Source organism: Promicromonospora sp. NPDC023805 (assembly GCF_040639635.1).
Classification (GTDB): Bacteria; Actinomycetota; Actinomycetes; order Actinomycetales; family Cellulomonadaceae; genus Promicromonospora.
The window spans coordinates 399,140-629,825 of record NZ_JBFAAH010000001.1 but is presented as its reverse complement, the minus strand read 5'-3'; the positions used below and the strand labels follow the sequence as shown (position 1 = coordinate 629,825).

Below are 230,686 nucleotides of genomic sequence, written 5' to 3'. Positions count from 1 at the left end.
GGCACGGACCGGGCTCCTGCCCCGCTGGGTGCTCGTCGGCAGCGTCGTGCTCGCTCTCGTCAACCTGGCCCTGCTGCCGTCGATCTTCTTCGGGATGAACGCCGCGGAGTTCTACGCGGCGAACGGCTGGGGCGCCGTCGCCAGCATCGGCGCGATCAACGTCATCTGGCTCGCGATCCTCGGCGGTGCCCTGCTGGTTCCGCGCCGGGGCTGAGGGCGGCCCTGACTCCCGTTCAACACGCCACAGGGGACCGTGACCCGCCGGGTTACGGTCCCCTGTGGCGTGCTGAACAACCTGTTGAACTGGTTGCCCGATCAGTCGATCAGGTGGTCGCCGGCCACGTGCGCTTGGCCTCCATGACCCAGAAGGCGCAGAAACATGCGATCTCCCACGCCTCGAGGACAAGCGCTGTGTAGTCGGATTGCAGACGCCAGAGCACGAGGGCGATCAGGAGCCCGGCCAGCATCAGGAAGAAGATCGTCCGATAGGCCTTGACGCCAGACCCCTTTCCGCCGAAAGTCCCCGGCCAGGCGTGGCTGGCCACGGCGCCCGCCAGGCTCAGGAACAGCAGAACCGCCGCGGCAAGATGGATGCCCTGGAAACTGTCGTCCGCAAATCCGCGGACGATAACGAGAGCGAGAAATGCCAGACCCAGCACGTTCGTGACGACGAATACCCATCTGGTCGCCTGTCGCTCCAGCAGATCAGGGATTGACCACTGGCCGAACCGCCGTTCAAGAACTACAAAAACTATGGTGACCGCGATGACGGCACCGATGGTGATACGAAGTGCGTTCACCGCCTCCTGGCGCTCCTCGGCACCGAGGGAGGCAAGATTCTCCGCGAGGCCGGTCGGCACGAAGGCAACGAAGATCGCGTAGAAGCCTGCGACGTTGAGGGTGTAGTCCTCGAACGCCGGGGAGCCTCGATAGACGATGAGGCACACGGCCGTGCCCACCATCGCGCCAACGAATACATCTCGGATCGGCCCCAGGTAGTACGCGCTGATGGACCCCTCGACCTGTCCGGTGAAGGCGAGGATCAAGATCGCGAGAAACATCAGCGCCGGTAGCGTCACGAGCATGAGCCGCAGATGGCGGTATGTCTCGCGGGCCAATATGCCGGCTCCGGAACCCGGTGCGGGCGGGGTTACCTCTGCCACAGCTTCATCACTGTTGCTCATCTATTGATGCTCAGCCTGCACTCAGCATTTGTCCAGGTGGTTTGGATTAATCACCCCCGGACCCCGTGGTGATCTTTGAGATGAAGCCGCCCCGGCCGGGCCGGGGCGGCTTCATCTCAGAGCTGTATGACCTATCGGTTCAGCGAGTAGGAGTTCACTCGGAAGTCGCGGCCGCCCGAGGACGAGGTGATCTCCCAGCCGAACTGGATCTGGTCGATCCGCACCCGCGGCATGTGGTTCTGGCCGACCAGCCACTGGCAGTGGGCGGTGATGTCGACCGACATGTTGGTGCTCTGGGACTCCGCGAGGAAGCTGTAGACGTGGTTCCCGCCGTTGTGTCCCTTGTAGTACCTCCAGCGGCGCCCGCCGAGAGTGACGGTGGAGACGTAGCTGCCGATCGGGCCGACGTTGGACGTCCACTGCGTCCAGATCATGATCTCGTGGTCGTGCCCGTTGCCCCACACGTCGTAGGCGGTGTTGTACGCCAGCCCGGAACCCGAGGGCACCGTGACGTTGGCGGTGCTGTTGACGTTGCCCATGTTCCAGACGTCCCGGCCGAGGTTGTAGGACACGTTTGGGTAGGACTTGATGCCGCCGGTGTTCGGGTGGTTGGCCCACACTCCCCAGTTGTTGTAGGAGTTGGCCCAGATCGTCTGTGGCCCGTAGCCCCCGCCCCAGACGTTGTTGTAGAGCGTGTACCCGCCGTTGTTCCAGCTGCCCCACCGGTCGGAGGACGTCCAGGTGGCGGCCTGGGCTGGGGCCGGGGGAGCGAACGTGGCGCCGGCGACGGCGAGCGGAGCCGCGAGGGCGGCCAAGAGGAGTGATCGACGCTTCATCGGTTCTACCCTTCTGTCGCTGACAGCACTGTCAGCGTTTGGTAAAAGGATGGATATGCATTGATATGGCGCGCCGAGCGTAACCGCTTCGACGCGCCATAGGCAATGAGTTCGGAACGGGTGATTCTTGATACCGGCTCAGCGGTTCCTGGCCGTGAGGAACTGGTCCGGCCGCAGGGCGCGCGAGACGATCCTCGTGTCCCCGATCCAGCCGTAGAAGCCCTGCTCGTACTTCTCGTCGAACTGGGTGCCGCCGATGGCGAACGGCTTCCCGAGTGTGGAGATGCCGCGTGACTCCTCGGCGGCGTTGCGCACGATCTTCGACCCGTCGACGTACATCACCGTGTGCCGGCCGTCGTTGACGAGCGCGACGTGCATCCAGCGGCCGACCGGGATGGCGTGGCTCCAGGAGGTGGGGTCGGCGTCGCCCGGAACGGGGTAGACGACGAACTGCAGGAACCGCTCGCCAGAGAGGTTCAGGCTGCACGTCGGCTCGTCGTCGGACCAGCCGCTGTGCTTGCCGGCGTCGCCCGCGCGGCCCTCCCAGCTCAGGATGCCCATCCAGGAGTGGTCGCCCTCGAAGGGCTCGGGCAGCTTGAGGAACGTCTCGATCGTGTAGCCGGACTCGAACTTCGCGCTGTTCACCGGAGCATCGGGGCCGGTCCGCAGCACCGCGCCGCGGTCGGGCCCCTTGCCGCCGTCGAAGCGCAGGCTCGCGTGGGCCGGCTGGGCGTCGTGGTGCTCTGCCGACCAGGTCAGCGTCTCCGGGCCGCTGGCGTGCAGCAGCGAGGAGGTGAGGTCGTTGCCGTTCCCGGTGAGGTCGCGTGCGACGGTGCCCGGTGCGACCGGGGCGCCGTCGGCCACCGCGGTGGCGAGCCCGGCCTCGTCGAACCGCCAGTACGCGACGGTGCCCCGCGGCATGACGGCCGACGGCGGGAGCGGCACGGGCAGCACCGGCGGCGCGAAGGCGGCGAACCGCTCGTCGAAGTCGATCTCGACGGTGAACCGGTCGACGTCGCCGCTGAGCTCCACGTGCTCCGACTCCAGGGGCGTGGGGTCCTGCTTCGCCCGCAGCCAGGGTGAGAACGTCTCGACGTCGATCACGCCGCGGTCCAGGTCGAACGAGTAGTACCGCACCATGCCCGCGCCGCCGTAGTAGCGGTCCTGGTAGTTGGTGATGTGCAGGTGGACCGGGTTGCCGGCGTCGTTCGTCATGGTCGTGCGGCCGGACGGCCAGTAGTGCCCGCCCAGCGCGAGGAAGATCTGGTCGTTGCCCCGGATCAGGCGCTCCCAGAGGCGCTGTCCGTTGTCGGAGAGCTGGGCGGCGCCGTCGTCCTCGGCCCAGACGAGGTCGTGGGTGGTCAGGATCGTGGGCAGCTCGGCGTGCTCGCCCAGCACACCCTGCGCCCAGGCAAGCCCGGCGTCGGACGCGCGCCAGTCCAGCGCCAGGACCAGCCAGTCCCGGCCGCCGCCGCGGACCACGTGGTAGCTGTTGTATCCGTCGGGGGAGGAGCCGCCGTAGGTCTTCATCCGGGAGAACCGCCGCGGCCCGAAGGTGCGCAGGTACGGCGTGTCACCCCGCTGGTCGTCGCCGCTGACGTCGTGGTTGCCGGCCAGCACGCTGTAGGACAGGCGGCCGGCGGCGTCGAACGCGCGGCTCGCCGCCCGCATCTCGGACACCGTGCCGTGCTCGGTGACGTCGCCGAGGTGGGCCATGAAGACGATGTTGTCCCGCGCCTGCTCGCGCACGAGGTGGCGCAGCGTCGCGGCGACCGGTTCGGCGTCGGAGCCGCCGTCGTCCAGGAGGTACTGGGTGTCGGGCAGGACGGCGATCGTGAACCGCGGGTCGGCCGTGTCGGGGCGGCCGCCGTTCTGCGCGGCGGGTGCGGCGGGTGCCGGCGCGGCGGCTGCCGCCGTCGGTGCTGCGGACGCCGCGGCTGCTGACAGGATCGGGACGGCTGCTGCTGCCTGGAGCAGGGACCGGCGGGAGAGCTTGTTTTCCACGGTCGCATCGTGGCGGCGGCTGCTGTCGTCGGGGTGACGCGGAGCCGAACAGGCGTTGACCATCAGGCTCGGGTGCCGCCGGTGCCGAACCGCAAGGTGGTCGCGACCTGCGGTTCGGCACCGCCCGGGGTCAGCGCACCAGGCTGTTGTTGTGCACCGCCGCCAGGCGCGACTTCACGCTGAGCAGGGTCTCGATGATGAGGTCCTCGCGCCCGTTGCCGAGCCGGCTGATCGGCACCGCGACGCTCATGGCGTCGACGGCGAGATGGCCGAAGGGGAGCGCGACACCGAAGCAGCGCACACCCAGGCACGACTCCTCGCTCTCGGTGGCGTAGCCCTGGTAGGCCGCGCGGTCGATGATCTCGAGCACGGCGTCCTTGTCGGTTGTGGTCTTCGGCGTGATCGCGGCGATCGACTCCGGCACGAGATCGCCCCGCGACTCGGCAGGCATCTCGGCGAGCAGGGCGCGCCCCAGCGAGGTGGCGTACGCCGGGAGGCGGCGTCCGACGGCGGAGTGCATGCGCAGCGGGTGCACCGACTCGCGCTTGGCGGTGTAGATGACGTCGGAGCCGTCGAGGCGGCCGAGGTGCACGGTCTCCTCGGTCGCGGCGGCGACCTCGTCGAGCACTGACGTGGCGCGGGCCAGCACCGGGTCGCCGTCGAGGTAGGCCGAGCTCACCACGAGCGAGTGGATGCCGAGCTGGTAGACGCTCCCGGTGGGGTCGGTCTGCAGCCAGCCGCGGTCGACCATCGTCCGCAGCAGCGCGTGGAGGCTGCTCTTGGGGATGTTGAGGCGGGTCGAGAGCTGCAGCTGGGTTCCGGGGCCGCTGGCCGCGATGTCGTCCAGCAGGTCCAGGGCACGGGCCGCGGACTTGACCGGTCCGGCGTCGCCGGCGAGCTCCTTGCGGAGTTCCTTCTGAAGCTGCATGAACGCTCTCCTCTGTCCTCTGCCCACCACCGTGGCGGTCAGCGGGGTGAAACAACACTACCGCTAGTTCGCATACATGGACAGGCTTCCGCCCCTTGACCCGTGAGCCGGGTCACGTCTATCGTCGGCCAAGTTCACATAGACGAACGCAGTTCACAGATCGAAGGGCGACTTAGTGATCCAGGTTCGATATTCGACATCTCCGTCCACTGCGGAGACTGCTACTACTGCGGACCTGCGCGAGAACTTCCTCGTCGGAGACCTCTTCGTGAGCGGCGAGGTCCGGGGCACGTACACCCACGACGACCGGATGGTGATCGGCGGGGCCGTTCCCGGGGCCGGCCAGGTCGGCCTGCCCGCCTGGTCCGACGTGCTCGGCACCGAGACCCACCTCGAGCGTCGCGAGCTCGGCGTCATCAACGTGGGCGCCGCCGGACACGTGGTCGTCGACGACGAGAAGTTCGAGCTCGACCACCTCGACGGGCTCTTCGTCGGACGGGGGAGCGAGGTGTCGTTCGTCGGCGCCGACGCGGCCTTCTACTTCGTGTCCGCTCCCGCCCACGCGACGTACCCGACCACCGCGCTCAGCCACAGCGAGGTGGAGCCGGTAGCACTCGGCTCGGCCGAGGCCGCCAACGAGCGCAACCTCTTCCGTTACGCGTGGGGTCAGGAGCTGGAGACCTCGGTCCTCCAGTTCGGCGTGACGGTCGTCGCCAGCGGCTCCGTCTGGAACACCTTCCCGCCGCACCTGCACGCCCGCCGCACCGAGATCTACTGCTACGTGGACCTCGACGAGCAGGACCGCGTCTTCCACTTCATGGGCGAGCCCGGCGCGACCCGCCACCTCGTGCTCCGCAACCGTGAGGCAGTCATCTCCCCGCCGTGGTCGATCCACTCCGGTGCCGGTACCGGGTCGTACGCCTTCATCTGGGCGATGGCAGGCGAGAACAACGCCTACACCGACCTGAGACCCGTGGCGGTGGAGGACCTGTGACCACCGACGCGGCTGCCGGGACGGCCACCCCGGCACGCTCGCCCTTCGACCTGCACGGCAGGTGCGCCGCGGTGACTGGCGCGGGGCGTGGCCTCGGTCAGGCCATCGCGCTGGGCCTCGCACGAGCGGGGGCGGACGTCGTGCTGCTCGGCCGCAAGGGCAACCAGGACGCCACTCGCGACCTGGTCACGGCGCTCGGCGTGCAGGCAGACGTCGTCGACCTCGACGTGAGCGACCTCGACGCGGTCGAGCGGGTCAGCGCCGAGCTGAACGACTCGCGCCAGGTCGACATAGTGATCAACAACGCCGGGATCATCGACCGCGCGGACTCCGTCGCCGTCGGCCGCGACTCCTGGCAGCGCGTGCTCGACGTGAACCTCAACGGGCTGTTCTTCCTCACCCAGCAGCTCGGCCGGCCGATGGTCGAACGGGGCCACGGCAAGATCGTCAGCATCGCGAGCCTGCTGTCCTTCCAGGGCGGCCTGCGCGTGGTGTCGTACGCCGCCAGCAAGCACGGCGTGGCCGGGGTGACCAAGGCGCTGGCCAACGAGTGGGGGCCGCACGGCGTCCAGGTCAACGCCATCGCGCCGGGCTACATCGCCACCGACAACACCACGGCGCTCCGCGAGGACGCGGACCGCTCACGCTCCATCCTCGAACGCATCCCGGCCGGCCGCTGGGGCACCGCCGAGGACATCGCCGGGGCCGCGGTATTCCTCAGCTCCTCGGCAGCCGACTACGTCAACGGCCACGTCCTGGCCGTCGACGGCGGCTGGATGGCCCGCTGATCCACCCCCCTCCCATCAGTCCCACCGCCGGATACCGGCATCGAACGAGACAAGAGGATCGACAATGAAGTTCACCTCTCGACACACAGCCGCCGTCATCGGCGTCACCCTGGCGGCCGCCACTCTCACGGGCTGCACCGAAGAGGCCGGCGGTGGCGCTGCCGCCGCCGCTGGCGGCGCGTGCGAACCCGCTGACGTGACCCTGGTCGGCCAGGTCCGCAACGAGTCCAACCCCTACGAGGCCGCCTGGCTGGACGGCGGCGACGCCTTCGCCGAGCAGGTCGGCCTCACCCAGGAGCGCCTCACCTACGACGGCGACTCGACGCGCCAGCAGGAGCAGATCAGCCAGCTGCTCGCGGGCGACACCGAGTGCCTCGTCATGAACATCCTGCCCAACGGCGACTCCGACACCCCGCCCATCGTGGAGGGGGCCGATGAGGCGGGCGCCTACCTCGTCACCCAGTGGAACAAGCCGGCCGACCTGAACGTCACCGACTACGACCAGTGGCTGTCCCACATCACCTACGACGGCGTGGAGTCGGGCAAGCAGATCGGCGACGCGCTGGCCGAGGCCATCGGCGGCTCGGGCGGCATCATCGCGCTGCAGGGCATCCTGGACACCGGCGCAGCGAAGGACCGGTTCGCCGGGCTCGAGGAGTCGCTCGCGGCCAACACGGACGTCGAGCTGCTCGACGACCAGACCGCCAACTTCTCCCGCGCGGAGGCGCTGGAGGTCACCAAGACGCTGCTCACCAAGCACGGCGACGACGTCAAGGGCATCTGGGCCGCGAACGACGACATGGCGCTCGGCGCGCTCGAGGCGCTGCAGCAGGCAGGTCGGGACGACGTGGCAGTGGTCGGCATCGACGCCGTGCCGGACGCGCTCACCGCGATCCAGGACGGCACCATGACGGCTACCGTCTCCAGTGACGGCCCCTGGCAGGGCGGTATCGGCCTCGCCATCGGCTACTGCGTGGCGACCGGTGAGCTCGCCGCCGAGGACATCGCCGACGATGACCGCGCCTGGTTCGCCGAGCAGTTCCTCATCGAGCAGGACAACGTCGCCGACTTCGTCTCCCCTGAGGTCAGCGAGGACGACTTCGCCTGCGACAACCTCTTCAGCCGTTCGCAGGGCGCGATCTCGTGACCATGGCACCCCCCACCGAGACCGGCCCAGGGGCCGGCACAGAAGCCGGCACCGACGTCGTGCCTGTGCAGCGCCCCCGGCCTCGGCGGGGGGTGTCGCTCCGGGATGCCGGTCCGCCGATCGCCCTGGTCGTCATCTTCGGCGTCTTCGCAGTCCTCAGTCCCGACTTCCGGACCGTCTCGAACGTGCAGAACGTCCTGGACGCCGCGGCGGTCCTGGCGGTCGTGACCTGCGGCATCAGCTTCGTGCTGATGATGGGGTCGATCGACCTGTCAGCTCCAGGGATCATGGGGGCGGCTGCGATCACTGTCGCCCTCCTGGCCGCCAACAACCGCAACGACAACGACCTGGGGCTCCTCGCGGTCGCGGTCGCCGTCCTTCTCGCGGCGGCGCTGGGTTGCCTCAGCGGGCTCGCGCTGGTCGTGCTGAAGGTGCCGTCGTTCATGACCACCCTCGGCATCTCGGCGGTGGGTCTCGGCCTGGCGACGCTCATGTTCGCGGGGGTGCAGCCCAACGTCTCCGACCCGATGCTGGAGGGCTGGGCGGTCGAGCGGTTCCTCGGCCTGGCCCGCCTGACCTGGATAGCCCTCGCCTGCGTGCTCGTGGGCTGGCTCGTGCAGCGCTACACGCGCCTGGGCCGGTACGCGTTCGCGATCGGCGGCGCCGAGGAGGTGCTCGCGCTCTCCGGGGTGCGGGTCGCGCCCTACAAGGTGGCGGTCTTCACGATGGCCGGCGCGTTCTACGGGCTGGCCGGCGTGCTGGTCACGAGCCAGCTCGGCGTGGGGCTGGTCCAGGCGGGCAGGGGTTACGACTTCTCCGCCATCACCGCCGCCGTCGTCGGTGGCACGCTGCTCACGGGCGGCCGCGGCGGCATCCTGCACTCCACCGTCGGGGTGCTGCTGGTGACCGTCCTGACGAACGGCCTCGTGCAGGTCGGGGTGAGCCCCTACTGGCAGGGCGGGGTACAGGGCCTCATCGTCGTCGCGGCCGTAGCCGCCGCCGTCATCCCACAGCGTCGTAGGAACCAGGTGACCAAATGAGCACCAACCTCCAGACCCAGCCCGAGTCGAGGACGCCGGCACCCGTGCCCGCACTCGAGGTGCGTGGCCTGGTCAAGCACTACCCGGGCGTCAAGGCGCTCGACGGCGTCGACCTGGTCGTGCGTCAGCACGAGGTGCTCGGCCTGGCCGGCGAGAACGGCGCGGGCAAGTCCACGCTGCTCAAGGCCCTGGTCGGCCTGGTGCGGCCGGACGGCGGCGAGATCTGGGTGCGCGGCGAGAAGGTGCGGCTGCGGAGCATCGTCGACGCCGCCGACCATGGCATCGGCATGGTGTTCCAGGAGCAGTCGCTCGTACCCAACCTGACCGCCGCCGAGAACATAGTGCTCGGCAGCGAGGGCCCGGGCGTGCGCCGCGGCGTCTACCGCTGGAACACGATGCGCAGGCTCGCGCAGGAGCAGCTCGACAAGATCGGGTCGCACATCGACCCCCTCGCGCGCACCGACACCCTGAGCTTCGCCGACCGGCAGATGGTCGAGATCGCCAAGGTGCTCCGCATCGAGGAGCGCACGTCCCACCCGCCGGTGATCATCCTCGACGAGCCCACCTCGGTGCTCGAGTCCAAGGAGATCGAGACCCTGTTCACCCAGGTGCGCAGGCTGCGCGAGTTCGCGTCGGTCGTCTTCGTCTCGCACCGGCTCGACGAGGTGCTCGACGTCTGCGACCGGGTAGCCGTGCTGCGCGGTGGCAAGTCGGTGGGGGAGCTGCCCGCGGCGGACGCCGCCCCGGCCGAGCTGCACCGGATGATGATCGGCTCCACCGGGTCCGACGACCACTACCACGGTGGCGCCGCCGCCGAGGGGGGCGCCGAGGGGGCCGACGAGCGGTCCGACGAGCGGTCCGAGGAGCAGTCCGGCGAACCCCGCCGGCCCCGCCTCGAAGTGCGTGGCCTCTCGGGCAAGACCTTCCGCGACGTCAACCTCGACGTGCAGGCGGGCGAGATCGTCGGCATCGTCGGCGTCCACGGCTCCGGCCGCGAGGACGTGTGCCGGGCGCTGTTCGGCGCCGAGCCCACCACCGCGGGCGAGGTGGTGCTCGACGGCGAGAAGCTCGACCTGTCCGGCACCCGCGCGGCCTGCGCCGCCGGCGTCGGCTACGTGCCCGCCGAGCGCAAGACCGAGGGCATGGTCGGCCCGATGTCGGTGGCCGACAACATGACGCTCACCAAGCAGCACGCCCGCTGCACCGGCCCCGTGGTCCGGCCGCGCAAGCAGGCCACGCTGGTGGACAGGTGGATCGAGCGGCTCTCGATCCGCACCCCGCACCGGGGCACCGCGATCCAGCGACTGTCGGGCGGCAACCAGCAGAAGGTGGTGCTGGCCCGCTGGCTGGTGGCGGGCGACGTCCGGCTGCTGCTGCTCGACCACCCGACCCGCGGCCTCGACATCGGGGCCCGCTCGGAGGTGTACCGCCTGATGCGGGAGCTCGCGGCCGGCGGCGTGGCCACCGTGCTGCTGGCCGACAGCCTGGAGGAGGCGATAGGCATGTCCGACCGGATCATCGTGATGAGCGACGGCCGCGCCACCGCCGAGGTCGCCGCCCCCGCGGGCGGCAAGCCGACCCCGCTCGATCTCGTCAAGGAGATGGTCTGACCATGTCCGCACCCGTCCTCACGACGCCGGCCCCCGACGCCGCCGTCTCGGCGCGCCCCACGGTGGGCCAGCGCCTCACGTCGTTCATGCCGGTCATCGCGCTCGTCGTGCTGCTGACAGCGCTGACGATCGCCGACCCCAGCTTCCTGACCCTGAACAGCCTCACGGCAGCGGTCCGGACGTCGGCGCCGCTCGTCATCCTCGCGGCGGGCGCCACCCTGGTGGTCCTGTGCGGCGGCATCGACCTGTCGATCGCCGCGCTCTGCTCGCTCGCGACGGTGTTCTTCGCGCTGTGGCTGCCCGACCTCGGCGGGCTCACCACCGTCGCGATCATCGCGGCCACCGCCGCGATCGGGGCGCTGCAGGGCGTCGCCCACGTGCTGCTCCGCATCCCGTCCTTCATCGTCACCCTGGGCGGCATGAGCATCTTCGCCGCGATCGCCCTGGTGATCTCCGACGCCGGGCCGATCCGGGTGGTCGACCGGGACGCCACCAACTGGCTCACGCTCTACGTGGGCGGCGTGGTGCCGATGGCGTTCGTGGTCGCCCTGGTGGTCGTCGCGGTCATCTCCCTCGTGCTCCGGCTCACCCCGCTCGAGACCTGGGTCCGTGCCACCGGGTACTCCGAGTCGGCGGCCCGGCTGGCCGGCACCCCTGTCGACCTGGTCAAGGTCGCTGCCTTCACCGTCTCTGGTGCGTGCGCGGGCCTGGCCGCCGTCATGCTGGTGTCCCGGAACTTCAGCGGCAGCCCGTCGATGGCCGACAACCTGCTGCTGCCCGCGGTCGCGGCCATCGTGGTGGGCGGCACCGCCATCACCGGCGGTCACGGCTCGCTGTGGCGGAGCCTCGCCGGAGCGCTCGTGGTGACGCTGCTCCGCGTCGGGCTGCCGATCGTCGGCGTCCCGTCGGCGTGGGAACAGATCCTCTACGGCGCGATCATCGTCGCCGCCGTCGCGCTCACCCTCGACCGATCGAAGGTCCTGATCATCAAGTAGCCGCGACCCCCTGCCTCGGTCCCACGAACGACCCCGAACCCCGAACCGCCAAAATCCGCCAGAATCCGCCAGAACCACGGAAGGCTCTCATGTCCGAGAATCCCCAGCTCCTGCCCGCCGTCTCCTCGTTCCTCTCCTCGCCCAGGCAGCTGCTGATCGACGGCGAGTTCGTGGACGCCAAGGACGGCCAGACCTTTGCGACGGTCAACCCCGCGACCGAGGACGTGCTCGTCCAGGTCGCCCAGGCCTCCGCGGTCGACGCCGACCGTGCGGTCACGGCCGCCCGCAACGCCTTCGAGCACGGCTCCCCGTGGTCGAAGATGACGCCGCGCGACCGCTCCCACCTGCTGTGGCGCATCGGCGACATGATCGACGAGCGCACCGAGGAGTTCGCGCAGCTCGAGTCCCTCGACAACGGCAAGAGCCTCGCGTCCGCCCGGGGCGACGTCGGTGTGGCCGCCGAGCTGTTCCGCTACTTCGCGGGCTGGGCCACCAAGATGGAGGGCACGACGATCCCGATGTCGGTGCCCGGCCGCGACTTCCACGCCTACACCCGCCGCGAGGCGATCGGCGTCGTCGCGGGCATCGTGCCCTGGAACTTCCCGCTCACCATGGCGGCCTTCAAGATCGTCCCGTCCATCACGGCCGGCAACACCGTGGTGCTCAAGCCCGCCGAGCAGACGCCGCTCACCGCGCTCCGGCTCGGCGAGCTGCTGCTGGAGGCCGGTGTCCCGGCCGGCGTCGTCAACATCCTGCCCGGGTTCGGGGATGCGGGCGCTGCCCTGGTCGACCACCCCGGCGTCGACAAGGTCGCCTTCACCGGCAGCACCGAGGTGGGCAAGAAGATCGCCGCAGGCGCCTCGAAGAACCTCAAGAAGGTGTCGCTGGAGCTCGGTGGCAAGGCGCCCAACATCATCTTCGCGGACGCCGACCTGGACGCCGCGATCGCCGGCGCCGCGCTCGCGGGCTACTTCAACGAGGGCCAGTGCTGCGTCAACGGCTCGCGCCTGTACGTCCAGCGCGAGGTGTTCGACCAGGTGATCGAGGGCGTCGCCGCTGCGGCCAAGGCCATCAAGGTCGGCGACGCGTTCGACCCGGCCACCACCATGGGGCCGCTGGTCTCGCAGGAGCAGCACGAGAAGGTCATCGGCTACGTCCGAGGGGCGGTCGCCGACGGCGCGACGCTCGCCGCGGGCAGCGCCGACGCGGCCGCCGACCGCGGCTACTTCTTCTCGCCGACGCTCATCACCGACGTCACCGAGCAGATGGCCATCCAGACCGACGAGATCTTCGGCCCGGTCATCACCGCCATCCCGTTCGACTCCGAGGACGAGGTGGTCGCGGCGGCCAACAACACGGTCTACGGCCTGGCGGCGGGCGTGTGGTCGAAGGACATCGGCACCGCCCACCGGGTCGGCGGCAGGCTGCGCGCCGGCACGGTCTGGCTCAACACCTGGCACGCGGACGACGTCACCCTCCCGCGGGGCGGCTTCAAGCAGTCCGGCTGGGGCCGCGAGCTGGGGTCGTTCGGCCTGGACGACTACACGGAGCTCAAGACGGTCATCGCCGAGCTGCGCTGACCGTGCGCCCGCGGTCCGGGCGGCAGGCCCTGCACGGGCCGGCCGCCCGGGTCGCCGTCATGCCCCACACAACCACGTGCGAAAAGGGATTCAACGATGAACCTGCTACGCAGACCTGACCTGCGGCGCCCCGCGCGCCGCCCCCGCCGGGCGCCCGCGCGCCTGGCGGCCATGCTGGCCGCCCTCGCGGTGGCCCTACCTCTCGCGAGCGGCGTCGCGCAGGCCGCCCCTGGCTCAGCGGCGCAGGCCGCCGTCGGCTCTGTCGACGATGGAGTCCTGCGGGTCCTGCTGTTCTACAAGCCCAACTTCCACGCCTCCCACGTCCAGGCCCGCCAGGCCGTGCGCGACCTCGCCACGCAGCTGGGCACCGAGTACAACCAGCCGGTCGAGATCCAGGAGACCGAGGACCCCGCCGCCTTCACCACGGAGAACCTCGCGACCAAGGACTCCGTGGTCTTCGCGCAGACGGGCGGCGTGCTGTTCAACGTGGCCCAGCGTGCGGCGCTCGAGGCCTACATCCGCGGTGGTGGCGGGTTCATGGGCCTGCACTACACCGGCTGGTCGGTGGGGCAGAGCGAGCACGACGTGAACCCGTTCTACGCCCGGCTCGTGGGCGCGATGTCGGAGGGTCACCCGGAGAACCCAGCGGTGCGCCCGGGCCGGGTAGTGGTCAAGGACGCCGCGCACCCGCTGACCCAGGGGCTGCCCGCCGACTTCACGCGCAGCGACGAGTGGTACGACTGGCTGGTCAACCCGGCCCCCAACGTACGCACCCTGCTCAACGCCGACGAGTCGTCGTACGGCGGGGGCAACAACGGCACGAACCACCCGATCACCTGGTGCCAGGAGATCGACGCCGGCCGGTCCTGGTACTCCGGGATGGGGCACGAGGGCACGGCCTACGCCGAGGCCCCGATCCGGACGCAGATGAAGAACGGCCTGGCGTACTCCACGGGCCTTCTCCCCGCCGACTGCTCGCCGCCGGACAAGGCGGAGCAGGGCTCCTGGAGCGGCGTCACGCCCTGGCCGCTGGTCCCGATCAACGCGGCGCTGACGTCCGACGGCAAGGTTCAGTCGTTCGGCAGCGTCTCGTCGGGCTGTACCGACAACACGCCCTACGACTTCGGCGGCAACTCGTGCGTCACGCAGGGCGGCCAGATGGAGATCGACGTCTGGGACCCCGCGGAGCCGCGCACTACCGCCAACGTGAGCGACAACGTCGTCACGAACACTACGTACACCGACCTGTTCTGCTCGATGCAGGTCCAGATGCCGCACCGGCGAGCCACGATGACGGTCGGCGGTGACGACAGCCTGGGCGGTAACGCGCCCAACGACGGGTCGCTCGGCGTCACGAGCTACACGACGAACCAGGGCCTGCGCACCGAGGCCCCGATGAACTTCCCGCGCTGGTACCCCACGGGGACCACGCTGCCCGACGGCTCCGTCGTCGTGCAGGGCGGCAGCCTCAAGGGCGGCCCGGGCGGCCCCGGCGTCCTGACCCCGGAGATCTATACGCCCGACGAGGGCAGCTCCTGGAAGCTGCTGGACGGCGCCACCAGCGCAGCGGCGTACGGCGACGGCGGGAACGGCAACGGGCCCGACGAGAACCGCTGGTGGTACCCGCGCGCGTTCGTCGCGCCGGGCAGCGGCAACGTCTTCAACATCACAGGCACGCAGATGTACGAGCTCGACCCCTCGGGCGACGGCGAGATCGCCCTCCGGGGCACCCTGCCCGCGGACGTCGCCAACCAGGGCGGCCTCGGCAACCCGGTCGGCGCCACGTCGACGGCGACCATGTACCGCCCCGGCAAGATCCTGCAGGTCGGCGGCGGCTGGTGGGCCAACGGCGGGGGACCGGCCGGCGCTCGCGCAGGCTTCACCGTCGACATCACCGGCGGCACCGACGCGCCGGTGGTCGAGGCGACCGAGCCGATGAAGCACCAGCGGCACTGGGCCACCTCCACGGTGCTGCCCGACGGCAACGTGATAGTCACCGGCGGCTCACGGGACAACAACGGCAACGGCGGCTACGTCACCACCGCCGAGATCTGGAACCCCGACACCGGTGAGTGGACAGTGGTGGACGTGCCCTACGAGCACGCCCGCCTCTACCACTCGACCGCGCTGCTCCTGCCCGACGGCCGCCTGATGGTCGGCGGCGGCGGTACGCCGGGTCCGCGCAACTACACGGACGTGGAGTTCTACTCCCCGGCCTACCTGTTCGACGGCGACCAGCCGGCGGCGCGTCCGGAGGTCACGGGCGTCCCGAAGAAGGTGGGCTACGACGGCACCTTCGACGTGCAGGCCGACGCCGGGGTCTCCCGGGTCACGCTGGTCCGCAACGGGTCGGTGACGCACGGGTTCAACAACGACCAGAACTTCCAGGACCTGGCGTTCGCCCAGGAGGGCGGCAACCTCACGATCGAGACGCCGGTCGACGGCACGTACGCCCCGCCCGGTGCCTACATGCTGTTCGTCTTCGATGAGGACGGCACGCCGTCCGTCGCCGACATCGTCCAGATCGACCCCACCGTCGAGATGGATGCCCGGGCCCCGCACCTGGTCGACCAGCTCGAGTACCCGCGGATCCCGGCCGAGTGGCGTTCCGCCAACCCGCCGGCAGTGGTCGACGTCGCGCCCGGCAACGGCCGCATGTCCCCGTGGGAGGTCGACAGCGAGGTCCAGCTCGTCCGCGCCGCCGCGGCCAGCCAGGGCGGCCTCGGCGGGACGGGCTATCACCTCGGTGTGGGCAGCGAGGGCAGTTTGACGCGTACGGTCAAGGGTCTCGACCCGGGCCGTGAGTACCGGCTCTCGTTGCGCTACGCCCGCGACAGCCGGTCCGCCGGCACCGCACCCGGCACGGCAGACCTCACTATCGGTGACCTGTCGACGACCCTGTCGGCGGCGCCGGCTCTGTCGTCGCAGAACAAGTTCGGCAAGTACGTCGGCACCTTCACCGCGGGGGCCCGGTCGCAGGACCTGACCATCGCCGCCGGGGACTCCGGCGCGGGCGTCATGATCGACGACCTGGTGATCGTGGGCTCCGACCCCGGCGCCTCCGACGTCCCAGTGCACTACGAGTTCGAGGAGGGCTCCGGCACGAAGGCGGCCAACACGGGGACGGACGCGGCAGTAGGCGCGGCGACCCTCACGGGCGCGACCGGGTGGAGCGAGAACGGCGTGTTCGGCGACGCGCTCGACCTCACCGGTGGCGCCAACACCAACGCGGCCGACCTGCCCGACAACCTGCTCCAGGGCGAGGAAGACTTCACCACCTCGTTCTGGGTGCGACCCGACACCAAGGCGAGCTGGATAGGTCTGTTCCACCTCGGGGACGGGCTCGCGGACGCGGGCAGCTTCTTCCAGATCCAGATGCAGACCAACGCCGCCGGCGCGACCGGGCTCGCGGCCACGTTCAAGGCCAAGGGCGCCGCGCTGCAGGAGCGGGTCTACGCCACGCCGACCCGTGACGTCGTGGCCGGCGAGTGGAACCACGTCGCGTTCACCCGGCAGGGTGCGACCGGCACGCTCTACCTCAACGGCGATCCCGTCGCGTCCCGCTCCGACCTGACGATCGACATGACCGACGTCGGGCCGACGGCCAACAACTGGCTGGGCCGCAACGGGTTCCCGGACCCGGCGTACGACGGGCTCATGGACGACGTCCGCGTCTACTCCTCGACGCTCGGCGACACCGAGATCGCCGCCCTGTACGACGACGGCACCGCGCTCGCCACGACCACCACGGTCACGGTCGAGCCGGTCTCCCCGTCGCCGTTCGCCGAGCCGGTCACCGTCTCTGGTGCCTTCACGGCCGCGAGCGGCGGAGCCCCAGCGGGCGTCGCCGAGCTCTGGGTCGACGGGTCCCGCCTCGGCGGGCAGGCCGATGTGGCCGACGGCGCGGTGTCGTTCACCGACGTCGCGCTCTCGCCGGGTGAGCACGACGTGCAGATCCGCTTCCTCGCCGACGACGGGTGGCGCGACTCCGCGCAGACCGTCAAGCACACGGTCGAGCGGCCGCCGCCCGGCGAGGGGACGCCTGTCCACTACCGCTTCGACGAGGGCCAGGGCACGACGGCGGCCAATACCGGCCTGGACAGCTCGGTGGGCGCGGCGACGCTCACCGGGTCGGCCGGCTGGACGCCTGGCGGGCAGTTCGGTGCGGGGGTCAACCTGCCCGGCGGCGCCGCGTCGACGGGTAACCAGGTAGAGCTGCCCGACAACATCGACGCGGGGATGGACGACCAGTTCAGCGTCTCCGTCTGGGCCCGCCCGGACGCCCTGCCCACCTGGGTGCCGCTGCTGCAGATCGGCAGCAGCACCGACACGTTCTTCCTGCTGCAGTCCAACACCCAGACCAGCGGGGCCACCGGCTTCGCCGCGACGTTCAAGGCACCCGGCACTCCGGGCAGCGCCCAGGAGCGTCTGGTGCTGGGTCAGGGCAACGACCTGCCGCTCAACGAGTGGACGCACGTGGTGTTCACCCAGAGCGGCTCGGTCGGGAAGATCTACTTCGACGGCGAGCTCCAGGCCACGCGCAACGACTTCACCCTCAGCATCGGTGACATCGGAGTGGGCGGGCAGACGACGACCAACCTCCTCGGCGGCACCAGCTGGCCCGACGCCCGCTGGGACGGGCTGGTCGACGACTTCCGGATGTTCGGTTACGAGCTGACCGCCGAGCAGGTGGGCGACCTGCACGCCGGCCCGGCCTCCAACACGGCACCGGTGGGCGCCGCGGACGCCTACGGCACCGTCGAGGACGAGTCGCTGACGGTGGAGGCGCCGGGTCTCCTGGCGAACGACACCGACGTCGAGGGCGACGACCTCACCGCGACCGGGCTCACGCAGCCGGCCAACGGCGACGTCGTCCTGGAAGCGAATGGGTCCTTCACCTACACGCCCGACAGCGGGTACTTCGGGACGGACACCTTCACCTACAAGGCGTCCGACGGCGCGGCGACGTCGGCGGCGACGACCGTGACCATCGCTGTCGAGGAGGGTGAGCAGCCGCCGGTCAACACAGCACCGGTGGCGGGTGCCGACGCGTACTCGGCAGTGGGCGGGGAACCGCTGACGCTCCCGGCCCCGGGCGTGCTGGCCAACGACACGGACGCCGACGGCAACGTGCTGACCGCGGGCGGGGTCACCCAGCCCGCCAACGGCAAGGTCACGCTGGCGGCGGACGGGTCCTTCACCTACGCCTCCGACGCCGGGTTCTCCGGCAAGGACGTCTTCACCTACCGGGCCGACGACGGGGAAGACCTCTCCGCGGCGGCCACGGTGACCATCACGGTGAGGTCGCCCGCGGTGACGGCGGTGGCCGGGGTCGCCCTGCCCGTCACGTACGGCACGGCGGGCACGGTCTCGGTGGCGGTCTCACCTGCCACGGCCACGGGCGCGGTCGAGCTGTTCGACGGCGAGACCGAGCTCGCGCAGGCCACGATCGCGGACGGACGAGGAACCCTCGTCCTGCCGGCCACCTCGCTCCGGCCCGGCGTCTACGACCTCACCCTGCGGTACGGGGGCGACACCGATCACCGGGCGTCGTCGTCGAGGGTCCGGGTAGTGGTGGAGAAGGTGATGCCGACCATGGAGATCACGGCGGCGAAGGCCGCCGGGAACAAGGCGGTGGTCACCGTGTCGCTCACCGCACCGTACGACGTCCGGGTGACCGGCCAGGTGCGGCTGGCCGTCCAGGGTGGGCAGACGCTCCTCGGGGCCATCGCGAACGGTCGGGCCCGGTTCGAGGTGCCCCGGCCACGGAACGGTGACCTGACGGTGACGGCGACCTACCTCGGCAGCGAGCTCGCGCTCGCGGCGGAGACCAAGGTGACGCTCAGGCTGCGGTAGCGAAGGTGTGGGCCCGGAGGACGGATCCTCCGGGCCCACGCTGCCTCAGTTCTCTTCGAGGTCTAGGTTGCTTCGTTCTGAACCGTTTCAGAGCGGAGCAACCTAGACCTCGAAGGGGAGTCGGGCGTCAGTCGTCCGCCAGGGCGGCGACCACCGCGGCGCGGCTCTCGTCCTCGCTGGCGAGCACGCCGCCGTTGGCGACGATGTCGGGGGTGATCTCGCTGAAGACCATGCGGACGTCCTGGCGGCGGGCGCCCAGGATCTCGACGGCGCTCTCGGCGACGGCCTTGGCGAACTCACGACGCTGCTCGATGGTGCGGCCGGCCAGCAGCTCGACGGTGATGTTGGGCATTTCTTCCCTCCGGTGGCGGCCGCTCCGCACACTGCGGCGTGTTCACGGAGGCGACCTTGGTTCGGTGACATGAACCACCGTACGTGTGCTGGAACGCATCGTCTACGTTTTCGCCCATCGAGTTCACACTCTTGACAGCGGTTCGACCCGCTGGTTTGGTGTGCGAACCATCTCCACCAGGAGTCAGCATGAATCTCAGGACCGCTGTCCGGCGCGCGACCCTGACCGGACTCGCCGCCGCAGGCATCGTGGCCCTCGGGGCGACGTCGGCGATGGCGCACGTGACCATCACCCCGTCCACCACGGCGGCGGGCGCGACGGCCGAGCTCCGGGTCGAGATCCCGCACGGCTGCGTGGGGTCGGCGACGACCGCGATCTCCATCCGGATGCCGGAGGGCGTCTCGGACGTGACCGCCTCCGGTACCGACCGCTGGGCCGTCAAGGAGACCGCGGACGCGCTGACCTGGACGACCGGCGAGCCGCTCCCGGACACCGAGCACGCAGTGGTCGAGTTCTCCGTGCGCCTGCCCGACGACGACGGCGCGACGCTCGTCTTCCCCGTCATCCAGCAGTGCGAACAGGGCGAGGCCGCCTGGACCGAGGTCGCCGAGCACGGGGAGGGCCACGACGGGCTCGAGCGGCCGGCGCCCGTCCTCGTCGTGACGCCCGGCGAACCGGAGGCCGGGAGCGCGACCGCCGACGCCGAGGCGCGGAGCCCTCTGGTCACCTACGGTGCGGCCGGTGTCCTGGCCGCGGGCGTCCTGGCGGGCGGTGCGGTCCTGCTGCGCCGACGGCGACGCCCATGAGGCTCCTCGTCGCGCGGCGGCCAGGTTCAGGTTCAGCGGGCGGCTGGCTGCTCCTGCTCGCCGTCGTCTGCGCGCTCGTGCTCGGCCCGGCGGGCAGTGCCGCCGCCCATGCGACCCTCGTACGCACCGACCCGGCGCACGGCGCGGTGCTGGAGACCGCCCCCGAGCGGATCACGTTCGGCTTCAACGAGTCCGTGATCGGCGTCCCGACCGGGATCAAGGTGTTCGACGCGACCGGGGAGGAGGTCGCCTCCTCGGCCTCGGTGCGCGGGTCGGAGCTCCTCGTGGACCTCGACGAGGAGGTCGGCGACGGCACGTTGGTGGTCGTCTGGCGCCTCGTGTCGGAGGACGGGCACCCGATCGGCGGCTCGCTGAGCTTCTCCGTCGGTGCCCCCAGCGACGTGGTGGACGTGCCGTCGGCGGGCGCGGACGCCGGTACCGACGCACCCTTCGCGCTCGGCCTGGTCCGCGGCCTGGGCTACGTGGGCCTCCTCGTGGCCGCCGGGGTGGCGGCCTTCACGGTCCTGTTCCTGCCGCGCGACGGCGGCGCCGACCGCTCGCGTGCCCGGCTCCGGCGGGTCGCGCGGGTGGCGGCCGGCGTCGCGGCGCTCGGCTGGGGGCTGGCCGTGCCGCTGGTCGCGCTGTACCAGCTCGGCGTGCCGCTCTCGGCGATCACCGAGGGATCCACCTGGTCGGCGCTCGCGCCGGCCGAGTACGTCGTCCCCGCGGTGGTCGTCGCGGGTCTCGGCCTGGCCGTCGGAGCGCTCCCGGCGTCCGCCGGCCCCGGCCGGACCCGGGCCGTGCTGGTCCTGGCAGGCAGTGTCCTCGCGGTCACCGCGCCCGCGTTCACCGGGCACACGCGAGCCGCTACGCCCGAGGCGCTGGTGATCGGCGTCGACGTGCTGCACCTGGCCGCGGGAAGCCTGTGGCTCGGCGGCCTGGTCGCGATCGCCCTCGTGCTCGGGGATCTCGCGCGCGGCGACTCCGGCGCCGTCGTGCTCGGCAGGTTCTCGACCTGGGCCGCCGGGCTGCTCGCGGTGCTCGTGGTCGCAGGGACGTTCCTGGCCTGGCGGATCGCCGGGTCCTGGGACGCGCTCCTCGACTCCGGCTATGGAGCCCTCCTCCTCGTCAAGGTCCTCGCCGCGCTGGTCGCCGTCGCCATCGCCGCGTGGAACCGGTACGCCCTGCTGCCGCGCGTCCGGACGCGCGCCACGCCGCTCGTCCGGACGGCGCTCGCGGAGGCGGGCGTGCTGGTCGTCGTCCTGCTGGTCACCGGCTTCCTGGTGGACCGCAGCCCCGAGACCGACACGGCCGCCGCCTCCGTCGAGGAATCGGCCGCGGGCGCCGGGGAGCCGGTGGTGCTGGGCCAGATCTCCGCGCGGATCGCCCTGGATCCGCCGGCCGTCGGACCGGCCACCCTCACCATCACCATGACCGACGCCCTCGGGGAGCCCGCCGAGGGCTACGAGGCGCCTCGGCTCAGCCTGACGTCTGACGAGGTGGATCTCGGAGAGGTCGAGGTCGCTTCGCTCGGTCCGGGTGTCTACGCCGGCGAGGTGGTGCTCCCGACCGGGGGCGAGTGGGAGGTGCAGGTGTCCCTGCGCACGACCGAGTTCGACAACCCGGTGCGGACGGTGACGTTCCGCGTGCCGTGACGCCGCCGGCGCCACGTGCCCAGCTAGAACCACAGCTAGACGATGCGGTTGTAAGCCTGGAGGGTCTTCAGCCGCATCAGGGTCAGATAGCCACCCCATTCGTGCGCGACCACCGGGGTCCACATCTCGAAGTTGGGCCTCCAGCTGCCGTCCTCCTGCTGTGCGTCGATGAGGGCATCCAGGTGCAGGTCGATCACGTCGTCGTTGAACATCCCGCAGGCCATCGCCTCCGGATTCGGCGCGAAGTCGAGCGGGGAGTGGACGTGGCCCCCGGTGTGGGGGTCGAGGGCGACGGACGCGAGCAGCGGCTCGGTCAAGCGCTCGAACTCGGCCTGGGCGCGGGCGCGATCGGGAGCCCGCTCCAGGAACGCCAGGATGCACAGCGCGTCGTAGGCCCCGACTTCTTCGACGGAGGCGATCGTCTCCCAGCAGAACGTGGTGGCCCGGTCCAGCCAGGGATGCTGAACACCGTGGGCATGGAGCAGTCCGGCGATCGGGGCGGTCGGGTTGAGCGCGGCCGGTGCCGGGTCGCCCTGCGGCTGCCACCAGGGGCCGCGCTCGTCCTCGAGCACGCTCGGCAGCACCCACGGCACCCCGCCTTCGCTGGTGGCGTGAGCCTGGAGCCACTTGCACGCCCTGATGACCGCCGGGTCGTCGAAGGCATGGATCTCGTCGAGGACCCAGAGAGCCATCTCGACGCCTTGCGGCTGGCTGCCCGCGCCACGTAGGTCCGGCTCGATGGCATTGCCGAAGCCGCCGTCGGCGTTCTGGTAGGCGCGCACCGCCTCCCGGGTCGGCGCCGCGGGTCCGCCGCCGAACAGGCGAGCGAAGCGGAGCCGGTCGATGAGCCTGGCGTTGAGCGTCATGTACCGGCTGGCGGCCGCGAAGGCCTCTTCGGTCAATGTCTTCACGCGGGTTCCCCCTGGTCTCAGTGAATGCCGACCCTAGCGCTGGGGTCAGACACTCCGGCCGACCGCAGCGACAAGGAATATCGCCCCGCAGGTCAGAGCCACGATCTACGGCTGTAGTACTGGGCCGCTTGACCTTATGGCTGCTGCAACCTCGATCCTGGGGTCATGCTCACCATCAGCGACTTCAGCGAGATGTGCTACCTGTCGCCCCAGACCCTGCGCTACTACCACTCGGAGGGCCTGCTGGTCCCGGCCGACGTCGATCCGCAGACCGGCTACCGCTCGTACACGTTCGACCAGGTCGAACAGGCGATGCTGGTCACGGTCCTGCGCGGCACGGGGATGAGCGTCAAGCTCGTGCGGCGTGCCCTCGACGAGCCCGGCGCGGCGCCTGCGCTGCTGCGGGAGCATGCCGCCGAGGTGGCGGCCCAGCGGCAGCTCCAGGACGAGGCGATCAGCGACGCGCGCATGCTCATCGGCTCGCGGCCGGAGGCGCGTCTGCGGCAGGTTCCCGAGGCCACGGTGGTGTCGCGGCTGGTGACCGTCGAGCTCGCCGGACTCGACCGGTACGACTGGACGGCGGCCGAGGCCACGCTCGCCGCCGCCGTCGACGACCTGGTCGCGACCGTCGGGTCGTGCGGCGCCGTCGTCTCCGGAACGCCCTGGCGCGGCTGGACGCGCGGGACCGAGGAGCAGCGCCAGGGCCCCGACGGGCCGCCCTGGCTGGTGACCGTGCCTGTCGAGGCGGACGCGAGGGCGCTGGCAGCGCTGCCCGACGACGTGGAGGTGCACACCTTCGAGGCCCGCGAGGAGCTGTCGATATTCCTTCCGGGCAAGAGCTCGATGGCCAAGTTCGCCACCGCGATGTCCCGCCTGACGACGTATCCCCTCGACGCCGCCTACGTCGATTTCTCCCGGATGCGCCAGGTGCCGCACGACGACGGCGTGGAGACGGCGATGGCCGTGCGGCAGCTCGAGGACGCCGACCTGGCCGGCTGACTCTTCGTTGAACGAGGTCGGCGCCTGTGCGAGGGTGAAATCGGTACCCACGCGAAAGGATCTGGACATGGACCGGCTCGGCGACGACTCCTGGGAGCTGCCCGAAGTATTCGAGTATGAGGGCCAGCCCGTTCGCTGGCATGCGATCGGTACGGGCGAACCGCTGGTGCTGCTGCATGGCACCCCGTTCTCCTCCGTCGTGTGGCGACGCATAGCTCCGCTCCTCGCGCGACGGCGCCGGGTGTACTACTACGACCTCCTCGGATACGGACGCTCGCACAAGGAGGACGGCCAGGACGTCTCCCTCGGCGTGCAGAACCGGCTCTTCGACCAGTTGCTGGCGCACTGGGAGCTGGAGCGCCCCGACGTCGTCGCACACGACTTCGGCGGGGCGACCGCACTGCGCACCCATCTGCTGGACGGGCGCGACTACCGGACGCTCACCCTGATCGATCCCGTGGCGCTCAGTCCCCACGGATCGCCCCTGGTGCAGACCGCCCGCCGGCACGAGCAGGCGTTCGTCGAGCTGCCTGCCTACATCCACGACGCGGTGCTGCGCGCGTACGTCGCGGGCGCCGTACACCGCACGCTGTCCGACGCGGAGATGCTGCGCTACACCGAGCCGTGGACGGGGGAGGTCGGCCAGGCGGCGTTCTACCGCCAGATCGCTCAGATGCGGGACGAGTACACCGACGAGATCCAGGACCGCCTCGGCGAGATCCGCTGCCCCGTCACGGTTCTGTGGGGCGAGCAGGACGCCTGGTTGCCGCTGGACCGCGGGCGAGAGGTGGCGCGGCGCATCGCGGGTGCGGACCTCCGCACCGTGGCGTACGCCGGACACCTCGTCCCGGAGGACGCGCCCGAGGCGGTCGTCGCGACGGTGCTCGAGGCGCTGGGCGAGGACTCCTCGGCGAACCTTGGCTGAACGGCCCTTACCCTGGCGCAGCGGCTATCTATCGTTATACGATAGGTTTCTGCTGACAATCGATAGGGGTGGTGGCCGTGAACGTTCTTGCGACAGGCCTGCTGAGAGTGGTCCTCGTCTTCATGTTCCTGGGTGTCCTGCTGGCCCAGCTGTGGGTGCTCCCCGATATCTCGGGGTCCCTCGCGGCCCAGTACCCGGAAGCGGCGCACATCGCCTCGCCGACCCTGGTGACCGCGATCCTCGCTCTGGTGGCCGCTCAGCTGGTCCTCGCCTGCGTGTGGCGGCTGCTCACGCTGGTGCGCCGCGACACCGTCTTCTCGACCGAGGCCTTCCGCTGGGTCGACGTGATCATCGGTGCCGCGGGCGGCAGCGGCGTGCTGGCGCTCGGCCTCCTGCTCTGGCTGTCCGTGCAGACCACGGAGACCGGCCTGCAGCCGGGCGTCGCCCTCCTGCTGCTCGGAGGCGCGGTGCTCGCTGGCGGCATCGCACTCCTCGTCGGCGTCCTGCGTTCCCTCCTGGCGAAAGCCGTGGGGCTGAAGGGCGAGGCGACCACCCTGCGAGCCGAGCTCGACGAAGTGGTCTGATGCCGATCATCATCGAGATCGACGTCATGCTCGCGCGCCGCAAGATGTCGGTGGGGGAGCTCGCCGAGCGGATAGGGATCACGCCGGCCAACCTCGCCGTCCTGAAGAACGGCCGCGCCAAGGCGGTGCGCTTCACAACGCTCGACGCGCTGTGCACGGTCCTCGACTGCCAACCGGGCGACCTGATCCGTCAGGTGCCGGACGGCGCCACGAACGCAGAGGCCTGACGCGTGAGGATCCCGCCCGAGCGGGATCCCCACGTGGACCTGGCTGACGATCGGCCGGAGATCAGCCGGAGACGTTGCCCTGCACGCGGTAGCCGGCACCGTCGCCGGAGATCAGGACGTCGATCGGCTGCGGCCGGTACGGTCCCACGTTCAGCTGGGCGCTGGACATGGCCGGAAGCAGCTGGCCGAGCGAGTCGTCGACCCCCGCGAACACGTGCGCGTGGAACCCGATGATGTCGTCGGGGTCCGTGAAGGACTGGAGCCAGATGCTCAAGCCCTCCCACACCGAGACCTTGAGCGCACTGATGACGTTCTGCACGGCTGTCCCGAGGTTTGCCCGGACCTCGTTCGCGATCACGTCGGGTTCGGCGAGGAGGTTGGAAACGAGCTCACCGCCCTCGACGAGCCGGGTGAGCTCGTTGTGCAGCGCGTCCTTGAGCTTGTCGATCTGGTCCCGGATCTCGCCGAACGGCGTGGCGTCGCTCTCCAGCGCGATGACGAACGCGCCGAACACCTCTGGGAAGGTGCCGGCCATCAGCGCGTCCCGCGACACGATCTGGATGCCGGGGAAGAAGAGCTCTCCCATCGACGCCGGGACGCCGACGGAGTCGCCGGCGTCGTCGAGGTCGTCGAGCTCGTGCAGGTCCCTGCCCCAGAACACCTGGGTGCTGCCGGCCGTCCGGAACCGCGAGCGGAAACCGACGGTCACGAGGTACGGCTCGTCGCCGTCGCTGAGGAAACCGTCCTCCTGGACGTCGTCCGCGACGATCCGGTCGACGCGGAAGCGCACACCGGGCGGGACGGTGATGGGGAACCAGTTGTCGGCGACGCCGGACCACGGCTGTCCGTCGTGCCACCACGACGAGTAGACGCGCCCGTCGTTGCCGGTGATGAACAGGTCGAGGTGGTTGGGGAACCGGGCGACGGCGGCGATGGGTGCGCCGACCGGGAAGAACCCGCCGATGGCTCCCCAGTTGTCGGCGGCGCCGGACCAGTTGTGGCCCTCGTGCCACCAGGAGGTGTAGACCCGTCCGTCGTTACCGGTGATGAACAGGTCGAGGTGGTCCGGCGTCCGGGAGATGGCGGCGACGGGTGCGCCTGCCGGGAAGAACCCGCCGATGGATGCCCAGCTGTCGGCGGCGCCGGACCAGTTGTGGCCCTCGTGCCACCAGGACGTGTACACGCGCCCGTCGTTCCCCGTGACGAAGACGTCGAGGTGCTCGGGCACCCGGGCGAGCGCGGTCAGCGGCGCGCCGGGCGGGAAGAACCCGCCGATGGATGCCCAGTTGTCGGCAGCGCCGGACCAGTTGTGGCCCTCGTGCCACCAGGAGGTGTACACCCGGCCGTCGTTACCGGTGATGAAGAGGTCGAGGTGGTTGGGGAACCGGGCGACGGCGGCGATGGGTGCGCCCGCCGGGAAGAACCCGCCGATCGGCGTCCAGCTGTCGGCGGCGCCCGACCAGGCGTGGCCCTCGTGCCACCAGGAGGTGTAGACCCGCCCGTCGTTGCCGGTGACGAACAGGTCCAGGTGGTCGGGCGTGCGGGAGATGACTGTGATGGGCGCACCGGGCGGGAAGAATCCGCCGATCGGCGCCCAGTTGTCGGCGGCTCCCGACCACGGCTGGCCGTCGTGCCACCAGGAGGTGTAGACCCGCCCGTCGTTCCCGGTGACGAACAGGTCCAGGTGGTTCGGCATGCGGCTGACCGACGCGACGTGCGCGCCGGCCGGGAAGAACCCGCCGAGCGAGAACTTCCCCGACCAGGGCAGGCCGTCGTGCCACCAGCTTGAGGTGACGCGCCCGTCGTTCTCGACCCAGAACACGTCGAGGTGCTCCGGGACTCGGGCGAGCGCGCTGATTCCGTTGGCCATCATTGGCTCCTTGTACGGATGGTGCACGTGACATCGGACAGGGGGCGATCGACGCTTGCGGGCCCGTCCGGCGCCAGTTGCTCCACCACGTAGGGAGTGCTTCCGATGGCGTTTGTGCCTGTGCAGGTCAGGGGCCGAGCCCCGCTGACCGGCGTCGGCCCGCCGTCTGCTGAGGGGGGAAGATGCTCTGACCTTGCCTTCGAGCGTGCTCAAAGGCCTAGCGTCCCCGGCATGACGAACAGCAAGAAGACCAGCGAGAAGACCAGCGAGAAGACATGGCTCATCACCGGCTCCAGCTCGGGCCTCGGCCTTGCCCTTGCCGAGACCGCGCTGCGCGCCGGTGAGCGGGTGGTCGGGACCGCCCGGCGGACCGGCCGGTTCGACGCTCTCCAGGCCCGGTACGGCGACCGGCTGCTCGCCGTGGAGCACGACGTGCGCGACACGGACGCCGCGGCCGCCGTCGTGCAGCGGGCGCTCGACGAGTTCGGGCGGGTCGACGTGCTCGTCAACAACGCAGGCGCCGGACAGATCGGAGCGGCCGAGGAGATCAGCGACCAGCAGCTGCGCGACATGCTCGACCAGCACCTGTTCGGTCCGGCGGCCTACGTGCGCGCCATCCTGCCGCACCTGCGGGAGCGCGGTTCGGGCGCGATCGTGCAGATGAGCAGCCAGGGCGGGCGCATGTCGTTCCCGGCGGTCGGCAGCTACTCGGCCGGCAAGTTCGCGCTGGAGGGCTGGTCCGAGGCGCTCGCGGGCGAGGTAGCCCCGTTCGGGATCAAGGTGCTGATCGTGGAGCCCAGCCGGTTCCGCACGGCTTTCAACGCGCCGGAGGTGCTCGTGACGGCGGCCCAGGACCCGTCCTACGCGGCCGTGACCGGGGCGGTTCGCGCCAACATGGCCGACGCCGACGGCATCCAGGAGGGTGACCCGGAGCGTGGCGCCGCCGTCATCCGCGACGTGCTCGGCGCCTTCGACGCGCCGCTGCGGCTGCCGCTCGGCGCCGAGGCGGTCCGCAACCTCACGCGCGTCTACACGGAGGCGCTCGACGACGTCGAGAAGTGGGCCGGTGCCAGCGAGTCGGCGGACTTCCCGGGCGTGCCCGCGGCCGTGCGCGCGTTCTGACCGGGCCGATCTAGGGTGGCTGGCATGGCCATGGACGAGCTGATGTCACGGGCGCTGGCGGCGCTGGGGGAGGACGGTGCGCCTTCGGTCGAGGTGATCCACGCCCTGGCCGACCTCGACGCGTCGACCGAGCCGATGACCATCGCCGAGGCCGCCGCCCACCTCGACGTCTCGCCGCACACGCTGCGCTACTACGAGCGGGCAGGGCTGGTCGAGGTCGGCCGCGACTCCGCGGGCCACCGTGTGTACGACGACGCCGCGATCCGGCGCCTGGTGTTCCTCACGCGGATGCGGCTCTCGGGTATGCCGATGCGGGACCTGCAGCACTACGTCGCGCTGGTCGACGCCGGGAAGCAGACCGAGCCCGAGCGCCTCGACATCCTGCTGGAGCACCGGGACACCATCCGGCGGCGGATCCGGGAGCTGACGCTCTCGCTGGCTGCCACGGAGTACAAGATCGCGACCTACGGCGGGGCGGCTGGGCCTGACGTCCACGTCGCCGACACACGGCGGTAGCTGGTCTCGGTCTTCCCCCGATGAGCCTTGACTTGCGCGATATCATTGACTCGATATCGTTTGGAGGTGGTCATCCTGGAACAGATCCTCATTCGGAATCTTCCCGCCGGAACCAAGGCGGTCCTGGCCGAGCGCGCCGCCCGGCACCACCGGTCGATGGAGGCTGAGGCCCGCGCGATCGTGGAGGAGGCGCTCGTCGCTGAACCGACGAGCATCGTCGACTACCTCGCCATGCCGGAGAGCGACGACATCGACTTCGAGCCCGGGCGTCTGGGTCTGACCGCCCGCACCCCCGAGCTCTGATGTACGTCCTGGACACCAACGTCGTCTCCGCACTGCGCAGGCCCGACCGCGAACCTTTGGTCGCGGACTGGGCGCGCACCGTCCCGCTGGTCGACCAGTACGTCACGGCCCTGACCGTCGCGGAGATCGAGCGCGGCGTCCTCCGCAAGGAGCAGACAGACCCGGCCCAGGGGGCGATCCTGCGGCGATGGCTCGCGGAGCACGTCCTGCCGGGCTTCGCCGGCCGTGTCCTCCCGTTCGACCTGCCTGCCGCGCGGATCCTCGCCCGCTACCCTGTCCCGGAGCACGCTCCGTACGACGACGCCCAGATCGCGGCTGTCGCCGAGGCGCACGGGATGACCGTGGTCACCCGTAACCTCCGCCACTTCACGCCCCCGGGCGTTCGCGTGTTTTCCCCGTGGGAGCAGCCACCCAGAACGTAGACGTGCTCCGAGGGACACACCTTCGACCACCTACTCGGCGTGGCGGCTGAGGATCCGTCGGAAGCCAGCTTCGCTGACCACGGGGATGCCGTAGGACTCGGCCTTGCGCGCCTTGCCCGACATCGAGTCCGGGTCGGCCACATCCCGTCGTGACAAGGTCTACCGGGCTTCGTGGGCGCCGCGGCCCTGCGAGAGCTCTCCGAACGAGCCCAGGATTTCCTGCGGAGTGCCGGACAGGTTGCTGAGACCGATGCACACGGGCGTGCCGACGAGCTTGACGTTGCCGCGGCCGAACAGCCGGGTGACCGGTCCCATCCTGTCCAGGACCGCCTGGACGTCGGTCACGGCGACGCACAGGATTCGCTGGCCCTGCATCTCGTTGATGTGCCAGCCGGTCACCTCGTCCCATCGCACCCGTCCGGCCGCGGTGAAGCTGGACGAGTCGGTGAAGCCGTCGGCGTCTATCACCAGGCCCACGTCGGACCGGAGAGCCATCAGTATTCCGGCCACGGTGAACAGTCCGAACACCAGTGATCCGGCGATACCGATGATCGCGCACAAAGCTCGGTACAGGATCGACTGCGGAAGGAAACCGCTCAGGATCGACGGGTCAACGGCGAACAGGCCGAGCACCACGGCAGCGCCGGTCATCAGCGGGCAGAGAAGGAACGCGATGACGACCAACCGCACCCGCCGGGCCTTGTACAGCACTCGATCTGCCACGGTATGACCGTATCCGGAGAAAGCGCGTCCGAGACGAACGGCGGGGGTGATTCTGCCCGGCGTGATTCGGGACGATCGCAAGGTGGTTCACGGCAGCGCGCGATACGTTGGCGCCATGGCGGTCGTCCTTCATCGTGCTCCGCGCACGGACCTGCTCGCGCGGGCACTGGGGGACCTGCTCTCCGCACCCCTGGATGACCCGTTCGCGACCGAGGTCGTCGTGGTGCCCGCCCGCGGCGTCGAGCGCTGGCTCGCGCAGCGGCTCAGTCACCGCCTCGGTGCCGCGGGCGGGCAGGACGACGGCGTGTGCGCCGGCGTCGACCTGCGCTCGCCGCACTCGCTGTTCGCCGAGGTCACGGACACGCGCGACGACGACCCGTGGGCGCCCGACGCACTGACCTGGCCGCTGCTGGCGGCGATCGACGAGAGCCTCGACGAGCCGTGGGCCGCGCTGCTCGCCCAGCATCTCGGGCACGGGATACCGGGGGAGGAGGGGGACCTGCGGCGGGGTCGCCGGCTCTCCGTCGCTCGCCGCCTCGCGCGGCTGATGGCGGGCTACGCGACCCAGCGCCCGGCGCTGGTCGCCGACTGGGCCGCGGGCCGCGACACCGACGGCTGCGGACGGCCGGTTCCCGCTGACCTCGCGTGGCAGCCGCCGCTCTGGCGCGCGCTGGCCGAGCGGGTAGACGCCGAACCGCCGCACGTGCGGCACGCCGCCGTCGTCGAGCGGCTGCGGGCTGAACCCAGCGCCTTTGACCTGCCGGAGCGCCTGTCACTGTTCGGCCACACCCGCCTGGCCGCGAGCGAGGTCGAGCTGGTGGGCGCGCTCGGCACGCACCGCGACGTGCACCTGTGGCTGCCGCACCCCTCTGCGCCGCTGTGGTCGGCGCTCAAGGACCTCGGCGGGCCCGTCGACCGGGCCGCGGACCGCTCCCACGAGCGCGTCGGGCACCGGCTCCTGGCCACGCTCGGCCGCGACACGCGCGAGCTGCAGCGCACCCTGTCGGCGATCGAGCTGCGGGACGAGCCTGTCGCGGTTGGCGACGACGGCGACGACGGACCGCCGTCGACCCTGCTCGGAATGCTGCAGCACGACCTGCGCGCCGACGCCGTGGGCGACGCGAACGCACGCCCGCTCGACCCCACCGACCGCTCGGTCCAGGTGCACGCCTGCCACGGCCCGGCCCGGCAGGTCGAGGTGCTGCGCGACGTGCTGCTCGGCCTGCTCACCGACGACCCGACGCTCGAACCCCGCGACGTGCTCGTCATGTGTCCCGACATCGAGACGTACGCGCCCCTGGTCACGGCCGCGTTCGGCCTGGCCGACGTCGTGGGGCCGCAGGGCCATCCCGCGCACGGCCTGCGCGTGCGCCTCGCCGACCGGGCGCTCGACCGGACCAACCCGCTGCTCGCCGTGGTGATGCGCCTGCTGGACCTGGCCGGCGGCCGGGCGGGGGTGGGCGACGTCGTGGACCTCGCCCACGCCGAGCCCGTGCGCCGCCGCTTCGGGTTCCGCGACGACGACCTGGAACAGCTCGCGGGGTGGGCGCGCGAGACCGGCGTGCGCTGGGGGTTCGACGCCGCGCACCGCGCCGACTTCGGCCTGGCCGACTACGGGTCCGGCACCTGGCAGGAGGGCGTGGACCGGCTGCTCGCGGGGGTCGCGATGTCGGACGACACGGGCACCTGGCTCGAACGCACCCTGCCCCTGGACGACGTCGGCAGCGGGCAGGTCGAGCTCGTCGGCCGGTTGACCGAGCTCGTGGAGCGCCTCCGCGACGTCACCGACGCGCTCGTCGGCGGACATCCGCTCGACCACTGGCTCTCCGCGCTCGAGGACGGCGTCGCGGCACTCACCACCGTGTCGACGTCCGACGCGTGGCAGCTCGCGCAGGTGCGCCGCGAGCTCGCCCGCGTGCGAGACGACGCGGCGGACCTCGCTGTGTCCCTGCGGCTGACCGACGTGCGGGCGCTGCTCGCCGACCGGGTGGCCGGGCGCCCCACCCGGTCGAACTTCCGCACCGGGACGCTGACGGTGGCCACGCTCGTGCCGATGCGGTCCGTGCCGCACCGCGTCATCGCCCTGCTGGGGCTCGACGACGGCGTCTTCCCGCGCGTCGGCATCACCGACGGCGACGACGTGCTGGCCCGCGAGCCGAGGACCGGTGAACGCGACCCCCGCAGCGAGGACCGGCAGCTGTTCCTCGACGCGATCCTCGCCGCGACCGAGACGCTCGTGGTGACGTACAGCGGCGCCGACGAGTTCTCGGGCCAGGAGCGTCCGCCCGCGGTGCCGCTGGGCGAGCTGCTCGACGCCCTCGACGAGACGGCGCGCACGCCGGACGGGCGTCCGGTGTCCCAGGCGGTGACCGTCCGGCACCCGCTGCAGCCCTTCGACCGGCGCAACGTCGAACCCGGGGCGCTCGTGCCCGGCACTGCCTTCACGTTCGACCGCGCGGCCCTCGCCGGAGCCCGCGCCGCGGCCGGCCAGCGCACCCCGGCGGGCCCGTTCCTGGCTGCGCCGCTCGAACCGCTGGCACCGGCGGCGGGGGCGGACGACGGCGTCGTCCCCCTCGACGACCTCCTCGCGTTCTACCGCTCGCCCGCGCGCGGGTTCCTCGTCCAGCGCCTCGACGTCGGCCGGTCCTGGGACGAGGAACCGCTCGACGACGGGCTGCCCGTCGAGCTCGACGGGCTCGGCCGCTGGGCAGTGGGGGAACGCGTGCTGCGGGACGTGCTGTCCGGCGTCACCCCCGCTGACGCAGTCCAGAAGGAGTGGCGCCGCGGACAGCTCCCGCCCGGACGCCTGGGCTGGCGCCCCCTGACCGGCATCGCCGCGGAGGTTGGCCCGCTCGCCGACGCCGCCGCAGGCGTGCGGGCGAGCCCCGCGCGAGTCGTGGACATCGACGTCGACCTGGGCGGCGGCCGCAGCCTGCGCGGCTCGGTGCCCGGCGTGCACGGCGACCGTCTCGTGGCGGTGTCGTACGCCCGGCTCGGCGGCCGGCAGCGTCTGCAGACGTGGCTCCGGCTGCTGGCGCTCGCGGCGTCCGACGACGACAGGCCCTGGGTCGGTTTCACGTTCGGCCGGCCGACCAACCCGCGGTCACGCAAGACCTGGCAGGGGTCCAAGCAGGGCCCGCTGGACCATACGGCCGTCGACCTGCTGCGCGACCTCGTCGCGCTGCGTGACCGCGGGCTCACCGAGCCGCTGCCGTTGCCGATCAGGGCGTCGGCGGTCTACGCCGACGAGCGCAGGAGCCGCGCCGACCCTGCGGACGCGCAGTTCCGGGGCGGGCAGACCTGGACCGGACAGCTGGGGCCCGGCGGACGCCTCGACGGGGAGTGCGCCGAACCCGAGCATGTGCGGGTCTACGGCCCCAGGGCAGCGCTGCCCGGGACCGGCGCGGAGCCGCGGCCCGGCGAGGAGCATCCGGGGGAGACGTCCCGCTTCGGCGCGCTGGCGATGCGCGTCTGGAGCCCGCTGCTGGAGAACGAGAGGTTCAGCGACTGATGGACGTCTTCGACCTGGCCGGGCCGCTGCCGCGCGGCACCGCGCTGTTGGAGGCGAGCGCGGGCACCGGCAAGACCTTCGCGATCGGCGCGCTCGTGACCCGGTATGTCGCCGAGGGCGTCGTACCGCTCGACCAGATGCTGGTGGTGACCTTCGGCCGCGCCGCGACCCAGGAGCTGCGCGACCGGGTGCGCGGCGCGCTGCTGCGGGCCGAGCGCACCTTCGCCGCCGCCCTCGCCGGCAACGACACCGGCCCGGTCGATGAAGTCCTGGCGGCGCTGCTCGACGTCGACGACGCCGAGCGGGCCGTCCGGCACCGGCGGCTCGCGGACGCCCTGGCCGCGTTCGACCACGCCACCATCGCGACGATCCACCAGTTCTGCCAGCTCGTGCTGCGCTCGCTCGGTGTCGCCGGGGACACCGAACCCGGCGCAGAGCTGGTCGAGTCCCTGACCGAGCTCACCGTCGAGGTCGTCGACGACCGCTACCTCCAGCGCTATGGCAGCGCCCCCGAACCGCCGCCCTTCGACCGGGCCTGCGCCCTCAAGGTCGCCGTCGCCGCCGTCGAGGACCCGCGCGCGGTGCTCGCCGACGCCGACCCGGCCGACGCCGTCGGCTCGGCACGCGTGTCCTTCGCCCGCGAGGTGCGCGCCGAGATGGAGCGGCGCAAGCGGCGTCTCGGGATCCTGTCGTACGACGACCTGCTCGGGCGGCTGGCCGACGCCCTGGACCCGACGACTGCAGACGGCGGGGTCGCCGTGGGCGCGCGCATGCGCGAACGCTGGAAGGTGGTGCTGGTCGACGAGTTCCAGGACACCGACCCGGTGCAGTGGCAGGTGCTGGAGCGGGCCTTCGGCGCGGGGCTCGCACGGGAGGACGCACAGGCGCAGACGCAGGCGATGGTCCTGGTCGGTGACCCCAAGCAGGCCATCTACGCCTTCCGCGGCGGCGACGTCGTCGCGTACCTCGACGCCGCCCGGGGCGCCGCCACCCGGGCGACGCTGGGCAGCAACTGGCGTTCGGACGCGCCGCTGGTCAAGACCCTGGGGGTGCTGCTGGGCAACGCGGCGCTCGGCCACGCGGAGATCGTGGTGCATCCCGTGACGGCCGAGGGCGGGGACAGCCGGCTGGCCGGAGCGCCGAACCCGGCGCCGTTCCGGCTGCGGCAGGTGCTGCGCGAGGGGCTGCCCAAGGTCCGGAGCAGCGCGATCCAGGTCGGGGCCGCGCGGCAGCACGTCGCGAAGGACCTCGCCGCCGACGTCGCTGGGTTGCTCGCCTCGGGCGCGATGTGGGACGGGCGCCCGCTGGTGCCGGGCGACGTCGCCGTCCTCGTCTCGGCGCGCGTGCACGGCCGGCTCGTCCAGGACGCGCTCGCGGAACGCGGCGTCGCGGCAGTGATGCCCGGTGGCGACGTGTTCGAGACGCCCGCCGCCGATGAGTGGCTGACGCTGCTGGAGGCGCTGGAGTCCCCGCACCGTTCGGGCCTGGTGCGCGCGGCAGCCCTCACGTCGTTCCTCGGCCGCACTGCCGCCGACCTCGACGAGGGGGGCGAGGCCCTGACCGCCCACGACGCCGACACCCTGCGTGGCTGGGCGATCCTGCTCCGGCACCGGGGTGTGGCCGCCCTGTTGGAGGCCGCCGAGGAGCGCGGGCTGAGCGGCCGGGTGCTGGCTCAGGCCGAGGGCGAGCGGCTGCTGACCGACGTCCGCCACCTGGGGCAGCTCCTGCACGAGGTGAGCGTCACCGAATCGCTCGGCCTGACGGCCCTGCTCGCCTGGTTCCGCGACGAGCGGCGCCGCACGGGCACCGCCGAGCGGCCGCGGCGCCTGGACTCCGACGCCGCGGCCGTGCAGATCGTCACGGTGCACGGCAGCAAGGGCCTGCAATATCCGGTCGTCTACCTGCCGTTCGGCTACGACAACTACTCGCGGCCGGTCGAGATCGCGCTCTATCACGACGACCGCGGCGCACGCACGATCGACGTCTCCGGCTCCGGCGCGCACTGGGACGCTCACTGCGCCGCGCACCGCGCGGAGGAGGACGGCGAGGAACTCCGCAAGCTCTATGTGGCACTGACCCGCGCGCAGTCGCAGGTCGTGGCGTGGTGGGCGCCGACGTCGAGCACCCCGACCAGCGGGCTGCACCGCCTCCTGTTCGGCCGCACCCCTGGCACGCGCGAGGTGCCGGGCACACAGCCGATCAAGGACGACGACTACGCCACGCGCGTCCTGGGGCTGCTCGAGGAGCTGGGCGGGCCTGCTGCCGAGGTCGCGGAACCCGCAGAGGCGTCGGCACCCGCGCCGGCGGACGGGCACCCGCCGTTCGAGGCGCGCGCCTTCGACCGTGCCGTCGACACCGAGTGGCGGCGCACCTCCTACAGCGGCCTCATCGCGGCCGGTGACGACGCACCCCACGTGGGCAGCGAGCCCGAGGCCGCGGGCAAGGACGACGAGTCGGCCGCCCTGGAGCCCGACGTCTCCGAGGTCGAGGAGCCGCCAGTGCCCGACGGCGGGACGTCGCCGATGGCCGACCTGCCCATGGGCGCCGCGTTCGGGTCGCTGGTGCACGCCGTGCTGGAGGACGCCGACCCGTTCGCGCCGGACCTGCGCGCCGAGCTGCTGGAGCACGTCACGGAGCAGCTGCGCTGGTGGCCCGTGCAGGCTGACCCCGCCGCGATCGCCGAGGGTCTCCTGCCGCTGCACCGCACGCCGCTCGGCCCGCTGGGCGGCGGCCTGACGCTGGGCGAGATCGGCCTGCCGGACCGGCTGCGGGAGCTGACGTTCGAGCTGCCGCTGAACGGCGGCGACCTCGGTGCCGACCTGGGCGGCCGAGGCCGGGCCGAGGCAAGACTGGGCGACCTCGCCCCGCTGCTGCGCACCCACCTGCCGGCCGACGACCCGCTCGCCGCCTACGCCGACCGGCTCGCACAGCCCGCACTCGGGGACCAGACGCTGCGCGGCTACCTCACCGGCTCGATCGACGTAGTCCTGCGGCTGCCGTCCGGGCGGTTCGTCGTCGTCGACTACAAGACCAACTTCCTCGGCCCCGCCGTCGCCGACTACTCACGGGACCGGATGGCCGAGGCCATGCTGCACTCGCACTACCCGCTGCAGGCCCTGCTGTACGGCGCGGTGCTGCACCGCTACCTGCGCTGGCGGCTGCCCGCCTACGACCCGGACACCCACCTGGGCGGGGCGCTCTACCTCTTCGTGCGCGGGATGGCGGGGCCGGACACCCCCGACTCGGGCGGCGGCTCCGCTGCGAACGGCAGCCCCGCGGGCGTCTTCTCGTGGCAGCCGCCGACGGCGCTCCTGGTCGCGCTCTCCGACCTGCTCGCCGGAGCCGCAGGGGAGCAGGCCGCATGACGCCCGCCATCGAGCGCTGGACCAGCGACGACCCCCACGACGCCCGCCGGGCACTCGGCGCGACCGGGCTCCTGCGCACCTTCAATGACGCCGGCGTGCTCACCGCCGCCGACGTGCACGTCGCACGCCGCACGGCCGACGTCGTCGGCGAGGACGACGAGACCGTGCGCCTCGCCGTGGCGCTCGCGGTGCGGGCGGTGCGGCAGGGGTCGGTCTGCGTGGACCTGGGTGGGTTCGACGGCGACGGCGACGGACCGGACGGCGGCGACGGCGTGGGCGCGGCCGGGGCCCCGGCCGACGCGCCGCCCCTGCCCTGGCCCGCCGCCGACGGCTGGCTCGACCGCGTAGCGGCCAGCCCGCTCGCCGAGCGGTCGGTCGTTCGGGCCGACCTCGGCCTGCTCTACCTCGACCGGTACTGGCGCGAGGAGCGGCAGGTGCGCGACGACGTCGTCGCCCGGCTGGCGGCACCCGCTCCGGCGGTCGACGACGCACTCCTCGAGGACAGCGCCGCGCGGCTGTTCCCGGGCGACGCCTACGCCGAACAACGCGTGGCGGCGCTGTCCACTGCCCGCCGTCTGACCACCGTGCTCACCGGCGGCCCCGGCCGCGGCAAGACGACGACCGTGGCGGGCCTGCTCGCGCTGCTCGCGGAGCAGGCCGAGCACGCGGGCGGACGTCGCCTGCGCATCGCGCTCGCCGCGCCGACCGGCAAGGCCGCCGCGCGCCTGCAGGAGGCGGTGGCCGACTCGCTCGACGCGCCCCCGGAGGCCGGGCGGCCCGAGTTCATCAACGACGACCGGCGCCGGCTCGCCGGGCTCCAGGCGGGCACGCTGCACCGGCTGCTCGGCCGGCGGCCCGGGTCGAGCACCCGGTTCCGGCACGACCGCTCCAACCGCCTGCCCCACGACGTCGTGGTGGTCGACGAGACGTCGATGGTCTCGCTCACGCTCATGGCCCGGCTGCTGGAGGCGGTTCGCCCCGACGCGCGGCTCGTGCTCGTGGGCGACCCCGACCAGCTCGCGTCCGTCGAGGCCGGTGCGGTGCTCGCCGACCTCGTCGCCGGGCTGGGCGAGCGCGACGGCGGCGTCGTATCGGCCCTGGTCACCGACCACCGTTCGGAGAGCAGGGCGATCACGCGGCTGGCCGCCGCGATCCAGGACGGCGACCCGGACGCGGTGCTCGCCGAGCTGACCGCGGGCGACGACGCCGTGGAGCTCGTCCACCCCGACGACGCGGCCGGGCTCGCGGCCCTCCAGGACGAGCTGACGCGGCACGCCGTCGACGTCCGCGGCCTGGCGCTGGCGGGCGACGCGGACGGGGCGCTCCAGCTGGCCGAACGGCACCGCTTGCTGTGCGCCCACCGCGAGGGCCCGTGGGGTGTGGCGCACTGGAATCGGCTGGTCGAGCGCCGGCTCGGCGAAGCCTCCGGCGCCTACCTCGGCGCCGCGGTAGGCACGGAGTGGTACGCGGGGCGGCCGGTGCTGATCACCGCCAACGACTACAGCCTTGGCCTGTTCAACGGCGACACCGGGGTGGTGGTGGCTGACGGCGAGACCCTGCGCGCCCATATCGGCGGCGACGTGTCGTTCGCGGTCTCCCGCCTGGGCGACGTCGAGACGCTGCACGCCATGACGGTGCACAAGAGCCAGGGCAGTCAGGCCGAGGAGGTGACGGTGCTGCTGCCGGACGAGACGTCGCCGCTGCTCACGCGCGAGCTGTTCTACACGGCGGTGACGCGGGCGCGGCGACGGGTCCGGGTCGTCGGGACGCCGGAGGCGGTGCGGGCGGCCGTGCTGCGGCGGGCGCGCCGCGCGAGCGGGCTGGCGGAGCGGCTGCGGGGTGACGTTCCGACGGAGTAGGCCCGAACGGAGTAGGCCAACAGGGGGAGAGGCAGTGGAATATCAGCCTCCGGGGGGAGGACGTAGGTACCACCACCTGCCTACGTTAGGGGCATGGCAAACACCGCACCGGACGATCAGAGCGGCAACCGCACCGCGTCGCCCGCCGGCCGGAACTGGGGCGCCGGCATCGCGCTCGGTATGAGCATCGGGATAGCCCTCGGCCTGGCGCTGGACAACCTCGCTGTCGGCATCGCGCTCGGTGCGGCGTTCTTCCCGGTGTTCGCGATGGTGCGGGCCACTCCCGCGCCCGAGGACGACGTCACCGGCGACGGCACGAGGCCGCCCGGCGGCGACACCTGACGGGACGGGCGACGGCGCGGTCGAGCCTTCAGCGCTGAAACGCCCAGGCGACCATCAGCGGGAACTCGGCCTGCCAGAACGGGTCGCCGTGGTCCCCGGGCCACTCGGTCATGACGACGTCCGCGCCGGCGTCGAGCAGTGCATCCGCCCACCACGACGCCGCCGCACCGGCCCCACGATGTCCGTCAGGACGTCAGGGAGGTCGACCAGTAGTACCAGGTGGAATCTTCCTGCAGCCGGTCGCTGTAGACGGCCCGACCTGCCCCCGGCGACGTTCGGAGGCTCGTACCCAGGCCGTTCTTGAAATTCCCGAAGGCCTCGAATTCGTCGCCGTAGTCGAAGCTCCAGCGCTGTCCCGGGGCGCCGGAGTCACAGGTGAAGCTCGTCCACACCGCGTTCGCGTGCGTGGTGCCGGACTCGATGTCCGTCATCAGGCAGCGGCCGCTGATACGGCTGGCCAGCATCCGGCGACCGCCGGAGTCGGCAGTCCCGATCCAATACCAGTCCTGTGACGGGTCGCCGCTCACACAGGCGGTTTCGAAGACCGAGCCGGACGCCGTCGACTCGAGGCAGCCACGGACCGCGTTGTCGAACGTCCAGTACGTCGTCGCCGCCGTGGCCGTGGGGGTCAGGGGCGAGAGGCCGAGAGCGACCACAAGCCCGGCGCCGAGAGTCGCCGCGGTACTCGCGCGCAGGGCCTTGCGTAGATTCATCGTGACGTGCATCGAAGGTGCCTTTCGGTTCGTGACCAGGTGCGATGCAACGTAGCGTACGGACCCGCGAGGGCCGCGCGTTACAGCCAGCGGAGCAGTCGGTGTCGAGGACGACAAGCCTTCGGGGGCGGCACGAACGCGCCGCCCCCGAAGGTGTGTGCGGGTCAGGCAGCGCCGGTGACGGCGCTGCCGTTACGGGTGACCGTGTACTCCAGGGTCTGGCCGCTCCGGAAGTGGAACGTCAGGGACACGGGCTCGCCGTCCTTGAGGCTGTCCAGGTAGCGCTTGGTCAGCGTGATGGTCCCGGCCTCGTAGTCGGGCCGGAAGTCGTCCCAGAACTCCGGGAACGTGGTCCAGTTGTGGTGCCCGGCCCCGGTGCCGTCGTCGTACACCGACTCCATCGTGGCGAGCTGGTTGCCGTTGAACGTAGCCGGGATCACCAGCGACTCGTTGGTGCCGGCGGCGCCCTCAATGGCCGGGTCCTCTGAGGTGATCACGTGCAGCTTCCACGGCATGCCGCCGGAGAAGACGACCTGCAGCTCCGCGCTCGACCCGATCTCCCGGTCGCCGAGGACGCTTTTCAGCAGCTTCGCCTTGAGCGTGAGCTTGTTGCCGTACCGGGTGTAGTCGCTGCCGGACCGCAGCGTGGTGTTCCCGAACTTCAGCTTCTTGAACTTGAGGCCGTTGAGGTTCAGAGTGACCGAGCGGTCTTTGATCTTGCCGGACGAGTCGACGAACACGAGGTCGGACGACGCGGTGCCCGAGCGACCGGTCCAGCCCCTGGTGATGTAGCCGAACTGCTCCTCGTCGCGCCACTCGCGCATGAAGCGGTCGAAGTGCGTGCCGTTGTCCCACCACATGGTCGTGATGCCAGAGGTGCGGGCCAGGTGGCCGAAGTGCTCGAAGAACTTCAGGTACTCGCCGCGCTCGACCTTGTTGTCGTAGTTGTCGAGCAGGCCGTACTCGCCGATGATGACCGGGATGCCCTTCGAGACGAAGGTGTCGACCTGGCTCTGGAAGCTCTCCTCCAGCAGGCCCTGCACCTCCTCGTTATAGGTGGTGTAGCCGGCGACGTTGACGCTGAACGGCCAGAACCCGTAGTTGTGGGTGGTGGCGGCCAGCATCGGGTCGTCGAGCGCCTCGATCTCGGCGGCGAGAGCGTCCATGTGGACCTGGTCGGCTCCGGTGTTGATCGTCGGCAGGACCAGCAGGCGATCGGCGTTCTCGCCTCCCGAGGAGCGCACGATCTCGTGGAACGAGCTGTTCAGCTCGGCGATGTGACGGTGGCTCTCCTCGTTGCCCGAGGTGCCGGTGAAGCTCACCTCGTTGACCGACTCGAACATCAGCTCACGCGGGTAGTCCTTGAAGGCGTCCGCGATCTGGGTCCAGGTGGCGTCGTACTGGGCCATCACCTCGTCGTGCTTCGTGGGCATGTGGGTGAGCCACTGCCATGAGTCGTGGTGCGTGTTGATCATGACGTAGAGGTCCTCAGCCAGGGCGAGGTCCACGATCTCCTGCACGCGCTCCATGGTCTTGGGCTCGACCGTGTAGTCGGGCGCGGGACCGGTGTGGTTGCCCCAGCTCACCGGGATGCGGACCGAGTTGAAGCCTTCGGCCTTGATGTCCCTGAAGAAGGTGTCGTCGACGCGCGGGTTGCCCCATGCGGTCTCGTCGGCGCCCTCGCTGCAGCACTGGGCGTCAAGGGAGTTGCCGAGGTTCCAGCCCGGCTGCATGGCGGCGACGATCTCCGCGGCCGACGTCGGCGCGTCGGACTGGCTCCGCTCGGCCGTCTGCGCACCGGCAGGGACGGCGACGCTGGCCGACAGTGCCAGCCCGGCCGCCAGAGCGACGAGCCTCTTCCACGGGGGTCTCTTCACGGGTATGCCCTTCTTCGCGCATGGGTGGCTCGATGAGGGCGGTTGGCTCCCCGTCGAGCAGTCTGAGTGATCAGCGGCGATCGCTCGCCAGGTCGTGCCGGCCCAGCATCCGCTTCGGCGGGACCATTCCCTCGAAGCGCTTCAACAAAGTAGGGCGTGGATCGGAGCCTGCGCAAGCACCAGTTTCAAGGTGAATCCATGCAAGGCGGGTGATGTCGACGGTCGAAACCGATGTCGGCGCGTCGAAGCGCTTCGAGGCGAAGGCTGACGCGGCATGCGCCGACGCGGGCACGGCCGTCACCCCCGTCTGTCAGGGCCTGACAGACGGGCCGTCAGCCGAGCAGTGCCCGCCGCGAGGCTCGTGCCCTACCGCTTGCCCTTGTCCGCTGCCAGCTTGCGGAGACGTTCCCGTGCGATGAGGAATTCGACGGCGAAGGCCGCAGGTGCAAGGGCTGCCGCCGGCCGGGTGCCGAGTGTCATGCCGACGATTCCCTGCAGCACGATCGCGGCTCCGAAGGCGAAGCCCAGTGTGACCAAGCGGGGTCGCAGGTTGTCCCCGATGGCAGCTAGACGGCGTGCCCAGCGTCGGCCGGTGAGCCAGACGGTGAACGCCGAAATACCTGAGATCGCCGAAAGCGCGGTGACGACCACGACCCACCACCAGGGCGCGCCCACGATCGCGTGGAACAGGACGATCGCGACCGCGACCACGAACGTGCCCTGGGGCCGCAGTCGTCTCCAGTAGGCCGCGCTTTCCGCCGGGCTCTCGGTGGGGTAGCGGAACGTCATCGAGACCATCCGGTGCCTTGCGTTGGCGCGCCCTCACGGCCTGCCACTTCTGCCATAGCGGGAGGTTAGCGGACCGGGCCGGTAGACCGTCAGGGGTGCGGGGCGGGGTGCGCAGACCGAGCGTCGGCGAGTGGAGCGCGGGTCCCCGGGTTCCTGTTGTACCGCTCCAGCGACGCGTCGTCGGTCGCGACGTCCATCAGGTCCAGCGCCCAGGGTCCGGAGTCGACGTTGAGCTCCTTGTCGAAGCCCACCCACTTGCCGACCATGGTGCGGCCTGTTGGATCAACGACGAGCTGCAACGCTCCGTGGTAGACCGCTCCCTGGTAGTAGCCGTCAACGGCTGTGTGCTCCGCCCAGGTGCCCGTTGCGATCGGTCCGCGCAAGGTCAGCGACAGGGACAAGGGGGAGTCGTTGGAGTCCGGAAGGCTCTCCACGGTGAGCCGATCGCCCTCCTGCCGGACGACCACATAGTGGTGCCGCGTGATCGGACCGCGGCCCGTGCTCTCGTAGGTGTAGTGGCTGTGCCAGACGCCGCCCACGGCGAGTCGTTCCGGACTGCCCTGGCCAGACTGCTCCTCGTTCGCCATCCGGCAAGTCTGACGCAGATCGGCTCCGCCGTCAGTGGGCGTTGTGGAGTCGCGGTCGGCTGTCTGACGTCGGCTGCGTGCAACACTGCCGACATGCCGGTACCTGGGTTGCTGCTCCCTTCGCCGGTCGAGGTGCTCGACGACGAACGCCTCGATGCAGCCGGCGTGCGGCTTCTGCTCAAGCGGGACGATCTGATCCACCCCTACCTTCCCGGCAACAAGTGGCGGAAGCTGAAGTACAACCTCGAAGCCGCGCAAGCCGCTGGTGCTTCGCGGCTGCTGACGTTCGGCGGCGCGTACTCCAACCACATCCGGGCGGTGGCGGCTGCGGGGGCGCTGTACGGGTTCGACACCGTTGGTGTGATCCGGGGCGAGGCGTATGACCCTCTCAATCCGTCGCTGCAGTTGGCAGTCGATCACGGCATGCGTCTGTCGTATCTGGACCGCCAGACCTACCGTCGAAAGCGCGACCCGGACGTGATCGCAGATCTCCGTACGGAGTTCGGGGATTTCTATCTCGTCCCCGAGGGCGGCAGCAACGCCCTGGCCGTGCGCGGGTGCGCCGAGCTGGTCGACGAGATCACCGAAGAGTTCGACGTCATCTGCTGCGGTGTCGGCACCGGTGGCACGCTGGCTGGGATCGCAGCGGGGCTCGAGCCCGGGCGACGAGCGATCGGCTTCTCCTCGCTGAAGGGCGGTGAATTCCTGTCCGACGACGTTGCCGCGCTCCAGCATGAGGCGCTCGGAGAAGTGACCGCGAACTGGGAGATCAAGACCGGTTACCACTTCGGCGGATACGCGAAGTCCACGCCTGAGCTGAATGCCTTCATCGACGACTTCGAGGCGCGTCACGGGCTGCGCCTTGACTGGGTGTATGTGGCCAAGATGATGTACGGAGTCTTTGACCTGGCGGCCCAGGGCGGGTTCGCCACAGGGACAACGATCGTCGCGGTGGTCACCGGTCCTGATTTCGAAGCTTCGAGTCGTTCGTAGTACTCGCGCGCTGATGCTGGTGCACACATGGCGACTCTGAAAGCCTGGCCTGGTCCGTTGCGTCGAGGTGAGGATTCGCGATGTCTTCTGAGTTTGTGGTCCGGTTCCGTTCTCTCGATGGGCTCGACCTTGTCGGCGACCTGACGGTCCCGGACGGGTCACCGTCGATCGGCGTCGTGCAGGTTCATGGACGCGGGGTCACTCGGCACGAGGCGGGATTCTTCGACCGGATGGCAGCTGGCCTCGCTGACGCCGGGGCGGCCGCTCTCCGGTTCGACGTGCGGGGGCACGGAGAGTCGGGCGGCACACAGGAGGACCTCACCGTCGCGGGAGTTCTCAACGATATTCGTGCTGCGTTCGCCTACCTGCGGCAGGAGACCGGCGTGGAGCGCACTGCGCTGATCGGCCAGAGCTTCGCCGGGGGCATCAGCGCCTACTACGCGGCCAAGCGCCCGGACGAGGTTGCCCGCCTGGTCATGCTGTGTCCTCGAATCGACTACAAGACGCGGACGATCGACAGCCGGCCCTACTGGTCGGACGACTATCTCGACGAGGCTCACGCCGATGCTCTCACCGAGCAGGGCTTCCTCCAGTACGCCCCGACCTTCCGCCATGGGCGGGCCTTCCTCAACGAAGTGTTCTGGCTACAGCCGCACACAGTGCTGGGGGACATCCAGGCACCGACGCTCGTGGTGCACGGCACGGCTGACACGCTCGTACCGATCGACACCTCGATTGCGGCCATGCCACTGCTGAACGCGGAATCGCAGCTGCTCAAGATCGAGGGGGCGCAGCACGGTTTCGCCGTCGACGACGACCCGACCTACCTGGATCCGCAAAGTCGCGTGTGGCAGGCGCAGGTCATCCAGGCGGTCACCGAGTGGGTGACCGCGGAGGCCTGAGAGAAGGCGGTGTTGCACTTTCGTCACCAGGAACCATGTAGGGGCATGAGACAAAGGAAAACTCTGTGGTGAGACCGAGGCCGGACGCCGTGTTCAGCGAGGTGTTCCGCGCGTCCTACCCGGATGTCCTCGCCTTCATCCGCCGTCGCACCGATCCCGCGCTGGCGGAAGACCTCGCCGCTGAGGTGTTCGCGATCGCCTGGGACCGGTGGGCGGAAGTCCCCCGAGAGGTGCGGCCATGGCTCTTCGGTGTGGCGCGCAACCTGGTTGCGAACGATCATCGCACCCAGGCCCGCCGTCGCCGCCTGGAGCTGCGGCTGGGCAGCGAGCGGGACCCGGACCCGGACGACACGTCGTTCAGCGCCGCTGCCCTGGACCTCCGGTTGGCCTGGGCACGGCTGGACGACGCCGACCGTGAGGCGATCGCGCTGGTCGCCTGGGACGGGCTCACCGGTCGTGAGGCGGCTGCCGTGCTGGGTTGCACCAGAGCCGCGTTCTCCGTCCGGCTGAGCAGGGCACGCCGACGGCTCAAGCGCACGATGGGCGACTCCGTCGAAGAACCGGTCCGTCCTCTGATCACCCCCAGCCTGACCGCTGCCTTCAAGGGAGAGCTGCCATGAACCACCTCATGAGCGATCGAACGCTCCGCCTGGTCACCGAGGCGAACCCTGTCCCGACCAGCAGGCTGAACGCGGAGGAGAGCGCTCGCGCCGAGCAGCTGCTGCAGAACCTCACTGCCGCTTCGCGGACAGCCCTCCCGGAAGCACCGAGGCGCTGGGGCACCAGGTCTCGTGCGGTGGTGGGCGGCGTGGTCGCGCTGTTGGCTGCCGTCGGTGGCGGATTCCTGGTCACCGCGCCGGCGTCGGCCGAGCAGGTCCTTCTCGAGGCGGCGAGCAACTCCGACCATCAGATGGCGGAAGGAGCAATGTGCACCAGTACCGATATGGAAACTGGGGTGAGCGAGACCTACCTGTGCGAGCGGGATGCATGGCTTGAGGTGCAGGGCCACGTCACGTTGGAGAAGCTGCCCTCGGACCGCGATGTGGTGACCCTGGAGAAGCTGCCCACCGACCCCGAGGCCCTCAGCGAAGCTCTCACGGAGCAGGGCAAGGTCACGCTGACGCCCATCGGCAAGCCGCACAGGCTGTGGACGGCCGCGACCGGCCTCTTGTCCAACAGCGCGGCCGGGCCCGAGCTGCGCGGTGCACTGTGGGAGACCATCGCCACGGTCCCAGGACTCACCCTGGACGGCGAGACGACGGATGCCATCGGCCGCGAAGGCACCGCGGTGAGCGTCGATTTCGGTAGCCAGGACCTCGGCGGCAGCGTCGTCGTGCTCGACCCGAGCGACGGCAGGCTGCTGGAGCTCCGTCAGCTCGACGACGACGGAGCAGTGCTCCGGACCGAGACCGTCGTCGAGCGGGCGGACGGCGGCTCCGCGCCGAAACCGTAGCCGCTGGTCCGCGGTCCAGGATCAGAGCCCCGAGCGGCTCTGCTGAGAAGTACTGCCAGTGCTGTTGCCCGCATCCGGTGCGGGTGGCAGCACTGGCTTTCCTCGTTCCCGCCGTCGTCGAACCGAGCTGGGGCGTCCGGCGGTAGACTCCTGGTTCTCCGGCAATCAAGCCGGACGACGACCGTGCCCGCGATGGTTCGCGGAGACGACCGGCAGCGTGTCACCATCGGCGTGAGCACGGGCCGCAGGCGGAGACGCTACGCGGTGAACCGGCGGCCGATCGGAGCGCCCTGGCCCGGGCTACCTGCCTCACGGGCCGGCTGTCCGACGTCCGACCAGTCCTCGGCACAGCCCGTACCGCCGCAGTCGCGTACGGATGCAGCGAAGGAGTAGATGTGGCACCACCAGGCCAACGCCGGTCCGGTCGCACGCGAACCGGATCTGGCGGCCAGCGGACCGGTTCCGGCGGCCAGCGCCGCCGCGCCCAGCGGCCCGCCGAGCAGGGGATGATTCCTGTACTCGCTGAGGTCGCCCGCGAGGTCGACGGCGCAGTGCGGAGACCGCCGACGCGCCCGGCGGTCCGCACGAAGTTCCAGGTCGTCGCGCTGCTCATGCGTGAGGAACGGGCCCGGCTCAAGACCGACGGCGCCCTGACCGACTCCAAGCGGAACCAGCAGCTCAAGCGGCTCGACGAGGTCGCGACACTGCTGGCGAGGATCGCTGCCCGGGACACCTCGCTGCTCGAGCTGCTCGCCGAGGACGCCAAGGTCTCCGACACTGCACGCGCCTACAAGGCGACCATGATGCGCGCCGGCGGCCTGGAGCCGCCGGAAGAGCCGCCGCCCGCCCCGCCGGCCGCGCCGGCGCCCGGTGCCGAGAAGCGCGTGGTGCCCCGCTCGGTGATCTCCCGTCAGCTCGCGAACCCGTTCCTCGCCCCGGACTTCGAGGCCGCGGCCGAGCGGGTGGCTCCGAAGGTCCGCCGGCTGGCCGGCTGGGAGCTGCTCGAGCCGCTGTTCCGTTCCTTCGAGTACGCCGGCGCCGGCGCACCCGCCTGCATGCCGCTGCCCGAGCCCCGCTCGCTGTCCGCCCGCCACGGCCGCGAGCTGATGCGGCACCAGGCCGAGGTCGTCGAGGCCACGGCGCGCGGGCACCGCACCTTCCTGCTCGCCGACGAGCCCGGGCTCGGCAAGACCGCCCAGGCACTGCTCGCCGCCCAGGCGGCGGACGCCTTCCCGCTGCTGGTCGTGGCGCCCAACGTGGTGAAGACGAACTGGGCGCACGAGGTCGGGATGTGGACGCCGCAGCGCCGGGCGACCGTGGTCCACGGCGACGGCGAGCGGATCGACGGGTTCGCGGACGTCGTGATCGTGAACTACGAGCTCCTGGACCGGCACGTCGGCTGGCTCGGTGACCTCGGGTTCCGCGGCATGGTCGTCGACGAGGCGCACTTCATCAAGAACAAGGGCTCCCAGCGCTCCCAGCACGTGCTCGCCGTCTCGGAGCGGATCCGCGCCCGGACCGCACGGCCGCTCCTGATGGCGCTCACCGGAACCCCGCTGATCAACGACATCGAGGACTTCCGGGCGATCTGGCAGTTCCTCGGCTGGATCGACGACACGAAGCCGCTCGCCTCGCTGCTCGGTGCCCTCGAGGGCACCGAGCTCACCCCTGCCGACCCCGGGTTCTACGCCGCGGCCAGGACCAGCGTCATCGACATGGGCATCGTGCGCCGCCGCAAGGCCGACGTCGTCGCCGACATCCCCGCCCGCCGGGTGGCGGACCTGCCGGTCGAGCTCGACGGCGCGGCGGGCCGCTCCATCCGTGCCGCCGAGGCCGCGCTCGCCGAGCGCCTGGTGAGCCGCTACCGGTCCGCCGTGCAGGCGCGCGCCGAGAGCTCCGTCGGGGGCGACGGCGTCGAGGGCGAGATCGACCTGGACCTCGCGCGCCGGGTCGCGGCGGCCGAGCTGAAGGACTCGAGCTCGCGGGCCGACGGCGAGAACGTGTTCAGCATGGTCCGCCGGATCGGCCAGGCCAAGGCCGGGCTGGCCGCGGACTACGCCGCGCAGCTCGCCCGCAACGTCGGCAAGGTGGTGTTCTTCGCCAAGCACGTCGACGTCATGGACCAGGCCGAGCAGACCTTCGCCGACCGCGGCATCGGCTACGCCTCGATCCGCGGCGACCAGACGCCCAAGACGCGCGAGAAGAACATCACCGCGTTCACGACCGACCCCGACGTGTCGATAGCGGTCTGCTCCTTGACGGCCGCCGGAGTGGGGCTGAACCTCCAGGTCGCCTCCAACCTGGTGCTGGCCGAGCTGTCCTGGACCTACGCCGAGCAGACCCAGGCCATCGACCGGATCCACCGGATCGGCCAGGCCGAGCCCGTCACCGCCTGGCGGATCATCGCCGCCCAGACGATCGACTCCACCATCGCGGAGCTGATCGACAGCAAGTCCGGGCTGGCCGCCAGGGCACTGGACGGGGCGGGTGACGAGGACGTCGCGTCATCGACCGACGTCCAGCTCGAGGCTCTCGTCACGCTCCTCACCGACGCGCTCGGCGCCGAAGGCACCGCCTGAACCAACACCGTCCGAACGAACAACGAGAGCCCGGCCAGTGGCCGGGCTCTCGTCGTTAGTTGCGTCCTGCGTCTTGCGTCCTGTGCCCTGTGTCAGGGAAGGTTCGGGTCGAACGGGATGCCGCCCGGCTTGGCCCGGCTCAGCTCGGTCGGGAACCTGTCATTCTTCAGCGGGAAGTTGGCGTCGCCCCACGAGGAGCCGTTCAGCCTGTCGCGGAGACCGGCATCCAGCCTGTCCCAGCCAACCAGTGCGGGCTCGTCCCAGGCACCGTTGCCCCAGGCCTCCGGCCGCTCACCGGACTTGGCGAACCGCATGATGTGCGTGCTGCCGCCGTCCTTGTGGTAGACCGCCTTGACGCGGGTGCCGTTCTTCTCGGAGATGTCGCTCCACCGCTTGGTCTCGTACTGGCCGTGGCGGGACACGGAGACGTAGCCCGGGGTTCCCTGTCCCTGCTGTACCCAGACCACTACGCCCTCCCAGTCGTGGCGGTGCGACGTCGGTGTGCAGTTGGCGCAGCTCATGTCCTTCTCGAAGTACAGGGAGTAGACGATCGCGCACCAGCCGTTGTTGCACTTCACCCGGGAGAGGGTGTTGGCCCTGCCGAGGTGGCCGCTGCGGCACTGGCCGGTGACGGGGCCGCTGTCGTCGAGGCCGCCGTTCAGCCTGCCGCTGCTGTCGATGGCCGCCGCGGGAAAGCAGCTGTCGCTGTCGTAGTCGAAGAGCGGCAGGTAGTTCCACTCGAACTGCGAGGCGTTCGGGGAAAGCGGGTTCAGCACGGCGGCTGAGGCGACGTTCGGCAGGCTGAGGGTCAGCGCTACTGCGCCGATCATGGCCAGGAAGACCCTGGCCAGGCGGGACGTTCTTGAGCTCACTGCAGCAAACATGATGGGTTCTCCGATTCAGTTGCACTGCGTCCGAGACTTCTTAGCGGGCCTGCCAACACTGGCAGTCGATGCTGTCCAACGGTTTACCAGGACATGACGTCCTAATGTCAAGACAAGGTACACGGGGTGAAAGTCCGTGTCACCCCCCAACTTTTTGTCACATGTGGGCGCGCAGCACGTCGATCTCGCAACCCGGCGCGGCCGGGTCGAAGCCGTGCTCGACCAGCCAGCGGATGGCCACCAGGCTGCGCAGCGACCACCACGCGCGGATCACATCGAGGTCGACGTCGGTGCCGTAGCCGGCAACGACGTCGTCGAGGCGGTCCTCGTTCCCGAGCGTCAGGATGGCGAGGTCGAACAAGGCGTCGCCCTGGCTCGCCTCGGTCCAGTCGATCACGCCGGTGACTTCGTCACCTTCGACGAAGACGTGGGCGAGCTGCAGGTCGCCGTGGACGAACACCGGTGTCCACGGCCGGAGCGCCGCCTCGGCGACCTCGCGGTTACGCGTGACCAGGTCCGCGGGAAGGGTGCCGCTGGTGACGAGCCACTCGCACTCGGCGTCCAGCTCCGAGGCGAGCTCGTCGACGCTCCGGCCGGGCCACGGGGGCAGGGGAGTGTCGTGCAGCTTCCGCACGGCGGCACCCGCTGCGACCCAGGCCGACGGCGGCGCGGGCGACGGTTCGCCGAGGCGGCCGAGCGCGGTCCCGGGCAGAGCGGCGAGGGCGAGCACTGGCGGCTCGCGCCAGAGGATCTCCGGGGTCGGGACCGGCACCATGGCCATCGCCTGGACCTCGACGTCGGTGCGCGTCTGGTCGCCGTCGATCTTCAGGAACACGTCGCCGACGCGTAGGGTCGCGCACGCCTGATGGGCGACGACGACTTTCACCTCTTCCATGCCGGTCATGATCGCGTGGAGCGGCGGCCCGAGTCACCGGTTTTGTTCACGAGCGGCCGCGCGGCGGGCCGTGTCGCTCCGAACCAGGCACCGAAGCGCTTCGATGGCGTATTCGACGATCGCTCGCGCCCGGGCCTGTCAGGGAGACCCGACTGGCAGACTTCAGGGGTTGCGCACTTTCAGACAAAAGCCATATCGTGTTGAAGCGCTTCGAGGGAGTGGCCCCGTCGAAGCGGATGCACCCGTGCGCAACGAAGAGCACACCGTGAACTGGCCCCCTTGGAAGAAGCTCGTCGCACCAGCGGCGAGGCCGGCACTGTCGCCGAGCCTCACCGCCCTTGCAGGTGAGTCCAACAAGCAGCTCTTTCGAGGCCGCTGCGGCCCGATCGAGTGTCGATCAAAGGAGCAACGATGCCTCTAGTGAGACGAGCACCTCTCAGACTGCTGACCACGTGCCTTGTCGCCGCGATGCTGGCGGTCGGCCTGTCCGCTACCGGCTGGGCGACACGGGCCTCGGCCGACACCGTGACACCGCTGAACGCCTCCCAGATCGTCGCCGACATGGGCGCCGGCTGGAACCTCGGAAACAGCCTGGAGGCCAGCTCCAACGGGTACCCGAGCGAGACCGCATGGAACAACCCGACAGTGACCCAGGCTCAGATCGACAGGGTGCGCGCGGCAGGGTTCAAGACGATCCGGATCCCCGTCTCCTACCTGAACGCCATAGGTTCCGCCCCGAACTACACGATCGACGCCGCGTGGCTGAACAGGGTCCAGCAGGTCGTCGACTACGCCTACAACCGGGGCATGTACGTGGTGATCAACATGCACGGCGACGGCTACAAGAGTGTCGGCGGCTCCTGGCTCATCTGTGACGCGGCTGATCAGACGACGATCAAGGCCAAGTACCAGAAGGCATGGCAGCAGATCGCCACCCGCTTCCAGGCCTACGACCAGCGCCTGATCCTCGAGTCGATGAACGAGGAGTTCGACGGGCAGTACGGCAACCCGACCCAGCCCTGCTACTCGAACATCAACAGCTACAACCAGATCTTCGTCGACACCGTGCGGCAGGCCGGGGGAAACAACAACCTGAGATGGCTGCTCGTCCCGGGGTGGAACACGAACATCGACTACACCGCTGGGGACTACGGCTTCGTGATCCCGACGGACAACCACCGGTCCTCGTCGATTCCCAGCAACGAGCAGCGGCTGATGATCTCCGTTCACTACTACTCCCCGTGGGACTTTGCCGGAGAGGAGAACGGCACCATCACCCAGTGGGGTGCGGGCGCGACCAATGCGTCGAAGAAGTCCACCTGGGGGCAGGAGGACTACATGGACTCGCAGCTGAAGAAGACCTACGACAAGTTCGTCACGCGCGGGTACCCGGTCGTCGTCGGCGAGTACGGCGCGATCGACAAGTCCTCGCACGACTCGGCGAACACCCGGTACCGGCAGGACTTCGCACGCACGCTGGTCGCCACCGCGAAGAAGTACGGCGCCAGCACCATCTACTGGGACAACGGCGCCAACGGCCAGTACGGGTTCGGGCTGTTCAACCGGTCCGCCAGCTCCGTGACCCAGCAGGGCATCATCGACGCCATCATGGCCGGCCTCGGCGGCACGGGCCAGTCCGGCTCGACGGCGATCGTCGGTGCGGCGTCGAACCGCTGCGTCGACATCCCGAACGCCTCGACGACGAACGGGACGCAGGCGCAGCTGTGGGACTGCGTGCAGCGTCCCAGCCAGGCGTTCACCCGCACCGCCGCCGGTGAGCTGAAGGTCAACGGCAAGTGCCTCGAGGCCGCGGGCTGGGGCACGGCCAACGGCACCAAGGCGACGATCTGGGACTGCACGGGCGGCGCGAACCAGCGCTGGACCGTGAACACGAACGGCACCATCACCAACGCTCACAACGCGCTGTGCCTCGACGCCAACGGCAGGGCCACCGCCAACGGCACCCAGATCATTCTCTGGGCCTGCAGCGGCGGCACCAACCAGCGCTGGACCCTCCGCACGACCTGACCGCACGGGCATCGACGGCAGCAATCTCTGGCCTGGGGCGGCACCGCGACGCGGTGCCGCCCTTCGTCGTGCACCTCGCCGCCTCGGGTCCGGCGTGTCGTAAGGGTGGAAGATGACCATGCACCTGCTGCCACGCCCGAGGGGTTCTTGGCAGCAATCGCATGGTCATCGTCCGCCAACCTGCCAGCCGGCGGGGGGCGGTCAGCTCAGGGTCAGCGAGTCACGGAACGGCTCCCCAGTTTTGTGCTGCCCTGGTGGGGCAGGTTAGAGGCCAGTGACTGTCCTCAACCGTCTTTATGTTTCGACGCATGGACACATCAACCAGTTCGCCGGCATCTCCGGAATACAACACCGTCAACGGATTCATCGTCGTGACAGGCGCGGCCCGATTCATCGAATTCCTGACCGAGGTATTCGACGGCACCGAGAACGGCGAAGCGCACACGCCCGACTGGTACGCCGGCGACGGGACGCTCATCCATGCCGAGGTGCACACCGGCAACTCGGTGATCATGGTCGCGGACCGAAAGGCGGACTGGCCGTTCACCCCGGCGCTGACCCAGGTCTACGTCATCGATGCCGCGGAGACCATGCGCCGCGCCGTCGGTCGCGGTGCCACCGTCATCACCGAAGTCTCTCCGTTCTACGGTGGCTTCGACATCTCTCGGTTCATCGACCCATGGGGCAACTTGTGGTGGCTGTTCGCACCGGCAGCAGCCGGGCTCGCTCACGACGAATCCTCGCCGGACTGGGACGATCCGCAGCCTGGCCCGGTATACACGACGTTGCTTGACGCGATGCGACAGCTCACCGACCCCAGCTGAGCCAGACGCCGGCTAGGTCCGTGCAGGACGTGAGGACGGCGGCATCCCGCTGAAGCGCTCGACCTCGGCTATCACCTCGTCGGGAGGGGCGTCGAGCCCGTCGACGCCGAAGCGAATCGGCGACCTGGGCTCGATCGGCCGGCCGTGCTCGTCGTTGAGCTCGGAGTCGAGGTAGGCCTCCCGCACGTCGGGATCGAGTCTCCGGAGGAGCGCTTCTGGGTGCTGCACTGTGACGAACACGAGAAGCTCGTCGACCTCGTCGTGGCTGTCGTCGGGTTCGTCCGGGTCGCGCTCCTCCTCGGTGAGCTCGTAGAGGCCGTGGTGGCGGTAGACCTCCCAGGAGACGACGTCGGTCCAGCGGACCCGGAGCCCGCCCCAGGCGGTGAAACCGCCGTCGTCCAGCAGGAGTGCTGCCTCGGGTGCCGGCTGTCGGCGTCGTCGGACGGCCTGGACGATGACGCTGACCAGCGCGGCGACGCCGAAAAGGGTCAGGCCGCCGCCGGCGACGTAACCGGGAACGTCGTCGCCGACGGACTCGCCCGGGTTGAGGATGATCCAGACGAGTAGGAGCGGGCCGGCCAGCAGGATGCCCGCTGCCAGGAGCAGCGCTCGTGCGAGACGCACCGGCTCGGGCCGGGCCAGATAGAACTCTCGAGACGACATGCGGGGAATCTACCTGGCCGTGGAACGGCGTCGGGCCTTGGATGGGACCGACGCCGTTCCACGACTCAGGTCAGGCGGTGGCGCGCAGCCACTGCTGGTTGTTGCCGCCGTTGCAGGGGTAGATCTTCAGGATCGTGCCGTTCGCCGTCGACTGTCCGGGGACGTCGAGGCACTTGCCGCTGCGCCGGTCGACGATCTCGACGTAGCCGTTGCTCGTGTTCCGCAGCGTGAACTGCTGGTTGGTCCCGTTGTAGCAGTCGTACTGCTGGACCTCGGAGCCGTCCGCGGTGCCGGAGACGTCGAGACACTTGTTGGAGTGGACGGAGCGGATCCGGAGGTAGCCGGAACCGGCGTCCTCGAAGGCCCAGCGCTGCCAGTTCTCCCCGTTCCACGCGTACTGGCCGACGCGGGCGTTGTTGTTCAGGTTGGGGTTCTGGACGTCCATGACCAGGCCGCTGTGCCGGTTGGTGACGCGTTCACCGGATGCCCCGGCGTAGGTGGTGTCGAGGATGACGGTCCCGTGCCGGCAGCCGTCGCAGCCGACCTGGGACAGGCCGCTCCAGGAGGTGAGGTCGGAGCTCGTGGAGGTCCACATGCCGCCGCTGGGGTACCGGTCGATGTAGGCGCGGTACGTGCCGTTCTCCAGCTGCACGACCGACGGGCCCTCGTGGTACTGCTGCCACTGGTTTCCCTGGTTGGTCCAGGTCGTGAAGTTGGTCGAGGTCCACCGCTCGATCCACTTGGACGTCTCGTTCTTCACGAACGCGTGGTAGGTCGAGCCGCGCTTCACGATGTACGTGTCGATGTGGTTGGCGGGGATGCCGAGCCGGGTCGGGCCGCTCCACGAGGTCAGGCCGCTGTTCTGGGCGGTGTACACGTACGGCACGAACTGGTGGTCCGAGGTGCCGAGGCTGATGACCACGCGGACCGTGCCGCCCTCGACGTAGAACTCGGGAGCCCAGGTGTAGGCGGTGCCGCTGACGCCGGCCGGGACGGAGGCCACGTGCGTCCAGTTCCGCAGGTCCGTGCTGCGCGCGATGTTGAAGTGCGTGGACTGCGTGGTCCAGGACTGGACCGTGTACGCGATGTAGTAGGTGCCGCCCGACTTGATGATGCTCGGGTCGCGCAGTGCGCCCGTCGGGCCCCGGAAGTTGGTGTCCGCGAGGGTGCTGAAGCTTGTCGCGTTCGAGGAGGTGTAGACCCACAGCTCCTGGTCGGCGGCGGCGTCGCCCTTGAACGTGGTGTAGATGTACGCGGTCGCCGCCTGGGCCGGGGGCGCGTTCACTACCTGGGCCACGGACAGGGCGATGGCGAGCACCGCGAGGAATGCGAGCAGCCTGTGGCGTGCCTGGAGGGTGGGGACGGCGTGTGTCATGTGGACTCCTTCGTCTTGTGCCTGGCGGGGCCAGGCGCCGTCGGTCTGGTGGTCTGCCGGGGAAGGTCAGTCGACGAGCCGGAACGTGGCGTCCTGGCGGGCGGCGTCCGTGCCGATGGTGTCGATCCGGAGCGCGTAGGCGGAGTGGCGCACGTACCGGTCGGGGAAGTTGTAGGACTGGAACGAGGACCATCCGGAGCCGGCCAGCCCGGCGACCTGCCTGAACGTCGCATCACTCCGGAACGTCGAGGACCCGTCGTTCGGGGCGAGCCGCAGCACGTAGTTGTCGTGCCGCAGGTAGTGGCCGGGGTAGTTCTCCGACTCGAACGAGACGTACCCCGAGCCGCTGCTCGCCAGGCCGGTGACGACGCGGAACCTGCCGTCGAGCGCCGGGCTGACGTTCGGGTCGATCCGCACGGAGAAGTCGGAGTGGCGGACGTAGCGGTCCTGGAAGTTGTAGGACTGCAGGCGGCGCACCGGGACGGCGCCCGGGTTGCTGTTCTCGCCGGACGGGCCGGCCAGGGTCGTCGCGGTCGAGACCGGGACACCGAGGTTCGGGGTGCCGTCCGGGTTCCAGGAGATCCGCTGGGCCCGGCTGGTGCGGGTGGTGCCGCAGCCCTGGGAGGACGAGGAGTTCGCGTGGTAGACGATCCAGTCCTCGGTGCCGTCGGGTGACTTGAAGAAGGTGTGGTGGGCGGGCCCGTAGACCCCGTTGGCGTCGCTGCGCTGGAACAGCGGTGTGCTGTTCTTGGTCCACGAGCTTCTGCTGAGCGGGTCCGATCCGGTCAGCTCCAGCATGCCGATCTTGTAGTCCGGGGTGGCGCAGAAGCTTGCCGAGTAGGTGAGGAACGTGCGGCCGCCGCGCTGCAGCACGGTCGGACCCTCGTTGACCGGGTTGCCCTGCGTCTCCCACGCGTGCGTGGGCTGGGAGATCAGCGTGCCGGGGGCTGCGACCGTCCACGGGTTCGTCATCCGGGAGATGTACAGGTTCTGGGTGGCCCCCGACTCGAAGCTGCCGTTGTTCGTGAACGCCGAGAACACGAAGTAGTTCGCGCCGCCCACGGTCATGACGCTGCCGTCGATCGCCCAGCCGTCGTTCGGCATGAGGTTGAGCTTGCCCTTGTAGGTGTAAGGGCCCATCGGGTCCGACCCCGCGCTCTCGAGCACGTGCTGGCGCTGTCCGCCGCAGCACGAGCTGGGGCCGGCCGAGTAGTACAGGTACCACTTGCCGTTCAGCTGGTGCAGGCTCGGGGCCCACATGTTCGACGTCGCGTTGGGTTGCGACATCTGGAACACCCGGGTCTCGGCGGCGGTCTTCAGGCCGGCCAGGGTGGGCGACCTACGGATGTAGATGTCGCCGGTCCACGTCGTGGCCGCGTAGTAGTAGTTGCCGTTGTGGTAGCCCAGCCACGGGTCGGCGCTGTTCGGCGTGCCGACCAGGGGGTTCTGGAACGTCGAGCCGGGGGCGGCCGCGGCGACCGTGCCCGACACGGCGAGGGGGAGCACTACCGCCAGCGCCGCGAGAGCGGCGAAGAACAGGGTCGCGCCACGACGTCGACGGCGTGGCTGATGCACAGGTGCGTTCATGTCTCTCCTCCTTGAGAGCGAATGTGAGCGTTAACATCCGGGTGAAGTCTCCCGGGCCTGCGACGGCGTGTCAATGGGCTCGTTGCGGGGCGCCGCGACATGCGATGGCCCCGGTCGATACCGACCGGGGCCATCGCATTCATCGGTATCCGTCAGCTCACGGTCAACGGCCCGAACGGCACCTCCAGCACGGAGTCCCTGAGGTTCACGAGCGAGGACGCGTTGCCGAGCACGTTCCAGATCTCGACCTTGATCGTGCCGTCGGTGAGGACGCCAAGAGTGCCCGCGGAGCTCTCCATCGCCTGGTTCACCGAGGTGTAGCGCTCGAAGCCGGGAACCGGGTCCGTGGCGAAGTACCTGTAGGTCTCCACGCGGTCGAAGGAACCGTCGCCGCTGAGGTCGTAGGAGACGCGCAGTCGCGTGCCGTTACCGACATTCGCTCCTGCGTCCACGCCGAGATCGAAGGTGGTGCGCAGGCCGCCGAAGTCGCCCGTGACGTGGTCCAGCGTGGCGGTGAGCCCGGTACCCGGATCGCCTACCGCATCCGGTCCCGAGCGTGCGCCGAGCACGGCCGTGGCAGCAGAGCCGGGTGCGGTGACCAGGGCGCCGCCTGCGGTCAGGTAGAACGTCGTCGCGGCACGGACGGGCGGATCCGTCGGATCCGTGGGGTCCGTCGGGTCGGTGCCGCCCGGGGCACCGCCCCCGCTCCACGTATGAGCACCCGAGGTGACGGTCTTCCCGACCGGCACCGCGAGCGACGTCCCGTCCGAGAATCTGACCGTGCTGGGCGACTGCGTGATGTTCGAGGCCACGTAGGTGCGCGCCCCGTGCCTGGTGAAGACGACCGCCAACGGAGAGTTGGCGGTCACCGTCGAGTCGACAGTGCCCAGCTCGGCGACGTTGGCGATCCAGTGGTACGTGTGCGCGCGGCTCTCGCCCTCCTCGACCGGGTACTCGCGGTCCCCGTCGAGTGCGGCGAGCGCTCGCTGACCGTCCCCGAGCGCGAGATACGACCACAAGAGGTCCTGCCAGACCGTCGGGTTGCCGTTGTTGGCCGCGACCATCTCGTCGTAGTTGTCGACGACGTCGTCGGGGCGCAGGCCCAGGTAGAGATGGCCGCCCGTGATCGGCAGCGTGTTGATGCCCTGGATCATCTCGGCCTCGCCGCTGAACCAGGTCGCGTACGCGCCGCCGCTGCCCCAGATCATGCCCACCGTGGAGTGCCCGAAGGCGTCGGGCATCGCACCGGACCCGTCGAACCAGTACTGCTGGATCGCCGCCGTCTGCGTGGCGTAGAGGTAGATACCGGCATCGCGGGCGGCGTCGTCGCCGGTAGCGGTGCCCCACTGGATGAGACCGTTCGCGAAGTTCTGGCCCTCCGAGCTCGACTCCTGGTTGTTGCCGTTGACGAAAGCGCCGTGGCCCGCCGCCCAGTCGTGGCCCGCGTAGATGTCGAAGTCCCGGAGGTACGGGTACCGCAGGTCGGTTCGGTCGAAGTTGTTGGCATCCGCGATCAGCTCGTCGACCATGCCGCCGAACTGCTGGTCGGTCGCCCATGCCGGATCGAACCGGGCCAGCGTGGCGGCCGCGACGATGAAGTACCCGTAGTGGAAGTGATGGTCGTTCAGCTCTTTGTCCGACCCGTACCCGGCGGGGAAGCCCACCAGGGTGCCCCAGTTCTGGTTGTACGCGAACAGCTGCTCCGTCTCGCCGGCGCTCGCCGTGAACCAGTCCGTGAGCGTGGCCTCGATCTGTGCGAGCGCCGCATCGCGCACGCTCGTGCGGTCGAGCTGGTCGGCGATCTCCGCGATCCGCACGGCGCGGCCGAGCGCCTTGCCGGTCCAGTACGTGTCGCCACCGTCGATGCTCATCGGGTCGCCCGCCTCGGCGTCCAGCAGGGCGTCGAGCCGCGCGTTCGCGTCACCCGCTGCGGTCGCGACCGCGGGGACCTCCGGCAGGACACCGGTGAACGGGGTCTCCGTCGTGAACGACGTCGCTCCGACCAGCGTGTTCATCTTGCCGCGCGCCGACTCGTAGTCGCGGCCGGATGCCGCGCCGCCACCCGGCCCGTCGCCGGTAGAACCCTCGAGGTACACGTTCTGATGCGGGTAGAGGGCCGCGATCGTGCCCTCGTTGGTGCCCTCGTGCGCCTCGGTCTCGAAGGAGTAGGTGGTACGCACGATGCTCGTGGCTTCGTCGTAGTCGTAGTCGGCGCGGGTTCCGGTCACCTCGACATAGGCGTACGGGGCGTACGAGCTCGCCTGGGCGGTCCGCGCCGCGTCGCTGTCACCGGGTGTCGTCGGAAGCGCGGCGACAGAGAGGTAGCCCTTGCCGGAGAGGTTGCTGCTCAGCACGCTGCCGGACGTCGTCCAGGACGATCCGGTCGGCGCGAACGCGACGTAGTCGGCGCCGCCCGTGCTGAACCCGATGCGGGCGCCGTCGCGGAGCCACACCCGGAGGTCCGACGCGCCGGTGAGGCGCGCGTCGCCGCCAGTCATCTCGAACCAGGTGAGGGGGAGACCGTGCCCGATCGTCGCCTTCATGGAACGCGCTCCGTCGCTCCACGAAGGGGTGACGGTCCAGTCGCTCCAGTCGGCGACCTCGGCGACGGCCGCGTTGAGTCCCGCGACGCCGACGACGAGGTCCTGGCTGTACGGGTAGTGGAACTCGCCGATCCCACCGGGGGTCCCGTAGAGGGTGGGCTGCTGGGTGTACGAGAGCCCGAGGCCTCCCGGCGACGGCTTGTACGACACGGGGTGCGCGTGCAGTGGTTCGCTCATCGAACAGTCGAACTTCTTGAAGCTGAGGGAGGACCACCAGTCGTTCGTCGGCACTGCCCCTTCAGGGGCCGAGTCGGTGATGAACGCACGTGCGTCGGTCGCGAGCGGGGCGCACCCCTCGGGTGCGGGACCGACCTGGTCGGTCGTGTAGCTCCCCGCACCGACGGGCGTCGGTTCGGCCGCCACGGCCGGGACGATGCTGCTCGTGGAGAGCGCGACCACTACCGCTGTGAGGACAGCCATGCGTGAGCGCCATCCTCGCCGTCGGGGCCCAGACCTGAGCCGGGCATCGCGGTGCGGTCGCGCTGTTCTGTCGGAGTGGGCCGTCGAATCCGGGCTGGCAGAAGGATCGAACATCGTTGTCCTCTCGGAGCCGCCCCCGTCGTCGGATGCTCGGCTCATCTCGTTCCCGCGTCATTGAGGGTGATGTAAGGACTTGCGAAACTGCTTAGCGCATCGCTTCTGGCGAGCAAAAATCGTGGAAGCGCTCTCACACATTGCAGGGTGAAACCATGGTCGTCAACCAATTGTGGTGAGACATCGTTTTCGTGAGGATTTGTATAGGTTCATGATGATGGATGGGATGACGTGCTCGGCGCCCCTGGGCCGGCGCGCGGTCAGAGTCCGCCCGCGGCCCTGGTGCGCGGGATCAACACTGAGCGGCCCGGGCCCGAGTGCGGGCCGGTCAGCGAGCCGTCCGGGCGGGGCCGCCATCCGGCGGACGGGTCAGCGAGTTCCGTCGAACGAGGCGGACATCGTGAGCGAGGCGTGCGACCACTGCAGCCCGAGGTGTCGCCCCGAGGGCATCCAGCCGAGCTGCGACTCCCGTGCCGCCACGTCCACCTCGACACGGGCGATGCGCGCGGATCCTGAGATCGTCGCGCGGTGGCGGCTGATGGTCCGGTCGGGGCGTACCTGGACGCCCTGCATCGTCGCTCGCATCGGCAGCCGAGGTCCGTGCGCGCGTGCCCGGGCGTCCACCGACCACCCGTCGGCAGCGGCTCCCCAGACGCCGGATCGGCCGAGGCCGTCCTCGAACTCGGCCAGCGTCTTGGGCAGCGCCCAGTTCGCGCGCCCCGCGCGGAGGCTGGGCAGGGAGTCCACGGCCATGAAGGGCGTGTGCAGGGAGAGCCGCGACCTCTCGCGCACCAGCACGGCGGCGAGCAGTTCCGAATAGGGCCCGACGGGGGAGTCCTCGTAGTGCACGAACGCGGCCACCAACCAGCGGCCCAGCGCACCGCGCCGAAACGGCGCAGGGAGTACCGCGCGGACGGCCGGGCCGGAACGCTGGACCCAGGCAAACCCGCTGAAGGTGCACCGCCACGGGGCCAGGGGCGCACTCGCTGGCAGACGTCGCGCCAGGGCGGGGGTCAGCACCGACTCGGGCGCTGACTGCAGCCGTACCAGCTCGTCGGACGTCAGGAGAGGTAGCCGCGTCGACACGTGAGCCTCCGTCCTGTTCCTGCACGCCGTGCGCCGTCCGTCCCGACTCTAGGCACTGGTGATGCGCCTGCGCACGTCGGCCCCTAGCCGGCACCGGCCTGGTCGCGATCTGCTTGACACGTCATCTATCCGGGCCTAGGTTAGTTGACATGTCACGCAGCGCTCGGCGCTGATAAGTGATGCATCAACCAACTGGTCGCGGGGCGCGACCAGATCAGAGGAGAAGACCATGTCTGAGCAGAAGATCATCGCCGTCGTCGGTGCTACGGGTGCCCAGGGCGGCGGGCTCGCCCACGCGATCCTCGCGGACGCCGGCTCCGGGTTCACCGTCCGTGCGCTGACCCGCAACCCCGACTCCGACAAGGCCCAGGAGCTCGCCAAGCTCGGCGCCGAGGTGGTCGCGGCAGACCTCGACGACGAGGCAAGCGTGGTCGCGGCCCTGGAAGGCGCCTACGGGGCGTACTTCGTCACCGACTACTGGGCGCACGGCTCGCCCGAGCGCGAGTACGCACAGGCCCGCAACCTCGCCCAGGCGGCGAAGGCCACGGGCATCGAGCACGCGATCTGGTCGACGCTGGAGGACACACGCAAGTCCGTGCCGCTCGACGACGACCGGATGCCCACCCTGATGGGCGGGTACAAGGTCCCCCACTTCGACGTCAAGGGTGAGGCCAACGCCCTGTTCGGCGAGGCCGGCGTCCCGACCACGTACCTGCAGACCACGTTCTACTGGGACGGTTTCCTCGGCTACTTCCCGCCCAAGCGCCAGGAGGACGGCAGCCTCGTGCTCGCCCTCGCGATGGCCGACAGCAAGCTCGCCGGGATCGCGGCCGAGGACATCGGCCGCACGGCCTACGGCATCTTCAAGCGCGGTACGGCGCTCGTCGGCGAGACCGTGAGCATCGCGGGCGAGCACCTGACGGGCGCCGAGTACGCGGCGGCGTTCGCCGAGCTCCTCGGCGAGCCGGTCCACTACTACCCGGTCCCGTTCGAGGGCCTTCGTTCGGCCGGGTTCCCCGGGGCCGACGACCTCGGGAACATGTTCCAGTTCTACGCCGAGTTCGCCGACGAGTTCACCGGCCGCCGGGACCTGGCCAAGGTCCGCGAGCTCAACCCGCAGCTCAAGACGTTCTCCGAGTGGCTCGCCGAGCACAAGGACGCCTTCGCCGAGCTGCGGGCGACGGCGTGAGCGCCCGCGTCGCGATAGTCACCGGCGGTTCGCGCGGCATCGGTCGCGGGATCGTGCGGCGGCTCGCCGCACAGGGTTACGCGGTGGTCGTCGGCTACGCCTCCAACGCCGACGAAGCCGCCGCGACGGTCAAGGATGCGGTCGAGGCAGGGGCGGAGGCGACGGCGTTCCGGGCTGACGTCGCCGACGACGTCGCGGTCGCCGAGATGTTCGCCGAGGCCGCGTCGCGGTTCGGGGGCGTCGACGTGGTCGTGCACGCCGCGGCCCGGATGATCACGGGGACGATCGAGGAGACCGACCTGGACGAGCTGGACGCCCTGTACCGCACCAACGTCCGCGGCTCGTTCGTCGTCGCACAACAGGCGGCCCGCCATGTGCGCGACGGCGGATCGATCCAGATGTTCTCGTCATCGGTGACCAAGGCCCTCCTGCCGGGCTATGGCGCGTACACCGCCACCAAGGCCGCGGTGGAGGCGATGACCCTGATCCTGGCCCGCGAGCTGCGCGGCAGGAACGTCACGGTCAACACCATCGCTCCGGGCGTGACGGCCACCGACATGCTCTTCGAGAACCAGGCCGAGGAGTCCCTGGCGGGGATGATCGCGGCCACACCGCTCGAACGCCTCGGCGAGGTGGTGGACATCGCCGAGGTGGCGGCATTCCTCGCCTCGCCCGAGGGCCACTGGGTCAACGGCCAGACCGTGCACGCGAACGGCGGTCTATGACATCCCTCGAGAGGTGGTCCCGGTGAGCAATGTGGAGGTCCTGCCCTGGCGCGACGTGCCCATCGGAGGCGTCCGGGCGATGCAGGTGCGGCGGACTCTGCCGCAGAAGGCGCGGACGCTGATCGGCGCCTGGTGCTTCGCCGACCACTACGGTCCCGTGGCTGTCCCGGCGTCGGGCGGCATGGACCTGCCCACGCATCCGCACACGGGTCTGCAGACGGTGAGCTGGCTGTTCAGCGGGGAGGTCGAGCACCGCGACAGCCTCGGCAGCCACGCGCTCATCAGGCCCGGCGAGCTGAACCTCATGACCGGCGGGTTCGGCATCTGCCACTCGGAGGTGTCCACCCCGGAGACCGCCGTCCTGCACGGCGTGCAGCTGTGGGTGGCGCTGCCCGAGGAGCACCGGAACGCCGCACGCGGCTTCCAGCATCATGCGCCCGAACCGGTGCGGATCGACGGGGCAGAGATCAAGGTCTTCCTGGGCTCACTTGCCGGGGACGCGTCGCCGGTTGAGACGTTCACGCCCTTGCTGGGTGCCCAGGTCGACCTCGACCCGCACGCGGTGATCACCCTCGCCGTGGACCCCGCCTTCGAGCACGGCCTGCTCGTCGACAGCGGGGACGTCCGCCTGGCCGACGCCCGGTTGGGTCCGGCCGAGCTCGGCTACGCGCCGCGGGGGAGAGGTGTCCTGACCCTCACGAACGAGTCGGACGTCCCGGCGCGCGCGATCCTGCTCGGTGGTCCACCGTTCGAGGAGGAGATCGTCATGTGGTGGAACTTCATCGGACGCAGCCACGAGGACATCGTCCGGGCCCGGGCGGACTGGGAGGCCGCCTCCGAGCGCTTCGGTGATGTCGACGGATACCCAGGCGGCCGCCTGCGGGCGCCGGAGCTGCCCAACGCCGTCATCACGCCGCGCGGGAACCCCCGCCATCGTGCAGATCAGCCAGAAGATGATGCATCAACTATGCGGTAGCCTGAGTGCCATGAGCGACAAGGTGCCCTGGCTGAGCGCGGACGAATCGCAGTCCTGGCGCACCTTCATCCGGCTGCACCAGAAGCTTTCCAGGCGTCTGGCCGCGGACCTCCAGGCGCAGTCGGGCCTGTCCGGCGCCGACTTCGAGATCCTCGTCGCGCTCACCGACGTCACCGACGGGCGCGTGCGGTTCCAGGACCTGGCCGAGGAGATCGACTGGGAGCGGAGCCGCCTCTCGCACCAGGTGGCCAGGATGATCAAGCGCGGACTCGTAGCGCGCGAGGAGTGCGCAGAGGACGGCCGCGGTGCGTTCGTGCTGATCACCGCGCAGGGTCGCGAGGTCATCGAAGCCGCAGCACCCAAGCACGTGGTCACGGTCCGGAGGCTGGTCATCGACGCGCTCAGCCCCGACGACCTCGCTGCGCTCGGGCGGATCTCGGGCCGCGTCCTCGAACAGATCGACGCCGAGCCGAGCTGATCGGAGTTCGTCACCAGATGGCCGCTACCGACCGAGGTCGAGCGGCCGCGCGAGGTCATCAGTAGGCGTGCTCAGTCCTCGATGACCAAGGCGCGAGCCTGCGTGAAGGACTGGCGGAACGTGCGCAGCGGTGCGTACTCCGGCGAGTCGAAGTACGCCTGGACGGCCTGCTTGTCCGGGAACTTGATGATGACGCCGATCGCGGGCCGATCGTCGCGCTCGATCGGGAGCGTGTCGGTGTCGCGGGCCAGCGGCTCGCCGCCGTACTTGATCACCAGCGGGAGGCTCTGTCGCTCGTACTCGCCGAACCGTTCGGCGTCGGCCGGGGTTGCTTCGATCACCAGGTACGCGCTCATGACTTCTCCTTCGTCGATCTTCGCGCCGCTCAGTGCGACTGTACGCAAACTATCGTACAGTTGAACGGTGCGAACACTCACCCATCCGGACCGCGCCCAGCTGCGACTGGAAGGAGTCCTCGACGCCCTGGCGAACCCGGTGCGGCTGCGGATCGTCCAGCGCCTCGCCGAGGGAGAGGAGCTGACGTGCGGCACGGTGCTGCCGGACATCCCCGCGTCCTCAGCGACCCATCACTGGCGCGTCCTGCGCGAGAGTGGAGTGCTGTTCGCCCGCAGGCAGGGCCGAGTGATCGTGCACTCGCTGCGGCGCGACGACCTGGACGCAAGGTTCCCCGGCCTGCTTGACGCCGTCCTCGCTGCGATGGCGAGCGAGAGCCGCTCACGCAACCTCGGCTGAGGCGGCGCGAGCAGTCTTGGACGCCCTCTACGGCCGCTGGTCGCGCGGGACGTTGTCCAGGACGTCGTCGTAGGAGAGGTTGACGAGCTCCCGCACCAGCTCGGCAGTGATCTCCGGGCCAGGTCCGACGCTTATCCAGTGTCGCTTGTCGAGGTACCGGCCGGGTGTGATCGTGGGGTGCGCGCGCCGCAGGGCATCTCCACGGTCGGGGTCGGCCTTCACGGTGATGATGGGTTCGTCCGGGTCGTCGGTGACGATGAGGAAGACCTTGCCGGCGACCTTGTACACGTTGAGCTTCTCGACGAAGGGCCGTCCGCTGGTCGTGCCGCGGAGGTCCTCGGCCGCCTCGCGGGCGGTCTGCTGGAGGTCAGGTCCGGTGCTGGTCACGAGTTCTCCCGGTCGACGAGCGGTCGCAGGTAGCGGCCGGTGGCGCTGGCCTCGGAGCGGGCGATCTGCTCAGGCGTGCCGGCGGCGACGATGCGGCCGCCCGCTGCCCCGCCGCCGGGACCGAGATCGATGACATGGTCGGCACTCGTGATGACGTCGAGGTCGTGCTCGATGACCAGGACGGTCGCACCGTTGTCGACGAGTCGCTGCAGCACGCCGAGCAGGACACGTACGTCCAGTGGGTGCAGGCCGACCGTCGGCTCGTCGAAGACGAAGATCGCGTCGTCCTGGTCGCGGTCGAGCTCCGCGGCGAGCTTGAGCCGCTGCGCCTCGCCGCCGGAGAGCGCGGGTGTGGACTCACCGAGAGTGAGGTAGCCCAGGCCGAGGTCGGTGAGGGTCTGGAGCCGGGCCTGGACCTTCTTGAGGCCGCCGGTGTGCTCGAGCGCCTGGTCGACCGTGAGCGCGAGCAGCTCCGGCAGGGTGAGCCCGTCGCCGTCACCGCCGCGCCCGGGGGAGCGCCGGACCTGGTCGGCGTCGCTCGAGTAGCGGCTCCCGCCGCAGTCGGTGCAGACGATGTCGACGTCGGGAAGGAACTGCACGTCGAGGGAGATCTGGCCGGTGCCCTGGCACGTGGGGCAGCGCAGCGAACCGGTGTTGTAGGAGAAGGCGCCCGCCTTCAGGCCCAGCCGGCCGGCATCGGGCGTGGCGGCGTAGGCGCGGCGCAGGTCGTCCAGGACGCCGCTGTAGGTGGCGACGGTCGAACGCACGTTGATGCCGATCGGCGAGGCGTCGATCAGGTTGACCCTCGTGACGCCGGCCGCGTCGACCTTCCGTACGTGCGCAGGCAGCGCCTCGTCCGCGGCCTGCGCTCGGAGCGCGGGCACGAGGCTCTCGAGGACCAGGGTCGTCTTGCCGGACCCGGACACCCCGGTGACCGCCGTCAGCCGGCCTCGGGGCACGTCGAGCTCCAGCGCATGGACCGTGTGCACTGGATCCGTCTCGAGGTGCAGGCGTCCGAGCGCGAACATCTGGCCGGCCTCCGCACGCTCGCGCCCGCGCACCTGTTCGACGCCGGTCAGGAAGCCCCCGATGAGCGAGGCGGGGTTCCTACCCAGATCGGCCACCGTGCCGGTGGCGAGCAGGGTGCCGCCCTCCGCACCGGAGCCCGGGCCGATCTCGATGAGCCAGTCGGCCTCGCGCAGCACCTGCACGTCGTGATCGACGACCACCACGGAGTTGCCGTCCGCCAGCAGGCTGCCGATGACGCCGAGCAGGCCGTCCACGTTCGTCGGATGCAGGCCGATGGAAGGCTCGTCGAGGACGTACAGGACTCCGGTGGTGCGGTTGCGTACCGCACGCGCGAGCTGCACGCGCTGCCGCTCACCCGTCGAGAGCGTCGAGCCGGCGCGGTCCAGCGTGAGGTAGCCGAGGCCGAGCTCCACCAGCCGCTGCGCGGTGTCCACCATCTGCGACACGATGCTGTCGGCCATGGACGCCATGCTGTCCGGAACGGTCGCGGCGATGGTGGGCACCCAGGCGATGATCTCGTCCAGGGTCTTTGCGGTGGCCTCGGCGAGGTTGATGCCGTCCACGAGCGTCGAGCGCGCCAGGGCGCTCAGCCGGGTGCCGCCGCAGTCCGAGCACACCTGCACGCTGAGGAACCGGTCGACCCGGCCGAGGCCCTTCTCGGTCGAGGCGTTCTTCAGGGCGACCTGCACCGACTCCCGCGCGTTGCGGTAGCTGGCGTTGAGCTCGAACAGCTTCCCGTTCTTGGCCGGGAACAGGATCATCCGCTTGGTCTCGGGTCCGTCGAGGACGACCTCCCGCTCCTTCTCGGACAGGTCCTCGAACGGCACGTCGACCCGCACGCCCAGCTCCGCCACGACCTTGGGCATGGCCACGAGCCCGAACATCTTCCACGGTTCCACCGCACCCTGCTCGATGCTCAGCGTCGGATCGGGGACGAACGTCGACTCGTCGACCTCGCGCACCGTGCCGGTCCCCGCGCAGCGCGGGCAGGCGCCGTCGCTGTTGAACGCGTACGACTCGGCGCCCGGCGGGCCGAACTGGACGCCGCACTCCGGGCAGGTCAGCGGCAGGTCGAGCGCGACGTCCAGCGTGGGCTCGAGCCGGTGGCCGTTGGGGCACTGGTGATGGCCGAGCCGGGAGAAGATCAGCCGCAGGCTGTTGAGCAGCTCTGTGGAGGTGCCGAAGGTGCTGCGCACGCCCGGGACGGCGGGACGCTGGTGCAGCGCGAGCGCGGCGGGTACGTGCTCGACGCTGTCGACGGCCGCCCTGGCGGCCTGGGTCAGACGGCGGCGCGTGTACGTCGAGAGCGCCTCGAGGTAGCGGCGCGATCCTTCGGCGTAGAGCACCCCGAGTGCCAGGGAGGACTTGCCCGAACCGGAGACGCCGGCGATCGCGACGAGCTCGCCGAGCGGCACCGAGACGTCCACGTCCTTGAGGTTGTGGACCCGCGCGCCACGCACCTCGATCGCGGTGGGCGCCTGCTGCTTCGGACTGGCATGGGTCACGGTCTGGTCCTTTGGTTCGTGGCGCCGGAGAAGCCCCGGTGGTGGTCAGTCATCGAGCAGCACGACGGGCTTGCCGGGAGTCGTTCCGGCCTCGACGTCGGCCTGGGCGGCACCTACCTGCTCCAGGCCGCGGTAGACGTGCCCGACCGGGGCCGTGATCCGTCCGTCCGCGATGGCCTGCAGCTGCTGCTGGAAGACCGGCGCGGGCAGATCGGTGGCCGCACCCCCGTAGGCGGTCAGCCGCACCCCGTTGGGGATCATGAACGGGCTGAAGTCGGGGATCGTCCACTGGCCGGCCAGCGCGCCGGTGAAGCAGACGGTGCCGTGGCGGCGAACGGTGCGCAGGGTGTCGGCGAGCACTGAGCCGCCGACCAGCTCCAGCGCGGCGTCGACGCCGTCCGGCGCCAGCTCGCGCACCTGGTCCGCGACGGCGCCGTCGTCGACCACGGGATGGTCGACGCCCACGGCCCGTAGGTCGCTCACCCGGTCCGGGCTGCGCGTGGTCGAGATGACTGTCGCGCCGAGCTCCTTGGCGATCGCCGCCGCGCTCAGCCCGACCGTGGAGGTGCCGCCGCGGATCAGCAGCGTCTGCCCCGTCAGGAGGCCAAGGCCCGTGGTGAGCGACCCGTAGGCGGTCTGGAACATCTCCGGCAGCGCGCCGACGACGCTCCACGGCAGCTCGGTCTCGAACGGGATGACCTGCGCCGCGGGGACGGCCACGTACTGCGCGTATGCGCCGTCGAAGGACCGGCCCATCCCGCCCATCATGGTCGCGACCTGCTGCCCAGGGCGCAGCCCGGTCTTTTGCTCGGCCTGGTCGACGATGCCGACGCCCTCGATGCCGGGGACGCGCGGGTAGGTCACGTCGGCGTCCGACTCGCCCTTGCGGGTGGTGACCTCGGACTCGTTCACGCCGAACGCCTTCACCCTGATCCGTACCCATCCGGGGCGTGGCTCGGGGACAGGCACCGTGGTGACCTGGAGGGCATCCAGGCCGCCGGGCCGGGTGACGACGACCGCTCGCATCGTCGCAGAGGCGGCACCTCCGGTTGCTGTGCGCTTGTCCATGCCAGCTCCCTTCCGTACGGCCCCGCAGTGGAGCGTCCGGCCGCGACGAGGGTCCCGCGGCCACCTCGATCTTGGACCGGGATCCCGCTTGTTGCTCGCTCAGAGGCGGACACTTGATGGTCAATGTGGGACACGCCGTACGGCCGGTCCTTCCGGTACGCGTTCCCCGACCGCGGCCATCGTGAGGTCCGCCACCTCGCGGCACTCCCGTTCGTCCTTGCTATCTTTACCGTACGTACGGTAAACATAGGCCATGAGGCCGAGTTCCCGCACCGAGATCCTTAGTGCCGCGATGCGCGTGGTCGACGCCGTGGGCGGTGCCGACATCACCTACGAGTCGGTAGCCCGCGAGGCGGGCCTGACCAAGGCCGGGCTGATGTACCACTTCCCGTCCAAGGACGCGCTGATGACCGGCGTGATCGAGCACGTCATCGACCTGTGGCAGACCGAGCTGTGCGAGGTGCTCGCCGTGCCCCTGGCGGACTCGACGCTGGAACAGCGCGTGGACGCCTTCGTGAGGTTCGCGGGGACGGGTGGGGTGACGCAGGGCGAGTTCGTCGTCTTCACCGAGGCGGTCCGGCGTCCGCAGCTCTCTGCCCCATGGCTGGCCTGGCTGCGGACCTGGTTCGGGTTCGGCGAGGGCGCTGATACGACGCCGCTGATGCTGGCGTGGCTCGCCGCGAACGGCCTGTGGATCGCGGAGTCGACGAACATCCTGACCGTCACGCCCACGCAGCGCACGGCGCTGCTGGGCCGGATGGCCGAGCTGGTCAAGGAGGCTTCCGCATGAACAGGAAGCAGTGGCTCGTCCTGGCCGGCGCCATCGCCCTGGAGGTCACCGCGACGCTCGCGCTGCGCGCGGCGATCGACGATCCCTGGTGGGCGGTCCTCGCGGTCGCCGGTTATGCGGGCGCCTTCGTGGGGCTCTCGGTACTGCTGCGGCTCGGCGCTCCGATCGGTGTCGTCTACGGCATCTGGGCCGCTGCCGGGGTCGCCCTGACCGCGGTCATCGCGTCGGCGATCTTCGGGGAGCCGTTCACGTTCACTATCGGGTTCGGGATCGCGCTGGTGATCGCGGGCGTCGTCCTGGTCGAGACCGGGCACGAGAAACCCGCCGTCGGACCCGCCGTCGAGCTGGCCGACCAGCACGCCGACCAGTCCAAGCAGACCGTCGAGGAGATCCGATGACGTGGCTCATCCTGGCCGGGGCGATCCTCACCGAGGTCGCCGCGACCCTGTCCCTGCGCGCCTCCGAAGGCCTGCGCAAGAAGGTGTGGATCGCCCCGGTCGCCGTCTTCTACCTCACCGCGTTCTCGCTCCTGACCCTTGCCCTCGCGAACGGGATGCCGGTCGGTATCGCGTACGGGATCTGGGCCGCCAGCGGGGTGGCCCTGACCGCGGTCGGAGCGCGTGTCTTCTTCCAGGAGAGGCTCACCTGGCGGATGACCGCAGGCATCGTCCTGATCGCCATAGGGGTCTTCGTGATCGAGCTCGGCTCCCCGGCCCACTGACCCGCGTCAGGGGTTCGCGGCCCCGACGGCCGGGAGTATCACCTGGTCGACGATCGCCTTCTGGCGTTCGTCCCGCTGCTCATCACGATCTCGATCCTTCCGTTCATGATCGGCAGCTGGGCGGCGTGCCGCCAGCTGCTGGAGAACCCCGGCGAGCACCTCGCCCTGCTCCGCAGGGTGGCCTACTGCGGCATCGGGCTCGGTGTGCTCGGCGGGGTTCCGGCCGCACTGATCGACGTCGAGGTCTGGCAGCCGGGCCAGACCGTCGACCTGGGCGTCTCGTGGCTGCACCTCGTGACCGGCTACGCCGGCGGGTTCGGCTATGCGGCAGCGATCGCCCTGATCAGCCGGCGGTTCGGCGAACGGTCCGGCAGCCGGTTCGTCAGCCTGTTCCCGGTGGTCATCGGCGGCCACGTCCACGGGTGGCGGCGGCCGTTCAGCCACCCGCCGATCCAGGTCGAGCGGACCAGGACGTGGTAGTCGTTCACCCGTCGGCCATGGACCGGTCACGCACGTCTCGTAGCCTCGCGCCGCACCGCATTCCGAGCCTGGGAGCACACACCGATGCCGTTCGTACCAGCCCGTATCCGCCGAGGCCTCCTCGCGACCGCCGGTATCGGCGGAGTCCTCGCCGGGCTCGCCGTCGTACCGCTGGCCTCCGCGGCCGAGCCCGCCCGCACCGTCGACGCCGGCGGGACCGTGCCGCCAGCGGAGCCGAAGCCCGAGGTCGACGGCGTCAGCGAGCTCAACGTGCTCGCCTTCAACGTGTGGCACGGCGGCACGCAGATCGACGACGGCGCGCGAGAGATCGCCGACGTCATCCGCGAGACCGACGTCGACGTGACGTTCCTGCCCGAGGTGGGCGACGCCCCGGCGCAGGTCGCCGCGCTGCTCGGGTACGACCACCTCAACGCCACCGACACCGGCATCGTGTCGCGCTACCCGATCCTCGAGTCCAGCACAGTGGACGGGTGGTGGACCAAGGCGGTACTCGACGTCAACGGGACCGAGGTCGTCGCCTACGGCGGACACCTGGAGTACCGCTGGTACGCCACCTATCTGCCGCGCGGGTACGGAGGCGCGATCGGGGGCGACTGGCCGGACGGCTGGGACACCTGGAACAGGCTGCCCGCGCCGGTCACGGACGTGGACGACATCCTGGAGGCCAACCGGCAGTCGGGCCGTCCGGCGACCGCCGCGGCCCTGGTGGACGACATCGCGGCAGAGCGAGCCGCGGGCCGGATCGCCGTCGTCGGCGGTGACTTCAACGAACCGTCGGTGCAGGACTGGACCGAGGCGACCGCCGACCTCCAGGACCACAACGGCGTCGTCATCCCGTGGCAGACGACGCAGACGCTGCTCGACGGGGGACTGGTCGACGCCTTCCGTGAGGTCTACCCCGACCCCGTCGCCAACCCCGGCAGCACGTGGCCGTCGGACAACCCGCTCTTCCCGACGTCGGACCTCACCTGGGCGCCGGAGGCCGACGAGCGCGACCGCATCGACTACGTCTTCGTCACGCCCGACGAGCGCGTGACCATCGACGACGCTGCCGTCGTCGGCCCGCAGTCGACGATCGTGCGCAACGAGCGGGTCGAGGACGACAGCGCCGACTTGATCCTCACGCCGGACGCGGTCTGGCCGTCTGACCACAAGGCCGTGCTGGCGTCGTTCAGCATCTGCGACGACGGCTGCGCGCCGGCCGCTCCCGCCTGGGACAGGTCGGCGGTCTACACGGCGGGCGACGAGGTCTCGTACTCGGGCTCGACCTGGCGGTCGGCCTGGTGGGCCAGCGGCACGGAACCCGGCGCGCCGTACGGCCCGTGGCAGGAGATCGTCGAGCGCGACGGCGTCGCGCAGTGGACGGCTTCCCGCATCTTCGAGGCCGGCGCGGTGGCCTCCCATGACGGTCGCACCTACGCGGCGAAGTGGTGGACCCGCAACCAGCAGCCCGGTGACCGTCACGGACCGTGGCGGCTGATGGACGCCGCGCGTCCCTGACCAGGCCGAGCCGGCCGGCTGGGACAGGTCTGGCCGCCCGTCCTCGGCTTTCTCGCGCGGCACCATCCAGCGCGGTGGGCCGCGTCGAGCTGAGGGCCGCACGGCGCTTGGCGCGACCACGAGAGGTGGCCGCGCCAAGCTGGCAGTCCGGTCACTCCCAGAGAGTGACCGACAGCTCAACGCTGTAGGGATAGTCCTCACTGTTCACATCGGTCACCACGAGTCTGGCGACAGCCCCCGCCGTGGTCTGTGTGCAGATCACATCGTCGACCTGGAGCTCGTTGGGCACGTAGAGCTCGTCGTACTCGCTCGCCCTGGCGTCGGCGAGGCAGGCGGCGGGGTCATCGGACGCCGGGGCCGCGTCGTGGCTGCTGTGCCCGATCGTCCTGGCGAAGACCAGGTAGTCGTCCTCTTCGATCGCCATGTCAGCGGAATCCGGGTCCGGCCCGTCTGCATCCTGGATGTCGTCCCACTCGCTGTCCTGGAGGGCGAAGTACCCCTTGCTGTCGAAGTCGACGACGGAGGTACGTCCGAACTGCTCGGACCCGACGATCGTGAACTTGCGATCCTGATAGATGAGCTTGGAGGGAACGGCCGTGGGTTCGGTAGGCGGGGGGCTGGTGGTGGGACTGGGACTGGGAGTCGGAGTGGGCGGCTCTTCGCGAAGGCGCTCGTTCTCTGCGGTGAGGTCGTCGACCTCCGACTGGAGTCCTTGACTCTGCTCCTGGATCACGTTGATCGTGACAAGGCCGTCGTCCGTAGGTACGGGCACCTGGTTCGCCGCGACGGCGACCCAGGTGCCGAACGCCCCGACGGCAACCGAGACGATCGAGGCGAGGCCCGTGATGACGGCGGCCTTGACCGTCGGGTTGGCCGGTCTGCGACGGCGTGTGGAGCGCGGCCCTCGAGCGGACTTGGGCGGGTTCTTCGGCGGATCTTTCGGCGGTTGCGGTTCCTTCGAGGTCGTTCCGGACATGAGGCTCCGATCGGAAATGTCGGGCACGCGGTGGGGGACATTGAACTGGAAGTTTCCTGGACGCGCACTCCCGTAGCGCGGACTTCATCCGCCGCTCACCCGATGCACGCGCGGGCCGTTGACCAGGCCCGTAGGCGGTAACGTGCGCTTGTTTGTCCGCAGCGTTCGAAGCGCTCGCACCGAGGGTGCTGAGAAAGGTGCGTCCATGATGACCAGATCCGTCGGAGCAGTCCTCTGGGTGGTCGTCGGCGCGGTCCTGATCCTCGATGCTCTGGTCGTGCTGTTCGTGAGCAGCATGCACACCGGCATCGTCGCGACGTTCGTGATCGGCGTCCTGTACGTGTTCTACGGGCTCTCCCTACCCAGAACCCGGCTCGGAGCCCGGCCCGGAGCCCGGCAGGGGCCGCCCCGGTGGCTCCGGATCCTCGTCCCGAGCCTCACCGCGCTGATGCTTCTCGTCTTCGCCTGCCTTGCGCTCTTCGGCAGGATGGACACGGCCACGCAGGAGGAGGACGCCGTCGTCGTCCTCGGGACGGCGGTGAAGGACGGCGAGGTGACACCGGCGCTCCGCTCCCGGCTCGACGTGACCGTCGACCACGCGAACGCGAACGCGGACGCCGTCATCGTGGTCGCCGGAGGTCTGCCACCCGGGGAAACCGTCACCGAGGCGCTCGCGATGGAGCGGTACCTGGTCACCCGCGGGGTCGCGGAGCGCCGGATCATCCAGGAGGGGCGGTCGACCAGCACCTTCGAGAACTTCGTCCACGCGAAGGGCCTGCTCGACGCGCGCCTCGGCACGGAGTACACGACGGCCTTCGTCACGAGCGACTACCACGTGCTCCGGGCGGCCGGGATCGCCGAGACAGCAGGGGTGCGTGCCACCCATGTGCACGCGGACACGCCGTGGTACGAGGTCCCCGTCGACTACGTGCGGGAAGTTCTGGCCATCACGAAGTTCGCCGTGACGGGGCGGTGACTGCCCGAGCGAGGCGGAGGACGGCGCCAGGGACCCGCCCCGGCGCAGTCCTGACCGCTCAGCTCTTGGAGGTCAGTCGCGGTAGTAGGGCTGTACCTCTCGCTTGCTGGCGCCGATCCGCACGTTCCGGAAGTCGGACTGGAACGTCGCGCCCGGCTGATAGTCCTTGTACATGCCGTACTTGATCCTGAACCTTTCCTCGAAGGTGTCGTTGTCGCACCCCTCCGGGCCGAAGCCGAAGTACGTCTCCCGCGTGAAGAGCTTCGTCTCGGTGTAGGTCGCTCCGACCTTCCTGTGCCAGACCTCGATCAGTCCCTTGGGCGCGCCGGGGCGGTAGTGCTCCACGTGGTACTTGATGACGAAGGAGTGCCACGCGTCGGGGACGAGGGGCTTGGTCGCCATCGACTTGTTGTACTCGTCGTCCATGCCCGGTTCGTCGCCCCGGCGCACGAACTGGAGGTTGTGCCCGTTGCCGGCACCCGACTGGATGCGGACGCCGGCGATCGGGCCCGCGTGGCACTGCCACAGCTGCATCACGAACGCCCCGCTGCCGGTCACGTCATCGGCGGCCTCGGGGATACGGATGTCGAATCCGACCCACACGTTGGTGTGGAACGGCAGTCCTCCCTTCGGCGTCGCCAGCTCCGTGCGGTCGCGGGCGCCGTCGTGCTCGATGTCCTTGTCCGTGCGGAACGTCAGCGCCCGCTCGAAAGTCGCACGGAGAGGTACGTGGCCTCCGGGGGTGTCCGGCAACACCCTCACGATGACACCCGGCTCGTATGAACCACGTCACCGCCAGGAGGCGTCATGCTCCCCGCGCAGGTGGACATTGAACGTCTTGTGACTCTCAACCGAAACTCATCAGCTCCGTCCAGCCGTTCCAACCCGACCCGGCGCCCCCGTACGGTCTGGAGCGCCGCCTCGCGGGGCGTCGCCGCCGCGGGCAGCGCGCTCGCCGTCGTGCTGCTGGCCACGGCATGCACGACGGCCAGCGCGGCGGTGCCGGACCAGCCGTCGGCGGCGCCGTCGACTTCCTCGCAGGACACGCACGTGCCGTCGGTTCCGACCGACACCGCTTCCAAGCCCGCGGCTCCCGCGGAGGCGTCGCCGGTTCCGACGGACGCCGGGACCGAGCCGAGCACCGCTCCGTCGTTGGCACCTTCCCCGGCCGATCGCGGCGACTCGAAGCCGGCGCCCACCGACCAGACGGAGCCGCGTCCGGTGCCGACGGTTGCCGGGGAGTCGTCGCCGCAGCTGGCCGTCACCGGCTGAGCGACCCTGGAGGACGAGCGGCTCCCAGCTTTCGGCGGCTGGGAGCCGCTCGTGCGTACCCGGGACGAGCCGGCGTCGGCGTCCTCGCCGACCCGGAAGGCAATGAGTTCTGCGTTCTCCAAGGTGCGGCCGAGCGCGCAGCGATGTCTTCCTGAGAGCGCTGTTCAGCGGTCAGGCGGGCGGTCACCAGTCAGGCGTGCGTCCGAACGGCCAGTCGGTGTACCCGCCGAGCTTCGACGACGACGGGCGTCGCATCGCACGCCTCCGCGAGGACGGCAGCGCGCGCTGCTTCGTCTGTCGCTTCCTGGGCGTCACCCAGTTGAAGGCGCGCACTCGCCAGGTGGGCACGTGTCCGGGCCTCCCACGACCGGTAGCCGTGAGCGGCCGCGAGTGCTGCCGCGTCGGTCAGGATGGCTGCAGCCTCGGCGGTGTGCCCGCTCGCCAGGAGGCTCACGCCCAGCCCGTCACCGGTCATGACCTGTGCCCGGGGGTCATTGAGCTGGACGGCAGCAACGTGTGCCTCGCGGGCAGCCTCGACTGCTTCGGTCAGTCGGCCGGTCTGGGCGAGCAGCCTGCCGAGCTCATCCAGCGTGGAGAGTTCCCCGCGGGTATGGCCGCGTTGGCGGAAACCGTCGAGGACGTCGTGGAGCTGGGCTTCCGCGGTCTCGGTGTCACCGAGGAGTCGGAGAGCACTGGCGAGGTTGCCGCGGATCGTCAGGCCGGCCATCTCGCGCTTGTTGCCCTCGCTGATGCGCAGCGCGGCACGGAACGAGTCCGCGGAGCGGACGAGCTCACCCTGTTCCAGGAAGGTCATGCCGAGCCCGTTCAGGGCAAGGGCGCGGGTCTGGTTCTCGGGTTCGGTCTGGGACAACGTCTGCTCGAAGCAGGCCGCGGCCTCGACGAGCCGACCGGCCTCGTAGTGCTCCCAGCCCACGTTGTGTGCCAGGTAGGTGACGGCGTCGGTCCAGCCGCAGGACTCGGCGAGGCGGATCGCGTGGACGGTGTCCGCGTGCGACTCGTCGATGCGGCCGTGGGCCCAGTGGGAGTAGCTGCGGGAGATGTACATCGCCGCGCGTGCCTGGTCGTCGCCGGTACGAACGGCTGCCCCGAGACCGGCTTCGGCCAGGTGCTGCCAGCTGTCGAACCGTCGGAGCAGGAGGTATCCGCGCAGCTGGTCGACGAGCCGCCAGACGTCGGGTCCGCGATCGGGGTCATCGGTCGACGAGGTCGCCAGGGCCAGCATCGACTGGTACTCCAGGTCCATCCATCGCAGTGCGGCCTCCTCGTCGCCGAACACCGCAGCGCGGTCCGGGTGGCCGGTCAGCCGGAGCAGATGCGGGTGGATCCAGTCGATGGCTGCGGTCGCCCGGTCGAGGTACCAGAGCCGGAGGCGACTCTCGGCGTCGGGAACCAGGTCGCTCGTGGTGAGCTTGCGCCGTGCGAACAGCCGCAACAGGTCGTGGCTGCGGAACCGGTCGGCGGCGTGCTCGGTCAGCATGTTCGCGTCGAGGAGCTCGTCCAGCGCACGGGCGACCGTTCCGTCGCCCACCAGCACCTCCGTCGCCTCTGTGCCGAAGTCGATGCCGGGGTGGAGCGACGACATCCGGAACACGCGTTGCGCCGTGCGTGAGAGCTCCGTGTAGCTGAGCTCGAAACTGTTCCAGATGCTCGACTTTCCCACGGTGAGGTGGTCCAGACGGTTCTGCCCGTCCTGGAGCCGGTGGACCAGGTCCGCCGGCAGGAGCCGACGGCGGCTGCGCAGCTGCGCGGCCGTGATCCGCAGGGCGAGCGGGAGGTCGCAGCACAGGCGTGCCAGCTCGTCGAGAACCGCTGCGTCGTCCCCGTCGGAAGTCGTTGTCGCGGCCCCCAGGAGACGGACCGAGTCAGTGCGGTCGAGCACGTCCAGGCGGACCAGGACAGCGCTGTCGAGCTCGGGCAGGAGACTCTTGCTGGTCACGAGCACGCCACTGCCGCCGAGGCCGGGAAGGAGATGGCGTACCTGGGCGGCGTCCCTGGCGTTGTCGAGCACGATCAGCATCTTCCGGTCCGCGAGCCGGCTGCGGAACAGCGACGCCGCCTCGGGCAGGTCCGCGGGTGGCGTCCCGGGGCCCGTGGCACGCAGGAAGCGCTGCAGGATCTCCAAGGGCGGGACGGGAACGCCCGCGGCGTCCTGCAGGTCGGCAAACAGCTGACCGTCGGGAAACCGGTCGTGCATCTCGTGTGCGACGGACAGGCACAAGGTGGTCTTCCCGACGCCTGCGGGGCCGCTGACCACGACGGGCGCGTTTCCGCCTGCAGGGCCGCGGTCGAGTGCCGCGGTGATGCTGGAACGCTCGTCCGTGCGTCCCACCAGGTGCGGTGGAGCCGCAGGAACCTGCCAGGGGACAGTAGCCGCGGCGGCGGACTCGTCCGTCCAGCGCTGCTGCAGCGCGTCCAGGTACGCGGTGCGCAGCCGTTCCCCAGGGTCGACGCCGAGCTCGGCGGCGAGTGCCTGCCGGGTGGACTCGTATCGGCTGAAGGCTTCCGCCTGGCGTCCCGCCGCGGCGAGCGTCTGGATCAGCGACGCCTGGACCACCTCGTCGAGCGGGCGACGGCCCGCCATGGTCGCGAGCGGGACGACGGCGTCCTCCGGCACCCCGAGCTCACGGGTGATCCTCGCGTACGACAGCAGCGCCGCGACGTACTCCTCCTCGACCGCCGCGATCCGTTCGGGTGCCGTCACGAGGTCCGGGTCCGGACCACCGCGCCACAGCGAGACGGCAGCAGCGAGGGCATCCTTCGCGGCGCTCGTCGCCCCTGAGCGTTGCGCGTGCCGAACGAGGTCGCGGAACCTGAGCAGGTCAAGCTGGTCAGCAGGGACGAGGAGTCGGATGCCGGCGCTGCCCTGCTCCACCACGGGCCGGCGGTCATCGGAATCCTCCAGCAGGCGACGTAAGCGTGTGAGGTGGATGTTCAGGGCCGCTGTCGTGGTCGTGGTCTCGCCCGGCCAGAGCGCTGCAGCCAGCACCTCGCGAGGTACGGGCGTCCCCGCGGCGACTGCCAGCTCCGCGAGCAGCACCTGCTGCATCCGGGACCGCAGGGGGATCGGTACGTCACCCCGCCGCAGCAGCAACGGCCCGAGAACACCGATCCGTACCGTTCCTGGACTCGCCGTCGTGCCACCGGATCGGTGCCGCACGACCGCCGGGTCGAACCGTTCGCGAAGTCGGTCAGCCTCCGGGCCGGCGAGCCCAAGGGCAGCGATCAGGGCGGTGACGGACTCCCGTCGGGGACGGCGGCTGCGCCCCTGCTCGATGTCTCGGACCGCGGCGAGGCTCACCCCGGAGGCCTCGGCGAGCTCGCGCTGGGTCAGCCCGCCCGCCTCTCGAAGCCGACGGAGCAGATCACCTGCTGAGCCCTGGACGCTCTCGACATCGGACGACGGCACGCCGTGATCATAGGTGACGGCGGCTCGATGGTGGCCGCCGACCGCACGAGCGGGCGGGGCCCGCCGCCCCTAGGCGGCGGGCCCCGCGGCGGCTCAGGCGGCCCACTCCACGGCACCGAGGATGCGGTATGCGCCCACGCGGGAGTTCACCCAGTCGGCATGGAAACCGACAGGTGTGCCCAGCTCGTGGGCGTCGAAGACGTTCCCGTTGCCGGCGTAGAACGCGACATGCGTGATGTTGCCGAAGGTTCCGCCGTCGGTGTCGTAGAAGATCAGGTCACCCACCTTGAGCTCGGAGTACGGCACCTTCTGGGCGTACATCCTGTCCTGGCTGGTGTGCGTCCGGGCCCAGTCATACATCGCCTGCGACGAGCGCACCGGCCACCCGGGGAAGTTGGCCACCTCGCCGTAGGACGCGTACACGAGTCCCGAGCAGTCGTAGGCCGGGCCGGTCCCGGCGTCGTCGGAGTACGGCGCACCTTCCTTCTCGAACGCGTTCTCGAGCCCGAGGCGGGCCCAGTTGTACAGGTTCGCGTACTTCGTGCACAGGGTGCCTTCGGCGGTCGTGCCGTTGGAGACCTTGATGTTCAGGTGGTTGATGGAACCGATGGTCCCCGGGTTCCAGCCGTTCTCGCCGTACGAGGGACCGAGTCCCTCGCCGGCGGTGCGGGCGTAGGTGACTGTGCCGTTGTCGAAGACGTAGTTGGAAGTCCCGCCGTTACCGGTCACCGCGGCGATCTGCAGGACCGGGCTCCGGCCGTCCGAGGCGGTGTCGTTCAACCGGTACCGGAGTGTCACGCTGTCCACGCCCCAGTTGACCTGGATCCTCGCCTCGGCGTTCCCGCAGTCGACCACGAGCTCCTGAGCAGGGTCCGACAGAGGTACGAGTTCGGCCGCGTGCGCGGCCGGCACGCTGACCGCCAGGCCACCGACAGCGGCCGCCAAGGCCACGATTCCGCTCACAATTCTGCGCATTGTTCCGTTCCCGTTCTCGAGTGGGTTCCTCTGACATCGATGAAGGTAGGAACCTGGCTCGACAACTGGCTTTCCGTACCCCGCCCGTATATTTGTGTCGATTCGTCACGTCTCGTGCGACACTGCCCCGCCACGATGTCGACGTCCCCGGACGACCCACGGACACCTCTTTGCCGCCCGGTCCGGGGGCTGCGGCCCGATCAGTTCCTCACGGGGCGAAGCCGCTGAGTCGGGCGATCGGCCGCCAGCCCTCTCAGGTCAGCGCGTCGGAGCGGCCGGCTTCGATACGGGACCACTGGGCGATGGGTCGTCCGTTCGTCACCCAGTGGTGCCGGCCGGGTTCTTCGCTCCAGGGCTGGGGCCAGCCCTCGGGCGAGTCCTCCCACGTCTCCTGGCGTCCGTAGACGGTCATGTCCAGCAATCCGTGGGTGGGAGTCATGACCTCGACACCGCGACCGCCGGTGTAGTAGGTCTCGAACACCCGATCACCGTCGCGGACGTAGCAGACGAGGTGGTGGACCTGCCAGTCGCGACCCTCCAGGAGCTGCGCCGCAGTCTTCTCCGCCGAGTACCACGGCATGTCCAGACCCATGAAGTCGCGGTAGCGGACGCTCTCCCCGTACGGGCCCTTGCAGAGGGTGGCGTACGTGATGTCGCGGGAATGGAGATAGGACAGCTCACGTACCTGGCAGTTGAAGAACGTGCAGCCCTCGCACTGCTCCGCGGCGGGCCGGCCCGGCCACCAGGCGTGGAAGTATGCGATGAGCTGCTTGCGGCCCTCGAAGACGTCGAGGATCGTGACCGGCCCGTCCGGACCGATCACCTCGATGCCGGCGTCGACCTCCACCATCGGCAGCCGCCGCCGCGCCGCCGCGATCGCGTCCCCTTCGCGGGTGTGCGCCTTCTCGCGTGCGAACAGCGCGTCCCGCGCCTCCTGCCAGGTCTTTCTGTCGACCACGGGCGGCAGGGCCGGGTCGGGTGCTTGGTCGTTCATGATCGGCCTCCGAACAGATCAGCCAGTGAGGTCCACCGGTCACGGGTACCTACGGCGTGCTGCGTCGTCATCGTCTCCCGTCGCCCCCAGGGCGCGTCTCCCGAACGTCGCACACCAGCTCACGGCCACACATCCGCCCGATGACGTACCCCCGCCTACGCCCCTCGCCGTACACACTCACCTCCGCCGTATCGAGCCCGCCCAGTGGCCGGTGTGCGACCACCAAGCGGGAACCAAGACCGAGTCTCGCTTACCGAAAAATCACCCCCATCAGGGGGTGATTTGGCCAATTTTCCAGTGATTCGTTCGCTAGGTTCACATCGTCCTGTTCGGCGTGGGTGGAGGGTGGCGGTGACGGTGCGCGGGGTTTCAGACGCCAGGATGCGTCGATTCGTACGAGGTCTGACCGGTGGGTTCGGTGCGTGCGCGCTCGTTCTCAGCAGCTCGAGCGTGGCTCTGGCTGACGACGGTCCTGCTTCGCAACCGGCCGTTCCTTCGTTCTCGATCGAGGACACCCAACAGGACGCAGAGCGTTCGTCGTTGGACCGGGCGCTTGACGAAGCGGCCCAGACGGGGCAACGGGTGGAGCTGCTGGCGCAGCGCGGCGAGAGCCGTGAGGTCTTCGCTCTGCCCGACGGCACGTTGGAGGAGGTGTCCTACGCCGTGCCGCGCTGGGCGCGCTCACAGGGCGGATGGGCACGGGTCGACACCGAGCTTGCCGTCGAGAACGGGACCGTTCGTCCTGTCGCGTCGACGGTCGGATTGGAGCTGTCCGCCGGTGGGAGTGATCCCTTGGTGCGGATGTCCCGGCACGGTCGCGTGGTAGAGCTCACATGGCCGGGTGGTGATCTTCCAAGACCGGTCCTGGACGGTTCCACCGCGGTGTACCCGGAGGTCATCGACGGGGTCGATCTACAGATGCTGGCGACGGAGGACGGCTTTGCGTCGCACCTGATCGTCAAGACACCTGAGGCCGCCAGCTCTCCGGCGCTGGACGAGATCACCTTCGGCCTGGCCGGCGAGGGCCTTGAGGTGACCGTCGCGTCCGGGGGCGGCCTGGAGGCGGTGGACCCCATCACGGGTTCAGCGGTCTTCGTGGCGCCGCCGCCATCGATGTGGGAGGCAGGGCCTACCGAGAGCGGTCCTGAACCGGCCACCGGGAGCTCTGTTCGTGCCGGCCGGGAGGCAACCACCGCCGCGGCAGCAGCCGAGCCGCAGAGTGATCCGGGGGACGACGGTTCGGGTCAGGGGCGTGTGGCGCCGGTCGAGGTGGAGGTATCGGCGTCGGGTGACGAACTGAGTCTCGTACCTGATCAAGAGCTGCTGGAGGATCCCGAGGCCACCTTCCCGATCATCGTCGATCCTCAGTGGCTGACGAAGAAGCCAACTGCATGGACCGGCCCGAACGAGGCGTACCCGACTCAGTCGTACTGGCAGTTCAAGGGCAACTCGACCGAAGGACTGGGGACGTGCCAGGGATGGACGGGATGTGCTGACGGGTCGACGTATCGCCTGTACTGGCAGTTCGATATCTCGGCCTATCGAGGCAAGAGCATTCTGAGTGCGTCCTTCAATGTTCCGAATACTCATTCGGCGGTGTGTTCGGACCGTCCAGTGCATCTCTATCACACCAACGCGATCAATCAGAATACGACGTGGAACACAGTGACGGCCTCGGGCTTCAATATCGCGCGGGTCGGTACGGAGAGCTTCAGCTACGGGGGCAGCCAGGCGGGCTGCGCGCCGTCGGCCACAGCAGAATTCCCCATCCGAGGGCTGATGCAGGATCGCGCCGATGCGAACGGCAGTCAGCTCACTCTTGGTCTGCGTGCGGACAGTGAGTCGGACAAGAACCATTGGAAGAAGTTCTCGAAGAACGCCAGCCTCCGGGTCCAGTACAACGTACCCCCTGACATGGTCTCCACCAGAATGATGAGCCTGGAGTACGGCGGGATGTGCGCCCCGCATTCCGACCCGGCGATCTTCCGTACCAGGGGAAACATGACTGTCGCGCGCGCCAGCGATGACGACGGCGACAGTGTCAGGGTCGAGTTCCGGTTGCAGGCCTGGAACGGATCGGCATGGGCCCAGTACTGGACCTCGGGACTCGTGCCCTCGACGGGCAAGGCGTCGGGTTCGGCGTTCTCGGTCTCGATGCCGTCGAGCGTGCCGCAAAACGGTGGCTCATCTGCGTGGACGGTGCGTGTGTATGACGGCAGGGCGTACAGCCCATGGTCGGACGCGTGCTTCTTCAAGTACGACCCGAACCGGCCCGCCGCGCCAAAGATATCGTCGACGACGTATCCGGAGTCGAATACGGAGGACCCGCAAGACCCGTGGCACCGCGGGGTGGGGCACAGTGGCCTCTTTACCTTCTCGAGCTCGAGCTCCGACGTGGTCAAGTTCCGTTACGGGATCAACGGGAACCCGCGGCAAGATCAGGAACGGCCGGCTTCCAGCCCGACGATCTGGGTGAACCCGCAGAACACTGGAGTTCACCGTGTCACGGTGCAGGCGTTCGACGCGGCCGGTAATCCGTCCGACATCCGGACGTACTTGTTCCGGGTTGGCGCTGGCGCCGTGCCGGTCGGAGCGTGGACGTTCGACGAGGGTGGTACTGAGTACACGCCGGCCGGGGGCGCGCATCTCACCGAGGCGGACTCATTCTCTGGGTCGGGGCTGGCCCTGGACGGAGCCGGTGACTACGTGACTTCGACCGTGGGGCGGGTGAACACGGAACACACCTTCTCGGTCGAGGCCTGGGTGAAGCTGGACACGCTGCCGCATCCGGGGTCGATCGTGGTCTCGCAGGCTGCGACGCACAAGCAAGGCTTCAAGCTGTACTACCAGGCGACCCAAGGCCGTTGGATGTTCGGCATGTACGACGGTGACACGCCGGACGCGAGGCCGATAGTCGCAGTCTCGGACGTCCCGGTCAGGGCAGACGAATGGACACACCTGGTCGGTGTGCACAACAACATCACCCGCACGGTCCAGCTGTACGTCAACGGCGTCGGAAGTGAACCCCGCGCGGCGAACGGATTCGCCTCGACCGGACCGATCATGATCGGCGGTGCGAAGTACGGCTCGGCTGCGCCGGACTCGTTCGTGGACGGAGTGGTCGACCATGTGCGGACCTACGCGCGGGCAGTGACCGAGTATGAAGCAGCGCAGCTGGCTTCGGCCGCCGCACCCGAAGTAGCTTCCCGGTGGACTTTCTCGCAGCTGGACGGCGCTTCGACACCCCTGCGCATCGGGAACGAGGTACCGGCTGGACCGGATCTGGTCCTGGCAGGCGGCGCTCGGGTCGAGGCCGACTTCGGGATCGTCGGTGAGCACAATCTGCTCCTCTCCTCGGACGGCAGCACGCCTGGCGCTGCTTCCACGTCGGGAGGCGGGTTGCCACTGGACTGGGGCAAGTCGTTTACCGTCACGGGCTACGGAGGCATCCCGTCCGAGCCCGTGCCGGCCGGTGGCGCCATGACTTTCTTGTCCCTGACGGGCGTCAACGAGGAACTGATCCAGGTGCAGGCGGTTCCCTACGAGGATCCTGCGACGAGTCAGGGTGTCGTGCGTTGGGAGCTCAAGGCCCGGGCGGCCGACAGCTCGAGCGCCACCGTGCGGACGGCGGTGAACGGCTCGAACCCGTACGCCTACAGCCAGTTCCATATCGCGGTGACGTGGGATGCCCCGTCCAAGCGGCTGCGGCTGTATGTCAACGGCGAGAGCCCCAGTGGTGCGAGCCCCGACGGCACAGGCCCTGTCGACGGTGTCGTGTTCTCCGACCCCCCGGACCGGTTGTACCTCGGCCGAACCATGAATGCCGGCTCTCCGGTCGGCGTGTGGCCTGGCGCGATCGATGACGTGTGGCTGTTCAACGGAGCCCTGCAGCAGTGGCAGATCGACCAGCTCGCTGACACGAACGACCGCGACACCGTGGTTCCCGGGGAGGAGCAGTGATGAGGACCAAGAGCTTCCCGGACCGCATGAGCTCGTCGGAGGGATCCCGATCGGTGCGGTCACTGTTGCAAGGTGTTGCTTTCACGACTGCCGGTGCGTTGATGGCCTGCTTGTTCGTCGCCGTCCCGCAGGTAGCGGCTGAGCCGGCGAACGACAGCGTGGGGCCGGGATCACGTGGTATCGACGTGGCCGGTACCGATTTCGTCAAGCCGTCGACGAAGGCTCTGCCCGACGCGGCAGCGCCACACGAACGGCGGGCCGAGCTGCCGGTCGGTGGCCATGGTGCGGTCGAGACGCAGTCGGCGGGGCGCAAGTCATCGAGCACGGACATGACGGTCGTTGGAGGACTGCCACTGTCCGTGACAGACCAGACCGACGACAGCCCGGCCGGCCGGGTAGACGTCGATGTGATCACGTCCGAGCCCGACCGCCCCCGTGAGGGCGGTGACCGGGTGATCGTCGCGTTGTCCGTCCCGCAGGCAGACCAGGCTGATGGCTCGAAGTCACCAGAGCGGGCCGCAGCTGCCGATTCCCGGGCCGAGACATCCAAGATCAGGAACCGCGCCCAGGGCGTGGACGTCGCAGTCGACTACTCCGCGTTCGCGGGTCTGCACGGTGGGTCGTGGGACGACCGCCTCACCCTTGTCCAGCTCCCTGGATGCGCTGCGGACACGCCGGACAAGGCCGAGTGCGCCGCCGGGCGGACCGTCGGGGCGACCAACCGCACCGGTGACGACGTGTTGACGGCCAAGGGCATCAAGGTTCCCGCAGACGGCTCGCCGGTGGTGCTGGCCGTGGCTGCGAGCGTATCCGGAGGCTCGGGCACGTTCGGGGCGACACCACTGTCGCCGTCCAACACCTGGTCGACAGATCTGCGGTCCGGTTCGTTCTCGTGGAACTATCCGATCACCGTCCCCGACGTGCCGGGTTCCTTTGTCCCCACGCTCGGGCTGTCCTACTCCTCCGGAGGGGTGGACGGGCGCACCTCCAGCACGAACAACCAGTCCTCGTTGGTCGGGGACGGATTCGACCTGTGGCCGGGGTTCATCGAGCGCAAGTACAAGTCGTGCGCTCTGGACGACGTCAAGAACGCTGACGGAAACGCCATCGGCGACCTGTGCTGGGACTACGACAACGCGTTCATCAGCTTCAACGGTGCCGCTGGTGAGCTGGTCCCGACGGGGACGGCGAACACCTGGAAGCTGCAGGCCGACGACGGCACGAAGATCGAGCGACTGACCGATTCCGCACGCGGCAACGGTGACAACGACAACGAGTACTGGAAGGTCACCACTCCGAACGGGACCGAGTACTTCTTCGGATATCACCGGCTGCCGGGTTGGGCCTCCGGCGACGCGGTGACGAACTCCGCCTGGACCGTGCCGGTCGTGGGTGACAACTCCGGCGAGCCGTGCAACACCGCCACGGGGAAGATCTGCACCCAGGTATGGCGATGGAACCTGGACTACGCGGTGGACGCGGCCGGGAACAAGATCACCTACCACTACGCCAAGGAGACGAACCACTACGGCAAGCTCGGTGACCCGGCGGCAAGCACCGCATATACCCGTGGCGGGACTCTCGCGCGGATCGATTACGGCATCCGGGGCACCGACCTGGTGGGCGCCGACGCGGTGCAGCCGTTGGGACGGGTGAGCTTTGGTTACGCGGAGCGCTGCCTGAACGACGGGTCCGGCCAGTGCACGAACATCGCCACCGAGCCGAACGGGTGGCACGACGTGCCGTGGGACCTGAACTGTTCCTCTGGTGGTACGTGCGACAACGGCCGCACGTCCCCGTCCTTCTGGACGCGCAACCGGATGACCGAGGTCAAGGCACAGGTCTATGTCTCGGGGTGGAAGGACGTGGACTCCTGGGCACTCACCCATGAATGGGGAACCGCGGACACGGACTACCAGCTGCTCCTGTCCTCGATACGCCGGACCGGTCACACCGGCCCTACCGGGGCTGTGACGACATTGATGGACCCGGTCAGGCTGGGATACAAGCAGCTCGTGAACCGGCTCGACCGCACCGGCGACTCCCAGGACCCGTTCATCAAGTCACGTCTGTCGACGGTTCAGGACGAGGTCGGCGGACAGGTCGACGTGGGCTACTCCGCCCCGACCTGCGACGAAGGGAACCTTCCCGTACCGCACGACAACTCTTCACGGTGCTTCCCGCAGATTCGTTCGCAGGGTGAGGTGCGGCCGGCTATCACGGACTGGTTCAACAAGTACGTCGTGACCGGTGTCACCACCACCGACCGGACCGGAGGTGGCGAAGACATGCTGACCACCTACGAATATCTCGGCGGGGGCGCATGGCACTGGGACGAGTCCACCGGCCTGATCCCGGTCGAGGAGAAGACATGGTCTGACTGGCGCGGTTACGGCCATGTCAGGGTCAAGACCGGCAGCGTGGAACAGCGGCTGTCCCAGACCGATCAATGGTTCCTGCGAGGGATGAACGGTGACCGCGCGACTCCTGACGGTGGCAGCAAGGCGGTGACGATCCCCCTGGAGTCGGGTGAGGGCAGCGCGATCACCGACCAGCCCTATTGGGCAGGCTTCTCGTACAAGACCGCGTCCTTCACCGGACCGGGTGGAGCCGTGGTCTCCAAGTCTGTCAACCGGCCGTGGTGGCACCAGACCGGGATCAGCACGCGGGACTGGGGCACGATCCGGTCCGGGTTCTCACGTACCGCGCAGACTCAGGGCTTCACCAGCTTGGATACCGGTGGAGCTCCGTGGCGAACCACGTCGACCCAGACGTCGTACGACCAGGTAGCTGGCCGTGTCACGCAGGTTGCCGACCAGGGCGACACCAGTATCACCAGTGACGACAGGTGCTCGACGGTCACCTACGCGACCAACACGACCAAGAACATCCTCGGTCTGCACGAACGCAAGCAGACCTGGGCTGCGGGATGCGGTGCGACGCCTACCGCGGCGCAGATCATCAACGACACGCGATACGCCTATGACGGTCAGGACTACAAGGTCGATCCCGTGCGTGGACGCGTCACTCGCACTGCGGACCTTGCCAAGGTCGAGGGCACGACGCGGAACTATGTCGAAGCGTCTGCTGCCTACGACAGCTATGGGCGTGCTACCTCGGTCACCGACGTCTCCGCGGGCCTGAGCGTGACCTCGAACGGTGACGGGGCGATCACTCGTACCGCTCGCACCGACGGGCATATCTCGACCACTGAGTACACGCCTGCGACCGGTTTCGCGACGCAGATGACCGAGACCACTCCGCCAGCGGATCCGAGCAATGCAGCTACGGCCATGAGCACGACCACGCAGCTCGACCCGGTACGCGGTGCGCCGACACTGGTGACGGACACAAACTCCAAGTCGACCGTCGTGGAGTACGACGCCCTGGGGCGTACGAGCAAGGTGTGGCTGGCGGATCGCACGTCGAACCTGTCTCCGTCGGTGGCGTTCACCTACCAGGTCCAGGCCTCCCGGCCGGTCGCGGTGGGGACGACGACGCTGGACGACGACGGAGACCCGCGCACCTCGTGGGCTCTGTACGACGGGCTGCTGCGACCTCGTCAGACCCAGGACCCCGGCCTTGACGGCGGGAAGATCCTGAGCGACACGAAGTACGACGCCCGGGGGCTGGTCAAGCTCACGTACGCCGACTACTACACGACCAGTGCCACCGGTGGGCGCCTGTTCGACGCGTACGCGAAGTCGGTCGTCGAGACCCAGACCCGAAACTCTTATGACGGACTGGGGCGTAATACTCAGACCCGGGTCATGTCGACCGACAGCGACGGTGGTGAGGTGCTGGCTACGACGCGCAGCATCTACCGCGGCGATCGCACCACGGTGATACCTCCGACCGGGGGCACGGCCACGACCACGCTCACCGATGCCCGAGGGCAGGTGGCCCAGCTGCGGCAGCACCACGACGTGACGACCGCGACCCCGGGGGCGACCACCGGGTTCGACACCACGAAGTACACCTACACCGGCCGCGACCAGCTCGCGACGGTGACCGACCCCGCCAACAACGTCTGGCAGTACACCTACGACCAGCGTGGACGCCAGATCCGCACGGTCGATCCCGACGCAGGGGCGACGACCACCCAGTACGACGACTTCGGTCGGGTGGTCTCGACGACCAACGCGGCGTCGGAGAAGCTCGTCAACGTGTACGACGGGCTTGGTCGCCAGATCGAGCTGCGTCAGAACACTGCCACGGGAACGCTGCGGTCCTCGTGGATCTACGACACCGTCACCGGTGCCAAGGGCCAGCTCGCCCAGTCCATCCGGCACGAGAACGGGGAGCAGTACGTCACCCGGACCGTCAGCTACGACCGGCTGTACCGGCCCACTCGCACCGTCGTCCAGATCCCGCCGAGCGAGGGAAAGCTGGCTGGTAGCTACATCACCAACACCACCTACACGGCCGCCGGGAACGTGGAGTCCATGGGACTCCCTGCCGCGGGAGCCCGCCCTGCCGAATCGGTGTCGTTCGTCCAGGACAAGGCGACTGGCTGGGTCACCGGGGTCCAGGGCCAGTGGGGGCTGACAGCGAGCACCGACTACGACTGGGTCGGTAAGCCGCTGCAGCACACGATGTCCGCCAACGCCGGGGCCGAGGTCCAGGCGACCAACACCTACGAGTACGGTACCCAGCGACTGTCGAACTACCGGGTCGACCGGTTCGGACACCCTGGTGTGGATCGCTCGGAGACCTACTCCTACGACGACGCCGGCAACATCACGTCGCTGGCGGATGTCAGCCGGACCGGTACGGACGTGCAGTGCTTCGAGCTGGACTACCTGGCACGGATCACGGAAGCCTGGACACAGAAGACCGCCGGCGTCGACTGTGCCGCCACGGGGAAGGCTGCCGCTGATGCGAGCCTGATCGGTGGGCCTGCGCAGTACTGGCACGAGTACACCTACGACGCTGTCGGATCCCGCAAGACCGAGGCGTTGCACTCGGCGCCAGGGCAACGCCAGACATCCCGTACCTACAACTACGACCCTGCCCAGCCGCACACCGTCACCAGCGTCAACCAGACCCAGCCTGCAGCGGGCAGCCTGCCGCGGGTCGACTCGGTCGAGCAATACACCTACGACGCCGCAGGGCGCACTACCTCCCGGCAGATCGACGGTGACACGCAGACACTGACCTGGACCCCGGAATCCCGGGTGGCCGCGGTGGACAACGCCGACAACAGTGGGGCGCAGTACACGTACGACGCCGACGGCAACCGGCTGCTGTCGAAGAACACGAACGCGGACGGGTCCACAGAGTCAACGCTCTACCTTGGCCACACCGAGATCACGGTGACCAGCGCGGCTCCGACCGTGGCCAAGGCGACGCGGTACCTCGATATCGGTGGCGGGCACACCGCGGTAGTGGACGATACCGGCGCGGTCACGTTCATGCTCGCCGACCATCACGGCACGGGGCAGCTCGCCATCACGGCGGCTACCCTGGCGGTCACGCAGCGTCGAACGACACCGTTCGGGTTGGAGCGCGGTAGCGCCTCACCAGGTCCGGAGGCGTGGGGCAGCTCGCGTGGGTTCGTCGGTGGATATGACGACCGTGCCTCCACGGGGCTGGTCTCGTTGGGAGCAAGGGAGTACGACCCGGGGCTGGGCAGGTTCATCAGTCTGGACCCGATCATGGACCTGTCTGATCCGCAGCAGATCCACGGCTACAGCTACGCGAACAACAACCCGATCACTCTCTCGGACCCTTCCGGGCTGTGCCCGGGTGGTGGGGTCATGCTGGAGGGCGCGTTCTGCGACTTCGGTGACGGGTGGCAGCAGGTCAAGGCGATCGATACAGGTGGCGCGACGACCGAGACCGTCTTCACCCAGGGGCAGTCCACGGCCCAGGCCGCGGCGCAGGCGTCGGCCGCCGCGCTGCGTTCCCCCGGCCCTGGCACAAGCCGAGCTGGCACTGGTGGCCCGGCGACCAGCGGTCCCACCGAGGAGGAGCTCGCGAAGGCCCGCGCGGTGATGAACAAGTCCGTCACGGACGTCGCCCTCGAGCTCGGTTTCGATGCCCTGAAGGAGTTCGTCGGCTGGAACGACCTCGTGGGCTGCCTCGGCAAGGACATCGGGTCCTGCGCGATGCTCGCCATCGGCATCCTGCCGATCGGCAAGGGCGCGAAGGCGATCAAGTCGCTCTACAAGATCATCGAAGGCGCCATCAGTTTCTACAAGCAACAAAAGGCCGCCCGGAAAATCCTGATTCAAGCCGGTGCTGCATGCAGCGGCAATTCCTTCGTGGCGGGCACGCTCGTTCTGCTTGCAGACGGGACGAGGAAACAGATCGAGGAGATCGAGCTCGGCGACGAAGTCCTTGCTGCGGATGAGGAGACCGGCAAGGTGGCAGAAGGTCGCGCCGTCACCGCTTTGATCCGAGGAGAGGGCGACAAGGCGCTCGTCACGATCACAGTGACCGACGCCAACGGTGACACTCAGCGGATTGTTGCGACGAGCGAGCATCCCTTCTGGGCGCCTGACGACCAGGTATGGATCGACGCGATCGACCTAACCGCAGGAGACTGGCTCCAGACGGTAGAGAGCCCCTGGGCAAAGGTCGTCGCGATCGACGTCCGCCAGGGGCAGGCCGTGGTCCACAATCTCACCGTCTCTGCAGATCACACTTACTATGTAGCCGCAGACCAACATGCCGAGGCGGTTCTCGCTCACAACAAGAACTACGGCCCAACTGAGGGCTGTGCGCTTCCGACCCAGGGCAAGCCAAATGGTAGTCAGAAGGATCTGACGAAACTGACGAACTCCCAGGCGACCGATCTTGCGGAACACCTCGGTTACACTCGCGCGCGAAATGAGTCGTCTCACGGCCAACTCGTGTTCGAAGATCCGAAGGGAAGGTGGTTCATTTCGCAAGACACGGAAGCTCATAGCGGAGGGACATGGAAAATCGCTAAATCCGTCGCGAAGCTTGCCCGCAAAGATACCCGGACCGCTACGACCGATGCGCTACTGACGATTGTCGGTGAATGACCTTGTCGTGGGATGATGACCCGTACTTGCGGTCGGCCTTCGGCTGGACGGTTGATGTGCCAGGACTCGATCGCGAAGCGGCCGAGCGGCTGGCTCACGAAATTGACCGGCGATTTCCCGAGGTCACGGGCGGACGGATGCCTCGCGTCAGTGATCCTCGCTCGTCCTGCCACACCTTTCTGCATCGCCGTGCGGTGGCCTGCGTGGCCGAAGGTCTGAGGCGTGCCGGAGACCGCCACAGTGAAAGCCTTGTTGCGGACATTGAGGCATGGATCGACAAAGTGGCGGTCGAGGCCCCGAAACTAGATCAACCAGAGTTTCGGATTGGCTTGCGGTACTGGTCGGTGACGGTTCCTGGGGATGACAGCCTGGCTGCGGCCCACTGCTTGGCGTCAGTCGCTGATGTGGAGCTGTCTAACCTCCGTCCACGACTTATTGATCCGACCGAGTGGTTCATGATCTGGGGTGACGCCTCGACGATGACGTTGATCCGACGTGGGCTCGAGGAGCTTTCCACGAGCGGGCTCGCGTCGGCCATGCTCAGCGAAATTCGAGCCTGGGATGAGTGGGTGGGCGCGGGCGGTGCGAGTTGACGTTGGAATCCGCGCAGCTCGGGGGCATCCGGCATCGAAGCGAGTCGTATGTCGAGGGCACGATGAAGTGCTCGGCCGCCGTCGTCTCACGCCGCCCCCTCACGCCGCCCCCTCACGCGGCGGCACAGCTCCACGTGCGTCCCGCTGCCGTCGCGTACTTAGGCGAGGCGCACTCGTCGGCGTCCATCTAGCGCAGCACGCGGCCCGCGTTGGCGCGGGAACGTTTGATCAGGCAGCCGAGGTCTTCGCGGTCGTCGGAGAGGCTCGCCGAGCGGACATAGTTCTGCGGTAGGTCGCTGGTGCTGTGGCGATTGTCGGTGCGACGAGGGGTATCGATCGTGCTGTCCCCAGCAGTGCGCCTGGATGAGCCCACCGACGGCGGCGTGTTGGATCTGTATGTCGTCCGGAACGGTCGGCCGTGGTCACACAGAGAAATACTTAGCCTCCGGGTGGTGGAACACAAACGCATCCGTCGACTGCTCCGGATGCAGCTGCAGCTCCTCGGAGAGCGTCACCCCGACCCGCTCCGGCCGCAGCAGCTCCACGACCTTGTGCCGGTCCTCCATCTCCGGACACGCGGGATACCCCAGCGAGAACCGCGCCCCGCGGTACTCCAGCTTGAACATCCCCTCCACGCCGGCAGGCTCCTCGGCAGCGAACCCGAGCTCAGCCCGCACCCGCGCATGCCAGAACTCGGCAAGCGCCTCGGTCAGCTGCACAGAAAGCCCGTGCAGCTCCATGTACTCGCGATACTTGTTGGCTTCGAAGAGCCGACCGGTGTGCGCAGAAACAGAGTCCCCAACGGTCACCAGCTGCACCGGCAGCACATCGAACCGCCCGGTCTCCTCAACCCACTCCCGCGGCCGAACGAAGTCAGCAAGACACAGGTGCCGGTCCCGCCGCTGCCGCGGGAAGTGGAACCGCAGCCGCTCAGACCCAACGGAACCACCGGACCCGCCGTCAGGCGCCCCGATCCCGGAGAGCTCCCCGTGGTGCGCCACCACGACGTCGTTCCCCTCCGACCACACGGGGAAATACCCGTAGACGACAGTCGGGTCCATGATCTGGTCCGTCAGGATCCGGTCCATCCACTCCGCGAGCCGCGGCCGCCCCTCGGTCTCGACCAGTTCCTCGTAGGACGCGCCATCCGAAGAGCGCCCCGGCTTGAGTCCCCACTGGCCCATGAACGTCGCTCGCTCGTCCAGGAACGCCGCGTACTCGGAGAGCTGCACGCCCTTTACGATCCGCGTGCCCCAGAACGGCGGGTCGTGCACAGGGTTGTCGGCCGCGACGTCAGACCGAGAAGGCAGGTCCTCGACAGCCGTCTGCGTCACCGTCACCACCGCGTGCCGCCGCTTCTTCAGCGCCGGCAGCCCGACGTCGTCGGGCGCGGCCCCGCGCGCAACGCGCACCAAGGGCTCCATGAGCCGCAGCCCCTCGAAAGCGTCCTTCGCATACCGCACCACGCCAGGGAACTGACCGGCCAGGTCGTCCTCGACATAGGTCCGCGTCAGCGCGGCCCCGCCCAGCAGCACCGGCCACCGCTTGTCGTACCCCCGGGAGGCCAGCTCCTCCAGGTTCTCCTTCATCACCACCGTCGACTTCACGAGCAGCCCCGACATGCCGATGACGTCGGCGTCGTGCTCGATCGCGGCGTCGATCATGGCGCTCACCGGCTGCTTGATGCCGATGTTCACCACCTTGTAGCCGTTGTTGGTCAGGATGATGTCCACGAGGTTCTTGCCGATGTCGTGCACGTCGCCGCGCACCGTCGCCAGCACGATCGTGCCCTTGGTCTGGTCGCCCTCGACCTTCTCCATGTGCGGCTCCAGCAGCGCGACGGCGGCCTTCATCACCTCCGCCGACTGCAGCACGAACGGCAGCTGCATCTCGCCCTTGCCGAACAGCTCGCCCACGACCTTCATGCCTTCCAGCAGGTGGTCGTTGACGATGTCGAGCGCCTTCATGCCCGCGCCGAGCGCCTCTTCGAGGTCGGGTTCCAGGCCCTTGCGGGCGCCGTCGATGATGCGCCGCGCCAGGCGCTCACCCACGGGCAGCCCCGCCAGCTCCGCCGCGCGCGCATCCCGGATCGCTCCCGCGTCGACACCCTCGAACAGGTCGAGCAGCTTGGAGAGGGGGTCGTACGTCAGGTTGCCCTCGGCGTCCCAGACCCGCTTGTCCCACACCAGGTCCAGCGCCGTCTGCCGCTGCTCGTCGGGAATCGAGGACAGCGGTAGGATCTTCGCCGCGTGCACGATCGCCGAGTCCAGCCCGGCCGCCGTCGCCTCGTTCAGGAACACCGAGTTCAGCACCGCGCGCGCCGCCGGGTTGAGGCCGAAGGACACGTTCGAGACGCCGAGCGTGGTGTGCACGCCGGGGTACTTCTGCGTGATCTGGCGGATCGCCTCGATGGTCTCGATCCCGTCGCGCCGGGTCTCCTCCTGGCCCGTGGCGATGGGGAAGGTCAGGGCGTCGACGATGATGTCGTCCACGCGCATGCCCCACTCGCCCACGAGGGTGTCGATCAGCCGCGAGGCGATGGCGACCTTGTGGTCGGCGGTACGGGCCTGGCCCTCCTCGTCGATCGTCAGCGCGACGACGGCGGCGCCGTGCTCCATGACCGCCGGCATGATCCGGCCGAACCGCGACGTCGGGCCCTCGCCGTCCTCGAAGTTCACCGAGTTCACGACGCCGCGCCCGCCCAGCAGCTCCAGGCCCGCACGGATCACCGCGGGCTCTGTGGAGTCGATGACCAGCGGCAGTGTCGAGGCCGACGCCAGGCGCGAGACCACCGCGCGCACGTCCTCCACGCCGTCGCGCCCCACGTAGTCCACGCACACGTCCAGCAGGTGTGCACCGTCGCGCGTCTGCGCGCGGGCGATGTCGACGACGTCGTCCCACCGGCTCTCCAGCATCGCCTCGCGGAACGCCTTGGAGCCGTTGGCGTTGGTGCGCTCGCCGATCGCGAGGAAGCTCGTCTCCTGGCGCAGGTCCGTCGCGGAGTACAACGAGGCGACGGCGTTCTCGCGCACCGGCGCGCGCTCCGCCACGGGACGCCCGCCCACGGCCTCGACCACGAGCCGCATGTGCTCCGGCGTCGTACCGCAGCAGCCGCCCACCAGGCCCAGGCCGAACTCGCGCGCGAACTGCGTGTGCGCGGCGGCCAGCTCCTCCGGAGTGAGCGGGTAGGAGGCGCCGTTCGGCCCCAGCACCGGCAGGCCCGCGTTGGGCATGCAGGCCACCGGGATCTCCGCGTGCTGCGACAGGTGCCGCAGGTGCTCGCTCATCTGCTCCGGGCCGGTAGCGCAGTTCATGCCTATCGAGTCGATGCCCAGCGCCTGCAGCGCCACGAGCGCCGCGCCGATCTCCGAGCCCATGAGCATGGTCCCGGTGGTCTCCACGGTCACCGACACGATGATCGCGACCCGCTGCCCGACGTCGGCCATCGCCTGCCGGCAACCCGTCACCGCGGCCTTGGCCTGCAGCAGGTCCTGGCTGGTCTCGATCATCAGCGCGTCCGCGCCGCCCTCGATGAGGCCCGCCGCCTGCTCGGCGAACGTGTCGCGCAGGTGCGCGTACGTGGTGTGCCCCAGCGACGGCAGCTTGGTGCCCGGACCCATCGAGCCCAGCACCCAGCGCGGCTTGTCCGGCGTCGCGTGCGCGTCGGCTCGCTCGCGGGCGATCGCCGCGCCCTTGCGGGCCAGCTCGCGGATCCGGTCGTCGATGCCGTAGTCGGAGAGGTTCGACCAGTTGGCGCCGAACGTGTTCGACTCGATGGCGTCCACGCCGACCTCGAGGAACGCGTCGTGCACGCCCGCGATGATGTCCGGCCGCGAGACCGTCAGGATCTCGTTGCAGCCCTCCAGGCCCTCGTAGTCCTCCAGCGTCGGGTTCGCCGCCTGGATCATCGTGCCCATGGCGCCGTCGGCCACGACCACGCGCGTGCGCATGGCGTCCAGCAGCGCGGCGGAACGCTCGGTGAGAGCAGGCAGTTCGGCGGGCACAGCGGCGGGGAGAGCGGTCACCTCGGCAGCGTAAGCCTTGGCCCGACGGCGGTGCCCAGCGTGCCCGGCTGGCGGTATGGCGCGGGTATCGTCCCGGCCATGACGACGCACGACTACCTCGCCTCCCTGTTCTCCCTGGAGGGCCGCACCGCCGTCGTGACTGGCGGCAGCTCCGGCATCGGGCGGGCCATCGCCGAGGCCCTGGCGCAGGCCGGGGCACGCACCGTACTCGTGGCCCGCGGCGCCGAGCGGCTCGACGACGTCGCCGCCGACCTGCGGGAGCGCGGCTGCGCCGTGGAGACCGTCATCGCCGACCTCTCCACGCGCGACGGCATCCACGCCGCCGCCGACGGCATCGCCGCTGCCGCTGGGGAGCCCGACATCATCGTCAACAGCGCGGGCATCAACCTGCGCCCGCACCTGGGCGAGGTTGACCAGGCGACCTGGGACGTCACCATGACCGTCAACCTCGAAGCGCCGTTCCTGCTTGGCCAGCGGTTCGCGCCCGGTATGGCGGAGCGCGGCTTCGGCCGGCTCATCCACATCTCCTCGCAGCAGGCGCACCGCTCGTTCGTCGACAGCGGCGCCTACGGCGTCTCCAAGGGCGGCCTCGAATCCCTCGCCCGCTCCCAGTCCGAGGCGTGGTCGTCGCGCGGCGTCACCGCCAACACGCTCGTGCCCGGGTTTGTGCTCACGCCTCTGAACCAGCGCTTGCAGGACGACGCCGAACGGGTCGGGGCGCTCGCCGCCCGCACCACTGTGGGCCGCAACGGCGTGCCCGAGGACCTCGCCGGCGCTGCCGTCTTCCTCGCGAGCGGTGCGTCGGGCTACGTCACGGGCCACTCGCTGTTCGTCGACGGCGGCTTCTCGGTCCACTGACCCCCAGCGTGTACGTTCTCCCCGGCCCTCCTCATGCGCAGGCCGCGGATGGCCGCAGGCGCCCGTGGGCGGCACGGCTTTCAGTGCGCCGAGTGCCCCCGCCCAGAACAATGGCGGTCGTGACGACGACGCGCGGCGACCAGGCAAGACCTGCAGCACACGGACGGCGGCTCGCACGCGGCCTGGTGGTGCTTACGCTCGCGGTTGCCGCCGGGTGCGGTGGCCCCGGCAGCCCCGGCAGCCCCGGCAGCCCCGGCGACGCCGAGTCGACCGGATCGGCAGAGCCGACGGAGTCAACCGGGCCGACCGAGCCGGTGGAGTCGACGGAGTCGATCCTGGGCGACGCCCTCCCGTCCGGCTCCAGCGGCGCGCTCGTCGCGGGGCGGGGTACGACGATGGACCTGTGCCAGGGCTGGGGCGCCCCCGACCCCGACCCGGGCTCCGGGGACGCCCCGGGCTGCGACACCGTCTTCGACATCGGGTCGATGACCAAGCAGTTCACCGCCGCGGCGATCGTGCGGCTGGACATGGACGGCCTGCTCGAGTTCTCCGACCCGCTCGCGGACCACCTCCCTGACGTCCCGGCGGACAAGCGGTCAGTCACCATCGAGCAGCTGCTGACCCACTCCTCGGGTTTCCTGGACTCGCTCGGGTCCGACGACGAGCCGCTGACCCGCGACGCCTTCCTGCGCGAGGCGCTGGGCTCCGAGCTGCTGTCCAAGCCCGGGACGACGTACCTGTACTCGAACGTCGGCTACAGCCTGCTGACCGCCGTCGTCGAGGAGGCGTCCGGCCAGGACTACGAGGCCTACCTCGCCGAGCACCTGTTCGTGCCGGCCGGCATGAGGGCCACGGGCTATCGACTGCCGGACTGGTCGAAGGAACAGGTGGCCGCGCAGTACGACGCCGAAGGGAGATCCCACGGCACACCGCTCGACCAGCCGTGGGCCGACGACGGTCCGTACTGGAACCTCCGCGGCAACGGCGGCCTGCTCTCGACACCCCGGGACATGTTCCGCTGGCACGTCGCGCTGCTCGGCGACGTCGTCCTCGACGAGGACGCCAAGCGCGAGCTGTTCGAGCCGCGGGTGCGTGAGGAGCCCGACGAGACGTACTACGCCTACGGCTGGGTGGTCGACGACCCGGAGGACCCGAGCATCCTGTGGCACAACGGGGGCAACGGCTGGTCCTACGGGGAGATCGCCCGCGACCCGGCGGGCGACATGTTCGTGTTCTGGGTGGTGAACCGGTCCGCGGGGGACGGCTGGGACCTGGGCGAGGACGGCGGCGGCTTCACCTCCGCGCTCTTCGAGCGGCTGGCGAAGACGGGGGACACACCAGCCGACGGTTAGGCTCGCGCGGTGGACGTCGACCTCCCCGGCCTGGGCACGCTGATCAATGTCGGGGCGATTGTCGTCGGGTCGCTGCTGGGCATGGCCGTGGGGCACCGGCTGCCCCAGCGCACCCATGCGGTGGTGACCGACATCCTCGGCCTCGTGACCCTGCTCGTCGCCGCGCTGTCGGCGATGGCGGTCACCGACTCCGCCTTCGTCGCGGCCACGGGCAGCGGCGCCCCCGTGCTGATCGTGCTCGGCTCGCTGCTGATCGGCGGCATCGCGGGCTCGCTGCTGCGGATCGAGACCCGCCTCGAAGCGCTGGCGGGCATCATCCAGGGCTGGCTGGCCCGGCGCTCCCGAAGCACGCGCGGCTCCCGACGTCCGGCGCCCGACGCGGACACCGGGAACGACGCTGACACCGGGAACGACGCTGACACCGGGAACGACGACGACCACACGGCGCGCGAGCGGTTCATCGAGGGCTGGCTCACCGCGTCGCTGCTGTTCTGCGTCGGGCCGCTCGCCATCCTCGGATCGCTGTCCGACGGCCTCGGCCGCGGCATCGACCAGCTCCTGCTGAAGTCTGTCCTCGACGGCTTCGCGGCGCTCGCGTTCGCGTCCTCGTTCGGTATCGGCGTGCTGCTGTCCGCGGTGTCGGTAGGCGTCGTCCAGGGGCTGGTGACGCTGGCCGGTGTGCTGCTCGGGTCGGTGCTGCCCGACGCCCACATCGCCGCCCTGACGGCGACGGGCGGCCTCATGCTGGTGGGCATCGGCCTGCGGCTGCTGCACATCAAGCAGATCCCGGTGGGCGACCTGCTGCCGGCCTTGATCGTGGCACCGTTGCTGACCCAGCTGGTGATCGTGCTGCGCTGACCGCGACGCGGCCAGAGAGGGCGACCGGCGATCAGCCCCGTACCGGCACCGCCAGCCGCTCGTGGCGGCCCGGCTCGTCCTCCCGGTCCAGGAGCCGGGCCAGCAGGTCTATCGCGGTGCGGCCCAGCTTGTCGACGTCGACGTCGATCGCCGGCGTGTGCTCTAGCCCGAGGGCCTTGATGATCGTCGGCTCGGTGCTCACGACCAGGTCGCGCGGCACGTCCGGCGCCGCGCGTGCCCAGCGCGAGCAGCAGTCCCAGGCCGATGGAGGTCGCGTACTGCACGACGGCGGTGGCGCCGGTGTCCAGGACGGCGGACGTCACCTCGACGCTGGCGGCGAACGCCGCCGGGCACGGACCCGACCTCGTCGGACGCCGCGGCAACGTCGTCGACCTGCCCCCCAACACCTGACATGTGGTGCCGGTTCCCACTGAGTGCCTTACCTGAGTTTGGTCATCGCGACCGCTCCCGTTTCCGTCTCGACGCAGTCAAGGAAAACCAGAAAGAAGCCGGGTGAAAAATTCCTGGGAGCGGATCTTCGAGCATTCTTGAAAGATCGCAAAATCGGTTGATTCCCGACATGCCTGGCTGTGGATTTCATGTGACTCGGAAAGGGAGGTCTCATGAGGAAATTCCTCGGCTTGCTTATCGTCGCTGTCTTCAGCGTCTCAGCAACGACGACGGTAGCTCAGGCACTAACGAGCTCAACCGAAGGTGGCTACGCCTACGACTCGAGCACCCAGAGCATGTACTCGTGTGACACGCTGGACGACGGAGCTGCGTTCGAGAACCAGAGTTGGAATGCCGATAACCAGAGGTCAAGCATCACGAGCGGGCATGATGCTTTCGTCATAAGAGACGCCGTGATCGAGGCGCATCCTGCAGTGCGTGAGTTCCCCTGATGAACTCTCAGCAAGTTCAGGAGGCGATATGGTAGTAGGGTGCCCGTCAGAGAATTGACCACTTCCGCGCATTCAGCGCGAGTCGGTTGGGCCGCCATCGGCACCTGGCGACATTTTAATGTCGACGAAGTGAACATGAGGAGAACATGCGAATTCCATTGGTCGCAGACGGGGTAGTCGTCAAGTTTGCCGATCATGTTCTTCTCCGGGATTTCGCGCTCCAGGTTGATCCTGGGGAGTCCGTTGCGCTCATGGGCCCGAGCGGTTCGGGCAAGACCAGTCTGTTGAAGTGCTTGGTCGGACTGGCCGTTCCGTCCGCTGGCAGTATCGAGGTGGCCGGGTCGGCGATGACAGGTATTTCGGCCGCGAAGCGCGCCGATATGCGGCGTGAGCTCATTGGTACGGCTTACCAGACGCCGGATCTCCTGACCGAGATCAGCGTCCAGGAGAATGTGGCGATCACGCTGCTGTTCGAAGGTGTCGGCCGTGACAAGGCGCTGTCGGACGCGCGCCGGTCGCTGGCGTCCGTGGGGATCGAGCACCTGGCCGAGCGCGGCGTGGAAAACCTGTCAGGCGGTGAGGCGCAGCGGGTGTCGTTAGCACGCGCTCTAGTGCGAGAGTCGATGAGTTTGCTGGTCGCGGACGAGCCGACCGCGAGTCTCGACGGCGCGAACGCGGTCCGGCTCGCCGAACTGATGACCGGCATGGTGCATGAGCGCGGTATCGGGGCCGTGATCGCCACCCACGATCAGCGCGTGGCAGATCGCTGCGACCGTGTTGTTGAGCTGCAGATGGCGATGGCGCAGTGAATAGAGCGGTCTGGACAGTTGCCCGCCGTCTGGCTCTGTCCACGGATCGTCGTCAGCGGTGGCGCCAGATCAGCGTCGTTGCAGGTGCCATGCTTGCCACATCCGCGGCGCTGACCGGAATCAGCATCATCCACCTCGGCGTGCAAGTCACCGAGCACACCAACGCGCGGCACCCCGTCGTCGCCGAGGCAACGGCCGAGGGCAAGATGGCGGTCGACGTCACCGGGCCTGTCCAGCCTGACCTGAACCAGTTCCCCGTGGTCTGGCTCGATCCAGAGCCCGGGTTCGAGGACGATCAAGCCCTGGTTCCTCCAGGACTGTCCGCGTTGCCTAGGCCCGGGGAGGCTGTGCTCTCGCCCGGCCTCATCGCGCTCGGCTACACCTCATCGGATTTCGGGTTCGACGCAAGTGACGCAGGCACCGGTCACGACGGCGCGATCGGCGACGCCGGGTTGGCCTCCCGCTCTGAAGGCTTCATCTACGCACGCGTAGCTGAAGGGCGCTCCCTGGGCGACAGCGCGACGTTCAGCTCCGGATTTGGCGGACCAGGGTCCCAGTATCCGGTCGAGACCACGCTCGATGTGCCGTCGGCCGGCGCTGCGATTCTCGGAGCCGTCTGGCTGCTGATACTGCCTGCGCTACTGCTCATGACAAGTGCGGCCCGGGCGGAGTCACAGATTCGTACCGAGCGGGCAGACATACTCTGGCGACTAGGCATCGCCCGCCGCAGCATCGCCAGCTTGCTAGCCCTGGAGACGTTGGCCTTGGCAGCGATGGGTGCCGTGCTCGGGGTCGTGGCCTGGGCAGTAGCAGTGGCTCCCCGAACGTCATTGTCCGGAATCGGCGCAACCCTGTTACCGCAGTCGTTCGAGCTGCCTGTATATGTCATCGTCGCGGCGGTGGTGCTGATCCTGCTCAACGGAATGCTTGCCGCCTTGTGGGTCAGGCGTGAGCGGAGCCAGCCACGCATCGGTAGGTCGATCCTGTGGGTGCTCCCGTTCACACTGTGCGTGGGCTTGATGACCGTCGCTGGCTGGGCACCGCAGATCCTGGGGTACGACTCGTTCTACGACGTCGGCGTTGCCATGCTGATCTGCGCGGGTGTCGGAGCGACTATCACGCTGCCCATGGCCATACCAGCACTCCTCGGGGGTATGGGCGCGGTAGGGAAACTGGTACGGAGACCAACGGTATGGCTAGCCAGCCGCCTGGTCGTGACCCGCCGGTCGACACTGGCCCGCCCGGCCGTGATGGCCGCCGTCCTGGTATACCTGGCCGGAGCCACCACAGCGATGATCGCAGCACTAACCACCAATCCTCCGGTACCAGTGCTAGCAAGTCCGGACCGAGCAGTGTGGTCCGTCAGCTGGGTTGACTCCCGCGACAGCGACATCGAGATGGTCACCGAACGGGCGACAGAGGCAGGCGCAGAAACCCTGGCGGTCACGCCGCTGCCGCCCCCCGATCCCGAGGACCTGTTTAACGGGCCCGTGCCCCTGGCCGAAGTCACCCTCCCGGACTGTCATGCGGCACAGCAGTTCTTCGGCCTGGACGAGCAAGCCGTGGCGTGCACGGCCGGCGACGCGATCGTGTCCGATCTGCCATACCTCGTGAAGTTCGGTTCCCAGGGGAACCGAGACGGTGATCCAGCCCAGCCCACTTCCGAGATGCTTCTCAGCGTTCCGACAACGTGGACCGAAGCGGACGCCATCACCCTGTTCTCCGGCCTGCCGGCGGTCAACGCGTGGAAACTCGTGGGTCACGACGACTTCGGCACCGCGACCTACGACTGGCTTGCCGGAGGGATGATCGCCGCCACTGGCCTCTTGGCGATCGGCCTGATCCGCGAGATCGGCGACCGTGTACTGGTCGTCGTGAGCGAGCGATCACACCTGCTGCGCGCTGGACTGCGAAGCGAAGAAGCCGACTGGGTGTACGGGCTGGCGACCATGCTGCCCATGTTCGTCGCCCTGCCGCTGGGCTATCTCGCGGCCAGGGTGTTCGCCGCGAACGGTGTGAGCTACCTCGTCACCGCCGACAGCATCGACGTGGTCGCGATCGTCGCGCTGCTGGTGGCAGGCCTCACTACTGTGGTCATCGCCCTGACCCTGTGGTGGCAGCAGCGCATCGACACCCCGTGATCCCGCCTTGGGGGCTGAGCGCGGCGAGTGTGGTCGCTTGCCGGCCCGGTCCCTTGCACTGAGATCGGACGGTTGAACGTCCGATCTCAGTGCAAGGGACCGATCTAGGGTTCGGGGTGGTGCAAGGGACCGAACTCGCGCACGCTCGTCGGCGCCGAACCGGCATGCGGCAGCGCCGGCCCCTGCCGGTCGCCCGCAAAATCCCGTGCCCGGCGCGGTTCATCCACTTAGCGTTGCCGCATGTCCACGTCTTCGTCCGGCCTCGCCGGCACGCCGTCCGCCCTGCCCCTCCCCGCGTCGGGCGGGCTGACCTGGCGCCCCTGGACTCGCGAGGACGCGCCAGCTCTCGCAGGGCTCATGCGCACGATCGAGCAGGCCGACGGCCGCGACTGGTTCACCTCGGCGGACGAGATCGACGACCTCTTCGACGCCCCGGTCTTCGAGCCCGCCGCGGACACCCAGGTCGGCCTGGGCGCGGACGGCGCGATGCTCGCCTACGCGCGGATCGAGCGGTTCCCGACCGACGGCGTCGACCTCGTGCGGGTCTTCCTGTCGGGCGGCGTGCACCCGACCCGCCGCGGCGAGGGCATCGGTACCGACCTGCTCGGCTGGGCGACCGCCCGCGCGCGGCAGACGCTCGCGGAGGTGCGCTCCGAGCCGCTGCTCCGGGACCTGCCCGCGCGGATCTCCGCGCACATCGAGGACAGCGACCCCGCCGAACGCCGCGAGCTGCTCCTGGCGGGCGGGCTCGAGCCCGCCCGGTACTTCGCCAACCTGCGTCGCGACCTGAGCGCGCCGCTGCCCGCCGTCGGGCTGGAGCCGCCCCTGCGGCTCGTCCCGTGGTCCGAGGACCTGGACGACGCCGCGCGGCTGGCTCGCAACGACTCCTTCCGCGACCTGTGGGGCAGCCAGCCCCGCACCGCCGAGTCGTGGCGGGCGTACCGCAGCGCGTTCGCCCCGGAGTGGTCGTTCCTCGTGGTCGACGACTCGGTGCACTACGAGGGTTCGGACCTGGAACGGCCCGGGGACGAGAGCGTCCCGCCCGGCACGCCGTACGTCGTCGGGCTGCACATGGCCGGACGGTACGAGCACGACTGGGAGTCGCAGGGTTTCCGGGCCGGGGACACCGACCTGCTGGGCGTGCGCCGCGCGTACCGCGGCCGGCGCATCGGCGCCGCGCTCCTGGCCCATGCGATGCGTCGCTTCGCGGACGACGGGATGGAGGTCGCGGTGCTCGACGTCGACACCGACAACCCGACCGGTGCGCCCGCCCTGTACGCGGGGCTCGGCTACACCAAGAACGACGGCTCCACCATGTACGCCGTGGAGATCTGACGTCCGGCCAAGTACGTCGTCGCGCCTCACTCGCAAAATCCCGTGCCGGGTGCGGGGCGTTCGCCTAGCGTGGCCGTATGTCCACGCACTCGTCCGGCCTGTCCGCCGTGCCTGACCCCGGGTCCGACCCGGCGCCCGCCTCGATCGCCGAACGTGCCGCCGCACCGCGCACCCTGTCCGTTCCGACGGCGGGCGGTCTGACCTGGCGGCCCTGGACACGTGCGGACGCACCCGCGCTCACGGAGCTCATGAACGCCGTCGAGAAGGCCGACGGCCGCGACTGGTTCACCTCGCCCGACGAGGTGGACGAGATGTTCGACGCCCCCGAGTTCGACGCCGCCACGGACACCCTCGTGGGCCTGGACGCCGACGGCACGCTGCTCGCCCACGCGTTGGTCGAGCGGTACCCCACCACCGGCGTCAGCCTCCTGCGCGCCGGCGTCGCCGGGGGAGTGCACCCCACCCGCCGCGGCGAGGGCATCGGCACCGAGCTGCTCGCCTGGGCTACCGGACGCGCGCGGCAGGCGCTCGCGGCGTCGGGCACAGACCCGGAGGTGGCCGGCCTGCCCGGCCGGATCTCCGCGCACATCGACGACGACGACCCGGCCGAGCGCCACGACCTGCTGCGCCTCGCCGGGTACCAGCCCATCCGGTACTACGCGAACCTGCGGCGGGACCTGAGCCTGCCGGTGCCCGCGATCGGGCTCGATCCGCCGCTGCGGCTGGTCCCGTGGACCGACGCCCTGGAGGACGCGACGCGGCTGGCCCGCAACGACGCCTTCCGGGACCACTGGGGCAGCCAGCCGACCACCACCGAGTCGTGGCGGGTGTTCCGCAGCGCGTTCGAACCCCGGTGGTCGTTCGTGGTGATCGACGAGTCGGTGCACTACGAGGGGTCCGAGCAGGAACAGCCTGGGGACACGACGGTGGCGCCCGGCACGCCGTACGTCGTCGGGCTGCACCGGGGCGAGCGGTACGAGCACGACTGGGAGACGCAGGGCTACACCGCCGGCTACACGGGCCTGCTCGGCGTGCGCCGCGGGTACCGCGGACGCCGCATAGCGGTCGCCCTGCTGACGCACGCGATGCACGTCTACGCCGCCGAAGGCCTGCAGTACGCCGAGCTCGACGTCGACAACGACAACCCGTCGGGGGCGTCCGCCCTGTATGCGCGACTCGGCTACACGAAGAACGACGGATCCACGCAGTACACGATCGAGCTCTAGGACCGGCCATGACCATCGAGACCCCCGCACTGTCCCCGATCGCCGAGCGCGCCGCGGCGCCGGCGACCCTGACGATCCCCACGGCCGGCGGCCTGACCTGGCGCGCCGCCACCCGCGAGGACGCGCCCACCTGGCTCGCGCTGCGCAACCTCATCTCCCGCGCCGACACCGAGCCCTACGTCGAGACCCTGGAGGAGATCGAGGAGATCTTCGAGGGCGCCTGGCGCGACATGGCGGCGGACTCCCTGCTCGGGTTCGACCCCTCGACAGGATCAGGGCCCGACGGCGCCCTCGTCGCCTGGGCCCAGGTCGACAGCCCGCCCGGCGACGTGACGACGGTCCGCGCGTTCTGCTGGGGCGGCGTGCACCCCGACCGCCGCGGCGAGGGCATCGGCCGCGAGCTGCTGGCCTGGGGGACGGGCCGCGCCAGGCAGCTGCTCGCGGCGTCGGGCAAGGACGTGCCCGGCCGCATCGGCGTGTTCGCCGAGGACGACGCACCGGCGTCCAAGCACCGGCTCTACGAGCGGGCCGGGTTCGGCGTGCGCCGCTACTACTCCGACCTGGCGCGACCGCTGACCGGGCCGGACGCCGCACCCGTGCCCGACGTCGTCCTGACCGGCTCGCTGCGGCTCGTGCCGTGGTCGGAGGACCTCGCCGAGGCTACCCGCCTGGCGCACAACGACGCGTTCCGCGACCACTGGGGCAGCCAGCCGCAGACCCGCGAGCAGTGGAAGCAGCGCGCCGGCTTCGCGCCGGAGTGGTCCTTCCTGGTCGTCGACGACGCGCCCGACGTCGACGCGCTGCTCGCCCACCCCGACACCGACGCGGACACCGCCGCGGCGCTCCGGGCCGGCGAGCCGCTCGTGGTGGGTTACGAGATCGCCGCCCGGTACACCGAGGACTTCGAGGTGCGCGGGTACTCCTTCGGGTACACGGACATGCTCGGCGCGCGGCGCGCCTACCGGGGCCGCAAGATCGCCCTCGCGACGCTTGCCGCGGGCATGCGGGCGTTCGCCGCCGAGGGTATGCAGTACGCGGCGCTCGACGTCGACACGGCCAACCCGAGCGGGGCCCACGGGCTGTACGCGAGCCTCGGCTACGTCAAGACGACGGGCTCCCGCATGTACTCGATAGAGCTCTAGCCTCGATAGAGCTCTGACCCGCGGTTACTTCGCCAGGCGCTGGCGGCGGGTCTCGTAGAGCACGACCGTCGCCGCGTTCGCCGCGTTGAGCGAGCTCGCCGAGCCCGTCATCGGGATGCTCAGGGTCACGTCCGCGGCGTCGAGCCACGCGCGGGTCAGGCCGTCGTTCTCGCTGCCGACCAGCAGCAGGACCGGCTGGGTGAGGTCGTACGCGGACACGTCGGCGTCGCCGTGCTCGTCGGTGGCGACGACCACCAGGGGCAGGCCGGCGGCGCGCCGCGCGGTCACCCACTCCATGACCTCGGCGGACGACGGCGCCCGCACCACCGGAGTCGCGAAGAACGAGCCGGTCGTGGCCCGCACCGACTTGGGGTCGTAGGCGTCGGCGGCGTGCCCGGTGGTGATCACGCAGTCGGCCCCGAACGCGTCCGCCGAGCGGATCACCGCGCCGATGTTGCCCGGCTGGGTGGGGCGGTCGAACACGACCCCGAGGAAGTCGGGGCCGGTCACTATCCGGTCCAGGTCGTCGGGTCGCATCGCGACGACGGCGAGCAGTTCGGCGTCGTCCTTCTCGGCGAGCTCGGCGAGCAGGTCGGGCGACATCTTGACGTGCTCGACGTGGGGGTGGGCCGCGAGCACGCCCCTGGCCCACTGCGAGAGGTGGCGCTCGGCGTCGTACAGGAGCGAGCGGACCTCCCAGCCGTGCTCCACTGCCATGGTGATGGGCCGCACGCCCTGCACGATGAACTCGGCGGCGCGGTGCCGCTTGTTGCGGTTGGTGAGCAGCGTCTGGAGCTGCTGGAAGCGTGCGTTGCGCGAGGAGATCCGTATGGCCACGCCCCCATCCAACACTGTTTCCCGGTCAGCGCCGCAGCAGCCGCCCCATCGCGGCCCGCCCGCGCTCGGAGCTGAACAGCTGCGCGGACGTCGTCACTGCCCGGTCCACGTTCGCGTCGAACCGGGTGAGCACGTCCGCGTTGAGCAGCTCCTTGGTGGCGGTGAGCCCCTGCGGGTCGGCGGCCGCGAGCTCGGCGAGCACCGTGTCGACCTCCTGGTCGAGCGTGTCCAGCGGGACGGACTGGGTCACCAGGCCCCAGGCGGCGGCCTCCGCCGCGGTGAACGGCGCGCCGGTCAGGAACGTGCGCGACGCCGCCCGCGGCGCCATCCGCGGGAGCACCGCGAGCGAGATGACGGCGGGCGCCAGCGCGAGGCGGGCCTCGGTGAAGGCGTAGGTGATGTGGTCGGCGCTGATCGCGACGTCGCACGCGGCGACCAGCCCGATCCCGCCCGCCCGTACGGGCCCGTGCACGCGCGCCACCACGGGTTTCGGCAGCGCGAGGATCGTGCGCAGCAGCTCGGCGAGCCGCCGCGCCGAGTCGGTCATGCCGTCGCGCAGCGCCTCGGTGAGGTCGGCGCCCGAGCAGAACGCCGGGCCCTCGGCGGCCAGGACCACCGCGTGGACGTCGTCGTACGCTGCGCGGTTCAGCGCGGCCCGGAGCTGGTCGAGCAGGGCGCGCGAGAGGGCGTTGCGGCGCTCCTGGCTGTCGAGCGTGATCCGGGCGTAGGACGCGGTCCGGTCGTCCGGCAGGTCGAGCGCTACGACGTCGTAGGTGACCTGGCTCTGGTCGGGCATAGGAAGTCCTCCGGTGGGCCTGGCGCGATGAGGTTAATGGTGGTTAACCTCTGTGGCATGCCTAACATGCATACCTCACCAGAGAACCCGGGGCACACCAAGCTCCGGGACGCGGTACGGGAGTTCGCCGACCGCGAGATCGCGCCCCACATCGGCCGATGGGACAGGGAGAGTCGCCTGCCCGTCGAGCTGGTGCACCAGATGGGAGAGCTGGGCCTGTTCGGCCTGACCGCCCCTGAGGAATACGGCGGGTCCGACCTCGGGCTCACCGGGCTCAGCATCGCCGTCGAGGAGATCGGCCGCGTGGACCAGTCGGTAGGCATCACGCTCGGGGCCGGCGTCGGCCTCGGGGTGGGATCACTGCTGGCCTACGGCACCGACGAGCAGAAGAACCGCTGGCTGCCGGATCTCGTGGCCGGCCGCACGCTCGGCGCCTTCGGCCTCACGGAACCCGGCGCGGGCAGCGACGCCAACGCCATGTCCACCACCGCCGAGCTCACGGACGGCGAGTGGGTCATCAACGGCGCCAAGCAGTTCATCACCAACTCCGGCACCCCGATCACCAGCCTCTGCACCGTCGCGGCGCGCACGGGCACCCTGCCCGACGGCCGGCCGGAGCTCAGCGCCGTCATCGTCCCGACCGACACCCCGGGGTTCGTCGTCGAACCCCTGCACGACAAGATGAGCTGGCGCGCCGTCGACACCCACGCCCTGCGGTTCGAGGACGTGCGCGTCCCGGAGGCCTACCTGCTGGGCGAGCGGGGCAACGGCTTCAAGCAGCTCATGATCTGCCTCAACACGGGCCGGGTCGCGGTCGCGGCCCTGGCCACCGGCTGCATCCAGGCCATGCTGGACCTCACGGTGGCGCACGCCGGTGTGCGCCCCACGTTCGGCGGCCCGATCGGCCGCAAGCAGGGCGTCGCCTTCCAGATCGCGGACATCGAGGTGATGCTCCAGGCGAGCCGGGCGCTCACGTACCGGGCCGCAGCGCTCAAGGACGAGGGTGCGCCGCTCGACGAGTTCCGGCGGGCGTCGTCCGTCGCCAAGCTGTACGCCACGGAGTCAGCAGTGACGGCCACGCGCATCGCGGCGCAGGTGTTCGGCGGCTACGGCGTCATGGAGGACGGCCCGATCGCCCGCTTCTACCGCGACGCAAAGGTCCTGGAGATCGGCGAAGGCACCTCGGAACTCCAACGCATGCTGATCGCGAGGGGCCTAGGCCTCCCGGTCGAGTAACCCGTTGAGTGCTGGATATTTGTCCTCTCGAACCGTTTCGAGAGGACAAATATCCAGCACTCAACGGTCTCGGGGGAGGAGGGCTGAGCGGGCCATGCTCGTCAGGAGATCCCGCATCGTCGCGCGGCCGATGCGCGCGCTGTGCGGGGTCGAGTTCAGGAGGCCGAACGCGGCCTGCACGGCAGCCCGGGCCTCGGTCGCGGCGAGGTCGGGGCGCAGAGGGCGCAGCGCGTCGGTCCAGACGTCGATATAGGCGAGCTGATGCTTGCGCACCTGCGTCCGGGTCTCGGCGCCCAGCGCGCCCCACTCACGCTCCTGGATCACGATGAGCGCGGGGTTGTCGAGGGCGAAGTCGGCGTGCCGGGCGATCAGGGCGACCAGCGGCGCGTCCGCCCCGTCGGGCGAAGGCTGTCCGACGGCGGAGCGCGCCCCGCCATCGGACAGCAGCTCACGCGCCCCCGCGAGGAGCTGGTCGGAAGCGTGCAGCAGGCACTGCCCGAGGATGTCCTCCTTGCCCGCGAAGTGCTTGTAGAGGGCGGGCCCGGAGACGCCGACGGCCGCCCCGATGTCTCCCATGGAGACGCCGTGGAAGCCACGGGCGGCGAACAGGTCGGCTGCCGTGCTCAGGATCTGCTGCCTGCGCGGGGTCACGCGAGCAGTCTATGAGCGGGCCACCACCAGCTGTTCCGTCAGGGCGGCCGGCAGCAGCGCGGCGTGCGCGGCGAGCAGCTCGTCGGTCATCGCGCGGATCTGCTCCAGCGTGCAGTGCGCGGAGGTGAGCGGGTCCAGCGCGACGGCGTGGTGCACGTGCTCGACGTCGCCCGTCAGCGCCGCGCGGACCGCGAGCGTCTGCACGTTGGTGTTCGTGCGGTTGATCGCAGCGAGCTGGGGCGGCAGGTCGCCGAACGACGTCGGCTGCACGCCGTTGGCGTCGACCAGGCAGGCGACCTCGACGCATGCGTCGTCAGGCAGGTTGGTGATGACCCGGCCCGCGTTGGGCACGTTGCCGTACACGACCGCCGGCACCCCCGTGACCACGGCGTTCACTATGGAGGCCCCGTACTCGACGGACGGGCTCAGGTCCGCCTTGAGGCGTTCGAGCTGCTCGTCGACGTCACCCTGCTCGTCGTGCGCGGAGCAGATCTCGTAGTAGTCCCAGCGCTCCGGGATGTACTCCTCGGTAGTGACGGCGTCCTTGCGGAAGTACGGCACGTACTCCGACGCGTGGTGGCTGGACTCCGTCTCGAAGTAGCCGAAGTGGTTCATCAGCGAGGTGCGTACCTGCTCGTTGCCGCCCTCGTAGTTGCTGGCGGCGAGCGCCTCCTCGGAGTGGTCGCCGTCGTCGGACAGCAGGTCGGACGCCGCGCGGCCGATCTGGTGGCGCTCCTTCATCACCTCGCGCAGGCGCGGGTAGAGGTCCTCGGTGCCGTGCCGGAAGTCGAGGACCCAGGCCTGGTGGTTGATGCCGGCGCAGCGGTAGGACACCTCGTCGTAGGGCACGCCCAGCGTGCGGGCGAGCATCCGGGTGGTGCCCTGCACGCTGTGGCACAGCCCCACGGTGCGCAGTCCGAGCGCGTTGAGGTACGCGGTGGCCATGGCCATCGGGTTGGCGTAGTTGATGAACTGGGCGTCCGGACACACGTCGAGGGCATCGGCGGCGATGGCCTGGTAGGCGGGCACGGAACGCAGGAAGCGGAAGACGCCGCCCGGGCCGACGGTGTCCCCGACGGTCTGGTCGACGCCGTAGCGCCGCGGGATCTCGACGTCGTGCCGGTAGGACTCCACGCCGCCCACCTGGAACGTGATGATGACGAAGTCGGCGTCGCGCAGTGCCTCGCGCCGGTCGGTGGTCTGCTCGACCACCGTGGGCAGGCCGTGGTGGGCGACGAGCTTCCGGGTAGCGGTCGCCACCCGGTCGACGCGTCCGGCGTCGACGTCCATGAGAGACAGGGTGGCGCCCTGCAGCGCCGGGAAGCTGAGCAGGTCGCCGATGAGGCGGAGCGGGAAGACGAAGCCGCCGGCGCCGATGATGGTGATCTTCGGGGAATGAGCCATACGGCGACGCTAGGTCAGAGAATGGCGGTCACACCTCCGGCTGCGTGGCCCGGCTCTCCGGGATCCTCCGGTCGGTGCCCGGCCCGTGCGGGCCCTATGCTCCCGCTCATGGCGCTCGCGGACACAGAGGTTGAGCTGAACGAACCCGCCCTGTGGGTGCAGCGGGGCGCGCCGCCGGTGATGATGCGGCCGCACCGGCACGACGACCTGGAGCTCAACCTGGTGCACGCGGGGCGGCTGGAGTACCTCTTCGGCGGCTCGTTCCTGCGGGTCGAGTCGGGCGAGGTGGCGCTGTTCTGGGGCGGGACCCCGCACCAGCTCGTGGAGCCCGGCGTGACGCCGACCGACGTGTCGTGGGTGCACATCCCGCTCGCCGAGGTGCTGAGCTGGGCGCTGCCCACGGAGCAGATGGCGGTCCTGCTGCGGGCGCGGCCCGTCGTCGTGCCGACGTCTGCCCTGGTGCGGGACGTCGGCGTCCTCTTCGAGAGCTGGCGCCACGACGTCCAGGACGGCGGGTACGGCACCGTCGTCATGCTGGAGGCCCAGGCGTTCGTGCGGCGGGTCCTGACTCGTGCGGCGCAGGACGACGCGGAGGTTCGGACGACGCCGTACGCGCCGGACCCGCGGGCCGGGGCCGCCGGGCGCGCCGCCGCGATGGCCCAGTTCGTGGCCGAGCACTACCGGTCGCCGATCACCGCCGCCGACGTCGCCCGCGCCGTCCACCTGAGCCCCAGCCACGCGATGACGCTCTTCAAGCGGGTAGTCGGGACGACGGTGGGTACGTACATCGCGCGGTGCCGCGTCGCGGAGGCGCAGCGGCTGCTCATCACGTCGGACCGCACCACCGCAGAGATCGGGCACGCGTCCGGGTTCACCGCGCAGAGCAGCTTCTACGACACCTTCCGGCAGGTGTGCGGCACGGCTCCGGGCGACTACCGCCGCACCTTTCGCTGAGGCCTTCGCCCAGCCTGTAGTCGGCCGGAACCGCGCGCCAGGGGTTAACGATCATTAACCAGCGGACTATGCTGCGACACGTGGCCATCAACACCGCCGTTGGAACGGACCTCCGCACCCTCACCGCGCAGCTGCGCGACCGCCTCGCGCGCGTGCGCGAGGGCGGCTCGGCCGCGGCGCGCGAGAAGCACACGGCCCGCGGCAAGCTGCTCGCGCGCGACCGGGTCGACCGGCTGCTCGACCCCGGGTCCGCGTTCCTCGAGATCGGGGCGCTGGCCGCCTACGACATGTACGGGGGCGAGTGGGTGGTGCCGAGCGCGGGCATCGTCACCGGGATCGGGCGAGTGGCGGGGCGCGAGTGCGTGATCGTCGCCAACGACGCCACCGTCAAGGGCGGCACGTACTACCCGGTGACCGTCAAGAAGCACCTGCGCGCGCAGCAGGTCGCCGCCGAGAACCACCTGCCGTGCATCTATCTGGTGGACTCCGGTGGCGCGTACCTGCCGATGCAGGACGAGGTGTTCCCCGACCGGGAGCACTTCGGCCGCATCTTCTACAACCAGGCGAACCTGTCCGCCCGGGGGATCCCGCAGGTCGCGGCGGTCATGGGGTCGTGCACAGCGGGCGGCGCGTACGTGCCCGCGATGAGCGACGAGGCGGTCATCGTCCGCGACGAGGGCACCATCTTCCTCGGCGGCCCGCCCCTGGTGCAGGCCGCGACGGGCGAGGTGGTCACGGCAGAGGAGCTCGGCGGCGGGCTGGTGCACACCACGACGTCGGGCGTCGCGGACCACCTGGCCGACGACGACGCGCACGCCCTGCGCATCGTCCGCGAGATCATCGGCACCACCACCGGCGCGGCCCGAGTCCCGAGCCTGGAGCGGGTGGTGCCCGAGGAGCCGGAGCTGGACCCCGCCGGCCTCTACGACGTCCCCGCCGATCCTCGAACGCCCTACGACGTGCGCGACGTGATCCGCCGCATCGTCGACGGCTCCCAGCTCACCGAGTTCAAGGCCCGGTACGGCGAGACGCTGGTCTGCGCCTTCGCCCGCATCGACGGGTACCAGGTCGGGATCATCGCCAACAACGGCATCCTGTTCTCCGAGTCGGCGCTCAAGGGCGCGCACTTCGTGCAGCTCTGCGACCAGCGGCGCATCCCGCTCGTGTTCCTGCAGAACATCGCCGGGTTCATGGTCGGCAAGGAGTACGAGCACCGCGGCATCGCCAAGGACGGCGCCAAGCTGGTCACCGCAGTGGCCTGCACCTCGGTGCCGCGGTTCACGGTGGTGCTCGGCGGCTCGTTCGGCGCCGGGAACTACGGCATGAGCGGCAGGGCCTACGACCCCCGGTTCCTCTGGATGTGGCCCGGCGCCCGCATCTCCGTCATGGGCGGCGAGCAGGCGGCGTCGGTCCTCGCGACCGTGCAGCGCGACCTCGCCGACGCACCGCCCGAGCAGGTCGAGGCCTTCAAGGACCCGATCCGCGCCCAGTACGAGACCCAGGGCAACCCCTACTACGCCACCGCCCGGCTCTGGGACGACGGCGTGATCGACCCCGCCGACACCCGCCGCGTCCTCGCGCTCGGCCTGGCCGCCGCCGCGAACGCCCCGATCGCCGAGCCGTCCTACGGCATCTTCCGGATGTGACCGACATGCCCAACACCCTCCTGATCGCCAACCGCGGCGAGATCGCCCTGCGGATCATCCGCACCGCACGCCGCCTCGGCCTGCGCACGGTCGCCGTCTACTCCGACGCCGACGCCGCCGCGCCGCACACCCGCGCGGCCGACGTCGCCGTCCGCATCGGCCCGACGCCCGCCGCCGAGTCCTACCTGTCGATCCCCGCGCTGCTCGCGGCAGCGAAGGAGACCGGCGCCGACGCCGTCCACCCCGGTTACGGGTTCCTGTCCGAGCAGGCCGACTTCGCGCGCGCCGTCATCGGCGCCGGGCTGACCTGGGTGGGGCCGCCACCCGACGCGATGGACGCGATGGGGCGCAAGGACACGGCACGCAGGATCGCGGAGAAGGCCGGGGTGCCGGTCCTGCGCGGGGTCTCGGTCTTCTCGCTCGGGGACGACGGGTTCGCCGTCCCGGGGAACGTCACCTACCCCCTCCTGGTCAAGGCCGCCGCCGGCGGCGGAGGCAAGGGCATGCGCATCGTGCGCGGCAAGGACGAGCTCACCTCGTCGATCGCCGCCGCCCGACGCGAGGCCGCCGCCGCGTTCGGCGACGACACAGTGCTCCTGGAGCCGTACGTCGAGCGCGGGAGGCACGTCGAGGTGCAGGTCCTCGCCGACCAGCACGGCAACGTGCTGCACCTGCACGAGCGCGACTGCTCCGCGCAGCGTCGGCACCAGAAGGTGCTGGAGGAGGCCCCGGCGCCCGACCTGGACCCGGCCCTGCGCGACCAGCTGCACGGCTGGGCAGTGGATCTGGCGCGGGAGGTCGGCTACACCGGAGTGGGGACGGCGGAGTTCCTGGTGGACGTCGGGGTCCAGACAGATTCGGTCGGAGGCGCAGGCGCCTGGTTCCTCGAGATGAACACCCGCCTCCAGGTCGAGCATCCAGTCACCGAGGAGGTCGTCACGGTGCGCGGCGAACGCCTCGACCTGGTCGAGCAGCAGCTTCGGGTCGCGGCCGGCGAGGAGCTGGGCTTCGCCCAGGACGACGTCGCCGTCGTCGGCCACGCGATCGAGGCGCGGATCTACGCCGAGGACGCGTTCGGCGGGTTCCTGCCGCAGGCGGGGACCGCGACGCGGGTGCGGTGGCCGCTGGGCTCGGCCGGCGTTCGGGTCGAGGCCGGCATCGAGGACGGCACCGTCGTCCCCGCCGCCTACGACCCCATGGTCGGCAAGGTCATCGCCCGCGGCGCCGACCGCGAGGCCGCCCGGCGCGGCCTCGTCGCGGCCCTCGACGCGACCGCGATCGGCGGCCTGGTCACCAACACCGGATTCGTGCGGGCGCTCGCCGACTCCGACGCGTTCCGCGACGGCGACGTGCACACCGCGTGGCTGGACACCCACCCGCTGCCCGCCCCGGACCCGGCGTCCGCCATGGTCGCGGCGGCCTGGACCGTCGCTGCCTCCGCTGCAGCGGACGGCGGCGACGGGTGGCGCCTCGGCGGTCTGCCTGCCGACACCTGGGTCGAGCTGGACCACGTCGTGCTCCGCGTGAGCACCGCCCGGGGTGAGGTGCGCCGCGCGGGCGAGCCGCCGACGTCCTGCCGAGCGGTGGGCGGGTCCTTGGGCGGGACGGTGGGCGACGGGCTGCTCGCGCTGGACGGCGTGACCGCGCGGTTCACGGTGGACGTGGGCCCGCGCTCGGTCGAGGTGAGCACGCGCGGGCACACGTTCCGGTTCGTCCGGCCGAGCGCCTCGAGCGTCGCGGCGGCCGAGCTGTCCGACGGCGTGGTGCTCGCCGCGATGCCCGGCACGCTGGCCCGCGTCGAGGTGCGGGACGGCGACCTCGTGGCCGCCGGACAGCCGCTCGGCGTGCTGGAGGCGATGAAGATGGAGGTGGCGCTCCTGGCCCCGGCGGACGGCGTGGTGCGGGTCCGGGCGGCGGCCGGCGACCAGGTGGCGGCGCGGCAGGTGCTGTTCGAGATGGAGGCAACCGATGCCTGAGCAGCTCCGACGCCCCCAGGTGGTGCCCGACCCGAGCCTGCCCGACCGCGTGACCATCTACGAGGTGGGCCCGCGCGACGGCCTGCAGAACGAGAAGGCGGTGGTCCCGGCGGTGGTGAAGGTGGGCCTGGTCGAGCGCCTGCTCGACGCCGGCCTGCCGTACGTCGAGGCCACGAGCCTCGTGCACCCGCGCTGGGTGCCCCAGCTGGCCGACGCCGAAGAGGTGCTCGCCGCGCTGGTGGACCGGCTCGGCGACCGCGCCCGCGACCTGCCCGTGCTGGTGCCCAACGAACGCGGCCTGGAGCGGGCGTACGACCTCGGGCTGCGGCACATAGCGGTCTTCGCCAGCGCGACCGACACCTTCGCGCGGCGGAACCTGAACCGGTCCCTGGACGAGCAGTGGGCGATGTTCGAGCCGGTCATGACGCGGGCGCGCGCGGCGGGGATGCGGGTGCGTGCCTACGTGTCGATGTGCTTCGGCGACCCGTGGGAGGGCGACGTGCCGCTGGACCAGGTGGTCACGGCGGGCAAGCGGCTCATGGACCTCGGGGCGGAGCAGCTCTCGCTCGGCGACACGATCGGCGTCGGTACGCCGGGGCACGTCGTCGCGCTCCTGGACGCCCTGAACGCCGCGGGTCTGCCCGACGACGTGCTGGCGCTGCACGCCCACGACACCTACGGCCAGGCGCTCGGCAACGTCGCCGCGGCGCTGCGGCACGGCGTGACGACGTTCGACACGTCGGCGGGCGGGCTCGGCGGGTGCCCGTACGCGGAGTCGGCCACGGGGAACCTCGCCACGGAGGACCTGCTCTGGATGCTGGACGGGCTCGGGATCAGCACCGGCGTCTCCATGCCGCGGCTGGTCGAGACCGGAACCTGGCTGGAGGGGCACCTGGGGCGCCCGTCGCCGAGCCGGGTGCTGCAGGCGTTGCGGGGTTAGTCCTGCTCAGCCGTCTCGACCCGTCCGGTCGAGACGGCGCGGCGCGGAGTAGACCCTGGTGGCGGGTGCCAGGTCTGCTGGATTTCGTTCACCTCAGCCATGCCTAGTTCGCCCTGGCTGAATAGTCCAGCTGGGCCCGCATCCTCGGGGCCGAGCTGTACGCAGTACGGCCCAGCCGACACCCGCGAGATGGGTATGCGTTGCTCCGGAGGCTCTGACGCCGCAGGCCTGATCGCGCCCTTCATCGAGCGCCTGAGCAGGTCGGATGTGATCTGCGCGACGACGGGCCTCGTACGTCGGCGATCGAGCGTAGGGTCTTAGACGTGACTCTGAAGATTGGGTACAAGGCGTCCGCCGAGCAGTTCGGGCCGCGCGAGCTGGTTGAGCTCGCAGTACGCGCCGAGGAGGTGGGACTGGACAGCGCGATGGTCTCCGACCACTTCCTGCCGTGGCGGCACGAGGGCGGCCATGCGCCGTCGGCCCTCGCCTGGCTCGCCGCCGCGGGGGAGCGCACCTCGCGCATCCAGCTCGGCACGAGCGTGCTGACCCCGACGTTCCGCTACAACCCCGCCGTGATCGCGCAGACGTTCGCGAGCCTGGCGCTGCTGACCGAGAACCGCGTGATCCTCGGCGTCGGCACGGGCGAGGCCCTGAACGAGATCGCCGTCTCGGGCCGCGAGTGGCCCGAGTTCAAGGAGCGGTTCGCGCGGCTGCGCGAGGCCGTGCAGCTCATGCGGGCCCTCTGGACCGAGGACAGCGTGGACTTCAAGGGCGACTACTACGAGCTGGTCGGCGCCCAGATCTACGACCGGCCAGAGAACCCGGTGCCCGTCTACGTCGCGGCGGGCGGCCCGCTCGTGGCCAAGTACGCCGGGCGCGCGGGCGACGGCTTCATCTGCACCTCCGGCAAGGGCATGGACCTGTACACGGAGAAGCTGCTGCCCGCGGTCGCCGAGGGCGCGGCCAAGGCGGAGCGCGACGTCGCGCAGGTCGACAAGATGATCGAGATCAAGATCTCGTACGACCGCGACCCGGCCACCGCGCTGGAGAACACCCGGTTCTGGGCGCCGCTGTCGCTCACGCCCGAGCAGAAGCACAGCGTCACCTCGGCCACCGAGATGGAACAGCTGGCGGACGAGCTGCCGATCGAGCAGGTGGCGAAGCGCTGGATCGTCGCGTCCGACCCGGAGCAGGCAGTCGAGCAGATCAAGCCCTACGTCGACGCCGGCCTGAACCACCTAGTGGTGCACGGCCCCGGCCAGGACCAGGAGCGGTTCCTCACCCAGTTCAGCGAGGACGTGCTGCCGCGCCTCAAGGCGCTCTGATCCCGGCACTCTGAGCCGCGGGGCTCGTGCGGCTCACGGCCGCACGAGCCCCGTCTCGTAGGCGAGGATCACCAGCGCCGCGCGGTCCCGGGCGCCGAGCTTGGCGAGGAGCCGGCTCACGTAGGTGCGTGCGGTGGCGGGGCTGAGGTAGAGCTCGCGGGCGATCTCGTCGTTCGTCAGCCCGCGGCCCAGCTGCTGCAGCACCTCGCGCTCGCGTTCGGTGAGCCCGGCGAGCCGGTCGACGCCGGACCGGGGTACCGGGCCCGCCGCTACCGCGCGCAGCACGGTGGCCGTCACGCCCGGGTCGAGCAGCGACTCGCCCGCCGCGACCACGCGGACGGCGCGGCGCAGCTCGGCCGGGGCGACGTCCTTGAGCAGGTAGCCGGCGGCGCCGGAGCGGATGGCCTCGAAGACGTGCTCGTCCTCGTCGAACGTGGTGAGGATCAGCACGCGCACGTCCGTCAACGCGGGATCACTCACGATCTCCCGGGTCGCGGCCAGGCCGTCCAGGCGCGGCATCCGGATGTCCATGAGCACGACGTCGGGCCGCAGCTCCCGCACGCGGGACACCCCGGCCTGCCCGTCGGCGGCCTCCCCGACGACGGTGATGTCGCCCTCGCTCTCCGCCAGGGCGCGCAGCCCGGCGCGTACGAGCTCCTGGTCGTCCACCAGCACTACGCGGATCATGCTTCTCCCGTCTCCAGCCGGAGGGGCAGGTCGGCGGCCACGACGAACCCGCCGCCGCCTGCGTCGCCCGCGGTGAGCGTGCCGCCGAGCAGGACAACGCGTTCGCGCATCCCCGAGATCCCGGTGCCGGGCACGAGGCCCGAGCCGGCACCGCTGCCGTCGTCGGACACCCGGAGGGCCAGGCGGCCGCCGGCTGCCTTCGCGGAGACCACGACGCGGCCGGCCGCGGCGTGCCGCAGCACGTTGGTGAGCGACTCCTGGACCACCCGGTAGGCGGCGGCGTCGATGGCCCCGTCGAGGATTCCGGCGGGTACGTCGAGCTCGACGTCGACGACGAGCCCGGCCGCACGCGCCGAGGCGGCAAGGGTTTCGACGCCGGCCAGGCCGGTCGGCGCGGAGTCGGGCCCGCCCACCGGACCGCGCAGGAGCCGGACCGTCGACCGCAGCTCGTGCAGCGTGCCCGACGTCGCCTCGCGCACGTGCCCGAGCGCGCGCCGGGCCGCGTCGTCGTCCCGGCCGAGGGCCTCGGCGGCCACGCCGGAGTGCAGGGCGATCACCGACAGGTTGTGCCCGACGACGTCGTGCAGGTCCCGGGCGATGCGTAGGCGTTCCGCCTGCAGCCGCTGCTCGGCAGCGCGCGCCTCGTGCCCGCGCGCCTCGCGCGAGAGGCGCACGGCCACGCCGAGCGCGATCGCCGCCGCGACCAGCGCGACGTCGGAGACGAGCTCGTACGGCGTCAGAGCCTCCTCTGGGGTGTTGCCCACCGTCCGGTAGTAGGTCGAGACGGCGATCAGCGCGGTGCCCGCACCGATGGCCCAGCCGGTACGCCGCATCTCCGCCGCCGAGTACAGCGCCGCGACCGCGGGCAGCGCCATGCCGATGGGCGCGAACTGGAGCGTGTAGTAGACGAACACGGCGAGCACCGTGATCACGAGCATCGTGCGCGGCGTCCTGCGCCGTAGCAGGACCAGCGCCCCGAAACCCACCGCGAACAGATACGCCCCCGGGCCGGCGTGCCGCACGGCGGCGGGGTCCGCGGCGATGACCACGGCGACCACCAGGGCGATGGCGAGCGCCAGGACGACGTCGGTGACGCGCGGGTCGACAGCTCGCGGGGCGGCGCTCGGTTCGGACACACCGTCACCCTACGGACGGGTCGGCCCTGAGGCATCGCCCCGGAGCCCTCCGGTCGCAAAGTCAGGGTTTGTGTCGCCTCCGGGCGACACCGGTAGACGATTCAGGGCCGATGTGGGACGGGTGCCCCGGCGGGCACTGTCGAGGCATGACATCTCAGCAGCTTCCCCCTCAGCCCTCGTCCCGGCCGCAGCCCACGCCGAAGACGCCCGCCGTCCCGTGGGCAGTGGTCGCCGGTCTCTCCGCGCTGGCCCTGCTCTGGCCGCTGACCGGCCTCACCGGCGTGCTCGGCACGGGCGCGCCCCGGGCGTTCGTGATCCTCGGCATCACGGCCGCCGTCTGGATCGGCGTCGTCGGCCTGGGCCGTGTGCCCCGGCCCGTGCTCACCCTCACGCTGACCGGCCTGGCCTACGGGGTGGTCGGCGTCGCGCTGAGCCAGCTCGTCCCGGTGCTCGCCGGCTTCGGCGGACCGGGCGGCTCGGGCGTCGAGCCCGCGTGGACGATCATCCCGGCGCTGCTCGTCGACACTCTCGTGGGGCTGCTCGCGGGTCTGGTCGCGGCCGGCGTGCAGCGTCTGCTCGGGGCCGTCCGATGAGGCGGGTCGGCGCCCTGATGACAGGCCCCGCTGCGCTCGTCCTCGCTCTCGCGCTCGCCGGCTGCGGCGCGATCCCCGGCTCGGTCACCCCCGTGGACGAGCCGGAGTTCACGAACGAGCTCGCCATCCCGCCGCTGGCGCCGTCCCGGGTGCTGGACGGCACGCGCGTCTTCGAGCTCACCGCGCAGGAGGGCACTACGGAGTTCCGGCCGGGCGTCGAGACCGAGACGTGGGGCTTCAACGGCTCCTATCTCGGGCCGACGCTGCGTGCCGAACGCGGTGAGCGGGTCGCCGTCGAGTTCACGAACGAGCTCGGTGAGCGGACCAGCGTGCACTGGCACGGCATGCACCTGCCCGCCGCGATGGACGGCGGGCCGCACCAGGAGGTGGAACCGGGCGCCATCTGGCGCCCCACCTGGCAGATCGACCAGCCCGCGGCCAGCCTCTGGTACCACCCGCACCCGCACGGCGTCACGGAGGAGCATGTGTACCGCGGCCTCGCCGGCATGTTCCTCTTGGACGACGACGCCTCGCGCACCGCCGCCCTGCCGCAGGAGTACGGCGTCGACGACGTCCCGGTGATCGTGCAGGACAAGGTGTTCGACGACGACGGCCAGCTCGAGCTCTCGGACGACGGCAGCGAGCCCGGCACGCTCGGCGGGACCGTCCTGGCCAACGGCACGGTGGGCGCGTACCACGAGATCACGACCGAACGGGTGCGGCTGCGCCTGCTCAACGGGTCGACCGCCCGGACCTACCAGCTCGGTTTCCAGGACCGGGACATGCAGCTCGTCGCGTCCGACGGCGGGCTGCTCGACGCGCCGGTGACCCTCGACCGGGTGCGGCTCGCCCCCGGGGAGCGCGCCGAGGTCGTCGTCGAGGTCGAGCCGGGGGAGACCACGCGCCTGCACTCGTTCGAGGCCGACCTGGGCGGCGTCGTCGTCCCGTTCGCGATGGGCGGCAACGACGCGTTCGATGTCCTGGAGCTCCGGGCCGCCGACGAGCTCACGCCGTCACCGGAGCCTGCCTGGGAGCCGTCGGTGCACGCCGCGCAGGACGCGCTGCACGAGGACTCCGCTGCGGTGACGCGCACGTTCGAGCTCGACGACCGCCAGATCAACGGGCGCCGGATGGACATGGGCCGTATCGACGAGGTCGTCACCGAGGGCGACACGGAGATCTGGGAGGTGCGCAGCATCGTGCCGATGCCCCACAGCTTCCACGTGCATGACGTGCAGTTCCGCGTCCTGACGATCGACGGCGACGCGCCACCGCCCGAGCTGGCAGGCCCCAAGGACACCGTCTATCTCGAACCGAACCGTACCTACCGGCTGCTCATGCGGTTCGACGACTACGTGGACCCCGACGTGCCGTACATGTTCCACTGCCACATGCTGCTGCACGAGGACGAGGGGATGATGGGGCAGTTCGTCGTGGTCGGGCCGGGGCAGGAGGCGGGAACCCCGCCCGGCGGGCACGGGGACAGCGGCGACGCGGACACCCACGCGGGCCACCACTGAACCTGTGGCACGCTCGGGAGGTGACCCTCTCCCTTCCTCGCCGCATCACGCACGTCCTGCTCGACCTCGACGGCACCCTCACCGACTCGGCCCCCGGCATCATCGCGTCCCTGCGCGTCGGGTTCGCCGACGCCGGCTTCGACGTCCCCACCGACGCCGTCCTGCAGACCTTCGTCGGCCCGCCGCTGGCAGCGAGCATGACGGCCATCGGCCTGTCCCACACCGACGCCGACGCCGCGATCACCGCCTACCGCCGCGACTACGAGAAGCACGGACTGTTCGACAACTCGGTGGTCCCCGGCTTCGCGGAGGCGCTCGCGGAGCTGCGCGCGGCCGGGGTGACCCTCCTGGTCGCCACGGCCAAGCCGGAGCACTACGCGCGGCAGATCGTGGAGCACTTCGGGCTCGACCGCTACCTGGAGGGCGGCCTCGACGGCGTCCATGGCGCGTCCGGGGAGGCAGCAGGCCTGGTGGAGGGCAAGGAGGTGGTCGTGGAGCGCGCGCTGGCCCACGTGGTGGCCCTCGGCGCCGAGGTCGGGCAGACGGTGATGGTGGGCGACCGCGAGCACGACGTGCACGCCGCCGCCCACCACGAGGTCCCGACCGTCGGCGTCACCTGGGGCTACGCGGCTCCCGGCGAGCTGGAGGCCGCCGGCGCCGCGGCGCTCGCGGCGACGCCGGCGGAGCTGGCCAAGCTGCTCACGAGCTGACTCACCCACTGCCCTGCAGCGCCGCGTAGAAGAGCGACCATGACCACCACGCACGACACCTGGACCGTCGCCCCCGAGCCGTTCGACTCGCCCGACGCCGTCGCCCTCTGGCGCGAGTGCTACACGCACATGAGCGACAGCTGGTACCTGCTCAAGGAGAACCGCCGCACCGACCCGGAGGAGCTGGAGCGAGAGATCGCCGCCGACCCCGGCACCGAGTTCGCGCCGCCCCGAGGCGCGCTGGTCGTGGCCCGCCGCGACGGCGCGGCGGCGGGCATGGCCGGAGTCCGCCTGCTCGACGGCGAACGAGCCGAGCTGAAGCGCGTCTTCCTGCGCCCCGAGTTCCGGGGCACGGGCGCGGCCGCGCGAATCGTCGGCGCGGCCGAGGACCAGGCCCGACGGCTCGGGGCGACCCGCGTGGTCCTGGACGCCCGTACCGACTTCGTCGCGGCACGAGCGCTGTACCAGCGGCTCGGCTACACCGAGATCGAGCCGTACACGTTCGGCCCGTACGCGGAGCACTGGTTCGGCAAGGCGCTCTGACCAGCGGTTCCCGAGTGCGTCAGGCCGTCGTCATGCCGGGCCGAGCGCCTCGTCGAACACGTCCCGCAAGCGCTCGTCGAGCACCACGAACCGCACGTCCTGGGGACTGGCGTCCGGATGCTCGGCGAGCCAGCCGCGACAGGTCATGACGGCGATGCGTGCGACGTCGGTGACGGGCCAGCCGTAGGCACCCGCGCTCACCGCCGGGAAGGCGATCGACCGCACGTCCAGCTCGGCGGCGACGTCGAGCGACCGGGCGAAGCACGACGCGAGCCGGGCCGGATCGTCCTGGCCGCGGTGCAGGTTCGGGCCGACGGTGTGGATCACCCACGAGGCCGGCAGGTCGAACGCCGGGGTGGCGACGGCGTCGCCCACGTCCAGACCGTCCCGGTGGGTGGTGTTCCGCAGTCGCCGGCACGCCTCGAGCAGGCGCGGGCCGGCAGCGGCGTGGATGGCGCCGTCGACCCCGCCGCCACCCAGGAGCATGGAGTTCGCGGCGTTGACGATCGCGTCCGCCTCCACGCGGGTCAGATCACCGATCTCGACGGACAGTGTCATGCGCCTGCCTCCTTGGTGCCGACCCCTGGGCCACGGCGTTCCATCCACTTGTACCCGTCGTCGACCGGTGCCCAGCCGAACTGCTCGTAGAGGCCGTGCGCGTCGGCGGTCGCGAGGAGCGTACGGCGCAGCCCGAGCGGCTCGATGTCGTCGACGACCCCCGCGACCAGACGCTTGCCGATGCCCTGCCCGCGCCGCGCCGGGTCGACGATGACGTCGGCGAGCCAGGCGAACGTCACGCCGTCCGTCACGACGCGCGCGAACGCGACCTGCTCGCCCGTATCGCGGCGGAAGACCCCGTAGGGCCGGGAGCCCGCTATGGCGGCGTCCATCACCTCGCGCGGGCGGCCCTTGGCCCAGTAGGTGTGCTCGGACACGAGCTCGTGCACACGAGCGGCGTCGATGCGGTCGGGGTCGGTGGAGAACTCGTAGGGCGAGTCGTCGTTCATGGAACGGAGTCAACCACCGGTCACCGACAGTGTCCGAGGGAATTGCGGGCAGCGGCCTTGCCGAGCGCCCCGCGTAGGACCGGTGCAACGGACCGAACTCGTCCTGCAGCAGCAAGCGACGCGGGCACCTATCCGGCATGCCTGCGGCAGAACTCGCGCAGCGGGCCGGCCGGGATCACGTCCAGCAGCTCGCGGTAACGAGCGGCCGCCTCGTCGCTCCGGCCGGAGTGGCGGGCGAGGTCCGCGAGAGCGAGGCTCGCATCCCGGGCGGCGTACGGCGGCCCGTCGGCGACCAGCTCCTCGAGCTCGCGCTCGATCGCGCCGACACCAGCACCAGCACCAGCACCAGCACCAGCACCAGCACCAGCGTCGCTCCCAGCGCCACCGTCGCGCAGAGCGACCCTGCCGAGCACCACGAGGCGTCCGACGCGTGCTGCCGGCGACGGCCAGACCTGGAGCAACGCGTCGTAGAGCTGAACCAGCCGGACCCAGTCGGTGTCCGCCGCAGTACGCGCCGCGGCGTGCACCCCCGAGATCGCTGCCTCCAGCGCGAAGCGGCCCGGATGCCCGGGACCTGCTCCGCCGGCGGTGATCGCCGCCGTGGCGTCGTCCAGGCCCGCCGACAGGAGCCGCTGGTCCCACGCCGAGCGGTCCACCTCGTCGAGGGGGAGCGCGACGCCGTCGCGCACACGGCCCGGGCGCCGGGCCAGGCCGAGGCGGCACACGGCGCGCAGGCCGAGCACCTCGGGATCGTCCGGGTACTCCGCGACGAGCGCCTCGGCGAGCGTCAGCGCGTCGCGGGCCGGGTCCTGCGTGGCGTCTGCGGGCTCGATCCCATCCCGTTGCCCCACGGTGAACAGGCCCGCCACGCACGCGAGCACGACGGGCAGCCGCGCGGCTCGTGCGGCGCCGTCGGGCACGGCGAACTCGCCGCGCGCCCTGGCCAGCGCCGACTTGGCGCGGGTGAGCCGTGCGGCCGCTGTCGCCTCCGCGATGCCGAGGTGGGCAGCGATCTGCCGGATGGTGAGGCCGCAGACCACCCGCATCGCCAGGACGAGCTGCGCGCCGGAGGCGAGCGCGTCGTCGCACGCGACGAAGAGCAGCGCGAGCCGGTCGTCGAGGTTGCCTCCGGGCGCGCCCGGGCCGGTCGGCAGGTCCACGGCGGCCACCTCCGGGCGAGCGATCTGGGGCTGGAGCCGCGTGAACACCGCCTGGTGGCGCACCGCGTCGAGCCACGTCCGGCGCCCGACCTGGACGCACCAGGCGACCAGGTCGTCGATGGCGCCGTCGGGCTGGGCCGCGGCCCGCGCGAACGCCTCCGCGGCGTACTCCTCACCGGAGTCCAGGCTGCGCGTCGTCACGGCGAGCGTCCGCACCACCTGAGGCCAGGCGGTGCGGAACGCCGCGGGGTCGATCGGCACGCAGAGGTCCCTCCTAGGAACCGAGGTCCATGACCTTGCGCCACTCGATCACGTTGCCGGTGGGCACGAGGGCCGCGATCTTGCGCGCCGTGGCCTCGTCGCACTCGAACTGGTAGAAGCCGGTGATGACCTCGTTGGTGTCGGTGAACGGGGCGTCGGTGTAGACCGGCTCAGCGCCGTCCTTGCCGGGCGCGACCCACCCGCCGTACCCGGCGTTCTGCAGTGCGGCGGCGGCGACCATCTTGACGCCGAGCTCCTCGACGGCCTGCATGAAGCGCCCGTGCGCCGCCATGTCCGGGTCCTCGGAGGGGTCGCGCCCCTTCAGGTTCTCCGGAAGGTAGGCGTCCGAGTCCCAGTCGTTCTCGCGGATCAGGAAAACCCAGCTGTCAGTCATGTCGAGCTCCTCGTTACTGGAATGTTGACACGCCTTGGACGGGCGAGCGACGCCAGAATCGACAGCCTCGACAAAACTGGTTCCGCCGGGTCAGCCGATCACCGCGATCGGAACCGCGACCGGGGTCCCGGACCCGTCGCGCCGCTCGTCCATCTCGGGCAGCTCGACCGGCTGACCGCCGGCCCCGAGCGCTCGCGGGGGAGTGGCGCCCACCCACGCCAGGATGAGCCCGTCCTCGCCCTTGAGCAGCCGCTGCGACCGCACACCGCCGGTCGCGCGCCCCTTGCCCGGGTACACCGAGAACGGCGTCACCTTGCCCGCGCCCGCCTCGATCCCCGGCAGCGCGTCGCCCGCTCCGGCGATGGTCACCACCGTTGCGTCGACCCCGGCCGGGACCGCGCCGAAGAACACCACCTTCCGGTCCGCGGCGAGCTTGATACCCGCCATACCGCCCGCCGCCCGCCCCTGCGGCCGCACGGACGAGGCAGCGAAGTGCAGCAGCGACGAGTCGTCGGCCACGAAGACCAGCTCGTCGTCGTCGGACACGACGGCGGCGCCCACCACGGTGTCGCCCTCCTTGAGCGCGATCACCGGCCACTCGTCGCCCTTCGCAGGGGCGTCCGACGGCGCGATCCGCTTCACGATGCCCTGCGCGGTGCCGACGGCGATGGTCGGCGCGTCCGGGCCGAGCGCGGTCACGGCCCGCACGGTCTCGCCGGGCTGCAGCTCCACGAGCTCGCTGACCGGGATACCGCCGGACAGCGACGGCGCGCCGTCGGTCGGCGGCAGCGAGGGCAGGTCGAGCACGGAGATGCGCAGCATGCGGCCGGCCGAGGTCACCAGACCGACCTGACCGCGGGTCGTCGCTGCGGTGTCACCCCGCAGGGCGTCGTGCGCCGCACGGTTGCCCTCGCGCGACACCGGGACGTCGTCCGGGAGCCGGGCCAGCAGGCCCGTCGCGGACAGCACCACGCGGGTCGGGAGGTCCTTGATCTGCAGGTCGATGGGCTCGACGGCCTTCTTGCGCCCGTTCGCCGGGGCCTCGGCCACCGAGCCGACGGACCCGCCGGCGGAGTCGAGCAGCACGGTGCGGCGCGGCGTGCCGTACGTCTTGGCCACCTCGCTCATCTCGGTGCTGACGACGCGGCGCAGGAGCTTCTCGTCGCCGAGGATCTGCTCCAGCTCGGCGATCTCGCGGCGCAGCTCCTCGGCCTCCTTCTCCAGCTCGACGCGGGAGAACTTGGTGAGGCGGCGCAGCTGGAGGTCCAGGATGTACGACGCCTGGGGTTCGGACAGGTCGAAGACCTCGCGCAGGCGGTCGCGGGCGATGCCGGCGTCGTCGGACGACCGGATCACCTGGATGACCTCGTCGATGTCGACGATCGCGACGAGCAGGCCGTCCACCAGGTGCAGCCGCTCGAGACGCTTGTCCAGGCGGTACTGCGACCGGCGCCGGACCACCGAGATGCGGTGCGCCACCCAGACCCGCAGCATCTCGACCAGGCCGAGCGTGCGCGGCTGGCCGTCGACGAGGGCCACGTTGTTGATGCCGAACGAGTCCTCGAGCGGCGTGACGCGGTACAGCTGCTCCAGGACGGCGTCGGGGTCGAAGCCGGTCTTGACCTCGATGACCAGGCGCAGCCCGTGCGTGCGGTCGGTGAGGTCCTGCACGTTGGAGACGCCCTGGATGCGCTTGGCCTTGACGCCGTCGGCGATCTTCTCGACGACCTTCTCCGGGCCCACCAGGTAGGGCAGCTCGGTGATGACGATGCCCTTGCGGCGCGGGGTCACGCTCTCGATCCGCGCGGTGGCCCGGGTGCGGAAGCTGCCGCGGCCGGTGCGGTACGCGTCACGCACACCCTCGAGGCCGACGATCTTGCCGCCCGTCGGCAGGTCCGGACCCGGGACGAACCGCTGCAGGTCCTCGAGCGTGGCCTCGGGGTTCTTGATCAGGTGCTGCGCCGCCGCCACGACCTCGACGAGGTTGTGCGGAGCCATGTTCGTGGCCATGCCGACCGCGATGCCGGACGCGCCGTTGACCAGCAGGTTCGGGATAGCGGCCGGGAGCACCTCCGGCTGCATGAGCTTGTTGTCGTAGTTCGGCACGAAGTCCACGACGTTCTCGTCGAGCCCCGTTGTCATCGCCATCGACGACGCCGCCAGGCGTGCCTCCGTATACCGGGGCGCCGCGGGACCGTCGTCGAGCGAGCCGAAGTTGCCGTGCCCGTCCACGAGCGGGAGCCGCAGCGAGAAGCTCTGCGCGAGCCGCACGAGGGCGTCGTAGATGGGGGCGTCACCGTGCGGGTGGAGCTTTCCCATCACCTCACCCACCACACGCGACGACTTCACGTGCGCGCGGTCGGGGCGCAGCCCCATGTCCGACATCATGTAGAGGATGCGGCGCTGTACCGGCTTGAGGCCGTCGCGCGCATCAGGGAGGGCCCGCGAGTAGATGACGGAGTACGCGTACTCGAGGAACGAGGCCTCCATCTCCGAGGCGACGTCGATGTCCACGACCTTCTCGTGGATCTCGCTCTCGTCGAGCGGCTGCGACGGCTTGCGCGCCATGGTTCGTGGGGCTCCTGGAATCTGGGGGTGGATCGAACGAGCAAACGGTACCCCGCGCCACCGACACTCCGGCCGCTCACACTCCGGCGAGCGACGGCTAGCACGCCGGCAAGCACCGTTCCATGTCCAGCCAGGTCATGCGCTGAGCATGTGCACATTCCTCGCTTCACCTGGCACTATTCAGCCATGCCCGAAATGCCGCTGCTCAGCAGGTCGACCACCCTGCCGGGCTGGCTGGTCCGCATCGGGCTCGCCTACGGCGTCGCCGGGCTCAGCGTGGTGCCCGTCATGGTGCTCGGCGCCCTGGTGACCTGGTGGATGCAGTCCTGGACGTGCGCGGAGCAGGAGTGGGGCTGCCTCGAGGAGGGCATCACCATGTGGGCGGGTCTCGCGGTGGTCGCCGCCGTGCTGCACGTGGTCATCTCGATGCGGGTGGGGCTCGGCGTGGTGCACGGCCTGGTGGTCGTCGCGGTGGCCGCGGTGTCGGCGAACATCGCCCCGGCGCCCGGCGCGTGGCTGATGCTCGCGACAGGACCTGCCGTCGCCGCGATCCTTACCGCCTCGGGCCCGAACCGCAGGCAGCGCCTGGTGCTCGTCGGCTTCGCCGTGATGCTGCTCGTGGGTATGGTCCTGATCCGCTGACCGTCCGCTAGCCCGGCAGCGCCCGCCGCGGCGCGTCCGTCCGGCGCTCCGCCGGCCGCAGCCGGATCGTCGCGTGCAGCACCGCGGCCCCGCGCTCCGCGACCGCGACGGGGTACAGCTCCAGGGACGCGAGCTCCGGCAGGTCCTCCGCCATGACGGAGACCCGCGCCAGCACGTCCTCCAGCGCCGCGACGTCGGCGGCGGGGGCACCCTGGTAGCCGAAGAGCCGCGGGGCCGCGCGGACGCCGCGCACCATGCGCGCCACGTCGACGTCGGTCAGGGGCGGCACGCCGTGCGTCACGTCGTCGAGCAGGTCGACGGCGTCGCCCGCCAGGCCGAAGGACACGACCGGGCCGAACAGCTCGTCCTCGACCGAGCGCACCACGCAGGCCACGCCGGTGGGCGCCATCGCCTGCACCTCCAGCACCGGGTCGGGCGCCGGGAGCAGGGACGCCGCCGCCGCGAGCATCCGCTCGGCGTCCTCCCGCAGGTCCTCGGCGTCGGCGATGTCGAGGCGCACGCCGCCCAGGTCCGCGCGGTGCCGCAGCGCGGGCGCCGCGATCTTGAGCGCCACCGGCCAGCCCAGCTCCTCGGCGGCGTCCACCGCTTCGTCCGCCGTGCGGACGCTCCGGGAGCCCCACAGGGTCAGGCCGTAGCAGGCCAGCAGCTCGGTTGCGGTCGCCTGGTCCAGGACCGCGCCGGCGGGCTCCCGGACCAGCTCCTGGGTCAGCAGGGTCTCCACGAGCGTGCGCGCCTGGGCCCGCGCGGCGCCGTCGGACATGCCCTCCCGCAGCGCCGGACGCACCGGCGTGCCGTGGTCCTGGGTGCGCCACTGCGCGTAGCGCACCACGGCGCCGAGCGCCCAGACGGCGTCCTCGGGCGTCGAGAACGCGGGGATGCGGACGTCGCCGGACGCGAGCTCGTCGGGCATGCCGTGCAGGCCGAGCGCGCTGACGACGGTGGTGCGACCCGTGCGCGCCGCGGCCTCGGCGACGGCCCGCGCTATCGCGTCGGTGCGCGGCAGCACCACGGGCACGGACACCACGACCACGGCGTCGCACGCGCCCGGTGCGTAGAGGGCGTCGACGGCGGCGGCGATCTCGTCGTCGGGCGCCCCGGCGGACAGCGGGTCCGGCGGTCCGACGACGGTGAGGCCCGCCGCGGCGACGGCGTCGGCCACGAGCGCCGCAAGCGACGGCGAGCTCGCAAGGACGCCTACCCGGCCGCCGGTCGGGAGCGGCTGGTGCGCCAGCACCTGGGCGACGTCCATGAGCTGGTGCGTGTTCTCCGCCCGGATCACGCCGGACTGCCGCAGCACCTCGTCGAGCATCCGCCGCGGCGCACGCGTGGCGCGCACGGTGTGCCCGGGCGGCACGACGCTCCCGTGGCGGCCCGCCACGACCACGATCACGGGCTTCACCTGCGCCAGGCGCCTGGCGATCCGCGAGAACTTGCGGGGGTTGCCGAGCGTCTCGAGGTACAGGCAGGCGACGTCGGTGTGCGGGTCGTCCTGCCAGTACTGCATGACGTCGTTGCCCGAAACGTCGGCCCGGTGCCCCGCCGAGACGAGCGTGGAGAGCCCGAGGCCGCGGCGTTTGACCGTCTCGGCGGCCGTGACGGCGACGGGCGAGCTCTGGCTGAACAGGCCCACGCGACCGGGCTTGGGGGCCGTGAGCGCGAGGCTCGCGCGCAGGCTCGCGCCGGGCACGTTCGTGAGCAGGCCGTAGCTCGCCGGGCCCACCACCCGCATGCCCTCGACGTGTGCGGTGCGCAGCAGCTCGCGGCGGCGGGCGACGCCGTCCGGCCCCGTCTCGGCCCAGCCTGCCGACAGGACGACGACGCCGCGCGCACCAGTGCCGCGCAGGCGCCGGACCGTGTCGATCACCTCGTCCGGGGGTGCGGCGACGATGGCGAGGTCGACCGGGGCGTTCTCGCTAGATCCGTCCCCGCGCGGCCCGCCGTTGCCGAGGTCTGCCCAGGTCACGTCGTCGCCCAGCACCAGGAGCTCCGTGTCGCCGGGATCGGCGGCGTGCGCCTCGCGGACGCGCGCGGCGAGCAGCTCGTCCACGGTGCCGCCCTCCGCCGGGCCGACCAGGAGCACCCGCCGGGCCGAGAGCAGGGCCTGCATGGAGCGCGCCTCGGTGCGGTGCTCGCGGTCCGCCATGACCTCGCGGGACCGGTCGGTCGGGTCGAGGTCCACGGAGACGGTGACGACACCGTCGTCCAGGTGCTGCTCGACGGCGTAGCCGGCCTCTCGGAAGACGCCGAGCATCGCCCGGTTCTGGGGCAGCACCTCGGCGATGAACCGGTGCACGCCCCGCTCGCGCGCCGCTGCGGCGATGTGCTCCAGCAGCACCGAGCCGAGGCCCTGCCCCTGGAGGGCGTCCGCGATGTTGAACGCGACCTCGGCGGTCCGGCGCCCGGGCCGGTCGTCGATCACGTCGTAGCGCGCCACGCCGACGATGTCCTCGGCCTGTCCTGCGCCGTCTGCGTCGTCGGTCTCCTGTGTCGAACCCGGGCGGACGGCGACCAGCGCCGTCCTGCTCACGTGGTCCACGGTGACGAGCTGGGTGAGCATGCGGTCGGGGATGCGCTGCAGCGCGGCGAAGAACCGGAGGTACGTCGAGCGCTCCGACTGTGCCATCTGGAAGCGCTGGAGCGCGTCGGAGTCCTCGGGACGGATGGGCCGTACGTGCGTGGTGGAGCCGTCGCGCAGCACCACGTCGGCCTCCCACTCGACCGGGTACTCCGTCGAGTACGGCAGGCGCACAGTGCCCACTCGTCGGTCGGCCCGTTCTGGCTGGTCCACGGGACCAAGGCTAACCAGTGGGCGAGTGAGGGCCGAGCGGGGCGGCGGTGGGGCGACCACCGGCATGTAGACGTGGACGTGGAGCGGGCCCTAGGTTTCGCTCGGCCGTCTGGTCGGCCCTTGCCTCGACGAACGAAGGTCATCCGTGGAATTCGAGCTCATGGTCCATGTCGACGCCGGCCTGTTGGCCGGCGACAAGGACGTTCGCGATCTCGCACAGCGAATCTCCTATGAGATGTTCGATGACACCTCCGAGCTGGATGCCAGGTGGCGCCGAGATGGAGACGCCGATGCCCGCCTCTTTGTGCGGGACGAGTTCTGGTCCGGGAACCTCCTTTTGTGCGGTGAGGTATGGCCGCATGCCGATCCGGAGTCCCTGCCCTTTCTCGGCGGTCGATTCATCGAGATCGATGAAGGCTTTGGCGCGATGGCCATGGAACCGGACCTGGTGCGAGTGACGTCCGAGTACCTGAGCTCCCTGGACATAGATGAGCTCAGGACACGGAACGCTCAGCACTTCAACCATGACGGCCTCCTGTCGGTCGCCGAGCAGCTCGCGCTCGGGACGACGACGATCGAGAGTCTGCGCGACTTCTACGCGCTGGCCGTCCGGGACGGCAAGGCTGTGCTCAAGGCGGCTGCCGCCGTGTGAGCCCCCACCGCCCGCGTGTGGACCTGACCGCGACCCGGATGGGATGATGCCAACCGTGCCCCATGCCCCTACCGATGCCCGTGACGACCTGACCGCCCATCTGCACCGGGCCGGCTACTACCCGGAGCTCGTCGCGGACGTGCTCGATGTGGCGCTGGCCGACGAGGAAGTCGTGTCCCACCTCGTGCAGGCAGAGACCACCTTCGACTCGGAGGTGCGCAGGCATCTCACCGTCCTGGTGCTGACGCCGACCCGCCTGGTCACCGCGCACGTGGACGACCACGCGGGGGAGGACCCGGAGCGGCCCGGATCGGCGTCGGCCACCACGGAGGTCGTGCCGGTGCGCGAGATCCGCTCGGTGGCGCTCACGCACGTGATCGCGGACCCGGAGCGGTACCCGAAGCGCGCGTCGACGCGTGAGGTCACCCTCGCGATCGGCTGGGGCGCCGTCTCGCGCGTCGACCTCGAGCCCGCCACGTGCGTGGACCCGAACTGCACCGCCGATCACGGCCTGACCGGCCAGGTCACGCCCGACGACGTAGTGGTTCGCGTCTCCAGCGAGGCCGAGGGGGACGCCGCGGTCCGCGCCGCCGTCGGCTTCGCGCGCGCCCTGTCCCGGGCGACGTCCGCGCCGAAGTGACCGTACTGAACCTCCCCGACGGCCTGGTCGCGCCGTCCTACGACACCACGAGCCTCGCAGCGGTCATGCCGGCCGTGGCAGGCGCCATGGGCCACGACCTCACCACTGCCACCGGCCTCGCCTCGGCCGGCTGCCGCACGGCCCTCGGCCTGCCCGACGCCGACCGCGTGGTCGTCGTCCTGGTCGACGGGCTCGGCATCCGCAACCTCGCCGAACGCGGCGGGCACGCGCCTTTCCTGCGCGGCCTCCTGCGCGAGCGGGACGAGCAGGCCGCGACGCTCACGTCGAGCTTTCCCTCCACGACGGCGGCGGGCCTGAGCACCTTCGGCACGGGCACCGCCCCGGGCCGCACCGGCATGCTCGGCTACACGCAGCGCAACCCGGCGACGGGCCGCCTGGCGTCCCTGGTGCAGTGGAAGGAGCTCGGCGACCCGGCCGACCTGCAGCGTGAGCCCACAGTCTTCGAGACGCTCGCCGCGGCGGGCACACGGGTCACGGCGCCCGGCCCGGGCAAGTTCGCCGGGTCCGGCATGACACAGGCCGCGCTGCGCGGCCCGGCCTACGTCGCCGCCGAGACCTTCGAGCAGCGGGTCGACGCCACGGTCACGGCGCTGCGGCAGCCCGGCGAGGCCCAGCGCCTCGTCTACCTGTACCAGGGCGACGTCGACAAGACGGGGCACGGCCACGGCTGGGACTCGTGGCAGTGGGGCGACGCGCTGGAGTCCACGGACCGCGAGCTGAGCCGGCTGATGCGCAGCGTCCCGCGCGGCACCCTGGTGGTGGTCACCGCTGACCACGGCCAGATCAAGGCCGACCTGACCACCCAGTGGGACGTCGACTCCGACCCGGCGCTGAAGCCCGGCGTCGCGCTGGTCGGGGGAGAGCCGCGCGCCCTGCACGTCTATGCCGACCAGGGCACCGACCCGGCCGACGTCGCGCGGCGGTGGGCCGAGCGGCTGGGCGAGCACGCGGTCGTCCTGCTGCGGGACGACGCTGTCGCGGGCGGCTGGTTCGGGCCGGTCGCCGAGCACGTGCTGCCGGCGATCGGGGACGTGGTGGTCGCGATGACCGGAGCCGCCACCGTCGTCGACTCGCGCGTGCACTCCGCGAACGCGCGTGCCCTGCCCGGCGTGCACGGCTCGCTGACGCCGCACGAGATGCTCGTACCGCTGCTCACTGCAGTCGCCTGAGCCGAGACCTGAGGTAAGAACACAGTGGCAGAGCTCGTCTTCTTCTCCGGGACCATGGACTCCGGGAAGTCCACCCTCGCCCTCCAGACGGACCACAACTATCGCGCCCGCGGGCGCGAGGGGCTGATCTTCAGCCGTGGTGACCGGGCGGGGGAGGCCAGGGTCTCCAGCCGGCTGGGCCTGGAGGTCGCTGCCCACGAGGTGACCGACGACACCGACTTCTGGGTGGAGATCAGCGGCCGGCGCGCCGGCGGCGAGGCGGTCGACTACCTCGTGTGCGACGAGGCGCAGTTCTACTCGCCCGAGCAGGTGGAGCAGCTCGCCCGCCTCGTCGACGAGATGGAGATCGACATCTTCGCGTTCGGCATCACCACCGACTTCCGCACCCGGCTGTTCCCCGGCTCCGCCCGCCTCATCGAGCTCGCCGACCGGATCGACGTGCTCCAGGTGCAGTCGCTGTGCTGGTGCGGCGCGCGCGCCACGCACAACGCGCGCACGGTCGACGGCGCCATGGTCACCGAGGGCGAGCAGGTGGTGATCGGCGATGTCGGCCCGTTCGAGTCCGCCGACGTCGCCTACGAGGTGCTGTGCCGCCGCCACCACATGCGCCGCATGACGGCGCTCACCGCGCGGCGGCGGTCGGCCGACGAGTCGCTCTGGGGCTGACCGGGCGACCCTTGAGGCACCCGTTCGTCGCCCGCACAAATCACTTCGATGATGGGGCGCAAAACACCCAAATGATAGTTTGTCGCACATGGCGACGGCCGGCAGGCGAGCCCTCATCGCATTCACGTGTGTGGCGACGCTCGTCGTGGCGAGCGGGTGCGGCCCGGACGCCGAGTCCGAGACGCACGAGGAGTGCGCATCGCTCCTCGGCGTGCAGGGACGAGTCGTCGTCGGGATGCACAGCGACCAGCCCGGGCTGAACTTCCAGCAGACGGACTCCACGCGCGGCGGGTTCGACTACGACCTCGCCCAGTGGCTGGGCAGCTACTGCGGGCTGAACGTCGTCGAGCAGAACCTCGGCACCACGCAGCGCGAGGGCGAGCTGCAGGACGAGGACGGCGCGGACATCGTCATCGGCAGCTACTCGATCACCGACGAGCGCAAGGAGGACATCTCCTTCGCCGGCCCGTACATGAAGACGAAGCAGGGCGTGATGGTCCGCTCGGACTCCGGTATCGAGTCCGCCGCCGACCTCGCGGGCAAGAAGGTCTGCGCGGCCCGGAGCAGCACGTCGTGGAGCCAGATGAAGGAGAACCTTCCGGGCATCGTCGCGGTCCAGGAGGAGGGGTTCGGGGTCTGCACCCAGAAGCTCCTGGACCGCACCGTCGACGCGGTCTCGACCGACCAGCTCCTCCTCTACGGCTACGCCGAGGAGTTCGGCCGCCTGCGGGTGCTGCCCGACGAGCAGTTCGGCAACGCCGAGCTCTACGGCATCGGGATCGACCACGGCGACGCCGAGCTGTGCGCGTTCCTGAACGACGCCATCCTCGAGGCGCTGATCAGCGGCTGGTGGGTACAGACCTTCGACAACAACTTCCCCGACCACCTCGACCCGGCGGACTTCAAGCCCGACGACGGGGACCTCACCGAGTGCCCCGACCCGGACGCCGAACCGTGACCGGATCTGGCGATCCGGCGCTCGCGGCCGAACGGTCCGCGAAGCCGCGCAGCCGGCGCGGAGACCTCACCATCTTCGTCGCCGGCGGCGTGGTCTGCGTCATCGCGTTCGTCCTGGAACCGTCGGACGGCCGGTCGTCGATCGACGCCGCGGCGATGCTCCTGAGCTACGTCGGCATCTGTCTCGCCGTGCGGCAGGGAGTCCAGGAGATCCAGACCCACCGCGACGGCGACGACGGACCCGGCTGGGGGAGCCGGTTCGTCGCCGTCCTCACCGCGCGGCCGAGGTCCACCGTCGCCGGGCTGGTCATCATTCTCGCCGCCGCGACGTACCTGACGTGGTACTACACGTCGGCGTCCTCGATCCCCGTCACGGGCGACATCAGGGTGACCGCAGTGTCCGAGGAGCCCGCCGACGACGGCAAGCCCGCCGGCCTCACCGACTGCTACGTCGACGGTGAGCGCCGCACCGAGGAGGGCACCGGCGCCCCGGCCGCTGACTGCACCCAGCTCCGGATCAGCCTGCCGGGAGAGCCGCCGCAGCGGGGTCACGTCACGTTCCTGCCCGTGCTGCACAACCCGGCGGCTACCGGGTCCTGCGTCGCCGGGGCCGAGATCGTCCTCACGCCGGTCGTCGACAACGTCCCGCGCGTCGCGGTCAGGGGCTCGTCGGGCAAGCCTGTCGACGTCCCGATCGGCGGCGGCACCAGCGCCGTGCACGTCCTGGCTGAGGTCGACCAGCGGCACGACGACCTGGCGTGCAGCGTGTCGCTGACCGTGACGCGGGCAGTGCTGCACGACTGAGGCTGAAACGACCGAGGCCGCTACACCTCCGGACGCGACCCGAACACGATCTCGTCCCAGCTCGGCACCTGCGCGCGCGACTTGCGGCCGCGCTTCGCCGTAGGGCGTTTGGACTGCGCGGCCTCGGCCGGCGGCTTCTCCGGGACCTGCTCCGGCTCGGCCTGGGGCGCTGGGTTGTCGGCGGGCGGGGCCTCCGCCGTCGGACCGGCGTCCGACTCCTGCCCCGAACCGGGCGTCGGCGCCTCGATCTCCCACTGGCTCGGCCCGTCCCACTCGAGGTCGGCGGGGGAGTCCGGCACCTTGACCGAAGGCATGCGCGCGCGGGACCCGCCGCGCCGCGCACCGATGTCCACGACGGCGGCCGAGGGCTCCGGGTCCGGCTCGGGCTCCTCGGCCGGCGGCCCGTCGGGGCCGGCCTGGCCGTCGAAGTCGAGCTCCATCATGTCCGGCAGGTCGTTGTCCGGGGTCAGCCTGCGGGCAGGCCGCTGCCCCCGCCGCTCCGACAGGTTGTCGAGCAGCAGGTCGGTGTCGTCCTGCTCGGGCGGCGCGGACCGGGACGACGGGCCGTGGTTGCTCCGGTGCGGCGGCAGGGCCGACACCCCGGCGATGGCCGGGCCACCGTCGTCGTCCGGAAGGCCGAGCCAGCGCGCCTCGTCGTCGAGCGCCGTCACGAAGCCGCCGCGCGGCTCCAGCGACCAGCGGGCCAGGCGGGGGCGGTCGCCGGCCTCGAACTCGACCTGCACGATCCACGGGTGGGTGCCCTCGCGGGTAGCGGTCCACCGGGCGTCGGCGGGCCGGACGCCGCGTGAGCGGAGCCGGTCGTCGGCGATCTCGCCCAGGGTGGTGGCGGCGTCGTCGTCCGTCCGGACGGACTTGGCCCGGACCCGCGCGATCGAGTGCTCCCGCTCCGAGAGGACGGCGTACTCGAAACGCCGCACGTGCTCGATCGGCAGGCCAGACGCCTCGGCGAGCTTCTCGCACGTCTCGCCCGCGCGCAGGCGCTCCTGGATCTCCCGGGGACGCAGCGCCGACGCCTCCTGGGCGCGGATCGACTCGGTACGCGGGCGGTCTCCGCGGATCGCGGCACGCAGGGCATCGGTGATGGGCAGGGTGCTCTGGGCGCCGTCGCGCGCAGCAAGGACGAGTCGTTCACCGTCCTCGTGCAGCCGTACCAGCTCCAGCTCGTCCATGCCAGTCCTCCCGGGGTAGTCCTGTGGGCCGAGCCTGCCACCGCAGGGCGGCCCAGCGGCGCAGGCGCGTCGGTGCGCCGCCGGATAGTCGGCCGCTGGATAGTCGGCTGCCGGGCAGGTGCGGCAGGATGGGTTCGTGATCTCACCCGCACTGCCCGAGCTGCCCGACGGCGTCACCGTCACCGACCTCCGCGACCTCGCCGTCCGCCTCGCGACAGCCGCCGGTGTCCTGGTCCGTGAGGGTAGACCGGATCGGGTGGTGGTCGCGGCCACCAAGTCGAGCGACGTCGACCCGGTGACCGTCATGGACCGCGCCTCGGAGGACCTGCTGCGCGAGATGATCGCCGCCGAGCGGCCCGACGACGCGATCCTGGGCGAGGAGGGCGACGACGTGGCGGGCACGAGCGGCCTCACGTGGGTGCTCGACCCGATCGACGGCACGGTGAACTACCTCTACGGGGTGGCGTCCTGGGCCGTGTCGGTGGCCGTGGTGGCGGGCCCGCCGGAACCCGCCTCGTGGACGGTCCTGGCCGGCTGCGTGCACAGCGTGGCCGACGGCCGCACCTGGTCGGCGGGGCTCGGCGAGGGCGCGACCCGCGACGGCGTGCCCGTCCGCGTGGGCACCCCAACGTCCCTCGGCAGCTGCCTGGTCGGCACGGGTTTCGGGTACGACGCCGCCCGCCGCGCCCACCAGGCGCAGGTGCTGACCCAGGTGCTGCCGAAGATCCGGGACATCCGCCGGCTCGGCTCGGCCGCCATCGACCTCTGCCTCCTGGCGGACGGCTCGCTCGACCTGTACTACGAGCGCGGGCTCAACCCGTGGGACATGGCGGCCGGTGCGGTCGTGGCCAGCGAGGCGGGCGCGGTCGTGACGGGACTGCGCGGCGGGCCGGCCACCCACGCCATGACGGTGGCGGGTCCGGCCGAGCTCGTCGCACAGCTGGCCGAGATTCTCGAGGCGGCCGACGCAGATGGTGCGAGCTCGCCCGAGATCGGGTGATCCTTTTTCTGACACGGTATCGCGGGAGATGTCACCGCTGAACCGGCTCCAAAGGCAAATATCGGTATATCGACGCAGGTCAGAGCATACGTGACCTGGGTTACACCGGCAGATGTAGCGCGCCTGACAGAAATGGTGCACAATCCGTGGGCCGACTCGGGAACAAAACCGGGGCCGTGTGCATTATCAGCGCGTACACCCGCAACGGACGCCGTTCGACGGCGCTTGCGGTGACCCGGCCGGGGCGGCGTCGAATCCCCGGATGACCCGAAACCTTCCGGCGCGACCACTACCGACGGAGAACACCACATGGCAACTGACTACGACGCCCCGCGTAAGACCGATGAGGATGTCGAGCAGGATTCGATCCAGGAGCTGCAGGCTCGTCGCTCCGACAAGTCCTCGGGCGTTGTGGACGAGGACGAGACCGAGGCTGCCGAGGGCTTCGAGCTCCCGGGGGCCGACCTGTCCGGCGAGGAGCTCGCCGTTCGCGTGCTGCCGCGACAGGCGGACGAGTTCACGTGCTCCAGCTGCTTCCTCGTGCACCACCGCAGTCAGCTGGCCTACGAGAAGGCCGGCCAGATGATCTGCACGGAGTGCGCCGCCTGATTCCACCAGGTGTTCGGCACTGACGACACGACCGGGCTGTCATGCGGTGCATGGCAGCCTTCGTCGTGTCCGGGCTCAGGCGGCTCCCAGCGCCTCCACCAGCAGCTGCGGCCGGCGCGTGGAGATGAGCCAGTAGGGGGTGGGGTCCGCCGGGTCGTCGACTGCGACCCGCACCCCGGTCCGGGCCCACGCACGCAGGCAGACGTACGCGCGTCCGTCGAGGCCGACCCCGAGCTCGTGCCGCATCGAGGCGACGTCGAGGGCCTCGGCGGAGCCGAGCAGAGCGACCGGGATCCGGGCGCCGCCGGCCCGCAGGACGCCCTCGGACACCTCCACGACGGGCGACGTGGCCGCCAGTGCGGTCGCGGATCCCAGGCACACCAGCAGCCCGACGACGATCGCCGCCGTCGTGTGCACCGGCCACAGCGCTATCGCCGCGATGGCGCCCAGACCGACCGTGCCGAGCCAGCCACCGGGACCGGGCAGAAGACGCTCGTGGAAGGTGAGGGTGGTCGCCGTCATGAGGACATCATCCCAGCCCCGAGCACTGCCCGAGCACTGCCGGGGCACCAGTTGGCCCCTCTTGCGGCGGTGCGCGCCGAGGTGGCGTACTCTTCCGGCGTGCCCACCCCTGTGCCAAGTGACGACGGCAGCACCGTAGACGTGCTCATCCGCCTGCTCGACGACGTTCCGGTCCCCTCCTACGCGCACCCCGGCGACGCCGGCGCGGACCTGGTGACCACCATCGACGTCGAGATCCCGCCGCAGGGCCGGGTGCTGGTGCCGACGGGCGTCTCGATAGCCCTGCCGGACGGTTACGCGGCGTTCGTGCACCCCCGGTCGGGTCTGGCCACGAAGCACGGTCTCACCATCGTGAACGCCCCCGGGACCGTCGACGCGGGCTACCGCGGCGAGATCAAGGTGACGCTGCTCAACACCGACGTCACCGAGGCCGTGAAGCTGGTGCGTGGCGACCGCGTGGCGCAGCTCGTGATCCAGAAGGTCGAGCGGGCGCGTTTCCTGCCCGCCGAGACGCTTCCCGGCTCGCACCGGGGCGAGGGCGGCTTCGGCTCCAGCGGTGGTTTCGCGGGGCGCTGAACGCCGGCTCCCGAGCCGTCCCGACTTACGTACCGGTACCGCCCCGGACGGGTCTAGTCTGTAAGTAACGAGCGGATAACGCTGCTGTGCGCCGCAACGGTGTGCGCACGCAGGACGACGAACTACGAAGGAGCGTGGCTGTGGGTCTGTTCAGCCGACGAGGCACGGCGAATGAGCCCGCACCGGTCGAGTGGGCGTCGGTGGAGGCCGAGCAGCAGAAGCGGCCGCACGGACCCTTCGACCGGTCGCAGGTGGGGGAGATGGGTCCCCGCGTCGACCTCGGCGCCATCTGGCTGCCGGTGATGCCGGGTCTCGAGCTCCGCATGGAGATCGACAAGAAGACCCAGAAGGTGACGGGGGTGACGGCCGCGCTGGAGGGGTCGAACCTCCAGATCCAGGCCTTCGCCGCGCCCCGCACCGAGGGCATCTGGGACGAGATCCGGCACGAGATCGCGCAGTCCGTGAGCGGGCAGGGCGGGATCGTCGACGACGTGCCCGGCGTGTTCGGCCGCGAGCTGCTGGTCCGGATGCCCGTGAAGGGCCCGGAGGGTCAGGCCGGGCAGCGGCCCGCGCGGTTCATCGGGGTGGACGGCCCGCGCTGGTTCATCCGCGGTGTGCTCGCGGGCAAGGCGGCCCTGGACGCCGAGGCGGCCAAGGCCCTCGAGTCGGTGTTCGCGAACATCGTCGTGGTGCGCGACCAGAGCCCGCGACCACCTCGTGACCTGCTGCCCCTGGCGCTGCCGAAGTCGGCGCGCAAGGATGGTGCGGAGCAGGCAGCACCCGCTGCCGAGCCGGAGGGCGCGGTACCGCAGATGTCTGACTTCGACCCCCTGCGCCGCGGCCCCGAGATCACGCAGATCGGCTGACGAGGTGAACCACTGATGTCGCTGCGCTCGAGCCTCGCGTCCCGTATCGCGGAGTCGCTGGCTTCCAACGAGCAGGTCCGCGACACCGAGGAGCGTGCCGACGCCTCCCGGAACGTGGGCTGCGCGGCGGTCGCGTCCGTGCCGGTCCGGTCCCGCGGCAAGGTGGCCGGCGTGCTGCGCTCGGTGGTCCTGCGCCCGCGGGAGGGCGTGCCCACCGTGGAGGCCGAGCTGTTCGACGGCTCCGGCGCGCTGGACCTCGTCTGGCTCGGCCGGCGGACCATCGACGGCATAGAGCCGGGCCGGCGGATCCGCGTCGAGGGCATGGTGTGCGACGTCGACGGGCGGCGCACCATGTTCAACCCGCGCTACGAGCTGCGGCCCCGGCCCGGCGAATGAGACGCCGCGTGACCGGGTGGATCAGCACCCGTCAGAGCACGGCAGAATGAGCCCCATGAGCGAACCCGCACGTCCCGACGTGCCCCAGCAGTCCGAGCAGCAGCACGAGCAGCAGCCCGACCAGGCGCCCGCGCGCGGCATGCGCGCCCTCACCGGCGAGGAGTTCTCGGCGGCACAGGCGATCGGCGGCGTGCGCGGCCTCGTGGAGGCGGTGCTGCCCGGCCTGGTGTTCGTGATCGCGTTCGTGATCTTCACGCCCAACCTGGTGATCCCGCTCGTCGCGTCGGTCGTGTCCGCGCTGGTGCTCGTCGTCGCGCGGCTGGTGCAGCGCACACCCGTCACGCAGGCGCTGGGCGGCCTGCTCGGTATCGCCGTCGGTGTGGTGTGGGCCTGGACGTCCGGCGAGGCGGAGAACTACTACGCCGGGGGCCTGCTGGTCAATGCCGCGTACCTCGTGGTGCTGCTCGGCAGCATCCTGATCCGGCGCCCCGCCGTCGGCTACGTGGTGGAGGCGCTGCGCGCAGGCCTGACGCCGGAGCGGGTCAAGGCAGAGGCGGAGGCAGGCACCTCGCCGTTCGCCGCCCTGACGGCGTGGCGCGACGACCCGGCCAAGATGCGCACCTACGCGATCGCCACCTGGCTGTGGGTGGGCCTGTTCGCTCTGCGCCTGGCCGTCAAGACGCCGCTGTACTTCGCGGGCGACATCGCGTGGCTCGGCACGTTCCACCTGCTGCTCGGTGTGCCGCTCTGGGCGCTGGTGCTGTACCTGACCTGGTACGTCGTGCGCGGGACTCCGCGCACGCCCGTCACGGACTAACCCTTCGGTACCAGCAGCTCCTGGAGGGCGTCCGTGTCGGCCTCCGCGCCGGCGACCAGCAGCAGCTCGTCGCCGGCCTCCAGGGTGTCGTCCTGGCTCGGCACCAGCGGCCGGCCGTCGCGCACGATGGTCGCGAGCGTGACGTCGGCCGGCCACACCACGCGGCCCAGCCGGGTCCCCGCGACGCGGGAGTCGGCGGGCAGCGTCAGCTCGAGCAGGTCGGCGCGCGACTGGCGGAAGCTGAAGATGCGCACCAGGTCGCCCACGGCGACCGCCTCCTCGACCATCGCGGTCATGATGCGCGGCGTCGACACCGCTACGTCCACGCCCCACGACTGGTCGAACATCCACTCGTTCTTCGGGTTGTTCACGCGCGCGACGGTGCGCGGCACCCCGAACTCGGTCTTGCCCAGCAGCGAGAAGACGAGGTTGACCTTGTCGTCGCCGGTGGCACCCACTACGACGTCCGCCTGCTCCAGCTCGGAGGCCTCGAGCGCCGGGAGCTCGCACGCGTCCGCCAGCACCCATTCCGCCTCGGGCACCTGCGAGACCCGCATGGCCGAGGCGTTCTTGTCGATGAGGGTCACCTCGTGGTCGTGGCTCAGCAGCTCACGGGCGATCGACCGGCCAACGGACCCGGCACCTGCGATGACTACGCGCATCAGTCCTCCTCGGCGGGCGGGGCGGCGGTCAGGATCCGCTCGACGTGGGCGGCGGTATCCACTGTCATGAGCAGGTGCAGCACGTCGTTCTCCTGGAGCACGACGTCGGCGGTGGGGAGCACCGCCGTGGTGTAGCGCGTCACGAACGCGACGCGCGCGCCCGTGGCGGCCTCGATGGTGAGGACCGGCCGGCCGACCCAGCGGCGGTGGTAGTCGATCTGCGCGAGGCGGACGGTGCCCGACGGGTCGAGGTACTCGTGGGTGGCGCCCATGGGCAGCATCCGGCGCAGCACCTGCTCGGCGGTCCAGCGCACGGTGGCCACCGTGGGGATGCCCAGGCGCTGGTAGATCTCCGCGCGGTGCGGGTCGTAGATACGGGCCACGACGTTGTCGACGCCGTAGGTCTCGCGCACCACCCGGGCGGACAGGATGTTCGAGTTGTCGCCGTCGGACACCGCGGCGAACGCGTACGTGTCCTCGATGCCCGCCTGGACGAGCGTGTCCCGGTCGAAGCCCACGCCGGTCACCTTCTTGCCCGAGAAGTCCGAGGGCAGTCGCCGGAACGCATCGGGGTTCTGATCGATGACGGCCACGGAGTGCCCGCGGCCCTCGATCTCCTGGGCGAGGCTGGAGCCCACACGGCCGCAGCCCATGATCACGAAGTGCACGAACGGAACGCTACCGCGCCGTCCGGGCTTTGGTGCGCCACCGGCTACCGGCAGGCATAGAGTCTTCCAACGTGTCGGACATCGTCGATGCGGCCAAACGACTACTGGTCGGCCGCCCCATGCGCAGCGAGAGCCTCGGGCACACGCTGCTGCCCAAGCGGATCGCCCTCCCGGTGTTCGCCTCGGACGCCCTCTCGTCGGTCGCGTACGCGCCCGACGAGATCCTCCTGACCCTCTCCCTGGCCGGTATCGCCGCAGTCGCGCTCTCGCCATGGGTGGGTCTCGTGGTGGTCGTCGTGCTGCTCATCGTCGTCGCGTCCTACCGGCAGAACGTCCGCGCGTACCCGTCCGGCGGTGGCGACTACGAGGTCGCCACCGTCAACCTCGGCCCGACGGCGGGTGTCGGCGTGGCGTCGGCGCTGCTCGTCGACTACGTGCTCACCGTCGCGGTGTCCATCTCTTCCGCGGCCCAGTACGCGTCCGCGGCGATCCCCGGCCTGCGCGGGCACGAGGCGATCGCGGCGGTGATCGCCGTCGTGCTGCTCACCCTGATCAACCTGCGCGGGGTCAAGGAGTCGGGCACCGCGTTCGCGATCCCCGTCTACTGCTACATGGCGATCATCGGGGCCCTGGTCGTCACCGGCGCGTACCGCTTCTTCGCCGGGGACCTGCCGAAGGCCCAGAGCGCCGAGTTCGAGCTCACCGCCGAGGCCGCGTTCGACCAGGGCCTCGTCGGCGTCGCGGGCGCGTTCCTCCTCGCCCGCGCGTTCGCGTCCGGCTGCGCCGCCCTGACCGGCGTCGAGGCCATCAGCAACGGGGTGCCCTCGTTCCGCGAGCCCAAGTCGCGCAACGCCGCCACCACGCTGCTGCTGCTCGGCACCATCTCGTCGACGATGATCATCTCGATCCTGGTGCTCGCCCAGGCGACCGGGGTCAAGTTCGCGGAGGACCCGCACGAGCAGCTCAAGCTGAACGGCGAGGCCGTCTCGTCGGACTACGTGCAGATCCCCGTGATCGGGCAGCTCGCCGAGGCAGTGTTCTCCGGCTTCTCGCCGGCCTTCTACGCGGTCTCCGCGGTCACTGGCCTGATCCTCGTGCTCGCGGCGAACACCGCCTTCAACGGGTTCCCCGTGCTCGGCTCGATCCTGGCGCGCGACGGCTACCTGCCGCGCCAGCTGCACACCCGCGGCGACCGCCTCGCGTTCTCGAACGGCATAGTGGCGCTCGCGGTCGCCGCGATCATCCTGATCGTCGTGTTCGACGCCGAGTCGACGCGCCTCATCCAGCTCTACATCGTCGGCGTGTTCGTGTCGTTCACGCTGTCCCAGCTCGGCATGCTGCGGCACTGGACGCGGGAGCTGCGCACCGAGCCGAACCCCGTGGTGCGCAGCCGGATGAAGCGCTCGCGGCTGGTCAACGGCGTGGGCTTCGGGCTCACCGGGACGGTGCTGATCATCGTGCTGGTGACCAAGTTCACCCATGGCGCCTGGATCACACTCCTGGCGATGGGCGTCCTGTTCGTCCTCATGCGCGGGATCCGCAAGCACTACGACCGCGTGCGCGACGAGCTCGCGCTCGACGACGTCTCGGCCGCCCGCGCGCTGCCCAGCCGGGTGCACGCGGTGGTGCTGGTCTCCAAGGTGCACAAGCCGACCATGCGGGCGCTGGCTTACGCGCGCGCCGCGCGGCCCAACGTGATCGAGGCGGTCACCGTGGGCGTCGACCGGGAGGACATCGACGGGCTCGTCGCCGAGTGGGAGGCCCTTGACCTGCCGGTTCCGCTGCGGATCCTCGACTCGCCGTACCGCGAGATCACCAGGCCCGTGCTCAAGTACGTGCGGTCCGTGCGCCGCGAGTCGCCGCGCGACCTCGTGATCGTCTACATCCCCGAGTACGTGGTGGGCCACTGGTGGGAGCAGCTGCTGCACAACCAGTCGGCGCTGCGGCTCAAGGGCAGCCTGCTGTTCACGCCGGGCGTCGTCGTGGCGTCGGTGCCGTGGCAGCTCGCCTCGTCGCGCGGCCACACCGGCCTCGAGGACGACACCTTCCTGCACGGCAGGCGGATGTAACCAGGGGATACTGGGGGCATGCCCCGCAACCCCGACCGTCGTTCCGCGCCCGCCAACCCCGATTCGGGCGGACGCCCGCGTCGTCGTCCGCAGCGCTCCCCGCGGCCGGACCGCGGACGCCGCGTGAGCGACGTCCCCGCCCCCGAGGTGGGGACCGAGGTCGAGCTGGAGGTCGGCTCCGTCGCGCACGGCGGTCACTGCGTGGCCCGCCTGGACGGTCGCGTCGTCTTCGTGCGGCACACCCTGCCCGGGGAGCGCGTCCGCGCCCGCGTCACCGAGGGCGGCCCGAGCTTCTGGCGCGCCGACGCCATCGAGGTGCTGCAGGCGTCGCCCGACCGGGTGGAGCCCGCCTGGCCCGCCGCGGGTCCCGACGGCGTGGGCGGTGGTGAGCTCTCGCACGTCTCGCTCCCCGCGCAGCGCCGCTGGAAGACCGACGTGCTCGTCGAGCAGCTGCAGCGACTGGCCCGCATCGACCCGGAGTGGCTGGCCCGTGAGGTCACCGTCGAGGGCGCGCCCAGCGACGACGAGCGCCGCGGCCTGCACTACCGCACCCGGATCGACCTGGTCGCCGGCGCCGACGGGCGCGTGGGCATGCGCAAGCACCGCTCGCACGACGTCGTGGCGCTCAAGAAGATGCCGCTCGGCACCGCGGAGATCGCAGCGTTCGCCGTCGCCGAGGACGTGTTCACCCGCACCTGGACGCCCGGCGCGCAGCTGACCCTGGTGGCGCCGTCCGAGGGTGAGCCGGTGCTGCTGGTCGACGGCGAGCCGTGGCGCCGCGGCAAGGCCGACACCCGGCCCAACGCCCGCCGCTCCGTGAGCGAGTTCGTGGCCGGGCCCTGGGGCACGCACCGCTTCCGGGTGGCGGCCGGCGGGTTCTGGCAGGTGCACCGCGAGGCGCCGTCCGTGCTGACGCGGGCCGTGCTGGACGCGTCCGGCGCGACGGCCGGCGAGCTCGTCGGGGCCACCGTCCTCGACCTGTACTCCGGCGCCGGGCTGTTCACGCTGCCGCTCGCGGACGCCGTCGGGCCAGAGGGCCGGGTGGTGGCCGTCGAGGGCGACGAGCAGGCGGCGAAGGACGCCCGCCGCAACGCGCACGCGTACGAGCAGGTGTCGCTCGAGGTGGGCGCCGTCGAGCAGGTGCTCGGGTCGGAGACCGTGCCGACGGCCGACGTCGTCGTGCTGGACCCGCCACGGTCGGGCGCCGGACGAGCGGTGGTCGACGCGATCGCCGCCCGCGCCCCGCGCCGCATCGTGTACGTGGCGTGCGACCCGGCGGCGCTCGCGCGTGACGTCGGCTATCTCGCCGCACACGGCTACACGCTCTCTGGCGTTCGCGGGTTCGACCTGTTCCCGCACACGCACCACGTCGAGGCGGTGGCGGTGCTGGACCGGAAGGCCTGACCGACGCGCATAGGATGCGCCTCGTGAAGCGGTGGCTGGTGGGCGGCGGGATCGTTGCGATAGTGGTGGTGGCGTGCGTGGTGGCCGTCGCCATGAGCATGGGCTACGGAGGCCGGGCGGGAGAGCCCGCCGCCGGCGGCGCGGCGGTGACGCCGTCCCCGACGCCTACGCCGTCGTCCACGCCGTCCGCGGACGAGACCGGACGCCCGGCCGGGCGGACCGCCGACCGGAAGGACGGGGCGACGCCGCCCGTCGCGCTGTTCGTGGGCGACTCGTACACGGTGGGCCAGCGGTCGTCGGCGCCGGAGAAGCGGTGGAGCACCATCGTCGCCGACGACATGGGCTGGACGGAACGCAACGTCGCCGACGGCGGCACCGGGTTCGTGAGCCGCCATCCGGACCAGGGCCGGCTGTCCTACGTGGAGCAGCTGCGGTCGGTGCACCCCCGGGGCGTGGACATCGTGGTGATCGCCGGAGGGCAGAACGACTTCCCCGAGCTGAGCACGACGCCCGCCGCGGTCTTCAGCGCCGTCGCGAGCACCTACGAGGTGGCCGCGCGCCGGTTCCCGGACGCGGAGATCATCGCCGTCGGCCCCTCCACGCCGTGGGACATCGGGCTGGAGGCGCGCGCCCTGGACAGCGCGGTACGCGCCGCAGCGGACAAGCACGGTGCGACCTACGTCTCGCTGCTCGACCCCGACGTGGTGCGGGACCAGTACGTCGACGCCGACGGGACGCACGTCAACGACGAGGGCTACGCAGCGATCGCGCGCCGGGTGGTCTCGCAGATATCTTGACGTCAAGATATATGCGTTATGCTGGCCTGAGCAGCCCGGCCTAGGCTGGGTGAAGCCCCCTGGAACCCATGCGAAGGCTCCTTCGCGCGATGACCGCGCCTGTGAGAGCCGACGCACCGTCAGCCCCGCAGAAGGAGCCACAGTGAGCACCGTGGACACGTTCGGATCGAAGGGAACGCTGGAGGTCTCCGGCAAGTCCTACGAGATCTTCCGGCTCAACGCGGTCGAGGGGGTCGAGCGCCTCCCGTACTCCCTGAAGATCCTCGCCGAGAACCTCCTGCGCACCGAGGACGGCGCGAACATCACCGCCGACCACGTGCGCGCCATCGCGTCCTGGGACCCGGACGCACAGCCCGACACCGAGATCCAGTTCACGCCGGCGCGCGTGATCATGCAGGACTTCACCGGTGTGCCCTGCATCGTGGACCTCGCCACCATGCGTGAGGCAGTCGCCACGCTCGGCGGCGACGCCACGAAGATCAACCCGCTGGCCCCCGCCGAGATGGTCATCGACCACTCCGTGCAGATCGACGTCGCCGGCCGCGCGGACGCGTTCCAGCGCAACGTCGAGTTCGAGTACCAGCGCAACCACGAGCGCTACCAGTTCCTGCGCTGGGGCCAGACGGCCTTCGACGACTTCAAGGTCGTCCCGCCGGGCACCGGCATCGTGCACCAGGTCAACATCGAGTACCTGGCCCGCACCGTCATGACCCGGGAGGTCGACGGCGCCCTGCGGGCGTACCCCGACACCTGCGTCGGCACCGACTCGCACACCACCATGGTCAACGGCCTGGGCGTGCTGGGCTGGGGCGTCGGCGGCATCGAGGCAGAGGCCGCGATGCTCGGCCAGCCCGTCTCGATGCTCATCCCGCGCGTCGTCGGCTTCAAGCTGAGCGGCTCGATCCCGGCGGCCGTGACGGCCACCGACGTCGTGCTCACGATCACGCAGATGCTGCGCCAGCACGGCGTCGTCGGCAAGTTCGTCGAGTTCTACGGCGACGGCGTGGCCCAGGTGCCGCTCGCGAACCGCGCGACCATCGGCAACATGTCGCCGGAGTTCGGCTCCACTGCCGCGATGTTCCCGATCGACTCCGTCACCGTCGACTACCTGCGCCTGACCGGCCGCTCCGAGGAGTCGATCGCGCTCGTCGAGGCGTACGCCAAGGAGCAGGGCCTCTGGCTCGACGCCGATTCGCCGGAGCCGGTGTTCTCCGAGTACCTCGAGCTCGACCTGTCGACCGTCGTGCCCTCGATCGCCGGGCCCAAGCGCCCGCAGGACCGCATCGAGCTGACGAACGCCAAGAACGCGTTCCTGCGCGACCTGCCCAACTACGCCCCCGAGGTCGGTGCGGGTGCGGACGAGACCGGCCGCGAGTCGTTCCCCGCCTCCGACTCGCCGGCGCCGTCCGCGAACGGTCGCAAGCACGTGCACGTCACGAACAGCGAGGGCAAGGAGTTCGAGCTGTTCCACGGTGCCGTCGCGATCGCCTCGATCACGTCGTGCACCAACACCTCGAACCCGTCGGTCATGATCGCCGCGGCGCTGCTCGCGAAGAACGCCGTCGAGAAGGGCCTCGTGTCCAAGCCGTGGGTCAAGACCTCCATGGCGCCCGGCTCGCAGGTCGTGACCAACTACTACGAGAAGGCCGGCCTGTGGCCGTACCTCGAGAAGCTGGGCTTCCACCTGGTCGGCTACGGCTGCGCCACCTGCATCGGCAACTCGGGCCCGCTCGACGAGAAGGTCTCCGAGGCCGTCAACGAGCACGACCTGTCGGTCGTCTCGGTGCTCTCGGGCAACCGTAACTTCGAGGGCCGCATCAACCCGGACGTCAAGATGAACTATCTGGCGTCGCCGCCCCTGGTCATCGCGTACGCCCTGGCCGGCACCATGGAGTTCGACTTCGAGCACGACCCGCTGGGTCGCGACGAGGCCGGCAACCCGGTGTTCCTCCGCGACCTGTGGCCCACGCCGGACGAGGTCGAGAAGACCATCGCGTCCTCCATCGACCGCAAGATGTTCGAGTCCGACTACGCCGACGTGTTCAAGGGTGACGAGCGCTGGGCCGCGCTGGAGACACCCGAGGGCGACACGTTCGCCTGGGACCCCGAGTCGACGTACGTGCGCAAGCCCCCGTACTTCGATGGTATGGGCATGACGCCGGAGCCTGTCACCGACTTCTCGGGCGCTCGCGTGCTCGCCAAGCTCGGCGACTCGGTCACCACCGACCACATCAGCCCGGCCGGCTCCATCAAGGCCGACAGCCCGGCGGGCATCTACCTCGCCGAGCACGGTGTGGGACGTCGCGACTTCAACTCCTACGGCTCGCGCCGTGGCAACCACGAGGTCATGATCCGCGGCACGTTCGCGAACATCCGCCTGCGCAACCAGCTCCTGGCCTCGGAGTACAACGGTGCGGGCGTCGAGGGTGGCTTCACCTTCAACTTCGTGAAGGACGCGCAGGACACGATCTACGACGCCGCGCAGGACTACGCCGCTGCCGGCACGCCGCTCGTGGTGCTCGGCGGCAAGGAGTACGGCTCCGGCTCGTCGCGTGACTGGGCCGCCAAGGGCACCGCGCTCCTGGGCGTCAAGGCAGTCATCACCGAGAGCTTCGAGCGGATCCACCGCTCGAACCTCATCGGCATGGGTGTGCTGCCGCTGCAGTTCCCGGCCGGTCAGAACGCCGAGTCGCTGGGCCTGGACGGCACCGAGGTCTTCGACGTCACCGGCGTCACGGCGCTGAACGAGGGCGTCACGCCCGAGACGGTCAAGGTCACCGCGACCAAGGCCGACGGCGCCAAGGTCGAGTTCGACGCCGTCGTCCGCATCGACACCCCGGGCGAGGCGGACTACTACCGCAACGGCGGCATCCTGCAGTACGTGCTGCGCCAGCTCGTCGCGTAGCGCTTAGCGCGCTGAGCGCGCTGTCGCGTGGTCGGCAGAATGTCAGGAGGTCGGTAACCCGGGTTGCCGACCTCCTGACATTCTGCCGACCACGCGCATTCGGCGCTGAATCGTCGGATGGGGTCGACAGCCAGCTGGGCAGTTGTTGGTGTGCCGTCCAGTGCCGCCACGTCCCCGCGGCGGTGCGCATCCCGGTCGACGAGGTGCTCGCAGATCCGGAGGAGGCCGCGCGCCGCGCCCTGGCCGATACCAGGACGACAGGCTCGGCCACCGATCGGTGGCCGAGCCTGTCGTCTCGCTGTTCGAGCCTGTCGAGACCTACCGCCCGACGTCGGACTGCCTGGCGGCCGTCACCAGCCTGGCGCCCTGCTTCGTGGTGATGACGCCGTCGTTGCTGAGGCGTCCCGTGACCTGGCGGACGTGGCTCACGAAGGCGCTGTGGCTCACCCATGCGCCGTCGGCGTCGATGAGGTCCGCGATCGTGCACCCGTTGCCGGTGTCGACGTTGGCCACCTTGCTGTCGACGTTCCCCATGATCACCGTGGGGCGTTCGTCGGAGACCGGGCAGGCGTCGATGCCTTCACGGGCGATCGAGAACCTGAGCGTGCCCGTCCGGGTGACGTTCCCGGCGTTGTCGGTGGCCCGGTACCCGAGCTCGTGCGCTCCGCCCTCCGCGACCACTATCGGCCCCGTGTACTCCCGGAAGATGAAGTCGTCGAGCGCGTACTCGATGAACGCCACCCCGGACTCGCCATCCCTGGCGTTGATGGTGATGGTCGCCGAGTCGATGTAGACGCCGTCGTCGTCCTGCTCGCCGTCGACCTGCGCCGACGCGATCGGCTGCGTCGTGTCCGGCGGGTCCGCGCCACCGACGACCACCAGGTCGACCTTGCCGGGCTGCGAGACGTTCCCGGAGTTGTCGGTGGCCCGGTAGGACAGCGTGTGCGGACCGGTCACGTCGACGACCACGGGGGCCGTGTAGGCCTTGTAGCCGGCGCCGTCCAGGTTGTACTCCACGCTCTTGACGCCCGTTCTGGCGTCCTCGGCCAGGAGACTCACCGTCGCGGAGCCGACGTAGGCGCCGGCGGCGTCCCGCTCGCCCGTGACCTCAGCGGTGACGGACGGCGGGGTGGTGTCCTCCTGGGAAGGTTCCACGACGGTGAACGTCGCAGAACCGGGTGCGGAGACGTTGCCGGCGTTGTCCGTGGCCCGGTAGGTCACGGTGTGCTCACCGACCGTGTCGACGACCACGGGGTCGGTGTAGGGCGCGTACCCGGCGCCGTCGAGCGCGTACTCGACGCTCGCCACACCCGAGCCGGCGTCCACCGCCGTGAGGTTCACGGTGGCGGTGCCGACGTAGGCGCCGTTGTCGTCGAGCTCGCCCGTCACCTGCGGGGTGACGGTGGGTGCCGTCGAGTCCTCCCCGTCGGAGGGCACCACCGTCACGTGCACCATCTCGGGTTCCGAGACGTTGCCGGCGTTGTCGGTGGCGCGGTGCTCGAGCATGTACATGCCCGGCTCGTCGAGCACGACGGGTTCGCCGTACGGGACGTACGCGCCGCCGTCGAGCGAGTACTCGACGGAGGCGACGCCGGAGCTGTCGTCCTCGGCCGCGAGACTCACGGTGGCCGAGCCGATGTAGGCGCCGTCGGCGTCCTGCTGGCCCGCGACGTCGGCGGTCACCACCGGTGCGGTGGTGTCCTCGCCCGGGTCCTCGGTGACCACGAGCTCGCCCACCATGGTGCTGTGCCCGGGGATCGCGCAGAAGAACCGGTACTTGCCCGGGGTGAAGACCGCCTCGGCCTCGTAGCGGCCGCCGTTGGCGTCGAACGGGTTGGCCAGGATGTCCAGCGTGACGTCGTGGTTGTACCCCGGCGTGCTGGTGTCGAACGTCAGCGTGTGCGACATGCCGATGTTGTTGCCGGTCGCGGCGCTGTTCTCGAACACCACCGTCGCGGCCCCCGCGGTCGCCGTGGCGGGTGCCGAGGCGTACTCCGAGACGCTGGCGTCAGCGGTCCAGGTCAGTACCTGGTCCGCCGCCTGGTCCGCCGCCTGGTCTGCTGCCTGGCCTGCTGCCTGGTCGGTCGCCTCCGCGGCCGCCAGGGTGGCGGACCGCGCGGACGAGATGTCGCCGCGGTACTCCGCGGCGGTGGCCGCCGGGGCCAGCGGCAGCACCACGAGGGCGCTGACCGCTGCCCCGGCGAGGAGCCGGACCACTCTCTGTCGAGACAATCTGTGTCGGGACAGTCTGTGTCGGAACATGAGGACGCCTCTCTCTTCGACGGGGGCGGTCACAGGTCGCGCACCCGGATGTTGCGGAACTCCATCGCGTCGGCGTCGCTGTGGTTCTGCAGGCCGATGAAGCCGCTGAGGAACTGCCGCAGGTCGGTCGGCGGGTCGCCGGCACGCGAGGACTTCTTGCCCGGCGAGTTCTCGAACTCGTTGATCACCACGCCGTTACGGATGATCGTGTACTGCTGGCCGACCACCTGGATCTCGTACTCGTTCCACTCGCCCTTCGGGGTCACTCCGGCCTGGGGCAGGCCGTTCGTGTCGAAGTTGTACACCGAACCCGTCTTCTGCGGCTCGCCGGTCGGTCCGTCGTAGAGCTGGATCTCGTGGCCGCAGTAGATGGCCACCCAGGCTTCGGCGTCGGTCAGCTGACCGCACTCGGGGCGCTCGTCCCGCGGTACGCGCGGGTCGGGGAACCGGGTGAAGACACCGCTGTTGGCGTAGCCGGTGCCCGGCGCGACGTCCTTGAACTCGAGCTTGAGGGAGAAGTCCTCGAGCTCCTCGCCCGGGTGCCAGAGCATGCCGAGCCCGCCCTGGGCCCGGATGGACCCGTCGTCCCGGAGGTCGAAGTTGCCGCCGGGAGCCTGCCGCCAGCCGGCAAGCGTCTCCGCCGTGCCGTCGAAGAGCCACCGGTACCCGGAGTGGGCGTTCGTCCCGATGCCTGACGCCTTCGCGGCCTGGACCAGCTTCGTCTGCGCCGCCTTCGTGATGACCTTGTCCGCCACGAGCTGGTTGGTCACCGCGGTCACGTGGTTCACGAACCGGCCGTTGGTGTCCCACTCACGCTCGTCGTTGATCAGGTCGTTGATGGTGCAGCCGCCCAGGTCGACGCTCGCGACGCTGGTCTTGGCGGCACCGATCCAGACGTTCTTGCGGTCGTCCGGGATGGTGCACGTGGTCTCGACCGGGACGTCGAGAGTCGTCTTGTCGCCGTCGGCGTAGGTCACCGTGAGCGTCGCGTCGTAGCTGCCGACGCGGACGTAGGTGTGCCGCGGGTTCGCCTCGGTCGAGGTGCTCCCGTCCCCGAAGTCCCAGGCGTAGGAGACGCCGCCCGAGTCGCCGCCCGTGAAGGCGACGGTGAGCGGGCTGCTCTGCACGCTGGCCCCGGAACCGGCAGGTACCGGCGTCGGCGCGCCGCCCGTGTAGGCGATCCGGGTGAGCTTCTGCCGGTCGGTGAGGGAGAAGAAGCCGCCGCCGTAGTCGAGCAGGTACAGCGCCCCGTCCGGGCCGAACTTGGCGTCCATCCACTGGTCGACGTCGTCGTTGCCGTTGCCGCCCTGGATGATCTGGCGCAGGTCCTCGGCGAACACCGGGGGAGCGGCCTCGTCGACCGTGTCCGGGTTCACCGTGACGGCGATCCGGTTGTTCGAGTTGGACTGGTCACCGATGAACCACTTGTTGTCCCAGTACGCGGGCCAGGCGACGCCGCTGGTGGTGTCCACCTCGGACCGGTGATAGGTCGGGCCGTTCATGATGGCCTGGCCGCCGCCCCGCAGGTACGGCTGGGTGTAGGTCGCCTCGGCGTCCTTGTACGACGGGATGCCGTTCTCGCCCTCGGGGAAGACCGGTCCGCCGCCGCTCGGCGAGTACCAGATCATGTTGTCGCGCACCGGCGGCAGGTCCACCAGGCCCGTGTTGCGCGGCGAGGTGTTCTTCGGGTTGTCGCAGTCGTACCAGCCGGTCAGGACCGTCGCGTCGTCGTTGCTGCGGTCGCGGTAGGGCTGCCCGCTACCCATGCAGTAGGGCCAGCCCTGGTTGCCCGCCGAGGTGATGATCGTGGCGGTCTCGTACTTGGCCGGCCCGAGCTCCGGGTCCGGCAGGCCCGCGTCCGGCCCCACCCACGCCGCCGTTAGCCAGTCGTTCTCCTTGTCGTAGGCCAGGCGGGAGATGTTGCGCACGCCCATCACGTAGATCTCCGGGCGCGTCTTGTCGCCCGGGTCGTCGACCTCGGGGAACAGGTTCCCCTCGGGGATCGTGGCCGTGCCGTCCGGCTCCGGGTGGATCCGCAGGATCTTGCCGTTCAGGTCGTTCGTGTTGCCGGCAGTGCGCCGCGCGTCCTGGAACGAGATGCCCGCGAACTCCTGGGTCCAGTTGTTGCCGGAGTAGCCACCGGAACCGCCGGAGGAGTTGGCGTCGCCCGAACCGATGTACAGGTTGCCGTCGTTGTCGAAGTCCATGCCGCCGCCCGCGTGGCAGCAGCTGTGGATCTGCGTCTCCCACTCCAGCAGGTCCTTGCGCGTGGACTGGTCGATGGTGTTCGCCTCGGCGTCGTACGTGAAGCGCGACACCGTCCGCTGGCCGACGCGACGCTCGACGTCTATCGAGTCGTGCGGCATCCAGTAGAGGTAGATCCACTGGTTCTCGTCGAAGTTCGGGTCGAGGGTCAGCCCCAGCAGACCCTCCTCGTTCTTGACCAGCTCGCTGCCGCTGCCGCGGTTACCCATGACCTCGAGGGTGGTCAGCAGCTTCGTGGTTCCAGAGTCCGGGTCCCAGCGGTGGACCGTGCCACAGCCGAGCCCCACCTTCGGGTCCTCCCACGACACCACCGGACCGGACGGGCAGGCGGCCTTGCCGATGTAGAAGACGCCGCCGTCGGACGCCACGGTCAGCCCGTGCGGCTCACCGACCTGGTCCAGCTTGCCGGCCGCGTTCTTCGTGGTCAGCCGCTTCGCCTCGTAGTTGGCGGCGATGGTCGCCTGGCAGTCGCCACGCACCATGCCCGTCGACCAGAGCAGGCCGCCCAGCAGGTGGTCGCGGAACTCGTCCTCCGCGTAGGTCGCGGCGGTGCCGCCCATGCCGGTGTAGAACGACCGGCCGCCGTCGTAGTCACGGCACCACGAGATCGGGTGGAACGGGCCGTTGGCGCTCTCGCCCGGCTCGTAGTCCCACTCCTGCACCTGCGCGATCGTGTGCACCTCGCCGATCGGGTTCGGCGCCCAGTTCAGCCAGCGGTCCGAACGGGTCCAGTTCAGCGGCAGCCCGTCGTTGGCCGGGTGCGCGCGGTCGACGACGTTGACCGTCGCCTCCTGCACCGGGACCTCGGGGGCGGGCTCCTCCTCGCCCGTGCCGTCGAAGAGCTGGATCTCGGCGAGCTGGGTCAGGTCGTCACCCGCGTTCGCCGTGATGTCGAGCCGGTAGTGCTGGTAGGCCGTCTCGTTCTCGAACCGGTAGTCCATCGGGGTGAACCGGTCGGGGAACTCCTGGTCCGACTGCGTGTCCAGGTCGGTCCACGTCTCACCGTCGGTGGAACCCTGCAGCGTCCAGCTCTTCGGGTCGCGGCCGGCGAAGTCGTTCGCCGAGGTCAGCGCGTACCGCGTGGCGACGACTGCCTCCTCCATCTCGAGGTCGATGGCCGCCGTCGGCTCGAAGGCGAGCCACTTGGTGTTCGAGTCGCCGTCGATCAGGTTCTCGGCGTCCTCGTTCGGCGGGTTCTCGGCGTTCGCGCTGACGCTCGCGACGGCCAGCGGGTCCGGCAGGTTGCCGGCCGGGCGGGTGCCGATCAGGCCCGTGAACCACTGCGAGCGGTCCTGCGCGCGTGCGGCGTCGCGGATGCCGAGGAAGCCTCCGCCGTCCTGCACGTAGGCCTTGAGTGCGTCCTCCTGCGCAGTGCTGAGCTCGATGCCCTCGGCGGACAGGAAGACGACGCCGCGGAACGCCGCGAGGTTCTGCGCGGTGAAGGCCCTCGGGTCGCTGGCCGTGCGCACGGTGAACCCGTGCTCCGCGCCCAGCTCCTTGATGGTTCTGGTCGCGGCCGCCACGGGGTCGGCCTGCTTGTCCGGCGCGCCGTGGAACACGAGCACGTTGATGTCTGCCGCGTCCTCGGCGAGCGCCGCCGGTGCGGCCGCCACCGGGGCGGCGTCGGCCGTCGTCGTCCGCTGGGCCTGGGCTGGGACCGTCGCCAGCCCCATGACGAGTGCGGCGCCGGCTGCCGCGGCGAGTGCGCCGCGTACCGACCTGCGCGGGGCTGCCGCCCCGAGGATCGTGCGTCTTCCTGTCCGTTCCATCACTGCTCCTTTGCGCGTGATCAATGCGTGCGGTCAGTGGCCGGAGTGGGCCGTGCTTGTCTCTGTACTGGACCGGGTAGTGCTGGACTGGGTGGCGCCGCCGGCCAGGTGGCCGCCGTGCTCGTGGAACCGGTCGATGGCGTCCTGCGCGCCGGGCGGCATGGAGCCGTCCGCGTTGCGGACCAGGAAGACCCCGGCCATGCCGCCGTCCGAGTGGAACTGGACGTGGCAGTGGTACATCCACGCGCCCGCGCCGACCTTCTGGCCGGCCTTCACCTGGAACCCGAACGAGTCGCCCGGATTGAGGTCGCGGGTGTCGATCACCTGGCTGGGGTCGTCGGGTCCGGTCAGGTAGCCGGTCCGGTTGTTCGCCCAGCGGTGGGCGTGCAGGTGGAAGGTGTGGAGCTGGTCCCCGTGCCCGATCGCGACGAACTCGACGGTCTCCCCGAGGTTCGCCTCGAACATCGGCGTGTTGGGGGCCGACTTGTTGTTGATCGTCATGTCGTTGAACACGACCGTGTACGTGCGGTCGGGCACGATGTCGCCCTTGCGCCGCACGATGAGCCCGCCGTACAGACCGGCGCGCAGGCCCGCCGTGCCGTGCTCACCGCCCAGCGCGTGGTCGTGGTAGTGCCAGTAGCCGGCGCTGCCGGGCAGCCAGTGGCCGTCGTCCAGCTGGGTCTGCACGTGGCTGCCCCAGGTGTACGTGCGGGTCTCGCCGGGCTCGTTGAACGAGTCGTTGAACGGGCTGCCGTCCGACTCGGTCTTGTAGTCGACGCCGTGCGGGTGGATGGACAGGCGCTTGTCGGTGTTGTTGACGAGCTCGATCTGGAGGGTGTCGCCCTCCCACATCTCCAGCAGGGGACCGGGGATGGTGGCCTTGCCGGGGGTGAGCCCGTAGCCGTAGAGGCCGCCGGGCAGGGGCTCCGCGTAGACGGTGATGTGCCGGGTGGTGCCCAGCGGGCGGATGATCCCGGGCCCCGCCGCGGCGGCGGTGTCGGCGCCGAGCGCCAGCGCCGCGGTCGGCGCCATCAGCCCGGCGAGCGTGCCGGTCAGGATCGAGCGCCGGGATACGGCGCTCTGCGGGGTTCGGGTTTCAGCGTTGTTCTCAGGCATGCGTCTCCGTTCGACACCGCCGGGCATGCGGATGCGGGCCCGGCGAGACAGGGATCAGGAGGTATAGGGGCTCAGGCGCGCGAGGCCGTCGGCGGCGACGCCGTGGGTGACAGCGTTGTCACGAAGGTGGACCACATCGTCGTTCCCTCCAAGGACGTTGGCTCGTGACCGTCAGCGGCGGCGGTCACGCCCTCATGACCCATGCGGCCGCCCTGTCGGAAGACGTGAGATGGCTCGCATGCGTTTTGTGCACCACAAGGTGGCTTTGCGAACCTATGGCGACTTCTGCCGAGTGTCAAGCAAAAGTTGAAAGAACAACGTCAGACTTATGCGCGGAGGCTACGGGGGCGGTAGCAGCACCCACACGGCGGTCACCACCAGGATCGTCCCGGTGAGGAGCCCGGTCAGGGGATGGGCGAGCGCCGCCGTCGAACGGGGGCCCCGCGGCCTGGTGGCGGTGCGCAGCACCCAGCCGAGCGGCCAGGCCGCCAGGGCGGCGAGGAGCCCGGCGGCGGCGCCCAGGTACAGGAAGGGCACGTCGAGGGTGTTGGCGACGATCGCCACCTGGATCGCCGTGGACAGCGCGACGACCGTCGGGATCAGGTGGAGCCGCGGCTTGCCCATGGTGACGCCGGCCTTGTCCTCGTCCTTGGCGGCCGCCACCGCCCGCCGGTACTTGCTCGCTATGAACCCGGTGCACAGCCGGGTCAGGCCGCCGTGGGCCAGGAGCGCCGCGACGTAGATGGCCACGACCCGCCCCGTCACCACCGTGCCGTCGGGCCAGGTGCGCACGGCTGCGACGACGGCGATCACCACGACACCGCAGGCGACCACGACGCCGGCGATGGGAAGGAGCCGTGTCCAGGGCCCGGAGTGCCGGACGGTCCAGGCGAACCACAGCGCCGCCAGGGCGCCGGCCGCGGTCGCCGCCAGGGCGTGGTCGCTCGCGTACTGCATGGTGATCCCCTTCGCAGAACCGGTGCGGACCGGGCATCAGCGTAGGGTGTTTTCCCAGGTCAGGGAAGTATTTGTGCGTTCGGATGGGGTTGTGCTCCCGGGTGGGCGGACGCCGGGGCCGCCAGGTGGTCGAGAATCCTGGACCGGACCTCCGGGTCGCCGAGGATCTTGTTGTGCCCCAGCCCCGTGGTCGTGAACAGCTCGCTCGACGAGGCGTGGGCATCGTGGAGCTGCTCGGACAGGACGTGGGGGTTCATGCGGTCCCCGGCGTCGTGTATCCAGAGCGCGGGGACCGACGCCGGCACGGTGTGCGCCAGCAGGTCGAAGCGTTCGTAGACGTCGGGGTGGCCGGGCAGCCCGTAGCGCTGGACGGCGGTCGCGAAGCGGTCCCGCAGCGCCCAGGGGAGTCCCGACACCCGCACGAACCAGTCGGTGGCGGAGCGGACCGACGTGAGGGCGGAGATGCCGGTGAACCGCTCGGCCCGGACGCCCTCGTGCAGCGCGATCCCGGCCGCGAGCACGCCGAGCGAGTGCCCGACCACTGCCGCCCAGGGTGCGTTCTCGGCGTCGGACAGCCGGCGGATGATGTCGAGGTCGTCGAGCCCGGTGCGGCCGCGCCCGCCGGAGTCGCCGTGGGCGGGGGCGTCGTAGGTGACTACCCGGAGCCCGGCGGCGGTCAGGTCCTCGACGATCCGGCCGAACGCCGAGGCCCGGGAACGCCAGCCGTGGACGAGCAGGACGCCGGGCGCACCCGGCTCGCCCCACGAGTAGGTGGCGACCTGGGTGGTTCGCCGCGCGCCGCCGCGGAACGTGGGGCGGTGCACGAGCGAGCCGCGGCGTGCGGAGTCGTGGACCGGCCGGTCGGCGAGCCGGACCGGCACGGGTGGGCCGGGCCGCCAGTAGGTGACCGCGCCGAGCGCCAGGGCGAGCGGCGGCGCGGTGCGGCCGAGGGTGCGGAACGTGGCGCGGGTGAAGCGCTGGGTCTGGGGCACGGAAGACCTCCGGGGGCTGGCTGAGGCTGTCTGGTGTTGCCTGGCACTGCCTGAACAATCTGTACGATCGTTCGCACACTATCGGATGTGCGAACGGTCGTACACTCTCTTTTATGGATGCCCCTACCGACCTGCGGCGTGCCCGGGGCGACCGCACGCGCCGCGCCGTGCTGGACCACGCGGTGCAGGAAGCGTCCGTGAGCGGGCTCGACGCGCTGTCCTTCGGCACGCTCGCCACCTCCGCGCCCGTGAACAAGAGCGCCATCGCAGGTCTGTTCGGGTCCAAGGAGAAGCTCCAGCTGGCCGCCGTGGAGCGGGCCATGGAGATCTACCGCGACCACGTGATCGTCCCGGCGCGCTCCGCTCCGCGGGGCCTGCCGCGGCTGTGGGCGCTGGTGCTGGCCTGGACCGCGTACTCCCGCACGCGCGTGTTCCGCGGGGGATGCTTCTTCCGCACGGTCGAGGTGGAGTTCGACATGCGGGAGGGTGCCGTGCGGGACGCGGTGGCGGCGGCGCAGCAATCCTGGGAGTCGTACGTCGCGCATCAGGTGCTGACGGCGGCCGACGCCGGCGAGCTGTCCCCGGGGACCGACCCCGACCAGGTCGAGTTCGAGATCAACGCCCTGCTGAACGCCGCCAACGACCGCTCGCTCCTGTACGGCGACGACGCCGTGTACGGGCGCGCCGAAGCGGCGGTCCGGGCGCTCCTGGTGGCGCACGGGGCGGACCCGGCAGCGCTGCGCTGAACCGAGCTGTGGACGTCGAGGGACGTCGAGGGGTGTCCGAATGTTTCAGACCCGTATACATGTGCTCGTTACCCTCTGTTCATGGTGATGCGGCACGAGGGTCCTGACGACGCGTCCGTACCACGTGCGGCAGTCCGGCTCGCCACCACCCGCTGGGGCGCCGGACCCGGGAGGGCGCTCCTGCTGCACGGCACGGTGTCGGCCGGCGCCACGTGGTGGCAGCTCGCGGAGACCCTCGCCGCGGACGGCTACGAGCCCACCCGCGCTCGCCCCAGGCGGTGCAGGCGGCGCACCCGGCCTGGGACCGGCGCGACGTCACGGCGGTCGCGGCCGCCGCGAAGGCCGCCGACAACACGGCGGTCGCGCGCACCCTGCGGGACAACACGCCGTGGCGGTACACCGGCGTCATCAGCCGTCTCATGGTCCCCACGCTCGTGCTGAGCGCCGACCCCGCCCAGGGCGCCCTGTTCCCGCCCCGCACCGGCGTCGAGCTCATGATCCGCAACCCGAGCGTGCGGGTGCGGATGGTGGTGGGCGCCGGGCACGCGGTGCACCGCGACCGGGCCGCTGCCGTGTCGGCGGCTGTCCGGTCGTTCCTCTGGTGAACGCTCCCGGTGCACATCCTCCCGGTGCGGGAGCCTCCGGAACCGGAGTTAAGGTCGGGCAGTGAGCTCCTCCGCATCCGCACGCAAGCAGCTGGTCGCGCTCGCCGAACAGGGCTTCGAGGGGCCGTGGCGGCACGCGCGCGGTGACTTCACGAGCGACGCCCGCCCCGCCTCGGTCCTCGTGCTGTTCGGCGTCCTGGACGACTTGGCCGCCGACCGCGACGACCACGACCTCGCGGTGCCCGCCGACCTCGACGTGCTGCTGCTCGCGCGAGCCGCGACGCTGCGCAGCCACGCCGGCCAGGTCGCCTTCCCGGGCGGACGCGCCGACGACGGGGAGGATGCCGTGGCCGCCGCCCTGCGCGAGGCCGTCGAGGAGACCGGGCTGGACCCGGCAGGCGTCGAGGTGCTCGGCGCGTTCGACGAGCTGCCCATGCCGGTCAGCAACCACGTGGTCACCCCGGTGCTCGGCTGGTGGGCCCGGCCCACGCCCGTCGGCGTCGTCGACGTCGCAGAGTCCGCGCACGTCTTCCGTGCGCCCGTCGCCGACCTCCTGGATCCCGCCAACCGGTTCACGGTCGTTGCCCGCCGCGGCAACCAGACCTGGCGCGGCCCGGGCTTCCACGTGCACGACGGCGACCTCACCCACCTCGTGTGGGGGTTCACCGCCGGGATCCTGGACGCCATGTTCGACCAGCTCGGCTGGACCGAGGACTGGGACCGCACGAAGGAGCTCGGCATCTCGTGACCCGCACCGCCGACGCACCAAGGAGCACCCGATGACCGACGTCACCCGCGACGCCATCCGCGCCGCCGAGGCCCTGATCCGCCCGCACGTGCGCCACACCCCCGTCCTGGACGTCGACCTGGCGGACTTCGGCCGCCCCGCGCACCCCCTCTCGCTCAAGCTCGAGTGCCTGCAGCACTCCGGCTCGTTCAAGGCGCGCGGCGCGTTCACGAGCCTGCTCACCCGCGAGGTGCCCGACGCGGGCGTGGTGGCCGCCTCGGGCGGCAACCACGGAGCGGCAGTCGCCTACGCGGCCGCCAGGCTCGGGATCCCCGCCACGATCTTCGTGCCCAGCGTGACCTCGCCGGCCAAGGCCGACCGCATCCGCGGCTACGGCGCGAAGCTCGTCGTGGGCGGCGACCGGTACGCCGACGCGCTCGCCGCGAGCGAGGAGTTCGTCGCCGGTACCGGCGCCATGACGGTGCACGCCTACGACCAGCCCGAGACGCTCATCGGACAGGGCACGCTCGGCCTGGAGATCGCCAAGGACCTGCCCGACGTCGACACGCTGCTCGTCGCGGTGGGCGGTGGCGGGCTCATCGGCGGCATCTCCGCCTGGTTCCGCGGCGATGTGAAGGTCGTCGCGGTCGAGCCAGAGGGTTCGCCGACGCTGCACCGCGCGCTCGCCGCCGGCGAGCCGGTCGACGCGCCCACCGAGGGCATCGCCGCCGACTCGCTGGCACCCAAGCAGGTGGGCCGGCTCATGTTCCCGCTGGCCCAGCAGTTCGTCGCCGAGTCGGTCCTGGTCACCGACGACGCCATCGCGTCCGCTCAGCTCTCCCTCTGGGACACGGCCCGCGTCGTGGCCGAGCCGGGCGGCGCGGCGGCGCTCGCCGCTGTCCTGTCCGGGAGCTTCGTGCCGGAGCCGGGGGAGCGGGTAGCGGTGCTGGTGTGCGGGGCCAACACGACTGCCGTGCGGTTCTGACCCGAGCCGCTACAGCTCACACGCCGACGGCGACCACGGCCTCCTCGGCGTCCTCGTCCTCGTCGTCCTCCGGTTCCTCCGGACCGGCGACCAGGAGGTCGATGTGCAGACCGAGCAGCGTCCCGTCGGCGCCGTGGGTGCTGACCACCGGGTAGAAGCCGTCGCCCCAGCCGGAGTGGCTGAGCACTATGTTCTCGCCAGCCGTGGCCAGGGGCAGGGTGATGTTGGCGCAGCCGTTCCGGTAGTGCTCCGGGTCGTCCTGGAGCGCGAACCAGGAGCGTTCGGTGCCGTTGTCGAAGAGGTCCTCGTACCAGTCCTCGTCCCGGGGCGGCATGCAGGCGGTGACCGCCCCGGCGTCGGCGAAGGCCACCGTGCCCGCGTCGACGCCGACGCCGTAGAACTCGTCACCGGTCGGCGGCTCCGCGCCGTCCGGCGAGACGAGCCGCACCTCCGCGACGGGGGCGGCGTCGGAGATCACGAGGGACAGGTAGGCCTCACGTGGGTGGCTGCCGTCCCGGGCCTCCGAGACGTCGGCGACGGTGACGCGCACCGGATAGGATCCCGGCGGCACGGTGGCCACCAGGCCGTCGCCCAGGGCGACGTACGGGTCGGACACCTCGACCCGCCCCGACGGCACGTGCAGGACACCGAGGTCGTGCACCGTCTGGGGGTGGGGCGTGCCGGGCAGGAGGGCGAAGAGGGGCCTGAAGTAGGACATGCGAGGAAGGTAGCCGGAGCCACCGACACTCAGCCGAAGAGCTGCACTATCGCGTGCTCGCCCACGCCGACCATGATCGGGTGCGTGTCCGGGTAGGAGAAGCAGATGGCCGTGTACAGCAGGGCCCAGCCCTGCGCGCGGCGCCACATCCCGGCGTCCCAGCCGCGGCCGTCCCGCGCCTGGGCGTCGACCACCCGGCGGAAGCGGTCCCGGCCCTCGGCGTCGAAGGTCAGCCACATCGCGCCGAGATCCGACGCCGGGTCGCCGCTGGTCACGTCGCCGAAGTCGATCACGGCGGAGAGCCGGTCGCCGTCGGCCACCAGGTTGGCCGGGTGCGGGTCGCCGTGCAGCCACACGGGGACGCCGTCGTAGCCGGGGGCGTCGGCGGCGTCGGCCCACAGCTCGTTCGCCCGGTCCTGGAACCGCTCGGGGAGCAGCGTGACGCGGTCCTCGAAGGTCGCGGTCCGCTCCGCGACGGGGATCCCGCGGAACCTGTTCCCGGGGGCGTCCTCGGGTGCCGGCTGGTGCAGCGCGACGAAGACCCGCGCCAGGTGCTCGGCCCACGGGGTGCGCTCCGCCGCCGGGACGGTGGCCGCGGGGACGCCGTCGGCCCACCGCACTATGCCCCAGGGCCACGGGTAGCCGAGCGCCGTGCTGGGCGCGCCGGTGCGGACCGGGACGGGGACCGGTACGGGCAGCCGTGGGGCGAGCAGCGGGAGCACCCGGTGCTCGTTGCGCATGAGCTGCGCCCCGAGCTCGCGCCGGGGGAGGCGCAGCGCGAGGTCGTCACCCAGGCGGATCATCACGTTGTCCCAGCCGTTCGCCACCAGCTCCAGCGGCAGCTCGGCAAGGTCCGGGTGCTGCTCCTCGAGGAGCTCTCGGCTGAGGTCGACTGTGACGTCGAGGTCGGCGGCGACCACGGCGGCTCCTTCGTCTGGTGTCGTGCGCGGGAGGCCCTGGCACTGCGTGCTGAGCGAGCGGTCAACGGTACCGGTATGCCCATACTGGAACCATGGCGACCACCTGGACCGACGAAGACCCCGCCGCCCACGTCGACGCCGTGCCCTCCACCGTCCGGCGGCGCGACGCGCAGACCCTGCGGGACCTCATGGAGCGCGTCACGGGTGCGCCGCCACGTATGTTCGGCACCTCGATCATCGGGTTCGGCGAGTACCGGTACGAGTACCCGAGCGGCCGCTCCGGGCACGCGCCCGCCGCGGGGTTCGCGCCTCGCAAGGCGGCCACCACGGTGTACCTGGCGGACGGCGTCGGCGCCCACGAGGAGCTGCTGGCCGGGCTCGGCCCGCACACCACCGGCGTCGGCTGCCTCTACCTGAAGGACCTCGAACGGGTCGATCTCGCGGTGCTCGAGGAGATCGTGCGCCGCTCCTGGGCGACCGTCACCGACGGGACGTTCGGGCAGCGGGCAGCGGATTCCTGAGGCGCGCGGCACGCCCGAGCGCGGTGCAACCCGGGGAACGTTCTGCGAACGGTCCGCGTTGACCCCCAGGCCAACACGAAGGAGACCCGGTGCAGCAACGCCAGATCGAGCAGTCCGCCGAGCAGGATCACGTCGATGCCATGTACGCCAGGCTGGACGGTGAGGTGGCCCGCGTCAGCGCGGACCTCGACGACGCCGTACGCGCTTCGTCGACAGACCCGGAGGAGGCGTTCACCCGTGAGGTGCGTGTCCGCATGCTCAACCGCCGGGCGCGCACGCTGGGCTCAGCCGAGCACCACCTCTGCTTCGGCCGGATCGACCACGCCGACGGCCGCACCCTGCACATCGGGCGCACCGGCCTGAGCGACGGCGACGACCAGCTGCTCGTCGACTGGCGCGCCGACGCCGCCCGTCCCTTCTACGCCGCGACCGCCGCGCACACCATGGGGCTGCACCGGCGCAGGCACCTGCGCCTGGAGGGCCGCAAGGTCACCCGCGTGAGCGACGAGCTCCTGGACGGTGCGGAGCCCGGCCCGGAGGATCTCGTCGGGGACGGGCCGCTGCTCGAGGCGATCGGCGCCCGGCGCACCGGCCGCATGCGCGACGTCGTGTCCACGCTGCAGTCCGAGCAGGACGCGATCATCCGTTCCGCGCACCGCGGCGTCACCGTCGTGGAGGGCGGTCCGGGCACGGGCAAGACCGTGGTCGCCCTGCACCGCGCCGCGTACGTCCTCGCCGGCTTCGACGAAGCGCGGGCCGACGGTGTGCTCGTGCTGGGCCCGAACTCGCGCTTCCTCGACTACATCGCCGAGGTGCTGCCGTCGCTCGGCGAGAACGACGTGGCGATGACCACCGCCGACCGCCTCGTCGCCGACGCCCTCGGTCTCGACGTCGATGCGGGCCCCGCGGTGGGTCACGAGCTGCGCCGCGCCGCCGGTGACGTGCGGCTGGCCGACGAGCTCGCCGAGACGGTCCGCGGGTACCAGGCCCCCGCGGGCACGCTGTCCGTGCTGGTCGACGGCGACGCGATCACCATGGACACCCGCGCGCTGGCCGAGGCGCGGGCGACCGCCGGCGGCGCCGGCCTGCCGCACAACCAGGCCCGGTCGCTGTTCAAGGACCTCGTCGTGGACTTCGTGTCAGACGAGGTGCAGGGCCGCGCCCGGGTCATGCTCGCCAAGCTGGACGAGGACATCGAGGTGCTGACGGGCGGCGTGAACGTCGACAAGGCAGCCGCGAAAGATCTCGAGCGGCTCGGGTTCGGCCCGGACGAGGGTGGCGCCTTCGGGCACGCCGCCGCGGTGGCGGAGCTCGACCCCGGCGCCCTGCGGGCCGAGCTCGCCGACGACCTCGCGCTCGAGCGGGCGGTCGAGGCCGCGTGGCCGCGGCTCGAGGCGGCGGACGTCGTCCTCGACGTGCTGGACCAGCGCCCGGAGCTCACGGTCGAAGGCGCTCCGGAAGGAGCCTGGACCGCGGCTCACCTGCCGCTGCTCGACGAGGCGGAGCACCTGCTGAACGGCCCGCCCGCCCGGACGTACGGGCATGTGGTGGTGGACGAGGCGCAGGAGCTGACGCCCATGCAGTGGCGTTCGGTGCTGCGCCGCTGCCCGGGCCGGTCCATGACGGTGGTCGGCGACCTCGCCCAGGCGGGTCCGGCGACCGGCGCGGCGTCCTGGGCCGACGCGCTGGGCAGCGACCTGGCCAGGCGTGCGGACGTGCGCACCCTCACCGTCTGCTACCGCACCACCGCCGAGGTGCTGGCCGCGGCTGCGCCGCTGCTCGCGCAGATCGCCCCGCACCAGGCTCCCGCAGTGGCGGTGCGCAACGGTGACGAGCCCCGGCGGGTGACGGCGGACGGCGACCTGGTGTCCGCCGTCGTCGCGGAGGCGCGGGCCGAGACGGAGGCCGACCCGGAGGCGCTCGTCGCCGTCGTGGCCGCCGACGCCGCGGTCGCCGGGATAGCGACGGAGCTGGACGGCACGGGCGTCCGCGTGGTGCCCGTCTCCCAGGTGCGCGGTCTCGAGTTCGACACCGTGGTGGTGGCCGACCCGGAGGGTATCCGGAACGCCAGGCCGGGCGGCGAACGCGACCTCTACGTCGCGCTCACCCGCCCGACCCGGCGGTTGGTCATCGTCGGGTGACCGCCGCGTTGGCCCAGTAGGGCACAACTGATGCTTGGTGACGAGCGTGTTGCAAGGCGTGCTCGTTCGGTGGGTGCCGGGAGGAGTGAACTGCGTTCGCCTGTGGACCGGATTTGCGGGCTGTCCCGAATAGTTCAGCGTGGCTGAACTTGACGGGTCTGACGCGAACGTTCTTCAGCACTCCTGGCACCCACCTCGTGACCCGGCTCGAGTCTCTCGGCAATCAGCTGAGGATGCCTCATTCCCGATCCCTCGGAGACGGTCTCTACGAGCTGCGGTTCACCTGTGAGAACGTTGCCCGTCGGATCACCTACGTGTTCGAACCTCAGCGTCGTGCCGTCACTCTGACCACCTTTCGCAAACAGAAGCAGAACGAGCGCGGAGAAGTCCTCCGCGCTCGGCGAGCGCAAGCTGCCCGCGCAGAGGAACTCAGGAGGGGCGGGGACGTGGAGAAGGCAGACAAGAAGAAGGGACGTGCTAGCTCATGAGGACGACGTCCTGGCGTGAGCTGCAGGCGGAGTCGCTTGCGGCAATGACGCCCGATGAACGTGCCGAGTACGACCTTGCCGGGCAGGAGGCCGAACTCAAGCTCCGGCTGGCGGAACTCGTGTACAACGCGCGTACCGGCGCCGGGCTGTCCCAGACGGAACTGGCCCGACGCGTTGGTACGAGCCAGTCCGTGATATCCAGCATCGAGAACGGGGCCCAGGTGCCGACGGTGCCCACGCTCTTCCGCATCGCTCGAGCGCTGGACCAAGACCTGCGGGTGGAGATCAGCGCGGCCTGACGGGGCTCACCAGCTCGTCGGGACCGGGAGGCCCTCCTGGTACCCGGCGGCCGACTGGATGCCCACCACCGCGCGCTCGGAGAACTCGGCGAGGGAGCGCGCGCCCGCGTACGTGCACGAGGACCGCAGGCCCGACGTGATCTCGTCCAGCAGGTCCTCGACGCCCGGTCGGGCCGGGTCGAGGTACATCTTGCCGGTCGAGATGCCCTCCTCGTAGAGCGCCTTGCGGGCGCGCGCGAACGCGGTCCCCGCACCTGAGTTGCGGGCCGCGACCGCGCGCGCCGAGGCCATGCCGAACGAGTCCTTGTAGAGCCGGCCCGCGCCGTCGGACTTCAGGTCGCCGGGCGACTCGTACGTCCCGGCGAACCAGGAGCCGACCATCACCTGCGACGCGCCGGCGGCCAGCGCCAGGGCGACGTCGCGGGGGTGGCGCACGCCGCCGTCGGCCCAGACGTGCTTGCCGAGCTCGCGCGCGGCGGCCGCGCACTCCAGGACCGCGGAGAACTGCGGGCGCCCGACGCCGGTCTGCATGCGCGTGGTGCACATCGCGCCCGGGCCCACGCCGACCTTGAGGATGTCGGCGCCGGCGGCCACGAGGTCGCGCACACCCTCGGCGGTGACGACGTTGCCCGCCACCACCGGCACCCTCGGGTCGACGGACCGGACCGCCTCCAGGGCGGCGAGCATCTTGGTCTGGTGGCCGTGCGCCGTGTCGACGACCAGCACGTCCACGCCCGCCGCGAGCAGGTCCTTGGCCTTCGCGGCGACGTCGCCGTTGATGCCCACTGCGGCCCCGATGCGCAGGGCGCCCGACGCGTCGAGGGCGGGGGAGTAGATGGACGAGCGCAGCGCGCCCTTGCGGGCGAGGATCCCGGCGAGGCGCCCGTCGCGCACCACCGGCGCCAGGTCGAGGCGTGCGGCATGCAGCACGTCGAACGCGGCCTCCAGCCCGCTCGGGGTGTCCAGCAGGGCGGCGTCCAGCAGACGGGGTTCGGCGGACATGACCTCCGAGACGCGGGTGAACCGGTCGACGTCCGTGCAGTCCGACTCGGTCACGACGCCGACGGGCCGGTCGTCCTCGACGACGACGGCGGCGCCGTGCGACCGCTTGCCGAGCAGGTTCAGCACGCTGTGCACGGTGTCGTGCGGGGAGACGACCACCGGCGTCTCGATGACGGGGTCCTTGCCCTTCACATCGGCGACCACGCTCGCCACGATGTCGGCGGGGACGTCCTGCGGGATGATCGCGATCCCGCCGCGCCGGGCGACGGTCTCCGCCATGCGGCGGCCCGCCACCGCGGTCATGTTCGCGACGACGACGGGGATCGTCGTGCCGGTGCCGTCGTCGGACGCGAGGTCGACGTCGAACCGCGACGTGACGTCCGAGCGGGACGGGACGAGGAAGACATCGCCGTAGGTGAGGTCGGTGGCCGGGCTCTGCTCGGGGAGGAATCGCACGTTCACCAACACTAAGGACTTCTGCCCACCCTGCCTATGAGTCGGGACACATCGTTGTGGAGGTATCGGAGACAGGCAGGAGACAGGCACAGGAGGCAGCGGTCCCGTGGCACAGTGGAGTGGTCGGCGACCCTTAGAGTGGGGCCCCGATTCCCCTGCTGAGGGGCACGACGAAAGGACGAGCATGGGCCTGCTGAGCGACATACGTTCGCCCGAGGACGTCCGGGCGATGACGCCCGGTCAGATGCCGGAGCTCGCGGAGGAGATCCGTCGATTCCTCGTCGAGAGCGTCTCGCGGACGGGCGGTCACCTCGGCCCGAACCTGGGCGTCGTCGAGCTGACCATCGCCATGCACCGGGTCTTCGACTCGCCGCGTGACTCGATAGTCTTCGACACCGGCCACCAGGCCTACGTGCACAAGCTGCTGACGGGCCGCCAGGACTTCTCCGAGCTGCGCAAGCGCGGCGGCATGTCGGGCTACCCGAGCCGCGCCGAGTCGCCCCACGACATCGTCGAGAACTCCCACGCCTCCACCGCGCTCTCCTGGGCGGACGGCATCGCCAAGGCCAACCAGGTACGCGGCAAGGACGACCACGTGGTGGCGGTCATCGGTGACGGCGCCCTGACGGGCGGCATGGCCTGGGAGGCGCTGAACAACATCGCCGAGAGCCGGGACCGCAAGCTCGTGATCGTCGTCAACGACAACGGCCGGTCCTACTCGCCGACCATCGGCGGGCTCGCGAACCACCTCGACACGCTGCGCACCTCCGGCGGCTACGAGGCAGTCCTCAGCTGGGGCACCCGGGCGCTGCACCGCTCCGGCGCGCCCGGACGCTTCGCCTGGCGCTGGCTGCACGGCCTGAAGAAGGGCCTCAAGGACGTCGTCGCGCCGCAGGGCCTGTTCGAGGACCTCGGCATCAAGTACATCGGCCCCGTCGACGGCCACGACGAGGAGGCCCTGGAGCGGGCGCTCGGCCGCGCCAAGGCGTACGGCCGCCCCGTGATCGTGCACGCCATCACCGAGAAGGGCCGCGGGTACAAGCCCGCCGAGGAGGACATCGCCGACCGGTTCCACGCCGTCGGCGTCATCCACCCCGAGACCGGGCTGCCCGTCGCGGCCAGCCGGTTCGGCTGGACCAAGGTCTTCGCGGACGAGATCGTGAAGATCGGCCGCCGCCGGCCCGACGTCGTCGCGATCACCGCCGCCATGCTGCACCCCGTCGGGCTCGCGCCGTTCCAGGAGCAGTTCCCGGAGCGCACCTTCGACGTCGGCATCGCCGAGCAGCACGCAGTGACGTCGGCCGCCGGCATGGCCTTCGCCGGCCTGCACCCCGTGGTCGCCGTGTACGCGACGTTCCTGAACCGGGCGTTCGACCAGGTGCTCATGGACGTCGCCCTGCACAAGGCGGGCGTCACCTTCGTCCTGGACCGGGCCGGCATCACCGGCGAGGACGGCGCCAGCCACAACGGCATGTGGGACATGGCGATGCTGCGCATCGTGCCCGGCCTGCGGCTCGCCGCGCCCCGCGACGAGACGACCCTGCGCGGCGCGCTGCGCAGCGCCGTCGACGTCGACGACGCACCCACCGTGGTCCGGTACCCCAAGGGCGCCGTCGGCGACGACATCCCGGCCCTCGAGGAGCTCGACGGCGTGGATGTCGTGGGGCGGTTCTCTCCGGTGGGCGGGGTCTCGACAGGCTCCACCAGCGCGGAGGCGCGGCGGGTGCTCGTGGTCGGCGTCGGCTCGATGGCCGGCTGTGCCATGGAGACCGGCGAGGCGCTCGCGGCGCACGGCCTGGCGGTCACCGTCGCGTCCCCGACGTGGGTGCTGCCCGTCCCGGAGAACCTGGTCAAGCTGTGCGGCGAGCACGACCTCGTCGTCACGCTGGAGGACGGCGTGGTCGACGGCGGCGTGGGCGACATGCTCGCGCAGCGCGCCGGCGAGCAGGGCATCGGGACACCGCAGGTGCACGTGGGCCTGCCGGTGGCATTCCTCGATCACGCGAGCCGTGACCACATCGTCAAGGCACAGCGCATGACCGCCGCCGACGCCACGCGCGACGCGCTCGCGGCGCTCGCGCTGGTGTGAGGGACGAGCTGCTCAGGAGACATGTGAGACTTCCCTGGTGAACGGCACATCCTCGTTGGACGACAGGAGAACAGTGACCAAACGGACCGTCGGCGTCGAAGAGGAACTGATGCTGGTCGCGCACGACGGGGCGCCGATCGCGCGAGCGCAGGAGGTGCTCGGCAGCGCGGAGCCGGCTGACGGGCCGCTCGAGCACGAGTTCATGGAAGAGCAGATCGAGACGGCCACGCCGCCGCGCACGACGCTCGAGGAGATCGCCGCCGCGATCCGGGAGGGCCGGGCCGGCGCCCAGACGGCGGCCGAGCGCCACGACGCACGCATCGCGGCGCTCGGCACCTCGCCCCTGGCGTTCGCCGGCACGACGGTCAGCAAGCTCCGGTACCTCACGGCGCGCGCCGCGTTCGGGCTGACCGCGCGGGAGCAGCTCACGAGCGGCTGCCACGTGCACGTGGGCGTGGCCAGCGACGTCGAGGGCGTCGCGGTGCTCGACCGCATAGGGCCCTGGCTGGCTCCGCTGCTGGCGCTGTCCGCGAACTCGCCGTACTGGATGGGCGACGACTCCGGGTACGCGAGCTTCCGTTCGCAGGTCTGGTCCCGCTGGCCCACGGCCGGCCCGACGCGGGTGTTCGGCACGCCGGAGGCGTATCACTCGGCAGTGCAGGGCCTGGTCGCGACGGGCACGATCCTGGACCAGGGAATGGTCTACTTCGACGCCCGCCTGTCGGCGCGCTACCCGACCGTGGAGATCCGGGTGGCCGACGTGTGCCTGTCCGCGGACACGGCGACGCTGCTGGCCGCGCTGGCCCGCGGGCTAGTGGAGACGGCGGCGCGCGCGGCGGACTCGCCCGCACCCGACGTCCCGGTCGAGATCTTGCGCACCGCGCTCTGGCGGGCGGGGCGGTCCGGCCTGTCCGGCGAGCTCGTCGACCCGCGGACCTGGCGGCCGGCCCCCGCGCACGATGTCGTCGGCGCACTGGTGGACCATGTCCGCGACGCCCTGGTGGACATGGGTGATCTCGACACCGTCACCGAGCTGCTGGGCGCCCTCTGGTCAGGTGGTGACGGCGCCTCGCGTCAGCGCGCCTGGGCGGCGCAGGCCGACGGCGACCTCGGCGTGGTCGCCCAACGCGCGGCGGACGCGACGCTGGAGTGAGCCGGCCCGGCCCGGTGGTCGAACCCGTCGGGACTCGTGCTCACCAGTAGTTCCCCGCGACGTCCCGCGCGGGCCTGCGCGGCTCGTTGACCAGGACGGCGACGTCGCAGCCGAAGAGCTGGGCGATCACGCCGACCTGGTCCAGGGTCCAGGCGGTCTTGCCGCGGAACCGGTCCGAGACGGCCGCGCGGGAGAGCCCGACCTCAGCGGCGATCTGCATCTGGCTCAGGCCGCGCCGAGCGGCCTCGAACCGGATCGCCGCCGCACACACCAGGGCCAGCCCGTCGTGGTAGAGGTTTGGGGCGGGCCGCGGCCGGAGGGCGGGAGCCGCCTCGTCGTCGAGATCGGGGTCGAGGGTGCCGTCGAAGTACGGGTGCTTCTCCAGCGGGTCGTAGTTGGTGCGCGCCATGGGACCAGGGTGCCGTGTGCACCGGCCTGGCGTCGGGGGTCATCCACAGGGCTGGAGGTCAGGCGGCTCCGCGGGCCGCCGGGCGAGGTACACCCCTGTGGCAGGTGCCAGGTCCGCTGAACTGCGTTCGCCTCGGCCACGGAGAGTTCAGCGCTGCCGAATAGTTCAGCCACGGTGAACTTGGCGGGGCTGAGCCGAACGAAAATCAGCAGACCTGGCACCTGCCACAGGGGTGTGCCTCGCCTCCCGGGTCGTGCGTCGGGGAATTCAGTTTGCCCGCCTCGGACGGGACCTGGAACCGTCTGCGCATGGACCTCGCCAGTGCCTTCCCGCCCTTCGGCCTCCGGGTCGCCTGCGGCGACCTCGAGCTGCGCCTTCCCGACGACGCCGAGCTGTTCCGCCTGGCCGACGTCGCGGTGGCCGGCGTCCACCCGCCCGAGCGGAGCCCGTTCCTCTTCCCGTGGAACGTCGGAGAGCCGGACGAGGTGCGCCGGAATCTCCTGCAGTACCACTGGTCGTCGCGCGGCAAGATGTCGCCGGACGCGTGGGCGCTGGAGCTCGCGGTCTTCCGCGACGGCGAGCCGATCGGCGTCCAGAGCGTGGGCGCCAAGGCGTTCGGCGTGACCCGGTCGGCGGGGACCGGTTCGTGGCTCGGCCTCGTGCACCACGGCCAGGGCATCGGCAAGCGGATGCGGCTGATGGCGCTGCACCTGCTGTTCGAAGGGTTCGACGCAGCCGACGCGCGGACCGAGGCCTTCGACGACAACCCGGAGTCCAACGGGGTGACCCGGTCGCTGGGCTACGCGCCGAACGGCGTCGGCGTGGTCGACAGGAAGGGCGAGGCCGCCACGGAGAACCGGTACCGGATGACCCGCGAGATGTGGGACGCGCGCCCGGAGGTGCACCGGCCGGACGTCACGCTGGAGGGCGTGGCGCCGGTGCGGGCGATGCTGAAGATGGACCCCGAGCCGTAGCTCAGCCGTAGATCGTCTCCGTGTACTGGGGGCCGTAGTGCGCCTCGACCTGGGCGAGGGTTTCTTCCGGGCGCTCCAGGGTGTGCGCGATGACGGCGCGGCGGGGCACCATCTCCAGGTCCCAGGCTTCGGGGTCCCACGTCTTGGAGCGCAGGAACGCCTTGGAGCAGTGGTGGAAGACCTCGTCGATGTCGACCTCGAGCGCGAGCACCGGGAGGTTGTGGCGCACCTGGAGGCCGGCGAGGTACGGCGCGTCGCGCACGATGCGGGCCGAGCCGTTGACCCGCAGCGTGTCACCACGGCCGGGGATCACGAAGATGAGGCCGACGTGCGGGTTGGCCAGCACGTTGAGGAACCCGTCGGTGCGCCGGTTGCCCGGACGCTCCGGGATGGCGATCGTGCGCTCGTCCAGGATGCGCACCAGCGAGCCCACCGGGTCACCCTTGGGGGAGACGTCCAGGTTGCCGTCGGCGTCCGACGTCGCGACCAGGCACAGGGGCGAGGCCTCGAGCCACTGCCGGTCCAGGTCGTGCAGGGAGCTGCGCACCTTGCCCGCGGCCGGGCCGAGGGGCGGCGGGATGATCTCGCGGAGCTCCTCGACGGTGGTGACGGTGGTCCCACCGAACCTGTTCTGCTCGTTGGTCATGCTCCCAAGATTAGACCCGGTGTAAATGGGGCATGTCAGACCATCCGGGTACGCTCGCAGCGCCATGACCGAGCAGACGACCCTCCCCAGCCCACCAGCTGCCCCCGCCGGACCGCCCCGACAGTGGAAGGTGCGAGCGGCCCGCCGCATCGTGGACCAGGCGCACGGCCTGCTCGACGACTCCCGGCTGCTCACCACCGCCGACGTCGGCCTGCGCGAACGGGTCCGCGACGCCTACACGGCGACCCGTGAGGTGCGCGTCCATGCAGTCCTGCGCACGGTCGGCGTCGCGGCCCTGGAGGACCGGCGCAAGAAGCTGCGGGTCGCGGTCCTGGAGAAGGCAGGCTTCACGCACGTCACCCAGGTGCTCGTCGCGGGGACCGCCCGGCTCGTCGAGGCAGGTATCGGCGCCGGAACCGCGAAGCTCGCCACGTCAGCGGCCCGCGAGCTGGCCGAGGAGGTCGACGCCGACCTGCGGTTCCGCATCGACGTCGACCCCGACGACCCGTACGCGACGGTCCTCGTCCAGACCCTGTACGCGTTCGGGCTGGCCACCGACGCCCGTCACCGGCACCTGGACGAGGCACGCCGCGTGACCGCCGTCGTGCCGGGACAGCTGGAGCCCGCAAGCCTCGCCACGAGCCTCTGGCGGCGCCTCGTGGCGCCCGCCGACCGCAAGGCCGCAGCCTTCGCGGCGGTCTCCGCGCTCGCGGACCAGGTAGCGCTCGCGCGGCTGACGGACGACGCGCGGGCGGTGCGCGCCGCCGTCGGGCAGCCGCCGGAGGGTGCGGAGGTGTGGGCGGACTTCGAGGCCCGGTCGGCCGAGTACTACGGGCTGCTGTCGCAGGTCGTGGACCTGGGCGACGACCACGAGGCGGCCGAGGGCGGGCTGCCCGCCGACGTCGTGCGGCGGGTCGAGGCGCAGCCGCTGGACCGCACGCTGCTGCGTGCCAACCTGCGTGGCTACCAGCTGTTCGGCGCCAAGTACGCGCTGGTGCAGCGCCGCACGATCCTGGGCGACGAGATGGGCCTCGGCAAGACCATGCAGTCGATAGCCGTGGCCGCGCACCTCGTGGCCACCGGCGGCACGCACGTGCTGGTGGTCTGCCCGGCGAGCGTCGTCACCAACTGGAAGCGCGAGGTGGAGCAGCACTCCGACCTGACGGCGGTGGTGATGCACGGCAACGACCGGGAGCAGACCGCCGCCGGCTGGCTGGAGAGCGGCGGCGTCGCGATCACGACGTTCGAGGTGCTCGGCAGGCTCGACCTGCCGTACGACCTGAGACCCGCGCTCCTGGTCGTGGACGAGGCGCACTACGTGAAGAACCCAGAGACCATCCGCGGCCGCGAGGTGCGGCGCTGGGCCGACCGCTCCGACCGCGTCCTGTTCCTGTCCGGCACGCCGATGGAGAACAAGGTCGCCGAGTTCAAGAACATGGTCGGCTACCTGCAGCCCGAGGTCGCCGGACAGCTCGACCCCAACGCCGACCTGTCCGGCGCCAGGGCCTTCCGCCGGATCGTCGCCCCCGCCTACCTGCGCCGCAACCAGGAGGACGTGCTCACCGAGCTGCCCGAGATGGTGCAGGTCGAGGAGTGGGAGCAGTTCGGCCCGGTCGACGGCGCCGCCTACCGCGACGCCGTGCTCGCCGGCAACTTCATGGCGATGCGGCAGGCCGCGTTCACGGTGTCCGACGCCGCCGAGTCCGCGAAGCTCGTCCGCCTGCGCGAGCTCGTCACCGAGGCCGTCGAAGGCGGCCGCCGCGTCATCGTCTTCTCGTACTTCCTGTCGGTCCTGGAACAGGTCATGGACCTGCTCGGCGACCTGGCGGTCGGTCCGCTGAACGGATCGGTGCCCGTGCACGAGCGGCAGGCCATGGTGGACGCGCTGTCCGAACCCGGCGGACCGTCGGTCCTGGTCAGCCAGATCACCGCCGGGGGAGTAGGGCTGAACGTGCAGGCCGCGAGCGTGGTCATCTTCTGCGAGCCGCAGGTCAAGCCCACGATCGAGGCGCAGGCAGTCGCCCGCGCGCACCGCATGGGCCAGACCCGCACCGTGCAGGTGCACAGGCTCCTGGTCGAGCAGTCCGTGGACCAGCGGATGATGGAGATCCTCGGTTCCAAGTCCGCACTGTTCGAGGAGTTCGCCCGCCAGTCCGAGATCACCGACGCCTCGCCGTCGGCAGTGGACGTCGCAGCACCGACCGAGACCTCGCTGTCGCGGACCATCCTCGCCGAGGAGCAGGAGCGACTGAGCCGCACACCATGAGCGAGCCTCGGCCACCTATTTGGGTGTGATATCCGGTCCCAACGGGATTGGGGTTCACTGACGTCGTGTCCATGCTGACGTCACCACCAGGCGCGACGGTCACGTATCCCCTGTCGCCCGGGAGGCTGCTCGCCCCGGCACTACGCATAGTGCCGTTCGTGGGGCGGACCGCCGAGCTCGCGGCACTCCTCGACTGGTGCACGGGCCCGGAGGCGGTAGCGGTCCAGCTGGTCACCGGCCCGCGCGGCGTCGGAAAGACCCGCCTCGCCCGCGAGGCCGCACACGAGATGGCGCACGCCGGCTGGACCTGCCTCGACGTGCCGGACGGCGCAGAACCCGCTGCCCTGCCCGCCGTCCCCGACGGTGCCCCCGCACTCCTGGTGCTCGACGACGCCGAGACGCGCGGGCCGGCGCTCGCGGAGCTCCTGCGGACCGCCGCGCGGGGCCGCAACGGCGTGCTCCGGATCCTGCTGGTCGCGCGCGGCGTCGGCCCGTGGTTCAACCGGCTGACCGCGACGGACCTGGCGGTCCGGGCGCTGCTCGAACCGGCGCGGGCCGGTGCCGACCTGAGCGCCGGGGTGCTTCCCGGACAGGTGGACGCGCGGCTCGTCACGGCGTTCGTGGAGCCGTACGCGCGGGCCCTCGGGATCCCCGTGCCCCGGGTCGCCGTCGGGTCGGTGCCCGGTGGTGCCCGCATGCTCGACCTGCACGCTGCGGCGCTCTGTGCCGTCATGCGGACGCAGGTGCGCGGGCCGCTGAGCGTGCTGCCGGTCGACGTGTCGGACGCCCTCGACGAGCTGCTCGAGCACGAGCGCTGGACCTGGTTCCGCTCGGCCGAGGAAGCTGGGCTGCTGGGCGAGGCCGGATTCCTGCCCGAGGCCATCGACTCCCTGGTCGCCGCCGCGACGCTCACCGGCGTGCGCACCGCGGACGCCGCGGAGAGCCTCGTGCGGCGCGTCGCGGACGTCGTGCCAGGGGTGCGGCCGGGCGCGGAGGCCGACATCGGGCGGTGGCTGGTGCGGCTGGACCCGCACCGGGCACTGCCCCGCCGGCTGGTCGACCCGCACCTGCTGGCCGAGCTCACCGACACGCCGCAGCTGCTCGGGGTGTGCCTGGCGGGAGCGGCGGCGCCGTCGGCCCGGCGGGCCGCACTGCGCACCGCGGGCATGGTCGTGGAGCGGCTCGACAGGCGGTCCGCGGGCCTGAGCGACGCGCTCGACCAGCTCGGGGCCGCCGTCGCCGCACTCCCGGAGGACGGTGACGTGCTGCGTACCGTCTCCGGAGCGCTCCCGCACCCGTCGCTCGCGCTGGGCGAGCTGCGCGCCGAGCTCACGCTGCGCACGCTCGCCGCCACCCCCGACGGCGACCGCGCGCGCCGGGCCGAGGTACTGCGCGACGTCGGGGTGGCGCTCGGTGAGGTGGGCCGGTCCGCCGACGCGGAGCGGTACGAGCGGCAGGCCGTTGCCCTGTTCCGTGGTCTCGTGGAGCAGGACCCGCACCGGTTCCGGCCGCGCCTGGCCGCGGTGCTCGCGAACCTGGGTGCGACGCTGTCCGACCAGGGGCGGCCGCAGGACGCGCTGCGGTGCGAGGAGGAGGCGGTCGGCCTCCTCCGGCTCGTCGACGCCGACCACCCCGGCGTCGTCACGCTCGACCTGACGACGGCGGTGTCGAACCTCGCCGTCACGCTGGCCGAGCTGGGGAAGCCGTTGTCCGCGCTCGCGCCGAGCCGCGAGGTGGTGGAGCTCTGGCGCGGGCTCGCGGGCCGCAACCCCGACCGGTTCACACGGGCGCTGGCCCTGTCCCTGATGAACGTGGCCCGTCGGTTGCTGGAGCTCGACAGGGGTGCGGAGGCGCTGCCGGCCGCCGAGGAGTCCCTGGAGATCCGCCGGCGACTGGCCCACGCCGATCCCGACGAGCACCTGTCGGGGCTCGGCGACTCGCTCGAGGTGATGGGCAGCGTGCTCACGGACCAGGGCCGGAGCGTGGAGTCGCTGCGATACCTCGAGAAGGCGGTAGCGATCCGGCGCCGGACCGCCGAGGAGAACCCGGGCCGCTACCTGGCGGATCTCGCGCACTCGCTCCGGGCGCTGGGCACGCAGCTGTCGGGCCTCGGCAGGCGGGCGGAGGGCCTCGAGCTGCAGCAGGAGGCGGTAGGGGTGCAGCGGCGGCTCGCCGCCGACAACCCCGGACGGTACGTGCCAGAGCTCGCCGAGGCGCTGTCCGCGCTCGGCGTCACCCACTCGAGGCTGGACCGTCCGCAGGACGCGCTCAACGCGGAGCGCGAGGCGACCAGGACCTGGCGCGAGCTGGTCGGCACCGACCCGCACCGCTACCGTCCCCGGCTGGCGCGGTCGCTGACCAACCTGAGCTCGATCTTCGCCGTCCTCAAGCTCGGTGACGAGGCGGTGGCACCAGCGAGCGAGGCGGTGGCCCTCCTGCGCGACCTCGTCGCGGAGAACGCACCGAAGTACCGGCCGAGCCTCGCGGCGGCGCTGCGCGTGCTGGCGCTCGCGCTGCACGACCAGGAGCGGTTCGCCGAGGCGCGGCAGGCCAGGGGAGAGGCCGAGGAGCTGAGCGGGCTCACGACGGTGTGATCTCTGGCCCCAGTGTGCCCTTGCAGTTGCCGAGCGAAACAGAGGTTCCAGTATTTATCTAGACTTGACTGATTCGTTGCCTTAAAATCGGATTGGTGATACCAGGTCGTGTGCGCGAATCCTGGGGGTGGTCCAGATGCAGGGATGGGCTCGGGGAAGTCTCCTGGTCGTCGCGCTCGGCGCGACGTCCAACCTCGTTCTTACCTTCATTCCCGACGTGATGCCGCCCCGGGTGACGATCCCCATCATCTGGTGCACCGGCGTCGCGACGGTCGTCATCGCGGTCGTGTACCTGTTCGAACAGACGATCGCCGTCCGGCAGCGGGTGGAGCGGGAGGCCGATCTCGAGCGGGCTCGGCTGCTGAACGAGCTCCGGCAGTACCGGGGGATCGAGTGGGTCAGTGCCGACCGCGAGCACCGGAACGCGTCCCTCGACATCTGGAAGTCCGCACGGCGCCAGGTGGTGGTCTTCGGGTTCGGCATGACGAGCGTCGCACGTGACCCCAGCCTGATCCGGGCGATGGTGAACCGCGGAGTGGACGTCGACGTCATCAAGGTCGACCCGCAGTGGCTCGTGGACCAGCCTGCGATCGCCGCCACGATCGACGGGTACTACGACCGGGACGAGGCGTTCATCGGGCAGGTCCGGCAGGCGCACGAGCGGCTGGAAGGGCTCGCGCGCGAGATCAACGCCGAGGGCCGTGGGCAGCTGAACATCCATACCTACCGGACCACCGTCCAGTACAGCGGTTCGATCCGGGACCCGGGCACGCCGGAGGCCTCTGGCTACGTGGAGTTCCACCTCTACCGGAAGTCCATCGAGCGGCTCGGCATCGGCCTGACGCGGTACGACGACGAGGACGAGCTCAACCCGCCGATCCTGCACCACGTCCTGCACTCGCTCTCCCTGGCGGTCGGGCACCCGGTGCCGGCCGAACGTCGTCCGCGGGCGCTGGGGCGCGGGGACGAAGGGCTCGCGCTCGGTGAGGAGGATGCGCGGTCCGCCTGAAACCGGACGACTTGAAAGCGGGCAACACCGGGCCGAGATGTGGCACTATCCGGTGTGTGCCTTTGGAGAAAATTGCCCTGATCAGCGACGTGCACGGCAACCTCACCGCACTCGATGCCGTGCTCGACGACATCGAGTCGCGCGGTGTCGATCGGATCATCAACCTCGGCGACTTCGTGGGGAAGGGCCCACGAGGCGGTGAGGTCGTCGACCGGTGCGACAAGGTGTGCGACGTCAACATCCGGGGCAACTGGGACGATCACCTGCCTGTCTGGAGCGACGAGTCGGCGCCCGAGATGATCTGGTGGCGCGACGAGCTGCGCCCGGATCAGCATGACTGGCTGAGGGCGCTCCCGATGAGCCACGACCTGCTGGTCAGCGGGCGGCACATCAGGCTGTTCCACGCGTCCGCGACCAGCCCGCACGTGCGGGTGCGCGCCAAGCACACGGCGGAGGAGTTCGCCGGGATGTTCGCCAACACCGCGATGACGGGGGACGGTCCGGCGCCGTCCATGGTCGGCTACGGGGACATCCACGACGCCTACGTCGAGGTGGAGCGAGGGCGCACCCTGTTCAACGTCGGCAGCGTGGGCAACCCGCTGGACGAGCCGGTCCCGAGCTACGCGATCCTGGAGGGGGTCGTGGACGAGCCGGGCCAGGCACCGTTCGGGCTCCAGTTCGTCCGGGTGCCGTACGACATCGAGGCCGAGATCGCGGCCGCCGCACGCCTCGGCATGCCGGCCCTGGAGCCCTATGCGGTCGAGCTCCGCACGGCGGTCTGGCGCGGGGTCCAGGAGGTGTGACCAGGAGATCCGGTCAGACGGGGCGGTCCACCACGACATCGATCCAGAGCTTGTCGCCGGCGTCCGGGTCGACGACCACCCAGGGCCGGACCGGGACCTTGACCCCGTAGACGTCGCGGGCGGCCTCCCGCACGAGCCACATGAAGGACTCGACCGTGTAGTGGTTGCGCCAGCGGTGGGCCGTCCGGCCGTCCGCGCCGGCCTTGATCTCCAGGCCCTGCCGGTCCGCCGCGTCCGCCGTCGTCGAGATCAGGGCAGTGCCGCCCGGGGTGACGTGGCCGAGGACCTTGCGCACGGCGTCGTCATCGGACTCTGGCGGAAAGAGGTGGACGAAAGCGGTGGCGAGGACGAGGTCGAACCGTTCGCCGTCGAGCGGTGCCTCCGCGCCCTGGTCGTCGAGGTATCGGCCCGCCAGGAACTCGCCGTGCAGCAACCGAGGCTTGTTCGGCAGGGTCGGGTCGTCCGAGAGCTCGCGGGCCGCGGCGATCATGGGTGCCGAGAAGTCGACGCCGGTGACCGCGTAGCCGAGCGCGGACAGGACCCGCGAGTGGGTTCCGTCGGCGCAGCCGATGTCCAGTGCCGTCGGATGTGCAGTGGCGGTTATCCGCGGAAGGCGCTGCGTCAGCCATTTCTTGGCGTTTTCTTGACGTATCCCGGTTGTGCCCTTGTAGGTACCGGCGAGCATGTCATAAGCGGCGCGATTGATTTCAAGAATCGACTGAAGATCTGGGGAAGCGCCGCTGTCGGCCGGAATCAGTGCGGGCACTGCGGACGGCGCGGCCATCCATCCCCCTTGCGCGCGATGGATCGTTCCGATCCGCCAGTTGACCAGGAAAACCGTCGGACCCATTCGGGACCGGCGGAATGGCGCTTATCGTGTCACACCTTCCGCGGCCGCGCGGTTCACTGGCCCGGCCGCGGGTGTGAGCAATTGCCGCGCTCCCACCTCTGGCGGAGAAAAGAATCATCGACGGATATCGAAACTCGCACCGATTCGACTGGACTCCGGCCGCCTGGGCGCGCAAGACTAGCGGTGTGAACGAAATCACATTGGAAGCAGAAGTCAACCGACCGCACCAGGACCTGACGACGCTCGAAGCCGCGCGTCTGCTGGGAGTGTCGAAGCTGCACGTCATCGACCTTCTCGAGGCAGGTGAGATCGACTACCACATGGTCGGCAGCGACCTGATGTTCAACGCAGCGGAGATCGCGTCCTACAAGTCGGACCGCGAGCACCGCGACGCGGAGTCCCTCGTATCCGCATGACCCCCGCGCGGCGGCCGGCGCCCTGGCGCTTCCGCTGACGCAGCGGGTGCGCCTCGCACACCAGCGACGCCGCGCACCCTGACGCCTGGGCGCACGTTCATCACCTGAGAACGTGCGCTCTTGTCATTTTGGGGCGGGGACCGGACTCGGTCCGGCTCACGCCCAGCCCAGCGGCTCCAGGTCGTGCGAGCTCTCGGTCAGCAGGCCCGCGATGGTCTCGGCAGGTACTGGACGCCCGCCCCACGCGTCGACGCCGACGTTGATCTGCCTGCCGCGCCGTCGCCAGCTGTCGTGCACGTGGCCGTGCACCACCCAGGCGCCCTGGTCCGCCGGCCGGTACTCGACGAACCGGTCCTCGCCGTGCGAGTCGCCCTCGTACGGGAAGTGCGACAGCACGACGCTGTGCTCGCCCACGGTGACCGGCTCGGGTCGGTCGTGGATCTCGGCGAAGCCCGCGTCCAGGTACCGCTGCCTCTCCTTCGCCCGACGCCGTTCGCGCGCCTCCGGGTCGCCCTTGCGCAGCGCGCGCTCACCCTCCCAGCAGCGGTCGTGGTTTCCGGGCACCAGGAGCTTGCGCCCCGTCAGCCGGCCGATGTGGGCGAGCGACTCGTCGAGCGCACCGAGGGCGACGTCGCCGAGCACCCACACGGTGTCGTCGTCGGTGACCGTCTCGTTCCAGAGCTGGACCAGGCGGGCATTCATCGCGGAGACGTCGGGGAATGGCCGGTTACAGAACCGGATGATGTTCGCGTGTCCGAAATGCGGGTCGGATGTGTAGTACGTAGTCATGGCATGACGCATTCAACCCGCTCCCACGCCTCCGGGGAATCGGAATTCGGCGGCGGGGAGCATCGCACGTGCGCCTATCGCTTGGTGGCGAAGGCACACAACACGCGGCTGGCAGTGAAGCTCTCCTTCTCCACGCCCACGTCGCGCCAGCCGAGCACGTTCCCGTCGTCATCGCTCGAGGCCGTGAAGTAGCTGCCGGCAGGAATGGTGACCTTCGCACTCGGCTTCGTCAGCGAGTAGCCCTGGCACGCCGGTTCGTCGCCCTCCGCATAGCGGACGCAGTCCTCGCACGGATCGAGCGAGATGGCGCCCGTCGCGGGACCCGTGTAGACCATGTTCCACCGGTCTGGGCCGTGGTTGTAGATGATCAGTGTGACGGTTCCCTCCGGCTCGGTGCGGGACGGCAGCTCTACACCCATCTTCGGGTCCGCCTGGGCGATCCCGGCGGCGATCTGGACCCGCTCCGCGTAGTCGGCGTCCTTGGCCCGTGGGTACGAGGCGAGGAGCGCGTCCAGGTTCTGGAGCGCCGGGGCGTACTGCCCACCCTCGAACTGTCGCACACCGCACTTGAGCAGCCCGGCGGGGATCTTCGTGCGGGCCTCGTCCGCCAGGGCCTTGACCTTGCCGGAGTCGAACCCGGCGAGGAACGACGTCGACTCGGTGGCCTGCCTCGTGTCGTCGCAGCCGCCCTTGCCGTTCAGACTCTTGATCACGTCGTCCCGCCACGCCGTCAGCTCCTTGGGCAGGGCCTGAGCAGGATCGCTTGCCGGGTGGTCCGTCAGTAGCTCGGTGAGCATCGGGCGCGCACTGGCGAAGGTCCCGCGCTCCGCGAAGAGCAGCCCGCAGTCGTTCAGGGCGCCGGGCAGCTCGTGCTGTGCGATGCCCTGTAGAGGCCCTGCTGTTCCTGCCTCCGCGAAGTGCCGCACCGCCGCGACGGCGTTGCACACGTCGTCCCCCTTGGCCTGGGCGTACAGGCCGTCGACGAGTCCCGGCACTCGGTCGGCGGCGCGCGTGCGGGGGTGCTCGGCGACGGTCTGCACGTAGGTCGCGTACGCAGCGTCGTAGGCGTCCTTGGACGCAGCGAACACGCTGGGCCTCCCGTCCAGGCTCTCCTCGGCCTGGTCCAGGTCGTGGGCGAGGAACTGCTCGAGCACCTCCTGCTGCGTCACCACGTACGCGCCGCCCAGGAGGGGAACGATCGCGAGCGTGGCCCACGCGATGCGGCCGGCGGTGCGCGGCGTCCACACGGTGCGCCGGGGCGTCTCGCGGCGCGCCCGGCGCCGGGCGAGGAGGGCGGCGTCCAGCGCGAACAGGCCGAGCGCGCCGAGATAGCCGAGCGCCCACCAGACGGCGATCGGCTCGCGCCCGATCGGCAGCGCGACCCAGGCCAGGCCTGCCGTCGCGGCCAGCGCCACGACCAGGCGGAGCCACGCACGCAGGTGCAGATAGCCGAGACCGAGCCCGCTCAGGTTGAGCAGGGCGGCGGCCAGGGGGCGCGCCGTCGGGCGAGGGGCGTCGTCCGGGGGCGTCGCGGGCGGCTCCGGAGCCTCGCCCGTGGCGTCGGTGGGCGCTGCGGCGGGCTCCTCGGGAAGAGTCGCCGTCGGCGCGGGATCAGTGCTCATGAGCCGCGATGCTAGGTGTCCCTTCTGTCCGGAACTGGCGAAAAGGGGCGGTTGAGCCGGGTGAATTGCCCTGATGAGTCCGAACCGTAATGAGCGGCTGTCAGGTCCGTTCGGATGGGCGATGATCGGCGGGTGGACCTCGCCGTCGATCTGAGCCAGCGCACCGGTCGCACCGATGCCATCTACCGCGCGCTGCACGTGGCGCTGACGACCGGCCGGATCCCCGCGGAGCAGCGGCTGCCCTCGACCCGGGACCTGGCCCGGGACCTCGGCGTCTCGCGTGCGAGCGTCGCGGAAGCCTACGAGCGGCTCGTCGCCGAGGGGTTCCTGGAGACACGAACCGGGTCAGGCACGTTCGCGACCGCCGCCGCGGGCGACAACCCGCGCGTGCGGCACCGCGCGGCGGGCGCCTTGCGCCCCCGGGCCGGCTGGCGCTGGACCCCGCACGCCACGAGCGGCGACGCGGCGGTGCCCGCGCACGACTTCCGGGTGGGCATCCCCGACGCGAGCCTCTTCCCGTTCGACACCTGGCGCCGCCTGCTCGCGGCCGAGTCGCGGTCCGGCGGACCGGCCGCGGGAGCGTACTCCGCCCCCGCGGGCCTGCCCCGGTTCCGAGAGGCGGTCGCCCGCTACGTGGCCGGTTCGCGCGGGGTGCATGCCGAGCCCGACGACATCATCGCGACGACCGGCGCGCAGCAGGCCCTCGACCTGGTGGCGCGCGTGCTGCTCGAACCGGGGGACATCGTCGCCATGGAGGACCCCGGCTACCCCGAGGCGCGTGAGCTCTTCGCGCTGCACGGCGTCCGGGTGGTGCCGGTGCCGGTCGACGCCGAGGGGCTCGTCGTGGACGACATCCCGCCCCGGGCCCGCCTGGTCTACACCACTCCCTCGCACCAGTTCCCCCTCGGGATGCCGCTGTCGCTGGCCCGGCGCCGGGCCCTGCTGGCGCACGCCGCGCGCCACGGGACGGCAGTGATCGAGGACGACTACGACAGCGAGTTCCGCCGCGCCCGTCGTCCGCTCGAGTCGTTGCAGGCCCTCGACCGCGACGGGCGCGTCGTCTACGTCGGCACCTTCTCGAAGTCGCTGCTGCCGGGACTGCGCGTCGGCTACCTCGTGGCGCCCCCGTCGCTGCGCGACGCACTGCTCGCCGCCCGCCAGCTCACCGACGGCCACGGCGCCGTGCACGTCCAGGCGGCGCTCGCGCGCTTCATCGACGACGGCCTGCTCGCCCGGCACGTCCGGAAGGCCACCGCGCACTACACCGAGCGGCACGAGATCTTGCTGGACGCACTGGCCGGGCTGCCGGTCGAGCCGGTGCCGTCGGCGGCGGGCCTGCACGTCGCTGCCTACCTGTCCGCCGACGCCCCGCTGGGCTCGCAGGAGCTCGTGGCCCGCGCCCGACGCCGGTCGGTCGCCCTGGACTCCCTCGCCGCCTACGCGGTGGGTCCCCACCGCGACGGGGTGGTGCTCGGGATCGGTGGCGCGGTCACGGACACTATCCGGCCAGGTATTCGGGTTCTGGAGCAGCTGCTGGCGTGACGGCGGCCGCGGCGCGCGCCCGCCGTCGGCGCCACGTCGCCCAGGCCAGCCCGCCCAGCGCGGCGAGCACCGGGCCGGTCATGTGCGGTCCGGTCATCACGAGGAGCCCGAGCGCGGCCACCAGCGACACCGCCGCGCACCACCAGGCAGTGCCCCGGCGCGGCAGGAGCCGCAGCGCCGCGGCGGTGCCCACCACGTAGAGCAGGGAGAACGTGGCGGTCGCCATGAGGAGGATCGCGTCGGTGGACTGGTGCAGGCCGGCGAGCAGCGCCGTCGTGCCGAGGGCGACCGCGGTGATGAGGGCCAGCGAGCGGCGGGGCGTGCGGCCCGGCGCGGACGCGAGCCACGCCGGGAGCGCGCCGTCGCGGGCCAGCGCGGCACCCATCCGGCTGCCGCCGGCGAAGTAGACGTTGATGGCCCCGACGGTCAGCAGCACGGCCAGCACCGTGGTGACGGGCCGGGCGCTCTCGCCGAACCCGAGCACCAGCAGGTCCGAGAGCGGTGCCGGACCGGGTGTCGGCCCGAGCACCGCCACCGTCGCGAACGCGACACCCAGGTACAGCACGCCCACTGCCGCCACGGCGATCGCGGTGGCCCGCGGGATGTCCCTGGCCGGGTTGCGATACTCGGCGGACAGCGAGCCGAGGATCTCCCAGCCCGCGAACGCCCAGACCAGGAGGGCAGCGGCGGAGCCGACGGCGCCCCAGCCGTGCGGGGCGAACGGCGTGAGGTGCGCCAGCTGCGCGTGCGGCAGGGCCACGACCACCGCGACGGCCAGCAGGAGCGCGACCACCCCCGCGATGACGAGCTGTGCCGTGCCGGACACCCGCAGGTCGAACCAGTTCATCACCGCGCACACCGCGATGATGGCGACCGTCGTGACCAGCGCGGTCCCCGTGCCGCCGCCGGTGGCGTCGGCGACATAGGCCCCGGCGAAGCCCGCCGCGGCGGGTGCGCCCACGGGGATCGTCGCGTAGAACGCCCAGCCGACCATGGTGGACGCCCGCTCGCCGAACGCGAGCCGGGCATAGGTGGCCACACCGCCGCCGTCGGGGTGGCGCGCGCCGAGCGCGGCGAAGGTAGTGGCGAGCGGGATGGACAGGAGCACCAGCGCCGCCCAGGCGACCAGGGACGCCGGGCCCGCCACGCCCGCGGCCAGGGCGGGCAGGGAGATGACGCCGGTGCCGAGCATGGCGCCGAGGGTCAGTGCGGCGCCCTGGGGGACGCTGAGTCCGTTCTGCATGGCCCGAGGCTATGCGTCAGGTGGACCGCCGAACGGGCCGATTCCCGGCTGATCGTTCAGGCCAGTCGTCGCCGTGCTCACACCGTGCGGGCCGGGAGCTGCGGTGCGGTCGCCAGCTCGCGCAGGCGACGCAGGCCCGCGGTGGTGGCGACGACGACCAGCGTGTCGTCGGCGCGCAGGTACCGCCCGTCGGACGGCTCGATCATGCGGCCACCACCCCCGCTCGCCTGCGGCGTGGTGCGGATCGCGAGCAGGCGGCTCCGCACGACGCCCTCGGCGTCCTCCTCATCACCGTCGAGATCGACGTCGAGATCGACGTCGTCGGGATGCATGCGGGCGAGCCGGCTGCCCTCCATGATCACTATCTCGGCGAGGACCAGCACGCGGTCCCGGTACGGGATGGTCGCCTTGACCTCCTGGCCGATCATCGACGCGGCGAACCACGGCGCGGCGAGGAACGAGGAGCTGAGCCCCACGGAGTCGGGGATCTCGCGGCGGATGCGCCGCGACAGGTCCTTGTCGTACACGCGCAGGACCGTGCGCAGCGGCGTCGGTGCGTCCTCCGGCCGGGGGATGGAGCGCGCCGCGAAGCCGATGCCGATGGTCGTCGCGCCGCCGCTCGTGACCACCACTATCGCCTGGGCCGTGTCGACGTACGCGGCGCGCAGGGTCGCCGCCCGGCGGGCGTCACCGATCACGACGGGGACGTCCCTGGCGCGGGCCACCGCGATACCGCGCGCCGACTCGTCGATGTCGATGGCGACCACGGGCACCCCTCGGCGGTCCAGGGACCTGACGATGCGCGTGCCGAGGTCACCGAGCCCGACGACGACCACGTGGTCCGACATCGCGTGCAGCGGGGAACCGGCGTCGAGCAGGCGCTGGGTCCGCACGACGCCGTCGACCACCACACCGGTGACCCACGGGATGACGGCGACGCTCACGATCGTCAGGACCACCTGGGTGGCCTTGACGACGGGGTTGGCGTCGTGGTCGGGGTCGCTGCCCGCCAGTGCGGGCAGCACCGCCTCGTACAGCGCGCCGAAGAAGGACGAGCCGGTCGCGAGCTGCATGGTCACCGCACCGACGAGCACGACCACGAGAAGGACCCCGGCAGCGAGCAGCAGGTTCCAGCCCGACGTGATCGCCAGGGTGCGCACGTACTCGCCGAACCGGCGTCTCCGGTGCGGGTCCACCTCGTCCTCGTCCGGTTCGAGGTCGGCCTTCAGCTCGGGCAGGACGTCGTGCTCGGCGGCATCCGCCAGGAGCACCTTGGGGGCGAGCCCGGCCAGCTCCTCGTCGTTCGGGAGCGCCGTGACGGTGCCGTCCTCGTCCGTCGCGAACAGGACCATGCGGGTGGGCAGGGCCGTCTCCTCGTCGGACACGGCGACGAGGCGGCGATGCCGCACCGGGAGGCGCACGAGGCGGCGCAGCGCCGCACCGACGATCTCGGGCGCCGCGAACGCCGACGCCGAGAGCACCGTGCAGCGGTCGCGCTGCAGGTGCCGCCCCAGCGACTCGTCGAAGATCCGGACCACCACGTGCAGCGCGGGCCAGGCCTCGCGGAGCAGGAGGGCCAGGGCGACGTTGCCGCCGTCGTCCTGGTCCACGAGCGCGGCGGCGGTGGCGCGGTCCGCGCCGGCCGCCGTCAGGACCTTCTCGTCCACCCGGTCGGCCTCCACGAGGGTCACCCGGTCGAGGGACTCCATCTCCTGGGCGTACCGGGAGGTGCGGTCAGGCAGGATCACCGACACGGTGCCCCTGTAGCGCGTGCTGAGCGCTCTGGTCAGGCGAAACGCGAGCGGACCGTCACCGACCACCACGTAGTGCGCGTGCGTTCCCGGCCCGACGTCTGTCATGTTCGCAGAGCGTAGCGGGGCCCTCCGACAACGAGCGCACGAGGTGTGCGCCGCCGTCGGAGGGCCCGGATGCGGCTTTCAGGTGTTACACCGTCAGGCTCTATCTGATTCGCCCGAGCCTGCGGTTCCGCTTCGGGCGAGTGCCTCGTTCCTCGGCTCTCACCCTGCGCTGCACCTCCGGCTCAGGCTCTATCTGATTCGCCTGAGCCTGCGGTTCCGCTTCGGGCGAGTGCCTCGTTCCTCGGCCCTCACCCTGCGCTGCACCTCCGGCTCAGGCTCAGGCGGGCACGTTTGCCACGCCGTCGGGCAGGAACCGCTTGCCCAGGACCTTCTCGCTGTAGCCGGTGCGGTCCAGGTACGGCGTGATGCCGCCGGTGTGGAAGCCCCAGCCGGCGCCGAGGATCATCGCGAGGTCGATCTGCTGCGGGCCGGGCACCACGCCCTCGTCCAGCATCAGGCCGATCTCGGTGGCCAGCGCCGTGAGCACCTGGTCGAGCACGCCGTCGGCGTCGAGCACGCCGGGCTCACCCGGGCGGGCGGGTCCGAAGTACTGCTGGATGGCCGGGTCGACCGGCTTGGGGAGGCCCTTGGCCGGGGCGTCCAGCACTACCCGGGTGCCGTTCTCGACGATCTTGGCCAGGCCCGCCGACGCCGGGATGCGGTCGCCGAGCTCCTCGCGCAGCGAGGTCAGCACGTGCTGAGCGACGGCAGGGCCCACCAGGTCGGTGAGCGCGAAGGTCGGCATCGGGAAGCCGAGGGGGGCGAGCGCGCGGTCCGCGACCTCGACCGGGGTGCCACCCTCTATCGCGTCCAGGACCTGACCCATCACGAGCAGCAGCAGGCGGTTCACGATGAAGCCGGGGCGGTCGGCCGACATGATCGCCGTCTTGCGCAGCTTCTTGGTGATGGCGAACGCCGTGGCGAGGGCTTCGTCCGAGGTGTGCTCGGCGTTGATCACCTCGACCAGCGGCATCTGGGCCACCGGGTTGAAGAAGTGGATGCCGACCACGCGCTCCGGGTGCCGCAGGTCCGCCGCCATCTCGGTGACGGACAGCGCGGAGGTGTTGGTCGCCAGCACCGTCTCGGGGGAGATGACGCCCTCCAGCTCGGCGAACACCTTCTTCTTGAGCCCCATCACCTCGGTGACTGCCTCGATCACGAAGTCGCACGAGGCGAACTCGCCGATGTCGGTGGTGCCGGACACCGAGGCGACGATGCGCTGCGCGGCGTCGGGGGACAGGCGCCCGCGGCCGGCGAGCTTCTCCGCCGTCTCGCGGACGAAGGACAGGCCCTTGTCCACGCGCTCCTGGTCCAGGTCGCGCATGACCACCGGCACGCCGAGGCGCTGCGCGAAGAGGAACGCCATCTGGGCGGCCATCAGGCCGGCGCCCACGACGCCGACCTTGGTGATCGGCCGGGCGAGCTTGGGGTCCGGGGCGCCCTGGGGCTTCTTGCCGCCGCCCACGAGGTTGAACGCGTAGATGCTGGCGCGCATCTCGTCCGACATGACCAGGTCAGCCAGCGCCTGGTCCTCCGCCGCGAACGCGTCGGCCTTGGTGGCGTTCCGGGCTCCGGCGATCAGCTCCAGCGCGCGGTGCGGCGCGGGGCGCGAGGTGCCGACGATTGCGTCGAGCTGGGCCTTGGCAGCAGCGACGACGCCGTCCCACACGGGCTGCGGGTCGAGCTCGCGGCGGGGTACCTCTACCTCGCCGGTGACTACCTTGGCCGCCCAGATGATGGACTGCTCCAGGAAGTCTGCGGCCTCGAACAGCTCGTCGACCAGGCCGATCTTGAGGGCCTCGGCGGGCTTGTACGGCTTGTTCGCGGCGGGCCGCGTGAGGATGACCTCGATCGCCTTCTCGACGCCGACCAGGCGGGGTACGAGGTAGGCGCCGCCCCAGCCGGGGATGAGGCCGATGCCGGTCTCGGGCAGGCCGAGCGCTGCGGCGTCGGAGGCCACCGTGCGGTAGTCGCAGTTCAGCGCGACCTCGAGGCCGCCACCCAGCGCGAGGCCGTTGACGAACGCGAAGGTCGGCACGCCGGTGGCCGCGCGCAGGTCGCCGAGGATCGTGTACGCGGCGTGGCCCATGCGGCCCAGCTCGACGGCCTCGGCGTGGTCGTGCACCGAGGTGATGCCCTTGAGGTCGGCGCCGGCGGCGACGAAGTAAGGCTTGCCGGTCACGCCGACGGCGACGATCTCGCCGGCCTCGGCACGGGTGCGGACGACCTCGAGCGCGGCCTTGAGCTCGGCCATGCCGGCCGGGCCGAACGTGTTCGGCTTGGTGTGGTCCAGGCCGTTGTCGAGGGTGACCAGCGCGAGGACGCCGGCGCCGCCGGGCAGCCGCACGTCCCGGACCAGCGAGTGGGTGACGCGCTCAGCCGGAGCGCTGGGGGTAGGGGTCGCAGACACTGGTCAGTTCTCCTCGTCCGTGTGGCCGGAGTAGTCGGCGTGGTGGGGGTTCTCCCAGATGACGCTGCCGCCCTGGCCCAGACCCACGCACATGGCGGTGAGGCCGTACCGGACCTCGGGGTGCTGCTCGAACTGGCGGGCGAGCTGCGTCATCAGGCGGACGCCGGAGCTGGCCAGGGGGTGGCCCATGGCGAGGGCGCCGCCGTACTGGTTGACGCGGGCGTCGTCGTCGGCGATGCCGTAGTGGTCCAGGAAGGACAGCACCTGCACCGCGAACGCCTCGTTGAGCTCGAACAGGCCGATGTCGTCGATCGTCAGGCCCGCCGACCTCAGGGCCTTGTCGGTCGAGGGCACCGGGCCGTAGCCCATGATCTCCGGCGGCACGCCGGCGTAGCCGTACGACACCAGGCGCATCTTCGCGGGCAGGCCCAGCTCGGCGGCGACGTCGCCCGAGGCGAGGATGGCGGCGGTCGCGCCGTCCGTCAGCGGGGACGACGTCGCGGGGGTGACCCGGCCGCCCGCGCGGAACGGCGTCTTGAGGCCCTGGATGGACTCGAAGGTCGTCTCGGAGCGGGGCAGCTCGTCGGTGGTGGCCAGGCCCCAGCCCTGCTGGGTGGAGCGGACCACCACCGGCACCAGGTCGGGGTCGATGTTGCCGTTGGCCAGGGCCTTGGCGTACTTGGCCTGCGACTCGACGGCGAACCGGTCGGCGCGCTCCTTGGTCAGCTGCGGGAACTTGTCGTGCAGGTTCTCCGCGGTGACGCCCATGTTCAGGGACTGCGGGTCCACGAGCTTCTCGGCCACGAACCGGGGGTTGACGTCGGCGTCGAAGCCCATCGGGTGGCGGCCCATGTGCTCGACGCCGCCCGCGATGACGACGTCGGCGGCGCCCATGGCGATGCCGGCTGCCGTGGTGGTGGTGGCGGTCATCGCACCGGCGCACATGCGGTCGATGGCGTAGCCCGGCACGGACTGGGGGAGACCGGCGAGCATGCCTACCGTGCGGCCGAGCGTGAGCCCCTGGTCACCCTGCTGGGTGGTAGCGGCGATGGCTACCTCGTCGATCCGCTCCGGGGGGAGCTCGGGGTGGCGCCGCAGCAGCTCGCGCACCACCTTCACGATCAGGTCGTCGGCACGCGTCTCTGCGTAGATGCCGTCGGGCTTGGCCTTGCCGAAGGGCGTGCGGGCACCGTCGACAAAGACGACGTCGCGTACGACGCGGCGAGCACGCGGTGTTTCCGGGGCTGCGGTCATCAGCAGAACTCCTGGGGGTTTTCGGGACGGCGACGTCCGGTGAGCGACGCCGCTGGATCGAGATACACGCTACCGCGAGTACCGGTAAAAAGCACGTAAGAAGTGAGACCGGGTCCTGGCCGTAATGAAACCGAGTCTCGCGTCCTGACCGACGGTAGCCGGTACAGGCCCACAACGTCTTCGAGGCCTAAGTTTCTTCGCTCTGAGCTGCGTCAGAGCGAAGAAACTTAGGCCTCGAAGAGGAGCGCCAGGCCGGGGGCCGGACCCAGTGGGGTCAGCCGTTGCCGCGGAGCTTGCGCACGACCCTCTTGGCTGTCGGCAGGGCGTTGTTCCAGGTGGTGTACCAGCGCGAGAACGCGACGTCGATCGACCCGACCAGCTCGTCGGTGTGCTGGGCGAAGCTCTTCTTGAAGTCGCTGACGCCGTCGTTGAGCAGGCCGTTCATGTCGTACCGGACGAGGCCCGCCTGCCGGGCGAGCTCGATCGCGTGCCACTTGACCGGCGCGTTGGCGCGCGCCTTGCGGCCGATGTCGTTGATGCCGCCGTACAGCTCGAACGACGTCGACGCGGACGCGACGCACCACACGAAGGCGCACGGGACGCCGTCGGCGAACGCGGCGACGAGGACGGAGTGCTCGCCCAGCTTGTTGTGGATATCGAGGTAGTACTTGTCGGCGTGGAGCGCGAAGCCCGCCCGTTCGGCCGTCTCCTTGTAGACGGTGAGCACGGCACGCACCTCGTCCTCTGTGACGACGCGCCGGACCTCGATGCCGCGCCCGCCCTTGCGGACGTCGGAGCGCGTGGTGCGGCTCATCGCGGCCTGCAGCTCGTCCGGCTGCTGGGTGAGGTCGAGGATCAGCGTGCTCGGGATCAGGATGTGGTTCGCCGCGTGCCGCCGTCCCGCCAGGTCCAGCTGCGTACCCGCCGGCCAGTCCGGCTCGATGGTGATGCCGACGCCGCCCACGTTCTCGCGCGCCCACTCCACCACCGTGTTGGTCACGGCGTTGCGCGTCGCGGAGTCGCCGACGCCGAACACTGCCTGCGCCGTCTCGCCGTCGTGGTGCGCCACGACCGGCCCGCGCGGCACGTACGAGAGCGCCTTGAACTGGGCGGGCAAGGGCCGTACGAGCAGCTGTGCCAGACCGACGGTGGTGCCGTCCTCGGTCACGCGCAGCCGGTGCGCGCGCCAGCTCCCGGCCGCCTTCACCTCGCCCCATCCCCACAGCTGGAGCGGGTGTCCGCCCAGCGCTAGGACCTCGCGGTCCCAGGTCGAAGGTTCGGTGACGACGTCGACGGCGAGCGTGATGGGCTCCGACAGGGCTGGCATGGGGACGACTCTACTGGGGCGGAAGTGACGCTTTCACATCCGGTTCGCGCGCCGCGTCGGCGAACGTGCGCTCCAGGGCGCCCGCCAGCAGCCGCAGCTGCCACTCGCGCGCCCCCCGGCCGCGCAGGAACTCGGCGATGCCCGCGGCGTCGGCGGGGACCGGTGGCGTCCAGCACAGGCGGCGCAGGGCATCGGGCTGCAGCAGGTTCTCGACCGGGACGTTCAGCTCTTCGGACAACGCGGTCATGAGCTCGCGCGCCGCCGCGAGACGGCGGGCGGCGGTGGTGTCCCGGTCACCCCAGGTGCGCGGCGGCGGCGGACCGTCGGAACGCGGCCCGCGCACCGAGGGCAGCTCCGCGTCGGGCAGGGCGCGCGCGTCGTCGATCGCCTTCTGCCAGTACGCGGCCCGGCGCTTGGTGCCCTTGCCCGCGAACTCCGGCAGGGCCACGAGCTGGCCGGCGGTCTTCGGCATCGCCTTCGCCGCCGCGACGATCGCCCGGTCGGGCAGGACCCGGCCCGGCGAGATGTCGCGCGACTGGGCGCTCGCGTCCCGCGCGATCCACATCGCCCGGACGGCGGCGACCTGGCGCGGGTTGCGCAGCACGTGCATGCCGGACGTGCGGCGCCACGGATCGACCCGCGGCGGCGGCGGGGGAGCGGTGCGCACCGCCTCGAACTCCTGCGCCGCCCACTCGGTCTTGCCCGCGGCCTCGAGCCGTTCGGCGAGGCGGTCGCGCAGCTCGACGAGCACCTCGACGTCGAGGGCGGCGTACCGCAGCCAGTCCTCCGGCAGGGGGCGCGTGGACCAGTCGACCGCCGAGTGCTCCTTGGCCAGCCCGAGGCCCAGCACCTCCGCGACGACGGCGGCGAGCCCCACGCGCTCCATGCCGAGCAGGCGGGCGGCGAGCTCGGTGTCGAAGACGCGCGCGGGGCGCAGCCCGTGCTCGGCGAACCCTGGCAGGTCCTGCGAGGCGGCGTGCAGGACGAACTCGGCGTCGCCGACGGCTTCGCCGAGCGGCGAGAGGTCGGGGACGCCGACCGGGTCGATCAGCGCGGTGCCCGCACCCTCCCGCCGTACCTGGACGAGGTAGGTGGCCTGGCCGTACCGGTACCCGGAGGCGCGCTCGGCGTCGGCCGCTACCGGCCCGGAGCCCGCGGCGAACGCCTCGACGACCCGTGCGAAAGCGCCCTGTGTGGCCACGACGTCCGGTAGCCCGTCGGCGGGCTCGGTCAGTGGGGTGACAGGTGCGGGCACGGGCGTCGATGTCTCCGCAGGGAGTCCTCGCTCCGTGGTGGTCATGGACCTACCGTATGGCGTTGCTTCGATCGGTCGGTAAACCGCCTGGTGAGCGCCGCGACCCCTTCGGGCAACGGAGGCACCCCCGCTGCCATGGTGAGCAGCGTCGCCCACGCGCTCAGATGGGTGCCGAGCCGGGTGTCGAGCGGCGTCCACGACGCGCGGATCTCGAGGTCCACCGCCTCGGGAGTGCCCTCCAGCGCGCCGTAGCTCTGCGACAGCACGCGGGTGACCGTGCCGCCTTCGGCCACGGTGTCCGTGCCGCGGACGAGCCCGGCGGACTCGAGGGCCTCGCCCACCCAGGACCAGGCGACGTCGGCGAGCATGGGGTCGGCGGCCATCTCGTGCTCGAGCGTGGCCCGGACCAGGGTCACCACCCGGAACGTGCCGTGCCAGGCCTCCTGGCCCGCCGGGTCGTGCAGCACGACGAAGCGGCCGGTGGCCAGCGGTTCCTCTGCGTGGTCATGTGAGTAGTCATGGTCGTCGGAACGGTCCCGGCCGGCCGGTCCCGGCGGGGCGCCGGGCAGCACGTCGCCCGAGAGCGCGACGCTGAACGGGGCCACCCGGCGCGGGGCCGGGATCTCCGTGAGGCGCACCTCTGAGCGCAAGGCCTGACGCCGCAGGTCGGCGAGAGCCGCTGCGAAGTCGACGGGGACGCCGGTGGGCGGGCCGCTGGTCACCACTTCACGGTACGTCCGTACCGCATTCTCCACGCGGAGGCGCGCGGCGGTCGCCGGAACGTGATCTGCCCGCCCGGCGGACGGCGCGGCGCTACCGGGACCCCGGCCCACTAGGCTGGACGCGGGTCACGGCACGCCTCGCGCGTACGCCGGCCCGTACCCAATTCTTAAGGAGCAAGAACGTGTCAGGCACAGCACAGATCGGCGTCACCGGGCTGGCGGTGATGGGTCGCAACCTCGCGCGGAACTTCGCACGTCACGGCTACACGGTGGCGGTCCACAACCGCTCGTACGCCAAGACCGAGTCCCTGGTGGCGGAGCACGGCAGCGACGGCGAGTTCGTGCCGAGCGAGACGATCGCCGACTTCGTCGCGTCGCTCGAGCGCCCGCGCAAGGTAGTCATCATGGTCAAGGCAGGCGGTCCAACGGACGCCGTCATCGACGAGCTGGTGCCCCTCCTGGAGGAGGGCGACATAGTGGTCGACGCCGGCAACGCGCACTTCCCGGACACGATCCGGCGCGAGGCGGCCCTCAAGGAGCACGGCCTGCACTTCGTGGGTACCGGTGTGTCCGGCGGCGAGGAGGGCGCGCTGAACGGCCCGTCCATCATGCCGGGCGGCACGCCCGAGTCGTACGCGTCGCTCGGCCCCATCCTGGAGGACATCTCCGCGAAGGTGGACGGCGTTCCCTGCTGCACCTACGTGGGCTCCGACGGCGCGGGCCACTTCGTCAAGATGGTGCACAACGGCATCGAGTACGCCGACATGCAGCTCATCGCCGAGGCGTACGACCTGCTGCGCCAGGGGCTGGGTGCAACGGCGGCCGAGATCGGCCAGATCTTCGCGCAGTGGAACACGGGCGACCTGGAGTCGTTCCTCATCGAGATCACCGCCGACGTCCTGCAGCACGTGGACGCCGAGACCGGCCAGGCGTTCGTCGACATCGTCCTGGACCAGGCCGAGCAGAAGGGCACCGGCCGCTGGACCGTGCAGAACGGCCTGGACCTGGGCGTTCCCATCACCGGCATCGCCGAGGCCACCTTCGCCCGCGCCCTGTCGGGCTCCGTGCCGCAGCGCACCGCCGGCCTCGCGGCGCTCCCCGCGCACACGCAGGAATGGGAGGTCAAGGACCGGGACGCCTTCATCGAGGACGTCCGCCAGGCCCTGTTCGCCTCCAAGGTCGTCGCCTACTCGCAGGGCTTCGACCAGATCGCGGCGGCCGCCGCCGAGTACGACTGGGCGATCGACCGCGGCGCCATGGCCCGCATCTGGCGTGGCGGCTGCATCATCCGCGCGCGGTTCCTCAACCGGATCACCGAGGCCTACGAGCGGGACGCGGACCTGCCGCTGCTGCTCGCCGACCCGTACTTCACCGACGCCGTCGCGAGCGGGCTGCCCGCCTGGCGCCGCGTCGTGGCCGGTGCGGCACAGAACGGCGTGCCGACGCCCGCCTTCTCCTCCTCGCTCGCGTACTACGACGGCGTCCGCGCCGAGCGGCTGCCCGCAGCTCTCGTGCAGGCGCAGCGCGACTTCTTCGGCGCGCACACCTACAAGCGGGTCGACCGCGAGGGAACGTTCCACACCGAGTGGTCCGGCGACCGCACGGAGGCTGAGGCGTGAGGGGTTTCCCCGCGGACAAGGGGCTCGTAGGCGGCGGCGGGGAGGTGCCCGTCCCTGACCTGCTGGTGGTGGGGATCGGCGGCGACGTCGGCATGTACGCCCTCGCGCGCGCTTTCCACGAGCAGTACGGCACCCACTCCGTGGTGCTGTCGAAGGTCGCCACCCGTGCCATGCAGGACTCGGCGATCATCGAGAACGTGGTGGTGCCGGGCATCGACGAGGTGGACGTGCTGCTCTCGACCCTCGAGGGCCTGGCGCAGCAGCACCGCGACAAGGTGCTGATCCTGCTGACCAACGCGGACTGGCACGTGCGCACGCTCATCGTGCACCGGGAACGGCTGGAGGCCGCCGGCTACGTGCTGGCCTACCCCTCGCTGCCGGTCCTGGAGCAGGTGAGCAGCAAGGAGGGCTTCGCGCTGGTGTGCGACCAGCTCGGCATCCCGACGCCGCGCACGGTGGCGGTCGACGTCGCCAAGCTCGTGGCCGACGGCGGGAGCGCCGCGGTGCCCGGTCTCGAGGTCGACCTGCAGTACCCCGTGGTGGGCAAGCCGTCCAACAGTGCCGAGTGGTACTACGTGGACTTCCCCGGCAAGAAGAAGATCCACCACATCGACTCCCGCGCGGAGCTCGACGTGATCCTGGGCCACCTCGCCGACGCGAAGTTCCCCGGCACGTTCCTGGTGCAGGAGTTCATCCCGGGCGACGAGACGCAGATGCGGTCGCTGACCGCCTACCGCGACACGTCGGGCGCCGTGACGCTCCTGGCGACCGGCCGGGTGCTCCTGGAGGAGCACACGCCCGGCACGCTGGGTATCCCGGCCGCCATCCTGGTCGAGGCGTACGACGACGCCATGGAAGCGGCCACCCGGTTCCTGGACGCGACGAGCTACGTGGGGTTCGCGAACTTCGACTACAAGCTGGACCCGCGCACGGGGCAGCACGTGTACTTCGAGGTGAACCCCCGCATCGGGCGGAACAACTACTACGTCACCGCGGGCGGGGCCAACGTGGCCCGGGTGCTCGTGGAGGACTGGGTGCTGCACCGGCCGATCCGCCCCGTGCGGGCAGTGCGCGACGTGCTGTACACGGTGGTGCCGTTCGGCCTGCTGTCCAAGTACGTGCTCGACCCGGAGCTCAAGACCCGGATCAAGGCGCTCAAGGCCAGCGGCGACGTGATCAACCCCCTGAAGTACGACCGTGACTCCGGCCTCAAGCGCCGGCTCATCGTCGAGGCGATCACGCAGAACTACCGCCGCAAGTACGCGCAGTACTACCCGGAGCCGACGGCGACGGGGTACTGACCCGCTCCCGCGGCGGTCGCACGACATGTCAGAAGCCCAGGTCACTTCGGTGACCTGGGCTTCTGACATGCGGGCACTTCTGCCCGAAGTTCAGCCTTGCGCACTGTGTGGCTGATCGGGACACTGTGTGCGCACTTGCCGGATATTTCTGGCATGAATCGTGAGAGAGGTTTCACCCCGATGTCGTTCATCGAGTCGATCCGCACCGTGCTGTCGAAGTACGCGGTGTTCAACGGGCGCGCCCGGCGCTCCGAGTACTGGTGGTACACCCTGGCCGTGACGATCGTGTCCGCGATCCTCGCCGCGGTGCTGGTCGCACCGGGCTACGCGGCCTTCATGACGGCCACCATGGAGTGGTCCGCGGCCGGTGACCCGGCGGCGCCCATGCCTGCGATGCCTGGCTCTCTGATCGCGGGCTACCTGATCATGTCGCTCGTCAACCTCGCCCTGCTGCTGCCGGGCCTCGGCGTCACCGTGCGTCGCCTGCACGACACGGGCCGTTCCGGGTTCTGGATCTTCTTCGCCCTGGTGCCGATCGTCGGCCCGATCATGCTGATCGTGTGGGAGGCGACCGCAGGTACCCCGGGCCCGAACCAGTACGGCCCGGACCCCAAGGCCGTGGCGCAGCCCGCCGCCGCCTGACACCGTCGCCTGAACTAGTCTGAACTGGTGAACAGCACCCGTCCCGTCCTCGTCGTCGGGGCGAGCGGATTCGTCGGCAGCCGGGTCGCACGCGGCCTGGCTGCCGACGGCCGCGCGGTGCTCGCCGTGGCGCGCCACGCGCTGCCCGAGCGGGTCACCGTCCAGCCCAGCGTGATCCCCGTGCTCGGCGCGGACGCGGCCGCCCAGGCGGACGCCGTCCGCGAGGCCTGCGCCCGGGCCGGCGTCCTGCTGCCCGGCGCGGTGGTCGCCTCCATCGGCGGCTGGCAGAAGGGTCCGGACCTGCTCGACCTGGACCCGGCCGAGTGGTCCGCCACCCTGGCGTCCCACCTCACGGCGCACCTCGACGCCGCACGTGCGCTCGCGCCGCTGCTCGGACCGGGCGACCCGTACGTGGTGCTCAACGGCGCGGCCTCCCGCGAGGCCATGGGCGGGTCCGGCGCCGTCAGCGTCACCGGCGCCGGTCTCGCGATGCTCGTCCAGGTGCTGCGCCTGGAGGCCCGGCCGGACGGCTCCGTGCCGCCCGTGCGCTTCCACGAGCTTGTCATCGACCACGCCGTCGCCGGCGACGACCGCAACGAGGACCCGGCCCAGACCAGGGCCCCCGCCCAGGTGGTGCGGGCCCTCGGTGAGCTGCTGGACGACCCCGGCGCACCCGCCGTCCTGCACGTGTGACGTTGCTCTCGCGGCACGCCCCACGTGCCGCGACGCCGGTAATCTCTTGCTTCGTGACAACCACCGCCACCGTCAGCAGCCAGACCGCGACGACCGCCCTGTGCGCCGTCCGACCGCAGGTCCCTGTCGACAGGCTCGTCACCGATCTCGTGCCGCCGCGGCACTTCGCGAACGCCCGCTTCGCGACCTACCGCGCCAACCCGGCGCACCCCAGCCAGGGCCGCGCGCTCGCCCGGCTCCAGGAGATCGCCGCGGAGATCACCGCCCCCAGGCGCGGCCTGTTCACCCGCCGCAAGGCGGTGGCGCCTGCGGTCTACCTCGACGGCGGCTTCGGCGTCGGCAAGACCCACCTGCTCACCTCGCTCGCGCACGCCGTCGGCGAGGCGCTCGGCGCCGACAAGGCCGCCTACGGCACCTTCGTCGAGTACACCAACCTCGTCGGGGCGCTCGGGTTCCTCCCCACCGTCGACGCCCTGGCGACCAAGAAGCTGGTCTGCATCGACGAGTTCGAGCTCGACGACGCCGGCGACACCACCATCATGTCCCGCCTCATGCGGGAGCTCGCGGACCGGGGCGTGGCGCTCGCCGCGACGTCGAACACGCTGCCCGACGCGCTCGGCGAGGGCCGGTTCGCCGCCCAGGACTTCCAGCGCGAGATCAAGGCGCTGTCCGACCGCTTCGAGACCCTGCGGGTCGACGGCGAGGACTACCGCCACCGCGAGGTCGTCACCGACTCCGAGCCGCTGACCGAGGCAGAGGTCGTCGCCGCGGCGGACCGGCCGGGCCGCACGCTCGACGCGTTCGACGACCTGCTGGCGCACCTCGCGACCGTGCACCCCAGCCGGTACGGCGCGCTGCTCGACGGCGTCTCCGTCGTCGCGCTGACCGGTGTGCACCCCGTGACGGCGCAGGAGGTGGCGCTGCGCCTCGTGGTGCTCGTGGACCGCCTCTACGACCGGGACGTGCCGGTGCTGCTCGGCGGGTCGGCGGACACCCGCGGCCTGTTCACCGAGGAGATGCTCGCCGGCGGGTACCGCAAGAAGTACTACCGGGCGCTGTCCCGGCTGGGCGCGCTGGCCGAAGAGGGCCGCAAGCTCCTCTGACGCCTCGCTGTTCCGCTGAACTGTTCCGCCGAGCGGCTATTCCGCCGCGCGCAGCCGGCGGCCCGCGCGCAGCACGGTCGCCCGGGCCAGCTCGTCGAGGGAGTCCACGAGCACGACGCCCGGCAGGAGGTGCGCCGGGGTCGCCTCCGCCGCGACCGACAGCTCGGTGCACCCCAGCACGATCACGCCGGCCCCACGGCGGCGCAGGTCGGTGATGACGCCTTCCAGGGCCGTCAGGTCACCGCCGCGGCCCGCCTTGATGCCGTCGTAGACCAGCGACGTCACGGCCGCCTGGCCCGCGACGTCCGGTACCAGGGTCTTGATGCCGCGCGCGCCGAAGGCGTCGGCGTAGACGCCCGACGCGATGGTCCCCTCCGTCGCGAGGAGGCCGACGGCCTCCGGCCGCGGCCCGCTGAACCGGCCGGTCCACGTATCGCGCGCCAGCACCGCTGACACCGTCACGTCCACCGCTGACAGCAGCGGGACCGGCGTCGCCGCGGTGATCGCGTCGGCGAACGCGTGCGCCGTGTTGCACGGCAGCACGAGGAAGCCCGCCCCCGCACCGGTGAGCCGCCGCGCGTCGGCGGCGAGCACCGGCCCGGGATCGTCGGGCGACCGCCCCAGCACGAACGCCGTCCGGTCCGGGACGGTCGCGTGCTGCAGCACCATCATGTCCACGTGGTCCTGGTCGCGTGCAGCGGAGGTCAGCCGGACCACGCGCTCCATGAACAGGATCGTCGCGAGCGGCCCGACCCCGCCCAGCACACCGACGAAGCCGGCGAAGCCGCCGTCCCGCCCCGCTCCTGGGTCCATGCCTGTGTCTGTGTCCATGCCCGTATATGTGTCGAGGTAGCCCGCGCCCAGCACGCCGACGTCAGGCAACGTCCTGCTCCGCCGACGGGTACGCGTCCCCGAACCCGGGCTGCGCGGACGCCGCACCCGGCTCCTGCAGCGGGTGGTGCTGCGCGAACTTGCGCACCTGGTTCAGCTCGGCGAGGCGTACCCAGGCGTCGCGGCGCGGCGACAGGTCGCGCCGGTACTTGAGCGGGTGCACCACGCGGGCGCGGCGCACCGCGGCGCGCAGCGCGTCGTCCTGCACGTACCTGTCCAGGAGGAAGGCCGGGACTATCCGGTACAGCACCTCGAGCGGCTCCGCGACGTCCGGCCACTGCTCTCCGAGGTGGTCCGCCACCCAGTAGGCGGCAGTGTTCAGCCCGCTCGCCGTCAGGTAGTAGTTGGACCGCCCGGTGCGCGGGTTCAGCTCCAGGAAGTGCCCGACGCCGGTACGCGGGTCCACCTTCACGTCGAAGTTCGCGAACCCCGTCCAGCCCAGGTGCTCGACGAGCCGGCGGGCGTCCGCCTCGACCTGCGGGAGCCGCCCGGTGAGGATCGCGGCGGGGTTCCCGAGCGTCCCCGGCGTGTGCTCCTCGAGCAGCACGTGACCACCCCAGGCCATGCGCACCGCGCCCGCGCGGTCGGAGTAGGTGGTCATGATCCGCATCTGCGAGTCGTCGCCGGGTATGTACTCCTGGACGATCATGGGGCGCCGGTAGCCCGCGTCCCCGGCCGCCTGCAGCAGCGCGGCCAGCTCGGCGCGGTCCTGCACCAGGTGCACCTTGGCCTTGCCGGGGAACGACACGTGGTGCCACGCGGCGTTGTCGCCGGGCTTGGCGATCACCGGGAAGCGCAGGTCGAGCTTGCCGACCGGTTCCCCGCCGGCCCGCACCTCCGTGCGCGGGTGCGGGATCCCGAGCTCGTGGCAGAGCGTGGAGAACCGCTGCTTGTCCATCACGTGGTCGAGCAGCGCGACCGACGGGTAGGGGACCAGCGCCACGTCCTCCAGGAGCGCGCGGTGCTGCGCGAGTGCCTGCACGTACCAGTCCACGCAGGTGAGCGCGATGACCGGCCCGTCGACCGTGGCGGCGACCCGGCGGATCAGCTCGACCATGACGGCGGGGTCGTCGAGGTGCGGTTCGACGACGTTGTCGATGATGCCGGAGTGCGCGACGTTGGGCGTCGGGCGGATGGACACGACTGTCGACCTGACGCCGTAGCGCTCGTGAAAGGCGCGAGCGAGGCTGTAGGCGCCGGCGTCGCCACCGAGGATGACAGGGTGTACCGCTGCGTTGGTCCTCATGTTGCTTAAGAACGGGCGGCGCCCCGAGAAGGTTGTGGCCCGGAGCGGGTGAACCGCAGGTCAGCCGACCGCGAGGCGGGCCTTCTCGGTCTCGACGTCGAAGTCGGCGGGCGGCCAGCCCAGGTCCAGCGACCGCAGGGCGCCCGTCAGCAGCTCGGTGACCGCGAGGCGCGCGTACCACTTCCGGTCCGCCGGCACGACGTACCAGGGCGCCACCTCGGTGGACGTACGGTCCAGCAGCTCCTGGTAGGCCGCCAGGTACTCCGGGAGCTTGGCGCGGACGTCGATGTCCCCGGGGTTGTACTTCCAGTGCTTGTCGGGCCGTTCGAGCCGCTCGGCCAGGCGCTCCTTCTGCTCGTCCGCCGACACGATGAGGGCCACCTTCACGATCAGGGTGCCCGACGCCGCCACCTCCGCCTCGAACTCGTTGAGCTCCCGGAAGTGCGTGCGCCAGGTCTCCTCCGGTTCGAGGCGGTTGACCCGCACCACCAGCACCTGCTCGTGGTGCGACCGGTCGAAGACCCCGAGATGACCGGGACGGGGGAGCGCGTTGCGGACCCGCCAGAGGTAGCCGTGCTGCTGCTCCTCCTCCGTCGGGACGCCGAACCCCCTGTGCTGCACGCCCTGCGGGTCCACCATGCCCACGACGTGACGCACGATCCCGCCCTTGCCCGCGGTGTCGAGGCCCTGCAGGATCAGCAGCACCGACCGGTCGCCGCCGGTGCGGCCGTGCGCGAAGAGGCGTTCCTGGAGCTCGGCCAGCTCCGGCCCGCGCGCCGCCATCAGCTTTTCGCCGTCCGCCTTCTTGCCGGACCAGCCGGGCGTGGCCGACTGGTCCAGGGCGCTCAGATCGGTGCCGTGCACCCAGCGCAGGGCGTCGTCCGCGGAGGTCTTCCACAGCTTCTCGGGCTTCTTCGCCATCGGTGGTGCCTCCTTCGCGGGACCGGCAGACGCCGGTGCCAGGATCTCAGGCTCGCAGGTCAGCTCTCCGCACGCAGCACGGCGGTCATCCGGGGCGGCACCGTGAGGGTGTCGCCGACCAGACGCGTGGCACCCGGCTCCCAGGCTGCCGCGAGCTTGAACGACCCGGGGAGCGGCGCCTTGCCCGCCCCCTCGGCGGGCCGCAGCAGGCTCCCCAGGCGCAGCGCGGCGAGGCCGTGGCCGGTGTTGAGCACGAACGCCAGGCTGCCGCGCAGCACCGCGATGACCGACCGGTCCGCGGTGGAGCGGATCTCCAGCGGCAGGTCCAGCTCCTCGCTGATGTCGTGCCGGATGGAGATCAGGTCGCGCGCCCAGCGCACCAGGCGCCGCTCGTTCTCGTTGCGCGGGACCACCGGTGCGTGCACGGTGTCGAGCACCAGCGGGTTGCCCGCGAGGATCACGGTGGCGAGCACGCTGGAGCGGATGTCGACGTCGTCCACCCCGAGGAGTGCCGTGGCGGGGCTCTCCTCGCCCGCCCACGGGACGGTGAGCTGCGCGGCGGGCAGCCGGGTGATGTCCTCGACCACGCTCGCGCCGGCCCGGACCCGGGTGCGCCGCCCGCTGTTCTGGCTGTTCTGGCGGGTCGCGCGGCGCACCGACGGGTGCACCAGGTCGGCGAGCATCTGCAGCGCCTGGATGTCCTCGGTCTTGCCCGGCCCGGACAGGATGCGCAGCAGGATGGTGGTCAGCCGGTCGCTCCGGCCGGGGCCGTCCACGAGCAGGCTGAAGCGCCGGTCGAGCTGTTCGCCCATCCCGACGACGTAGTCCGCGAGCTCACCCAGGAACGGGGTGGCGGAGCGGTCGACGAGGGCGTCGACGTCGAGCACCAGGCCGTCCACGTGGTACTCGCGCAGCCAGTGCCTCGCGTCGTCGACGAGGAAGTCGCGCGGCCCGCGGCTGCCGCTGCCGTCGAGGTTGATGCGGTCGCCCACGAAGTCGGTGCGGACCGTCGGCGCGGACGGGACCTTGCCCGCCCGCGTGCCGATGCTCGGCACCTGTCCCGTGCGGAGCTGGATCGGCCCCGTACGCGGCCGGTCCAGTGGCACCTGGCCGGTGCGGGGGCGCATCGCCTGCAGGGCGTGCTCGCCGGCGTCGCCGACGTCGGACCGCGGCGGCCGCGGCCGGCCGGCGCCGCTCAGGTACGGGCCGTAGGCCTCCAGCCCGAGCTCTTCCGCGACCGCCCAGCGGTAGGGGATGTCCAGCACGACGGCGAGGCCGACGGCGTGCGCGGCGTCGATGAAGCGCTGCAGTGCACGCGGGCCGCCGTACGGCTCGTGCACCGAGTACAGGCGCACGCCGCGCGTCGGCCCGACGGCGGGGTCGAACGCGGCGACCGGCGCCAGCTCGACGCCTTGCGCCCCGAGCTCGGCGACGGTGGGCAGCAGGGCCGCGGCGGCGTCGAGCGTGCCCTCGGGGGTGAACGTCTCGATGTCCACGTGCATGAGGACGCTCGTGGAGAGGTCGGGCGGCGACCACGAGCCGTCGGTCCACTCGAACGCCGGGTCGAAGACCCTGGTGGGCCCGTGGATGCCCTGCGGCAGCCACACGCTCCGCGGGTCCGGCAGCAGCGGGCCGCCGTCGACCGAGTAGCCGTAGTCGGTGCCGTGCCCGAGCACGCTGTCGGCGCCCCAGTACCCGGGCTCGCCGGCGCCGACGAGGCGCAGCGGCATGTGCTCCGGCTCGTCCTGCGGGTCGTAGGGCACGAGCACCTCGATGACACGCGCACGCGGGGCCCACACCACCGGCCTCGGCCCGGGAACGGGCATGTCAGGCCCTGGTCGGGGCGGTGGCGTGGTTCCCCCGGTTCCACTCCTCGGTCCGGTCACGGCCGACAGCCTAGCCCGGTGTTCCGCTTGGGCGGGTCAGCACCACGACGCTGCGTCCCGTCACGGTGAGCCCGGTGCCGGCGTCCAGCACCGTTCCGGGCTCGGCGCTGCCGTCGGTGTCGAGCACCACGGTCCAGGCCTTTCCGTAGTCACCAGGCGGCAGAGTGAAGTCCAGGGCCCCGGAGTGGGCGTTGAGCAGCAGCAGGAACGAGTCGTCGACCACCCGCTCGCCGCGCCCGCCGGTCTCGGAGATCGCGTCCCCGTTCAGGAACACCGCGACGGTCCTGGCGTACGACTGGTGCCAGTCCGTGTCGTCCATCCGCGCGCCCGTGAGGTCGAGCCACTCGACGTCCCCGAGCGCGTCAGTGCCGCTGCCGTCGAAGAACCGGCGGCGGTGCAGGATCGGGTGGTCGCGACGCAGCCGCACCGCCTTCCGGGCGAACTGCAGCAGCGCCGCGTCCTCGTCGTCGAGCTCCCAGTCCATCCAGGAGAGCTCGTTGTCCTGGCAGTAGACGTTGTTGTTGCCCCCCTGGGTGCGGCCGAGCTCGTCACCGTGCGCGATCATCGGCACGCCCTGGCTCAGCATGAGCGTGACCAGGAGGTTGCGGCGCTGCCGGGCGCGCAGCTCCTTGATCTCGGGGTCGTCGGTGGGGCCCTCGACGCCGCAGTTCCAGGACCGGTTGTGGCTCTCGCCGTCCTGGCTGTCCTCACCGTTGGCGTCGTTGTGCTTCTCGTTGTACGACGTGAGGTCGGCCAGCGTGAAGCCGTCGTGGGCAGTGACGAAGTTGATGGACGCGCTGGGCATGCGGCCGCTGTGCTCGTACAGGTCGCTCGACCCCGTCAGGCGGGAGGCGAACTCCGGCAGGGTCGCGGGCTCCCCCCGCCAGAAGTCGCGCACGGTGTCGCGGTAGCGGCCGTTCCACTCGGTCCACAGGGACGGGAACCCGCCCACCTGGTAGCCGCCGTCGCCCAGGTCCCACGGCTCGGCGATCAGCTTGACCTGGGAGATCACCGGATCCTGGTGCACGATGTCGAAGAACGCGCTCAGCCGGTCGACCTCGTGGAACTGGCGGGCCAGCGTGGCCGCCAGGTCGAAGCGGAACCCGTCGACGTGCATCTCCTCGACCCAGTAGCGCAGCGAGTCCATGATGAGCTGCAGCACGGCGGGGGAGCGCATGAGCAGCGAGTTCCCGGTGCCCGTGGTGTCGAAGTAGTGCGCCTCGTCGCCGTCGACCAGCCGGTAGTAGGCGGCGTTGTCGATCCCGCGGAAGCTCAGGGTCGGCCCCAGCTGGTTGCCCTCGGCGGTGTGGTTGTAGACGACGTCGAGCAGCACCTCGATGCCCGCCTGGTGCATCGCCTTGACCATGGACTTGAACTCCATGACCTGCCCGCCGCGCGTGTCGTAGGCCGCGAACCCGTTGTGCGGGGCGAAGAACCCGATCGTGTTGTAGCCCCAGTAGTTCGTCAGGCCCTTGGCCGCGAGCGACGGGTCGGTGACGAACTGGTGCACCGGCATCAGCTCGATCGCCGTGACGCCCAGCTTCGTCAGGTGCTCGATGACCGCGGGGTGGGCGAGGCCGGCATAGGTGCCGCGCAGCTCGTCAGGGACGTCGGGGTGGCGCATCGTGAGGCCCTTGACGTGCGCCTCGTAGATCACCGTCTCGTGGTACGGCGTGGCCGGCGGGCGGTCGTGGCCCCAGTCGAAGAACGGGTTGACCACCACGGAGACCATGGTGTGGCCCAGCGAGTCGGAGGGCTCCGGCGTGGTGCCCGTCGTGGTCTGCTCCACGTCGTCGAACGAGTACGAGAACAGCGACGGGTCGCCGTCGAGGTCGCCGTCCACCGCCTTGGCGTACGGGTCGAGCAGGAGCTTCGCCGGGTTGCACCGATGGCCCGACGCCGGGTCGTACGGCCCGTGCACGCGGTACCCGTACCGCGTCCCGGGGCCGACGCCGGGCAGGTAGACGTGCCACACGTGCGCATCGGTCTCGGTGACGGCGACGCGGGTCTCGGTGTCGTCGTCGGCCAGCAGGCACAGCTCCACCTGCTGGGCGACCGACGAGTAGAGCGCGAAGTTGGTACCCGTACCGTCGAACGTCGCGCCGAGGGGGTAGGGGCGCCCTGGCCAGGTCTGCATCCGACGATCATCACACCCCGGTGGGGCAGGTGGGGGGAGATCTGCGTGCTGGGCGTGCCGTCGCGGTGGAGGCTTGGCGAGGATCAGAAATACTGTGCCAAGCGGATATGCGGCCGGACCGATTTCTGCGAGAATGTGTTCATGATCACGGGGGAACCCCAGCCCGCCACCGAGCCCGCCGACTCAGGTCCGACCGATCTGGTCGACGAGTCGAACGCTTTCTACGCACGTATCGCGCCGCCGGCCGTCCGCCGCGCCGCAACCCGCCGGGGCCTGCTCGGCGGAGGAGACGCCTCCAAGGCGCCGCGCAACCTCGCCGACTGTGCCCTCGACCCGATCTCCGGATCCTCGAGCGGCGTGTCCTGGGACGACCCGGAGGAGCTCTGACGGGCGCTGCGGACTTGCTCTCTTTCGAGGTCTAGGTTTCTCCGCTCTGAAACGGTTCAGAGCGGAGAAACCTAGACCTCGAAAGAGAGTTCCCGTCAGCGGGGCAGCCGCTCCGGGCCCACGGGGATGAGGCGCGGCATACCCGCCGGCGCTACCTGGCTCAGGGCCAGGTAGCGCGCCTCTGCCCTGTGCAGGCGGATGTGCTCGTCGAGCGACCACTGCGGCCCGTTGGTCAGCGTCATGCCGCAGGAGCAGTCGATCTCCTCGCGGTCGCCGGCCAGATGCCGCACGAGACCCACGGTGACGTGGGAGGCGCGGGCATCTGCCTTGGCCCGGTGCATGGCAGCGCTGACGGGCGCGTGTTCGCTCACGCCCGCCAGACTAGCGCCCGCCAGATCAAGCGCTGAGTGCGTGATATTTGCCCTCCCGAGCGCTCCGAGAGGGCAGATATCCAGCACTCAACGGACGCGGTCGAGGGCCTGCAGGACGTCGTCCAGGAGGTCCGTCACGTCCTCCAGGCCTACCGACAGGCGGACGATCGACGGCGACACCTCGGCCTCCGTACCGCGTACGGACGCGTGCGTCATCTCGCTCGGGTAGTTGACCAGCGACTCGACGCCGCCGAGCGACTCGGCGAGCAGGAAGACCCCAGTCGACTCGGCGAACGTGCGCGCTGCGCGCTCCCCGCCCGCCAGCTCCAGCGAGATCATGCCGCCGAAGCGCGACATCTGGTGTGCGGCGGTCTTGTGACCCGGGTGGTCGGGCAGGCCGGGGTAGAGCACGCGGGCCACCGCGGGGTGCTCGACCAGGCGCTCCGCGAGCGTCTGGGCGGTCTCGGAGTGGCGCTGCATCCGCACGGAGAGGGTCTTGATGCCCCGCGTGGTCAGGAACGCGTCGAACGGGCTGGACACCGCGCCCGCGGCGAACTGCACGTAGCGCACCTGCTCGGCGAGCTCCTCGCCGCCGTTCGCCACGACCACCGCCCCGCCGACGACGTCGGAGTGCCCGCCGAGGTACTTGGTCGTGGAGTGCACCACGACGTCGGCGCCGAGGTCGAGCGGGCGCTGGAGGGCGGGCGACGCGAACGTGTTGTCGACGACCAGGAGCAGTCCCGCCTCCCGGGCCAAGCCGGCGAGTGCGGGGATGTCGCTGATCTTCATCAGCGGGTTCGACGGCGTCTCGACCCACAGCATCTTGGACTCGGGCCGGATCGCGGCGCGTACGGCGTCGAGGTCCGCGGTGTCCACCGTCGTGTGCTGCACGCCGGCCTTGCCGTGGATGGTGCGGACGAGCCGGTGCGTGCCGCCGTAGACGTCGTTCGGCACGAGCACGTGGTCCCCGGGCGCGAGCACGGCCCGCAGCAGCGCGTCCTCGGCGGCGAGGCCGGACGCGAACGAGATGCCCTGGGCGCCGCCCTCGATGGCCGCGAGCTGCTCCTCCAGCGAGGTCCGCGTCGGGTTGCCTCCGCGCGAGTACTCGTACCCGCCGCGCAGCCCGCCGATGCCGTCCTGCACGTAGGTGGAGGTGACGTGGATCGCCGGGATCGCGTCGCCGGTCGTCGGGTCGGGGTGCTGTCCCGCGTGGATCGCGAGGGTGTCAAAGCGGTTGGGTCGGACGTCGGTCATGGTGCTCTCTCTTCGAAGGTTCAGTGCTGGAGCTGATGAGCTGGTGCGGGGAGGGGCGGGCCCGAGCGGGCGGCGCGGTGGCTCAGACGGCGAGATAGTCGAGCAGGTCCGAGCGCGAAACCACGCCGAGCGCCTTGCCGCCGTCGGTCACGAGCAGGGCGCCGTCGGTCGCGAGCGCCGCGCGCAGCGCCCCGACGGGCTCGTTGACGCCGACGAGCGGCAGCGGCCTGCCGATGAGCCCGCCCACCTCGTCGGAGAGGTTGACCTTGCCGGCGAACACGCCGTCGAGCAGGTCGTCCTCGTGCACGGCACCGGCCACCTCGCCGAGCACCACCGGTGGTTCGGCGGCGAGCACGAGCAGCTGTGAGACGCCGGTGCGCGTCATCCGGTCGATGGCGTCCCGGACCGTGTCGGTGCGGTACACGAAGACCAGGGGCGGGGTGCGGTCCGCCTTCGCGGCCAGGACGTCGGCGACCGTGTGGTCCTCGATCGCTGGCGAGAACCCGTAGGACCGCATCCAGGTGTCGTCGAAGATCTTGGCGAGGTAGCCGCGGCCGCCGTCGGGCAGGAGGACCACCACCACGTCGTCCGGGCCGAGGTCGCGGGCGGCGCGCAGCGCGGCGACGACGGCCATGCCGCTGGACCCGCCCACCAGGATGCCCTCCTCGCGCGCCAGGCGCCGGGTCATCGCGAACGACTCGGCGTCGTCCACGGCGATGATCTCGTGGGGGACGGTGGGGTCGTAGGCGGTCGGCCAGAAGTCCTCGCCGACACCCTCGACCAGGTACGGGCGGCCGGTGCCGCCCGAGTACACGGAACCCTCGGGGTCGGCGCCGATGATGCGCACCGCGTCGTCGGACACCTCGCGCAGGTACCGGCCAGTGCCCGTGATGGTGCCGCCGGTGCCGACGCCCGCCACGAAGTGGGTGATCCGGCCCTCGGTGTCCCGCCAGATCTCGGGCCCGGTCGTCTCGTAGTGGGAGCGCGGGCCGTTCGGGTTGGAGTACTGGTCAGGCTTGAACGCGCCGGGGATCTCGCGGACCAGCCGGTCGCTCACCGAGTAGTACGACTCGGGGCTGTCCGGCGCGACCGCCGTCGGGGTCACGACGACCTCGGCGCCGTAGGCGGTGAGGACGTCGCGCTTGTCCTTGCCCACCTTGTCGGGCAGCACGAAGACGCACCGGTAGCCGCGCTGCTGGGCGACCAGCGCGAGGCCGACCCCGGTGTTGCCGGAGGTCGGCTCGACGATGGTGCCGCCGGGCCGGAGCTTGCCCTCCTGCTCGGCCGCCTCGATGATGCGGCCGGCGATGCGGTCCTTGGACGAGCCGCCGGGGTTGAGGTACTCGAGCTTGACGAGCACTGTCGCGCTGGTGACGCCCTCGGTCACCCGGTGGAGCCGGACGAGGGGCGTGTTGCCGACGAGGTCTATGACAGAGTTGGCGTACTGCACCTGTTCTCTTCCTGATTGCTGGGCACGTGTTGCTGGGCGCGCGACGATACACGCGGACGACGGATGGGTCCGGGGTCAGCGACAGCAACAGGTGAGCGGTGCAAGCACACAGTAACTGTAGGGGTACGAGCCGCTCAGTGCGAGTGCGCGATGCCCAGCTCGTGCATGCGTTCGTGCTCCTCGCGCTCCTTGATGCGCTGCGCGATGCGCTCCTGGACCTCCGCGCGGCGCAGCGGAGGCACCGTCTTGGGCGGCTGACGGCGTTCCGGCAGCGCGTCGAGCAGGCGCGTCACGATCTCCGTGATCTCCTGCGTGGCCTGCTCGACCGGCTCGCGTGTGGCGTCACTCACCTTGGTCACGCCCGTGACCTTGCGCACGAACTGCAGCGCGGCGGCGGTGATCTCGTCGTCGGTGGCGGGGGGCTCGAGCCCGCGTAGCGTCGTGATGTTTCGGCACATGCTCCGACCGTACGCCGGGCGGCGTCCGCGCGGGAGGGGTGCGGGAGGGGTATGCCTTGGCGGCACCGGCCGGCCGTGGGGCAGGGTAGGGGCATGCAACCTTCTGCCGACGCCGCTCCCGGTTCTGCGCTCGAGGTCCGGCCCGCGACCACCGTGCGCGAGGCCACCGCCGAGGACTGGCCGGACCTCTGGCCGATCGTCCGCGAGGTCGTGCGCGCCGCCGACACGTTCGCCTACGACCCCGCCATGACCGAGGCGCAGGCCCGGGCGGCGTGGCTGGACCACCCGGTGCGGGTGGTCGTCGCGGTGCGCGACGGCGTGGTGGTCGGCACCGCGAACATGTACCCCAACCGGCCGGGCCCGGGCAGCCACATCGCCTCGGGCAGCATCATGGTCGACCGCGCCGTGCGCGGCACCGGCGCCGGACGGGCCATGGTCGAGGACATGATCGCCTGGGCTCGCCGCGACGGGTTCGCCGCCATCCAGTTCAACGCAGTGGTCGACACCAACGCGGGCGCCGTCCACCTGTACGAGAGCCTCGGCTTCGTGACGCTCGGCGTCGCGCCCGGCGCCTTCCGGCACCCCGAGCTGGGCGACGTCGGGCTGCGGATCATGTGGCGCGAGCTGCGCGAGCCGGCCGCCCAGGCCACGACCGCGGAGGTCGGTGCCTGATGCGGTACTCCGTGAACATCCCCAACTTCGGCGACTTCGCCGATCCCCGCACCGTCGCGAGGGTCGCCCGCGCCGCCGAGGACGCCGGCTGGGACGGCCTGTTCGTCTGGGACCACGTGGTGCACAGCAAGGAGATGCGCCGCGGCCTGCCGTTCGGTGACCCGTGGATGCTCCTGACCGCCGCGGCGCTCGCGACGTCGCGACTCCGGCTGGGCACCCTCGTCACCCCCGTGGCCCGGCGGCGTCCCGAACAGCTCGCCCGGCAGGTGGCGACGCTCGACGCCGTCAGCGGCGGCCGCGTGATCTTCGGCACTGGCCTCGGCGGGCCGGTCGAGGACGAGTTCGGCAGCTTCGGCGACGAGACCGACCCGGTGGTGCTCGCCGAGAAGCTGGACGAGGGGCTCGACCTGCTGGGCCGCTACTGGGCGGGGGAGCGCGTCGACCACGCAGGGCCGCACTACGTCGTGCGGGACGTGGAGCTCCTCCCCGCGACCGTCCAGCGCCCCCGGCCGCCTGTGTGGGTGGGTGGGTTCTGGCCCAACCGCCGCCCGTTCCGCCGCGCGGCGCGGTGGGACGGCGTGGTGCCGCTGTTCGCGTCCGGGCACGGCACCCCGCCGACGCCGGACGAGATCCGCGAGGTCGCGGCGTACGTCGCGGGGCACCGCCCGTCGGACGGCCCGTCGGGCAGCCCGTACGACGTCGTCGCGGGCGGGCGTACGACGCCGGAGGCGGCGGCCGACGTCGTCGGGCCGCTGGCCGAGGCCGGGGCGACCTGGTGGGACGAGCGCGGGCTGTACGCGTCGCCCGACCTGCACTCCGGCGCCGCGGTGCTGCGCCGCGTGGAGGCCGGGCCGCCGCGGCTCTGAGCCTGGGCCCGGCCGGGCGGCGGCGCGGGCGTCAGCCGGACGTCATGCGATCGGCCCGCGGCGGCTGCGTCTCGCCCAGGAAGACCGCATAGCCGTCCAGCAGGCGAGCCAGGCCGAACTCGAAGAGCGAGTCGAGGGTGAGGTCGACGTCTGTCGACGTCGCCACGGCGAAGTGGGGGTAGCGGCGCGGGTCCGCGACGGCCCGGAGGTCGGGGACCGACTGGTCCATCCATTCCTCGTCGGTCATGCCCGTGTCCTGACGGGCCAGCAGAGCGGGTTCGATGCTGACCCCCACACCGCGCACGAACTGGAAGACCGACACGGTCAGGTGCATCCGGGTGTCGATGTCGAACGCCCGCCCGGGGATCCGGTCGAAGGCGGCCAGCAGCGCCTCGGTGTGGGGCACGCCGTGCGGCACGATCTGCGGCCGAGTCATCGACATCACGTGGGCCGCCCACGGGTGGCGCTGGAACGCGTCCCACATCGTGCGGGCGCACGTCTCGGCGCGGGCCCGCCAGCCGTCGGGCAGCGGGTCGGGCAGGGGTGCGGAGGCGTAGACGGCGTCGAGCATGCGGGTGAGCAGCTCCTCACGCCCGCGCACGTGCCGGTAGAGCGACATGGTCGGGATGCCGAGGTCGGTGGCGATCCGCCGCATCGAGAGCCCGCCCAGGCCCTCGGCGTCGGCCACGGTCATGGCCGCGCGCACGACGTCGTCGACGACCGGGGCGGGGCGGGCCGCAGGCCCGGCGCCCGCGCCCGCGGCGACGACCGTGCCGACCCCGCGCCGGACCTCGACGAGCCCGTCCCGCCGCAGCGCGTCGAGCACCCGGGACGCGGTCGCCATGGCGACGCCGTGCTCGGCGACGATCCGGCGCGTGGACGGGACAGGATCACCTGCGGTCAGCTCGCCCGATCGGATCCGGGCCCGGATCTCTTCGGCGATCCGCTCGTACGTGGTGGACATCGCGGCTCCTGTACTAGTGCACCCGGCGGGCTCTGGACGTGCGCTCCGCAGGTCGCACCGGGGATATGACCGGTGCACTACCTGCCGCACTACCTCGTGGTTTACCCACCATAGGACGGTTCGTACGGTGTACGGAACACCTCACCGAACACCACTGGAAACAGGGAGCAGCCATGACCCACGTACTCGTCTCGGGCGCCAGCGTCGCCGGACCCGCCCTCGCCTTCTGGCTCCGCCGGTACGGCTTCGACGTCACGGTCGTCGAGCGCAGCCCCGGTCCCCGCCCCGGCGGCCAGGGGATCGACGTCCGCGGCGCCGGCCGCACCGTCCTGGACCGGATGGGCATCACCGACCAGGTGCGCGCCGCCCACACCGGCGTGCGCGGGATCGCCTACCTCGACGCCGCCGGACGCCGCACCGTCGAGCTCCCCACGGAGCTGTTCGGCCACTCCGGCGGGGTGATCGCCGACATCGAGATCCTGCGCGGCGACCTCATGCGCATCATCATGGACGCCGCCGAGGGTGTGGAGTACGTCTTCGACGACAGCATCACGGCGCTCGACCAGCGGCCCGACGGTGTGGCGGTCACCTTCGAGCGGTCGGCGCCCCGCCGGTTCGACGCCGTCGTCGGGGCGGACGGCGTCTTCTCCACGACGCGGCGCCTCGCGTTCGACGGCGCATGGCGGACCGTCGACTCCGGGTACCACCGCGCGGTGTTCACCGCCGAGAGCGCCCAGGAGTCCGGCCGGGACTCCTGGGGCCTCGACGGCTGGGAGTACCTGTACTCGATGCCGAAGGGCAACGGCGTCGGCGGCCGCAACGTGCTGCTGTACCCCGCGCACGGCGGCGCGCGCGGCATGGTGCACTTCGCGGGCGACCCGGTGACCTACGACCGGCGCGACATCGCCGGGCAGAAGCGGATAGTCGCCGACGTCCTGGCCGGCGAGGGCTGGCAGGTGCCGCGCCTGCTGGACGCGATGTGGGACGCCGACGACTTCTACTTCGACCGGCACGTGAAGATCGAGATGCCTGCCTGGCACCGGGGCCGGGTGGCACTCCTCGGCGACGCCTGCACCGCGGGCTCGGCAGGGATGGGCACCTCGCTGGCGCTGGTGGGGGCGTACGTGCTGGCAGGCGAGCTCGCCCGGTCCGACGGCGATCCCGAGCCGGCCTTCACCGCGTACGAGGCCCGGATGCGGCCGTACGCCCAGGCCAACATGAAGCAGCTCCCGGGCGGCGCTCGCGGGTTCCTGCCGCCGTCGACGTTCGAGATCAAGGCCCGCACGGCGGTGATGGGGGCGATGCTCAAGACTCCGCTCGCCCGCATGATGATGGGCGGCATCGACAAGGCGGTGGACTCGATAGACCTGCCGGACTACGCGCGGCTCGCCGTCCGCTGATCTTGAGGGCGGGCCTACGATGCGAGACGTGACAGCGTCGCGCCGGAAGAACCACCAGATCGCCGTGCTGGTGCTGGAGGGCGCCAAGCCGCTCGACGTCGGCATCCCCGCGCAGGTGTTCTCGAACCGGCCGAGCATGCCCTACGAGGTGCGGGTCTGTGGCGCGGCTCCTGGGCTCGTGACCGGCGGCGACGGGCTGTCATACCACGTGGCCGAAGGGCTCGACGCGCTGGAGCGGGCCGACACCGTGTTCGTCCCCGGCTACCGGACGCCGGCTGCCGCCGACCCGCCCGCCGTCGTCGTCGACGCGCTCAAGACCGCGCACACCCGCGGTGCCCGGCTCGCCGCCATCTCGACCGGAGCGTTCGCCCTGGCCGCGACGGGGCTGCTCGACGGCAAGCGCGCGACCACGCACTGGCACTACACGAGGGCGCTCCGCGAGCGCCATCCGCTGGTCCAGGTGGACGAGAACGTGCTGTTCGTCGACGAGGGTGGTGTGCTCACGTCGGCGGGTGCGGCGTCCGGCATCGACCTGTGCCTGCACCTGGTGCGGCGCGACCACGGCGTCGGGCTGTCCAACCACGTCGCCCGCAGGCTGGTGGCCGCGCCGTACCGCAGCGGGGGACAGGCGCAGTACGTGCCGCGCAGCGTGCCCGAACCGCTCGGCGACGTGTTCGCCGACACGCGCGCCTGGGTGCTGGAGCGTCTGGCCGAGCCGCTGACGCTCGACGTGCTGGCGCGCAACGCGCGGGTCTCGGCGCGCACGTTCTCGCGGCGGTTCGTGGAGGACACCGGGTACACACCGATGCAGTGGGTGCTCCGGGCGCGGGTGGACCTGGCACGGGAGCTGCTGGAGCGCAGCGACCTGAGCGTGGAGCAGATCGCGCACCGGGTGGGGCTGGGCACCGCGGCCAACCTGCGCCTGCACTTCCACCGGATCCTCGGTACGTCTCCGACGGAGTACCGGCACACGTTCTCGGCCTGACAACGCGGCAGGGGGGTGGCGAGATCCTTGCGGGCGGTGTCCTTATGTCTGGCGTGATGTTTGCGCACCATGGCTTTCCGGCCTCTTTCGGCGGCGCGCCGGGAGGCAGAGCATGGAGGCATGACACGTATCGCCATCAACGGCTTCGGCCGCATCGGCCGTAACTCCCTCCGCGCCCTGCTCGAGCGCGACAGCGACCTCGAGGTGGTCGCGATCAACGACCTCACCGCCCCGGACGCACTCGCTCACCTGCTCAAGTACGACAGCGCGCTCGGCCGCCTCGGCCGTTCGGTCGAGGTCGACGGCGACGAGCTCGTCGTCGACGGCCGCCGCATCAAGGTGCTCGGCGAGCGCGAGCCCGCCAAGCTGCCGTGGGCGGAGCTCGGCGTCGACATAGTGCTCGAGGCCACCGGCCGGTTCACCTCCGCGGACGCCGCCCGCGCGCACATCGACGCCGGCGCCCGGCGGGTGCTGGTCAGCGCGCCCTCGGCCGGGGCCGACGTCACGCTCGCCTACGGCGTGAACACCGACGTCTACGACCCGGACCGGCACGTGATCGTCTCGAACGCCTCGTGCACCACGAACGCGCTGGCCCCGCTGGCCGCCGTCCTGGACGACCTGGCAGGGATCGAGCACGGCTTCATGACCACCGTGCACGCCTACACCCAGGAGCAGAACCTGCAGGACGGCCCGCACCGCGACCTGCGCAGGGCCCGCGCCGCCGCCGTCAACATCGCACCCACGACGACGGGTGCGGCCAAGGCGATCGGCCTGGTGCTGCCGAACCTGAACGGCAAGCTCTCGGGTGACTCGATCCGCGTACCCGTGCCGGTCGGCTCCCTCGTGGAGCTCAACACGACGGTCGAGCGCGAGGTCACCCGCGACGACGTCCTCGCGGCCTACCGAACCGCGGCCGACGGCAAGCTCAAGGGCATCCTCGACTACTCCGACGAGCCGCTGGTCTCCAGCGACATCACGGGGGAGGCGGCGTCCGCCATCTTCGACGCCGCGCTGGTCCGCGTCGATGGCAAGCACGTCAAGGTGGTGGCCTGGTACGACAACGAGTGGGGCTTCTCCAACCGCGTGATCGACACGCTGGAGCTGCTCGCGCGCGGCTGACCGGATCGTCGGCGTTGGGGTCCCGGGGTGACTACTACTCCGCGGGATGTGTTGCTCTGCGTAGACAGCGGTTACTCTCCGCAACACACCCCGCCGATGTGGTGCTTCCCCGGCGCCGGCCTCAGGGAACGACCGACGCCGCGTTGTCCGCCACCCAGCGCTTCTGCCGCCGGGTCTCCACGGCGCGCGGCTTGTAGTTCTCGCGGACCCACGACACGGCGTCGTCGGGTGACACTCCGCTCATGATGGCGAGGAGCGCCAGCGCCGTACCGGTCCTGCCGACCCCGCCCCCACAGGCGATCTCGACCCGTTCGGACTCCGTGCGCGTGTGAGCTTCCTGGAGCGCCGCCACGGCCTGGTCCGTCGAGTCGGGCAGGCGGAAGTCGCGCCAGCGGACCCACCGGTACTCCCAGTCGGGCACCTGCGGGTCGCGGCCGAGCAGGTAGACGGCGAAGTCCGGGGCGGGCGAGTCCCGGCGCGGACGGCGCAGCCCCGTGCCGCGAACCCGCCTGCCGTCGGGCAGCTCGACGACGCCGTCGGTCATGTCCCACTGGTTCATCGCCCCAGCGTAGTGAGCCGTGTACCGACAAGTGCCGGGCGCTGGTGCGGTTTCTGCTCAGAGCGTTGCGGCCGTTGGCCGAGCTTGTCGAGACCCCCAGGCCTCGACAAGCTCGACCACCGATTCCCCTCGACCACCGAGGACCTAGAACGTCCAGCGCTGCGTCTCCGCGCCGGAGCAGGCGCGGATCTCGAGTCGCTGACCGTCGCGTAGGGGAGCGCCACCGGCCGCCGTCAGGCACTTGCCCGACTGCGGGTTCACCACCGCCCGGGAGGCAGCCTGGTACGTCCAGCTCTGCGCGCCGGTCCCGTTGCAGGTCCACAGCTGCACGACGGCGCCGTCGGCCGTGCTGCCGCCCGACACGTCGATGCACTTGCCGAGCGCGCTCAGCGTGGAGCCCGACCGGGCCCACGTCTGGGCGGCGTTGCCGCTGCAGTTGACGATCTGGAGCGGGTTCCCGTCGGCCGAGTCGGCCCACGGCACGTCGATGCACATGCCGTTGGCGGCCCGCACTGGCCCACTGCCCACCGGGAGGGTCGAAGCGCCGCCGTCGCCCCCGCCGCCGTCGGACCCCGCGATGGGCGTCGCCGTACCCTGGAACGGGTCGAGCTGGATGTAGGCGGCGGACGGGTTGCCGTCGTGCACCAGGGACTCCTGGGCCAGGACGTCGTCGAACGCGAAGCCGTAGGCCTTGCCGTTCGCCATCTGCTGGTGGATGTACTTGGAGTAGTAGTCGGTGACGGACTCCTGGTAGAAGCCCGAGGTGCTGGTGCCGGGCTGCGTGGTCGTCGTCAGGAGCGTCGAGCGGTGGAAGCCGGCGCACAGGGTGCGGGCGATGGCTCCGATGTCGTTGTTCGGGGCGGCCAGATCCTTGTAGCAGCCGAAGACCGAGTCGCTCGACGGCTTGCGGAACTCCGTGACGTACGCGCCCGAGGCGTTCGTGAACCGCATGACGCCGTTCACCACGCGGCCCGTGAACCGGGCAGCCGGGTCGTAGGAGTAGGGCGCGACGGTGAGGTTCTCGCCTGAGTACTTGGCCCAGACCCGGTCGATGTAGCCGGCCAGGATGTTCGTGTCGATCTGCCCGGTCCCGATGGCGTGGCCGGGCGCGAGGACGCGGAGCAGAGAGCCGTCGGGGGCGCGCTGCGCGAGGTTGTTCCAGCCGGGTGTGCCGGCCAGCGCGTTGACGACGTTCTGGTAACCGTCGGGCTTGAGCATCCCGGTGCTGATCACCGCGCCGTCCGCCTTGCGCAGGCCCGTCTGGTACGGGGCCGAGAGGAAGTCGACCTGGGTGCTGTTGATCCACAGGCCGGAGTCGTTGAGCGTGAACTCGGTCCAGCTGAACAGCTTGTTGCGGTTCGGGTCGCTCGGGTTCTGCACCGCCGGCTGGACGAGGCGGCCGTCGTTGACGACCTTGAACGAGAGCTTGCTGCCGTAGGAGAAGTAGACCCGGCCGGACATCTTCGGCAGCTGGATGGTCTTCGACTGCCCGTCCGCCGGGCCGGCGATGGCGGCGTCGGGGGCGTCGACCGGCGTCCCGCCGACGGTGGGCCAGGGGTGGAACGCGCCCCCGGCGTCGGACCAGCCGAGCCGGCCCGTGTGCGGGTCGCCCAGGACGTAGATGAAGACCTGGTCGCCACGGCCGGAGTCGTTGGTGATGGTCAGGGGGATCGTCGCGGGGACGGCGGCGGCGGGTTCGGGCTGGGTGACGACGAGTGCGGTGGCGGTGATGGCGAGCGCGCCGAACGCGGCTATCGCGTTCACCAGCCTGCGGAGCCTGGGCCTTCGAGTGCGTGACCGTGTTCGTGACATGGGGACCTCCTCGGTCCGTGGTACGTCGTTGTACTTACGGGACTGTCAGCAGCAGAACGGATATTAGTGAGGATTCCTGCCTATGTCACTAGCCGGGCGCGATCTCGTGAGTCGACGGCGGTCCGGTTAGCCTCGATCGAAGTGGACTTCGACCAACCGAGGACTCACCGAGGAGTGGTCCCATGAAGGTGACCAGCAAGCCGCGCCACCGCACGATCGACGTCGACGGGCTCGAGATCGTCTACCGGGAGGCGGGGGTCTCGGACGCTCCGGGCCGGCCCTGCGTGCTGTTGCTGCACGGCTTCCCGAGCTCGTCGCACCTCTTCCGGCACGTGATGTCGCCGCTGGCCGAGGTGAGCCGGGTGGTGGCGCCGGACCTGCCGGGCTTCGGCTTCTCGGCCTCGCCGGGCGTCGATGAGTACGCGTACACGTTCGCGCGTCTCGCGGACACCGTAGAGGCGTTCCTGGAGCGGATCGGGGTCGACAGGTTCTTCGTGTACCTGCACGACTTCGGCGCCCCCGTCGGCTACTACCTCGCCACGCGGCACCCCGAACGGATCCTCGGGCTCATCGTCCAGAACGGCAACGCGCACGACGACGGCCTGGGCAGCCAGTGGGACAGCGCCCGCGCGTTCTGGGCCGACCCGTCGGAGGAGAACCGGGCCCGCCTGCCCGAATGGCTCAACTACGAGGGTGTCCGCGACGAGTACACGAGCGGCCTGCCGGACCGGGTGCGTGTGCTCCAGCCGCCCGAGTCGTGGCACCTGGACTGGGGGCGGATATCGCGGCCCGGCAACCTGGAGGCCCAGTTCGAGCTGTTCCGCGACTATGCGAGCCACGTCGCCCGGTTCGACGAGATCGCCGACTATCACCGGACCCACCAGCCGCCGTGCCTGGTGCTGTGGGGTCGCCACGACACGTACTTCGACCTGGCCGAGATCATGGGTTACGCCCGGGTGCTCGACCGGCTGGAGATGCACGTGTACGACGCCGGGCACATGCTGCTGGAGACCCACTGGCCGGAGTGCGCGGCGGTGATGGGGGACTTCGTCAGGAACGTCGCAGTCGAGGTGTCTGACTGACGGCGGCAGATCGACGTCGGGATCGGGGTGGCTCAAGGGTTGCCCGGTCGTTCCCGCAGGAGTGCGAAAGGCCCCCCGCTCAGCGTTTCCGCTGGTTGGAGGGCCTTCTCTTGCGGCGGGCGATACGCCTGCTTCTTCCAGGAGCCCGTTATGCCCGTGAATCGGACGACCCCTCACGCGGCAGGAACGGCGGCACCGGCCGGCCCGTCCGCCATGGACCAGTCAGATCGGCAGTTGACCAAGCAGGTTGATCAGCTGGTTGGCCGTTCCGAGCATCTGCGGGGCAACGGTTCCGATTCGCTGTGCGACCGCAGTCGCGCGCGCACGGGCACGCCCCTTTTCTTCTGAGCTTGCAGTTGGTGAGGTGGCGATGTCGAGCGCGGCACTGAGTTCCTGCGCATCGGTGGGTGTCGCATGCTGACGAAGCTCCTGTGCGAATGTCAGCGCCTGCGATTGAAGAAAGTACGCGTCGCCTTGAAATACCTGGCCGACGATCTTGCCGATGTGCCCGGTCCCGTGTTGCTCGATGTGGTCGCCGGTTCCTGGTGTGGTGCTCACTTGATGAGCTTTCCGATGTTGTTGGCGCCATTCTGCACGATGGTGTCACCGAAATTGTTCACTACGGGAATCGTCACGGCATACTCCGCCTGGGGATTGTCGAGCGCCTCGATGAGATTTTCGGCGAGCCGCCGGATTGCGCGTTTGTCTTCGGATACGACCGACACCCTGTTGGTACCTGCCGTTGCTACGGACAGCTGTGCCGTCTCGGGCTGGTTGTAGATCCAGACGACAAGACCGGCGAGCGCGATGAGGCCGATCCAGCCCACGAATGGGAACGGGGGCGGCCAGGCCGCGGTCACGATGATGACGAAGATCCACAGCGCAAGCCAAGCGCCGGCCTTGAACCAGTTGACCTTGGGTATGACGTCGAGGTCTGTGATCTCAGTGATCCCCCGGAGGGGGTATGTGCTGGGACCGATGACGAGCATCTGGTTGGTGATACGTATGTCAGTGGTTGCTTCTGCCAACGAATTTCTCCAGTCTCTCATTCTGCACGCAACCAAGACTGACGAATTGGGTGAGCAGAAACGGCAAGTTACCAGCCCGTGACTGATGTGGACAGATATCGGTGTAATTCATGTTCTATCGGGTGTGTGCAAGGATTTCCCGTTCCTGTCCAACCGCGCAACTACCACGACGCCGGGCCCCGCTATCGGGCCGGCCGCCGCACTACCGCCGCCCACCAGGCCACCACGAGGTACGCGCCGAGGACTGCCAAGCCGGCCCACGCGGGCAGCGGGAAGTAGCCGTTCGAGGGAGCGAAGTGGGCCACGACCTGTGCGTACTCGACGCCGGTCTGCTGGACCGCGAAAGCCGCGGCCGGGGTCAGGCGGAGGATCCACCGGTCCACCTCGTCCGGCAGGAGCGGGTTCGTCGCGACGACGTAGGGGATCGCGGTCAGCAGCAGCCCACAAACGATCGGCGTCCAGCCCCGGCGAAGCAGTGCGCCCGGGAAGTAGGCGAAGACCGTGCAGAGCGCGGTGACCGAGGCCGTAGTGTCGTGCGATGCGCGGGCGGGGCCACGGTGGTCGCAGGCGGCGTCAAGGCTGTACTGCGACGCCCGCCGCAATACAGCAGTTAGTGCAGCAACCCCGATCACCGGTCGCCACCTGCAGCACGCGAAAGGCCCCCCGCTCAGCGTTTCCGCTGGATGGAGGGCCTTTCTGCACGGTGGGCGATACTGGGATCGAACCAGTGACCTCTTCGGTGTGAACGAAGCGCGCTACCCCTGCGCCAATCGCCCGTGCTGCTCACCCGCTAGGGCGTGCGTGGACGATATTAGCCTGGTTCGAGCGCGGATGCGAAATCCAATCGCCAGCTCGGTGCAAGCCCGGCTCAGGGATCGAGCCGCTCCCGCATGTTCCGCTCGAACAGGTCGCGCGCGGCGCTCGACAGCTCGCCGATCTGCAGGTCGACGCCGTCCAGCCACACGGTCGGCTGCACGTTCCGCACCGATCCGGTCAGCAGCATCTGCGCCTCGCCTGCCGCCACCCGGTCGAGCACCGCGAACGGCAGCTCGCCGTCCTTGGCCTCGCGCACGGGCATACCCGCCTCGGCACCCCACTCGAGCAGCAGCTCACGCGTGATCCCAGCCAGGCAGCCCACGCTGAGCGGGGGTGTGACGAGCTCGCCGTCGAGCTCCAGGAACACGTTCGAGCCGGTGCCCTCGCACAGCAGGCCCTGCGTGTTCGCGAACACCGACTCGTCGGCGCCCTTCTTGATCGCGTCGGCGAGCGCCACGACGTTCTCGGCGTAGGACGTCGTCTTGAGGCCCGCGACCGCGCTGTTCTCGTTGCGTGTCCAGGGGGAGCGTGCGGCCCGTCCGGTCGGCACGACGACGGCGGGGGTCGCCGCGACGATCACCGTCTGCGGCCCGTCGGACCGCCCGGAGCCGAGCGGCCCGACACCGTCGGTCACCGTGATGCGCAGGCGACCGGCGTCGGGTGCGGCGGCGAGGACGGCGTCGACGCCGCTGCGCACCCAGCGCAGGTCGAGGGGCGCCATGCCCATGCCCGCCGCCGAGCGTTCCAGCCGCGCGAGATGTCGCGTCAGTGCGAACGCGTGCCCGGCGAGGACGGCGCAGGTCTCGAAGACGCCGTCCCCGACGGTGATGCCGTGGTCGACCGCGCTCAGCGCGGCCTCGTCCGGGGCGACCAAACGCCCCTCTGTCCAGATGACCGTCATGCGGACCAGTCTGTCACCGCCGCATGGTCAGGTGTGTGACCTCGGGCGTGTGCCGCACGGAGGTGGAGCTGAACTCGATGGGCGGCACGCCGTCGAACACGCGGGTGCCCGAGCCGAGCGTGAACGGCACGATGTGCAGCCGCAGCTCGTCGACGTGGCCGGCGGCGAGGTACTCGTTGAGCGTCGTCGCGCCGCCGGCGATGGAGATGTCGCCGTCGCCTGCGACCGCGCGAGCCTGCTCCAGGGCGCTCTCTATGCCGTCGGTGACGAAGTGGAAGGTGGTGCCGCCCTCCATCGTGATCGGGTCGCGGGCGTGGTTGGTGAGGACGAAGACGGGCGCGTGGTACGGGGGGTTGTCGCCCCACCAGCCCGTCCACTCCAGGTCCCACGGCCCGCGGCCGGCGGTGAACATGTTCCGCCCCATGATGTATGCGCCCGAGCCGACGATGGCGTCCACCTCGGCCTTGTGCGCGTCCCCGTACCCGAACATCCAGGTGTGCAGGCGCTCGCCGGCGAGCGCCCCGAACGGGTGCTCCAACGACTGGTCGTTCCCTGCGGAGTAGCCGTCGATCGAAACTGCGAGGTCTGCTTTCACGATTCCCATGCCCCGTCCGACGGCGGAGGCCCGGAGAACTCATCGGTCGGTGCGCCACCGGCGTCCTACCACCGGGCGAGGCGCTCGATCTCCGCTACCGCGTTGTCGCCGAGCCGGCTCAGCTCGTTGCCCATCGAGCCGGCGATGTGCGGCGTGAGCAGCACGTTCGGCAGGCTCCACAGCGGGTGGTCCGCCGGCAGCGGCTCGGGCTCGGTGACGTCGAGGACCGCGTCGATCCGGCCGGTGGTCAGCTCGGCGACGAGCGCGTCCGTGTCGACGAGGGCGCCGCGTGCCGTGTTGATCAGCGTGGCACCGTCGGGCAGGAGGGCGAGCCGGCGCGCGTCGATCATCCGCAGGGTCTCCGGGACGTCGGGCGCGTGGACCGAGATCACCGTGCACGTGGCCATCAGCTCGTCGAGCTCGACCTTGCGGACGCCGAGGTCGCGGGCGTCGTCGTCGCTCAGGTAGGGGTCGAAGACCGACACGGCCAGGTCGAAGGGGCGCAGCAGCTCGATGGTCTGCCGGCCGATGCACGAGGCGCCCACGATGCCTACTCGGCGCCCGTGGTTACCCGCCTGCGGGAACGCCCCCTCCCGGTCGATGAACGCGCGCCGCTCGGCGTAGAGCCGCGCGGAGGGCAGCGTCTGCTTGCCCGCCAGCAGGATGAGCGCGAGCGTGAGCTCGGCCACCGGCCGCCCGTTCGCCGCGCGGGCGTCGGTCAGCGTCATCCGGCGCTCGCGGGCCGCGGGGCCGAGCAGCCCGGCCGCGCTGCCGCCGGTATGCACGACGGCGCGCAGCCGGGCCGCCGCGGCCATCACGGCGTCGGTGAGGAAGCCGGCGCCCCAGCCGGTGACGAGCACGTCGCAGTGCTCCAGCGCCTTCGCCGCGTCCGGCGTGGTGAGCTCCTCGAGCACCTCCGGCCACACCTGCGCCACCGCCGCGAGCCGGCGGTGGGCCGCGTCGTCGAAGAGGCGTTCGGCGAGCGCCGCCGGTCGCATGGTGAGCACGACGTTGAGTGGTTCCATCTCTACCTCCTGGTCCGGCAAGCAGGATAACGTTGTCCCGCGGTGCAGGGAAGCCCCAGGGAGTCGCGCCGCCGGAAATGAGACAGCTGCTTGACACCCGGGGGCAGATCGCTAACCTGAGAACGTTTTCCTGCGTCGATCCCGACGCAGCTCAAGGACGAGTACTTCTCAAAGGGGAGAGCCATGATCAGAACACGCGCCCGCTGGGCGACCGCCGGCCTCGCCGTCACGGCGCTGACCAGCCTGAGTGCCTGCTCGGCCGGCGACGCGCCCGCCACCGGCTCCGAGGGCGACGCCGCAGGCCCGGCAACGATCGAGGTCTGGGGCTGGAACGCCGAGACCGGCAAGCAGATCGCCGAGGCGTTCAACGAGGCCCAGGACGACGTCACCGTCGAGTACGTGCTGCAGGCCAGCAACACCGCCACCCAGACCAACTTCCAGAACGCCATGGAGGCCGGGTCCGGCGTCCCGTGCCTGGTGCAGGGCTTCGCCCCGCTGACGACGATGGTCGTCAACGGCTGGGCGCAGGACATCAGCGAGCAGGTAGAGGCCTCCGCCGACCTGTACAACGAGGGCGCCCTCGCCGCCGCGCAGGTCGACGGCCGGTACTTCGGGCTGCCGAGCGGTTCCGACGGCCAGTTCTACATCGTGAACCAGAAGACGTTCGACAAGTACGACGTCGAGGTGCCGGCCACCTGGGACGAGTTCGTCGAGGCGGGTCGCGAGCTGAAGAAGCACGGCGTCGACGTGACGAACCTGGCCGGCGAGGACCCCAGCATCCTGATGAACCTGGCCCAGCAGGCGGGCGCCGAGTGGTTCGCCATCGACGGCGACC

Annotated in this window: 197 protein-coding genes and 1 tRNA gene (2 of these 198 cut by a window edge); 112 read left to right on the top strand and 86 right to left on the bottom strand. The window is 70.9% G+C overall.

Going from position 1 to position 230,686, the window contains the following annotated elements; all coding sequences use genetic code 11:
- Positions 1–214: the 3' end of a hypothetical protein gene (locus AB0F70_RS02815; RefSeq protein WP_357443335.1), read on the top strand. 476 nt of this gene lie to the left of the window's left edge; the window shows 214 of its 690 coding nt (coding positions 477–690); its start codon lies off the left edge, out of view; its stop codon occupies positions 212–214.
- Between the two features lie 109 nt (positions 215–323).
- On the opposite strand, the gene AB0F70_RS02810 is transcribed toward AB0F70_RS02815, so the two are convergent.
- From AB0F70_RS02810 to AB0F70_RS02795, 4 genes are all read right to left on the bottom strand, one after another.
- Positions 324–1,184, bottom strand: a complete 861-nt coding sequence (locus AB0F70_RS02810; RefSeq protein WP_357443333.1) for a hypothetical protein — start codon at positions 1,182–1,184, stop codon at positions 324–326.
- Positions 1,185–1,315: 131 nt separating this feature from the next.
- Positions 1,316–2,020 (bottom strand): hypothetical protein, encoded by a 705-nt coding sequence (locus tag AB0F70_RS02805; RefSeq protein WP_357443331.1) that lies wholly within the window; start codon positions 2,018–2,020, stop codon positions 1,316–1,318.
- Positions 2,021–2,158: 138 nt separating this feature from the next.
- Positions 2,159–4,024 carry a LamG-like jellyroll fold domain-containing protein gene (locus AB0F70_RS02800; RefSeq protein ID WP_357443330.1) on the bottom strand — a complete coding sequence of 622 codons (1,866 nt, stop codon included), beginning with the start codon at positions 4,022–4,024 and terminating at the stop codon, positions 2,159–2,161.
- A gap of 130 nt (positions 4,025–4,154) precedes the next feature.
- Entirely contained in the window at positions 4,155–4,952 is a 798-nt protein-coding gene (locus AB0F70_RS02795; protein ID WP_357443329.1) for an IclR family transcriptional regulator, read from the bottom strand.
- A gap of 175 nt (positions 4,953–5,127) precedes the next feature.
- Here AB0F70_RS02795 and kduI point away from each other — a divergent pair, with 175 nt between their 5' ends.
- From kduI to AB0F70_RS02755, 8 genes are all read left to right on the top strand, one after another.
- Complete coding sequence (gene kduI / locus AB0F70_RS02790; RefSeq protein ID WP_357443327.1) at positions 5,128–5,946, top strand: 5-dehydro-4-deoxy-D-glucuronate isomerase; 819 nt, start codon at positions 5,128–5,130, stop codon at positions 5,944–5,946.
- A complete protein-coding gene (gene kduD / locus AB0F70_RS02785) occupies positions 5,943–6,734 on the top strand; it encodes a 2-dehydro-3-deoxy-D-gluconate 5-dehydrogenase KduD (RefSeq protein WP_357443325.1) in 792 nt (263 codons plus the stop codon). Before kduI ends, kduD begins: the two co-directional genes overlap by 4 nt.
- A 64-nt stretch (positions 6,735–6,798) precedes the next feature.
- Complete coding sequence (locus AB0F70_RS02780) at positions 6,799–7,881, top strand: sugar ABC transporter substrate-binding protein (protein WP_357443323.1); 1,083 nt, start codon at positions 6,799–6,801, stop codon at positions 7,879–7,881.
- A gap of 2 nt (positions 7,882–7,883) precedes the next feature.
- Positions 7,884–8,921, top strand: a complete 1,038-nt coding sequence (locus AB0F70_RS02775) for an ABC transporter permease (protein WP_357443601.1) — start codon at positions 7,884–7,886, stop codon at positions 8,919–8,921.
- Positions 8,918–10,531 (top strand): sugar ABC transporter ATP-binding protein, encoded by a 1,614-nt coding sequence (locus tag AB0F70_RS02770; RefSeq protein WP_357443321.1) that lies wholly within the window; start codon positions 8,918–8,920, stop codon positions 10,529–10,531. Before AB0F70_RS02775 ends, AB0F70_RS02770 begins: the two co-directional genes overlap by 4 nt.
- 2 nt (positions 10,532–10,533) lie before the next feature.
- Positions 10,534–11,526 carry an ABC transporter permease gene (locus tag AB0F70_RS02765; RefSeq protein WP_357443319.1) on the top strand — a complete coding sequence of 331 codons (993 nt, stop codon included), beginning with the start codon at positions 10,534–10,536 and terminating at the stop codon, positions 11,524–11,526.
- Between the two features lie 89 nt (positions 11,527–11,615).
- On the top strand, positions 11,616–13,106 hold the full coding sequence (locus AB0F70_RS02760; RefSeq protein WP_357443317.1) for an aldehyde dehydrogenase family protein: 1,491 nt from the start codon (positions 11,616–11,618) through the stop codon (positions 13,104–13,106).
- Between the two features lie 96 nt (positions 13,107–13,202).
- Entirely contained in the window at positions 13,203–18,962 is a 5,760-nt protein-coding gene (locus AB0F70_RS02755; protein WP_357443315.1) for a LamG-like jellyroll fold domain-containing protein, read from the top strand.
- A 127-nt stretch (positions 18,963–19,089) separates the two neighbouring features.
- Here the strand turns inward: AB0F70_RS02755 and AB0F70_RS02750 are convergent, their stop codons facing one another.
- Positions 19,090–19,314 carry a tautomerase family protein gene (locus AB0F70_RS02750; RefSeq protein WP_357443313.1) on the bottom strand — a complete coding sequence of 75 codons (225 nt, stop codon included), beginning with the start codon at positions 19,312–19,314 and terminating at the stop codon, positions 19,090–19,092.
- Between the two features lie 188 nt (positions 19,315–19,502).
- Between AB0F70_RS02750 and AB0F70_RS02745 the strand changes: the two genes are divergently transcribed.
- Both AB0F70_RS02745 and AB0F70_RS02740 read left to right on the top strand, forming a co-directional pair.
- Positions 19,503–20,120 (top strand): YcnI family protein, encoded by a 618-nt coding sequence (locus AB0F70_RS02745; RefSeq protein ID WP_357443311.1) that lies wholly within the window; start codon positions 19,503–19,505, stop codon positions 20,118–20,120.
- A complete protein-coding gene (locus AB0F70_RS02740) occupies positions 20,117–21,775 on the top strand; it encodes a copper resistance protein CopC (RefSeq protein ID WP_357443309.1) in 1,659 nt (552 codons plus the stop codon). The genes AB0F70_RS02745 and AB0F70_RS02740 overlap by 4 nt, the downstream gene beginning before the upstream one ends.
- 35 nt (positions 21,776–21,810) lie before the next feature.
- Here AB0F70_RS02740 and AB0F70_RS02735 read toward each other — a convergent pair whose 3' ends face one another.
- Entirely contained in the window at positions 21,811–22,686 is an 876-nt protein-coding gene (locus AB0F70_RS02735) for a hypothetical protein (RefSeq protein ID WP_357443307.1), read from the bottom strand.
- Between the two features lie 165 nt (positions 22,687–22,851).
- On the opposite strand from AB0F70_RS02735, the gene AB0F70_RS02730 reads away from it, so the two are divergent.
- From AB0F70_RS02730 to AB0F70_RS02715, 4 genes are all read left to right on the top strand, one after another.
- Positions 22,852–23,685, top strand: a complete 834-nt coding sequence (locus AB0F70_RS02730) for a MerR family transcriptional regulator (protein WP_357443305.1) — start codon at positions 22,852–22,854, stop codon at positions 23,683–23,685.
- Between the two features lie 67 nt (positions 23,686–23,752).
- Positions 23,753–24,610, top strand: coding sequence for an alpha/beta hydrolase (locus tag AB0F70_RS02725; RefSeq protein WP_357443303.1), 858 nt, complete (start codon positions 23,753–23,755; stop codon positions 24,608–24,610).
- 77 nt (positions 24,611–24,687) lie between these two features.
- Complete coding sequence (locus AB0F70_RS02720) at positions 24,688–25,194, top strand: DUF2975 domain-containing protein (RefSeq protein ID WP_357443301.1); 507 nt, start codon at positions 24,688–24,690, stop codon at positions 25,192–25,194.
- A complete protein-coding gene (locus tag AB0F70_RS02715; protein WP_357443299.1) occupies positions 25,194–25,421 on the top strand; it encodes a helix-turn-helix transcriptional regulator in 228 nt (75 codons plus the stop codon). The genes AB0F70_RS02720 and AB0F70_RS02715 overlap by 1 nt, the downstream gene beginning before the upstream one ends.
- 61 nt (positions 25,422–25,482) lie before the next feature.
- On the opposite strand, the gene AB0F70_RS02710 is transcribed toward AB0F70_RS02715, so the two are convergent.
- A complete protein-coding gene (locus AB0F70_RS02710; RefSeq protein ID WP_357443297.1) occupies positions 25,483–27,291 on the bottom strand; it encodes a hypothetical protein in 1,809 nt (602 codons plus the stop codon).
- 231 nt (positions 27,292–27,522) lie between these two features.
- On the opposite strand from AB0F70_RS02710, the gene AB0F70_RS02705 reads away from it, so the two are divergent.
- The 4 genes from AB0F70_RS02705 to AB0F70_RS02690 all read left to right on the top strand — a co-directional run bounded on the left by AB0F70_RS02705 (position 27,523) and on the right by AB0F70_RS02690 (position 29,654).
- Positions 27,523–28,413: an SDR family NAD(P)-dependent oxidoreductase gene (locus AB0F70_RS02705; protein ID WP_357443295.1), complete on the top strand. Its 891-nt coding sequence runs from the start codon at positions 27,523–27,525 to the stop codon at positions 28,411–28,413.
- A gap of 24 nt (positions 28,414–28,437) precedes the next feature.
- A complete protein-coding gene (locus AB0F70_RS02700) occupies positions 28,438–28,929 on the top strand; it encodes a MerR family transcriptional regulator (RefSeq protein ID WP_357443293.1) in 492 nt (163 codons plus the stop codon).
- A 66-nt stretch (positions 28,930–28,995) separates the two neighbouring features.
- Positions 28,996–29,232, top strand: coding sequence for an Arc family DNA-binding protein (locus AB0F70_RS02695; protein WP_357443291.1), 237 nt, complete (start codon positions 28,996–28,998; stop codon positions 29,230–29,232).
- Positions 29,232–29,654, top strand: coding sequence for a type II toxin-antitoxin system VapC family toxin (locus AB0F70_RS02690; protein ID WP_357443290.1), 423 nt, complete (start codon positions 29,232–29,234; stop codon positions 29,652–29,654). Before AB0F70_RS02695 ends, AB0F70_RS02690 begins: the two co-directional genes overlap by 1 nt.
- Before the next feature lie 30 nt (positions 29,655–29,684).
- Here the strand turns inward: AB0F70_RS02690 and AB0F70_RS02685 are convergent, their stop codons facing one another.
- Together AB0F70_RS02685 and AB0F70_RS02680 are read right to left on the bottom strand one after the other, a co-directional pair.
- Positions 29,685–29,810: a hypothetical protein gene (locus AB0F70_RS02685; protein ID WP_357443287.1), complete on the bottom strand. Its 126-nt coding sequence runs from the start codon at positions 29,808–29,810 to the stop codon at positions 29,685–29,687.
- A gap of 3 nt (positions 29,811–29,813) precedes the next feature.
- Positions 29,814–30,377, bottom strand: coding sequence for an STM3941 family protein (locus AB0F70_RS02680; protein WP_357443284.1), 564 nt, complete (start codon positions 30,375–30,377; stop codon positions 29,814–29,816).
- A gap of 115 nt (positions 30,378–30,492) precedes the next feature.
- Between AB0F70_RS02680 and recC the strand changes: the two genes are divergently transcribed.
- The 4 genes from recC to AB0F70_RS02660 all read left to right on the top strand — a co-directional run bounded on the left by recC (position 30,493) and on the right by AB0F70_RS02660 (position 39,454).
- Positions 30,493–33,888, top strand: a complete 3,396-nt coding sequence (gene recC / locus AB0F70_RS02675; RefSeq protein WP_357443281.1) for an exodeoxyribonuclease V subunit gamma — start codon at positions 30,493–30,495, stop codon at positions 33,886–33,888.
- Positions 33,888–37,253 carry a UvrD-helicase domain-containing protein gene (locus tag AB0F70_RS02670; protein WP_357443278.1) on the top strand — a complete coding sequence of 1,122 codons (3,366 nt, stop codon included), beginning with the start codon at positions 33,888–33,890 and terminating at the stop codon, positions 37,251–37,253. The genes recC and AB0F70_RS02670 overlap by 1 nt, the downstream gene beginning before the upstream one ends.
- Positions 37,250–39,112: an exodeoxyribonuclease V subunit alpha gene (gene recD, locus AB0F70_RS02665; RefSeq protein ID WP_357443275.1), complete on the top strand. Its 1,863-nt coding sequence runs from the start codon at positions 37,250–37,252 to the stop codon at positions 39,110–39,112. Before AB0F70_RS02670 ends, recD begins: the two co-directional genes overlap by 4 nt.
- 93 nt (positions 39,113–39,205) lie before the next feature.
- Positions 39,206–39,454: a hypothetical protein gene (locus AB0F70_RS02660; RefSeq protein ID WP_357443272.1), complete on the top strand. Its 249-nt coding sequence runs from the start codon at positions 39,206–39,208 to the stop codon at positions 39,452–39,454.
- Between the two features lie 185 nt (positions 39,455–39,639).
- Here AB0F70_RS02660 and AB0F70_RS02655 read toward each other — a convergent pair whose 3' ends face one another.
- The 4 genes from AB0F70_RS02655 to AB0F70_RS02640 form a co-directional block, all read right to left on the bottom strand.
- Positions 39,640–40,167, bottom strand: coding sequence for a hypothetical protein (locus tag AB0F70_RS02655; RefSeq protein WP_357443269.1), 528 nt, complete (start codon positions 40,165–40,167; stop codon positions 39,640–39,642).
- A 164-nt stretch (positions 40,168–40,331) separates the two neighbouring features.
- A complete protein-coding gene (locus AB0F70_RS02650; protein ID WP_357443266.1) occupies positions 40,332–42,044 on the bottom strand; it encodes a cellulase family glycosylhydrolase in 1,713 nt (570 codons plus the stop codon).
- 366 nt (positions 42,045–42,410) lie between these two features.
- Positions 42,411–42,833 carry a hypothetical protein gene (locus AB0F70_RS02645; RefSeq protein WP_357443263.1) on the bottom strand — a complete coding sequence of 141 codons (423 nt, stop codon included), beginning with the start codon at positions 42,831–42,833 and terminating at the stop codon, positions 42,411–42,413.
- Between the two features lie 89 nt (positions 42,834–42,922).
- The gene (locus tag AB0F70_RS02640) at positions 42,923–43,420 is read right to left on the bottom strand and encodes a hypothetical protein (RefSeq protein ID WP_357443260.1); all 498 of its coding nucleotides are present in this window, start codon (positions 43,418–43,420) and stop codon (positions 42,923–42,925) included.
- Between the two features lie 93 nt (positions 43,421–43,513).
- Here AB0F70_RS02640 and AB0F70_RS02635 point away from each other — a divergent pair, with 93 nt between their 5' ends.
- The 5 genes from AB0F70_RS02635 to AB0F70_RS02615 all read left to right on the top strand — a co-directional run bounded on the left by AB0F70_RS02635 (position 43,514) and on the right by AB0F70_RS02615 (position 49,347).
- Positions 43,514–44,413: a pyridoxal-phosphate dependent enzyme gene (locus AB0F70_RS02635; RefSeq protein WP_357443257.1), complete on the top strand. Its 900-nt coding sequence runs from the start codon at positions 43,514–43,516 to the stop codon at positions 44,411–44,413.
- Positions 44,414–44,493: 80 nt separating this feature from the next.
- Entirely contained in the window at positions 44,494–45,315 is an 822-nt protein-coding gene (locus tag AB0F70_RS02630; protein WP_357443254.1) for an alpha/beta fold hydrolase, read from the top strand.
- 65 nt (positions 45,316–45,380) lie between these two features.
- Entirely contained in the window at positions 45,381–45,935 is a 555-nt protein-coding gene (locus tag AB0F70_RS02625; protein ID WP_357443251.1) for a sigma-70 family RNA polymerase sigma factor, read from the top strand.
- Entirely contained in the window at positions 45,932–46,768 is an 837-nt protein-coding gene (locus AB0F70_RS02620) for a hypothetical protein (RefSeq protein WP_357443248.1), read from the top strand. Before AB0F70_RS02625 ends, AB0F70_RS02620 begins: the two co-directional genes overlap by 4 nt.
- 506 nt (positions 46,769–47,274) lie before the next feature.
- Positions 47,275–49,347 (top strand): DEAD/DEAH box helicase, encoded by a 2,073-nt coding sequence (locus AB0F70_RS02615; RefSeq protein ID WP_357443599.1) that lies wholly within the window; start codon positions 47,275–47,277, stop codon positions 49,345–49,347.
- Positions 49,348–49,439: 92 nt separating this feature from the next.
- Here AB0F70_RS02615 and AB0F70_RS02610 read toward each other — a convergent pair whose 3' ends face one another.
- Complete coding sequence (locus AB0F70_RS02610) at positions 49,440–50,219, bottom strand: NPP1 family protein (protein WP_357443246.1); 780 nt, start codon at positions 50,217–50,219, stop codon at positions 49,440–49,442.
- Between the two features lie 169 nt (positions 50,220–50,388).
- The gene (locus AB0F70_RS02605) at positions 50,389–51,126 is read right to left on the bottom strand and encodes an aminoglycoside phosphotransferase family protein (RefSeq protein WP_357443243.1); all 738 of its coding nucleotides are present in this window, start codon (positions 51,124–51,126) and stop codon (positions 50,389–50,391) included.
- A 411-nt stretch (positions 51,127–51,537) separates the two neighbouring features.
- Between AB0F70_RS02605 and AB0F70_RS02600 the strand changes: the two genes are divergently transcribed.
- On the top strand, positions 51,538–53,154 hold the full coding sequence (locus AB0F70_RS02600; RefSeq protein ID WP_357443240.1) for a cellulase family glycosylhydrolase: 1,617 nt from the start codon (positions 51,538–51,540) through the stop codon (positions 53,152–53,154).
- A 308-nt stretch (positions 53,155–53,462) separates the two neighbouring features.
- Positions 53,463–53,978: a VOC family protein gene (locus AB0F70_RS02595; protein ID WP_357443237.1), complete on the top strand. Its 516-nt coding sequence runs from the start codon at positions 53,463–53,465 to the stop codon at positions 53,976–53,978.
- A 12-nt stretch (positions 53,979–53,990) separates the two neighbouring features.
- Here the strand turns inward: AB0F70_RS02595 and AB0F70_RS02590 are convergent, their stop codons facing one another.
- The 5 genes from AB0F70_RS02590 to AB0F70_RS02570 form a co-directional block, all read right to left on the bottom strand.
- Positions 53,991–54,641, bottom strand: a complete 651-nt coding sequence (locus tag AB0F70_RS02590) for a hypothetical protein (RefSeq protein WP_357443234.1) — start codon at positions 54,639–54,641, stop codon at positions 53,991–53,993.
- Positions 54,642–54,711: 70 nt separating this feature from the next.
- Positions 54,712–56,016: an RICIN domain-containing protein gene (locus AB0F70_RS02585; protein WP_357443231.1), complete on the bottom strand. Its 1,305-nt coding sequence runs from the start codon at positions 56,014–56,016 to the stop codon at positions 54,712–54,714.
- A gap of 66 nt (positions 56,017–56,082) precedes the next feature.
- A complete protein-coding gene (locus AB0F70_RS02580) occupies positions 56,083–57,603 on the bottom strand; it encodes a family 43 glycosylhydrolase (protein WP_357443228.1) in 1,521 nt (506 codons plus the stop codon).
- A gap of 152 nt (positions 57,604–57,755) precedes the next feature.
- Positions 57,756–60,626 carry a glycosyl hydrolase gene (locus AB0F70_RS02575; RefSeq protein ID WP_357443225.1) on the bottom strand — a complete coding sequence of 957 codons (2,871 nt, stop codon included), beginning with the start codon at positions 60,624–60,626 and terminating at the stop codon, positions 57,756–57,758.
- 483 nt (positions 60,627–61,109) lie between these two features.
- Positions 61,110–61,826: an acetoacetate decarboxylase family protein gene (locus AB0F70_RS02570; protein WP_357443222.1), complete on the bottom strand. Its 717-nt coding sequence runs from the start codon at positions 61,824–61,826 to the stop codon at positions 61,110–61,112.
- 229 nt (positions 61,827–62,055) lie between these two features.
- Between AB0F70_RS02570 and AB0F70_RS02565 the strand changes: the two genes are divergently transcribed.
- The 4 genes from AB0F70_RS02565 to AB0F70_RS02550 are packed head-to-tail and all read left to right on the top strand — an operon-like array spanning position 62,056 to position 65,194.
- Positions 62,056–63,015 carry an NmrA/HSCARG family protein gene (locus AB0F70_RS02565; protein ID WP_357443219.1) on the top strand — a complete coding sequence of 320 codons (960 nt, stop codon included), beginning with the start codon at positions 62,056–62,058 and terminating at the stop codon, positions 63,013–63,015.
- Complete coding sequence (locus AB0F70_RS02560) at positions 63,012–63,740, top strand: SDR family oxidoreductase (protein ID WP_357443216.1); 729 nt, start codon at positions 63,012–63,014, stop codon at positions 63,738–63,740. The genes AB0F70_RS02565 and AB0F70_RS02560 overlap by 4 nt, the downstream gene beginning before the upstream one ends.
- A gap of 22 nt (positions 63,741–63,762) precedes the next feature.
- On the top strand, positions 63,763–64,716 hold the full coding sequence (locus AB0F70_RS02555; protein WP_357443213.1) for a pirin family protein: 954 nt from the start codon (positions 63,763–63,765) through the stop codon (positions 64,714–64,716).
- Between the two features lie 10 nt (positions 64,717–64,726).
- Entirely contained in the window at positions 64,727–65,194 is a 468-nt protein-coding gene (locus tag AB0F70_RS02550; RefSeq protein ID WP_357443210.1) for a MarR family winged helix-turn-helix transcriptional regulator, read from the top strand.
- A gap of 71 nt (positions 65,195–65,265) precedes the next feature.
- On the opposite strand, the gene AB0F70_RS02545 is transcribed toward AB0F70_RS02550, so the two are convergent.
- Entirely contained in the window at positions 65,266–65,550 is a 285-nt protein-coding gene (locus AB0F70_RS02545; RefSeq protein WP_357443207.1) for a DUF1330 domain-containing protein, read from the bottom strand.
- Between the two features lie 67 nt (positions 65,551–65,617).
- Between AB0F70_RS02545 and AB0F70_RS02540 the strand changes: the two genes are divergently transcribed.
- On the top strand, positions 65,618–65,947 hold the full coding sequence (locus AB0F70_RS02540) for a helix-turn-helix domain-containing protein (protein WP_357443204.1): 330 nt from the start codon (positions 65,618–65,620) through the stop codon (positions 65,945–65,947).
- Between the two features lie 27 nt (positions 65,948–65,974).
- Here AB0F70_RS02540 and AB0F70_RS02535 read toward each other — a convergent pair whose 3' ends face one another.
- The 3 genes from AB0F70_RS02535 to AB0F70_RS02525 are packed head-to-tail and all read right to left on the bottom strand — an operon-like array spanning position 65,975 to position 69,936.
- Positions 65,975–66,334 carry an MmcQ/YjbR family DNA-binding protein gene (locus AB0F70_RS02535; protein ID WP_357443202.1) on the bottom strand — a complete coding sequence of 120 codons (360 nt, stop codon included), beginning with the start codon at positions 66,332–66,334 and terminating at the stop codon, positions 65,975–65,977.
- A complete protein-coding gene (locus AB0F70_RS02530) occupies positions 66,331–68,868 on the bottom strand; it encodes an excinuclease ABC subunit UvrA (protein ID WP_357443199.1) in 2,538 nt (845 codons plus the stop codon). Before AB0F70_RS02530 ends, AB0F70_RS02535 begins: the two co-directional genes overlap by 4 nt.
- A gap of 45 nt (positions 68,869–68,913) precedes the next feature.
- Positions 68,914–69,936, bottom strand: a complete 1,023-nt coding sequence (locus tag AB0F70_RS02525; RefSeq protein WP_357443196.1) for a zinc-binding dehydrogenase — start codon at positions 69,934–69,936, stop codon at positions 68,914–68,916.
- 253 nt (positions 69,937–70,189) lie between these two features.
- On the opposite strand from AB0F70_RS02525, the gene AB0F70_RS02520 reads away from it, so the two are divergent.
- From AB0F70_RS02520 to AB0F70_RS02500, 5 genes are all read left to right on the top strand, one after another.
- Entirely contained in the window at positions 70,190–70,726 is a 537-nt protein-coding gene (locus AB0F70_RS02520; protein ID WP_357443193.1) for a TetR family transcriptional regulator, read from the top strand.
- Positions 70,723–71,124, top strand: a complete 402-nt coding sequence (locus AB0F70_RS02515; protein WP_357443190.1) for an SMR family transporter — start codon at positions 70,723–70,725, stop codon at positions 71,122–71,124. The genes AB0F70_RS02520 and AB0F70_RS02515 overlap by 4 nt, the downstream gene beginning before the upstream one ends.
- The gene (locus AB0F70_RS02510) at positions 71,121–71,447 is read left to right on the top strand and encodes a multidrug efflux SMR transporter (protein WP_357443187.1); all 327 of its coding nucleotides are present in this window, start codon (positions 71,121–71,123) and stop codon (positions 71,445–71,447) included. The genes AB0F70_RS02515 and AB0F70_RS02510 overlap by 4 nt, the downstream gene beginning before the upstream one ends.
- 105 nt (positions 71,448–71,552) lie before the next feature.
- Complete coding sequence (locus tag AB0F70_RS02505) at positions 71,553–71,927, top strand: DUF418 domain-containing protein (RefSeq protein ID WP_357443185.1); 375 nt, start codon at positions 71,553–71,555, stop codon at positions 71,925–71,927.
- Between the two features lie 84 nt (positions 71,928–72,011).
- Entirely contained in the window at positions 72,012–73,448 is a 1,437-nt protein-coding gene (locus AB0F70_RS02500) for an endonuclease/exonuclease/phosphatase family protein (protein ID WP_357443182.1), read from the top strand.
- Between the two features lie 151 nt (positions 73,449–73,599).
- On the opposite strand, the gene AB0F70_RS02495 is transcribed toward AB0F70_RS02500, so the two are convergent.
- Positions 73,600–74,424, bottom strand: coding sequence for a hypothetical protein (locus tag AB0F70_RS02495; RefSeq protein ID WP_357443179.1), 825 nt, complete (start codon positions 74,422–74,424; stop codon positions 73,600–73,602).
- Positions 74,425–74,629: 205 nt separating this feature from the next.
- Between AB0F70_RS02495 and AB0F70_RS02490 the strand changes: the two genes are divergently transcribed.
- Positions 74,630–75,400 (top strand): YdcF family protein, encoded by a 771-nt coding sequence (locus AB0F70_RS02490; protein WP_357443176.1) that lies wholly within the window; start codon positions 74,630–74,632, stop codon positions 75,398–75,400.
- A gap of 72 nt (positions 75,401–75,472) precedes the next feature.
- Here AB0F70_RS02490 and AB0F70_RS02485 read toward each other — a convergent pair whose 3' ends face one another.
- Positions 75,473–76,162 (bottom strand): heparin lyase I family protein, encoded by a 690-nt coding sequence (locus tag AB0F70_RS02485; protein ID WP_357443173.1) that lies wholly within the window; start codon positions 76,160–76,162, stop codon positions 75,473–75,475.
- A gap of 78 nt (positions 76,163–76,240) precedes the next feature.
- Here AB0F70_RS02485 and AB0F70_RS02480 point away from each other — a divergent pair, with 78 nt between their 5' ends.
- Positions 76,241–76,672 (top strand): hypothetical protein, encoded by a 432-nt coding sequence (locus AB0F70_RS02480; protein WP_357443171.1) that lies wholly within the window; start codon positions 76,241–76,243, stop codon positions 76,670–76,672.
- Between the two features lie 190 nt (positions 76,673–76,862).
- Here the strand turns inward: AB0F70_RS02480 and AB0F70_RS02475 are convergent, their stop codons facing one another.
- The 3 genes from AB0F70_RS02475 to AB0F70_RS02465 all read right to left on the bottom strand — a co-directional run bounded on the left by AB0F70_RS02475 (position 76,863) and on the right by AB0F70_RS02465 (position 82,068).
- Complete coding sequence (locus AB0F70_RS02475) at positions 76,863–80,099, bottom strand: BTAD domain-containing putative transcriptional regulator (protein ID WP_357443168.1); 3,237 nt, start codon at positions 80,097–80,099, stop codon at positions 76,863–76,865.
- Between the two features lie 93 nt (positions 80,100–80,192).
- Positions 80,193–81,062: an NlpC/P60 family protein gene (locus AB0F70_RS02470; RefSeq protein WP_357443166.1), complete on the bottom strand. Its 870-nt coding sequence runs from the start codon at positions 81,060–81,062 to the stop codon at positions 80,193–80,195.
- A 265-nt stretch (positions 81,063–81,327) separates the two neighbouring features.
- Complete coding sequence (locus AB0F70_RS02465; protein ID WP_357443164.1) at positions 81,328–82,068, bottom strand: DUF899 family protein; 741 nt, start codon at positions 82,066–82,068, stop codon at positions 81,328–81,330.
- A 450-nt stretch (positions 82,069–82,518) separates the two neighbouring features.
- Between AB0F70_RS02465 and AB0F70_RS02460 the strand changes: the two genes are divergently transcribed.
- From AB0F70_RS02460 to AB0F70_RS02450, 3 genes are all read left to right on the top strand, one after another.
- Positions 82,519–86,028, top strand: coding sequence for a LamG-like jellyroll fold domain-containing protein (locus AB0F70_RS02460; RefSeq protein ID WP_357443161.1), 3,510 nt, complete (start codon positions 82,519–82,521; stop codon positions 86,026–86,028).
- Between the two features lie 185 nt (positions 86,029–86,213).
- Complete coding sequence (locus tag AB0F70_RS02455; RefSeq protein WP_357443159.1) at positions 86,214–93,041, top strand: polymorphic toxin-type HINT domain-containing protein; 6,828 nt, start codon at positions 86,214–86,216, stop codon at positions 93,039–93,041.
- Positions 93,038–93,634 carry a hypothetical protein gene (locus AB0F70_RS02450; protein ID WP_357443157.1) on the top strand — a complete coding sequence of 199 codons (597 nt, stop codon included), beginning with the start codon at positions 93,038–93,040 and terminating at the stop codon, positions 93,632–93,634. Before AB0F70_RS02455 ends, AB0F70_RS02450 begins: the two co-directional genes overlap by 4 nt.
- 422 nt (positions 93,635–94,056) lie before the next feature.
- Here the strand turns inward: AB0F70_RS02450 and metH are convergent, their stop codons facing one another.
- Positions 94,057–97,584, bottom strand: a complete 3,528-nt coding sequence (gene metH, locus AB0F70_RS02445) for a methionine synthase (protein ID WP_357443597.1) — start codon at positions 97,582–97,584, stop codon at positions 94,057–94,059.
- A gap of 153 nt (positions 97,585–97,737) precedes the next feature.
- On the opposite strand from metH, the gene AB0F70_RS02440 reads away from it, so the two are divergent.
- The 3 genes from AB0F70_RS02440 to AB0F70_RS02430 all read left to right on the top strand — a co-directional run bounded on the left by AB0F70_RS02440 (position 97,738) and on the right by AB0F70_RS02430 (position 100,727).
- Complete coding sequence (locus tag AB0F70_RS02440) at positions 97,738–98,517, top strand: SDR family oxidoreductase (protein ID WP_357443154.1); 780 nt, start codon at positions 97,738–97,740, stop codon at positions 98,515–98,517.
- A 119-nt stretch (positions 98,518–98,636) separates the two neighbouring features.
- Positions 98,637–99,869, top strand: coding sequence for a serine hydrolase domain-containing protein (locus AB0F70_RS02435; protein ID WP_357443151.1), 1,233 nt, complete (start codon positions 98,637–98,639; stop codon positions 99,867–99,869).
- Positions 99,870–99,878: 9 nt separating this feature from the next.
- Complete coding sequence (locus tag AB0F70_RS02430) at positions 99,879–100,727, top strand: DUF554 domain-containing protein (RefSeq protein WP_357443148.1); 849 nt, start codon at positions 99,879–99,881, stop codon at positions 100,725–100,727.
- A gap of 31 nt (positions 100,728–100,758) precedes the next feature.
- On the opposite strand, the gene AB0F70_RS02425 is transcribed toward AB0F70_RS02430, so the two are convergent.
- Positions 100,759–100,947, bottom strand: coding sequence for a hypothetical protein (locus AB0F70_RS02425; protein ID WP_357443145.1), 189 nt, complete (start codon positions 100,945–100,947; stop codon positions 100,759–100,761).
- Positions 100,948–100,961: 14 nt separating this feature from the next.
- Between AB0F70_RS02425 and AB0F70_RS02420 the strand changes: the two genes are divergently transcribed.
- From AB0F70_RS02420 to AB0F70_RS02390, 7 genes are all read left to right on the top strand, one after another.
- Positions 100,962–101,138 (top strand): hypothetical protein, encoded by a 177-nt coding sequence (locus tag AB0F70_RS02420; RefSeq protein ID WP_357443142.1) that lies wholly within the window; start codon positions 100,962–100,964, stop codon positions 101,136–101,138.
- Between the two features lie 212 nt (positions 101,139–101,350).
- On the top strand, positions 101,351–101,629 hold the full coding sequence (locus tag AB0F70_RS02415; RefSeq protein ID WP_357443139.1) for a hypothetical protein: 279 nt from the start codon (positions 101,351–101,353) through the stop codon (positions 101,627–101,629).
- A 146-nt stretch (positions 101,630–101,775) separates the two neighbouring features.
- The gene (locus AB0F70_RS02410) at positions 101,776–102,438 is read left to right on the top strand and encodes an ATP-binding cassette domain-containing protein (protein ID WP_357443136.1); all 663 of its coding nucleotides are present in this window, start codon (positions 101,776–101,778) and stop codon (positions 102,436–102,438) included.
- 89 nt (positions 102,439–102,527) lie between these two features.
- Positions 102,528–104,579 carry a hypothetical protein gene (locus AB0F70_RS02405; RefSeq protein ID WP_357443134.1) on the top strand — a complete coding sequence of 684 codons (2,052 nt, stop codon included), beginning with the start codon at positions 102,528–102,530 and terminating at the stop codon, positions 104,577–104,579.
- A gap of 240 nt (positions 104,580–104,819) precedes the next feature.
- The gene (locus AB0F70_RS02400; RefSeq protein ID WP_357443130.1) at positions 104,820–105,914 is read left to right on the top strand and encodes a GNAT family N-acetyltransferase; all 1,095 of its coding nucleotides are present in this window, start codon (positions 104,820–104,822) and stop codon (positions 105,912–105,914) included.
- A gap of 77 nt (positions 105,915–105,991) precedes the next feature.
- Positions 105,992–107,140: a GNAT family N-acetyltransferase gene (locus tag AB0F70_RS02395; protein WP_357443128.1), complete on the top strand. Its 1,149-nt coding sequence runs from the start codon at positions 105,992–105,994 to the stop codon at positions 107,138–107,140.
- A gap of 8 nt (positions 107,141–107,148) precedes the next feature.
- Positions 107,149–108,282: a GNAT family N-acetyltransferase gene (locus tag AB0F70_RS02390; protein WP_357443126.1), complete on the top strand. Its 1,134-nt coding sequence runs from the start codon at positions 107,149–107,151 to the stop codon at positions 108,280–108,282.
- 24 nt (positions 108,283–108,306) lie between these two features.
- Here the strand turns inward: AB0F70_RS02390 and AB0F70_RS02385 are convergent, their stop codons facing one another.
- Both AB0F70_RS02385 and AB0F70_RS02380 read right to left on the bottom strand, forming a co-directional pair.
- Positions 108,307–109,119 (bottom strand): TrmH family RNA methyltransferase, encoded by an 813-nt coding sequence (locus tag AB0F70_RS02385; RefSeq protein WP_357443123.1) that lies wholly within the window; start codon positions 109,117–109,119, stop codon positions 108,307–108,309.
- Between the two features lie 25 nt (positions 109,120–109,144).
- Positions 109,145–109,915 carry an enoyl-CoA hydratase-related protein gene (locus AB0F70_RS02380; RefSeq protein ID WP_357443120.1) on the bottom strand — a complete coding sequence of 257 codons (771 nt, stop codon included), beginning with the start codon at positions 109,913–109,915 and terminating at the stop codon, positions 109,145–109,147.
- A 66-nt stretch (positions 109,916–109,981) separates the two neighbouring features.
- Here AB0F70_RS02380 and AB0F70_RS02375 point away from each other — a divergent pair, with 66 nt between their 5' ends.
- Entirely contained in the window at positions 109,982–111,151 is a 1,170-nt protein-coding gene (locus AB0F70_RS02375; RefSeq protein WP_357443595.1) for an acyl-CoA dehydrogenase family protein, read from the top strand.
- 60 nt (positions 111,152–111,211) lie between these two features.
- Here AB0F70_RS02375 and AB0F70_RS02370 read toward each other — a convergent pair whose 3' ends face one another.
- Positions 111,212–111,802, bottom strand: a complete 591-nt coding sequence (locus AB0F70_RS02370; protein WP_357443117.1) for a TetR/AcrR family transcriptional regulator — start codon at positions 111,800–111,802, stop codon at positions 111,212–111,214.
- A 9-nt stretch (positions 111,803–111,811) separates the two neighbouring features.
- Positions 111,812–113,206 (bottom strand): alpha-galactosidase, encoded by a 1,395-nt coding sequence (gene melA, locus AB0F70_RS02365; RefSeq protein WP_357443114.1) that lies wholly within the window; start codon positions 113,204–113,206, stop codon positions 111,812–111,814.
- A gap of 108 nt (positions 113,207–113,314) precedes the next feature.
- Between melA and AB0F70_RS02360 the strand changes: the two genes are divergently transcribed.
- The 5 genes from AB0F70_RS02360 to fgd all read left to right on the top strand — a co-directional run bounded on the left by AB0F70_RS02360 (position 113,315) and on the right by fgd (position 120,047).
- Complete coding sequence (locus tag AB0F70_RS02360) at positions 113,315–114,160, top strand: helix-turn-helix domain-containing protein (protein WP_357443111.1); 846 nt, start codon at positions 113,315–113,317, stop codon at positions 114,158–114,160.
- A gap of 68 nt (positions 114,161–114,228) precedes the next feature.
- Entirely contained in the window at positions 114,229–115,806 is a 1,578-nt protein-coding gene (locus tag AB0F70_RS02355; protein WP_357443108.1) for a carboxyl transferase domain-containing protein, read from the top strand.
- Positions 115,807–115,811: 5 nt separating this feature from the next.
- Positions 115,812–117,782: a biotin carboxylase N-terminal domain-containing protein gene (locus AB0F70_RS02350; RefSeq protein WP_357443105.1), complete on the top strand. Its 1,971-nt coding sequence runs from the start codon at positions 115,812–115,814 to the stop codon at positions 117,780–117,782.
- Positions 117,775–118,722, top strand: coding sequence for a hydroxymethylglutaryl-CoA lyase (locus tag AB0F70_RS02345; protein ID WP_357443103.1), 948 nt, complete (start codon positions 117,775–117,777; stop codon positions 118,720–118,722). The genes AB0F70_RS02350 and AB0F70_RS02345 overlap by 8 nt, the downstream gene beginning before the upstream one ends.
- Positions 118,723–119,045: 323 nt before the next feature.
- Positions 119,046–120,047 carry a glucose-6-phosphate dehydrogenase (coenzyme-F420) gene (gene fgd, locus AB0F70_RS02340; RefSeq protein WP_357443100.1) on the top strand — a complete coding sequence of 334 codons (1,002 nt, stop codon included), beginning with the start codon at positions 119,046–119,048 and terminating at the stop codon, positions 120,045–120,047.
- A gap of 33 nt (positions 120,048–120,080) precedes the next feature.
- Here the strand turns inward: fgd and AB0F70_RS02335 are convergent, their stop codons facing one another.
- Both AB0F70_RS02335 and AB0F70_RS02330 read right to left on the bottom strand, forming a co-directional pair.
- Entirely contained in the window at positions 120,081–120,734 is a 654-nt protein-coding gene (locus AB0F70_RS02335; RefSeq protein ID WP_357443097.1) for a response regulator transcription factor, read from the bottom strand.
- The gene (locus AB0F70_RS02330; RefSeq protein ID WP_357443095.1) at positions 120,731–121,870 is read right to left on the bottom strand and encodes a sensor histidine kinase; all 1,140 of its coding nucleotides are present in this window, start codon (positions 121,868–121,870) and stop codon (positions 120,731–120,733) included. The genes AB0F70_RS02335 and AB0F70_RS02330 overlap by 4 nt, the downstream gene beginning before the upstream one ends.
- A 146-nt stretch (positions 121,871–122,016) precedes the next feature.
- Between AB0F70_RS02330 and AB0F70_RS02325 the strand changes: the two genes are divergently transcribed.
- The 4 genes from AB0F70_RS02325 to AB0F70_RS02310 are packed head-to-tail and all read left to right on the top strand — an operon-like array spanning position 122,017 to position 125,236.
- Positions 122,017–122,463: a hypothetical protein gene (locus AB0F70_RS02325; RefSeq protein ID WP_357443092.1), complete on the top strand. Its 447-nt coding sequence runs from the start codon at positions 122,017–122,019 to the stop codon at positions 122,461–122,463.
- 17 nt (positions 122,464–122,480) lie between these two features.
- Positions 122,481–123,983: a multicopper oxidase domain-containing protein gene (locus tag AB0F70_RS02320; RefSeq protein WP_357443089.1), complete on the top strand. Its 1,503-nt coding sequence runs from the start codon at positions 122,481–122,483 to the stop codon at positions 123,981–123,983.
- A 20-nt stretch (positions 123,984–124,003) separates the two neighbouring features.
- Positions 124,004–124,693: an HAD hydrolase-like protein gene (locus AB0F70_RS02315; protein ID WP_357443086.1), complete on the top strand. Its 690-nt coding sequence runs from the start codon at positions 124,004–124,006 to the stop codon at positions 124,691–124,693.
- Positions 124,694–124,732: 39 nt separating this feature from the next.
- Complete coding sequence (locus AB0F70_RS02310) at positions 124,733–125,236, top strand: GNAT family N-acetyltransferase (RefSeq protein ID WP_357443083.1); 504 nt, start codon at positions 124,733–124,735, stop codon at positions 125,234–125,236.
- A 30-nt stretch (positions 125,237–125,266) separates the two neighbouring features.
- On the opposite strand, the gene AB0F70_RS02305 is transcribed toward AB0F70_RS02310, so the two are convergent.
- From AB0F70_RS02305 to AB0F70_RS02285, 5 genes are all read right to left on the bottom strand, one after another.
- Complete coding sequence (locus tag AB0F70_RS02305; protein WP_357443080.1) at positions 125,267–125,794, bottom strand: O-acetyl-ADP-ribose deacetylase; 528 nt, start codon at positions 125,792–125,794, stop codon at positions 125,267–125,269.
- The gene (locus AB0F70_RS02300; protein WP_357443078.1) at positions 125,791–126,243 is read right to left on the bottom strand and encodes a GNAT family N-acetyltransferase; all 453 of its coding nucleotides are present in this window, start codon (positions 126,241–126,243) and stop codon (positions 125,791–125,793) included. Before AB0F70_RS02300 ends, AB0F70_RS02305 begins: the two co-directional genes overlap by 4 nt.
- Before the next feature lie 128 nt (positions 126,244–126,371).
- A complete protein-coding gene (locus AB0F70_RS02295; protein ID WP_357443076.1) occupies positions 126,372–127,664 on the bottom strand; it encodes a DUF6596 domain-containing protein in 1,293 nt (430 codons plus the stop codon).
- A 13-nt stretch (positions 127,665–127,677) separates the two neighbouring features.
- Positions 127,678–128,058, bottom strand: coding sequence for a YciI family protein (locus AB0F70_RS02290; RefSeq protein ID WP_357443073.1), 381 nt, complete (start codon positions 128,056–128,058; stop codon positions 127,678–127,680).
- Positions 128,059–128,148: 90 nt separating this feature from the next.
- The gene (locus AB0F70_RS02285; RefSeq protein ID WP_357443070.1) at positions 128,149–130,626 is read right to left on the bottom strand and encodes a DNA topoisomerase IV subunit A; all 2,478 of its coding nucleotides are present in this window, start codon (positions 130,624–130,626) and stop codon (positions 128,149–128,151) included.
- A gap of 186 nt (positions 130,627–130,812) precedes the next feature.
- Here AB0F70_RS02285 and AB0F70_RS02280 point away from each other — a divergent pair, with 186 nt between their 5' ends.
- Complete coding sequence (locus AB0F70_RS02280; protein WP_357443067.1) at positions 130,813–131,268, top strand: hypothetical protein; 456 nt, start codon at positions 130,813–130,815, stop codon at positions 131,266–131,268.
- 7 nt (positions 131,269–131,275) lie between these two features.
- Here AB0F70_RS02280 and AB0F70_RS02275 read toward each other — a convergent pair whose 3' ends face one another.
- Positions 131,276–134,047, bottom strand: a complete 2,772-nt coding sequence (locus AB0F70_RS02275; RefSeq protein WP_357443593.1) for a GNAT family N-acetyltransferase — start codon at positions 134,045–134,047, stop codon at positions 131,276–131,278.
- 175 nt (positions 134,048–134,222) lie between these two features.
- Here AB0F70_RS02275 and AB0F70_RS02270 point away from each other — a divergent pair, with 175 nt between their 5' ends.
- The 6 genes from AB0F70_RS02270 to AB0F70_RS02245 all read left to right on the top strand — a co-directional run bounded on the left by AB0F70_RS02270 (position 134,223) and on the right by AB0F70_RS02245 (position 138,986).
- Complete coding sequence (locus AB0F70_RS02270) at positions 134,223–134,729, top strand: DUF1877 family protein (RefSeq protein ID WP_357443064.1); 507 nt, start codon at positions 134,223–134,225, stop codon at positions 134,727–134,729.
- Positions 134,730–134,784: 55 nt separating this feature from the next.
- Positions 134,785–135,369 carry a DUF5998 family protein gene (locus AB0F70_RS02265; protein WP_357443061.1) on the top strand — a complete coding sequence of 195 codons (585 nt, stop codon included), beginning with the start codon at positions 134,785–134,787 and terminating at the stop codon, positions 135,367–135,369.
- Positions 135,366–136,559, top strand: coding sequence for a nucleotide pyrophosphatase/phosphodiesterase family protein (locus AB0F70_RS02260; protein WP_357443058.1), 1,194 nt, complete (start codon positions 135,366–135,368; stop codon positions 136,557–136,559). The genes AB0F70_RS02265 and AB0F70_RS02260 overlap by 4 nt, the downstream gene beginning before the upstream one ends.
- 24 nt (positions 136,560–136,583) lie before the next feature.
- On the top strand, positions 136,584–137,225 hold the full coding sequence (locus AB0F70_RS02255; protein ID WP_357443055.1) for a thymidine kinase: 642 nt from the start codon (positions 136,584–136,586) through the stop codon (positions 137,223–137,225).
- An 88-nt stretch (positions 137,226–137,313) separates the two neighbouring features.
- A complete protein-coding gene (locus AB0F70_RS02250; protein ID WP_357443053.1) occupies positions 137,314–138,183 on the top strand; it encodes a transporter substrate-binding domain-containing protein in 870 nt (289 codons plus the stop codon).
- The gene (locus AB0F70_RS02245) at positions 138,180–138,986 is read left to right on the top strand and encodes a hypothetical protein (protein WP_357443050.1); all 807 of its coding nucleotides are present in this window, start codon (positions 138,180–138,182) and stop codon (positions 138,984–138,986) included. The genes AB0F70_RS02250 and AB0F70_RS02245 overlap by 4 nt, the downstream gene beginning before the upstream one ends.
- Before the next feature lie 20 nt (positions 138,987–139,006).
- Here AB0F70_RS02245 and sepH read toward each other — a convergent pair whose 3' ends face one another.
- A complete protein-coding gene (gene sepH / locus AB0F70_RS02240) occupies positions 139,007–140,176 on the bottom strand; it encodes a septation protein SepH (RefSeq protein ID WP_357443047.1) in 1,170 nt (389 codons plus the stop codon).
- 136 nt (positions 140,177–140,312) lie between these two features.
- Here sepH and AB0F70_RS02235 point away from each other — a divergent pair, with 136 nt between their 5' ends.
- Positions 140,313–141,176, top strand: a complete 864-nt coding sequence (locus tag AB0F70_RS02235; RefSeq protein WP_357443045.1) for an inositol monophosphatase family protein — start codon at positions 140,313–140,315, stop codon at positions 141,174–141,176.
- A 309-nt stretch (positions 141,177–141,485) separates the two neighbouring features.
- Positions 141,486–141,785, top strand: coding sequence for a DUF4193 domain-containing protein (locus AB0F70_RS02230; protein ID WP_116675819.1), 300 nt, complete (start codon positions 141,486–141,488; stop codon positions 141,783–141,785).
- Between the two features lie 75 nt (positions 141,786–141,860).
- Here the strand turns inward: AB0F70_RS02230 and AB0F70_RS02225 are convergent, their stop codons facing one another.
- On the bottom strand, positions 141,861–142,307 hold the full coding sequence (locus AB0F70_RS02225) for a DUF3093 domain-containing protein (RefSeq protein ID WP_357443041.1): 447 nt from the start codon (positions 142,305–142,307) through the stop codon (positions 141,861–141,863).
- Between the two features lie 99 nt (positions 142,308–142,406).
- Between AB0F70_RS02225 and dut the strand changes: the two genes are divergently transcribed.
- The 4 genes from dut to AB0F70_RS02205 all read left to right on the top strand — a co-directional run bounded on the left by dut (position 142,407) and on the right by AB0F70_RS02205 (position 144,962).
- On the top strand, positions 142,407–142,883 hold the full coding sequence (gene dut / locus AB0F70_RS02220; RefSeq protein ID WP_357443039.1) for a dUTP diphosphatase: 477 nt from the start codon (positions 142,407–142,409) through the stop codon (positions 142,881–142,883).
- Positions 142,884–143,023: 140 nt separating this feature from the next.
- Complete coding sequence (locus AB0F70_RS02215) at positions 143,024–143,749, top strand: DUF3710 domain-containing protein (RefSeq protein WP_357443037.1); 726 nt, start codon at positions 143,024–143,026, stop codon at positions 143,747–143,749.
- Positions 143,750–143,764: 15 nt separating this feature from the next.
- The gene (locus AB0F70_RS02210) at positions 143,765–144,145 is read left to right on the top strand and encodes an OB-fold nucleic acid binding domain-containing protein (protein ID WP_357443035.1); all 381 of its coding nucleotides are present in this window, start codon (positions 143,765–143,767) and stop codon (positions 144,143–144,145) included.
- Positions 144,146–144,200: 55 nt separating this feature from the next.
- Complete coding sequence (locus tag AB0F70_RS02205) at positions 144,201–144,962, top strand: DUF3159 domain-containing protein (protein ID WP_357443032.1); 762 nt, start codon at positions 144,201–144,203, stop codon at positions 144,960–144,962.
- On the opposite strand, the gene AB0F70_RS02200 is transcribed toward AB0F70_RS02205, so the two are convergent.
- A complete protein-coding gene (locus AB0F70_RS02200) occupies positions 144,959–145,624 on the bottom strand; it encodes a TrkA family potassium uptake protein (RefSeq protein ID WP_357443029.1) in 666 nt (221 codons plus the stop codon). The genes AB0F70_RS02205 and AB0F70_RS02200 overlap by 4 nt on opposite strands.
- The gene (locus AB0F70_RS02195) at positions 145,624–146,277 is read right to left on the bottom strand and encodes a TrkA family potassium uptake protein (RefSeq protein WP_357443591.1); all 654 of its coding nucleotides are present in this window, start codon (positions 146,275–146,277) and stop codon (positions 145,624–145,626) included. The genes AB0F70_RS02200 and AB0F70_RS02195 overlap by 1 nt, the downstream gene beginning before the upstream one ends.
- A gap of 86 nt (positions 146,278–146,363) precedes the next feature.
- Between AB0F70_RS02195 and AB0F70_RS02190 the strand changes: the two genes are divergently transcribed.
- The 4 genes from AB0F70_RS02190 to acnA all read left to right on the top strand — a co-directional run bounded on the left by AB0F70_RS02190 (position 146,364) and on the right by acnA (position 153,467).
- Positions 146,364–148,361 carry an APC family permease gene (locus tag AB0F70_RS02190; RefSeq protein WP_357443026.1) on the top strand — a complete coding sequence of 666 codons (1,998 nt, stop codon included), beginning with the start codon at positions 146,364–146,366 and terminating at the stop codon, positions 148,359–148,361.
- 18 nt (positions 148,362–148,379) lie between these two features.
- Entirely contained in the window at positions 148,380–149,765 is a 1,386-nt protein-coding gene (locus AB0F70_RS02185) for a TRAM domain-containing protein (protein WP_357443023.1), read from the top strand.
- A 23-nt stretch (positions 149,766–149,788) separates the two neighbouring features.
- Positions 149,789–150,562 (top strand): SGNH/GDSL hydrolase family protein, encoded by a 774-nt coding sequence (locus AB0F70_RS02180; protein WP_357443020.1) that lies wholly within the window; start codon positions 149,789–149,791, stop codon positions 150,560–150,562.
- A gap of 142 nt (positions 150,563–150,704) precedes the next feature.
- Entirely contained in the window at positions 150,705–153,467 is a 2,763-nt protein-coding gene (gene acnA, locus AB0F70_RS02175) for an aconitate hydratase AcnA (protein WP_357443017.1), read from the top strand.
- A 318-nt stretch (positions 153,468–153,785) separates the two neighbouring features.
- On the opposite strand, the gene AB0F70_RS02170 is transcribed toward acnA, so the two are convergent.
- From AB0F70_RS02170 to AB0F70_RS02150, 5 genes are all read right to left on the bottom strand, one after another.
- Positions 153,786–155,699, bottom strand: coding sequence for a copper-binding protein (locus tag AB0F70_RS02170; RefSeq protein ID WP_357443015.1), 1,914 nt, complete (start codon positions 155,697–155,699; stop codon positions 153,786–153,788).
- Positions 155,700–155,758: 59 nt separating this feature from the next.
- Positions 155,759–159,763, bottom strand: a complete 4,005-nt coding sequence (locus tag AB0F70_RS02165) for a ThuA domain-containing protein (protein WP_357443013.1) — start codon at positions 159,761–159,763, stop codon at positions 155,759–155,761.
- Positions 159,764–159,796: 33 nt separating this feature from the next.
- On the bottom strand, positions 159,797–160,879 hold the full coding sequence (locus AB0F70_RS02160) for a multicopper oxidase domain-containing protein (RefSeq protein WP_357443011.1): 1,083 nt from the start codon (positions 160,877–160,879) through the stop codon (positions 159,797–159,799).
- A gap of 339 nt (positions 160,880–161,218) precedes the next feature.
- Complete coding sequence (locus AB0F70_RS02155; RefSeq protein WP_357443008.1) at positions 161,219–161,836, bottom strand: hypothetical protein; 618 nt, start codon at positions 161,834–161,836, stop codon at positions 161,219–161,221.
- A 59-nt stretch (positions 161,837–161,895) separates the two neighbouring features.
- Positions 161,896–162,828: an alpha/beta hydrolase gene (locus AB0F70_RS02150; RefSeq protein WP_357443005.1), complete on the bottom strand. Its 933-nt coding sequence runs from the start codon at positions 162,826–162,828 to the stop codon at positions 161,896–161,898.
- A gap of 113 nt (positions 162,829–162,941) precedes the next feature.
- On the opposite strand from AB0F70_RS02150, the gene AB0F70_RS02145 reads away from it, so the two are divergent.
- From AB0F70_RS02145 to AB0F70_RS02130, 4 genes are all read left to right on the top strand, one after another.
- Positions 162,942–163,574 (top strand): TetR/AcrR family transcriptional regulator, encoded by a 633-nt coding sequence (locus AB0F70_RS02145; protein ID WP_357443002.1) that lies wholly within the window; start codon positions 162,942–162,944, stop codon positions 163,572–163,574.
- A gap of 215 nt (positions 163,575–163,789) precedes the next feature.
- On the top strand, positions 163,790–164,179 hold the full coding sequence (locus AB0F70_RS02140; RefSeq protein WP_357443000.1) for a hypothetical protein: 390 nt from the start codon (positions 163,790–163,792) through the stop codon (positions 164,177–164,179).
- 61 nt (positions 164,180–164,240) lie between these two features.
- Positions 164,241–164,927, top strand: coding sequence for a CoA pyrophosphatase (locus tag AB0F70_RS02135; protein ID WP_357442998.1), 687 nt, complete (start codon positions 164,241–164,243; stop codon positions 164,925–164,927).
- A 31-nt stretch (positions 164,928–164,958) separates the two neighbouring features.
- Positions 164,959–165,891, top strand: coding sequence for a threonine/serine dehydratase (locus AB0F70_RS02130; RefSeq protein WP_357442995.1), 933 nt, complete (start codon positions 164,959–164,961; stop codon positions 165,889–165,891).
- 16 nt (positions 165,892–165,907) lie between these two features.
- On the opposite strand, the gene AB0F70_RS02125 is transcribed toward AB0F70_RS02130, so the two are convergent.
- Together AB0F70_RS02125 and AB0F70_RS02120 are read right to left on the bottom strand one after the other, a co-directional pair.
- Complete coding sequence (locus tag AB0F70_RS02125) at positions 165,908–166,609, bottom strand: DUF4241 domain-containing protein (protein ID WP_357442992.1); 702 nt, start codon at positions 166,607–166,609, stop codon at positions 165,908–165,910.
- A gap of 29 nt (positions 166,610–166,638) precedes the next feature.
- On the bottom strand, positions 166,639–167,529 hold the full coding sequence (locus AB0F70_RS02120) for an aminoglycoside phosphotransferase family protein (protein WP_357442990.1): 891 nt from the start codon (positions 167,527–167,529) through the stop codon (positions 166,639–166,641).
- Between the two features lie 92 nt (positions 167,530–167,621).
- Here AB0F70_RS02120 and AB0F70_RS02115 point away from each other — a divergent pair, with 92 nt between their 5' ends.
- The 4 genes from AB0F70_RS02115 (at position 167,622) to AB0F70_RS02100 (ending at position 170,978) form a co-directional block, all read left to right on the top strand.
- Complete coding sequence (locus AB0F70_RS02115) at positions 167,622–168,050, top strand: DUF1801 domain-containing protein (RefSeq protein WP_357442987.1); 429 nt, start codon at positions 167,622–167,624, stop codon at positions 168,048–168,050.
- A gap of 89 nt (positions 168,051–168,139) precedes the next feature.
- Positions 168,140–170,191: an AAA family ATPase gene (locus tag AB0F70_RS02110; protein ID WP_357442984.1), complete on the top strand. Its 2,052-nt coding sequence runs from the start codon at positions 168,140–168,142 to the stop codon at positions 170,189–170,191.
- 197 nt (positions 170,192–170,388) lie between these two features.
- Entirely contained in the window at positions 170,389–170,679 is a 291-nt protein-coding gene (locus AB0F70_RS02105; protein ID WP_357443589.1) for a type II toxin-antitoxin system RelE/ParE family toxin, read from the top strand.
- Positions 170,676–170,978 carry a helix-turn-helix transcriptional regulator gene (locus tag AB0F70_RS02100; RefSeq protein ID WP_357442982.1) on the top strand — a complete coding sequence of 101 codons (303 nt, stop codon included), beginning with the start codon at positions 170,676–170,678 and terminating at the stop codon, positions 170,976–170,978. The genes AB0F70_RS02105 and AB0F70_RS02100 overlap by 4 nt, the downstream gene beginning before the upstream one ends.
- A gap of 6 nt (positions 170,979–170,984) precedes the next feature.
- On the opposite strand, the gene AB0F70_RS02095 is transcribed toward AB0F70_RS02100, so the two are convergent.
- Entirely contained in the window at positions 170,985–172,436 is a 1,452-nt protein-coding gene (locus AB0F70_RS02095) for a GuaB1 family IMP dehydrogenase-related protein (protein WP_357442979.1), read from the bottom strand.
- Between the two features lie 184 nt (positions 172,437–172,620).
- On the opposite strand from AB0F70_RS02095, the gene dxs reads away from it, so the two are divergent.
- The gene (gene dxs / locus AB0F70_RS02090; RefSeq protein ID WP_357442976.1) at positions 172,621–174,525 is read left to right on the top strand and encodes a 1-deoxy-D-xylulose-5-phosphate synthase; all 1,905 of its coding nucleotides are present in this window, start codon (positions 172,621–172,623) and stop codon (positions 174,523–174,525) included.
- A gap of 73 nt (positions 174,526–174,598) precedes the next feature.
- Positions 174,599–175,678 carry a glutamate--cysteine ligase gene (locus AB0F70_RS02085; RefSeq protein ID WP_357442974.1) on the top strand — a complete coding sequence of 360 codons (1,080 nt, stop codon included), beginning with the start codon at positions 174,599–174,601 and terminating at the stop codon, positions 175,676–175,678.
- Between the two features lie 40 nt (positions 175,679–175,718).
- Here the strand turns inward: AB0F70_RS02085 and AB0F70_RS02080 are convergent, their stop codons facing one another.
- On the bottom strand, positions 175,719–176,087 hold the full coding sequence (locus tag AB0F70_RS02080; protein ID WP_357442972.1) for a helix-turn-helix transcriptional regulator: 369 nt from the start codon (positions 176,085–176,087) through the stop codon (positions 175,719–175,721).
- A gap of 308 nt (positions 176,088–176,395) precedes the next feature.
- Between AB0F70_RS02080 and AB0F70_RS02075 the strand changes: the two genes are divergently transcribed.
- A complete protein-coding gene (locus AB0F70_RS02075; RefSeq protein WP_357442970.1) occupies positions 176,396–177,061 on the top strand; it encodes a GNAT family protein in 666 nt (221 codons plus the stop codon).
- A gap of 1 nt (position 177,062) precedes the next feature.
- Here AB0F70_RS02075 and AB0F70_RS02070 read toward each other — a convergent pair whose 3' ends face one another.
- Positions 177,063–177,707, bottom strand: a complete 645-nt coding sequence (locus AB0F70_RS02070) for an MSMEG_1061 family FMN-dependent PPOX-type flavoprotein (RefSeq protein WP_357442968.1) — start codon at positions 177,705–177,707, stop codon at positions 177,063–177,065.
- 64 nt (positions 177,708–177,771) lie between these two features.
- Here AB0F70_RS02070 and AB0F70_RS02065 point away from each other — a divergent pair, with 64 nt between their 5' ends.
- The 4 genes from AB0F70_RS02065 to AB0F70_RS02050 all read left to right on the top strand — a co-directional run bounded on the left by AB0F70_RS02065 (position 177,772) and on the right by AB0F70_RS02050 (position 184,379).
- A complete protein-coding gene (locus AB0F70_RS02065) occupies positions 177,772–179,973 on the top strand; it encodes a DEAD/DEAH box helicase (protein WP_357442965.1) in 2,202 nt (733 codons plus the stop codon).
- Between the two features lie 71 nt (positions 179,974–180,044).
- Positions 180,045–182,567 carry a tetratricopeptide repeat protein gene (locus tag AB0F70_RS02060; RefSeq protein WP_357443587.1) on the top strand — a complete coding sequence of 841 codons (2,523 nt, stop codon included), beginning with the start codon at positions 180,045–180,047 and terminating at the stop codon, positions 182,565–182,567.
- Positions 182,568–182,703: 136 nt separating this feature from the next.
- On the top strand, positions 182,704–183,576 hold the full coding sequence (locus AB0F70_RS02055) for a hypothetical protein (RefSeq protein WP_357442963.1): 873 nt from the start codon (positions 182,704–182,706) through the stop codon (positions 183,574–183,576).
- A gap of 56 nt (positions 183,577–183,632) precedes the next feature.
- Positions 183,633–184,379, top strand: a complete 747-nt coding sequence (locus AB0F70_RS02050; RefSeq protein ID WP_357442960.1) for a metallophosphoesterase family protein — start codon at positions 183,633–183,635, stop codon at positions 184,377–184,379.
- 13 nt (positions 184,380–184,392) lie between these two features.
- Here AB0F70_RS02050 and AB0F70_RS02045 read toward each other — a convergent pair whose 3' ends face one another.
- Positions 184,393–185,064, bottom strand: a complete 672-nt coding sequence (locus AB0F70_RS02045) for a class I SAM-dependent methyltransferase (protein WP_357442957.1) — start codon at positions 185,062–185,064, stop codon at positions 184,393–184,395.
- Positions 185,065–185,414: 350 nt separating this feature from the next.
- On the opposite strand from AB0F70_RS02045, the gene AB0F70_RS02040 reads away from it, so the two are divergent.
- Positions 185,415–185,645, top strand: a complete 231-nt coding sequence (locus AB0F70_RS02040) for an excisionase family DNA-binding protein (protein ID WP_357442955.1) — start codon at positions 185,415–185,417, stop codon at positions 185,643–185,645.
- A 156-nt stretch (positions 185,646–185,801) separates the two neighbouring features.
- On the opposite strand, the gene AB0F70_RS02035 is transcribed toward AB0F70_RS02040, so the two are convergent.
- Entirely contained in the window at positions 185,802–186,434 is a 633-nt protein-coding gene (locus AB0F70_RS02035; RefSeq protein WP_357442952.1) for a metallophosphoesterase, read from the bottom strand.
- 74 nt (positions 186,435–186,508) lie between these two features.
- The gene (locus AB0F70_RS02030) at positions 186,509–188,056 is read right to left on the bottom strand and encodes a hypothetical protein (RefSeq protein ID WP_357442950.1); all 1,548 of its coding nucleotides are present in this window, start codon (positions 188,054–188,056) and stop codon (positions 186,509–186,511) included.
- A 114-nt stretch (positions 188,057–188,170) separates the two neighbouring features.
- Between AB0F70_RS02030 and AB0F70_RS02025 the strand changes: the two genes are divergently transcribed.
- Positions 188,171–189,598 carry a PLP-dependent aminotransferase family protein gene (locus tag AB0F70_RS02025; protein ID WP_357442947.1) on the top strand — a complete coding sequence of 476 codons (1,428 nt, stop codon included), beginning with the start codon at positions 188,171–188,173 and terminating at the stop codon, positions 189,596–189,598.
- Here AB0F70_RS02025 and AB0F70_RS02020 read toward each other — a convergent pair.
- The 7 genes from AB0F70_RS02020 to AB0F70_RS01990 form a co-directional block, all read right to left on the bottom strand.
- A complete protein-coding gene (locus AB0F70_RS02020) occupies positions 189,555–190,841 on the bottom strand; it encodes an amino acid permease (RefSeq protein WP_357442944.1) in 1,287 nt (428 codons plus the stop codon). The genes AB0F70_RS02025 and AB0F70_RS02020 overlap by 44 nt on opposite strands.
- A gap of 77 nt (positions 190,842–190,918) precedes the next feature.
- Positions 190,919–192,700: an NAD-binding protein gene (locus AB0F70_RS02015; RefSeq protein ID WP_357442941.1), complete on the bottom strand. Its 1,782-nt coding sequence runs from the start codon at positions 192,698–192,700 to the stop codon at positions 190,919–190,921.
- Positions 192,701–192,977: 277 nt separating this feature from the next.
- Complete coding sequence (locus tag AB0F70_RS02010; protein ID WP_357442939.1) at positions 192,978–195,110, bottom strand: 3-hydroxyacyl-CoA dehydrogenase NAD-binding domain-containing protein; 2,133 nt, start codon at positions 195,108–195,110, stop codon at positions 192,978–192,980.
- Positions 195,111–195,113: 3 nt separating this feature from the next.
- Positions 195,114–196,364 (bottom strand): thiolase family protein, encoded by a 1,251-nt coding sequence (locus tag AB0F70_RS02005; protein ID WP_357442937.1) that lies wholly within the window; start codon positions 196,362–196,364, stop codon positions 195,114–195,116.
- 274 nt (positions 196,365–196,638) lie between these two features.
- On the bottom strand, positions 196,639–197,691 hold the full coding sequence (locus AB0F70_RS02000; protein WP_357442935.1) for a peptidoglycan bridge formation glycyltransferase FemA/FemB family protein: 1,053 nt from the start codon (positions 197,689–197,691) through the stop codon (positions 196,639–196,641).
- A gap of 10 nt (positions 197,692–197,701) precedes the next feature.
- Positions 197,702–198,991 carry a ribonuclease D gene (locus AB0F70_RS01995; protein WP_357442933.1) on the bottom strand — a complete coding sequence of 430 codons (1,290 nt, stop codon included), beginning with the start codon at positions 198,989–198,991 and terminating at the stop codon, positions 197,702–197,704.
- Positions 198,988–199,668 (bottom strand): DUF3000 domain-containing protein, encoded by a 681-nt coding sequence (locus AB0F70_RS01990; RefSeq protein WP_357442930.1) that lies wholly within the window; start codon positions 199,666–199,668, stop codon positions 198,988–198,990. The genes AB0F70_RS01995 and AB0F70_RS01990 overlap by 4 nt, the downstream gene beginning before the upstream one ends.
- Before the next feature lie 182 nt (positions 199,669–199,850).
- Between AB0F70_RS01990 and gndA the strand changes: the two genes are divergently transcribed.
- From gndA to zapE, 5 genes are all read left to right on the top strand, one after another.
- A complete protein-coding gene (gndA, locus tag AB0F70_RS01985) occupies positions 199,851–201,287 on the top strand; it encodes an NADP-dependent phosphogluconate dehydrogenase (protein ID WP_357442927.1) in 1,437 nt (478 codons plus the stop codon).
- The gene (locus AB0F70_RS01980) at positions 201,284–202,588 is read left to right on the top strand and encodes a carboxylate--amine ligase (protein WP_357442924.1); all 1,305 of its coding nucleotides are present in this window, start codon (positions 201,284–201,286) and stop codon (positions 202,586–202,588) included. The genes gndA and AB0F70_RS01980 overlap by 4 nt, the downstream gene beginning before the upstream one ends.
- 153 nt (positions 202,589–202,741) lie before the next feature.
- A complete protein-coding gene (locus AB0F70_RS01975) occupies positions 202,742–203,230 on the top strand; it encodes a DUF805 domain-containing protein (RefSeq protein ID WP_357442921.1) in 489 nt (162 codons plus the stop codon).
- Positions 203,231–203,257: 27 nt separating this feature from the next.
- Positions 203,258–203,923: an NAD-dependent epimerase/dehydratase family protein gene (locus AB0F70_RS01970; protein WP_357442918.1), complete on the top strand. Its 666-nt coding sequence runs from the start codon at positions 203,258–203,260 to the stop codon at positions 203,921–203,923.
- 53 nt (positions 203,924–203,976) lie between these two features.
- Positions 203,977–205,026, top strand: a complete 1,050-nt coding sequence (gene zapE, locus AB0F70_RS01965; protein ID WP_357442916.1) for a cell division protein ZapE — start codon at positions 203,977–203,979, stop codon at positions 205,024–205,026.
- A 36-nt stretch (positions 205,027–205,062) separates the two neighbouring features.
- Here the strand turns inward: zapE and AB0F70_RS01960 are convergent, their stop codons facing one another.
- The 5 genes from AB0F70_RS01960 to glgX form a co-directional block, all read right to left on the bottom strand.
- Positions 205,063–205,908 (bottom strand): amino acid racemase, encoded by an 846-nt coding sequence (locus AB0F70_RS01960; protein ID WP_357442914.1) that lies wholly within the window; start codon positions 205,906–205,908, stop codon positions 205,063–205,065.
- Positions 205,901–207,163, bottom strand: a complete 1,263-nt coding sequence (locus AB0F70_RS01955; protein ID WP_357442911.1) for a carboxylate--amine ligase — start codon at positions 207,161–207,163, stop codon at positions 205,901–205,903. The genes AB0F70_RS01960 and AB0F70_RS01955 overlap by 8 nt, the downstream gene beginning before the upstream one ends.
- A gap of 60 nt (positions 207,164–207,223) precedes the next feature.
- Positions 207,224–208,084: a PPK2 family polyphosphate kinase gene (locus AB0F70_RS01950; RefSeq protein WP_357442908.1), complete on the bottom strand. Its 861-nt coding sequence runs from the start codon at positions 208,082–208,084 to the stop codon at positions 207,224–207,226.
- A gap of 59 nt (positions 208,085–208,143) precedes the next feature.
- Positions 208,144–209,910 (bottom strand): hypothetical protein, encoded by a 1,767-nt coding sequence (locus AB0F70_RS01945; protein WP_357442905.1) that lies wholly within the window; start codon positions 209,908–209,910, stop codon positions 208,144–208,146.
- Positions 209,911–209,980: 70 nt separating this feature from the next.
- Positions 209,981–212,107, bottom strand: a complete 2,127-nt coding sequence (gene glgX, locus AB0F70_RS01940; RefSeq protein ID WP_357442902.1) for a glycogen debranching protein GlgX — start codon at positions 212,105–212,107, stop codon at positions 209,981–209,983.
- A gap of 141 nt (positions 212,108–212,248) precedes the next feature.
- On the opposite strand from glgX, the gene AB0F70_RS01935 reads away from it, so the two are divergent.
- A complete protein-coding gene (locus AB0F70_RS01935) occupies positions 212,249–212,494 on the top strand; it encodes a hypothetical protein (RefSeq protein ID WP_133249715.1) in 246 nt (81 codons plus the stop codon).
- A gap of 95 nt (positions 212,495–212,589) precedes the next feature.
- Here the strand turns inward: AB0F70_RS01935 and AB0F70_RS01930 are convergent, their stop codons facing one another.
- From AB0F70_RS01930 to AB0F70_RS01915, 4 genes are all read right to left on the bottom strand, one after another.
- The gene (locus AB0F70_RS01930; protein WP_357443585.1) at positions 212,590–212,835 is read right to left on the bottom strand and encodes a hypothetical protein; all 246 of its coding nucleotides are present in this window, start codon (positions 212,833–212,835) and stop codon (positions 212,590–212,592) included.
- Between the two features lie 117 nt (positions 212,836–212,952).
- Positions 212,953–214,119, bottom strand: coding sequence for a cystathionine gamma-synthase (locus tag AB0F70_RS01925; RefSeq protein ID WP_357442899.1), 1,167 nt, complete (start codon positions 214,117–214,119; stop codon positions 212,953–212,955).
- A gap of 82 nt (positions 214,120–214,201) precedes the next feature.
- Positions 214,202–215,569, bottom strand: a complete 1,368-nt coding sequence (locus tag AB0F70_RS01920; RefSeq protein ID WP_357442896.1) for a cystathionine beta-synthase — start codon at positions 215,567–215,569, stop codon at positions 214,202–214,204.
- Positions 215,570–215,703: 134 nt separating this feature from the next.
- Entirely contained in the window at positions 215,704–216,027 is a 324-nt protein-coding gene (locus AB0F70_RS01915; RefSeq protein WP_357442893.1) for a DUF2277 domain-containing protein, read from the bottom strand.
- Between the two features lie 93 nt (positions 216,028–216,120).
- Between AB0F70_RS01915 and AB0F70_RS01910 the strand changes: the two genes are divergently transcribed.
- Positions 216,121–216,699 carry a GNAT family N-acetyltransferase gene (locus tag AB0F70_RS01910; RefSeq protein ID WP_357442891.1) on the top strand — a complete coding sequence of 193 codons (579 nt, stop codon included), beginning with the start codon at positions 216,121–216,123 and terminating at the stop codon, positions 216,697–216,699.
- Entirely contained in the window at positions 216,699–217,565 is an 867-nt protein-coding gene (locus tag AB0F70_RS01905) for an LLM class flavin-dependent oxidoreductase (protein ID WP_357442888.1), read from the top strand. Before AB0F70_RS01910 ends, AB0F70_RS01905 begins: the two co-directional genes overlap by 1 nt.
- A gap of 31 nt (positions 217,566–217,596) precedes the next feature.
- Here AB0F70_RS01905 and AB0F70_RS01900 read toward each other — a convergent pair whose 3' ends face one another.
- Positions 217,597–218,529, bottom strand: a complete 933-nt coding sequence (locus tag AB0F70_RS01900) for a GntR family transcriptional regulator (RefSeq protein ID WP_357442885.1) — start codon at positions 218,527–218,529, stop codon at positions 217,597–217,599.
- 173 nt (positions 218,530–218,702) lie between these two features.
- On the opposite strand from AB0F70_RS01900, the gene AB0F70_RS01895 reads away from it, so the two are divergent.
- The 3 genes from AB0F70_RS01895 to gap all read left to right on the top strand — a co-directional run bounded on the left by AB0F70_RS01895 (position 218,703) and on the right by gap (position 222,033).
- The gene (locus AB0F70_RS01895; RefSeq protein ID WP_357442882.1) at positions 218,703–219,929 is read left to right on the top strand and encodes an FAD-dependent monooxygenase; all 1,227 of its coding nucleotides are present in this window, start codon (positions 218,703–218,705) and stop codon (positions 219,927–219,929) included.
- A gap of 28 nt (positions 219,930–219,957) precedes the next feature.
- Entirely contained in the window at positions 219,958–220,914 is a 957-nt protein-coding gene (locus tag AB0F70_RS01890) for a helix-turn-helix domain-containing protein (protein ID WP_357442879.1), read from the top strand.
- 120 nt (positions 220,915–221,034) lie between these two features.
- Positions 221,035–222,033, top strand: a complete 999-nt coding sequence (gap, locus tag AB0F70_RS01885; RefSeq protein WP_357442877.1) for a type I glyceraldehyde-3-phosphate dehydrogenase — start codon at positions 221,035–221,037, stop codon at positions 222,031–222,033.
- Between the two features lie 121 nt (positions 222,034–222,154).
- Here the strand turns inward: gap and AB0F70_RS01880 are convergent, their stop codons facing one another.
- Positions 222,155–222,592 carry a protein-tyrosine phosphatase family protein gene (locus AB0F70_RS01880; RefSeq protein ID WP_357442874.1) on the bottom strand — a complete coding sequence of 146 codons (438 nt, stop codon included), beginning with the start codon at positions 222,590–222,592 and terminating at the stop codon, positions 222,155–222,157.
- 144 nt (positions 222,593–222,736) lie between these two features.
- On the bottom strand, positions 222,737–224,404 hold the full coding sequence (locus tag AB0F70_RS01875) for a beta-1,3-glucanase family protein (protein WP_357442871.1): 1,668 nt from the start codon (positions 224,402–224,404) through the stop codon (positions 222,737–222,739).
- A gap of 182 nt (positions 224,405–224,586) precedes the next feature.
- On the opposite strand from AB0F70_RS01875, the gene AB0F70_RS01870 reads away from it, so the two are divergent.
- Positions 224,587–225,486 carry an alpha/beta hydrolase gene (locus AB0F70_RS01870; protein WP_357442868.1) on the top strand — a complete coding sequence of 300 codons (900 nt, stop codon included), beginning with the start codon at positions 224,587–224,589 and terminating at the stop codon, positions 225,484–225,486.
- Between the two features lie 222 nt (positions 225,487–225,708).
- Here AB0F70_RS01870 and AB0F70_RS01865 read toward each other — a convergent pair whose 3' ends face one another.
- The 7 genes from AB0F70_RS01865 to AB0F70_RS01835 all read right to left on the bottom strand — a co-directional run bounded on the left by AB0F70_RS01865 (position 225,709) and on the right by AB0F70_RS01835 (position 229,851).
- Positions 225,709–226,044, bottom strand: a complete 336-nt coding sequence (locus AB0F70_RS01865; RefSeq protein ID WP_357442865.1) for a hypothetical protein — start codon at positions 226,042–226,044, stop codon at positions 225,709–225,711.
- Positions 226,041–226,514, bottom strand: a complete 474-nt coding sequence (locus AB0F70_RS01860; RefSeq protein ID WP_357442862.1) for a DUF6232 family protein — start codon at positions 226,512–226,514, stop codon at positions 226,041–226,043. Before AB0F70_RS01860 ends, AB0F70_RS01865 begins: the two co-directional genes overlap by 4 nt.
- A 182-nt stretch (positions 226,515–226,696) precedes the next feature.
- Positions 226,697–227,146, bottom strand: coding sequence for a hypothetical protein (locus AB0F70_RS01855; RefSeq protein ID WP_357442860.1), 450 nt, complete (start codon positions 227,144–227,146; stop codon positions 226,697–226,699).
- A gap of 72 nt (positions 227,147–227,218) precedes the next feature.
- Positions 227,219–227,290, bottom strand: a tRNA-Val gene (locus AB0F70_RS01850).
- A gap of 92 nt (positions 227,291–227,382) precedes the next feature.
- Positions 227,383–228,231, bottom strand: a complete 849-nt coding sequence (locus AB0F70_RS01845; protein ID WP_357442857.1) for an aminotransferase class IV — start codon at positions 228,229–228,231, stop codon at positions 227,383–227,385.
- Positions 228,232–228,244: 13 nt separating this feature from the next.
- Positions 228,245–228,835 carry a dihydrofolate reductase family protein gene (locus tag AB0F70_RS01840; protein WP_357442854.1) on the bottom strand — a complete coding sequence of 197 codons (591 nt, stop codon included), beginning with the start codon at positions 228,833–228,835 and terminating at the stop codon, positions 228,245–228,247.
- Positions 228,836–228,891: 56 nt separating this feature from the next.
- A complete protein-coding gene (locus AB0F70_RS01835; RefSeq protein WP_357442851.1) occupies positions 228,892–229,851 on the bottom strand; it encodes a hydroxyacid dehydrogenase in 960 nt (319 codons plus the stop codon).
- Positions 229,852–230,034: 183 nt separating this feature from the next.
- Here AB0F70_RS01835 and AB0F70_RS01830 point away from each other — a divergent pair, with 183 nt between their 5' ends.
- On the top strand, positions 230,035–230,686 hold the 5' portion of the coding sequence (locus tag AB0F70_RS01830) for an extracellular solute-binding protein (protein ID WP_357442849.1). It continues 680 nt past the right edge of the window; only the first 652 of its 1,332 coding nucleotides appear in the window; its start codon is at positions 230,035–230,037; the stop codon falls past the right edge of the window.

Coding starts and splice junctions, on each gene's coding strand:
- AB0F70_RS02730 (WP_357443305.1), top strand. CDS start 22,852: ATGCTCACCATCAGCGACTTCAGCGAGATGTGCTACCTGTCGCCCCAG.
- dxs (WP_357442976.1), top strand. CDS start 172,621: ATGGGCCTGCTGAGCGACATACGTTCGCCCGAGGACGTCCGGGCGATG.
- AB0F70_RS02125 (WP_357442992.1), bottom strand. CDS start 166,609: ATGTCCTACTTCAGGCCCCTCTTCGCCCTCCTGCCCGGCACGCCCCAC.
- AB0F70_RS01930 (WP_357443585.1), bottom strand. CDS start 212,835: ATGCACCGGGCCAAGGCAGATGCCCGCGCCTCCCACGTCACCGTGGGT.
- AB0F70_RS02350 (WP_357443105.1), top strand. CDS start 115,812: ATGCCCAACACCCTCCTGATCGCCAACCGCGGCGAGATCGCCCTGCGG.
- AB0F70_RS02795 (WP_357443329.1), bottom strand. CDS start 4,952: ATGCAGCTTCAGAAGGAACTCCGCAAGGAGCTCGCCGGCGACGCCGGA.
- AB0F70_RS02440 (WP_357443154.1), top strand. CDS start 97,738: ATGACGACGCACGACTACCTCGCCTCCCTGTTCTCCCTGGAGGGCCGC.
- AB0F70_RS02280 (WP_357443067.1), top strand. CDS start 130,813: ATGCCCGAAATGCCGCTGCTCAGCAGGTCGACCACCCTGCCGGGCTGG.
- AB0F70_RS01895 (WP_357442882.1), top strand. CDS start 218,703: ATGACCCACGTACTCGTCTCGGGCGCCAGCGTCGCCGGACCCGCCCTC.
- AB0F70_RS02335 (WP_357443097.1), bottom strand. CDS start 120,734: ATGATCCGCGTAGTGCTGGTGGACGACCAGGAGCTCGTACGCGCCGGG.
- AB0F70_RS01950 (WP_357442908.1), bottom strand. CDS start 208,084: ATGGCGAAGAAGCCCGAGAAGCTGTGGAAGACCTCCGCGGACGACGCC.
- AB0F70_RS02700 (WP_357443293.1), top strand. CDS start 28,438: ATGGCCATGGACGAGCTGATGTCACGGGCGCTGGCGGCGCTGGGGGAG.
- AB0F70_RS02165 (WP_357443013.1), bottom strand. CDS start 159,763: ATGGAACGGACAGGAAGACGCACGATCCTCGGGGCGGCAGCCCCGCGC.
- AB0F70_RS02225 (WP_357443041.1), bottom strand. CDS start 142,307: ATGACGGCGACCACCCTCACCTTCCACGAGCGTCTTCTGCCCGGTCCC.
- AB0F70_RS02635 (WP_357443257.1), top strand. CDS start 43,514: ATGCCGGTACCTGGGTTGCTGCTCCCTTCGCCGGTCGAGGTGCTCGAC.
- AB0F70_RS02585 (WP_357443231.1), bottom strand. CDS start 56,016: ATGACACACGCCGTCCCCACCCTCCAGGCACGCCACAGGCTGCTCGCA.
- AB0F70_RS02590 (WP_357443234.1), bottom strand. CDS start 54,641: ATGTCGTCTCGAGAGTTCTATCTGGCCCGGCCCGAGCCGGTGCGTCTC.
- recD (WP_357443275.1), top strand. CDS start 37,250: ATGACGCCCGCCATCGAGCGCTGGACCAGCGACGACCCCCACGACGCC.
- AB0F70_RS02005 (WP_357442937.1), bottom strand. CDS start 196,364: ATGACCGCAGCCCCGGAAACACCGCGTGCTCGCCGCGTCGTACGCGAC.
- AB0F70_RS02725 (WP_357443303.1), top strand. CDS start 23,753: ATGGACCGGCTCGGCGACGACTCCTGGGAGCTGCCCGAAGTATTCGAG.
- AB0F70_RS02115 (WP_357442987.1), top strand. CDS start 167,622: ATGGCGACCACCTGGACCGACGAAGACCCCGCCGCCCACGTCGACGCC.
- AB0F70_RS02130 (WP_357442995.1), top strand. CDS start 164,959: ATGACCGACGTCACCCGCGACGCCATCCGCGCCGCCGAGGCCCTGATC.
- AB0F70_RS02300 (WP_357443078.1), bottom strand. CDS start 126,243: ATGAACGACGACTCGCCCTACGAGTTCTCCACCGACCCCGACCGCATC.
- AB0F70_RS02655 (WP_357443269.1), bottom strand. CDS start 40,167: ATGAATCTACGCAAGGCCCTGCGCGCGAGTACCGCGGCGACTCTCGGC.
- AB0F70_RS02520 (WP_357443193.1), top strand. CDS start 70,190: ATGAGGCCGAGTTCCCGCACCGAGATCCTTAGTGCCGCGATGCGCGTG.
- AB0F70_RS02405 (WP_357443134.1), top strand. CDS start 102,528: ATGCTTGCCACATCCGCGGCGCTGACCGGAATCAGCATCATCCACCTC.
- AB0F70_RS02360 (WP_357443111.1), top strand. CDS start 113,315: ATGGCGCTCGCGGACACAGAGGTTGAGCTGAACGAACCCGCCCTGTGG.
- AB0F70_RS02620 (WP_357443248.1), top strand. CDS start 45,932: ATGAACCACCTCATGAGCGATCGAACGCTCCGCCTGGTCACCGAGGCG.
- AB0F70_RS01945 (WP_357442905.1), bottom strand. CDS start 209,910: ATGCCCGTTCCCGGGCCGAGGCCGGTGGTGTGGGCCCCGCGTGCGCGT.
- glgX (WP_357442902.1), bottom strand. CDS start 212,107: ATGCAGACCTGGCCAGGGCGCCCCTACCCCCTCGGCGCGACGTTCGAC.
- AB0F70_RS02565 (WP_357443219.1), top strand. CDS start 62,056: ATGTCTGAGCAGAAGATCATCGCCGTCGTCGGTGCTACGGGTGCCCAG.
- AB0F70_RS02545 (WP_357443207.1), bottom strand. CDS start 65,550: ATGAGCGCGTACCTGGTGATCGAAGCAACCCCGGCCGACGCCGAACGG.
- AB0F70_RS02200 (WP_357443029.1), bottom strand. CDS start 145,624: ATGCGCGTAGTCATCGCAGGTGCCGGGTCCGTTGGCCGGTCGATCGCC.
- AB0F70_RS01880 (WP_357442874.1), bottom strand. CDS start 222,592: ATGAACCAGTGGGACATGACCGACGGCGTCGTCGAGCTGCCCGACGGC.
- gap (WP_357442877.1), top strand. CDS start 221,035: ATGACACGTATCGCCATCAACGGCTTCGGCCGCATCGGCCGTAACTCC.
- AB0F70_RS02710 (WP_357443297.1), bottom strand. CDS start 27,291: ATGGCCAACGGAATCAGCGCGCTCGCCCGAGTCCCGGAGCACCTCGAC.
- AB0F70_RS02595 (WP_357443237.1), top strand. CDS start 53,463: ATGGACACATCAACCAGTTCGCCGGCATCTCCGGAATACAACACCGTC.
- AB0F70_RS02775 (WP_357443601.1), top strand. CDS start 7,884: ATGGCACCCCCCACCGAGACCGGCCCAGGGGCCGGCACAGAAGCCGGC.
- AB0F70_RS01915 (WP_357442893.1), bottom strand. CDS start 216,027: ATGTGCCGAAACATCACGACGCTACGCGGGCTCGAGCCCCCCGCCACC.
- AB0F70_RS02550 (WP_357443210.1), top strand. CDS start 64,727: ATGAGCGACAAGGTGCCCTGGCTGAGCGCGGACGAATCGCAGTCCTGG.
- AB0F70_RS02715 (WP_357443299.1), top strand. CDS start 25,194: ATGCCGATCATCATCGAGATCGACGTCATGCTCGCGCGCCGCAAGATG.
- AB0F70_RS02760 (WP_357443317.1), top strand. CDS start 11,616: ATGTCCGAGAATCCCCAGCTCCTGCCCGCCGTCTCCTCGTTCCTCTCC.
- AB0F70_RS02030 (WP_357442950.1), bottom strand. CDS start 188,056: ATGAGCACTGATCCCGCGCCGACGGCGACTCTTCCCGAGGAGCCCGCC.
- AB0F70_RS02000 (WP_357442935.1), bottom strand. CDS start 197,691: ATGCCAGCCCTGTCGGAGCCCATCACGCTCGCCGTCGACGTCGTCACC.
- AB0F70_RS01995 (WP_357442933.1), bottom strand. CDS start 198,991: ATGACCACCACGGAGCGAGGACTCCCTGCGGAGACATCGACGCCCGTG.
- melA (WP_357443114.1), bottom strand. CDS start 113,206: ATGGCTCATTCCCCGAAGATCACCATCATCGGCGCCGGCGGCTTCGTC.
- AB0F70_RS01870 (WP_357442868.1), top strand. CDS start 224,587: ATGAAGGTGACCAGCAAGCCGCGCCACCGCACGATCGACGTCGACGGG.
- AB0F70_RS02290 (WP_357443073.1), bottom strand. CDS start 128,058: ATGACTGACAGCTGGGTTTTCCTGATCCGCGAGAACGACTGGGACTCG.
- AB0F70_RS02770 (WP_357443321.1), top strand. CDS start 8,918: ATGAGCACCAACCTCCAGACCCAGCCCGAGTCGAGGACGCCGGCACCC.
- AB0F70_RS01910 (WP_357442891.1), top strand. CDS start 216,121: ATGCAACCTTCTGCCGACGCCGCTCCCGGTTCTGCGCTCGAGGTCCGG.
- AB0F70_RS02250 (WP_357443053.1), top strand. CDS start 137,314: ATGGCGACGGCCGGCAGGCGAGCCCTCATCGCATTCACGTGTGTGGCG.
- AB0F70_RS01955 (WP_357442911.1), bottom strand. CDS start 207,163: ATGAGGACCAACGCAGCGGTACACCCTGTCATCCTCGGTGGCGACGCC.
- metH (WP_357443597.1), bottom strand. CDS start 97,584: ATGCGCACGCGCGTGGTCGTGGCCGACGGCGCCATGGGCACGATGATC.
- AB0F70_RS01840 (WP_357442854.1), bottom strand. CDS start 228,835: ATGGGAATCGTGAAAGCAGACCTCGCAGTTTCGATCGACGGCTACTCC.
- AB0F70_RS02310 (WP_357443083.1), top strand. CDS start 124,733: ATGACCACCACGCACGACACCTGGACCGTCGCCCCCGAGCCGTTCGAC.
- AB0F70_RS02495 (WP_357443179.1), bottom strand. CDS start 74,424: ATGTCCGGAACGACCTCGAAGGAACCGCAACCGCCGAAAGATCCGCCG.
- AB0F70_RS01935 (WP_133249715.1), top strand. CDS start 212,249: ATGATCACGGGGGAACCCCAGCCCGCCACCGAGCCCGCCGACTCAGGT.
- AB0F70_RS02375 (WP_357443595.1), top strand. CDS start 109,982: ATGCATACCTCACCAGAGAACCCGGGGCACACCAAGCTCCGGGACGCG.
- AB0F70_RS02500 (WP_357443182.1), top strand. CDS start 72,012: ATGCCGTTCGTACCAGCCCGTATCCGCCGAGGCCTCCTCGCGACCGCC.
- AB0F70_RS01845 (WP_357442857.1), bottom strand. CDS start 228,231: ATGACGGTCATCTGGACAGAGGGGCGTTTGGTCGCCCCGGACGAGGCC.
- AB0F70_RS02580 (WP_357443228.1), bottom strand. CDS start 57,603: ATGAACGCACCTGTGCATCAGCCACGCCGTCGACGTCGTGGCGCGACC.
- AB0F70_RS01875 (WP_357442871.1), bottom strand. CDS start 224,404: ATGTCACGAACACGGTCACGCACTCGAAGGCCCAGGCTCCGCAGGCTG.
- AB0F70_RS02630 (WP_357443254.1), top strand. CDS start 44,494: ATGTCTTCTGAGTTTGTGGTCCGGTTCCGTTCTCTCGATGGGCTCGAC.
- AB0F70_RS02465 (WP_357443164.1), bottom strand. CDS start 82,068: ATGAACGACCAAGCACCCGACCCGGCCCTGCCGCCCGTGGTCGACAGA.
- AB0F70_RS02345 (WP_357443103.1), top strand. CDS start 117,775: ATGCCTGAGCAGCTCCGACGCCCCCAGGTGGTGCCCGACCCGAGCCTG.
- AB0F70_RS02765 (WP_357443319.1), top strand. CDS start 10,534: ATGTCCGCACCCGTCCTCACGACGCCGGCCCCCGACGCCGCCGTCTCG.
- AB0F70_RS02025 (WP_357442947.1), top strand. CDS start 188,171: ATGGGCGATGATCGGCGGGTGGACCTCGCCGTCGATCTGAGCCAGCGC.
- AB0F70_RS02640 (WP_357443260.1), bottom strand. CDS start 43,420: ATGGCGAACGAGGAGCAGTCTGGCCAGGGCAGTCCGGAACGACTCGCC.
- AB0F70_RS01900 (WP_357442885.1), bottom strand. CDS start 218,529: ATGTCCACCACGTACGAGCGGATCGCCGAAGAGATCCGGGCCCGGATC.
- AB0F70_RS02055 (WP_357442963.1), top strand. CDS start 182,704: ATGCAGGGATGGGCTCGGGGAAGTCTCCTGGTCGTCGCGCTCGGCGCG.
- AB0F70_RS02230 (WP_116675819.1), top strand. CDS start 141,486: ATGGCAACTGACTACGACGCCCCGCGTAAGACCGATGAGGATGTCGAG.
- AB0F70_RS02750 (WP_357443313.1), bottom strand. CDS start 19,314: ATGCCCAACATCACCGTCGAGCTGCTGGCCGGCCGCACCATCGAGCAG.
- AB0F70_RS02160 (WP_357443011.1), bottom strand. CDS start 160,879: ATGCCTGAGAACAACGCTGAAACCCGAACCCCGCAGAGCGCCGTATCC.
- AB0F70_RS02075 (WP_357442970.1), top strand. CDS start 176,396: ATGGACCTCGCCAGTGCCTTCCCGCCCTTCGGCCTCCGGGTCGCCTGC.
- sepH (WP_357443047.1), bottom strand. CDS start 140,176: ATGGACGAGCTGGAGCTGGTACGGCTGCACGAGGACGGTGAACGACTC.
- AB0F70_RS02415 (WP_357443139.1), top strand. CDS start 101,351: ATGAGGAAATTCCTCGGCTTGCTTATCGTCGCTGTCTTCAGCGTCTCA.
- AB0F70_RS01835 (WP_357442851.1), bottom strand. CDS start 229,851: ATGGAACCACTCAACGTCGTGCTCACCATGCGACCGGCGGCGCTCGCC.
- AB0F70_RS02805 (WP_357443331.1), bottom strand. CDS start 2,020: ATGAAGCGTCGATCACTCCTCTTGGCCGCCCTCGCGGCTCCGCTCGCC.
- AB0F70_RS02605 (WP_357443243.1), bottom strand. CDS start 51,126: ATGGAAGAGGTGAAAGTCGTCGTCGCCCATCAGGCGTGCGCGACCCTA.
- AB0F70_RS02325 (WP_357443092.1), top strand. CDS start 122,017: ATGACATCTCAGCAGCTTCCCCCTCAGCCCTCGTCCCGGCCGCAGCCC.
- AB0F70_RS02380 (WP_357443120.1), bottom strand. CDS start 109,915: ATGCCCGACCAGAGCCAGGTCACCTACGACGTCGTAGCGCTCGACCTG.
- AB0F70_RS02355 (WP_357443108.1), top strand. CDS start 114,229: ATGCTGCGACACGTGGCCATCAACACCGCCGTTGGAACGGACCTCCGC.
- AB0F70_RS02705 (WP_357443295.1), top strand. CDS start 27,523: ATGACGAACAGCAAGAAGACCAGCGAGAAGACCAGCGAGAAGACATGG.
- AB0F70_RS02525 (WP_357443196.1), bottom strand. CDS start 69,936: ATGGACAAGCGCACAGCAACCGGAGGTGCCGCCTCTGCGACGATGCGA.
- AB0F70_RS02070 (WP_357442968.1), bottom strand. CDS start 177,707: ATGACCAACGAGCAGAACAGGTTCGGTGGGACCACCGTCACCACCGTC.
- AB0F70_RS02155 (WP_357443008.1), bottom strand. CDS start 161,836: ATGCAGTACGCGAGCGACCACGCCCTGGCGGCGACCGCGGCCGGCGCC.
- AB0F70_RS02065 (WP_357442965.1), top strand. CDS start 177,772: ATGACCGAGCAGACGACCCTCCCCAGCCCACCAGCTGCCCCCGCCGGA.
- AB0F70_RS02045 (WP_357442957.1), bottom strand. CDS start 185,064: ATGCTCGCCGGTACCTACAAGGGCACAACCGGGATACGTCAAGAAAAC.
- AB0F70_RS02305 (WP_357443080.1), bottom strand. CDS start 125,794: ATGACACTGTCCGTCGAGATCGGTGATCTGACCCGCGTGGAGGCGGAC.
- AB0F70_RS02145 (WP_357443002.1), top strand. CDS start 162,942: ATGGATGCCCCTACCGACCTGCGGCGTGCCCGGGGCGACCGCACGCGC.
- AB0F70_RS02185 (WP_357443023.1), top strand. CDS start 148,380: ATGCCCCGCAACCCCGACCGTCGTTCCGCGCCCGCCAACCCCGATTCG.
- AB0F70_RS02410 (WP_357443136.1), top strand. CDS start 101,776: ATGCGAATTCCATTGGTCGCAGACGGGGTAGTCGTCAAGTTTGCCGAT.
- AB0F70_RS02515 (WP_357443190.1), top strand. CDS start 70,723: ATGAACAGGAAGCAGTGGCTCGTCCTGGCCGGCGCCATCGCCCTGGAG.
- AB0F70_RS02690 (WP_357443290.1), top strand. CDS start 29,232: ATGTACGTCCTGGACACCAACGTCGTCTCCGCACTGCGCAGGCCCGAC.
- AB0F70_RS02080 (WP_357442972.1), bottom strand. CDS start 176,087: ATGGCGCGCACCAACTACGACCCGCTGGAGAAGCACCCGTACTTCGAC.
- AB0F70_RS02100 (WP_357442982.1), top strand. CDS start 170,676: ATGAGGACGACGTCCTGGCGTGAGCTGCAGGCGGAGTCGCTTGCGGCA.
- AB0F70_RS02645 (WP_357443263.1), bottom strand. CDS start 42,833: ATGACGTTCCGCTACCCCACCGAGAGCCCGGCGGAAAGCGCGGCCTAC.
- AB0F70_RS02020 (WP_357442944.1), bottom strand. CDS start 190,841: ATGCAGAACGGACTCAGCGTCCCCCAGGGCGCCGCACTGACCCTCGGC.
- AB0F70_RS02780 (WP_357443323.1), top strand. CDS start 6,799: ATGAAGTTCACCTCTCGACACACAGCCGCCGTCATCGGCGTCACCCTG.
- AB0F70_RS02320 (WP_357443089.1), top strand. CDS start 122,481: ATGACAGGCCCCGCTGCGCTCGTCCTCGCTCTCGCGCTCGCCGGCTGC.
- AB0F70_RS02205 (WP_357443032.1), top strand. CDS start 144,201: ATGAGCGAACCCGCACGTCCCGACGTGCCCCAGCAGTCCGAGCAGCAG.
- AB0F70_RS02400 (WP_357443130.1), top strand. CDS start 104,820: ATGTCCACGTCTTCGTCCGGCCTCGCCGGCACGCCGTCCGCCCTGCCC.
- AB0F70_RS01975 (WP_357442921.1), top strand. CDS start 202,742: ATGAATCGTGAGAGAGGTTTCACCCCGATGTCGTTCATCGAGTCGATC.
- AB0F70_RS02615 (WP_357443599.1), top strand. CDS start 47,275: ATGATTCCTGTACTCGCTGAGGTCGCCCGCGAGGTCGACGGCGCAGTG.
- AB0F70_RS02490 (WP_357443176.1), top strand. CDS start 74,630: ATGATGACCAGATCCGTCGGAGCAGTCCTCTGGGTGGTCGTCGGCGCG.
- AB0F70_RS02395 (WP_357443128.1), top strand. CDS start 105,992: ATGTCCACGCACTCGTCCGGCCTGTCCGCCGTGCCTGACCCCGGGTCC.
- AB0F70_RS02505 (WP_357443185.1), top strand. CDS start 71,553: ATGATCGGCAGCTGGGCGGCGTGCCGCCAGCTGCTGGAGAACCCCGGC.
- AB0F70_RS02195 (WP_357443591.1), bottom strand. CDS start 146,277: ATGGGCTGCGGCCGTGTGGGCTCCAGCCTCGCCCAGGAGATCGAGGGC.
- AB0F70_RS02060 (WP_357443587.1), top strand. CDS start 180,045: ATGCTGACGTCACCACCAGGCGCGACGGTCACGTATCCCCTGTCGCCC.
- AB0F70_RS02450 (WP_357443157.1), top strand. CDS start 93,038: ATGACCTTGTCGTGGGATGATGACCCGTACTTGCGGTCGGCCTTCGGC.
- AB0F70_RS01905 (WP_357442888.1), top strand. CDS start 216,699: ATGCGGTACTCCGTGAACATCCCCAACTTCGGCGACTTCGCCGATCCC.
- AB0F70_RS02600 (WP_357443240.1), top strand. CDS start 51,538: ATGCCTCTAGTGAGACGAGCACCTCTCAGACTGCTGACCACGTGCCTT.
- AB0F70_RS02670 (WP_357443278.1), top strand. CDS start 33,888: ATGGACGTCTTCGACCTGGCCGGGCCGCTGCCGCGCGGCACCGCGCTG.
- AB0F70_RS01925 (WP_357442899.1), bottom strand. CDS start 214,119: ATGACCGACGTCCGACCCAACCGCTTTGACACCCTCGCGATCCACGCG.
- AB0F70_RS02015 (WP_357442941.1), bottom strand. CDS start 192,700: ATGACAGACGTCGGGCCGGGAACGCACGCGCACTACGTGGTGGTCGGT.
- AB0F70_RS02035 (WP_357442952.1), bottom strand. CDS start 186,434: ATGACTACGTACTACACATCCGACCCGCATTTCGGACACGCGAACATC.
- AB0F70_RS02285 (WP_357443070.1), bottom strand. CDS start 130,626: ATGGCGCGCAAGCCGTCGCAGCCGCTCGACGAGAGCGAGATCCACGAG.
- AB0F70_RS02575 (WP_357443225.1), bottom strand. CDS start 60,626: ATGGCTGTCCTCACAGCGGTAGTGGTCGCGCTCTCCACGAGCAGCATC.
- AB0F70_RS02740 (WP_357443309.1), top strand. CDS start 20,117: ATGAGGCTCCTCGTCGCGCGGCGGCCAGGTTCAGGTTCAGCGGGCGGC.
- AB0F70_RS02210 (WP_357443035.1), top strand. CDS start 143,765: ATGTCGCTGCGCTCGAGCCTCGCGTCCCGTATCGCGGAGTCGCTGGCT.
- AB0F70_RS02755 (WP_357443315.1), top strand. CDS start 13,203: ATGAACCTGCTACGCAGACCTGACCTGCGGCGCCCCGCGCGCCGCCCC.
- recC (WP_357443281.1), top strand. CDS start 30,493: ATGGCGGTCGTCCTTCATCGTGCTCCGCGCACGGACCTGCTCGCGCGG.
- AB0F70_RS02745 (WP_357443311.1), top strand. CDS start 19,503: ATGAATCTCAGGACCGCTGTCCGGCGCGCGACCCTGACCGGACTCGCC.
- AB0F70_RS02660 (WP_357443272.1), top strand. CDS start 39,206: ATGGCAAACACCGCACCGGACGATCAGAGCGGCAACCGCACCGCGTCG.
- AB0F70_RS02390 (WP_357443126.1), top strand. CDS start 107,149: ATGACCATCGAGACCCCCGCACTGTCCCCGATCGCCGAGCGCGCCGCG.
- AB0F70_RS02810 (WP_357443333.1), bottom strand. CDS start 1,184: ATGAGCAACAGTGATGAAGCTGTGGCAGAGGTAACCCCGCCCGCACCG.
- AB0F70_RS02510 (WP_357443187.1), top strand. CDS start 71,121: ATGACGTGGCTCATCCTGGCCGGGGCGATCCTCACCGAGGTCGCCGCG.